The following is a 225,706-nucleotide window of genomic DNA, read 5'->3' as shown; positions in this document are numbered from 1 at the left end:
CTTGCCGTTCACCCGGCGGGCACCTGGACCTTCGCCGGGCGTGTCAGTCCGGCGGTTCGCCGTACATCGCGGTGGTCACCGCGGACCCGTGCCGGTCTACCCAGGCACCGAGCGCATAAATCGGAACGAGCAGATCGCGACCCGCTTCGGTGAGTTCGTATTCGACTCGCGGCGGCGATTCGGCGTACCGGCGCCTGCGTACGAGCGTCATCCGCGCCATCCGCCGCAACGTCTGCGTCAGCATCTTCTGGCTGATCCCACCCGCACCCGCGAGCAGTTCGCTATGCCGTAGCGGACCATCGCGCAGCAGGTACACCAGCACCGGCAGCCACGAATTCGCGAACAGATCCACCGCCATCCGCGCGGGACAGTCGGCCTCGTAGTCACCGTAGGGCGGGAACTGCACCGATTCGGCGGGGGTCATGGGACCAGCGTGCCACCGCCGAAAGGCACCCGCAGGTGCCTTTCGGCCCTTCTAGCGTCGGTGTGGTCGATGCCACCGGGCTCGGCACCTGCCAATCACAGGAGTTCTCATGCGAATCGGAATCATCGGCGCGGGCGCGATGGCGGCCGCGTTGGGCGGCGGCTGGGCCGCGGCGGGTCACGAGGTGCGGATCGGTGCCCGCTCGGCCGCTGCGGCGCAGGCGCTCGCGTCCGAGATCAACGCGGTGCGCGGCCCGGTGACACCGGACGCCCACCGGCCGGGCGACGTGAACGGATCGGCAGCCTCCCCGGTCGAGGTGCACGCCGCGACCATCGCCGTGGCGATCGCCTTCGCCGACGTGGTGCTGTTCGCGGTGCCGGTACTCGCCCTTACCGAACTGCTCAGCGCACACGGCCACGACCTGGCCGGAAAGATCGTCATCGATTGCACGAACGCGTTCCTTCCCGACGAATCGGCACCCGAGGGCGTGACCGCCTTCGTGCTGAGCGAGGAGGCGGTGGCCGAGCGCATCGCCACCACCGCTCCGAAAGCCCACGTGGTCAAGGCCTTCAACCTGCTCGCCGCCGAGGTATGGGCGGGCACCGACCGCGTCTTCGACGGTGCGCGCCTCGCCGTCCCGATCTGTGGTGACGACGCCGCGGCAGTACAGACAGTCGCGAAACTCGCCGAAGATCTTGCCCTGCAACCGTTTCCCGCTGGTGGCCTGCGCCGGGCCAGATATCTGGAGGCGACCTCGGTCTTCATCGTCGGCCTCTGGTTCGGCGGCCTCGATGCCCGCGCGATGCTGCCGCCGCTGTCGGCGGCGTTCGCGGTCGCCGACGCCTGACAACGCCGAATGCCCTGGCGCTACCGATCTTCCGGCAGCGCCGGGACAACGACTACGCCGCGATCCCGAGTCCCAGTGCTACGGCGACCGGTGCCAGGTACAGCGCCGGGAACGCCACCGTCTTGTACGAGCACAGCGGCCCCACACCGTTGGACGGTGTGGGGCCGCGGCGAAGGGAGTTACTTGCCGCCCTGGCTGGCGACAGCGGCGGCACCGGCAGCAGCGGCGGCCGGGTCAAGGTACTCAGCGGCCTTCACCGGGCGCATGTTCTCGTCCAGTTCGTAGACCAGCGGAATGCCGGTGGGGATGTTCAGGCTGGAGATGTCCTCGTCGGAGATCCCGTCGAGGTGCTTGACCAGCGCGCGCAGCGAGTTGCCGTGCGCGGCGACCAGGACGGTCTTGCCGGTGAGCAGTTCTTTGGAGATGGTGTCTTCCCAGTACGGGACCATCCGCTTGACCACATCGAGCAGGCACTCGGTCTCGGGGACCTCGATGCCCGCGTAGCGCGGGTCTTCTTCCTGGCTGTACGGGTTGTCGGGCTGGATCGGCGGCGGCGGGGTGTCGTAGCTGCGACGCCACAGCATGAACTGCTCCTGGCCGTACTGCTCGCGGACCTGCTCCTTGTTCTTGCCCTGCAGATCGCCGTAGTGGCGCTCGTTGAGGCGCCAGTCGCGCACGACCGGGATCCACAGCCGGTCGGCGGTGCCGAGGGCGTTGTCGGCGGTGCTGATCGCGCGGCGCAGCAGCGAGGTGTAGACGACGTCGGGCAGGATGCCTGCCTCTTTGAGCAGCTCTCCGGCCCGTTTACCCTCGGCGATGCCCTTGTCGGTGAGTTGCACGTCCACCCAGCCTGTGAACAGGTTGAGGGCGTTCCATTCGCTCTCGCCGTGGCGCAGTAGCACGAGGGTGTAGGTCATAGGGCCATTCTGGCATTGGGCGCCAGATCAGGCCCACTCCACCTCGTCGAACCCGATGACGATCTCGTACGGCCCGCCTTTGACCAGCGCGTCGACCTGTAATCGCGACGCTACCGAGTCGACTTCGCGCACTACGGCGCACACCCCTTGGAATGGACCCTCCGGAATATGGACGACATCGCCCGGCACGTAGTCGGCAGCCACCTCACCGAGGCTACGCCCGCCCACCGCAACCCTCCCTGAACGCGCCCGAGCGCCTTGAAGTCTCTGCGCCCTGGTTGCGGGCCGTCCCGCTTCTGGACTGACCGGAGGGTGCGACGAAGGAGTGCCCGGAGGGAGGGAAGAAGCGGGACCAGGGGCCCGCAACCCGCGAACCTATACAGCCTCGACCGCGAGCACCCCCGCACCGACCAAGGTGGCACCCTCGCTCAACGTCGACAGTTCCACCGACAGCTCCTCGATGAACTCGAGCCGCGCATGCCTGGCGACGGCGGCACGCAACGGCCCCCACAGCGGCTCCCCCGAATGGGCGAACCCACCGCTGATCACCACCCGGTCCACATCCAGCAACGCCGCAGCCGACGAAATCCCCTGTCCTAGAGCAGTTCCCGCACGAGCCAGCGCGGCGAGCGCGATCCGGTCGCCGTGCTGCGCGGCCTCGGCGAGCTCCACACCGCTGTCCCCCACCCAGCCACGCGCACGCGCCCAACGCACCGACGACATCCCGCTCGCCACCGCCTCCACACACCCGAATCCCCCACAGGGACACGCGGTGTCGTCGCCGGGCACCACAATGTGCCCGATGTGACCAGCATTTCCGGTGCGCCCGACCACAACTCGACCGTCGGCGATGACTCCCCCACCGACCCCCGACGACACCGTCAAGGCCAGCCCGTTGGCCACCCCGCGCAACCCGCCCACCCGATGCTCGGCCAGCACCAGGCACGCGCCGTCGATGGCCAACCGCACCACCGCGTCCGGGAACAGCGCCCGCACGTGTTCGACGATCGCGAACCCGCCGCGCCAGGCCGCCAGGTTCAACGGCCTGATCGCCCCCGCGGGCACATCGACCGGCCCCGCCGACCCGATCCCGACCGCGCTCACCTCGTTGTCACCTGCCACCGCGAACAGCAGCTCTCGGCACGCCGCCCACGGATCGTCCGAGGCAGCGGCCACCCGGCGCACCCCGTGCAGCCGGTAGTGCGGGTCCACCAGTCCCGCAGCGAATTTCGTCGCCCCGATATCGAGCGCAAGCACTGCCATAACCACTCCTACCTACCGTGCCGGGCCGCGTCGCCGCACACCCACCCGCACCTGATGTGAGTCATCACAACATGTGGCGCGCGACACTTTGACTACTGGTCGGTACAAATCACAGGTTTTCGTTAGATACTTCTGCACGGGTCGGGTCGTCTCGTTGGGCAGCACTACTGTTGATGAAGGAAAGCTGTGTCGAAAATCGCTGTACTGGTGTTGAGTCTGCTATCGGTGGGCTTGTTCGCCGCACCCGCGGGCGCGAACCCGCTGTATCCGACGCCTGATCCGGATCCGTTCTTCACCGCACCGGCGGATATCGCCGCGCTGGCACCCGGTGACGTCGTCCGGACCCGCCACATCGACACCTGGATGTACCCGGGCACCGAAGGCCACCAGGTCGCGTTCCGCTCCACCAACTCGGCGGGCAACGCGATCATGGGCGTCACCACGGTGCTCATGCCGATCGGCGTGAAGAATCCGCCGCTGGTGTCCTACCAGGCGCTGATCAACTCCATCGGCACCCGCTGCAACCCGTCGCAGTCGCTGTTCAACGGCGAGCTGCAGGACGCGCCCGGCGCCATGCTGCCGTTGGCGCGCGGCTGGGCGGTCTCGGTGCCCGATTACCTTGGCCCGACGGTGGCCTACGGTGCGGCCAAGCTCAGCGGCATGGTCACCCTCGACAGCGTGCGGGCCGTGCAGAAGGTCGCCGAGCTCGGTGTCGGTTCCTCGCCGGTCGCGATCGCCGGCTACTCCGGCGGTGGCATGGCCACCGCATGGGCAGGCGCGCTGCAGCCCACCTACGCGCCGGAGCTGAAGCTCGCGGCCGTGGTGTCCGGCGGTATCCCCGCCGACCTCGAATTGATGGCCGACGCACTCGGTTTCGCGCCGCACCCCGGCTTCGGCCTCGCCTTCGCCGCCGCGATGGGGATCGAGCGCGAGTACCCCGATCAGGTGCCGGTGTCGGACCAGCTCAACGAAAACGGTCTGTGGTTCCGTGAGTTCACCAAGGACGCCTGCCGTCGCTTCCTGCTGTTCCACGGCGTCACCCGCAACGCCGAGCAGATGGCGGCGTCCAAGGAACTGATGGGCAGCCAGGTCGCCCGCGGCGTCCTGCGCGAGAACAGCCTCGTGCACTTCCAGGGCGCGCCGACCGCGCCCACCTACATCTGGCAGGGCAAGTACGACATCCTCACCCCGTACGCGCCGGTCGCCGAGACCATCGCCCGCTGGTGCGGTCAGGGTGCGCCGGTGCAGCTGAACACGGTCGAGATCTCCGAGCACATGACCGCCGCCGTGGCGGGCTTCCCCGACGCCTGGAACTATGTCGAGGCCCGCTTCCGCAACGAACCGGTCCCCACCAACTGCTGAGCTGAAAAATGATGCCGGGCAGGAACTTTCCTGCCCGGCATCGTTGTTTTCAGACCTTGTCGGCCTCGTCGATGATGTGCTCGAAGGCACGCAGGTTCTTCAGCGACTCACCGCGCGAGACCCGCCACTTCCATTCCTTGCGAATGGATTCGGCGAACCCGAGCTCGAGCAGGATGTTGAAGTCGGTGTCGACCGCTTCGAGGGTCTGGCCGAAGATGCGGTCCAGCTCGTCAGCGGTAACCGACTCGGCGGACATGCGGCCGACCAGGTAGATGTCGCCGACATTGTCGAGGGTGTAGGCCACACCGTAGAGGCGGCGATTGCGGCGCAGCAGGTATTTGTAGACGCCTTCGAAGTTCTCGTCGGGCTTGCGGCACACGAACGATTCGATGCGAACCCCGTGTTTGCCGACGGTCAGCATCACCGAGGTCTTCAGCTTGCGCTCGCCCGGCAGCACGACGATGAACGTGTCGTCACCGTGGCGGGTGTATTCGATCTCGCGATCGCGCAGCGTGTCGTCGATAATCTGTGAAACGGCGCTCACCTGCGCACTCCCGTCCGGCGCCGCAACAGCGCCCGCGATCTGGCCTGCCTGGTCTCGCCCGCGTGCAGGGCGATCGGACCGCGTTCGGTGCGGAATCCGGCCATCGCGGCAGCGTAGCTGTCGAGCAGACCGTCGGCGGTGTGCGCCCAGGAGAACCGGCTCGCGTGCTCGACAGCGGTGGTGCCCATGCGGGTGAGCCGGTCGGGATCGTCGAGCAGGGCGGCCAGTGCGTCGGCCCAGTCGGGTGTGCGATGCCCCGGCACCAGCAGGCCGGATTCGTGGTTACGGACCGCGGTGCCGAGACCGCCGACGTCGGCGGCGAGCACCGGAGTGCCGCTGGCCTGCGCCTCGATGGCGACCAGGCCGAAGGATTCGTTGTAGCTGGGCACGGCCACCACATCGGCCGCGCGATAGACCTGCACGAGCTTGTCGGCGGGCTGCGGCGGCAGGAACGTGACCCGTTCGGCGATGCCGAGGTCGGCGGCCAGTTCGATCAGCGCGTCGGGCCTGGCCAGGCCGGTACCGGACGGTCCGCCCACGATCAGCACGCGCAGTGTGCGGCTCGGATCGCGCGAGAGCAGCTCGGCCGCGGCCCGTACGAGCACGTCGGGGGCCTTGAGCGGCTGGATCCGGCCGATGAACGCGACGATCTGCTCGTCGGCGCGCAGACCGAGTTCGGTGCGCGCGGCGAGCTTGTCGCCGGGTCGGTAGCGGGTCAGGTCGGCGCCGGGCGGCACCACGTCGATGCGGTCGGGCGAGGCGCCGTAGAGGTCGACGAGCTGATGGGCTTCGTCACCGGTGTTGGCGACGAGCCGGTCGGACTCGGCGATCACCTGCTTCTCGCCGATCACCCTGGTCTCGGGTTCGGGAGTATCGCCCTCGGCGAGCGCGGCGTTCTTCACCGCGGCGAGGGTGTGCGCGGTGTGCACCAGCGGCACCCGCCAGCGGTCGCGCGCGAGCCAGCCGACCTGGCCGGAGAGCCAGTAGTGCGAGTGCACGAGGTCGTAGTGGCCGGGTAGGTGCCGCGCTTCCTGACGCAGCACCTCGGCGGTGAACGGACAGAGCTGAGTGGGTAGCTCCTGCTTGTCGAGTCCCTCGAACGGCCCGGCGACCACGTGGCGCACGATCACGCCGGGTCCGGCCTCGGCGACCGGCGGCAGTTCCGACGAGGTCGCGCGGGTGAAGATCTCCACCTCGGTGCCCCGTTTGGCCAGCTCGAGCGCGGTTTGGAGCACGTAGACGTTCATCCCGCCCGCGTCCCCGGTGCCGGGCTGCGCCAGCGGCGAGGTATGCACCGATAACACCGCGATGCGATGGGGCAAAAGATCGGGACGACGCTGGCTCACACCCTCCAGTGTGCACGCCGCGACGCCGCCACCGTTGCCCCTACCGGGTTCGGTGACGGCTGTCACAGCGTAAACGCGTGTGAGTTCACGTACTCGTCACGGCCGAGCCTGCCCGATCCGCCGCTGGAGCGCGAGCGGATTTCGGCCGTCACAGCCGGTGTAGCGCCGCCTCGAACACGGGCCACGATGTGTGCATGTCCTGCTCCCAGTAGCCCCACGAATGGGTGCCGTTGGGGCGCAGATCCACCGTCGCGGGGATGCCGAGCGATTGCAGTCGATCGCGCAGCTGCTGGGTGCACAGATTCGTGACGGCTTCGAGCCCGGCGCCGAACAGCAACTGCATCGGGTCCATCCCGGCGCCGAGGTTGTCGTACGGGCCGGGAATGCCGGTACCGGAGGAGATGTAGACATCGGTGCCGCGCAACGCTTCCGCGTGCAGGTAGGGGTCGTTGGCCGACCACGCGGGATCGGTGGGCGGGCCCCACATATTCGCCGCGTTGCCGAGCCTGCTGCCCACCACGGTCCGCACAATCGCCTGTCCGCGTGGATCACTCGTGCGCACACACCCGCTGTAGGACCCGATCGCCCGGTACAGTCCCGGCTCCGACAGCGCGAGCTGGAACACCGAGGTTCCCGCCATCGACAGGCCCGCAATGGCATTGGCACCGGTGCCGTCGAACTCCTTGTCGATCACGGGCGGTAGCTCTTTGGTGAGGAAGGTGGTCCACCGCTGCTTGCCGAGCACCGGATCATCGATCCGCCAGTCCGCGAAATAGCTTCCGGCCCCGCCGAACGGGATCACCACATTGACCTGTTTGTCCTTGAAGAACTCGACGACATCGGTTCGGTCGAGCCAGTTGCCGTCGCTGCCCCCGCCGACCCCGTTGAGCAGATACAGCGTCGGCGCTGGCTCTTCCGGATCCGCGGCCCGCAACACCCGCACCCGGGTGACGATGTCCATCGCCGGTGAGTACACGCCCAGATCGATGGTGCGATCGGGCTCGACCCGCTGATCCTCGATCCGCGCCGCTCCCGGATCGGCGCCCGCGGGCACCCCGACCACGACACCGGCGAACAAGCCCAACACGGCCACCGCAACCCCTGCGCCCACTGCCCGACCAAACATCATCGAACTCCGTTCTCGACGCCGAATCCTCTTCTCCACATACGATTCAACGACATTCAAGAACGCTACACATGAATTCAGCGAAAGTCTGTGACGATTCCCAGAAGATTTTCCTGAACACTGTACGTTCGATCCGATTGGTTAGCAAGCACAATCACAGACTGATCACGTCAGCGCCGCAGACCAATCACATTACCACCTCTACCTGTGCAAATATCTCGCCGATGTAGCTCACGCACACGCACCACCGGCAGATTTCTTCCGGCACAAAGAGACCGATCGGACCATTTTGGCCCGATCGGTGAATTGCGAAATATGACACAACGAGCCTGCGAACTTATTCGCACAGCAGGAACCGGCGGCGAAGTCAGCACCGAAACCGCACGGCTAGAGCCGCCGGCGCAACCCGCACGTGGGCAGGTTCAGCAGACACGCAAGGCCGCGGCGAACACCGGCCAGGAGATCGTTGCGCCAGCAGCCCCAGGAGTACGTTCCGGCGGGGCGGAGGTCGACCGTGGCGGGGATGGCCAGGTCGTGGCAGCGGGTGGCGAACTCACTCCAGAGCGTCGATAAACGCGCTGACCTCGGCAAGGAAGCGCGGCCGGTCCTCGATGAACAGCCCGTGCTGAGCCCCTTCCCAGAAGGAACCGCGGGCATCAGGGGCATTGTCGAGGATGTACTGACCATTGGCCGCCGGGACCACCGGGTCATCGGTGCCGTGCAGCACGAGAACCGGAACATCGAGGGCACGGAGGGTTTCGGTGTTGTCGATCGTGCGGTAGAACAGCGCCTTGCGCACCGAAGGCGGGGTCGCGAGACTGCCGCCGAACAGCCGCTGCGCATCGACACCCTTGTCCTCGCCCGGCCCGGTATTGGCATTGCCGAACACCGCGAACGCGCGCACCGCCCGCCCGGCGGCCTCGTCGAACACGCCCGGAATCGCCTTCTCCATCGAGGGCCCGGGCGCCGCACCGGGCACATCGCGGCCGATATGCGCGGGCGCACCGCAGTAGACGACACCGGCGACCGCCGAGGTGCCGTAGGTGGCGAGGTAGTCGGTGGCGACGATCCCGCCATAGGACCAGCCGAGCAGCACCGCACCGGCGTCGACACCCTCGGCGCCCAGCACCGCGGCCACATCGCCCGCCCACGCCTTGGGATCGTCATAACCGGCGCCGGGATCGTCGGAGTACCCGTGCCCGCGCAGATCGACCGCGATCACCCGATACCGCTCGGCCAGATCGTCCGCGGCCGCACCCCAGCACCGCAGATTCCCAGCCCACCCGTGCAAGAGCACCAGCGGTCTACCGGTACCGCTCACCCGGTAGACGATCCTGGTTCCATCGGCACTGACAGCATCGCGAATAGCCATACCCGTCAGGTTAATCGGCGCAGTCGCGAAGCGTTCCTCAGCTGCGCATGGCCGCCAGCGAAGGCGGAGGTACGCCTAGCGTCAGCGTGATCGGAGCCATGGCGACCGGAAAGACCGGGCGAATAAGATCGGCAAACATGAGCATTCGCACCGCTGTCGTCACCGGAGCCAGCTCGGGGATCGGTGAAGCCACCGCCCGGGAACTGGCCAAGCAGGGCTATCACGTTTATGTGGGTGCCCGCCGGTTCGACCGGGTGCAGCGCCTCGCCACCGAGATCGGCGGCACCGCGATCGAACTCGACGTCACCTCCGAGGAATCGGTGCGCGCCTTCACCGACGCGATCGACCACGTCGACGTGCTGGTCAACAACGCGGGCGGCGCGAAAGGCCTGGCCCCGGTCATCGACGCCGACCTGGACGACTGGCGCTGGATGTGGGAGACCAACGTCATCGGTACCCTGCGCGTCACCAAGGCACTGCTGCCGAAACTGATCGCGTCCGGCGACGGCCTGATCGTCACCATCACCTCCATCGCCGCCCTGCACACCTACGACAACGGCTCCGGCTACACCTCCGCCAAGCACGCCCAGGCGGTGGTCCACCGCACCCTGCGCGGCGAACTACTCGGCCAGCCGGTCCGCCTCACCGAGATCGCCCCCGGCGCCGTGGAAACCGAGTTCTCCCTGGTCCGCTTCGACGGCGACGCCGACCGCGCCGCCAAGGTCTACGCGGGCATCGACCCGCTCTACGCCAAGGACATCGCCGAAATCGTCGGCTTCGTGGCCAGCCGCCCACCCCACGTCAACCTCGACACCATCGTCGTCAAACCCCGCGATCAGGCAGGCCCCGGCTCCTTCGCCCGCCGCTCCTGAGTACGTCAGCGGCGGAACTGGCGAGCCGTTTCCCCAGCTCTTGACAACTATCGCCGCGCAAACGTGAACCTCGTCACTCGCGATTCAGGGTCATCCAAGCGCGTGGACCACACCCGGCGCCCCGAGCCCGGGGCCAATCCCCGGGCGCCGTAGGCGGATCCAGGATCGATCGCCGTTCGGGTGGCGGGGTCGGTAGCGGGAATTGATACTGGCAGCGAGTCGCGCGTGCGTTGCCGCGAATTCGCCGTGCCGAGCGACTGGCCGTTAACATCGCCGTTTGCCGTTAGCCAGTCATAGGAGTAGAAGTTCGATGCCCGGTATCAAGTCCGTTTTCAGTGGGTTCAAAGATTTCCTGATGCGCGGGAACGTCATCGACCTCGCGGTCGCGGTCGTGATGGGTACCGCGTTCACCGCGGTGGTCACCTCGTTCAGCAAGGGGCTCATCAACCCGCTGCTCGCCGTGTTCGGCTCGACCAATGAGCTCGGCCTCGGTGTCCAGCTGATCGCAGGCAAGCCGGCGACGTTCATCGCGTTCGGCCCGATCATCACCGCGTTCATCGACTTCTTCATGGTCGCCGCGGTCCTGTACTTCGTGCTGATGCTGCCGATGAAGTCGCTGAAGAACAAGTTCGGCACCACCAAGGACGCCGAGCCCACCGAGACCGAACTGCTCATCGAGATCCGCGATCTGCTGGCCAAGCAGCAGGGCCTGACCACCGACCAGACCGTCGCGCTGAGCAAGGAACGCGCGAGCGAGTCCGTCGAGGCGTAGTCACCTGCTCAGGCGTATGCCGGGGTCTTGGCCGGCCAGCGGGGATGGTCGGCGTCGATCACGTAGGGGTGGGTGTGCTGGACGTGGCGGGGGCCGATCTGGATCGCGTCGACCAGGATCGCCGGGTCGACCGAGCCGAGTTCGTGGACGTGGGTGATCTCGGCCGGGTCGTGGCGCGGCCACAGCCGGACCGCCGCGGTGGTGCCGAGGGCGGCGATCACGGCGAGGGTCGCCCAGGTGGCGGTGAAACCCCCGGTGGTGGCCAGCCAGCCGGTGATCGGGTAGGTGACCAGCCAGGCGAGGTGGGACAGGGAGAACTGGGCCGCGAACAACGCGGTGCGGTCCTGTGTGCGGGCGGAGCGGCGCAGGACCCGTCCGGTGGGGGTGAGGATCAGGGCGGTACCCGCACCGATGACGGCCCAGGTGGTGAGGGCCGCGGGCCAGTGCCACGCGCCGGTCGGCATGGTCGACAGGACGAGTGCGGCGGTCAGGCCGGTGAGGAGAACGGCGGCGCCGGTGAGCATGACCGGGCGCTCGCCGCGACGATCCAGGATCCGGGGCAGGATGAGGGCGATGAACATGGTGCCGAAGCCGTTCGCCGCCAGCAGTAGCGCGACGCCGGACTGACTGCCGCCGAGCACATCCCGCGCGTAGTTCACGGTGTTGACCATCACCACCGAACCCGCGGCCGCGACCACCAGGTTCAGCCCGAGCAGTCCACGCAGCCGCGGCGTCGCCGCGAACAGCCGCAGCCCGGCGACGAGCCGTTCCTTGATCGCGCCGTCACCGGCTACCGCGTTCGGAATGCGTGCGGCCAGCACCAGGGCGACCGACACCGCGAAGCCGACGCCGGTGCCGACGAACAGCCAGTGGAAGCTGATCAGGCTCAGGGCCAGCGCCGCCAGCATCGGGCTGAGCAGGGTTTCCATGGTCGCCGCGAGCTGAGCGGCCGACAGCGCCTTCGTGTAGTCACGTTCGTCGGGCAGGATGTCGGGCAGAATCGCCTGGTAGGTGGGGGTAAAGGCGGCCGAGGCGATCTGCAGCAGCGTGATGAGCACGTAGATCTGCCAGATCTGGTCGACGAAGGGCAGGGCGAGCACGATCGCGCCACGAATACCGTTGAGCGCCATCAGGAATTGCCTGCGCGGCAGTCGGCCCGCGTAGGCGCCCGCGATCGGCGCGACGGTCACATAGGCGACCATCTTCAGCGTCAACGCGGTGCTGAGCACGATGGCCGCGTTGCCGCCTGCCAGTTCGTAGGCGAGCAGGCCGAGGGCCACAGTGGTGAGTCCGGTGCCGAACAGGGCCGCGACCTGGGCGGTGAACAGCAGTCGGTAGTCGCGGTGGGCGAACAGCGAGGTGGTCATAGTGCCTGCCCTTTCAAGACTGCTTACCTGCGTATGAATGCAATAAACAGCATAGGGCGGAGAATATTCCCGGGCACCGAAATCCCCTTCGACTTGACCTCGAGGACCGTTGAGGTAGCACGGTGGGGCGCAGCGGCGACCATTGTCAACGTGGCTGTCAACAAACTGTCGATGGAGTTCCACGCGGCCGGAGCACGATCCTGTGGGTCGCCACCGGCTACTCGCTCGCCCTCGGCGTGGTGGTGCCGACCTCGGCATGGCTGGTTCGGCCGGTTCGGCGCTGCTCGGCCCCGTGGTCGGTGGCTGCCTGATCGACGAGGTCTCGTGGCAAGCCGTCGCGGGCGTGGACGTCGAACTACCGCGGCACGCCGGCAGCGGTCGGAGCCGATCCGGCGGGCAGGGCGGACATGGACTTCCACGTCGGCCAATCGATCGCCCAGTCGTAGATGTCGCCATCGGCCTGAGACAGTTCGATGGAGGTGCCGGTGACCTCCACGGGGTCGCCGTAGAGGGCCGTCGGGAAGTAGGCCTGAGCGTCGCCGGGTGAGAGGTTGATGCAGCCGTTGGTGACGTTCGAAGAACCCTGGGCCGAGAGGGATTCGGGGTTGGCGTGGATGAATTCGCCGTTGTTGGAGATGCGGACGGCCCACCGTTCGCGAACATTGGTGTAGTACGGCGGATTCGACATCATGAAATCCTCGTACTTCTCGGTGACGACGTGCACGCCCGAGCGGGTGACATTGCGCGGTTCGTTGCCTTCACCGTAGGAGACCGCGAAGTCGAAGATCGTGGCGCCGTCGCGGACCACCTGCATGCGATGGCTCGGAGCGTTCGCGATGACGATCTGGCTGCGGCCGATGGTGAAGTCGGAGGTGACATCGGAGTCGCCGTAGGCGCCGCCGCCCAGGTCGACGCCGTAGAGCTTCGCGGTGACGTGCACGGTGGTGCCGGGGGTCCAGTAGTTCTTCGGACGCCAGTGCACCCGGGAGCCACCGTCGTCGGGCAGCCAGGCCCATGATCCTTCGGTGCTCTTGTCGGTGGTGACCGTGAGCGCCTTCTCCACGGCCGCCTTGTTCGTGACCGGTCCGGCGAATTTCAGGATGATCGGCGCCCCGATCCCGACCTCCTGGCCGTCGCCGATATTGATCGTGGCCGGGATGGTCGACTGTGGGCTGATCGTGGTGAAGGTGCCGTCGATCGGGATCGGTTTCGCGTCGGCGCCGATGGCCGTTCCGGCCCAGGTGTAGGACGCGCCGTAGCCGAGCGGTTCGGAGACCTGGTAGGTCGTGCGGTCGGGGCTGAGCTGACCGGTGATCTGTTTGCCGCCGGCATTGGTGAGGGCGATCTGGTCGATCGTGCCCTGGTCGACCGTCACCGAAACGGGCGCGACCGGATCGACGTCGGTCGCTCCGGGCGCGGGCGCGATGGTGACCTGCGGGACCGGCGCCGACGCCTGCGCATCCTTGCCCGCCCGGTCGATCGTGCACCCGGTCAGCACAACGAGCACTGCCAGCAAGATCACCGCAACCACGGCCCGAACGCCCCGAACGCCCTTTTCACGCCCCTGCGCCGACAAATCCCGCCGCGCAGTCGCCCGCGCGCGCAACAAGACGGTTACCGAATGTTTGCTCACGCATCGAATGTACGCCGAGCTACCGACCCGCACCCCGTGAGCGCGGTCTCACCCAACCGCTACTACCGGTTGAGCCATTCTTCGGTGAACGCGGCCTCGTTGCCGAGCAGTTCGATCAGGCGCTCCGAGATGGCCGCCTCGATCTTGCCGCCGAAGAGCGGGATCTTCACCTCGATGGTGCCGTTGATGGCGGTGGTGGAGCCGGTGCCGCCGTCGGGCGCCATGGTGACCGTGCCGCGGACCACCGCGGGGGCGCCGTCCACACGGGCTTCGAAGATGCCGCCGGTGCCGGTGTAGGTCTCGGTGCGCGGAATGACCAGGTCACCGGGACGCACCGCGGTGATGGCGGGCGGGAGCTGATCGGCGGGGATGGACTGCACCATCTGGACACGGACCTGGTCGCCGTCGACGGCGAAGGCGTCGAGCCGGGCCCCCGGGCCGCCGACCTCGGCGATCCGGGCCTTCCAGTACTGCTCGTCGGAGTACGCGGCGCGCACCGCATCGACGGAATGCGTGTAGCCGGCAGTGAACGCCAGAGGTGTAGCCATATTCGACACGGTACCGTCTGCGGACGTGCGTACAACACGGGTGGTGTCCTCCGATCAGCTGCGTGACCTGCTTGCCGATACCGGCGCGTCGGTCCGGGATTCGGTGCTTTTGTCCGAATTGACGACCCTGCGGGTCGGCGGGCCTGCGCTGCTCGCCGAATGCGCGACCACCGAGGCCCTGGTGGCCACGGTGCAGGCCCTTGATGGGGCCGGTATCGCGGTCCTGCTGGTGGCGGGCGGGTCGAATCTGCTCATCGACGACGCCGGCTTCGACGGAGTAGTGGTCCGGATCGACACGACCGGTGTCGAGCTGGGGACCGGCGGCGTGGTGGCCGAGGCGGGTGCGAACTGGGACGAGGTCGTCGCGGCGACCGTCGCGGCCGGATTGGGCGGGCTGGAGTGCCTGTCCGGGATCCCGGGTTCGGCCGGTGCGACGCCGGTGCAGAACGTCGGCGCCTACGGGGTGGAGGTCGCGTCGCTGCTGCGCCGGGTGCGTCTGCTCGATCGCAAGACCGGGGACGTGCGCTGGGCCGAGCCCGCCGAACTCGGTTTCGGTTACCGGACCAGTGTGCTCAAGCACAGCGATGACGCCGTGGTCCTCGCCGTCGAATTCGCGTTGGATCCGAGCGGGATGAGCGCGCCGTTGCGCTACGGCGAGCTCGCGAAGGCCCTCGCCGCGGACGACGGCGAGACCCGGCCCGTCGAGCAGGTGCGCGCACACGTGCTTCGCCTGCGCGCGGGCAAGGGCATGGTCCTCGACCCGGCCGATCACGACACCTGGAGTGCCGGTTCGTTCTTCACCAACCCGGTCGTCACCGAGGAGCAGCTGCCGCGGGTACTGGCCGCGATCACCGCGCACGTCGGCGACGACGTCAAGGTGCCCACCTATCCCGCACCCGATGGCACCAAACTCTCGGCGGGCTGGCTCATCGAACGAGCCGGTTTCGCGAAGGGCTTCCCCGGCGAAGCCGCCGCCGCGCGCCTGTCGACCAAGCACACCCTTGCCCTGACCAACCGCGGCACCGCGACCGCATCCGACATCGTCGCCCTGGCCCGCACGGTCCGCGCGGGCGTGGCGGAGCGTTTCGGCGTAACGCTCGAACCGGAGCCGGTCACCGTCGGCCTCACCTTGTAGTGCGCCGGTGGCGACTGTCGGGGCGCACCGGGCGAGCGCCCCCGCGTCGGGAACGCTCACTCATCCCACCGACGACCCCACCACTTACCTCCCCGCGCACCCCAACCACGTAACGTGTCCTGCCATGGCACGTAGACTGGACTACTCGGCTCGCTACCCCCTGCACACCACCGAAGAGCTGTACGCAGCTCTCCAGAGCAGGGACTACTGGGAAGCCCGCGTCGCCGAAATGCGCAAATACGCCCCCCACAACGAAGTGGTCAGTCTCGATGTCACCGACGACGGCATAGAGGTGGTCCTGCACCACACCCTGCCCCGCGAGATGCTCCCCGAGATCGCCCAGACCGTCATGCGCAAAGACATGGTGATCACCCGCAAGGAGAGCTGGGGTCGGTTCGACCACGACGAGACCGAGGGCAAGTTCTCCGCCTCGATCCCCGCAGGTCCCGGCAGCCTCACCGGCACCATCCGCCTGTTCCCCACCGAAACCGGCGCCACCATGCGCTTCTCCCCCACCGCCAAGGTCTTCATCCCCATGGTCGGTCCGCGCCTCGAGCAGCTGATGCTGGTGAATCTGGTGGACCTGTTCCGTGCCGAGCAGGAAGAAACGCTGCGCTACCTGGACAATCAGACCGCCGACAAGTCGGTCTGACACCTCCGGTGAGCCGCAAGGCCCTCCCTCCGGTCGGCACCATCACTCGCGGCACCACCGGCGTCAACCGCCTGCGCCGCAGCGATCGCTGGCTCGTCAACGACGAACTCGTCAGCAGGACACTGCGTGAATCGCCCACCCCCTTGGTTGTCGACCTCGGCTACGGCGCCGCCCCTTGGACCACCTTCGAGCTGGCCGCCCGCTTGCGGACAGTTCGTCCCGACCTCGAGGTGGTCGGCCTCGAAATCGACCCGGCCCGCGTCGTCGAACCGCGCGACGGTGTCCGCTTCGCCCGTGGCGGCTTCGAGCTGGCGGGCCTGCGGCCTACCTTGGTCCGCGCGTTCAACGTCCTACGCCAATACCCCGAGGACGCGGTTCCCGACGCGTGGTCGCGGATCCAGTCCACGCTGGCCCCCGACGGCCTCCTCGTCGACGGCACCTGCGACGAACTCGGCCGTCGCTGCGCCTGGGTGCTGCTCGATCGTCACCGCCCCCTCTCCCTGACCCTGGCCTGGGATCCCTTCACCGTAGACCGCCCCTCCGACATCGCCGAGCGCCTGCCGAAGGCGCTGATCCACCGCAACATTCCCGGCGAACGTATCCACGCCCTCCTCGTCGCGGCCGACCACGCCTGGGAGCGTTGCGCGGCCATGGCGCCGTACGGCCCACGCATCCGCTGGCGAGAAGCGGCGCAGCTGTTGCGCGCCAACGGTTTCCCGCTACGGCCCTATCACCGCCGAATGCGCGATTGTGTGCTGTCGGTCCCCTGGGACGTAGTCGCCCCGTCAGACCCGGCTTAACGCCCGCCGCACCCGCGCCGACGCGCGCGGCGCCAATTGCTGCCCACCCCACCAGATCTCGTCGGTATCGCACCGGTGGATGGCCACCGCGTCGGCTACCACCTCGTCCAGCGCCGACTGCGAGATCTCGGTCTCGGCCAGATCGAGAACCGTCCGCACCGGCGTCGTCACCAGAAACGGCCCAGCCGACTCCACATCCGCCGCGCAGAGCTTGCGCCGGGTCAGCACCAACCGCGGCGTGACGGGCGGACGCCCCGCCGACACCGACAGATGCAGAAACCGCGGCTGCAATCTGGCGAGCCCGTGCAGTTCCGCCGCACTCTGATACGACACCGCCGCGGCACCGTCGAACCACGCCGCCCACATCGCGTACTCGTCCAGCGGCCCCACCCGCCACTGCCCCAGCCGCATCATCCCGACCCCGGCCCTGGTCACCGACCCGTCTCCCAAGGCCGCCCTGACCTGCGACTCGCAGCCGGTACGCAATACCTGACGCGTGGTGAAAAAGCCCGCGTGCCGCCCGGCGAGGCGCCGCAGCACCCGCCACCGATGATCCGCTGTCCCCGCCACCCGGCGCGCGCCCTCGCCAGTCATGAGCCCAGATTACGCCCGGTTCAGTGCGCCAGGTCACATTTTGCTGTGAAGGCTTTCACCACGTCCTCAGAACAGACACAGAAAGATCGGGAAGAATCCGATGCCATGACCACGCAAAAGCCCCCACGCCCCAGGATCGGTCGGCGCCCGCTGGTGATCGCGTTGGCCGTGGTCGCCGTCCTTCTCGTCGCGGCCATCGGCGGCACCGAAGCCTATGCCCGGAACAAGGTCTCACGCTGCATCAGCAGCGCGTTCGAACAGCAGATGGGCTCCGGCATCGACGTGGGCTTCGGCCTGCGGCCGATCCTGCTGTCCTATGTGGACGGCAAGGTCGGCTCGGTCACCGTAGACAGCGAGGACAACAAGTTCGGCCCCGCTGTCGGGATGGTGGTGCACGCGACATTCAACGACATCGAACTCGTCGACCGCGGTCGCGGCGGCGGCACCATCGACAGCTCGACCGCCGACGTGACCTGGAACAACGACGGCATCCGCCAGACGCTCGGCACCATGGTCAGCGGCGTGAGCTCCTCGGCGAGCACCGGCGTGCTGACTCTCGATGTGCTCGGCGGCCTCGCCCAGCTGCAAGTGCAACCGCTGGTCCGCGACGGCAACGTCACGGTGGAGACGAAGTCGGCGCAGCTACTCGGCATCGGCCTGCCCACCGACCTCGTGCAGGGCATCGTCGAAACCTTCACCGAGAGCTTGCAGAGCTACCCGCTCGGCCTGCGCGCCCAAGAGGTGAAGGTCACCGATGACGGTGTGACAGTGCACCTTTCCGGCGGCAAGACCTCGCTGGAGGCCGACCCCTCCGGTCAGCAGACCGAGTTCACCTGCTGATCGTCTACTCGGGAAACCCGTCGAGCACCGCGGCGGATTTCGACAACCCGAGCCGGGTAGCGCCGGCCTCGATCATCGCGGCGGCGTCCTCGGCGGTGCGGATCCCCCCGCTGGCCTTCACCCCGAGTCGCCCGCCGACGGTCTCGGCCATCAACCGCACCGCGTGCGCGCTCGCACCGCCCGCCGGATGAAAGCCGGTGGAGGTCTTCACGAAATCGGCACCCGCCTGCTCGGCCGCCCGGCACGCGCCCACGATCGCCGCATCGGTGAGTGCGGCCGATTCGATGATCACCTTGAGCACGGCCCGATCCATGGTCGCCTCGCGCACGGTGATGATGTCGGCGAGCACGGCGTTGAAATCACCGGCCAGCGCGGCTCCCACGTCGATCACCATGTCGACCTCGGCGGCGCCCTGCTCCACGGCCAGCCGCGCCTCGGCACCCTTCACCAGCGAGTGGTGCTTGCCGGACGGGAAGCCCGCGACGGTGGCCACCACCAGTCCCGGCGCACGCACCGGCAGCATCGAGGGCGATAGGCAGATCGCGTACACCCCGAGCTTGCGCGCGTCCGCGATCAGCGCGTCGACCTCGGCCGGGGTGGCTTCCGGGGCGAGCAGAGTGTGGTCGATCATGTCGGCCACGGCGGCCCGGGTCAGCGGCGCGGAAGTCATTTGCCGAGCATCGCACACCCGCGGCCGCATCCGGCAGAGAGGGCGTCGACGTATCCGACACATCGGGCGCCGCACATCATTGCGCTCATCTACCCGAATCCGGGAGACTTATGCCTGTGCTGATCCGTCGCGAGACCCCAGCGGACGCCGCGGCGATCGCCGCGATCCACCGCGCCGCCTTCGCCCCGCAGTACGCGGGCGATCCGGCCATCCCCGAACCACCCGAACCCGCCCTCGTCGAGACGCTACGCACCGACGAGTCGTGGATGCCGACCCTGTCGCTGGTCGCGCTCGAATACGACACCGTCGTGGGGCACATCTGTCTCACCAGAGCAGGTATCGGCCCGTTCCCCGTGCTGGCGCTCGGCCCGCTCGGCGTCGACCCGGAACATCAGAAGTCCGGCGTCGGCTCGGCGCTGGTCCATGCCGCCCTCGGTGCCGCCGACGCCCTCGACGAATCGGTCGTCGGCCTGGTCGGCGACCCCGACTACTACGCCCGCTTCGGTTTCGTCCCTGGCCCGCGCCTTGGCGTCGTGCCCGACGAAGCCGAATGGGCGCCGTACTTCCAGGTCCGCCCGCTCACGGCCTACGACTCCGCCGTCACCGGCGAATTCCGTTATCCCGCGCCGTTTTACGACCTGTAGGTCATTCGAAGACGACCGTGCGCCGACCGTGCACGAGCACCCGGCCTTCGAGGTGCCAGCGCAGCCCACGCGCGAGCACGACCCGCTCGATGTCACGTCCCTGTCTGACCATGTCGCGCACATCATCGGCGTGATCGACCCGGATCACGTCCTGCTCGATGATGGGCCCCGCGTCCAGCTCAGCGGTGACGTAGTGGCAGGTCGCCCCGATCAGCTTCACCCCGCGCGCGTATGCCTGGTGATAGGGCCGCGCGCCGACGAACGAGGGCAGGAAGCTGTGGTGGATATTGATCGCGCGCCCCGCCCAGTACTCGCACAGCTGGGCCGGGAGCACCTGCATGAAGCGGGCGAGCACCACCGCGTGTGGCTCGTGGGAGTCGACGAGTTCGCGCACCTGCTCGAAGGCAGGACCGCGCTGCGCCGGGTCCTTCGGGAACGGCACGTAGTGGAACTTCACCCCGTGTGCCTCGGTCATGCCGGCGAGATCGGGATGATTGCCGATCACGGCCTCGATGGTCGCGGGCAGCTCACCGGCCTGCGCGCGGCCGAGCAGGTCGTGCAGGCAGTGCCCGTCCTTGCTGACCAGCAGCACCACTCGCCGCGGCGCACCGGAATCGTGGAGCTGCCAGTCGGTCTCGGGACCGAACTCCGCGGCCACCTCGGCGAAGCGCTCCCGGAGCTCGTCGATGCCGAATGGCACCGTCGAGGCCTTCACCGCCTGCCGGGTGAAGAACCAGCCGATGTCACCGTCGGAGTGGTACCCGGCCTCGGAGATCGAGCCGCCGAATCCGGCGATGAACGAGGAGATCCGGGCGATGATGCCCGGCCGGTCCGGGCACCCGAGGCTCAGCACGAACCGGCGGTCGTCCGAGGTCACAGCGGTAGAACTCATCCGCCGATTCTCGCAGGCGGTCAGGCCGAGGCGCGCACGGGCTCACGGACGGCGGCGAGTACCTCGGCCACTTCGGCATTGAACAGGTCATAGCGTTCGACGTTGCCCAGGTGCCCGGTCGGCAGCACCTTGAATCCGGCGAGCGTGCCCGCTTCCCGCAGCAGCGCAGCCAGACGCTCGGCGTGCAGCGCCGGGGTCATGTCGTCACGGTCGCCTGCGAGCACGGTGGTCGGCACCGAGAAATTCTTCGCGTCATCGCCGAGGTGCAGCGCGGCGAGCAGGTACCCGTAGCGTGAACGCGTCATCATCGGGCAGCCACGCACCACCGACAGCGCGTAGTCCAGCTTCTCGCGCGAGGTATCGAGGGTCATCACCTGCCGGGCGAAGATCCAGCGCACCGGCTTGACCGGCGGGAAGACCACCGGGGTGCCGAGGATCAGCTTGCCGAGCCAGTCCGGCGACGGCACCGCGCGCCCACGCAGCAGGCGCAACGGCTTGTTCAGGCCGGGGACCATCGTCGACACCTCGACCAGCGAGTGCGCGCCGGTATTGGTGAGGATCACCGCGGCGGCCTGTGCGGCGACGCGCTCGGGGTAGCGGCCAGCCCAGGCGATGAGCGTCATCCCGCCCATGCTGTGTCCGGCCAGTACCGCGCGCTGACCCGGCAGCAGGACGGCGTCGAGTACGTCGCACAGGTCGTCGGCGAGCAGATTGGTGCTCGGGCGGGCGTATCCGTTGGTGCTCTCGCCGTGGCCGCGCTGGTCGTAGGCGACCACGCGGTACTCGCCGGCGAAGGCGTTGATCTGGGCGTTCCAGTATTCGAGGGAGCAGGTCCAGCCGTGGGCGAACACGATCACGGGCGCGTCGACCGGGCCGTAGGCGTGCACCCGCAAGCGGGCGCCGTCGGCGGTGCGCACCGGGATCACGTCGTGCGGCATCCGTGGCGGATCGAAGGCAGCGATCCCGTGCGACCGTGTCCGCAGGTCGGCCCGGTGGGCCGCGAGGGTGGTCTCGACCGTGGTGGACACCCGGTCGACCAGGTTCACCAGAGCTGTCGGCAGCTTTGCGCGCATCGGTACACACTCCTTTGTGTTACTGCTAGATACAGTAACATCGCGTACCACTCACCCGCGAGCACTTCGAGGCTCTTTTATCGTGCCTTTACCAGCGCGGGCCGCGCTGCACCTCGTCGACCTTCGGGCGCACGTCGGCCAGGTACACACCGGTCGCGATGATCGCGATGAACGACAGCAACCCCAGCCCACCGATGCCGATCAGCAGAAACACCAGCGCACCGCCGAGAATGGCCAGCCAGATCGGCTTGGTCATCTTGTCGACGGCGGTGAACGCATCCGAACGCTGGCGCACAGCGTGAATGAGCGCGAACACCGTCGCGCCGAGGGCGCCGATCCACAGGATCAGCAGAATCAGCGAGGTCATCCCATTCACCATGTTCACATCCCCATCATACGAACAGCGGCCCCGCACACGCCTGGTGTACGGGGCCGCTGTCAGCGGTAATGCTCGAAGGCTAGACCTTCTTGGGTGCGGCGGCCTTCTTGGCCGGAGCCTTCTTGGCCGGAGCCTTCTTGGCGGCGGGAGCCTTGGCGGGAGCCGACTCCTCGGTGGTGACGGCGACGACCTCGGCCTCAACCACAGCCTCGACCTTGTCGGCCACAGCCTCGGCCTCGGCCTTGCCACGGCCGAGCAGGTCGTTGACCTTGGTCAGGGCGTCCTCGGCGCGCGCGGAGGCGTCCTTGTACAGGGTCTCGACGCGGCCGATCTGCTCCTCGACGGCCTGGTTGGCACGCAGCCGGTCGACGGTCTCCTCACCGCGAACGGCGAGATCGGCGTAGATGTCGAGCGCCTGGCGGTAGTACTGCTCGGCCAGCTTGCGCAGCTCTTCGGGGGTGAACTTCTCGCGCAGCTCGGCGAGATCCTCCGGCAGCTCCGAGGGCAGGCCGGAGATGCGGTCGCGCAGGGTGTCGAACTGGGCAGCCACGTCGGCGGGCACGTTCGCGATGCGCTCGCGGGCCTCTTCGACGCGGGCCTTGGCATCGGTGGCGACAACGCGGCCACGGACGTCGGCGACAACGTCGTTCACGGCGGCGTAGATGGCGTCACCGGCGCCGACGGTGGCGAACAGCGGCTTGGTCACAGTGGCGGTCTTCTCGGTCATCAGTCTTCATTCTCCTGGTGTGGCGGAGTGTCAGTTGTCGTGAACGAAACGTCAGTGTCTCGTTCGATCCCCCCTGAGCCGGTTTCTTCCCCATTTTCCCGGCGAAACGACTCATAGATTTCCAGCAACACCTGTTTCTGCCGCTCGGACACCGAGGTGTCGGCTAGCAGGGCGTCACGGACCGGGCTGTGCGGACGCTGTTCCAGAAAACCTGCCCGCACATACAACACCTCCGAGGAAACCCGCAGTGCCTTGGCGATCTGCGCGAGTACTTCGGCGGAGGGATTACGCAATCCGCGTTCGATTTGGCTCAGGTACGGATTACTTACCCCCGCCAGAGCGGCGAGCTGACGCAGGGACACCTGCGCACCTTCGCGCTGGGCCCTGATGAAACCTCCGATATCTTGAGCCGCGTGCGCTACACGACTCTCGGGTTGGTCTGTCATCGCTCACCTTCTGGCGTTGTAAGGCCAATACTAGAACAGGGTGCTAACTATTGCAAGCACTACAGTTAGCACTCGGTCGGCTAACCATCAGTCAGTGGAACAGCAGCTGCGAGATCGAGTAGATGGCCAGGCCCGCGAGCGAGCCGACGACCGTGCCGTTGATCCTGATGAATTGCAGGTCCCGGCCCACCTGCAATTCGATCTTCCGGCTCGCCTCGTCGGCGTCCCAGCGCGCGACCGTGTCGGTCACCAATGTCGAGATCTCCGCGGAGTAGTTACCGACCAGATAGCGAGCACCGCGATCGATCCACCCGTCCACCTTGCCACGCATCGCCGGGTCGTCACGCAGACGCTCGCCGAGCTGCTGCACATTTTCGGCTACCTTGCGCCGCAGGGTGGAATCGGGGTCGTCGGCCGACTCCAAGATCAACCGCTTCGCCGCCCGCCAGGTGGCCTCGGCCATTCCGGTGATCTGATCGCGGCCCATGATCTCGGCCTTGACCTTCTCCGCCTTGGCGATCATCGCGTCGTCGTGTTGCAGGTCCTCGGCGAAATCCTGCAGAAAGCGATCGGCGGCCCGGCGCAATTCATGATCGGGATCGGAGCGCACCTTCCAGGTGAACTCGACGAGTTCCCGATAGATTCGCTCGGAAAGCAATGTGTTGACGAATTTCGGCGCCCATTGCGGCGCATCGCGCATCACGATCCGGTCGATCGTTTCCTGTGAGCCGAGCGCCCACTGATGCGCTCGCTCGGCCAGCAGATCGATCAGCGGCCGCTGCCGGTTGTCGGCGATCATCTCCGAGAGCACCCGGCCAAGCGGCGGCCCCCACAGCGGTTCGGCGATCCGCTTGACGATGGTGTTGTCGATGATCTGCTCGACGTCCTCGTCGCGCAGGGTGTTCACCACCGCGGTCAGGATCGTCGCGCTCTCCTTCGCCACCCTGGCCGCGTGCGCCGGATCGGCCATCCACCGGCCGACGCGCAGCGAGATCTGCGCCGAGTCCAGGCGTGCCGAGACCACATCGGGAGCGAGGAAGTTGGTACCGACGAAGGCGCCGAGACTCTCGCCGAGCTGGTCTTTCTTCTTGCGGATGATCGCGGTGTGCGGGATCGGCAGACCCAGCGGGTGTTTGAACAGTGCGGTGACCGCGAACCAGTCGGCCAGTGCGCCGACCATGCCCGCCTCCGAGGCCGCGCGGACATAGCCCACCCACTCGCCACCGCCGCCACGCGATTCGAGCCAGCGGCACAGCAGGTAGATCACGCTGGCCACCACCAGGAAACTGGTCGCCAGCGCCTTCATCTTGAACAGGTCGCGTTTTTTGCCCGCCTCGTCGGTCATCACCGCGAAGCCGGCGGGCTGTGCGGCGGGCTCGGTGCGCGGCGTGAGAACCGCCGTGTTGCCGGGAGATTTCTCCATAGCCACCATTCTGCTGTGCGCGCGGCGAGTGCGCCGCCGCCAACCCCGCGTGGCGTCTCCCACGACACGGCGAACCGCGCGGTTTGTCGTACGCGCGCGTAAGCACCGAAGTGTGGTAAATGCCGCAACGTGGGCCAAAGGGAGGGCCGCCCCACACCGGCGCGCCTAAGCTGTTGGCTAGAGACGCCAACATCGACCACAAGGGGGCTGTTCTGTCCACCGAAGACCTTGTCGAGATCGGCGAGCAGTCGAGCCGAGCCAGTGTGCGCGGCGGCGGCCAAGCCGACGGCCGCAAACGTCGGTGGCGCCAGCACAAGATCGACCGTCGCGAAGAGCTGGTCGACGGCGCCCTCAACGCCATCCGCGCGCGGGGCAGCCAGGCGGGCATGGACGAGATCGCCACCGAGATCGGCGTGTCCAAGACCGTGCTGTACCGCTACTTCGCGGACAAGAACGACCTGGTCCACGCCACCATGCAGCGCTTCATCGAAACCACCCTGCTGCCCCGGGTGTACGGCGCGATCAGCCTCGACGCCGACGAATACCAACTCGTGCGCGCCGCGATGACCGAATACGTCGGCACCGTCGACGACGACCCCGAGGTCTACCGGTTCATCATGAGCAATTCCGGGGGCGACAAGTCCTCGCTCGCGGAGTTCGAGCGGCTGTTCGCCGAGGTGGTCACCACGGTGCTGGTCGACCGAGCGCTCGGCAAGGGCATGCGCACCGACGGCGCGATGCTGTGGTCGTACATGCTGGTCGGCGGCATCCAGCTGGCCACGCACTGGTGGACCACCACCGACAAGGCCATGCCACGCCAGGACGTCATCGACTACCTCACGATGATGGCCTGGAGCGCGATCGAGGGCATCGCCAGGGCAGGCGGTTCACCCGAGATCTTCACCGCGCAGCCACATCCCCTTCCCGAGATGCCACAGCAGCAACCCTGAACAGCGTTTTCTCGCGTTCGGGGGAGCCGGGCTCGACAACTCAGAGCGGTTGGCTACGCTGAACCGAGCGGGGCGCTGTGGCTTGCGTCACCGCGGGTGGTCGCGTGACGCTGCGCGTCTACGCCACCCCGCACGTCGGCACCAACGGAGGTACCTCGATGGCGAAGAACGTGCCGACTTCCCGGCTTGCCCGCGGGACGAAACTGGGGGCAGTCGCGGCGGGTTCGGTCATCCGCTCGAAGAAGACCAGGCTATCCATGCGCGGCCGCTCGGAGGCGGTGCGCGCGCGGATGGCCGAGGAGTCGATGATCCGCACCACCGAACAGGTGGTCATGGTGCTCGGCACCATGAAGGGCGTCGCCATGAAACTGGGTCAGATGATGTCGGTGCTCGATCTGGATCTGGTGCCCGAGAACCATCGCGAGCGGTTCCAGCAGCGCCTCGCCGTGCTGCGCAACGCGGCACCGACGGTGTCGTTCGAGTCGATGCGCACGGTGATCGAGCAGGATTTCGGTGCTCCGCTGGCGGATGTCTTCGCCGAATTCGATCCGGAGCCGATCGCCGCCGCCTCGATCGGCCAGGTGTACCGGGCCACCCTGCACGACGGCCGTGCTGTCGCGGTGAAGGTCCAGTACCCCGGGGTCGACGCCGCCGTCCGTGCGGATCTGAAGAACCTCAACATGTTTCGCCGCGTGCTGGCCTCGGCGATGCCGTGGATCACTCCCGCGGTGCTCGATGAGCTGAAACTCAATATGGAGAGCGAGCTCGACTACCAGGCCGAAGCCGCTACGCAGTCCGAGATCGCGCACCTGTATCGCGAGCACCCGTTCATCGTGGTGCCCGCCTCGGTGCCCGAGCTGTCGACCACCCGCGTGCTGGTCAGCGAGTTCATCGACGGCGACGGCTTCGACGAGATCCGGAAAATGCCCGCGGCGCTTCGTGATCGGGTGGGCGAGATCATCTACCGCTTCTACGTCGGCTCGCTGTTCAACTTCAACGAGTTCTGTGGCGACCCGCATCCGGGCAATGTGCTGCTCGCCCGGGACGGCCGAGTCGCCTTCCTCGACTTCGGCTTGTTCAACCGGATGGACCCCAGGCTGGTCGAGTTCGAAATCCAGTGCCTGCGCGCGGCCGCCGAGGATCGTGCCGAAGACCTGCGGCAGTTGATGATCGATCGCGGCGTGATCGATTCGCCCGAGGAGATCGGCGCCGAGGAATGCCTCGAATACGTGCTCGCCGCCTCGGAATGGTGCCTGGTCGACGAGGAACTCACCATCACCCCCGAACTGGCCAGCGGCGCGTTCCTGCTCGCCGTCGACCCGAGGGCCAGTGAGTTCACCGGCATGAAGCAGCAGAATCTGCCGCCGGAACACCTGTTCTCGCGCCGCGCCGACTTTCTCACCTTCGGCATGCTCGGACAGCTCGACAGCACCAACAACTGGCATGTGATCGCCAGGGAATGGCTCTACGGCGACCAGCCGGTCACCGAACTCGGTCTGGCCCATCGCGATTGGCTCAGCACCCACCCACCCAAACCGGTGAAGAAGACCCGCGCCCGCAAGGCGAGCGCATCAGCCACCAAGCCCTGATCATCTTTCGAAAGGCGCATCATGCCGCAGCACCGTGAGTTCGACCTGATCCTGTTCGGCGCAACGGGTTTCGTCGGCAAACTCACCGCCGAATACCTGCTCACCGCGGCCCCGGCCGACGCCAGGATCGCCCTGGCCGGTCGCTCGGCGGCCAAGCTCGCCGCCACCCGCGACGAGCTCGGCCCGGCTGCCGCGAATTGGGACCTCGTCGTCGCCGATGCCAGCGATCCGGCCTCGCTGGCGGCCATGGCCGAGCGCACCAAGGTCGTGGTCACCACCGTCGGCCCGTACCTGCGCTACGGCATGCCGCTGCTGGGCGCGTGCGCCGCGGCGGGCACCCACTATGCCGACCTCACCGGCGAGCCGCTGTTCATCCACGACGCCATCGAGAAGTACGAGCAGACCGCGGTCGACTCGGGCGCCAAGATCGTGAATTCCTGTGGCTACGACTCGATTCCGTCGGATCTGAGCGTGTACGAGATCTACCGCGCCACCATCGCCGACGACACCGGCGAGCTCGAGGACACCACCCTGGTCGCCTATCTCAAGGGCGGCATGAGCGGCGGCACCATCGATTCCGGGCGCGCCATGATGGAAGACGTCGCGGCCGATTCCGCGCGCGGCAAGATCCTGGCGCACCCGTACTCGCTGAGCCCGGACCGCAGCATGGAACCCGATGTCGGCCGCCAGTCCGATCAGGCGCTGGCCCGCGCCGGCAGCATCGACGCCAGCCTGGACGGCTGGGTCACCACGTTCGTGATGGCCTCGCACAACACCAAGGTCGTGCGCCGTACCAACGGCCTGCTCGGCTGGGCATACGGCAAGCAGTTCCGCTACCGCGAGGTGATGAACGCGGGCACCTCGGCCGCCGCGCCGCTGGTCGCCGCGGGTATCGCGGGCGGCATCGTGGCCGGCATGGCCTCGGGCGCGGTCCTTTCGAGGGTTTCGCTCGGCCGCAAGTTGCTCGACCGGATCCTACCCAAGCCCGGCACCGGCCCCGACGAAAAGGCCCGCCGCAGTGGCTGGTTCACCATGAAGACCTTCGCGCGCACCAGCTCCGGCGCCAAGTACCAGGCCACCTTCTCCGGCACCGGCGACCCCGGCTACCAGGCCACCGCCGTGCTGCTCGGCCAAAGCGGCCTGAGCCTGGCCCTCGACACCCTGCCCGAGCGGGCGGGCGTGCTCACCCCCGCATCCGCGATGGGCGAGGCGCTCACCGCGCGGCTGCGGGAGGCGGGTATGACCATCGAGGTCGCACGGCAGTGAATCTGGCTCGCAAGACGATGAACGCCCCGGCGCTGGCGGCGGTGTACGAGCACGCGTGGCGACCCACGCTGTTCTACCTCGCCAGCGGCCGGACCACCGGCACCGACCGCCGCGACGCGGTCGGCACCCTGCGCCTGAGCGGCCCCATGAAAGTGCTCGATGTGGCATGCGGCCCAGGAAATTTCACCCGATACCTCAGCGAATACCTGACCAAGGGCGGCTTCGTCACAGGCCTTGACTACTCGGCGCCGATGCTGGCCAAGGCCGCCACCGACAACGCGAGCCCCCGCGTCGGCTACGTCCGCGGCGACGCGCGCACACTGCCCTTCCCCGACGGAACCTTCGACGCCGTCTGCTGTTTCGGCGCCCTGTACCTGATCCCCGAACCGCTGGTCGCTACCCGCGAGATGATCCGCGTCCTCGCCCCCGGCGGCCGCATCGCGATCAGCACCAGCTACATCGAGGACAACCTCTTCGGCTCGGCGAGCAGCCTGGCCGCGAGCATGAGCGGCCTACGCCTGTTCGACCGCGACATCTTCCCGAAGCTGTTCGCCCGGGCGGGCCTGACCGAAATCGACCAGCGCGTCCACCGTTTCATGCAGTACGTCGACGCCACCCGGCCACTCTGAACACGCCTCGAGTGCCCTTCCCCTCTCGCCGACAGTGGATCCCCGCGACAGAGATCATCGGCGAACTGGTCCGCCTCGGCCCCGACACCACCGGGTTGCGGGCCGAACTGCGCGAAACCCTGCCCGAGACGACAGATGACCTCCGGTGGTGAGTGAATCGCGGCGGGCACTGGCCGGCACAGCTGGATAGCGGCCACGGCCATCGCCCACCGTATCCCGCTCGTGACGCAAGACAGCGACTACGACTCCATGCCAGGCCTCGACGTCATCCAGCTCTGACTTCGACGGGCAAACCAAGTCAGGCGACCGGATCAGGGCCGATCCGACCCGACCGCTGACCGGCACCACCAAGTCCCGGCGTGTTTCGGGGGAACTCGATCCAGAAGCTGCTTCCGCGACCCGGCTGGGCGTCGACTCCGAAAGTTCCCTTGTGCGCGTGCATGATCGCGGCGACGATCGCCAAACCCAGACCATTGCCGCCCCGGCTGCGCGCCCGGCCACTGTCGGCTCGATAGAACCGGTCGAAAAGATGCGGGAGGTGCTCGGGCGCAATACCGGGCCCGGTGTCCTCGACCGAGATCCGTACCGAATCGCCGATTCCGATGACGCGAATGGTGATCGCGGCATCACTGGGAGTGTGCCGCAGCGCGTTCGTGGCCAGCGACAGCACCGCTTGGATCACCCGGTCCGGCACCGCTTCGGCGCAGCGGGATCGTGGTGTTTCGAGGTGGATACCGCGCTCGGGCTGGATGACTCGCAGATCGTCGACGACGGCCGTGACCAGGGGCACGATGTCGACCAGTACACGATCTGCGATGCCGTGCTCGTCCAGATCGTTCAGGTCGAGGAGCGCTTCGACGATGCCTGCCATCCGGCGGGCCTCATCGTTGATCCGGCGCATCGCGTCCTGAACCCCGTCGGTATCGAGCGATCCGCCGGACGAGTACAGGGCGGAGTATCCACGCAGGGTTGTCAGTGGCGTACGTAGTTCATGGGACGCGTCGGCGACGAACCGCCGCATCCGGTCCTCGGTGGCTTGGATGGCGTCGATCATGGTGTTCAGCGCCTGACCCAACCGGGCAGCCTCGGTCCCTGTTTTGTACGCCTCCACACGGCGATCTGTGGCTCCGGCGGCAATCGCATCGGCGGCTTCGGTCATCCGGGCGATGGGCGCCAAACCGAGGCGGTGCACCCACCAGACGACCGCACCGACAACCAGTCCGATAATGACTCCGGCCGCCGTCAGCGCCAGAATCAGTTGCCTCGTGGCATCGCGTGCGTTCTGGGCAGAGATCCCGATGACCGCGGTGGCGCCGGCGGATTCGATCGTCATCACCCGCATCTCCGACGCGGCTCCGCCCGTGGTCGGCAGACCTGTCGGTACGGGAAGTGACCGCGCACCTTGCAGATTCGGAGTCACATTCGGGTTCTCAGGAGGCGCCTGAACGGTGGTCAGGGTGCCGTCGGCGTTGCGAATCCCGAGGTAGATGTCACCGAACGCGGGCGGGAACCGGTTGACCTGTCTCGTCTGCTGGCTCAGAAGGAGCGGCACCAGCGGATTCGCTGCCAGTTGCGAGAGCCGGGTGTCGAGTTGCTGCACGAGGTAGTGGCGCTGGATCACGACAACGGCGCCACCGGCGGCCAGCATCGTCAGGGTCAGCGCGATGAGCGCCAGTGTGAGCCGCTTCGCCAGCGACATCAGGCGTCCCTGATGCAGTAACCCACGCCACGCACGGTGTGGATGAGCTTCGGACCGCCGCGGTCGATCTTCTTACGCAGGCTGCTGATGAATGTCTCGATGACCGCTGACTCGCCGTCGAAGTTGTACTGCCACACATGATCCAGGATCCGCGCCCGGGTAACCACTCGACCGACGTTGCTGATGAGACATCGAAGCAGGGTGAATTCGGTGACCGTCAGATGTATTTCCTCGTCACCGCGCCACACGCGGTGCGCCTCGTCGTCGAGCACCAGATCCGCCACCCGCCATTGAGCGGGCAGTTCGGTGATCGCTCCCCGCCTGCGCAGTGCGACCTGAACGCGGGCCACCACCTCCTCCAAGACGAACGGTTTGACGATGTAATCGTCACCGCCACTGGTCAATCCGCGGACTCGTTCGGCGGTGTCGGACCGTGCGGTGAGGAACAGGACGGGTGCGTCGCAGCCGCGGTCGCGCAATTTGGTCAGGACCACGTAGCCGTCGTCGTCGGGCAGCATGATGTCGAGCACGATCGCGTCCGGACGATAGCTGTCCGCCAGCGCCAGCGCCTGCCTGCCGGTCGAGGCGATCTCCACCGCGCACCCGGCCATCCGCAGACCGGTGCCGACCAGATAGGCGATGTTCTCTTCGTCGTCCACCACAAGGACCCGCGGCGAGGTCACCGATGACTCGCCGGCGGGCAGTGGCGTCGGGGTCGCAGGCATAGCGACATGATGCCCGTCGACGATGTGAGGTGGCTCGAGGTTACCTGGCGGTTTCCTGTGAACCAGTACCCAGGAAACCGCAAGGAACTCTTCAAGAGCCCGCCAGCCGCGCCGTCAAGACTCAGTTTGTCGCCGCAGTCGCGTCGGCTAAGTCGAGGAAAGGAACGTCGGTATGCGTACCGTCCGCAATTCGTTCGTGGCCATCGCCATGATGGGAATGGCTCTGTCTGCTGGTCTGGGTGCCGGATCCGCATCGGCTGCGCCGGGCGAAGGGCCTGGCATCCATGCCCAGCTCACCGATGAGCAGAAGCAGTGCCTGGCCGGCCAGGGCCTCAATCGAGACAACCGACCGGAAGGCAAGCCCTCCCAGGAGCGGATCGATGCGCTGAAGTCGGCGATGGCCGCGTGTGGGATCCCCAAGCCCGAACGGCCCCAGCTCACCGATTCGCAGAAGCAGTGCCTGAGCGACGCGGGTTTCAGTCGCGAGAACCGACCGGAAAGCAAGCCTTCGGACGAGCAGATCGCCTCGGCCAAGGCGGCCTTCGAGGCATGCGGCATCTCCCGGCGATGATCTAGCTGAGTCGGATCGAACGGGTTGGGCCTTCACGGGTGCCCAACCCGTTCGCCGGAATACCGAACACGCCGGGTAGCGCGGCTCGCGCACCTGGTCGCGGCGGTAGCGTCGCCGCATGCACACGCTGCAGTGTGGGAAAAGAGCCCGTGTGGTGCACAGCGCCGACCCGGCGGGCGTGCAGTGCTGGCAGGCAACGATTGCGTCGAGCTTGCCCGGTAAACACACCCACTAGTGGTAGGCATGGGAAATGGCGAAACACTGGACCGAACCAGCTGATATCGCACTGCGCGCCGACGGACAGCGCGTCGCCGATCTCGACACTTCGAGCACGCCGGGCTTCACCGGCGGCAAGCGTCTTGGCAAGGAACTGCTCGCCGAACGGGCGACGGTGCTCTCGGTCTTGCAGGAGAAGCTGTTCGCGCACGGTCGCACCGGCGGACAGCACAGCGTGCTGCTGATCTTGCAGGGCATGGACACCGCGGGCAAGGGCGGCATCGTGCGCCACGTCATCGGGTCGGTCGACCCGCAGGGCGTCGACCACGCGTCCTTCGGCGTACCGACCGAGCTGGAGAAACAGCACGACTTCCTGTGGCGCATCCGCAACAGGCTGCCCGCGCACGGTCAGATCGGCGTCTTCGATCGCTCCCATTACGAGGACGTGCTGGTGGTGCGGGTGCACGAGCTCGTGCCGCAGGCGGAGTGGGAGCAGCGCTACGACCAGATCAACGCCTTCGAGAAGGAGGTCGCCGACGCGGGCACCACCATCGTGAAGGTCGCCATGTTCGTGTCCCTCGACGAGCAGAAGAAGCGGCTGCGCGAACGGCTCGAGCGGCCGGACAAATACTGGAAGTTCAGCCCCTCCGACATCACCGAACGCGCGTACTGGCCCGAATATCAGAAGGCCTACCAGGCGGTTCTCGCCCGCACCAACACCGAATACGCGCCCTGGTACGTGCTGCCCGCCGACCACAAGTGGTACGCGCGTCTCGCGGTCACCGAGCTGCTGATCGCCGCGTTGTCCCAGCAGAAACTCGACTGGCCGCCTGCCACCTTCGATATCGCCGAGCAGCTACGCCGACTCGACGAGTCCTGACGGCCGGCTTTGCGGAAACTCTCAGGTTCGGCCCGCATGATGTTCCCGGTGGAAAGCAAACGAGCGAAAGGCGTGTGACGACGGTGAGCACGGGCAAGAGTCCCTCGGGCAGGAATCCGCTGGCGGCGGCCGAGGCGGCCGACAAGAAGCGCAAGATCGCGATCCAGGTCGGCGTCGCCGCGGTCCTGGTCGCGCTGGTCGCGGCCATCGGCATCGGCATCGCGGTGCAGAAGTCCGATTCCGACAAGGAATCGACGACCATTTCGGCGGCGCAGCTGCCCGCGACGGGCGGGGCGGTGACCGAGACCGGCACGGTCGTGATCGGCAACCCCGATGCCAAGGTCAAGGTGCGCGTGGTCGCCGACCTGCAGTGCCCGGCCTGCAAGCAGTTCGAGGCCGCCAACGGGGAGGCGCTGGCCAAGGCCACCGCCGACGGCACCGCCGCCGTCGAATACCAGATCATCTCGTTCCTCGACAAGGCCTCCACCAACCAGTACTCCTCGCGCGCTGCCAACGCGTCGTTCTGCGTGGCGAAGTCCGATACGACCAAGTACCAGTCCTGGTTGCAGTCGATGTTCGACAAGCAGCCCGCCGAGGGCGGCGCGGGCCTGAGCAACGCCGAGCTCATCGAGATCGCCACCGCGGCCGGATATTCCGATCCGGCGGTAGCGACCTGCATCAATGACAAGCCGTACAACGACTACATCCAGCAGGTCACCCAGACCACGCTGCAAAGTGGCGTGAAGTCGACGCCGTCGGTGTACATCAACGGCCAGCTGAACCAGTCCGATGCGATCTTCACCGAGAACGGCCTGGCCTCCGTGATCGCTGACGCGGCCAAGTGATCACCGCCCCCGCCCGCTCGGCCTGGCTGCTGCTGATCGCCGGGCTGGCGGGCTGGCTGGCGTCGTTCACGCTCACCGTCGAACGGTTCAAGCTGTTCGTCGACCCGGATTACGTCACCTCGTGCAGCATCAACTCGGTGCTGTCGTGCGGGTCGATCATGAAGACCGACCAGGCCGCGGTCTTCGGTTTCCCGAACCCGCTGATCGGCGTCGTCGGGTTCTCGGTGGTGGTGACCCTCGCCGTGCTGTCGGTGGTCGGCGTCGGGTTCCCGCGCTGGATCTGGGGCGGGCTGTGGATCGGCACCGTCCTCGGGATCGCCGGGCTGTGCTGGCTGATCTTCCAGAGCCTCTACCGCATCAACGCGCTGTGCCCGTACTGCATGGTGGTATGGGTGGCGGTGCCGGTGCTGTTCGCGGTGACCACCCAGGAGTTGTGGGGTCGCTCGCGTGGGGCGATGGGGATCCTCGCCGAATGGCGCTGGACCCTGGTTGTGGTCTTCTACGCGGTGGTGCTGCTGCTGGTGTTCCTGAAGTTCCAGGACTACTGGTTGAGCCTGGTCTAGCCGGCTTAGGACTCAGCCTTCTTGCGCTTCTTCTTCGGCGTCGGCGTATCGGCTTCTTCGGTGACTTCGTAGCGCCGCACATAGGCGCCCGCGAATCCTTGCAGCGTGGCGGTGACAGGAATCGCGAGCAGGGCGCCGGTCGGCCCGAGCAACGCGGCACCCGCGATCACCGCCCCGAAGGCCACCGCCGGATGCATGTCCAGGGTGGTCGCGGTGATGCGCGGTTGCAGAACGTAGTTCTCGAACTGCTGATAGGCGACGATGAACAGCAGGATCCACAGCGCCGTGATCGGGTCGTGCACCAGCGCAACCAGCACCGGGAGCGCGCCGGCCATGTACGTGCCGACCGTCGGGATGAACTGGGAGACAACGCCGACCCACAGCGCCAAGGCGAACGCCGACGGCACCTCGAGCACCCGCAGCGCGACATAGTGCGCGATCGCCGAGCACAGCGCGAGCAGGGCCCGCGAATAGATGTAGCCGCCGGTCTTCTCGACCGCGATGTCCCAGGCCCGCAACACATGCCTCTGCTGTTTCGGCGGCAGCAGCGAACACACCCAGGTGCGAAAACGCGGCCCGTCGGCCGCGAAGTAGAACGTGAACAGCAGCACCCCGAGCAGCTGGAACAGCGCGCCGATCGCGACAGTGCCGATGCCCCAGACGTTTCCGGCCAGACCCACCAGATACTTCTCGATCGTGGAACTCCACTCCGAGGCGTACTTGGTCAGGTCGTCGCCCGAAATATCCTGGTGGAAGGTCGAATTGACCCAGTCGACCAGATCCTGGACGTAGTCGGGAGCGTTCGTCACCAGCATGGTCACCTGGTTGACCAGCAGCGCGCCCAGCGTCCACACGAACGCGACGATCACCACCAGCACCACCAGGAACACCGCACCGGTGCCCGCCCCGCGCCGAACCCCGCGCGCGGCAAGCCAATTCACTGCGGGTTCGATCGCGAACGCCAGGAATATCGACACCAGCAGCACGGTCAGCAGGCCCTGCATCTTGGCGAGCACCCAGAACGCCGCGATCAACCCGGCCACCGCGAGCACGGCGTACAGCAACGCCCGCGGCAGCCAGCGTGGTGGTGTTCGCACCGACCAGAAAGCAGGCAGGACACTCACGTCGGCGGGCGGTGCGGCGGGTTCAGCGGATTCGTCCTCGGCAACCACGAATGTCACGGTACCGAGGACGAGCGCCCACAGCCCATCGGCGCGCGTGCCGCCGACCCGGCGGACTACACCGTGGCGGTGTCGATCACGAACCGGTACTGGACGTCGCTGGCGACCACGCGGTCGTACGCGGAGTCGATCTCGTCGGCGGAGATCAGTTCGATCTCCGCGCCGATCCCGTGCGAGGCACAGAAGTTCAGCATCTCCTGGGTCTGTGCGACGCCACCGATCATCGAACCGGCCAGTGACCGGCGGAAGCCGGCGAGGTTGCGCCCGGTGACGCTCATCGGGTTCTCCGGCAGGCCGAGGATGACGAGCGTGCCGTCGAGGGCGAGCAGGCGCAGGTAGCTGTCGATGGGCAGGTCGGCCGACACCGTGTTGATGATCAAGTCGAACTGACCGCGCAGCTGACGGAAGGTTTCCTTCTCGCTGGTGGCGTAGTAGTGGTCGGCCCCCATGCGCAGGCCGTCGTCGCGCTTGCGCAGCGACTGGCTGAGCACCGTGACCTCCGCGCCGAGCGCCGCGGCGATCTTCACCCCGACGTGCCCGAGCCCGCCCATCCCGATGATCGCGACCTTCTTACCCGGTCCCGCGTTCCAGTGCTTCAGCGGCGAGTAGAGCGTGATGCCCGCGCACAGCAGCGGCGCGGCGACATCGAGGCCGATGCCTTCGGGAATCGCGACGACGAAGCTCTCCTCGACCACGATCTGGGTGGCGTAGCCGCCCATCGTGTACCCGCCCGGCTGCGCGGTTTCGGGGACGGGCGAGTTATAGGTCCAGGTGGGGCCGTTGGTGCAGTACTGCTCCTCGCCCGCCAGACACGGCACGCACTTACCGCACGAGTTCACCAGGCAGCCGACGCCGACCCGGTCACCGACCTGGTACTTGCGCACCGACGAGCCGACCGCGGCGACGATGCCCGCGATCTCGTGGCCGGGCACGCACGGATACTGCGCGCCACCCCACTCGTCACGCGCGGTGTGGATATCGGAGTGGCAGATACCGGCGTACTTGATGTCGATCAGGACATCGTCGGGACCGACTTCGCGTCGTTCGATGGTGACCTTTTCGAAGGCCCCGTCAGGGGAGGGCTTGGCGTAGGCGGCAGCGGTGCTCATGGCTACATGCCTACAGCCGCATGCGTGCTTTGCCAAGTAGGCCGCACCGACGGCGGGGTCTCGGGCCCGATCGGGCCTCGTACCGCGTCCTGATCGAGACCGCCGGACGCGGAAAACGGGTCACAATGGACTGGTCGGCTCGCGAGAGAGGACATGTGCTGTGAAGCGTGTCGGACAAGTGCTGGTGACGATGCTGGTGGCGCTGCTCGGGGTCAGCGCGTTTCTCGGGTATCGCGGGGAGTTCACCCTGGTCGAGCCGGAGTTCGTGGCGCAAGCGCAGGCACCGGTACTGGTGCCGCTCGACCCCGTGCTGGTCGCCGGTCAGGTGGAATCGGTACTGGTCAATATCGACGTCGACGCGGCCGGTTTCGGCATCGGGGCGGCCGGGTCGGGGATCGTGCTCACCGCCGACGGGCAGATCCTGACCAGCCATCACGTGATCAAAGGGGCCGAGGCGCTGAGCGTCACCGATATCGCCAACGGACTGGTCTACGAGGCGACCGTGCTCGGCTACGACTCCGGCGCAGACATCGCGCTGTTGTCGTTGGGCGGGGCGGCAGGACTGCCGACCGCGCGGCTCGGCACCTCCGCCGACCTGCGGATCAGCCAGGATGTGCTGGCCATCGGCGACGCGGGCGGCGACGGCGGCCAGCCGACCTCGGTCGCCGGTCCGATCACCGATCTCGACGCGACGATCGTCGCCATGAACTCCGCCGACCTGACCCGCAAGGCACTGAACGGGATGCTGGAGATCGCCGCGCCGGTGATGGGCGGGCAGTCCGGCGGCGCGCTGGCCGACGCGTCGGGGGCGGTGGTCGGGGTGATCACGGCGGCGTCGGGCGAGGCCGCAAGGGCCGAAGGCAAACCGGCCAACGGCTATGCGGTCCCCATCGATACCGCCATGCGGATCGTGGCGCAGATCCGTTCGGGAACGCCGACCGAAACCGTCCATATCGGCCCGACCGCGACCCTCGGCGTGCAGGTGATCGATGCCAGACCGGCAGGCGCCCAGGTGAGTTGGGCCTTCTACGGCCAACCCGCGCGCGCGGCCGGGATCACCATCGGGGACGTGATCACCGCGGTCGACGGCGTCTCGATCACCACCGCGAAGGCACTGAGCGCGGCCATCAACGTCCGCAAACCCGCCGATCCGGTCCGGCTCGATGTCACCTCACCGGACGGCGCAACCCGAACCGTCGAGGTGGCGCTGGCCCAGGGAACACCCAACTAGCCAACAACCTGAACCCACGTGGTAGTCGGTGCCGGGCAGGCCGACCATCACCCCGTCGTATCCGGCGTGGTTCTCGAACCGGTGCAGCTCGCGCAACCCGAGCCCGTCGACGTAGAAGCGCACTACCTCGTCGAGCCGATCAGTCGGACGCGCGATCCGAACCTGCGCAACAGGCAGGGACTCCGGCCAACTCAGCACCGCGACCCTCCCGACCTCACGCTATCGCCGCGAACTGTGGTAGTCGACGCCGAGATCCGCTGGGGTTCAGGCATTCTCATGTTCAACGGAGGCCAATCCTGGGAAAAGGAACAACCGGCAACGAAAGACTTGTTCACTCACTCCGCTGTCGCGGCCGCCACCTGTGCGGCAAGCGCCCGCCGGCGAACCCGGCGCGCCGCGGCCACCATGTTCCGCAACGACGGCTCCAGCTGCCAGTAGTGGCGTGTCTTGAGCCCGCCGTCGGGATTGGCCCACAACCGTTGCGGGGTTACGGCATTCGCGGCCTGCGTGAGCAGCTCGTCGAACTCGTCGATATCGGGGATGCGGGCCGAGCGGCTCTCGTACACACCGGGGCCGACGCCGTGGGTGAGGCCGTGGCCGGTGGAGAGGTCCTGGGTGAGCGCCTCGATGACCCATTCGATCGAGCGGGTCGCCACGATCGCGGTGACGTCGGCGTCGAGCTGATCGATCGCGTCGACCACCTCGGTGCGACCGGAATAGCCGATGTGCGTGTGGATCTGGGTGTCGGGGCGCACCCCGGAGGTGGCCAGCTTGAACGCACCGACCGCCCAGCGCAGGTACTCCTCGCGGCCGCGCGGGCGGGCGGGGAGCAGCTCACGGATGGCGGGTTCGTCGACCTGGATGATCGCGATCCCGGCCTTCTCCAGGTCGACCACTTCGTCCCGAATGGCAAGTGCCACTTGGTCGGCGGTCTCGTAGAGCGGCTGATCCTGGCGAACGAACGAGCGCGCCAGCATCGTGACCGGCCCGGTGACCATGCCCTTGACCGGCTTGTCGGTCAGCGACTGCGCGTAGGTGGTCCATTCCACCGATATCGGCGCAGGCCGTGCCACATCGCCGTAGAGGATCGGCGGTCGCACACAACGCGAGCCGTACACCTGCACCCAGCCGAAGCGGGTGGTCGCGAAACCGTCGAGCTGCTCGGCGAAGAACTGGATCATGTCGTTGCGCTCGTGCTCACCGTGCACGAGAACATCGAGGCCGATGTCTTCCTGCAGGCGGATCGTCGCCTCGATCTCGGCCTCGACCAGCTTGCGGTAGTCGTCGCCGGACAGCCGACCCGAGGCCACCTCGTAGCGGGCCTGGCGCAGCTTGCCGCTCTGCGGGAACGAACCGAGCGTGGTGGCGGGCACCAGCGGCAGGTTCAGCCGCTCCTGCTGCGCGGCCGCGCGCACATCGTAGGGCGCGCGTTCGCGCATCTCGGGCGTCACCGCGTACACCCGCTGGCGCACCGCGTGCTTCTGCTTGAAATGCACCTCGGTCGGCCGCTTGCGCCAGTGCTCCGACGGGCCCTCGGTGAGTGCCTTGGCGAGCGAGACGACCTCGCCCACCTTCTGTTTCGCGAAGGCGAGCCGGTCGGCGACATTGCCTTCGATGTCGTATTCGGCGAGCACATCGTAGGGCACGTGCAGCAGCGTGGTGCCGGTGGACACCACCAGATCCGGGCACACCTCGGCGATCGCGTTGAGGTAGTTCAGCGTGACCACCCGGTCGGCCCGCCACACATTGGTGCCACTGATGACACCCGCGTAGATCCGCTTGCGCTTGATCCCGGGGATCTCGGCCAGTTCCTCCGGCGTCATCCGGTACGAGGCCAGATCGAGCCCGATCGCCTCGACGTTGCTCGCGGCCAGAATCCGCAGCGCCTCACCGAAGTCGCCGTACTGCCCGGTGACCAGGATGCGCGGGCGCAGCGGCGCCTTCGCCAGCCGGTGGTAGGCCTTCTCGAACGCGGCCAGCTCGGCGGGCGTGCGCTCACCGGTGAAGCAGGGTTCGTCGAGCTGCACGCAGGTCGACCCGCGCTTGGCGAGGATCTCGAACAGCTCTTCGTAGAACGGCAGCAGCTGATCGAGCAGGCTCAGCGTGTCGAACTCGGTCTCGCCCGGCACATGCCCGGCCTTCGACAGCAGCAGCAGCGACACCGGGCCGAGCACCACCGGACGCAGCTCGATCCCGCGGGCGGCCGCCCGGTCCCACTCGTCGAGCAGGGCCTGCGGATGCAGCGAGAACGTGGTGTCGGCGTCGAGTTCGGGCTGGCGGTAGTGGTAGTTGGTGCCGAAGAAACGCACCAGCTCGAGCGGCGGGGTGTCCGGGTTGCCGCGTGCCATCAGGAAGTAGAAGTCGAGCGGGTCGAGCCCGGCTTCGAACTGCTTGAAACGCGAGGGCACCGCACCGAACAGCAGCGCGTTGTCGAGGATGTGATCGTAGAAGGAGAAGGTGTTTCCCGGCACCTGCGTGAGTCCGGTGGCGGCCAGCTCGTTGAACTGACGCTCCTGGATATCGCGGCCTACCGCGCGCAGTTCCTCGCGTTCCATCGACCCGCGCCAGTAGGCCTCGAGCGCACGCTTGAGCTCTCGATGCGGACCGATCCTCGGGTATCCGAGAACGCTGGACCCGAATCCATCGGTGACGTTGACCATGACCGGGATACTCCCTTTCGATCACCTGCGCGGTCGCCCGGTCGACGCCGGACCCACGCATCGCTGCGCTCGACATAACACCGGAAACGCAAGCGCGTCCGGCTACAGCAGCTTAAGCCGCCAGAACACCCCTTCACCGCACCCCCCGCAAACCCCGAGCACCTGAGCGCCTTTTTGTAAGTCTCTTTAGGGGCCCGCCCTGATCTGGACTGACCGAAGGGTGCGACGAAGGAGTACCCGTAGGGAGGGAAGATCAGGGGCCCGAAGGGCCCCGCTCGAGCGCGCCAGCGCTCCAAAAACACAGCCACCAAACGACCCCGAGCGGGCAGCCCTGATGTGTCCCTACCGAACTGCCCGCGGACGTCTATTTGCCGTACTGGTAGAACCCGGCTCCGGTCTTCTTACCGAGCAGTCCAGCTTCGACCATGCGCATCAGCAGCGGCGGGGCGGAGTAGAGCGGCTCCTTGAACTCGGAGTACATCGAGTCCGCGATCGACTTCACGGTGTCGAGGCCGACGAGGTCGGTCAGCGCCAGCGGGCCCATCGGGTGGGCACAGCCGAGCACCATCGCCTTGTCGACGTCGTCCTTGGTGGCGAAGCCCGACTCGACCATCCGGATGGCCGAGAGCAGATACGGCACCAGCAGCGCGTTGACGACGAAACCGGAGCGGTCGGCCGAGCGCACGATCTGCTTGCCGAGGATCTCGGCGGCGAACTGCTCGGCGCGCTTGGCGACCGGCTCGCTGGTCTTGAGCGTGGTGACCAGCTCGACCAGCGGCAGCACCGGCACCGGGTTGAAGAAGTGCAGACCGACCACACGCTCGGGGTTCGCGGTGGCGACGGCGATCTTCATGATCGGGATCGAGGAGGTGTTGGAGGCGAGCACGGCGTTGGGGTCGGTGACGACCTTGTCCAGCTCGCTGAAGATCGCCGTCTTGACCTCTTCGTTCTCGACAACGGCTTCGACCACCAGCTGACGGTCGGCGAAGTCGCTGAGATCGGAGGTGAAGCGCAGCCGCCAGGCCGCCTGCTCCCGCTCACGCTCGGTGATCTTGCCGCTGCTCACCCCACGGTCCAGCGAACGCAGGATCCGTGCGCGGCCCGCAGCGGCGAGTTCACGGGTGGTCTCGTAGACGAGGACGTCGACATGCGCGCGTGCGCACACTTCGGCGATACCAGCGCCCATCTGTCCCGCGCCGATGATTCCGACGCGCTGAATCTTCTCGCTGCTGCTCACGTCCCGCTCCTGTAATTTTGGCGGCTGGCGCCGCGGATTTCGGCCCTGTGACCCCGCCTCTTCCCTCCCTCCGGGCACTCCTTCGTCGCACCCTCCGGTCAGTCCAGAGTCGGGGGCGGGCCGAAATCTTTTAGATTTCGGCCCACAATATAGGGATGCCCTCCCCTGTCGGGGCTGATCGACAGGGGAGGGCGTACACCCCTACCTTTGTAGAGGAAATCCGTTGCTAATCAAAGCAACTCAGTGGAACTGGCCCTCTTCGGTGGAGCCCTTCAGAGCAGCCGTCGAGGTGTTCGGGTCGACGGTGGTGGCGATGGTGTCGAAGTAGCCGGCACCGACCTCACGCTGGTGCTTGATGGCGGTGAAGCCACGCTCGGCAGCAGCCTTGAACTCGCGCTCCTGCAGGTCGACGAACGCGGTCATGCCCTCGCGAGCGTAGCCGTGCGCCAGGTCGAACATGCCGTAGTTGAGCGAGTGGAAGCCCGCCAGGGTGATGAACTGGAACTTGAAGCCCATCGCGCCGAGCTCACGCTGGAACTTCGCGATGGTCGCGTCGTCCAGGTGCTGCTTCCAGTTGAACGAAGGCGAGCAGTTGTAGGCCAGCAGCTGGTCCGGGAACTCGCTGCGAACCGACTCGGCGAACTTGCGCGCGACCTCGAGATCCGGGATACCGGTCTCCATCCAGATGAGGTCGGCGAAGGGGGCGTAGGCCTTGGCACGCGCGATGCAGGGCTCGATGCCGTTCTTCACACCGAAGAAGCCCTCGGCGGTGCGGGTGCCGTCCAGGAACTCACGGTCGCGCTCGTCCACATCGGAGGTGATGAGGGTGGCGGCCTCGGCGTCGGTGCGGGCGATGATCACCGAAGGCACGTCGGCGACATCAGCAGCGAGCCGGGCAGACGTAAGAGTGCGGATGTGCTGCTGGGTGGGGATCAGCACCTTGCCACCGAGGTGGCCGCACTTCTTCTCCGAAGCCAGCTGGTCTTCCCAGTGCACACCGGCGGCGCCGGCCACGATCATGGCCTTCTGCAGCTCGTAGGCGTTCAGCGCGCCACCGAAGCCGGCCTCGGCGTCGGCCACGATCGGGGCCAGCCAGTTCTTGACCGACTCGTCGCCCTCGACCTTGGAGATCTCGTCGGCGCGCGAGAGCGCGTTGTTGATGCGACGCACGACCGCGGGAACCGAGTTCGCCGGGTACAGCGACTGGTCCGGGTAGGTGTGGCCGGACAGGTTGGCGTCACCGGCGACCTGCCAACCGGACAGGTAGATGGCCTTCAGGCCGGCGCGAACCTGCTGCACGGCCTGGTTGCCGGTGAGGGCGCCCAGCGAGTTGATGTAGTCCTCGTTGTTCACGAGGTCCCACAGGATCTCCGAACCGCGACGGGCGAGGGTGTGCTCCTCGACGACGTTGCCCTGCAGCTTGGAAACCTGCTCGGCGGAGTAGGTGCGGGTCAGGCCCTTCCAACGCGGGTTGGTGTCCCAATCCTGCTGGATTTCCGCTGCGGTCTTCGGGGTGCCGGGGAGAGACATCTCTTGACTCCACTTCCTCGTGTGGTCGGTGCTCCACGCAGTAGGCGTGCGAATCAACCGGTGGCTGAACGCTTTCGGTTGCACATCTCGTACTGCTGGAGCAATTTGCAGGCTTGCTAGGACTTACTAGGGCCCAAGGGGTGTACTTCCAAACAATGGCACACCCAGAAATGGCCGTCTACCTGTTGGTTGTGTGAATCTCAGCTAGTTTTGCCGACGCGTTTGCTAACTTTGCGAAATTAGCGGGCTAATTGCACGCATCCAGCCTACCGACGGGTAGCGCTGACCAGGAGTTTTAGCATAACGCTCGTACTGTTAGCGATCATCAGGTGGGTACGCTTCGGCACACCCGAGCCTTCCAGCGTGTGAGTTGTTTCACACACCACGCCGGACACGAATGGTGTGCGTGTCGTCACTCGATTTGATCACGACGCGGGTATCGGTCCCATCGCCCCCAGGAGTGGGTGCACCGCACGGCGCGCGAGACACTCATCCACCGAGACGACAAGATGCTCGGAACCCTGGACGTTCGTCCACGCAAGACGAAAGAGTGGGTCCATGAGGATGTCGAGGGTCGTGGCAACATCGCTGACCGTGCTGGCGGCGGCACTGAGCCTGGTGCCGGTGGCGAGCGCGCACCCGAGCGAGGCGGCAGGCACCGTCGTCGGCGTCGAGTCACTGTCCGCCGCGGCGACCCTGCCCGGTTCCGCCCGTGCCGAGCGCCTGCTCTACCGATCTACCACCGCGGGTAACCAGCCGACCACGACCAGCGCGGCCGTGTACTTCCCCGCGGGCGAGGCCCCGCAGGGCGGCTGGCCGGTGATCGCGTGGGCGCACGGGACTGTCGGCCTCGGCGACGACTGCGCCTACAGCGTGGCCGGGCCCGCGGCTGTGGAGCGTGACTGGGCCTACCTCGGCACCTGGCTGAACCAGGGCTACGCGATCGTCGCCGCCGACTACGCGGGCCTGGGCGGACCCGGCGAACACCCCTACCTCAACGGCATCGCCGAAGCGCACAACGTGGTCGACGCGGTGCAGGCCGCGACCGCGCAGTACCCGTCCCTGTCGAACAAGTGGGCCGTGGTCGGCCAGTCCCAGGGCGGCGGCGCCGCGGTGTTCACCGCCCGCTACGCCACCGAGTTCGGCGGCACCGACCTGGATTACCGTGGCGCGGTCGGCACCGGTGTCCCCGCCTACATCGAGGACGTCATCGGGCTCATCGGCCCCGGCGTGCCTCCCATCGCCCTGAGCTCGCACCTCACCGCCTACGTCCTGTACATCCTCAGCGGCCTGCGCACCACCTACCCCGACCTGAACATCGACGGCCTGCTCACCGACTCCGGCCGCACCTGGCTCGCCCGCGCCCAAACCGCCTGCATCGGCCCCCTCGGCGACGAACTGGCCGCCGCGAAACCCTCGATCGGCAGCATGTTCGCCCGCCCCCTGTCCTCGATCCCCGACGCCCACAGCCTGCTCGCCCACTACATGGGCCTGCCCGAATCCAGCTACGACCGCCCGCTTTTCCTCGGCCAGGGCCTCCAGGACACCGATGTGGTCACCCCCGAAACCCTCCGCTACGCCGCAGTCCTGCAAGCCAACCGCCAGCCGATCACCTTCCGCACCTACCCCACCGACCACGACGGCACCGTCAACGCGTCGCTGGTCGACTCGGTCCCCTTCGTCAGGGGTTTGTTCGCCTGAGCCGAAAAGATTGCTTCTTATAACGCATTCATTATAATTGAAGTATGTCCAGCTGGCGGCTAGTCGTCCATCCTGCGGTGAGGGAGTGGTTGCATGAGGTTCGCAAGGTCGACAGGGTGACTGCGGCGCTGATCGGCGCCGCGCTGCACCAAGTACTCACCGGGCGAGGGCCCGACGAGGGTCGGCCACTGGTCGACCGAGTCGGACACAGCGCACTACACAATCTGAAGGAGCTGCGGCCAGCGAGCAGCGGAACCACAGAAGTCAGGGTGCTGTTCATCTTCGACCCCGAGCGGCAGATGGTTCTGCTGGTCGGTGGCGACAAATCCGGCCGCTGGAAAGAGTGGTACCGGTCGGCGATCCCGCTCGCCGAATCACGTTACGCCGAGTATTTGGCGGCACAACGAGGAGAGGAAGGAGAAGTGTGATGACAAACTCGGGCGATGACATGAAGTGGCCGTCATACGACGGTGTCGAGCAGTTGCTTACCGAACTCGATTTGAATGATGAGGATCTGGCACGAGCGAATCAGATCACCGAAGACCATGTTCGAGCGTGGCATCTCGCTCAGGTCCGCACCGACCAGGATCGGTCGCAGACCGAACTGGCTGCGGCAATGGGAGTAAGTCAGCCGCGAGTCAGCGCACTCGAACGCGGTGACCTCGACGTCGTGACGCTGTCGACGCTTCGTGCCTATGTCCGCGCCCTGGGCGGAAAATTGAGCATCGTCGCCGACTTCGGCGACCGCGAATACCGCCTGTCTTGATCGACAACACCATCGCTGACCATGACGATCACCCACTCCGGGCCGAAGGCAACCAGGCGACCTACGACCAGATCAACTGGATTCCCGTTCAGGCGGGCTAGAGCCTGCGAGAACTGAGGTCCAACCTCCAGGCGGACGCCGTCTACGCACGAGAGAACCGACCGTCCTCCCTGATGCGGGAGTGGACGATCGGCCATGTGATTCGACACTAGCAGGAGGCATGAAATCGGCACGCAACCGCTTGTAACCAGCTATAACAAGCCGCACAATTCCTTTGCCGGAAGCCCGATCGAGCAGGGATGGTTACGACACCGGCACCCTTGGGTGCTCGATACGGTTCAGCACAGCCCGCAGGTCATCATGACCGCAGCAGCCGGATTCCTTCCTTGCCACAGCGGCCGAAACAGTACTGACACTCCATGTCGATCGGATCATCGATCGCGACAACAGCTTTCAGTTCGTAGACCCGGTCCTTCACTCCCCGAACCTTGCCGCAGAGCGTCCGATAGGTTCCGTCAGGCTTGATTTCGCGAACGTAGTGCGCGCGTGTCCCCGTCTTCGTCCGCACCCAACAACCAACCTGCACAGCATGATTCGTATCCGCGACAGTCTCAGCGGTGGCGGCCGGGCGTTGTTGCTCGCCCGGCACCCTTTGTCCTGCACGCTTGCGACGGTCGGGCGACTGCGCTATGCCCTTGGCAGTGGGGTTAGTCGGCACGTGCCCGAAGATACCCGGACGTGGCTATCCCGCGGTCTCGTTCATGACAAACGCCATTGCCATGTGGCCCTTTGGCATCAGCGCCTGCGAGGCAGTCTGGACTGCAAGTCGGTGAAAGTCACCGCGAGGTTCACCGGGCTGGTCAGGACAAGAGCGTCGGTGTGCGTATGGCGGGTGACATAGCGACGACCCGACCAGTCGAGACGGCACTCCTCCACCTCGGTGATCTGCTGCCAGTCCTTGTCGAAATGCACGATGAGGTACACCGGAATCCCGGCGCGGGCATACAGTTCACGCTTGATGCCGATGTCAGCGTCGACCGTCCCCTCCGAGGTGATCTCCGCGACCAGCAGGATCTGCGTGGCAACCGTACGGACGTCGTAGCGTCCGGCACCGCAGTCGCGCAGCATTACGTCCGGGTAGCGGACCCGCAAGCGGCGGGCGTCATCGGCCGACTCGCTATCTGCCAGGCGAATCGGCGTGTCGCTGTGCACCTCACGGCACGGACCATCCGGATCGACGGCATACTCGAGCGCGGCGGCCAGGCGGCGCACGACCAGGTCATGCTCTGGCGACCGCGCCATGCACTCGATGAGAACGCCGTCGTGGATTTCACCGAATTCCTCCGGCGGACCCGTCAGGAACTCCTCGACGCTGACCAGCCGTTCTAGCTGTTTACGCGGGGCCGACATGGACCCACCGTACGCGAATTCGATCCTCGGTATCGAATTCGCCAGACCGCTGGTCGCCACTGCCGGGGCCCCGTCGATGTCGGCTATGTTTTGCCTGTCTCGATCGGGGTTTGCCCAGCAATGGGGGGCGGCCGTGCCATTGTCGTGGTTTCGCCTCAACCTCCGCCGACTCCGGAGCCCACGCAGGTCGTGCCTGAGCTAAATTTCAGCGTGTCTCAGGGGTGGGTGCCGGTCTTCGGCAACAACAGGGTTGTCGCTACGCCCACCGTGCTGCTGTGCGGCTCGTTCGCAACTCTCATCGGGCTATGGCCGCTCCTCAAGACGGGCCCTCATGGTGATTCGCCCTCTTATTCGCTATGGGACCTACGCGAGGTCGGCGCTCCTGGCCTGCCCTTGCTGGTCCTCGGCGCAGTTCTGCTGGTCGTCGCGGGTATCGTCACGCACCTTCGCGCGATGCCAAGCGTGTGGCTGTCCAGTCTCGCAGTCGCCGAAACACTAGGCAGTCTGTTGGCACTGTCAGTCGGATTCACGATGTTTCTCGCAAAGGTGAAATATCCTGGCACCACTGACATCGCGTTTCAGCCGGGGCTGCTACTCCTTGTCGCTGGGCTCACCGCCACACTCGTTAGCACTCGGCAGCAGCCGACGTCCCGCAGCTCGCCGGCCTGAGCTGTCCAGGGATAATTTCATCGGATTCGACCCAGGCTGGACCTCCCAGGAAGTCCACGGGCACTGACCACTTCTGTGAGCTGTATCCCCTTCGCCCACAACCTGTTCGATGGCGTATGACACTTTCGCCGTCGGAGTTGGCGTGCGCGACTTACTGCCACGGGTCGATGACAGGAACACCAGCGGCCTCGAACGGGGTGGTGTCGCGGGTGGCGACGGTGAAGCCTGCGGCGGCGGCCGTGGCCGCAATCATGCCGTCGGCGGTACCGATCGCGACTCCTGCGGCACGGGCTCGCGACATCAGGCGCGCGTATTCCGCGGTGGCCTCGAGGTCGTAGGGCAGCACGCGGCCAGCGAACAGCGGCAGGGTGTGATCCGCCAACCGCGCACTGAGCCCATCGCGGCGGCGACCGGCGGGCATGGCCGCGATGCCGTATCGGAGTTCGCCGACGGTGACCGCGGCCAGGTAGAGGGTGTCGAAATTCTGAGCATCGAGCCAGGCGAGCACGCGCGGGTCCGGAGCGCCGCCCATTGGTTCGCTGATGACGTTGGTGTCCAGAATGATCACTCGCCGAATTCCCATGGTTCGGCCGGGCTGTGGTCGCGGTTGTTCAGCAAGGCGAGTTCGTCGTCGCTCAATGGGTCCGCGGCCCAGATCTCGGCCAGTCGGGTCCCGAGCTTGATCCGCTCGGTCGGCTGCACGGCATCGGTGAGGATGGCGCGCATCTCGGCCTCGACGCTGCGTTCATGGGCGGCGGCGCGCTGACGGATCGCGCGGTGTACTTCGTCACTCAGATTTCGGATCGTTACGTTCTTCATCTGCCATCACCCCTTCTCATATGCCATCAACGCTGGCACATATTCCAGAATGATAGCATTCGTAGCCCATTGCATCCAGCGTGACGCAGGACTGCGACTACACCTCGATGCCAGACTTCGACGTCATCGAACTCTGATCTTGCCCCTAGCCCGCCTGCTGGACCCGTTGCGCACCAGGGTGATTCAACTACAGTCACGGGCGTGAGAATTATTCGATCCGCCGCCGTCGCCGCTTTCGCGCTGCTGCTCGCGCCTGCCTTCGCGCACGCCGACCCGCCGCCGATCTTCACCCAGGAAGAACAGTGCGACACCACGCGCGCCCTGGTCGACAACGTCCGCGCCAGCAAGCCCGACGCGACGCCGGAGGAGATCGCCGACGCGTTCGTCAACTACATGGACTCCATGGGCGCCTACAACCGCGTCCCCCAGGCCAAGGAATCCGACCGCCAGGTCACCCTGACGAACATCGACCGCTGCGGGCTGGCCTAGGCGCATCGGTGCACACCGAAAGCCGCCATAACCAGGCGGTTTTCGGTGTTGCGACCTAGCGAATGTTCATGTCGTCGAGCGTGTCCGCGGTCAGAATGTTCGCCGACCACCCCCGTAGCTGCTCGAGGTCAGCGCTGCCCACAATCGCGATGACCTCGCGAGGCACCGCACCGAACTTCAACGCGAGCTGATCCGCAAGCAACTCCCGCAACATCGCGACCCGTCCGCGCGCCTCACCACGCGCCTCCCCAATGGCTTCACCCTCGGCCCGAAGCTGTTCAGCGGTCGTCACGAGTGCCTCCTTTGCCTCGGGCGGCTGCTCAACTTATCGAATGTTCATGTCATCGAGCCTGGCCGCGGTCAAAATGTTCGCCGACCACTCACGAAGCTGCTCGAGGCCAGCACCATCCACAATCGCGATGACCTCGCGAGGCACCACACCGAACTTCAACGTGAGCTGATCCGCAAGCAACTCCCGCAACATCGCGACCCGTCCGCGCGCCTCCCCAATGGCTTCACCCTCGGCCCGAAGCTGTTCAGCAGTCGTCACGAGTGCCTCCTTTGCCTGCGGCCCGAGCTGGTCGATGAGCGGACGCAGCTCGTCTGTCGGTGTTTTGCTGACACTCATAATGTACGTGAGCACTGCGGTCAAGTCATCGATGCTTATCTTGCGTAGATAGGGGAGCAGGGGCTCCATGTCGCGGGCGAGGTGCTTGTTGCGGGGCGCGGTTTTCAGCAAGACCTGCAGCGTAACGACGGCGGGTGTGCTCGAGCGAGCGTAGACGGCGTCCAGGTTTGTGCTGGTTATGTCATCGAACTGCACGCCGAAGGCCGCCATCGCGGTCGCCATCTTCATGACCAGTCGGGTTTCGGTGTTGCGAACCGGAGTGAGGCCGAACCGTGCGTAGAACGCCGCAGCGGGTTCGTCGATCGCATCGACAACGATGAGGCGTCCGCCGGTGGTGCCGGTGTAGCCGCTGACAGCGACTGCGACAAGCCGTCCACGTCACGTTCCAGCTAGAACGCCCGCCGGGTGCACCTTGCGCCAGTGTTCGGCGATGTCGATGCGGCGGCTTATCCACACCCGGTCGTGGGATTGGACGTGGTCGAGGAAGCGTTCCAGGGCCGCGGTGCGGGCGGGGCGGCCCGCTATGCGGCAGTGCAGGCCTACCGACAGCATTTTCGGGGCGCCTTCCGCGCCTTCCCGGTAGAGCACATCGAAGGCGTCGCGCAGGTGGGCGTAGAACTCGTCGCCGTTGGCGAAGCCCGCCGGAGAGGAGAAGCGCATGTCATTGGTGTCGAGGGTGTACGGAACCACCAGGTGGTGCCTGGCGCGCACCTCGGTCCAGTAGGGGAAGTCGTCGGCGTAGGAGTCGGAGTCGTAGACGAAACCACCCTGTTCGACGACCAATTCGCGGGTGTTCGGGGAGTCGCGGCCGGTGTACCAGCCGAGGGGGGCCGCACCGGTGAGGTCGGTGAGGATGCGGATCGCTTCGGCCATATCGGCGCGTTCGATATCGCGATCGATCAGCTGATAGGACTTCCATTGCAGTCCGTGGCAGGCGATTTCGTGGCCGAGCTCGGAAAAGGCCGCCACCGCTTCGGGATTGCGCTGCATGGCTCGCGCCACCGCGAAGACGGTGAGCGGGAGGCCGCGCCGTTCGAAGGCGCGCAGTACCCGCCACAACCCGGCGCGCGAACCGTATTCGTAGAGCGATTCCATGCTCATGTGCCGGTTCGGAAAAGGATCGGCGGGCGTCATCTCGGAGAGAAAGGTCTCCGAATGCGGCGAACCGTCGAGGACGTTGTTCTCCCCGCCCTCTTCATAATTCAGCACGAACTGCACGGCGATATGCGCGTGGTCGGGCCACTGCGGATCGGGCGGATTCGGCCCGTAACCGACGAAATCGCGAATATCGCTCACGCTGTCTCCTCTACGCGTGCTCGGGTGCCCTCCGTGGTGATGCAGGCTGCCGCCTCCGGGCGCTGACCGCTCACGCGGAGAGGTCCCCATAGAGGCGCAGCCGGGCGAGGCCGCCGTCGGGATAGATATCGAGGCGCACCTCCACGACCGAGGCGGCCGCGGGCTGCAGCGCGAATCGGTGGCGCGTGTCGGGCAGCAGGTCGGTGCGCGGCAGGAGCTCGACTTCTGTTCCGTCGCTGGTGAATCCGGTGAGCGAGGCCGCACCGGGGCTGTTGCCGAGGAAGCAGGAGGTGTCGATCTCGGCCAGCCGGATCGCCCCTGGCCCGGCGAGTTTGATTCGCGCCCAGTCGTTTCCGTCGTCGCGGCGACGCGCGGTCTCCCAGCCGTCGCCCATTTCCCTGGCCGGTCCGGGGTAGAGCAGCTGGTTCGGCGAGCTGTAGAAGCGGTTGGAGCAGTCGAGCACGATGGCGCCGTTTTCCAGTGCGGCGAGGTCGAGCGGGCCGAGGCCGAGCAGCGCGGTATCGGGGCGACCTTCGCCGTGCACGCGCAGGCGGGCCACGCCGCCATCGGGATGCATGGTGAGTTTCACATGGGTCCACCGGTTCTCGTCGTCGACGGCGAACGGATTGCGGCTGTCACCACCGACCTTCACGCGGTCGAGCAGGGTGACCCAGTCGGTGCGGGCGGCGATCTCCCCGGCGGGCGGGTACCCCTCGATTTCCAGCGCCGACAGCGACACCTCGGGTGGATAGTTACCTGTGAACCAGGCGGTGTCGACCAGGACGCCACGGATCACGCCGGGCACACCGAGACGCACGATGGCTGAATCGTCACCGGGTTTGCCACGGTGCCTGCGGGTCTCCCAGCCGTCGTAGACCTGGCCCTTGTGCCCGAACGTCGCCGGCTGGTATTCCGGCGGACCCGGGCTGACGAGGTTCTCCTTCTCCGCGAAGAATTCGTCGTTCGCCCAGATCACCGAACCGCCGAGGGTGCGGACGGCCAGATCCGGTAGCAGGGTGAAATCGTCGCTGCCGGTGAATCGGCTCACGGGTGCCTCCTGGGGTCGGGTGCCCACGACCGAAGCCGTGCTGGTCTGAGAAATGGTGCGCCGGATGCGCGACAACCGCGCTCTCATCGACCGGGTGTCACCGCCTTCGATATTGCCGGTATACCGCTATTCGAAAGGGGTACCTCACGTCGCGCGCACTCGCCGCGCGACGAGGTCGAGCAGAACATCGCTGGTCAGACCCGGTGCCGTGGCGAGAAGTTCCGCATCGGTGAACGCACCGGCACGCAGGCCACGCAACACGGTGCTCGCCAAGGCCTCGGCGGTGGCCGGCTCGTCCATCACGCCGCCACCGCGCCGGTCCAGATAGGCGATCAGGCGCGGCACCGCCACCTCGGACGCGCCGCGAAAGAAGTCGTAGGTGGCGAGCCAGCGGGTGATCAGGTGGGCGGGGTGCATGTCCCAGCCCTGGTAGTAGCCGCGGCGTAGGGCCCGGTCGACCAGGCGGTGATGGTTGGCCATCGCGCCTTCGGGATCGACGTCGGGGACGATCTGGGTCGAGCCGTCACAGATCCACACCCCCGTCTGCGCGGCGGCGACCTGCATCACCGACTTGGCGTAGTCGGCGGCGGGGTGGTCGAGGGCCTGATCGGTGGCCGCGATACCGCAGGCCGCGGTGTAGTCGTACGTGCCGAAATGCAGTGCGCTACAACGCCCGTCGGCCAGCTGGATCATCTTGGTGATCGGCGCGGTGCCGTCGGGGGCGATGATCGCCTGCGGGCTCTCGATCTGTAGTTCGAACCGCAGCGACCGCTCGGGCAGGCCGTGGCCACGCTCGAGTCCGGTGCACAGGTCGACGATCGCCGATACCTGTTCCGCGGCACGGATCTTCGGCACCGTGAACACGAAGCCGGGCAGCGCACCACCCGCCCCGTCGAGGACGAGTTCGAGGGTCCGCAGCGCGCGCCGACGTTCGTTCGCGGCGAGCCCTTTCGTGCGAACACCGAATGAGACCGGGGCGCCGGGCTTTTCGGCCCATGCCGCCAGCGCCTCGCCCGCCGCCTTCGCGGCCGCGTCCTCTTCCTCGTCGGCACGGAACCCGTAACCGTCTTCGAAGTCGATGCGCATGTCCTGCACCGGCCGGTCCGCGAGTTGGCGGCGGACGGCAGGCAGCGAACCGGTGACGTCGAGGCCGACGAGGAAGTCGGCGTGGCGATGCAGCAACTCCAAGGCGGCAGCGCCCCACTCGGCGGGGGTCTCCGCGGTGGCGCGGTCGGCGGGAACGTAGGCGGTGTGCACCGGCTGGACCCGGTCACCGGCTCCGGGGTAGCGCCCGCGCAGTTCGGCGTCGACGGAGTCGAGAACGGCGTCGAGGCGGGCTCGAATATGTTCGGGCAGGCGAGTATTCACCCGGCGGTTCCTTCCTGGATGACGCGCCACACACGGTCGGCGGTCATCGGTAATCGGTACGGGCGGGCTCCGATGGCGTCGCGGATCGCGTTCGCCATGGCCGGGGCCACCGGGTTGTAGGGGGACTCACTCATCGATTTGGCACCCAGCGGGCCCAGTTCGTCACTGGTTTCGGCGAAATAGACCTCTGTGCGGGGCAGATCGGCGAACTGTGGAATGTGATAGTGGCGCAGCGTCCTGGTGGTCACCACCCCGTTGTCCGACCGCATGTCCTCGTAGAGCGCGGTGCCGAGTGCTTGCGCGACCCCGCCTTCCACCTGCCCGCGCAGCTGCACCGGATTGAGCACGGTGCCCGCGTCGGCGACCTGGATCGACTGCAGGATCCGTACCGCACCGGTCGACGGCTGGACCCCCACCCGGAACGCGTGGACATTGAAACTCACCGAGCGCGGGGTGCCCGCGTGGGTGCCGTGGGCGATCAGCTCGCCGTCGGCGAGCAGCTGGGCGGCGGTGATCAGCTCGTCGCCGCAGCGGACCCCGCCCGCTTCGAGCAGGCAGTCACGTTCGGGGTGACCGCTCACCTTCGCCGCCCTGGCCAGCACCATCGCGTGCAGTTCGAGCGCCGCCGCGTACAGGGCTTTGCCGGCGACCACGGTGCCGGTGGAGCCGAACGCGCCGGTGTCGTGGCCGACGACGTCGGTGTCGGATTGGCGGATCACGATCCGCTCGGCGGCGGTGGCCAGTGCCGTGGCCGCGAGCTGGGCGTGGACGGTGGTGGTGCCGTTGCCGAATTCCGCTGTGCCGACGCAGATTTCGTAGCGACCGTCAGGGAGCAGGCTCGCCGTGGCATCGGCATGGTGTCCGCGCGGGGGTACGGTCGCGATCATCGCCACGGCCATCCCCTCACCCACCTGCCATTGCGGGCCCGGTGCGGCGACACCGTTGCCGCGACGCAGCGCCTGCTGGGCGGTGTCGAGGCATTGGTCGAGGCCGTAGCTACCGAAAGTCAGGTCGGATTCGTCGATTTCGGCGCCGGTGAACTGATCGCCCGGGTTCACCACATTGCGGCGGCGGAATTCGAAGGGGTCGATGCCGAGTTCGCGGGCCAGTTCGTCGATCGCCGATTCCACGCCGAAGATCACCTGGCCGAGCCCGTAGCCACGGAACGCACCGGAGGGAACGTTGTTGGTGTACACCGCTTGTGCGTCGACCCGCTTGTTCGGGCAGCGGTAGACGGCCACCGATTCGCCGACAGAATGGAACATCACGCCCGCGCTGTGATTGCCGTAGGCGCCCGAGTCGGTGAGCACGTCCACCGAGAGTGCGGTGAGCATGCCCGCCGCGTCGGCTGCCGCGGTGACCGCGACGCGCATCGGGTGACGGCAAGTGGCCGAGGTGAATTCGTCCGTGCGGGTGAACTCGTATTGCACGGGATGGCCGGTGCGCAGCACGGCCAGCGCGATCAGGTCCTCGGCCAGCATCTCCTGCTTCGCCCCGAACCCGCCGCCGACGCGAGTCGCGAACACCCGCACACGATCTCGGCCCAGTCCGAACACGTGGCAGAGTTCGTCGCGCACCAGGAACGGCACCTGTGTGCTCGACCGGACGACGAGCCTGCCCGCGTCATCGAGCCAGCCGACGCCACCGTGGGTCTCCAGGTGCACGTGCTGCACGCGAGGTGAATTCCACACGCCGCTGACGACTTTCGCGGCCCGCGCGATACCGGCATCGAAATCGCCTACACCGCCGTGGATCTCGGCGATCAGATTGCGCTGGGCGTCGGCGATCCGTGCCGAGGCCGGCTTATCGGCGTGCAGCAGCGGTGCGCCATCGGCCAGGGCTGCCTCGGGTTCGAATACCGCAGGCAGCAGCTCGTACTCCACCTGCAGCGCTCGCACGCCGGCACGGGCGGCGTGCAGGGTCTCCCCCACCACCGCGGCCACCCGCTGCCCCGCGAACCGGACCGTTCGATCGAGCACGAAGGTGTCGTCCGGATCGTCCTCGCGCAGTTCGTGGCGAGCCGTGGAGAACGCGGTCCGCGGTCCATCCACATGTGTCAACACCGCGTGCACACCCGCAACAGCCCGCGCCGCGGCCACATCGATGGAGACAATCCGCGCGTGCGGGTGCGGACTGGCCAGCACCGCCAGATGCCACGGCGCCACGGGCGGCATCTGGTCCCCCGCGCCCGGCACCACATCCATCGTGAACGCCTCCCCACCCCGCACAATCCGCGCCCCCGCGGGCGCCCGCACCCCATCCCCGATCTGCCCGGCCCGGTACTTCCGCCGCATCACCCCACCGACCCGCGCCTGCGCCCCCAGCACAGCAGCTGCCCCGACCTCCGGCCCCTCCTCGGCCGACGCCGTGGTGACCTCACCAGCCAACCGACCCGAGTGTCCTTGTGTCACATAGGACTCGACAGCAGATCCCTCCGCAATGAGCGGCTCGTCCGATCCCGCCACCTCGATTCCCGGCCGCACGTCTCCAACAGTCGAATGTGCGGACCGACCATCATCGCTCCGCGCCGCGGTGACCGGGGACGCGTCGGGTGGCGTTCCGGCGTCAGTCGATTCCGCGCTCGCCTGCTGCGCGGCTTCATCGGCAACGTTTCGCGTGGCCGACGAACAATCGTCGAATCGGTCAGCGGTCGCCTCGCCGAACCCGGACGCCGCCTCCGCGACACGCGTCTGCGTCGAAGCGGTCGGCTCACGACGAGGTTTCCCTGTGCACAGCGGGCCGGATACCGTCGAATTGTCCTGCGCCGATTCGGCCTCGGCATTTGTGCACAGTGATGCACAGGGTGCGGCCAAGGCGTCGGCGATGGCGCGATAACCCGTGCAGCGGCACAGGTTTCCCTTCAGCAGCTCGGCGCGTTCGGCGTCGGTAACTGCCTGAGCAGGAAAGTTGTCCACAGCTGTGTCGGGCCGGGCTGCGGCCAGACCCGACGCTGTCACCACCATTCCGGCGGTGCAGAAACCGCATTGGAACGCGGCGTTCTCGACGAAGCCGCGCTGCACCGGGTTCGGGCCGTCCGCATCGCCCAGACCCGCGGCGGTCGTCACCGCGCGGTCGGCGGCGCGGTGGGCGGGGATCAGGCAGGAATGGACGGGTTCGCCGTCGAGCAGCACCGAGCAGGCGCCACAATCGCCGGAGTCGCAGCCCTTTTTGACCGCCAGCTCGCCGTGTTCGCGCAGCAGCGTGCGCAGGCATTGGCCGGGCCGGGCGGTCACCTCGACCGCGCGGCCGTCGATATCGAGCCTCATGAACCACCTCCTTGTTCCGTCAGCACGATTCGGCCGCGCAGACCACCTTCGGCCAGTCGGGTGTGCGCGTCAGCTGCTGGACCGGATCGGCGACGAGTGGGTGATCCTGGCGATCGACGCGCCGCTCACGGCCTCCTACGCGATCATCTGATCTCACGCCGCCTCCCAGAGGTCGGCGGCAACCTCGGCGGCCAGCAGCCCGGTCACATGTTCGCGCCAGTCCGGCGCACCGTGTGGATCGTCGAACCACACGTCGTCGTCCAGGTCGGCCAGCGCGGCGGTGAGATCGGATTGCGAAGGGACGGCATCGAAGTCGAGGACAATCGGGCGCACGGTCGCCGCAGTGATGGTGATCGCGCATCGGTCGTCGGACTCACGTCTACCCATCACGACCGACCCGGATCGCCCGAGCGGAGCCAAGGCGATCTTGCGAAAGCTGGTGCGCGCCAACAGGCTCGAGGTGGGCATCAGGAAAGAGCGCACCACAGCATCCGGCGCGAGCAGGTTCTCGCCCGGCCCAGTAACGAAGTCGCGCAGGGCGATTCGCCGCTCGCCACCGCCACGTGGCCAGATCACCGCCGTCGCGTCCAAGGCGACGAGCGCGCCGAGAACCGCACCGGCGGGCAGTGACAGACACACATTCCCGCCGACCGTCGCGGTGCGCCAGATCTTGTGCGAGGCCAGCAGTGCCCGGCAGGACTTGGCGAACAGCGCGGTGCCTGGCCACTCGGGCCGCAACACCGGAGTACCGAGTTCGCGGCCGGGACGGGCACCGGCGAACTCCGCCAGCGTGCAGGTCGCGGCGATCTCCAGACCCTGCGCGGTCGCCGTCAGCGGTGCCCAGCCGAGGGTGGTGATGTCGACGAGCCGGTCGAGGTGATCGTGCGGTTCGGAGAACAGGAAGGTGCCGCCCGCCAGCACCGCGCTACCCGCTCCGACCTGCGCCAGATCGGCGCGTTCGCGGGCGAGAACAACCTCGGAAACAGTATCCAGATCCACGTTCACCTCGCTTACCTCACCAGCCACAGTAGGGGCCGGGAGTTGCCACGATGTTGCACGAAACCCGCGCCAGATTGCGCCGTGGTTAACCCGGTGTACGTCATCCAGTGTGCGCCGATCCGGGAATAACCGCAGTTCAGCACACCGCCGCAGCCGACGAGCACCGCCCGCGGCGTCTCGCTCGCGCGCACACGCCGACCGGCGCGCGGTCGACATCAGCGCCCACCCCGGCCGAGCACGCTCACGCGCCAGTGCCTTCCGGGGCTCCAGGCCCGCGTTCAACGCCGACGCACCTCGACCACGCCGGGAATCGGCGCCGGTCGCTACCGGCCAGGCCCGGCCGCGCACGTTCACACACTGTCCAACAGTGTCGCCTGCGCCTGCGCGACATCCGCACCCACCGATACCTCGTCCACCGTCAGCACTACATCGTCGCGAACAACCTCGCGCCCGTTCACCAACAGGGCGGCCAACGGCGGCGCCGATCCGAGGATGAGCGCGACGACGGGGTCCTCGATACCGGCGTGAGCGGGCGTATCCAGCCGCCACAGCGCCAGATCCGCCAGCTTGCCGGGCTCGATGGACCCGATCTCGTCAGCCCGTCCGAGCACCCGCGCACCACCCATGGTCGCCAGCTCCAGCGCCGTGCGCACCGTCATCGCCCGCGGACCGCCGACCGCCCGCGCATACAGCAGCGCGTTGCGCGGTTCCTCGATCATCGAACTCGACTCGTTGCTGGCCGCACCGTCGACTCCGAGACCAACGGGCACACCGGCCGCCACCAGGTCCGCGGTCCGCGCGATCCCGGCGCCCAACCGGCCGTTGGACGTCGGGCAATGCGCGACGCCGGTCCCGGTGCGAGCCATCGCGGCGATCGCCGTGTCGTCGAGGTGCACGGCGTGCGCGTACCAGACGTCGTCGCCGAGCCAGCCGAGCTGTTCCATGTATTCAGCGGGCGTGCAGCCGAAGCCCTCCTGGCAGAAGTCCAGCTCATCGGAGGTTTCGGCGAGGTGAGTGTGCAGCCGGACCCCGGCGGATCGGGCCAGCGCGGCGGACTCGCGCAGGAGGTCGGCGGTCACCGAGAAGGGCGAGCAGGGGGCGAGCGCGATCCGCACCATCGCGTCGAAGGACGGGTCGTGCCAGTCCGCGATGGCCGCGGCGCTCGCGGCGAGGATATCGTCGATCGACTCCACCACCGCGTCCGGCGGCAGCCCGCCGTTGCTCTGCCCGAGATCCATCGACCCGCGCGCCGGGTGGAACCGCAGACCCACATCGGCCGCCGCCCCGATTTCCGCGGCGAGCAGATCGCCGCCACCGCGCGGGAACACGTAATGATGATCCGACGACGTCGTGCACCCACTGCGCGCCAGCGAAACCAGGGCACCGGTGGCCGCCGTCCGCACCGACTTCTCGTCGATCCGCGTCCACACCGGATACAGCCTCGTCAGCCACTCGAACAACGTGTGGTCGGCGGCCAGCCCACGGGTGATCCACTGATACAGGTGGTGGTGGGTGTTGACCAGGCCGGGGGTGAGCACGCAGCCACGCCCGTCGATGCGCGCGACCGCAGGGCCGAACGCCGGCGGCTCGCCCGCGCCGACGGCATCGATCTTGTTGCCACGCACAGTGACCCAGCCATGTCGATACTCGGTGCCCGCCGCATCGACGGTCACCACCGCACATCCGTGGATCAGCAGCTCGGGCGCGCTCACGGCTGCCACGCGATTCCCGCATCGGGCGCGTCCGCGCGCGCCAGGGTGGCGTGGATCGAGCCGTACGGCCGGTCGGCCGCCCAGAACACCTCACCTTTGTTCTCGATCTCGAACCGCGCGAGGTCGTAATCGAAGTGGTGCTTGTTCGGTGCCGACAGCCGGATCTCCGCCAGTATCGGAAACCGTTGCAGCGCGGCAGTTCCCATCGCGTACAGCGTCTGTTGCAGCGCCTTGGAATACGTGGTCGCGAACAGCTCGAGCAGAGTGGCGCGGATCCCCGCGTATATCCCGTCCCAGTCGACGCCACCGGTTTCGGCGAACCGCCACTGGACCACCAGTGAGCTGGCCAGCACGCGATCGTGGGTCGGCGCGAGGGTGGTGTACTCGTCGGTGAGGAAGCCGGCGAACTCCGAGCCGGTCGACTTGAGCAGCACCAGGTCCTTGATCCCGCCGATCACCCAGGTCTGCTGCTGCGCACCCTTGCCCGCCACCGTCACCGCGGCCGTGCGCACCTCGGGCCCCTGGCGCACCCAGGTGTGGTCGTGTTCGGCACCACCGATCGAAACCCGCTGCCAGCCATAGGAGTCCACGTCGATACGCGCACTCGACACCGGCTCGACCGTGTCGGCGAAATGCTTGGCCAGCGCGATCGCGTACTCCTCGATGGTGTCGAGGCCGGGCTTGTTCGAGTAGATGAACGCCATGTGCTTCTGGGTATCGGTGGGCAGGACATGACGCTGGTCACCGTCGGTGTATGCCGCCTCGAAATCGCCGCGCAGGGTCGTGGAGACGTTCACATCACGAATCTCGTGGCGCGCGTTCTCTTTGCAGAAACGCACCACCCGATTCTCGGCTTTGCCATATCGATTGTCGGTCAACACGATCGGACCACTCAGTGCCATCTCAGCTCCCTCGGTAGGTGGAATAGGCGAACGGCGACAGCAGCAGCGGCACATGCAGATGCGGCTGCTCACCCACCGTGAATGCGACGCAGACTTCCGGATAGAAAGTCTCGACACCCTGCGCCGCGAAGTAGCTGCCGGTATCGAAGAACAGTCGGTAGTCACCCGGATTGAGCCCGGCCGCAAGCTCTTTCACCCGCCCGTCGGCGTCGGTGAGCGCTTCGGTGAGCCGCTGGTCGCCGCGCACGAGCCACACGGCGACACCTGCGGCGGGGACCCCGCCCACAGCATCGAGGACGTGGGTACTCAGGCTCGTCACGGCGCCACCAGCCCCGCCAGGCGCAGCCGATTGATCTTCGCCAATTCTGTTCGCATGACCTGCCTTTCGGTAGCCGAATCGTTGTCCAGCCGCGCCCGCAATACCGCGAGCAACTCCTCGCCGCTGCGGCCCGCCGCGCAGACCAGGTAGATATGGCCGAACTTCGCCTCGTAGGCGCGATTGCCCTCGGCCAGCGCGGCGCGCACGTCCGCGCCCGCCACGCCGGACTGTTCGCGCGCCGACGCCGCCGAGGTCGGGCGGTCGCCGATGCGCGGGTGATCGGCCAGCGCCTCGTCGATCTCATCGTCATCGAGCGCGGTCAATGCCGCATCGGCCGCCGCCAGCAGCGCGTCGGTGGTCGCGTAGGGACGCGCGGCTGCGATCGCCCGGGCCCAGCGTGGTGCGGAGCAACAGGCAAGCAATGTCTCTTCGGCAGTCGCCTCAGCTACATCGTTGAAACCCGCGAGGCTCAACCCTTCGCTCGTCATCGATCCAGCATCGCGCGATCCCCGCCCTGCCGCCACCGCTGTGCACTCCATCACGTCGGCGTGTCGTCGTCGCTGCGCTCCTCTGCCGTAATCGACCGGCAACATTGCGTCATTACCTTCGCTCACATGCCCCCCATCGACCCCTCCGCGCACTCCTCGTGCACGGGCATCGTCCTCGCGGCGGGTGCGGGCACGCGCTACGGCAAACCCAAGGCACTCGCCGAAAACGGCGACTGGTTGCGCTCGGCGATCACCGCCCTGCGCGAGGGTGGTTGCGATCCGGTGATCGTCGCGCTCGGCGCGACCGGACCCGATCCGACCGCGCTCGGACTGCCCGACGGCATCGAGTGGCGGTGGGTCGCCGACTGGGCGACCGGACTCGCCGCGACGGTGCGCGCGGGCCTGGGCGCCGCCATCGACACCGGGACTCGCTATGTGGCGTTCCTGCCCGTCGACACCCCCGATATCGGGGCCGATGTGGTCGCCAGAGTGCTCGCCGCGGCGCGGTCGAGCCAGAGCGGACTTGCCCGTGCTGTGTTTCACGACACACCCGGACATCCCGTTGTGATCGAGAACAAGCACTGGGAAGCCATTTCGGAGGTAGCCGCAGGCGATGTCGGGGCCGGTTCCTATTTGGGCGGTCGACAGGATATGGTGTGCGTCACGTGCGACGACTTGGCGACAGGGACCGATCGCGATTTCCCGGAAGTCGGCGCACGGTGATCGGAGTTGTGAGATATGCGCGATATCGTCGATGACCTTCTGCGAGTGTGGCATTCGGGCCGTACGGGCGGCCTCGCCACCGTGGTCCGTACCATCGGCACCAATTCCCTGCCGATCGGCTCTTCGATGCTCGTCACCCCCAACGGTGGCGTCTTCGGATCCATCGCCTCCGGTCGATTGGAAGAGACCGTCTACGAGGCGGCATTGGAAGCGGGCCGCACCGGCGTCCGGCAACTGCGTCGCTACAGCATGCTCACCGGCATGGAATCGAGCGCCGACGACGGCACGCTCGTCGATATCTTCGTAGAGCCGTTCTCCTGCCGCGATTTTCCCGAATTCCCCACCATCGCCGCCGATATCCAAGCCCATCGCCGGGTCACCGTGTTCACCGTGGTCTGGAATCAGGATCCCGATGTCATCGGCCAGCATCTGGTCACCGACCGCAAGCACGCGACCGAACTCGTCGCGCTGCCCGAGTCGGATCTGTTCGTCGCCTCGTACTGCCCGCCGCCGCGCCTGATCATCTTCGGTGCCAACGCTTACGCGGCCACCCTCGTCGCGCAGGCGCGGATGATCGGCTACCGGGTGAGCATCTGTGACTCGCGCCCCGAGTTCGCCGACCCGGCCTCGTTCCCCGGCGCCGAAGTGGTCGTCGACTGGCCGCACCGCTACCTCAACACCCTCTCGGCCGCGGGCGAGATCGACAGCAGCACCGCCATCGTCGTGCTGGCCAACGAGCCGCGCTTCGAGATCCCGCTGCTCACCGTCGCGTTACGACTACCCGAGCTCGGCTACCTAGCCGCCCTCGGCACCCCCGCCGACCAGGCCCGCCGCCTCGACGACCTGCGCGCGGGCGGCTTCGACGAGCCGACCCTGGCCCGCGTGCATGTGCCCGTCGGCCTGGAATCGGGCCCGCGCACCCCCGCCGAGACCGCCGTCTTCATCACCGCCGACTTCCTCGCCTCCCGCGCGGGTCTACGCCTGGCCGCCCAGCGCGACTACCTCTCGACAGCCGCAGTGGGCATGGCTATATAGATTGGCGGCTGGCGCCGCTGGTTTTCGGCCTGGGAACCTTGATCTTCCCTCCCGCCGGGCACTCCTTCGTCGCACCCTCTGGTCAGTCCAGATCAAGGCGGCCGAAAACCGCTCAGGTCTACTTCAAGCCCGGGTTTTCGGCGTAGATCTCTCGCAGTACGGACAGGTCGAAGAGCTGGTCGGCCTTGATGTCGATCTTGGCCGTGCGCAGGGCGGCGATGTTCTGCTCGATCAGCGCGTCGGTCATCGAGAAGAGGCCGTCGGTCTTGGTCGTGGCCGAGACGACCAGGTCGTTCTGCGCGATGGCTTCCTCGGTCTGCTCGGCCAGGTCGAGCTTCAGGTCCTTGCCGTAGACCTCCACGGCCAGACGCGCGGATTCGGCCGGGTTGGCGACGGCGTCCTTCCAGCCCTTGATCTGGGCGATCAGGAAGGCCTCGAGCTTGTCGCGCTCGTTGTCGATGGTGTGCTGGGTGACGGTGAGCGTCTCGGCGACCAGCGGCAGACCGAAGTCGGCGAACAGAAAGTGGTCGTTGGCGAAGCCCTTGGCGGCCAGGGTGATCGGCTCATTGGTCACATAGCTCACCCAGCCGTCGACCTCACCGTTGGCCAGCGGGGTCGGATCGAACTGCGCGGGCACCACGGTCACCTCGCCCGGACTGATGCCGTTGGCGGCCAGCAGGGCGCTGAAGATGAGCTGGTTGGTGTCCTGCACGCCGATCTTGCGGCCCTTCATATCCGCGGGCGATGTGATCGGTTTACCCGCCGAACTCACGATCGCGAACGGGTTCTTCTGATAGGTCGCGCCGACGATTTTGGCGGGCAGGCCTTCGAGCACGGCGGGCGCGGTGGTCTGCGGCGCGGAAAGGCCGAGCCAGATCTTGCCGGTATCGAGGCCTGCTTCCACCGAAGTCGAGGCCGCACCACCGGCGACGAGATCTACCGCACCGAATCCCGCATCCTTGAAATAGCCCTTCGAATCGGCGAAATACTCACCCGCGAATTCGATGTTCTTGATCCACGACAACTGGATAGCGACCTTGCCGAATTTCGAGCCGTCGTCGGCCGAACCGTTCGGGGAAGTGCCCGAACCGCCGCCACAGGCCGCGAGCAATCCGGCCCCGCCGAGCGCGGCGCCGGTCACTGCGGAGAATCGAAGAAAGGAACGACGGTCGATGCTGTTCATACGCAGAATGTAGATTCGGCGCGTTTCGTTCTCTTTGCGCCCACGTTCCGTAATATAGGCGGCTGGCGCCGCGGTTCTCGGCGCTGAACTCCACCTCTTCCCTCCCTACGGGCACTCCTTCGTCGCACCCTTCGGTCAGTCCATCGGCGGAGGCGCGCCGAGAACGGTCGTAGTACTACGACCCCGCGCTGGGCCCGAAGCGCGCGAGCACCACGTTCTCGATCACGCCGACAATCGCGTACAGCAGCACCGACACCACCGTGACGACCACGATGGACGCCCACAGCCGGTTGTACTGGAACATCGGGATCGCCCGCACCAGGCTCGCGCCCAATCCTGTTCCGCTGCCGAGCCATTCACCCAGCAGGGCACCGATCAACGCACCGGGCACCGAGACCCGCGCCGCGGCGAACACCGACGGCAGCGCGGCGGGCACCGCGACCATCCGCAGCCGCGTCCAGCGCGAGCCGCCGTAGGCGGTCACCAATTCCATTGTCTGCCTTGGTGCTTCACGCAGTCCGGTCATGATCATCACCAGGGCGGGGAAGAACACGACGATCGCTGTCAGCACCGTGACCCCCGCCGTGCCGCGGCCGAAGATCAGCACGACGATCGGGCTCAGGGCGACCAGCGGCACCGAACGCAACAGCATCGCGACCGGCATGAACGTCTGCCGCACAGCCGAATACAGCACGAACAGCGCGGCAACGCCGAGCGCACCCGACATCCCGGCCGCGAAGCCCGATGCCGCGTCGCCGAGGGTGATCGCGAGGTCGTCGAAGATCGCCTGCCGTGCCGCCGGCGCACCCGCCGAGGTCACCAGGTAGGCCCAGACATCCGATGGTGTCTTGCCCACCCGCGGCCCGATCTGCGGGAACAGGCGAAGAAACAGCGTCCAGATGACGAGCAGCAGGATCAGCGAAGTCGCCAGCGGCAGCACGAAATTGCCGATCCGGCGCACCACGGTGGCGGTCATCGCCCCTCCTCCACAGTCGTCCACGGCGTGATCAGTCGGGCCGCGCCCGCCACCAGCAGGTAGCCGAGCCCGGCCAGTGCGGCGGCGGCGATCGCCAAGCCCCAGGTGCGCGGCACGTTGTAGGCGGTCTGTGCCGCGGTGAGCGCGACACCGATACCGCTGTCCACACCACCGAGGTACTCACCGATGATCGCGCCGAGCACGGCCGACGGTGCGGCGATCTTCAAGGCGGCGAACGTATTCGGTAGTGCGGCGATGGCTTGCACCCGGTATAGCTGCTGCCACCGGCCACCGCCGTAGGCGCGCACCAGATCCAGGCTCGCCGGATCGGCCGAGCGCAAGCCGCTCACCGCGCCGACCATGGTGGTGAAGAAGCAGTACATCGCGGCCAGGAACACCGTGGGCGTGCGTCCGCCGAACACCACCAGGATGATCGGGCCCAGCGCCACCAGCGGTGTGCAGTAGCTCAGGATGGCCAATTGGGTCGCGAGTGGTTCGATCCGCGGCACCAGCATGATCAGCGTCGCGATCCCGATCGCCAGCACGTTGCCCCAGAGGAAGCCCTGCAAGGCCCCGACCGCGGTGACCTGGAAGTTGGGCCCGTAGAGGCCCCACCCGTCCGACCACATGGCCGAAAGGACCCGCCACGGTGAGGGAATCGTCCCGCCCGCGGTTCCGGCGGCGGCCAGCGCCCACCACAGGGCGATCAGCACTATCACGCCCGCCGCCCCGGCCACCCGGCCCGTGCCGATCCCCGCCGGGATGCGCCGGGCCGTCGCCACGCTCACGCGACCCCACCCCGCCCGAACAGCAACTCGGACAGGTAGTCACAGAGCTTGTGGAATTCGGGCGTGCGCATCATCTCGGGTGTGCGCGGTCGCGGCAGGTCGATCTCGACCAGTTCGAGCACCCGGCCCGGTCGCGGACTCATCACCGCGACCACGTCGGAGAGGAACACCGCCTCGCCGATACCGTGGGTGACCATCAGTGTGGTGGCGGGCTTCTCGGTCCAGATGCGCAGCAGTTCCAGGTTCAATCGCTGCCGGGTCATGTCGTCGAGCGCGCCGAACGGTTCGTCGAGCAGCAGCACCGACGGTTGCACGACCAGCGCTCGCGCGATCGAAACCCGTTGGCGCATACCGCCGGACAACTGCGCGGGCTTGGCCTTCTCGAACCCTTCGAGGCCGACGAGTGCGATCAGTTCGGCGATCCGGTCCGGTTCGGCGGGCAGCCCGGCCACCTGCAACGGCAGCCGGATGTTCGATTCCACACTGCGCCACGGCAGCAACGCCGAATCCTGGAACGCGATACCTAGCTCGGCTGCGCCGCGCAATTGTTCCGGGGACATGCCATTGATCCGCGCGGTGCCCGCACTCGGTTCGTCCAGGCCGGCCAGAATCCGCAACACCGTCGATTTGCCGCAGCCCGAGGGCCCGAGCAATGACAGGAATGCACCGTGAGAAGTCCGCAAATCGACCGAGTCCAGCGCGTTGACGGTGTTGCGGCCCACCGTGAAGGTCTTGCTCAACCCACTGATCTCGATCCCGGTGGTTGCGCTACCGGGGATTTCCTTACCCATGCTCGTCACCATAAGAGCGCCTGGTTGCGGCGGCATTTCCGAATCACAGCCCAGATTGCGCCCCCGTAAACCGTGCTCGAGGTCACCATAAAAGTGAACCGGTAACGATTCGGTCCGGGGAGAGGACATAGAGTGTCGACAGGATCTGACAGCCCTGCGGGCGTTGAGCGCATATGCTCTCGGCGACCGGGGGAAGCACTGCGATGACGTGCCCGACAGGGCCCGTGGACTGGAACCGACTGTTCGATGAAGCTCTCTGCACTACGTACCGTGGCCGCGCTGCGCACCACCGCCGTGGCTCTGACCGCCGCATTGTCGGTGGCCGTTGTCGCCGGTGGCGCCGCCACCGCCGCACCCGAGAAGCCCTCAGCCGTGTCGTCCATCGTCAAAGACGGACGCGTGTGGCACCTGAAGGTGTATTCGGCGGCGATGAAAAAGGACATCACGATCGACGTGCAGCGTCCCGTCGACGAGTCCAAGCCCGCCCCCAACTTCTACATGCTCAACGGCCTCGACGGCGGTGAGGGCACCGCTAGCTGGGCCGCGCAGACCCAGGCGCTCAGCTTCCTGGCCGACAAGCAGGTCAATGTGATCCAGCCGATCGGCGGCCGGGGCAGTTACTACACCGACTGGAAGCAAGAAGACCCGAAGCTGGGCCTGAACAAGTGGAGCACCTTCTTCACCCAGGAGCTTCCGCCGCTGCTCGACGGCGCCCTCAACTCGACCGGCCTCAACTCGCTGGCCGGTCTGTCCACCTCCGGCACCTCGGTGCTGCAGCTGGCCGAGGCCAACCCGGGTCTGTTCAAGTCCGTCGCCGCCTACAGTGGCTGCGCGCAGATCGCCGACCCGATGGGCAAGCAGGCCGTCAAGTTCTCCGTGGAGACCTGGGCCGGTGGCAAGACCTCGAACATGTACGGCCCGGACAACGATCCGGCGTGGGTCGAGAACGACCCGGTCGTCAACGCCGAGAAGCTGCGCGGCACCAACCTCTACATCTCCAGCGGCAGCGGCATGCCGACCAATGCCGACGTCGCCTACTACCTCAACGGTTCCCCCGGTCCGATGGGCGTGATCAACCTCGGTCTCGGTATCGGCATCGAAGCGGCGACCAACGCTTGCACGCAGAACCTGAAGACCAAGCTGGACTCGCTCGGCATCCCGGCGACCTACCAGTTCACCCCGATGGGCACCCACTACTGGCCGTACTGGGAGCAGGCGCTGCACGAGTCGTGGCCGCTGCTCGCGCAGGGCATGGGCATCTGATTTCCCACTGAAAGCGGGAGGCATCCGGATTCGGATGCCTCCCGCTTGTGCGTTGTTGGCAGCTACGTCGTCGGCACGACCGCGGTGCGCACCGTGAGCCCGGATCGGATGAAATAAGCGATCTCCTCGCAGATCTCGTCGACCGAGATCGCGTCACCGGGAACGGTGGCGTGCACCATCTCCTGGGCGAGCGAATTCACCGCGCCGATTACCGCGAGGCCGAACAGGTGCAGGCTGCGCGATTCCGCTTCGCCGCGCTCGGCGGCGCGTTGCGCTTCCCGGGTGAGCAGTGCCGAAATCGACCGCCGCTGCGCGCGCCGCCATTCCTCCACCACCGGACTCACGCCAACGACCTCGACATAGAACACCCGCGCCGCCCGGCGATCACGGCAGGTCACCGCGAGGAACGCGCGGAAACTTTCCACCACGCGTACCACCAGCGGCTGTTCATTGGTTCTTTCCAATGCCTCGTCGAGGCGGCGCAGCGCGGCCGCGTTCAACCGGTCGACGAGTGCGATCAACAATGCCTCGCGGCTACCGATGTCTTCGTAGAAACTGCGGGTCGACACGTTCGCGGTCGAGCACAGTCGCTCGATCGAGGTCGACGAATATCCCTGGGTGCCGAATAGTTCCAGCGCCGCGTCGGTCAACCTGTTACGGCGTAGCGCGACTCGCTGCTGGCGCGACAATCCACCGTAACTACGACCACTATCGGTTACCTCCGCACGCCGAACCACGGATGCATGCTAGCGCGCGATCGCCCGGCCGCCAGGCGATTCGCCATTGTCGCCGCGAAGCGAATTCCGCTGACACACCGGAATTGTCGAGTGGGCGATCAATTCTGTTCGGCAGGAGGTTCGCCCTCGTCCAGCGGCTCGGCCAACGGCCAGCCACCGGCCGCCAGATGCGAGGCCACTCGGGAGACATCGGCGGGCGCGGGCTGTTCCTTCGCGAAATCCGCGATGGCCGCTTCGATTTCGGCCTCGCTGATCGATTCCCGATCCGGATTGGCCTCGACCAGCTTCTCCCCGATCACCACCACCTCGTAGTCGGTGAGATGGCGGTGCAGCACCGCGAACAAGGCGACGTAGTCCGACTGCGGAATACCCTGCGGATAACCGGCGCGCAGCCAGCCGAGTACCCGCGAGAGCAGAGTGCCTCGGACGGAGGGATGTGCGGGGTTCGGATCGGTCATGGCGTCCTCACTCACGATTGGCCGAACAGGTGGATGCCGAACTGGTGAGCGATGAATGCCTTTGCGGTGAAAAGAATTCCGGTGATCACCACGACGACGATGAGGATCAGGCAGGTCAACGCCCCCGCCAGGGCCGGATAGTTGCGCCGCACCTGGCCGTTGGCGTCGACGGTCTCGGCCTTTGCCCACCACCGCACGGCGAAGGCGAAGACCGCGGGGACGCCCGCGCCGAAGATCAGCGCCGCGAGGACCACTTCCCACAGGGAACTCAGATTGGTGATCACGGTGTTCACGATCGCCCCCTTCTACCCGGCATGGGTCTGGTTGATCGGCGACTGCGCCGAGTCGGGTGGCTGATGACCGTCGGGCCATTCGTTCACATTGTGGGTGCCGACCGGATCCCGGCGCGAGCGCAGATAGATTCCGAGCGATCCGGCGATCAGCAGGCCGAACACCACGAGAACACCGGCGAGGCCACCGATGACGTGCGCGATCGCCCAGCAGATCGCGCCGACGATGCCCGCCATCGGCAGGGTGAGCAGCCAGGCCACCGCCATCCGGCCCATCACCCGCCAGCGCACCTCGGCGCCCTTGCCGATGCCGGTACCCAGGATCGCGCCGGTGGCGGTCTGCGTGGTCGACAGCGGCAGGCCGAAGTGCGCCGAGGTGAGAATGATGGCCGCCGAGGTCGACTCCGCGGCCAGGCCCTGCGGCGACTCGATCTCGACCAGGCCCTTGCCGAGGGTCCTGATGATCCGCCAGCCGCCGAGATAGGTACCGAGGGCGATCGCGACCGCGCAGGCCGACATCACCCACAGCGGCATGTGGTCGTCCTTGTCCAGCGAGCCGTAGGCGACCAGCGCGAGGAAGATGATGCCCATCGTCTTCTGCGCGTCGTTGGTGCCGTGCGCCAGCGACACCAGCGACGCCGAGCCGATCTGGCCCCAGCGGAAACCCTCGTCGGTCTTCTCCTGGTCGACGCCGCGGGTGATCCGGTACACCAGGTACGTGCCGATGGCCGCGACCGCCGCCGCGATGGCAGGCGCGAGGAAGGCGGGCAGCACGATCTTGATCAGCACGCCGTCCGAGCCCGATGCCCAGATCACCCCGTTCCAGCCGAGCGCGGCGATCGTCGAACCGATCAAGCCGCCGAACAGCGCGTGCGAGGAACTCGACGGCAGGCCGAGCAGCCAGGTCAGCAGGTTCCACAGGATGCCGCCGACCAGGCCGGCGAAGACGATCACCAGCAGGTCCTGCCCGCTCACCGCGTTCAACTGCACGATGCCCTTTGCCACCGTCGCCGCCACCGACACCGACAGAAACGCACCGATCAGATTCAGCACTCCCGAGAGCGCGACCGCCGTCTTCGGCTTCAGCGCGCCGGTGGCGATCGAGGTCGCCATGGCGTTGGCCGTGTCGTGGAATCCATTGGTGAAGTCGAATGCGAGAGCTGTGACGATGACGATCAACAGGACCATTAGTTCGGCGCTCACCCGAACAGTGTGTCGCATGGTGGGCCCGGATTGCCAAACTGTTGCGGGTAAGTCGCACCACCACGAGCTGACCTCAGCCGAGTGCGCGCACCGCATCGATCGTCTCGGCCTGCGCGGGTTCCTTGTCCGGCCGGTAACGCAGGACTCTGGCGAAGCGCAGCGCCACCCCACCCGGATATCGGGTACTGGTCTGCACGCCGTCGAGCGCGATCTCGACGACGAGTTCGGGGCGCAGGTACACGGTCTGACCGTCGCGGTGGGTTTCGTGGCGCGGGAATTCCTCGGTCTGCCAGCGCAGCAGCTCGTCGGTGAGGCCCTTGAAGGTCTTGCCGACCATCACCGGCTCGCCGGTCTCCGGATCACGGGCGGCCAGATGCAGATTGGACAGCAAACCGGTGCGGCGGCCATAGCCCCATTCGGCGCCGATCACCAGCAGGTCGAGAGTGTGCGCGGGTTTGATCTTCTGCCAGGCCTTGCCGCGTCGGCCCGCGGCGTAGGTGGCATCGAGCGCCTTGACCATCACGCCCTCGTTACCGACGGCCAGTGCGTCGTCATAGCAGTCGGCGGCGGCCTCCGGGGTCGGCGCGATGAGGGCGGGGATGCTGTGTTCGCCCGCGACCTGCTCGAGCGCGACGCGGCGCACGCGCAGCGGTTCGTCGATGAGGTCGACGCCGTCGAGGTGCAGGCAGTCGAAGAAATAGGGGTGCAACCGGCGTGGATCGCCGATGGTGGCGAATCGGCTCATCGTTTCCTGGAACGGGCGTGGGCGGCCCGAGTCGGTGAGGGCCAGCGTTTCGCCGTCAAGGACCACGGTGGTGCAGTCGAGGGCTCTGACCAGGTCGACGAGTTCGGGGACGCCGGTGGTGATGTCGCGCAGGGTTCTGGTGAAGACCCAGACCTGGTCGCCGTCGCGGTGCACCTGGATGCGGGCGCCGTCGAGCTTGTGTTCGACACTGATGTCGGAGCCCAGTTCGGCGAGGGCCTCGTCCAGTGAGCCGCCCGGCGAGGCGAGCATCGGCGCTACGGGGCGTCCTACCTCGAGCCGGAATGCGGACAGTGCTTGTTCGCCCCCGGCGAGCGCGGCGATCGCGGTGGTGGGGAGCTGACCCGAGAGCATGTGGGCCCGGCGCACCACGTCGACGGGGATACCGGTGGATTGCGCGAGCGCCTCGACGACGATCGCGGTGAGCGCACCCTGCCGCAGTTCGCCGGTGAGCAGGCGGATCAGGAAGGACTGCTCCTGCTCGGTCGCCGCGGTGAAGAGCGCGGTCAGCAATTCGCGGCGCCGGTTGGCCGAGCCTTGACCGTTGAGCCCGGCGAGCTGGGTGAAGATGCCGTCCACCGCGCCGACGGTAAGGCTCGCGTCGCTGCTCGGTGGCGTATTCAGCCCGCTCACCGTGCGCCATCCGGCCCCGATCCGGCCCTGCACCAGCTCGCCGGACAGCCACGCCACCACAGTGCCGATCTCGGAGGGCCCCGCGGCACCGAAAAGCTCGGCCAGCGTGGCGGTTTTCGCCTTGCGCGACCTGGTCGCTCGCACGGCAGCGGAGGCCGTGACGACATCGCTGAACAGCACCTCACGACAGTAGCGCGAGGGTGTGACACAGAGCTCGTACCCGTTGTTAAGAATCCCTTGGCAAGCCTGCGAAAACGCCCTTAAACTGGACATATGGCCAAAACCTATGTCGGAGCGCGGCTGCGTCAGCTGCGCACCGAACGTGGGCTGAGCCAGGTCGCGCTCGCGCAGAAACTGGAGATCTCGGCCAGTTACCTGAACCAGATCGAACACGACGTGCGACCGCTCACCGTGCCGGTGCTCACGCGCATCAACGAGGTCTTCGGCGTCGACCCCACCTTCTTCTCCGCCCAGGACGACACCCGCCTCATCGCCGAGTTGTCCGAAGTGGTGCTCGATGCCGAGCTCGGCATCGAGGCCGACACCCAGCAGATCGCCGACATGGTCTCCGCGCATCCGTCGATGGCGCGCGCCCTGGTGGCCATGCACAACCGCTACCGCAACACCAGCGCGCAACTGGCCGCCGCCACCGAGGACCGGTTCGCCGACGGTTCCGGCAGCGCCGCGATCAGCAAGCCGCACGAGGAAGTGCGCGACTACTTCTATCAGCGCCAGAACTACATCCACGAATTGGATACCGCCGCAGAGGACCTCACCGCCCGCATCCGGTTCCACGGCGGCGAGGTGAGTACCGAGATCGTGCGCCTGCTGCGCGCGCACGGCGTGCGGATCAGCGAGCGCATCGACCTCGGCGAGGGCGTACTGCACTACTTCGACCCCGAGACCAAACAGCTCGAGATCTCCCCACACCTGTCCGGCGGACAGCGCACGTTCAAACTCGCCGCCGAACTCGCCTATCTGGAATGCGGCCCACTACTCGAAAAACTGGTCGACGAAGGCAATTTCGCCTCCGAGGCCTCGCACAAACTCGCGATGCTGGGATTGGCGAACTACTTCGCGGCCGCGATGGTCTTGCCCTACACGCACTTTCACGAAGTAGCCGAGAACTTCCGCTACGACATCGAGCGGCTGTCGGCCTTCTTCTCGCAGAGTTTCGAAACCATCTGCCACCGCCTCTCGACCCTGCAACGGCCGACCCTGCGCGGGGTCCCCTTCTCCTTCGTCCGCGTCGACCGTGCGGGCAATATGTCGAAGCGCCAGTCCGCCACCGGTTTCCACTTCTCGGCCAGCGGCGGCACCTGCCCGCTCTGGAATGTCTACGAGACCTTCGCCTACCCCGGCAAGATCATGACCCAGATCGCCCAGATGCCCGACGGCCGCAAATACCTCTGGATCGCCCGCACCGTCGAACGCCGCGCCACCCGCTACGGCCAACCCGGCAAGACCTTCGCCATCGGCCTCGGCTGCGAACTGCGCCACGCGGGCCGCGTCGTCTACGCCGACGGCATCGACCTGGGCGAAGCCGTGGCCACCCCCATCGGCGCGGGCTGCCGAGTCTGCGTCCGCTCCAACTGCCCCCAGCGCGCCTTCCCGCCCCTGGGCAAGGCCCTCGATATCAGCGAACACCGCAGCTCGGTCTCGCCCTACCTCATCAAATAGGACACGCTAATGGCGCGTATCTGATCCATAAGGCCCTATAGTGGTTCATATACGCGCCATTAACAGGAGCTGCCAGTGAAGCGACGAACCTCCGCGCGGGTCACCCGAGCGGCACGCGACATCGGCGATCACCTGGTCGCATGGCGAAAACTCCTCGGCCTCACCGCCGAGCAAGTCTCCGAACGGGCAGGCGTCGCCAGATCCACTTACCGGCGCCTCGAACAGGGCGAACTGGGGGTCTCGATGGATACCTACCTGAACGTGCTGCGAGCGCTGGGACAACTCGACAACGTTGTCACAGCCATTGATCCGTATGAGACAGACCTAGGCCGCGCCCGCGCAGACCAGCAACTCCCCAAGCGAGTGCGCTGATGCCTGACGAGCTCATTGTCTCCGTCGAGATCAACGGCCGGACCATCCCGGCAGGCACCGCCTACTTCACACACCGAGGCAGCCTCGCCACCTCGTTCCAGTACGACTCCGACTATCTTCGGATGCCCGAGGCCTACGAACTCGACCCCGCCCTGCCTTTGTATCAAGGGCAGCATTATGTATCCGGTCTGCCCGGAGCCTTCGCCGACTGCGCACCCGATAGATGGGGGCAAAACCTCGTCAAACGGCGTCGCCGAGCACTGGACCAAGCGAACAAGTCGATGCCACGAGCACTGACACCCGTCGACTTCCTGGTCGGTGTCAGCGATTTCACGCGGCAGGGAGCGCTGCGCTTCGCCGCGCCCGGCGCCGACGAGTTCCTCGATCCTGACCCAGTGGTCCCCAAGCTGATCGAATTGCCCTCGCTGCTCAGGGCTTCGGACCACCTCGCCCGAGACGACGCGGATTTCAGCGACCTGAAGCTGCTGCTCGCTGCCGGCACGGCGACATTGGGTGGTGCCCGCCCTAAAGCATCGGTTCGCGACGAGGACCGGCTGTGTATCGCGAAGTTTCCACATCACGCCGATTCCTGGGATGTCATGGCCTGGGAGAAGACAGCCCTCGACCTCGCCGAAGCGGCCGGCATCGCAGCGCCCAAGCGTACGTTGCGCCGGATCGACGGGCGAGGAGTGCTTATCCTCGACCGCTTCGACCGCACGCACGGGCAGCGAATCGGCTACATCAGCGCAATGACCATGCTGCAAGCCCGCGACGGACAAGGTCACGACTACCTAGATCTCGCCGAGACGCTTCCCGAACACAGTGCCCAAGCGAACGCGGACCTTCGCGCACTATGGCGCCGAATCGCCTTCAGCGTTGCCATTCACAACACCGACGACCACCTACGCAATCACGGCTTCCTCCACCACCCGGGCGGTTGGCAACTAGCACCGATCTTCGACGTGAACCCCAACCCCGAGATCGAAGAACACCGAACGACCTCCATCGCCGGGTTCACCGCGCGTGCCGACGAACTCGAAGCATTGATGGCAGCCGCAGACGCCTTCGGCCTGACCGCAAACGATGCGATCGACGTCCTTGGTGAAGTGCTGACTGCGACGGCGAAATGGGCAATGATCGCCGCCGCCAACGGCATCTCGACCGCTGAGCGTACAAGTTTCGCTCCCGCCTTCGAGGGATTACGCCCAGCCATGGAGACTGCCGCCCGTCACGTCTGACGTGATATGCAGCGAACACCGCAGCTCGGTCTCGCCCTACCTCATCAAATAGCGTCGCCCACTCAGAACGCTTCCTCCGGGACGGCCATGATGTCGTTGTCGATGGTGGCGAGGATGTTGTTGGTAGCGGTGAGTTCGGGGAGGACGTTCTTGGCGAAGAAGCTCGCCGCGGCGACTTTGCCCTGGTAGAAGGGGCGATCCCGCGGTGCGGCGTCGGAGGCGAGGGCGGCGGCCGCGATGTCGGCCTGGACCAGCAGGCGCCAGGCGATGAGGAGGTCACCGACCGACATCAGGAAGCGCACCGAGCCGAGGCCGACCTTGTAGAGCTCAGTGGGTTCGGTCCGGCCCGCCATGGCGTAGCCGGTGAGGGTGGCGGCCATGGCGCCGACGTCGGCCTTGGCGGTGCGCAGCAGAGCACGCTCGGTGGCGAAGCGGCCGGTGTCGTTGTCGAGGTAGGCACTGATCTGAGCGTTCACGTGCGCCAGGGCGACGCCGCGATCGCGAATGATCTTGCGGAAGAAGAAGTCCTGGGCCTGGATCGCCGTGGTGCCCTCGTAGAGCGAGTCGATCTTGGCGTCGCGGATGTACTGCTCGATCGGATAGTCCTGCAGATAGCCGGAGCCGCCGAAAATTTGCAGGGACTCGGTGAGCAACTGGTACGCACGCTCGGAGCCGACACCCTTGACGATCGGCAGCAGCAGATCGTCCACGCGGTGCGCGGTCTCCGGATCGGCACCCGATACCAGCTGCGCCACATCCTCGTTCTGATGCGCGGCCGTATACAGATACACCGCTCGCAGCCCCTCCGCGTAGGCCTTCTGCATGGCCAGCGACCGGCGTACATCGGGGTGATGGGTGATGGTGACGCGCGGCGCCGCCTTGTCGGCGATCTGCGTGAGATCCGCGCCCTGCACCCGCGTCTTGGCGTACTCCAGCGCGTTCAGATACCCGGTCGACAACGTCCCCGACGACTTCACACCCACCGTCATCCGCGCGTTCTCGATCACCTCGAACATCTGGGCGATACCGTCGTGCACATCGCCGACCAGCCAGCCCTTGGCCGGCACCGCGGTGCCGCCGAAAGTCAGCTCGCAGGTCGGCGATGACTTGATCCCCATCTTGTGCTCCACCCCGGTCACATACACACCGTTGCGGTCGCCCAGTTCCAGCGTCTCGGGATCGAAGAGGAACTTCGGCACGTAGAACAGCGACAGCCCCTTGGTGCCGGGACCGGCGCCTTCCGGCCGCGCGAGCACCAGGTGGAAGATGTTCTCCGCCAGATCACCCACGTCACCGCCGGAAATAAACCGTTTCACACCCTCGATGTGCCACGATCCGTCGGGCTGCGGCACGGCCTTGGTGCGGCCCGCGCCGACATCGGATCCGGCGTCGGGCTCGGTGAGCACCATGGTGGCCTGCCACCCGCGCTCGAACCCGCCACGTGCCCAGCGCTTCTGCTCGTCGTTGCCGACCGCGTAGAGCACCGAGCCCATCAGCGGGCCCATGGTGAAGAAGCTGGCCGCCGGATTGGCGCAGATGATGAGCTCGTTGATCGCCCACATCAGCACATTCGGGGCGGCGGTGCCGTCCATGCCCGCCGGCATGCCGAGGCGGTACCAGCCGGCCTCGTGCACCATGTCCACCGTCTTGCGCAACGGTGCGGGCACCGTGATGTCGAAGGTATCGGGGTGGAAGACCACCGGGTGCCGGTCGGCCTCGGCGAACGAGTCCGCGATCGGGCCCTCGGCCAGGTGTTTCACCTCGTCGAGGAGCTGGCGCACCGTATCGGAGTCCAGGTCGCCGTAGGCGCCGGTGTCCAGGAGCTTGTCGAGGTTCAGGACCTCGAACAGATTGAACTCGATGTCACGCACGTTCGCCTTGTAGTGACCCACTGGGCCCTCCTCGACTGACCGCACACGGCCCGATTGCCGCGTGGCTCGGCTGCTCGACGTCGTACAAATCGAAGCGTGCCGTATCGCCACATCCCTACGCAACCGTAGGCAAACCGATCCGTCGGTAACAATTCACACGGATGAAACAGACGAAACGGACACGTGACCGGAAGACATTCGGGTGCAACACGTTCCATCTACTGTCTCGAATCACGAATACAGCAGCTGTATACAACGCGGTGTACATCCAGTCGCCGGGAAGCAGCGGTGGTGTTCGTTGCGGCGCGTGTGGCGCCGCCGTTTCACCTGATGAGGAGAACCGCCCATGTCTGAATCCCGTGTGGTCAAGGCACTTGCCGTGCCTGCCGCCGTGGCCGTTGCAGGCCTGTTGCTCACCGGCTGTGGTGCCCGCGACGACGCGTCGACCGGCTCGACCGCCGCCTCCTGCGTCGACACCAGCAAGGACACCATCAAGGTGGGCTCGCTGCACTCGCTGTCGGGCACCATGGCCATTTCCGAAGTCACCGTGGCCAATTCGACCAAGCTGGCGGTCGACCAGATCAACGCGGCGGGCGGCGTACTCGGCAAGAAGATCGAGATCGTGCTCGAGGACGGTGCGTCGGACCCGAAAACCTTCGCCGAGAAGGCCGAGAAGCTGATCAGCTCCGACTGTGTCGCTTCGGTGTTCGGCGGCTGGACCTCATCGAGCCGTAAGGCCATGAAGCCCAAGTTCGAGAACCTGAACTCGCTGCTGTACTACCCCGTGCAGTACGAGGGCCTGGAAGATTCCAAGAACATCTTCTACACCGGCGCCACCACCAACCAGCAGATCGTCCCCGCGCTGGACTACCTGAAGCAGAAGGGCATAACGTCCCTCTACCTGGTCGGCTCCGACTACGTCTTCCCGCAGACCGCCAACCGCGAGATCAAGGCCTACGCCGCCGCCAACGGCATCGAGATCAAGGGCGAGGACTACACCCCGCTCGGCTCCACCGACTTCTCCACCATCATCAACAAGGTGCGCGCGGCCAAGGCGGGCGCGGTGTTCAACACCCTCAACGGTGACTCCAACGTCGCCTTCTTCCGCGAGTACGCCAACGCGGGCCTGAAAGCCGCTGAGATGCCGGTGGTCTCGGTATCCATCGCCGAGGAAGAGGTCGCGGGCATCGGCCCGCAGATCGTCGCGGGCCAGCTGACCGCCTGGAACTACTACCAGACCGTCGACTCGCCGGCGAACAAGAAGTTCGTCGCCGACTACAAGGCCGCCTTCGGTGCCGACAAGCCCACCTCGGACCCGATGGAAGCCGCCTACGCCTCGGTCTACCTGTGGAAGAACACCGTCGAGAAGGCGAAGTCGTTCGCGGTGGCCGACATCCAGGCCGCGGCCGACGGCGTGAGCTTCGACGCCCCGGAAGGCACCGTCACCATCGACGGCTCCAACCACCACATCACCAAGACCGCCCGCATCGGTGAGATCCGCCCCGACGGCCTGATCTACACCGTCTGGGATTCCGGCAAAGCCATCACCCCTGACCCGTACCTGAAGTCCTACGAGTGGGCCAAGGGCCTGAAGTAAGTAGCCCGACAGATGTGGGACGCGCGGCTCGCGCGTCCCACATCGCCCCATTTCCAAGGAGTCCACTGCAATGGACGTGCTGATCAGTCAGCTCTTCACCGGGTTGAGTCTGGGATCCATTCTTTTGCTCGCCGCGCTCGGCCTGTCACTGACCTTCGGTCAGATGGGCGTCATCAATATGGCGCACGGCGAATTCATCATGGCCGGTTGCTACACCACTTATGTTGTGCAACAGGTGTTCTCGTCGGCCGGAGTTTCGCTGGTCGTGTCCCTGCTGATGGGCTTCCTCATCGGCGGCCTGCTCGGCGCCGCCCTGGAAATGGGGCTGATCCGCTACATGTACGACCGACCGCTGGACACGCTGCTGGTCACCTTCGGTGTCGGGCTCGTGCTACAGCAGGCCGCGCGTGACATCTTCGGCGCACCCGCCAAGAACGTGCTGGTGCCCGAATGGCTCAGTGGCGGAATCACTATCGCGGGCGCGGTGGTGCCGAAGACCCGCATCTTCATCCTCGTGCTGGCGATCCTCGCGGTGACCACCCTGGCCGCCGTACTCAAGGCCACGCCGATGGGCCGCCGGATTCGCGCCGTCGTGCAGAACCGCGGACTTGCCGAAACCAGTGGCATCTCCAGCAGATTCACCGATATCAGCACGTTCTTCATCGGCTCGGGCCTGGCCGGTGTCGCCGGCGTCGCGCTCACCCTGATCGGCTCGACCAGCCCCACCATCGGCCAGAGCTATCTGATCGACGCGTTCCTGGTGGTCGTGATCGGTGGCCTCGGCCAGATCAAGGGCACGGTGATCGCGGCGTTCGCGCTCGGCTTGCTCAACTCGTTCATCGAATACTCCACCACCGCGTCCATCGCGAAGGTGATCGTGTTCGTGCTGATCGTCATCTTCCTGCAGGTCCGCCCGCAGGGCCTGTTCACCGTGCGGACGAGGAGCCTGGCATGACCGCACTCACCGAACGTCTGCGCGCGTATCCGCGGCTGACCCCGCTGGCCGGTTTCGCGGTCGCCGCGATCCTTCTCTTCGCAGTGGCACCAGCGGTTCTGAGCGACTTCCGCCTGAACCTGCTCGCCAAGTTCCTCTGCTTCGCCATCGTGGCCGCCGGTATCGGATTGGCTTGGGGCCGTGGCGGAATGCTCACCCTGGGTCAGGGTGTGTTCTTCGGCATCGGCGCCTACATCATGGCCATGCACATGCAACTCGCCGACGCGGCCCGCCTCGGCAACGACGTCCCCGAGTTCATGGAGATCTCGGGCATCAGCGAACTCCCCGGTTTCTGGCAGCCGTTCAGCGCCGCGCCTGTCACCATTCTCGGCATCCTGGTGCTGCCCGCGCTGATCGCCGCCGTGCTCGGTTACGGCGTGTTCAAGCGCCGGGTGCGCGGTGCCTACTTCGCCATCCTGAGCCAGGCGCTGGCCGCGGCGCTGGCGATCCTGCTCACCGGTCAGCAGGCCATCGGCGGCTTCACCGGCCTGTCGGACTTCCGCTCCTTCTTCGGATTCCGGCTCTCGGACCCGGTCAACCGTCAGATGCTGTTCTTCATCGCCGCGGGCACGCTGCTCGTGGTGGTGGCGCTGATCCGTCAGCTCAATCGCAGCCGCTACGGCGAACTGCTGGTCGCGGTGCGTGACGCGGAGGAGCGCGTGCGCTTCCTCGGCTACGACCCGGCCAATATCAAGATCGTCGCCTATGTGGTGGCGGCCTTCCTGGCCGGTATCGCGGGTGCGCTGTTCACCCCGATCGTCGGCATCATCTCCCCCGCCGACATCGGCGTCATCCCGTCGATCGCCTTCCTGATCGGTGTCGCCATCGGTGGCCGCACCACGCTGCTCGGACCGATCCTCGGTGCGATCGGGGTGGCCTGGGCGCAGACTTCGCTGTCGGAGTCGTTCCCGTCGGGCTGGACCTACATGCAGGGCGTGCTGTTCATCGTGGTCGTCGGGTTCATCCCCGCCGGTCTGGCCGGGCTGTGGCCGATGCTGAAGGGCTGGCTCGACAGTCGTAAGAAGCTGCCACCCGCGCCGGAAGAACCCGCCGCCGTCGTCACCGAGGAGAAGGTGCAAGCGCGATGACACTCGAACCCAAAGCCGGCGGGAACGCCGGCATGGAAAGCGACTACCTCGAAATCCGCGGCCTCTCGGTCAGTTTCGATGGTTTCAAGGCGGTGACCGATGTCGATCTCACGGTGCTACAGGGTGACCTGCGGTTCCTGATCGGCCCGAACGGCGCGGGTAAGACCACGCTGATCGACGCCATCACCGGCCTCGTCCCGGCTACCGGTTCGGCGCAGAAGTCGGGCACCGAACTACTCGGAAAGAAGGTGCACCAGATCGCGCGCCTCGGCATCGGGCGGACCTTCCAGACGGCCAGTGTGTTCGAGCAGCTCACGGTGTTGCAGAACCTGGATATCGCCGCGGGCGCTCGGCGTTCGGCTTGGTCGCTGCTGCGCACCCGCAAGTCGGTCCTGCCGAGCATCGAGGAGGCTTTGGAGACAACGGGTCTCACCGCGCTGCGCGACAAGCCTGCCGGGGTACTCGCGCACGGGCAGAAGCAGTGGCTCGAGATCGGCATGCTGCTCGTGCAGAACGCGTCGGTGCTGCTGCTCGACGAGCCCGTCGCCGGCATGAGCGCCGAGGAGCGCGAGGAGACCGGAAACCTGTTGCGCCGCATCGGCAGTGACCGCGTGGTGATCGTCGTGGAGCACGACATGGACTTCATGCGGTCCTTCGCCAGCTCGGTCACCGTGCTCGCGGGCGGCAAGGTGCTCAGCGAGGGCAGCGTCGAACAGGTTCAGGCCGACCCGAAGGTGCAGCAGGTCTACCTCGGCACCGCGAATCTGGCTGTGACAGAGAAGGAGTCGGCCGATGCTTGAACTTCACGACATCCGGTCCGGGTACGGGCGCACGGAGGTGATCCACGGCGTCAGCGTGACGGTGCCCGACGACAGCGTCGTCGCGATCATGGGCCACAACGGCGCGGGCAAGACCACGCTGCTGCGCGCCGCCGTCGGTCTGCTGCCGACCAAGTCGGGGACCATCACCTTCGACGGCGAGAAGATCACCAAGCTCTCCCCCTCGCAGCGGGTCAAACGCGGTATCGGCTATGTGCCGCAGGGCCAGCAGAGCTTCGCACAGCTGACCACCGCCGAAAACCTGCAGGTGGTCGCGGACGGCCGCAAACGAGGCAAGGCGCTGATCGACGAATCCCTCGACCTGTTCCCCGCGCTGCGTGAGCTGCTCACCCGCAAGGCGGGCCTGCTCTCGGGCGGGCAACGTCAGCAGCTGGCCATCGCGCGGGCACTGATCACCGAGCCGAAGCTGCTCATCCTCGACGAACCGACCGAGGGCATCCAGCCGTCGGTGGTCGCCGAAATCGAGCGCACCATCATCGAATTGACGCAGCGCGGTGGTTTGAGCGTGCTGCTGGTGGAGCAGCACATCGGCTTCGCATTGCAGGCCGCACAGCAGTATTACGTGCTGCACTCAGGGCATCTCGGCTCGACCGGGGCCGGCGGGGCCGGTGCGGAATCCGCGGTCCGCGCGGCGATGGCGATCTGATCGCAGCGGCGCACATGGCCGGGCGGGGATCGGGCGAGGACGCACGTCCCGCCGGAGGCAGGCGGCGGGTACCGCTGGCCGCGCGCGTCTACGACGAACTCCGCCACGACCTCGCCACCGGGGAACTGGCACCGACCGAACGGCTGCGCGCCGAACGGCTGGCCCAGCGCTACGGCGTCTCGCGTACCCCGGTGCGCGAGGCGCTGGCCCGGCTCCAGGCCGACGGGCTCGTGCAGCGCCATCCCGATGGGCTCTATCTGTACCGGCCCCGCCTGAACGAACTCGACGAGCTCTACGAGCTGCGAATTGTGCTGGAATCCCGGGGTTTTCAGCGCCTCGCCGCCGGCGGTTCGGTACAGGTCCACGTCGCGGCCGAGCACGACCTGCCCACCGTGCGCGCCGAGCTGGCCCGCTGGCTCGAATACCGCGACACGCCACCGGAACCCGGGCCCGACCTGGTCGCCGCCGACGAGCGGTTCCACACCGAACTACTCAGGGCGGCAGGCAATTCCGCCCTCGCCGAGGCGCTGGCAGCCGTTTACCTGCGGGTTCGCCCCGTTCGCACCATGGATGTGCCCACCGCCGAACGGGTCGCGGCCATGACGACCGATCACATCACCATCGCCGAACAGGTGCTGGCAGGCGACGACGAACAGGCCCTGCACACTCTCACCGCCCACATCGATTCCTCCCGCGCCCACGTTCGGGTGCGCGCCGAACAGGCGATCGCCTTCACCAAACTCGGTCGCGCCGTGCGGGATTGATCAACAGTCACGCTGGAACGGCCAGCACTCGGTCTTGCGCGGAGTCGCCGACGTGGGCGTGCGGGTCGTCGAGGTCTGCGAAGTGTCCGACATCGGGCGCGGATCTGGCGAGTCCTGCAACAATGCCACGCCGACCACCACGAAGACGACGAAGATGCCGAGCAGCGCGGCGGCGAACAGCGCGACGCCGACGAGCTTTCCCGGGCGCGACGGATCAGCGGGCGCGACGGGCTCGCTGAACTTGCGCACCTGCGGTACCACCGGCGTCGGCGCGGGCCGATTACTCGCGAATCCTTCCTCGGCCAGCTCGGCGCGCGATGGCATCTCGGCCATCCCGAGCGTCGCGCAGGTGTTGAGCACCCGATCGATCGTCCATTCGCGTGGCCCCGCCGAGAACCCCTCGAGGTATACCCGCAGCTCATGTGCGTCCACGCTGTTCGCGACCAGCACGTCGAGCCCCGGCCGCAGCGCGGTGCGCGCGGGCCGGACCACCACCCCGCGATACGGCACGAGCACCACCGCGCCGGACACATGCCTGCTGTCCTGCAACGCCTGTTCCAGCGCGACCCGCACCGCGTGCACCCCGTGCTCGACCCGGTCGGTGAGACCGTTCGACGGCTCGGCTTCTAAATCCAGCGGGCTGTCGCTGATCCGCCACGCGCCGTCGGCGGTAGCGGTGAGCAGCCCGCTCTGCCGCCGCCGGAAGCCTTTCACCTCCAGCACCGTGATGCCGCGCGGCGTCACGATCACCGCGCCGAGCCGCCGGTCACCCACCCGGCAATCGACCAGCGCGAGCCCCGTACTCGGATAGGCGCGCAGGCAATCGACGAGCTCGCGCTCGGCGCCGGTGAGCTCGGCACCCGGTCTGATCCGAACCAGCATGTGCGATGTTCCCCTAGTGCTGCGATCTCACACCGCCGCTGCGCGCTGCGGTACTCACCGATCATGACGCGCAACTGTTCCGAAAACCACTGGAAACCAAAGAATACCGGCACGAATACAGGAGTGGCCCCCCGAACCGATACCGGCGAGTACGCTCCGACCCTGGCCGACGATGTTCGAGAAGACAGGTGGACCAGAGATGGATGCAGCGCCCCTACCACGCGTTTCGCCGGGCCGGTTCGGTGAACTCGGCCCGATCAACTGGGTTGTCTGGCAAGTGCTTTCCCGCGCGGCGGGTACCGGCGACGCGCACCTGTTCAGCACCCTCGGTCGCACGGGTGGGCTGTTTCGCGGCTGGCTGCATTACTCCGGCAAGCTGATGCCGGGCGGCAAGTTGCCGCGCGCGGAGGCCGAGTTGGTGATCCTGCGCGTGGCACAGCTGCGCGAGTGCGCCTACGAGGCCGATCATCATCGCCGGTTGGGGCGCAAAGCGGGGCTGTCGGCGGTCGAGATCGAGCGGGTCGGCGCAGGTCCCGAGGCCGCGGGCTGGACACCTCGACAGCGGGTATTGCTGAATGTCGTCGATCAGCTGGTGAACACCCGGAATGTGGACGACACGGCGTGGGCCGACCTGGCCGAGCACTACGACGAGCGGGTGCTGATCGAGATCGTGCTGCTGATCAACCAGTACGAAGGTCTGGCGTCGACCATCACGACCCTGCGGATCGAGCGCGACAAGTTCTGATGGTGTGACCTAGGTCATATGGCGGGCAGGCGCGGGATCTCCCACAGTAAAGGCGTACAACATACGGAGTTCATCGGCACCGAGGAGAACCCATGCAGATCACCGCTTCAGCCGTCTCGCTCAACGTCACCGACCCGCAGGCCTCCGCCCAGTTCCTGATCGACCACCTCGGCTTCGCCGAGAAGATGGCCGCCGACGGCTTCGTCGCGCTGACGCGGGCCGACGCGGGCATGGATGTCATCTACCTGCGCACCGGTCTCGGCTCGTTCAAGCCCGCCCGCATCGCGGGCAGCGCGGGTGACGGTCTGCTGATCGTCTTCGTCGTCGACGAGATCGACCGTGAATACGACCGGCTACGCGCCGAGGGCGTCCCGATCGAGACGCCGATCGAAACCGAGGAGTGGGGCGAGCGCTACTTCCAGATGACCGACCCCAACGGGGTCGTCATCCAGCTCGTGCAGTGGGTGTGATCAGCGGCGCGCGACCCGCAACGCCGCCACGATCATCGGGATCTGCAACGGCAACCGCGCCAGCACTCCGGCCTTGAAAACCTTGGGCGCCTTCGGATTACCGACCACATCCACGGTCATCTGAATATTGGCCGGGAAGACACCGATGAACAGCGCCGCGGCCAGCCACCCACCGAGCCGCCGGGTGCGCGGCACCGCCAGCGCGGTCGCCACGCCCAGCTCGGCAACCCCGGACCCGTACGTGTAGGTCCGCGGGTTGCCGGGCAGCTGCGGCGGCACGATCTTGTCGAACGGCTTCGGCGCTACGAAATGCAGGGTGCCCGTCAGGAACAGCAGCCCACTCAACCAGGAGTGCGCACGTCGACGGGGAGTTTGATCAGCCACAGTCCCGACGGTAGCAGGACGGCCTCCCTGTGGCTTCTGGCCAGGATCCTGGGGCGGGGCGATCGTGGGTTTTTGCCATCAGGACGGAGACTGTGGTGCGCTCGCAAGCCTGGGAATCACCGCACACTGCGCCGGCCCGCCTGATCGGGCCGGCACACTCGCCGGATTACTGTCGGGCGAAGACGGTGGCCGCCGAGGTGGCCGGGCGGCCGAGGAGCTTGGTCAGGTCGCCGGTGTTCACCTCGAGGAAGCCCTCGCCGATGCGGGCATCGGCGTCGGCGAGGACGGCGGCGTATTGTTCCTCGAGGCCCGCCGCGCGTAGGGCTGCCGCGTAGTCGTCCTGGGTGTGGTTTTCGTAGCGGACCGGGGAGCCCTTCGCCTCGGCGACCGCAGCCGCCAGATCCGCGCCGGTCAGCGCCTCGTCACCACCCAGTTCGTAGACGCGGCCCTCGTGCCCTTCGCCGGTGAGCACGCGTGCGGCGGCCTCGGCATAGTCGGCCCGTGCGGCGCCGGAGACGCGGCCCGCGGCCATCGCGCCGTGCAGCACGCCGGACTGTGCCGCGTTCGCGACGGCTCCGCCGTAGTTCTCCCAGTACCAGCTGTTGCGCAGCAGCACCGTCGGTACCGAGGCGGTCGCCAGCACCTCTTCGGTGCCCCGATGGTCGGCGGCCAGCACCATCGAATTGATCTCGGCGCGGGGGATGCTGGTGTAGGCGAGCAGTTCGACACCGGCGCGCTCGGCGGCACGAATGACATTGGTGTGCTGGGCAATCCGAGACCCGAATTCATTGCCCGAGATCAGCAGCACCCGGTCCACACCCACCAGCGCGGCATCGAGGGCCGCCGGATCGTCGTAGGACGCCTGCCGCACGTCGGCACCTCGCGCGGCGAGATCGGCCACCTTGCCCGGATCGCGCACGATCGCGACCGGCCGCTCCCCCGCGGCAAGTAGAGCCTCCACCACCAACCGGCCGAGCTGTCCGCCTGCTGCTGTCACTGCCACGGTCATTGCTACCTCCAGTGCTACAAGTACTAACTATTAGTAAGCACTATGCCTTCAGTGGGCACTTGCGTCAAGTAGGTATGATGGACGAATGCCCGAGACGGACCACGACCCCACGCTGGAAGCCGACGTCTTCGCGCGCAACTGCACCTCCCGCCCCGTTCTGCAGAACATCGCCGGGCGGTGGGGAGTGCTGGCCCTGGTCGCGCTGCGCGACGGCCCGGTCCGCTTCAGCGCCCTGCGCCGCCGGGTCGACGGCGTGAGCGAGCGCATGCTCTCGCAAACCCTGCAAGCGCTGGAACGCGACGGCATGGTCCATCGCGAGGTGCTCGAAGCCATCCCACCCCGCGTCGAATACACCCTCACCGAGCTGGGCACGGAGGTCGCCGACCATCTGCGGTCGCTGATCGTGGTCCTGGAATCGAATATGGACACCGTCCGCGCGGCACAAGACAGCTACCACCGCGCCGGGATCATCGGCCAGGACTAACTCAACGCGCGAGCAGCTCGGAGACCGTGACGAATCGGTAGCCCTGCGCACGCAATCGGTCGACGATCTCGGGCACCGCGGTAATGGACTCGGCCCCGTGCATGACGTGGAGCAAGATGATCGAGCCCGGCCTGGTCTGGGCGAGGGTGTCGGCGACGATGGCTTCGCGCGACGCGCCACCCGCGGAATCAGGCTCGACATCCCAGGTCACCGTGGTGCGGTCGTGGTCGGCGAGATAGTGCGGCAGCGCCCATAGTTTCTTGCCGTAGGGCGGGCGGAAACTGATCGGTCCGGGATAGCCGGCGCGACGGATCTCGCTGTCGGTCCGTTCGATCTCCTCGCGCACGGTGTCACCGGAGACCAGCATCATGCGCCGGTGCGAATACGAGTGATTCCCGATCTCGTGACCCGCTCCCACGATCGCCGCACCGTATTCGGGATGCGCGGCCAGGTCTTGGCCGACCAGGTAGAAAGTCGCGGGAACTTGCGATTCCCCCAGCACCCGCAACACTTCCGGGGTGCGCGCGGTCGGGCCGTCATCGAAGGTCAGCGCGACAACCTTCTCGTCGGTCTCGACCCGATCGACCAGCCGCCCTGCCACCTGATAGGTCCGGGAATTCATCAACACATAGAGCCCAACGCACACCGCCAGAACCACAACGATGGCCACAACTCCCGAGATCACCCAGCGACGTCGCACAGTGGCTGTATAGCCCGGGACAACTGGATACCGCAAGCACACATGGGTAACTCACCGGGTATGGGCACACCCGCCCCGGTGAGGTCCACCAATCGCCAACGCTGATCAACCAAGCACTCTGGTCTGGCCTGAATACGCGGCAGGCGGCTACTGTATGACCTGCGTGATGTCGCCCGGGTTCAGGTAGTCGAAGAAGCGGTGGGCGCCGTCTTCGGTCATTCGCACACAGCCGTGCGATTTCGAATCGACCGGTCCCACGTGGAATGCCATGTCGCCGTTGAAGAAGGTCGCCCATCGCATCGGCGCATTGTGCATCGTGCTCCAGTGGAATTCCCGCTTGAAGGAAATCTTGGTCACCGCGGGCGGGGTTTCGAATCCGGCCATGCCGTGCGAGATCGGCGTCGGCCCGAAGATCACCCGGCCGTTGTCGACCAGCCATGCCTCGTTCGTCGACAGCCGCATGCACGCCCTTGCTTCGGCAACCGGGCACGGCGATGCGGTGGGAACAATGGCGGGAACACCGGGAATATCCGGCCCACCGGGGAAAAGAGGTTCGGCCACGGCCGGTGTCACCATGCCGAGTCCGGCCACAGCGACCGCGGCCAACGCCGCGAAACGTGCTGTCCAACCGAGAATGCTCATCGAGTTCGTACCCTCTCTGTCCGCCCCTCCCGCGCCTTCTGCCGGTCGGTTAGGTACGACGACAGCGCGGTGCCGGGCTGGCGGTCACTATGGAGTCAGCTTGTGGGCGTGCCCGGCGAGTTACCCATGTACGCACAAGATCAGGTGTTGCGACTAACAAGCGAACGAAAGAGCTACAGAGATCATCGGTGACAGCCTTCGATTCACCAAATCAACGCCGAGAAAAAGACCAAAAAGAAACCAAAAGGGCCGGGCGCGCCATTCGCGCACCCGGCCCTGTCGGCGGAAATGTCAGAAGTTGATCATGTGCCCCGCGAGGCCGTGGATCGCTTCCTGCACCGCTTCGCTCAGCGTCGGGTGCGTGTGCACATTGCGGGCCACCTCGTTGACCGTGAGGTCCCACTTCTGCGCCAGCGTCAGTTCCGGCAGCAGCTCGGACACGTCGGGGCCGATCAGGTGCCCGCCGAGGAGTTCGCCGTGCGCGCCGTCGGCGATCAGCTTCACGAAACCGGTCGGGTCGCCGAGACCGTGCGCCTTGCCGTTGGCCTGGAACGGGAAGGTCGCGACCTGCACGTCGTAGCCCTCGTCGCGGGCCTGCTGCTCGGTGAGACCGAAGCTGGCGACCTGCGGCTGACAGAAGGTGGCGCGCGGCATCATCCGGTAGTCACCGAGGGTCATCGTCTCGGCGCCGCCGATGGTCTCGGCCGCGACCACGCCCTGCGCCTCCGCCACGTGGGCGAGCTGCAGCTTGGCGGTGACGTCACCGATCGCGTAGATGTGGGCCACGTTGGTGCGCATGTAGTCGTCGATCTCGATGGCGCCCCGGTCGGTGAGGGCGACGCCGGTGGTCTCCAGGCCGTAGCCCTGCACCCGCGGCGCGAAGCCGACAGCCTGCAGCACCTTGTCGACCGTGACGGTCTCGATCGCGCCGGACTTGTTGTCCTTGATCTGGACGGTGACCTTGGAGCCGTCGTCGTCGATCGACTGCACGGCCGCACCGGTGGTGATGGTGACGCCGAGCTTCTTGTACTGCTTGGTGATCTCCTTGGAGACGTCGGCGTCCTCGTTGGGCAGCGCGCGGTCGAGGAACTCCACGATCCGCACGTCGACGCCGTAGTTCTTGAGAACGTAGGCGAACTCCATGCCGATCGCGCCCGCGCCGACGATCAGGATCGAGCCCGGTAGGTCGCGGGTGAGGATCTGCTCCTCGTAGGTGACCACGTTCTCGGAGAGCTGGGTGCCCGGCAGCAGCTTGGTGGTGGTGCCGGTGGCGATGATGACGTTGTCGAACGTGACCGTCTCGCTGCCACCCTTGGTGAGGGCAACATCGATCGAGTTCGGGCCGGTGAAGGTACCGAGGCCGTCGAACTCGTCGATCTTGTTCTTCTTCATCAGGAAGTGCACGCCCTTGACCCGACCGTCGGCCACCTTGCGGCTGCGATCGAAGGCGGCACCGAAGTCGAAGCTGACCTCACCGGAGATGCCGAAGGTCTTGGCTTCCTTCTGGAAGATATGGGCCAGCTCGGCGTTGCGCAGCAGTGCCTTGGACGGGATGCAGCCCACGTTCAGGCACACGCCACCCCAGTATTTCTGCTCGACAATCGCTGTTCGCAGGCCGAGTTGAGCGGCACGGATAGCGGCGACATATCCGCCGGGACCAGCACCGAGAACGACGACATCGTAGTGGGAAGTCACGTCACCGAGCCTAACTCTGTTGCGAGGAGTTCACCCACCCGTCCCCCACATAGGTGAGATGTGCTCGCGCCCCCCGGCCCGGATTCCCAGGTGCCATTGCCGCTGCATCGACCCACGACCGGACCGAACAGTACTGTCGGCGCAGTGAGCGGCAAGACAGTCAGCTACGTGGCGGGGACAGCACCGGGCAGCACGGCACGAAGTCCCGGCACAAGCGCCACGCTGCACCGCACCCATCCCAACGTGGCCACAGCGTGACCGTCGGCGACGACATCCGGCCGGATGGTGCGCAGTCCGGGATCGGCAGCCGACTCGACGGCACCGTGTCGACCCATCTCGTGCGGCTGCTGGTCAAGGCCGCCCGCCAAGCGGGGGCCCCGCAGGAGCAGTTGACCCGGATCCCCGGCACCGACGAGGTGGTGTTGCGCGGTGAGCTGAACCGGATTCCGATGAGTTCGCTGCTGCGACTGTGGGAGTTGATCGCGCACGCGCGTCCGGCGGGGGCGGGGGCCGCGGTGGCCGCTGCCGCACCGCTCGGCACGCTGAACACCTGGGACTATCTGGTGACCGGCGGCGCGACACTGACGGATTCGCTGCGTGCCGCTCAGCCGTACCACCGCCTGGTCACCGCGGCCACCGAAGGTCTCGACCTGTCCGGCGAGGGCGATCTCACCATCGGCTACCGCACCTCGGCAGGCGATCCCGCGGTGGCGTCGGTGGTCAACGAGTACGTGATGGCCTACTACCTGCGCCGGGCCCGCGAAGCCACCGGCCGCCCGGTCATTCCGGCCAGGGTGAGTTTCGGCCACCGCGCACCACTTGACCGCGCAGACCTCGTCGCCGTATTCGGCACGGACAGCATCGAATTCGGCGCTGCGTCCGACTCGATCACCTTCCATGCCGACGACGCCAACGCCCCACTCCCCCGCGCCGACCCGATGCTCGCCGATCTGATGCGCAGCCACGCAGGCCTGGTCCTGTCCTCCTCGCGCACCATCACCGACCCCCTCGATACTTTTCGCCTCGCCCTCGCCGACGCCATCGACGCCGCCGACCCCACCCTTGCCCGAGTCGCGAAAACCCTTGCGATGAGCGGGCGTACCCTCCAACGCCACCTCGCCGAACACGGCACCACCTGGCGCGACGAACTCGACCTACTCCGCTACGAACGCGCGAAAACCCTGCTGGACCAAGGACTCACCAGAAGCGTTATCGCCCAGCGCCTCGCCTTCACCGACGACCGCGCCTTGCGAAAGGCCTTCCACCGCTGGACTGGGGCGACACCAGCCGACCACCCAGCCCGGTGAGCCATCCACACCGCACGACGGATCGTCGCCCCGGGCGCGGCAGTATCAGGTGCGCGGTGCGTGGCTCGGTTACGCCGCCGCGGCATCCAGTTCGAGACGTGGCGTGAACGGACCGGGTAGTGGCGTACGAGGACCTCGAAAGGCCCGATCGCTCGCCCTAACGTAGTCATCACCGGCGAGAAACACCGGCTGACCTCGAAAGAAGGCTCGATCATGTCGAACACGGCCACCCGCGCACTGCCCACCTTCACCCGCGAGATCCACCTCGCCGCCCGCCCGAACGGCGCACCGGTCGCAGGCGATTTCGCACTGGTCGAACGGGAGCTGCCGGAGCTCGCCGAGGGCCAGATCTTGGTCCGCAACACCTGGATGTCGGTCGACCCGTACATGCGCGGGCGGATGGACGACAAGGCGTCCTACATCCCGCCGTTCGAACTCGGGGCGGCCCTCGATGGTTCAGCGGTCGGTGCGGTGATCGCTTCCCGCTCAGCCGATATCGCGGTCGGCGCGACGGTCTCGCACTTCGCCGGCTGGCGCGAACATGCCATCGTCGACGCCGCCACTGTCACGCCGATCGACCCGGAACTCGCCGCACCGCAACACTTCCTGAGCGTGCTCGGCACCACCGGCCTCACCGCCTACGCCGCACTCACCGACGTCGCCCAGGTCAAACCCGGCGACACCGTGTTCATCTCGGCTGCCGCGGGAGCCGTCGGCAGCGTGGCGGGCCAGATCGCCAAGGCACTCGGCGCGAAGCGGGTCATCGGTTCGGCCGGTGGCCCCGTCAAGACGGGAAAGTTGCTCGAGGAGTTCGGTTTCGACGCGGCGATCGACTACCGCGCCGGTGATCTCGGTGGTCAGCTCACGGCCGCCGCGCCCGACGGCATCGATGTCTACCTCGACAGCGTCGGCGGCGAACACCTGAAAGTCGCCATCGAGTCACTCAACCAGCACGGCCGCATCGCCCTGGTCGGCGCGATCAGCGGCTACAACGGCGCCACCGCCCAGCAGATCCCCGACCTCTACCTCGCGGCGACGAAGGAGATCACCCTGCGCGGGATGCTGGTGACCAGCTACTTCCCGATCTTCGGCGAATACATCGCCAAGGCCGCGGGCTGGCTCGCCGACAGCACCCTCCACACCACCGAAACCGTCTACGAAGGCCTCGACCAGGCCCCCGCCGCGTTCCTCGGTGTCCTCACCGGCGCCAACACCGGCAAAATGCTCGTCCACCTCGCCTGAAGCGTCCCCCCGCCGCATACCGATTCCCCCGTCCCGGCGGGCCGAACACCTCTTACCGCGACTGGACAGTCGATCACTAGGCCCTGGTGGATTTTCCTTCTCGGGCGATGTTTACCTGAAGGCCTGGTGATCAATCGTCCAGCATGTCAGCGCCAGACCTGGCTCGCGACACGGGCGAAGTTGCCGCCGAAGATCGCTGCGCGCTCGGCTGCGGTGAAACCACGAGCGGCGAGGAGGTCATCCAGGCCTGGTACATCGGATTCGCCCAGGAGGTCCTCGGGTGGGGTCCACTGGAGTGGGCCCCATTTCGTGTAGGAGTCGGAGAACGCGCCGGGGTTGTCGCGGATCTCGTCGTTGAACTCTTGACCGTCGAACGAATAGTCCGACCCGATGCCGATGTGGTCGATTCCCACCAGGTCGACGCCGTATCGGATGTGGTCGGCCAGCGCAACGACCCGCTCGGCGCGGGCGGCGGGCGCATTGCGTCCGAGGAAGATGCCGACGCCGTTGATGCCGATCACCCCACCGGTCGCGGCACAGGCCAGCGCCTGCTCGTCGGTGATATTGCGCGGATGTTCCCACAGTGCGGCGAAATTCGAATGGCTGTAGATCATCGGCTTCGCGGTGTGCGTAGCGAGGTCGAGCCCGGTGCGGCGGGAGCAGTGCGAGCCGTCGGCGAACATCCCGATCTCATTGAGCCTGCGCACCAGGTCTTTTCCGTATCCGGTCAGCCCGGTGTCCTCGGTGTCGAGGCAACCGCAGCCTGCCGCGTTCGCATGGTTGTAGGTGGGCAGCAGCGAACGCACGCCGAGGTCGTAGAACAGCTCCACATTGTCGAGATCACCGTCGAGCGGCCTGGAGTCCTCCAGATCGAAGGCCAGCGAGATCACCTCCGGCGCGCCGATATCGCCCACCCGGTCGACCAGCCGGAACCGCGGATCCGCCGCTGCCTCGTCCCGGAACTGGTGCACCAAGGCCAGCGAATCGTCCTTGGTCTGCGCTGAGTACCCGACATTGACCGACAGGTACGACCCCAGCGGGTACCGAGCCAGTTCGGCGACCCGGGCCGTATGCCGCAACGGCAGACAACAGTGCTGCTCCCACAGGAACACATCCACCTCCGGTTGATTCGTGACCTGTGATCGTACGTTTCGCGGCGCATTCGATGCCGAACCGACGCTAACGCGATGTCTGATTCGTCCGATAAATCGGTACTGCTCCGCTAGCCGAAGGCCCCTGATCAAAGGCGGTGCGACATGCGTCGCTTCCTCATCCTCCTCGCCACACTCGCGGCCTGCGCCGGCCTCTCGACCCTGCCCGCGGCCGCCACCCCGTCCTACTGCGGACTCGTCTGGGGCTCACAGGACAAATCGAATCCGAATTACTCCCAGGCCACGCTCACCAACGTTCGGGCAGGCCGCCACGAGTGCTTCGATCGCGTGGTCGTCGACCTGGCGGGCCCGTCGGCGGGCTACCTGGTGCGCTATGTCGACACCGTCACCGAGGACGGCTCCGGCGCCCCTGTCCCCTTGCGCGGCGGCGCGTTCCTCCAGGTGACGGTCAACTCGCCGGCCTACGACAACGCGGGCAACCTGACTTATCGCCCCACCGACCGCACCGAACTCGCGAATGTCAACGGCTATCCAACGTTGCGCCAGATCGCCTGGGCGGTCTCGTTCGAAGGCCAGTCCACGATCGGCCTCGGCGTCCGCGCCCGCCTCCCCTTCCGCGTGAGCACCCTCGACAACCCGACCCGCGTGGTCATCGACGTCGCCCACTACTGGTGACCCGCAGGGCGTTGGCACCGCGCCGTGACATCGGTGCGGGTCCGGGCGCACCCGACATGCGAATCCCCACATCGGCAACAATGTGGGGATGAGCGGCGTTGAGCGATACGTGACCGATCCCTATCTCTGGCTCGAGGACGTGACCGACGAGGGCGCGCTGGACTGGGCACGCGCCCGCAACGACGTGGTCGGCCACCGGTTCGCCGCCACCGACCGGTTCGCCGAGATGGAGCGTCGTGTACTGGCGATGCTCGACGACGACACCAAGATCGCCTACCCCGGCAGGCGGGGCCCGTGGCTGTACAACTTCTGGCGTGATGCGCAGCATCAGCGCGGACTGTGGCGGCGCACGACGTTCGAGTCCTACGCCACCGATTCCCCCGAGTGGGATGTGCTGATCGATGTCGACGCGCTGGCCGAGGCCGACGGGGAGAACTGGGTGTGGTCGGGTGCCGCGGTGCTGCGGCCCTCGCAGGAGCGCGCCATCATCCACCTGTCCCGCGGCGGTGCCGACGCGGGCGTTGAGCGCGAATTCGACTTGATCACCAGGCAATTCATCGCCCCGGAGGACGGTGGGTTCTGCTTGCCGGAGGCCAAGTCGCGAATCGGCTGGATCGACGCCGACACCGTCTACGTCGGCACCGATTTCGGACCCGGATCGCTCACCGACTCCGGATACCCGCGTATCGCCAAGCGCTGGCGACGTGGCACGGAATTGTCCACAGCCGAAACGGTATACGAGGGCAAGCCGAGCGATGTGTCGATCAGCGCCGGATACGACCGCCACCCCGGCTACGAGCGCCACTACCTGCACCGATCGACGGATTTCTTCAACAGCGAGGTGTCGCTGCTCGACGGCGGCGAATGGCGCCTCATCGAAACACCCACCGACGCCGATGTCGACTGGTACCGCGACTGGCTGCTGGTGCGCCTGAAGACCGAATGGACACCGGCTGACACCACCTACGCCCCCGGCAGCCTGCTGGTCACCGACCTGAACGACTTCCTCGCCGGTTCGCGGGAGTTCGAGGTTCTCTTCACCCCCGACCCGCACACCTCGCTGGAAACCTGGGGATGGACCGAGAACCACCTGATCCTGACCACCCTGCAGGATGTGCAGACCGGATTCCGGGTACTCACTCCAGGCCCGGACGGCTGGACGACCGGCGAGCTCACCGACTCCCCCGCCATGTCCTCGACCTCCGTCACCAACCTCGATCCCCTCGAGGGCGGTGACGAATTCATGCTCACCACAACCGGTTTCACCACCCCGACCACCCTGCTGAGCAGCGCCATCGGCGAAACCGCGGTGACCTTGAAGCAGGCGCCCGGCTACTTCGACGCCACCGGCATCGAGACCGAACAGTTCTTCGCCACCTCCGACGACGGAACCGCGGTGCCCTACTTCGTGATTCGGCATCGTGACCGCCGCGGCACCCCGGGCCCGACGATCATGAACGGGTACGGCGGCTTCGAAATCTCCAAGACCCCCGCCTATCTCGGTTCCGCGGGCATGAACTGGCTCGAACGCGGCGGCACCTATGTGATGACCAATATCCGCGGCGGCGGCGAGTACGGCCCCGAATGGCACACTGCCGCACTGAAGGAGCACCGTCACCGCGCCTTCGAAGACTTCGCCGCGGTCGCCCGCGACCTGGTCACCCGTGGTATCACCACCCCCGATCGGCTCGGCGCGATCGGCGGCAGCAACGGCGGTCTGCTGATGGGTGTGATGCTCACTCGCTACCCGGATCTGTTCGGCGCCATCGTCTGCCAGGTGCCGCTGCTGGACATGAAGCGCTACCACCTGCTGCTGGCCGGTGCGTCGTGGGTCGCCGAGTACGGCGACCCGGACAAGCCGGAGGAATGGGCCTACATCAGCGAGTACTCGCCCTATCAGAACACCGATACCGGCAAGCAGTACCCGCCGATCCTGCTCGCCACCTCCACCCGCGACGACCGGGTCCATCCCGGTCACGCGCGAAAGATGGCCGCGCTCCTGGAGTCCCAGGATCGCACCGTCTGGTACTACGAGAACATCGAGGGTGGTCACGGCGGTGCCGCCGACAACAAGCAGTCGGCGTACCTGTCCGCGCTGGTCTACGAGTTCTTCATCCAGATGCTGATCGAGGGCCGTGGCCGCTAGATAGGTACTATGAATATCGTAGGTTTGACGGTACTGGCGGAAGGAGCGGGAGCATGGCCGATGCCGATGGACATCCCGATATCGAGGAATTCGACCTTTCCACGGTGCTGGCCGCACTCGCCGATGACAACCGGCGCAGCGTGATCGCCCAGCTGTCCGCCGAGCCCGAGGGCGCCGAACAGTTCTGCAGCGTGTTCGGCATGCCGTGGGCGCCGTCCACCCGCACGCACCATTTCCGGGTGCTGCGCAAGGCGGGGCTGATCTGGCAGCGCGATGTGGGCAACGGCCGGATGACCAAGCTGCGGCGCGCCGATATGGAAACAGCGTTTCCCGGTCTGCTCGCCGCGATCCTGGCCGTCGACCGTGCCCACCTCGCGCCCCGGCTACCAGCGGACCGGTAGCGATGTCGGCCGGTGCACGAGAATGCCGGTTTCCCAAGGTATCTCGTGTTCGGGTACGGCCAGCTCCAGCGTCGGGAACTCGGTGACCAGCCGGCGGATCACCTCGGTGATCTCCATCCGCGCCAGCGCCGCGCCCATGCAGTGGTGCATGCCGTAACCGAACTGGAGGTGCCGTTTGCCTTCGCGGCCGAGATCGAGCGCCAGCGGGTCCGGGTACACCTCGGGATCGCGATTGGCCGAGTGCGCGTCGGCGTAGACGACGTCGCCGGGATACAGCACGCCCGCTGACAGGGCGAGCTCACGCGTGGTGACCCGGGGAAAGGTCGAGATCCGGCCCAGCGGCAGCAGCCGGAGGAGTTCCTCGATCGCGGTGGGGATGGCATCCGGGTGGCGCACCAGGTACTGCCACAGTTGCGGGCGGGCGAGCGCGACGTAGGCGATCTTGGTGATGACCGAGAGCACATTCTGGTCGCCACCGACGATCGACCCGAGCAGGATGGCCGCGTACTCGGCATCGGTGACCGGCGGCGACACCGAATCGCGGGCGTCGAGCAGGTCGATGATGAGACCGGGTTCCAGCTCGCGCCGCCGGGCCACCAAGTCCTCGATGTAGTGATAGAGGGACCAGAAATCGGCGAGGAGCTTCGGCACGTCGGTGTCGTGGGCGAGCTGCATCTCGCGCGAGAGCCGGCGGAAGTGGGCGATGTCGGTGCGCGGGATGCCGAGGTAGTCCACGTTGACGCCGATGGTCACCGGGTCGAGCAGGGCGCCGACCAGATCGGCCGTCCCCGTCGCCCGCTGCGCACGCAGATCGGCCAGTGCGTCGTCGAGGACGCGCTGCACGGCAGGCGCGCGGCGGGCGACGGTCGCGGCGCTGTAGGCCGACGCGACAAAGCCCTTGAGCCTGCCGTGTCCTGGATGGTCGAGGTTGAGCAGCATCTCCGCCGGCATGATCGTGGGCAGGAAGCTCGGCCCGTCCTCGGTGTTGGTCTGCGCGCGAGCGAAGCTGAGGTCGGTCAGCACCGCGTGCACGTCACGGTAGCTGCGCACGTGCACAGCGGTATGCCCACTGGGCAGCCTGACCTGCGGCAATCCACCGCGGGAGAGTTCCGGCAGCGGCTCGATCATCGTGGGCGGCCGGATATCGGCGAGGTCGGCGAGGTCGACCCGGACGGCATTCAGTGCGTGAGTCATGCGATTACTCCTTTCGGGCGCGCCTGCCGACGCACCGCGATGATGGCGAAGGTGAGCACGGCGAGCAGCGCGATGAGCACGCCGATGGTGGTGGTGAACGCCGAGCGGTAGACGTCGGGATGGCCGTACTGGCCTGCGGCCGTCTCGTGGGCGGCGTCTCCGGTGAGCTGATTGCCGACCACCGCGGATAGGACAACGGCGTAGCCGGCGACGAAGACCGCCTCACTGCCGATGCGGAAGAAGTTCAGCAACCCGGCCGCAGTGCCGCCACGTTCGGGCGCGACCACCGACAGCGCGTGCCCGTCGACCAGGCCGATCGGCAGCCCGAAACCGAGACCGAGCAGCACCATCGGCACGATGATCCACCCCACCGAACGGTCCTGCGAGAGGGCCAGGACCCCGGCATTGCCGAGGATCAACGCGGCCAGGCTGAGAGAGACCACCTTGCCGATGGTGAGCGCGGGGTACCGGGTGATGAGGTGACCGATGGCCACCGGCGCGACGAACACCGGAATGGTCATCGCGAGCATGAGCAGGCCGGAGGTGCCCGCCGACAGGTCGGTGATACCGCTCAGGGCCGAGGGCAGGTAGGTGAGCAGGGTGACGAAGCCGATCGAACCCGCCACGGGAACGAGGCACATCGCCAGGAATTCCTTGTTGCGCAACAGCCCGAGGTCCAGGATCGGACCGTGGTCGACGGCGGTGGGTTCGGCGGCGGGTAGCAGGCGCGTGCCCAGACCGGCGGCGGCCAGGATCACCGCGTGCACCACGAAGACGCCACGCCAATCCACCACGGAGATGAGCAGGCCCGAGATCGTGGGGCCGAGCGCGAGGCCGAGCCCGTTGACCGTGCCGAACACGGCGAATGCCTTGGTGCGGCGGGCGCCGTCGTAGGCGTGCGACAGCAGCGCGGTGGACCCGGTGAGGATCGCCGCCGCGCCGACACCGGCGATCACGCGGGCGAGATCGAGCACGATCAGCGACGGCGCGACGACGCTGCCGACACTGCCTGCCACGACGAGGCCGGTGCCGATCCCGAAGGTGCGGCGGTGTCCGATCCGATCGCTCACCGCGCCCCACAGCAGGGTGGTGAGCGCGAACGCGATATTGAATCCGTTCACAACCCATTGCAGGGCAGTGGGATCGGAGCCGAGATCGCGCGAGATGAGCGGTAGCGCGATGGCGGTGCCCGCGATGGCCATCGGTGTGACGAACTGGGCGGCGAGCACCACGGGCAGGGTCGCCGCACTGGGCGGACTGTGGGTTTCGGTCGCGGTCGACATGGATCTCCCTCGGCTGGTGGGTCCCGTAGGTCGGAGTAGGTACCATCTGGGTGATAGGTACCATGATATTAGTAGCTACGACAGTTTTGGTACAACCGGAAGCCGCGACGGTGACCGGCCAGACCGAGGAGAATCCGATGAGTACGCAAGCGATCCAGACCGATGTCCTGGTGGTCGGCGGCGGCCCGGTCGGCATGCTCGTCGCGGCCGAACTCGCCCTGCAACAGGTCGATGTGGTCGTGGTGGAGACTCGCGCCGAGCTCGATCTGCGTCCGCGCGCGGGCACCGTGCACGCCCGCTCGCTGTCGCTGCTGGCCCGCCGTGGATTCATCGCGTCGACGCCGCCGGAGCTGATCGCCCGCGACCCGAATGGTGTGCGCCGCAACCGATTCCAGTTCGCGGCCCAGCCGGTGCTCACGATCGCGGCGCCCAGCGTCGAACCCGCGCCGATCGCCGCGATCCCGCAGGCCCGCCTCGAAGCCGCGTTCGAAGCGCGCGCTCGCGAGCTCGGCGCCCGAATTCTGCGCGGCCACACCGTGACCGGACTGCGCGTCGACGACGACGGGGTCACCGCCGAAACCGGCGTCGGCCACCCCATCCGCGCGAAGTACGTCGTCGGCGCCGACGGTGCCCGCAGCCTTGTCGCCCGCACCGGGAACTTCCCCGCCGAGGTCTATCCCGCGACGATGAATGCCATTGCCGGACTGGCTGTCGCGGAGGTCGCCGACCAGATCCCGCCGGGCTGGAACCCGACTCCCACCGGCTGGACCATGCACAATCCGAACCCGGGCGGCCAGGCCAGGATCATCGCCATGGATTTCAGCGGCCCACTCGACCACCGGCCCGAACCCTCCGAAGCCGAATACCGCCGGCGCCTCACCCACGTGCTCGGCAGTGCGCCCGCGCTGAGCGGGATCAGCCACCTCACCCGGTTCAGCGACCACGGCCGCTACCGGACGACGCTGTGGGACGGGCGGCTGCTGCTGGCCGGCGACGCCGCGCACAGCCATTACCCACTGGGTGGCCAGGGCCTCAATTCCGGTATGCAGGACGCTTTCTCGCTCGGGTGGCGCCTTGCCCGCATCGTCAACGGTGGTGAACGACCCGACATCCTCGCCGACTACTCCCGCGAACGGGTGGCACACGCGTCGGCGGTGGTCGGAAATACCGTCCTGCAGGCCGCGATGATGAATCCCGCGAACCCGCGGATCCGGGACGCGGTGCTGGCGATGCTCGCCGTTCCCGCGGTCCACGACGGCATCGCGCAGCTCATCAGCGGCCAGTTCCAGCCGGGCTTCCAGCACGATTTCGCGCTCACCCAGGCCGACGGGCAGGTGCTCACGCTCGCCGGGTTGTTGCACGCGGGCAGGTTCGTGGCGATCCGTCCCGACGAACACACCCCGGTACCGGATGCCCCGAGCGACGCCGTCGTGGTGACCGGCAAGGTAACGCCGGACCAGCCATGGACCTCGGCGCTGATCCGCCCGGACGGCTACCTCGCGGCGACCCTGTGACCTCGGCACCCGTCGGGCGCCGAGGTCAGCTGGATCAGACACGGCGCAGCGCCTGGCGAACCTCGCCGATGGCCTGGTCGGCGTCGGAGTACCGAACGGCCCGCCAACCGGCTTGCCTTGCCGCCGCGCAGTTCTCGGCGAGATCATCGACCAGCAGGCAATCGCGCGGGTCGGCGCCCGCGGTCTCGGCGGCGATGGTGAAGATCTCCCGGTCGGGTTTGCGGAAGCCGACCTGGCACGAATCGACGAGAGCGCTGAGTACATCCTCGAGATCGATCATGGTGCGCCAGTACGACTCCCACTCGACGACATTGTTGCTCAGCACGCCGACTCGGGTCCCGCTCGCCGCCAATTCGATCGCGAAATCCCGGACCGCGCCGTTCACCTGGTGCCCGGCGAACCACTGCCTGCCGAAATCGAGTTCACTGCGCGACAAGTCGAGCTCGGGTGCCTTGGCGCGCAGGACGGTGTGCAGTTTGCGCACCCAGGTGCGCTCGTCGAGCAGCGCCAGTTCGATCGGGGCCAACGGTGCCAGACCGTACGAAGCGCCCACTTCGGCGATCGCGTGTTTGAGCAGGTCGACCGGGATACCCGCGACCTGCTCGTAGCGCAGGAACAGCTCATCGAGCGGCGGGGAGAGCACGCCGCCGAAGTCGAACCACACGAACGGCACGCTCACTGGACCATGGTCCAGACGTCGGCCGGACGCAGTCGCAGATCCACCGCACCGGTGGCGATCACGTCCGAACCCTGGGTCAGGCTCACCGTGGCGAGAGCGCGTTCGGCGTCGCCGGTGACCCTCGCACGGGCGATCGTGTCCCGCTCGAACTCACCGAACGCGGTGAACTCGACATCGAGCCGGTGCATCACCATCCGGCTGGTGTCCAGGCCGAGAACGGCATTGGCTGCCGCCATCGCGACCTGCCTGGCCGCCTCGAACTGCAACATCCCCGGCACATGGTCGAGGGCATGGTCGAACAGCGAAGGGTGATCGGTGTCGATGATGGTCAGCGCCGCGAATTCCTCCCCCGTGAGCACCGGGTTCGCGAGGATGGCGTTGCGCGGATTGTGCCGGCCGACCGACCCCGGACGCATCCGCGCGACCACCGGCTGCGACGGAATGCTGTGCTGGGCGGCAAGTCCGAGCGATTCCCGCCCACGCACCCTGATCCGTTTCCACACCGCGGCGGGCATCCACTGGTACGCCATCACTTCGCGCGCCGCTTCGCGGCCCTCGATCTCGGCGACCATTTCCAGGGTCAGGCCGATGACCTGGTCGCCGCGGCGCTTGTCCGCGATCACGCGCGCCTCGATGACGCAATGTCCAGGGCAGTTCCCGATTCGCAGAGTGTCGGCGTCGACGACGGTGAAATCGGCGGAACCGAAGACGAACTTCTCCGACCGGTCGACGCCGGCGAAGGTGTGCGCGTAATAGATGGCGACCTGCCGGAAGACCTCGATCAGCAGCAGCGGGTCATAGCTGGTCGCCGTGCCGCGATGGTCGCTGAAATAGGAGTGGTTGCGCGGCAATTGGGCAGCGAATATTGCGCCGTCCGGGGTGGGTTGGGCATCGGTGAGAAATACCTCGGCGATCGATTCCCGGTGCACTAGTCCGCGCGGGATGTTCCGATCGAAGGTCAGAGCGTGAGTGGCGACGGTCATGATCGAGCCTTCCTTGATGATGAAATCGAGGGGAGGTGTCTGGTCAGCGGACGGCGATGTCGTATGCCCAGCCGTTGACGCTGTTGCGAGGGGGATCGAACAGCGTGGTCACGTGGTGCACGCTCGCGTCGGCGGCGACGCTGTTGCGGTCGGTGTAGAGCGGAATCGCGACGGCGTTGTCGAGTAGGTAGGCGGTGATCCGGTTGAACAACTGCTTGCGCTGTTCGGAATCGGTGGCTTGGGTCGCTTCGACGAGCCACCGGTCCACCTGGGGGTCGGCCAGTTTGGAGCCGCCGACAATGGAACCGATGGTGATGCCGTTGATCTGCCCGTATTTCAGGTCAGGGGTGGTCGAGCCGTAGGCACGGTTGAATTGCAGTGACAGGTCGAGGCCACCGACCTGACGGGGGAAAGCCTCGTAGTCGTTGCGGGCCAGCAGGTCGTATACCTGGGCGTTGTCCACGAATTGCAGGTCTACCTGGATGCCGAGGTTCTGGCGCAACTCGGCTTGCCAGGCCTTCAGGAAGTCGTCTTCGGGATAGGTCGGGTTGGTGGCGAGCAGCCGGACAGTCAAACGGCGGCCCGTGCTGTCGGTGCGGTAGCCCTCGGAATCGGTGCCCGTCCATCCGGCTTCCGCGAGCAGAGTTTTGGCGGCGGCGATATCAGCGGCGCCGGTGTTCTCGAATTTCGGGTCGTAGTAGGCGCTGTCAGGAGAGATGAGACTCCATGCGCGCTGCTGGGTGCCTTTGGTGAGGCTTTTCGTCACGGCGGCGATATCGACGCCCTTGGTGATCGCGCGGCGCACCCGCACATCGGTCGTCGCGCCGTGGGTGAGGTTGAGCATGATGACCCACGGTGAGGCCGCCGAACCGATCTGCTGATACTGGAATCCGCCGACACCGTCGAACAGGCCGATATCGGTGGCCTTCACGGCGCCGATCGCGTTCACTTCGCCGCTGCGCAGCAGCCCAGCCCTGGTCGCGGCCTCGGGAATGTATTTCACGACCAATTCGTCGATGTACGCGCCGCCCTGGTGCTCGGCGGTGGCGGGAGCCCAGTTGTACGCGGGATTCTTGCGGTACCGCAGTTCCTGACCCTGCACCACTTTGTCCAGAATGAACGGGCCACTCCCGACGAGACCGGTACCGCTGGTCAGGGTTTGTTTGTCGACGGCGAGCGTGCTCGGGGCGACGATAGCCCCGCTCAAGCCGCCGAGCGTGGACAAGAAGTCCGCGCGCGGGGTGTTCAGGACAATGCGCACCTTGTACGGATCGAGCACGTCGACCGCGCTCACACTCGAATACTGCAGCAGGCCGAGCACCGTCCACGACGGTCCCTCGGGATCGCGTAGTGAGTCGATATTCGCCTTCACGGCGGCGGCATCGAATTTCTCCCCGTTGTGGAAGGTCACGTCCTTGCGCAAGGCGAATTCGTAGACCAGGCCGTCCGGTGAGATCGTCCATTCCGTGGCCAGCCAGGGACGGAACTGTTCGTCGCGGTCCTCGGCGACCAGGCTGTCGAAGCTGTTGCGCAACACCTGGGAGGCATCGAACGCCGCACCGTAGTGCGGGTTGAGACCGCGGCTCGGATAGCTCGGCAGGGCGATGTTGAAGGTGCCGCCGGCCTGCGGGGGCGTGGTCGGGCCACCGTTGCCGCTGCCGGGTTCGGGGTCCGATGCGCAGCCGCTCGCGGCGAGCGCGAAGCCGACGAGCAGCACGGTGAACAGTGCGGTGAGGCGATTACGCACGGGATCCGCTTTCTGTGGGAGCCGAGAGGGGGGCCGATACCGCCAGACGCGGAACGGACTCGAGCAAAGTTCGGGTATAGGGGGAGGTCGGTGCGGTGAAAACGTCTTCGGCAGTGCCGGATTCGACGATCACGCCGTCATGCAGGACGAGCACCCGGTGACAGATCTGCCGGATGACGGCCAGGTCGTGGGAGATGAACACGATCCCGACGCCCTCGGTGGCGGCGAGTTCGGCGATCAGGTCGAGGATCTGGGCCTGGACGGAGACATCGAGGGCCGATACCGGCTCGTCGCAGACGATCAGGCGTGGGCGCGAGCCCAGCGCTCTGGCGATGTTGACGCGCTGGCGCATGCCACCGGACAGTTCGCGGGGGTGACGGTCGATGCTGTGTGCGGGCAGGCGCACCGCGCCGAGTAGGCGCGCCACCTCGGCTCGGCGTTGGGCGCGCGGAACGCGCAGTGCCACGCTCTCGGCGATGATCTCCCCGACCCGGTAGCGCGGATCGAAGGAGCCGACCGAATCCTGCGCGACCAGCCCCAGCTCACCGGGTGTGCGAGTCGTACGGGTCAACCGCTTTTCGCCGAACCGCATTTCGCCGCTGTCGGGCTCGAGCATCCCGGTGACGATCTTGGCGACGGTCGACTTACCCGACCCCGACTCCCCCACCACACCGAGCACTTCGCCCGCACGCAGATCAAAGGAGATGCCGGTGAGGACCGGGACCGATCGATACGATTTGGCCAGCCCGGTCGCGGTGAATATCGTTGCGTCCGTGACGGGTCCGGGACCGGCGCGGCCCTGTGGCACCGCCGCGATCAGGGCGCGGGTGTACTCGTGTTCGGGCTGCTCGATCACCTGCCGGGCCGGGCCTGCTTCGACGATCCGGCCCGCTTTCATCACCAGGATGCGGTCGGCGATCGGGGCGACCACCGCGAGATCGTGGCTGACCAGGATCATCGACCTGCCGCCACGGACCTGCTCCACCAACAGCTCGAGCACCTGCTTCTGCACGGTCAGGTCGAGGGCGGTGGTCGGTTCGTCGGCGATGAGAACGTCCGGATCGGCGGCCAAGGCCGAGGCGATCAGCGCACGCTGACGTTGGCCGCCCGACAGCTGGAAGGGATACTGCCGCTGGCGTTTTCGTGGGTCGTCGATGCCGACGGAGCGCAGGAGTTCATCGATCCGGTCGGCGCGGTCCGCGCGCGCGACGCCGCGCAGCGACTCACCGATCTCGGCGGCGACGGTGCGCAACGGGTCGAGCGCCACGAGTGCGTCCTGGAACACCACACCGATACGGGGGCCGCGGATTCGGCGCCACTGGCGTTCGGTCAGGTCCAGGGACGGGGTACCGAACAGGTCGAGCCGATCGGCGCGCACCTGGGCGCCGTCGCCGGCGAGGCCGACCAGACTGCGGGTGGTCACCGACTTGCCCGAACCCGATTCGCCGACAATGGCGAGGATCTCGCCCCGGCGCAGCTCGAAATCGACCCCTGCCACAACGTCGCGGCCGCCGAATCCGACGCGCAGACCGCGCACCTGGATCAGCGTGTCCACCTCGACGTCGGTGACGGCCGGTGCGGTGAGCGTCATGGCTGTGTCCTTCGTTCGAAACGGCGACCGGCATAGCGGCCGATGACCGTGGTCGCCAAGACGACGATCGTGACGGCGGCGCCGGGGAACACCACCGACCACCAGGCGATCCGCAGGTCACCGTGGGCTTCGGCGAGCATCGAACCCCATTCCGGCACCGGCGGTTTCGGCCCGAACCCGAGAAAGCTCAAGGCGGCGGCGCCGAGAATGCTCGTGCCGAGACCGAGGGTGATGACCACCGGCAGCGAGCGCAGCGCGTTGGGCAGGATGTGACCGAACACGATTCGCGTCCGCGATCTGGTGAGCAGACCCGCCTGCGCGACGAATTCGCTGCCGCGCACGGCCTTGGTCTCGGCGCGCAGCACCCGCGCGAACCGGGGCGCGGCGGCGATGCCGATAGCGAGGATGAGATTGGTGGTCCCGGTTCCGGTGAAGGTGATCAGCACCAGGGCGAGCAGGACCTCGGGGAAGGCGCCGAGCAGGTCGAAGGTGCGCGAGGCCAGCGCGTCGACACCACGATTGCCGATCCCGGCGAGCAGACCCAGCGCCACGCCGATGGCGACGGCGAGCACCGTCGCCGCCACCCCGATGAACAGCGACAACCGGGCGCCGTGCACCACCCTGGTGAACACGTCACGGCCGAGCTGATCGGTGCCGAACGGGTGCGTGAGCGAGGGCGCTCGGTGCGCGGCGAGCAGGTCGGTGTGCAGCGGGTCGCCCGAGACGAGCAGCCAGGGGGCCAGCGCCGCCAGCGCGGCCAGGACGAGCACGGCCGCCGAAAGCCACACGGTAGCGGGCATTTTCGGCACCGACGCGGGAATCCACCGCCGGGGTGGAGATACTGTCTCGGTCATGCCGACTCCTGCAGGCGTGGATCGATCCACAGGTAGGCGAGGTCGACCGCCACCGTGACCGTGAGATAGACAGCCGCGGTGAGCAGCGCGATGCCGAGGACCACCGGGACATCGGAATGGGTGACGGCCGCGACCGTCTCCCTGCCGATGCCGCCCCGACCGAAGACCTCCTCGATCACCACGGTCCCGGTGAGCAATCCGCTCACCGCCCAACCGGCCAGGGTCGCGGCCGGGATCAGCGAATGCCGTAACCCGTGTCGCACCCGCAGCCGGTTGGCGCCGATGCCCCGCGCGCGGGCCGTGAGCGCGAACGGTTGTTCCATCGCCCTTTCGATGCCGTCGCGCATCACCTGGGCGAGCACCGCGGCGATCGGCAGCGCCAAGGTGACGGCGGGCAGGATCAGGCGCTGGAACTCGTTACCTGCCGTGACCGGCAGGACTTTCAGCGTGAAGGCGAATACCCAGATCAGTACGAGGCCGGTCCAGAACGGCGGCGCCGAGGCGACGATCACCTCCACTGTCGCCGTCGCCCGGCTGAACACATCGCGACGCCCCGCCGTGAGCACGGCGAGCAGCGGGGCCAGGACCAGCGCGATGAGCAGGGCGAACCCGGCCAACTGGGCGCTGGTACCCAATTGCTCACCGAACAGGATGTCGGTGACGGGTTCACCGCGCACATACGAATAGCCGAGATCACCATGGAGCAGACGTCCCAGATGCAAGCCGTACTGCACGATCAGCGGCCGATCCAGGTGCCAGTCCTGCTCGATCCTCGCGCGCAGGGCCTGGTCGCTCGACTCGCCCATGATCGCCGTCACCGGATCACCCGGCGCGATGTACACCGCCAGGAACGCCACCGTCACCGCGGCCCACATCATCGCGATGCCGGACAGGATCACCCCGGCGAAGCGACGCACCACGGTCCACCGGCGCTGCGCTCTCGACCGTGGCGCGATGGTCGTGCGTGCGACCGGCTCGATGGTCGCGTGCTTGTCGTGTGTCGCCATCGTTCAGCCCCCACTCGCGAGGGCATCGACCGCTACAGGCGCACCGACAAGGCTGCCCCACTCGGTCCATGAACCGTCGTAGACGCGCACGCGGTGGTCGCCGAGGAGTTCGGTGAACACCAGCCAGCCCAGCGCGGCCCGATGCGACAATCGGCAGTAGGCGATGATCTCGTCGACCTCGTCGATGTCCAAATCGGCTATCCGGGAACGTATTTCGTCGATCGGGCGCAGTAGTCCGGTCTCGTCGACGAGGTCGCCGATCGGCAGGCTCATGGCGCCGGGGATGTGTCCGTGCCGCTCGGCGCCGTGGTCGATCGCTTCGCTCACGGGCGAAACCCGCAGTCCCGCATATTCTTCCGGCGAGCGCAGATCGAGGATCGTGGTCGGCGAGTCGATCGCGGCCCGCACCTGCGCACGTCCGACGACGAGTTCGGTACGGCGAGGCGGTACCAGCGGCAGCGCGGGCTGGTCGGTTTCGGCGGCGGCGACGGGGGTCGCGGGGTCGCGCCAGGCGGGCACACCACCGTCGAGGTAGCGCAGGTCGCCACCGACTCCCACCGCGGCCGCGACCCAGAGCGCGTACGCGGCGAACTGCGGTGGATCGCCCGCGAAGACGACCGTGGAGCTCGCGCCCGCGCCGAGAACGCGCAGCCGTCGCGCCAGCTCCTCGGCCGTGGGGAACTCACGCTGGGACCGGTGCCAGAGCAGGTCTTTCCAGTAGACGGTGCGCGCACCAGGGATCGTGGCCTGACCCGAGCCCGGGGTGTTGGTCACCTCGATGACAGCGGCGCCCGGGTCACGCAGGCGGGCCTGTAGCCACCGCACGTCGACGATTCGGCCTCTCGCATCTGCCACCGCTGTTCTCCCGCTCGTAGATCCCGGGTTCCGATGACCCGACGGGAGAAACATAGGGCGCGCAAACCTCGACGGGAACACAAAAAGTCACGCGGACTCCAATTATGTGTTCCCCCTTGCGGAATACATACCCTCGGCCAGGAGAACTCAGCGAAAGGAACACGATGCCCGGCGACCGTGCCGCCCATCTCGTCTCAGCCGACATCCTGCGCAGCGACCCACCACCGCGTCTGGTGCTTCTCGATGTCCGGGCCGGCTCCGCCGGCCGGGCGAGCTACCAGCGCGAACACCTGCCAGGGGCACGGTTCGCCGACATCGACACCGACCTCGCGGGCACCGCGACGCCCGAGTCCGGCGCCCGTCCGCTGCCCCGACCCGACGACCTCACCACGGCGTTGCACCGCTGGGGCATCAACCCCGACAGCACCGTCGTTGTCTACGACGACGCCCGAACGGTGCAGGCGGCCAGGGCCTGGTGGGTGCTGCGCTGGGCCGGGGTGGGCGCTGTCCGCATTCTCGACGGTGGCCTGCGAGCCTGGATCGCGGCGAACGGCGAGGTCACCGCCGAACCCGCACCGCCCGCGACCGGCACCGCGACTGCGCGACCCGGCGCGCTACCGGTGGCCGACACCGCGGCCGTCGCCGAACTTCCCGAACACGGAGTCCTGCTCGACGCCCGGCCTCGCGCGCACTATTTCGGCGAAGGCGAATACACCGGACACATCCCCGGCGCCGTCACCGCGCCGATCTTCGACGACTTCGACGAACACGGTCTGCTGCGCGACGAGCAGACCCTGCGCACGCGATACCTCGACCTCGGACTCGGCACCGCCCACCCCGCCGCGAGCTACTGCGGCAGCGCGATGGCCGCCGCCCTGCAGGTCTTCGTCCTGGCCACGCTCGGCATCGAGATAGCCCTCTACCCCGGCTCGCTGTCGCAGTGGGCCGCCGACCCCACCCGTCCGATCGTCGGTGGCACAGCGAGCCCCGCCGCACTGTCGAATTCCTAGGAACCATCATGGGCAGACATGTCATCCTCAACGCCAACCTGATCCCCGGCGGAGCCATCGGTAGCCCGTGGCGGCGGGCGCCGGAGCCCGCGTCGTATTTCGTCGGCATCGAGCACTATCTCGACGTGGCCCGCACCGCCGAACGGGGCCTGCTCGACGCGGTGTTCCTCGCTGACTCCCCGGATATCCAGGCCAAGGACTGGACCGCGCCAAGCCGGCTGCTCGAGCCGTTCATCGCGCATTCGGTGCTGGCCGCGCACACCAGCCGGATCGGACTGATCGTCACCGCGACCACCTCCTACAACGACCCCTACACCCTGGCCCGCTCGTTCGCGGCGCTGTCGGCGGTGTCGGGCGGGCGCGCCGGATGGAATTTCGTCGTCACCGGCGGCGACAACGCGGCCCGCAACTATTCACTCGACCAGGCACTGCCGAAACCCGAGCGATACGCCCGTGCGGCCGAATTCCTCGACGTAGTGACAGCACTGTGGGATTCGGTGCCCGCCGAGGCCCTGACCGGTGACAAGAGCACGGGCCACTATCTCGACACCGCGCTCGTGCGCCCGATCGAACACGTCGGGCAGTACTTCCGTGTCGCCGGTCCATTGAAGGCGCCGCCGCTGACCCACGGCAGACCACTGCTGATCCAAGCGGGCGCCTCGACCCACGGCGTCGCACTGGGCGCCGAAACCGCCGACGCTGTCTACTCCGCCCACGTCGACCCCAGCGCCGCCGTGGCACGGCGCACCGAACTGCGCCGCCACGCCGCGGCCGCCGGACGCGACCCGGACAGTGTGAAACTGCTGCCCGGCCTGATCATCGTGCTCGCCGACACCGAAACCGCGGCCGAGCGACGCGAACAAGACCTCATCGACCTCATCCCCGACGATGTGCAGCTCACCAATCTCGCCGACCGGCTCGGGATCAGCCCCGACGACCTCGACCTGAACGCCCCGTTCCCGTGGGACAAGATCCCCGACGAGAACACCGACGCCGGCTCACGCGGGCAACGCGCGGTGCTGCTCGACAATGTGGCGGCCCGCGCCACCGACACGCGCGGCGCCGCACGGCTGCTCGCCGCAGGCAGCGTGCACGCGAAGGTCGTCGGCGCACCCGAGCAGGTGGCCGATCTCATCGCCGACTGGTTCAGCACCGGCGCCTGCGACGGGTTCAACCTGATGCTCGACGAATTGCCGGGCGGGCTGGAGCTTTTCGTAGATCACGTCGTCCCGCTCCTGCAACGCAAGGGCATCTTCCGCACCGAGTACGAAACCACCACGCTGAGAGGCCATTACGGACTATGAACCCCGCACTGTTCGTCCAGCTGCGCAGCGGGCCACCGGCCGGCGAGATCTATCGGCGGACCATCGAGATCACCGTGCGCGCCGAACAACTCGGCTATCGCACGGTGTGGTTCGCGAGCCGCCATTTCCAGGCCCATCACGCGGCACTGCCCTCGGTCTTCCCGTTCGTGGCCGCCGCCGCCCAGCACACCGACCGCATCCGGCTCGGGACCGGCGTGGTGAGCGTCCCGTTCGAAAATCCGGTTCGCCTTGCCGAGGACGCCGCCGTCACCGATGCGCTCAGCGGCGGACGGCTCGAACTCGGCCTCGGCAAGGGCCTGGGCTTCGGCCATTCGGCGAGCAGCTACACGGGCTTCGGTGTCGCCGACAGCGAGCGCGAGACGATCTACACCGAGCGGGTCGCCGAGTTGGCGCGCATCCTCGCGGACGGACGCGTCGCCGACGGCATCGAGCTCTACCCGCCGCCTGGCACGCTGCGGTCCCGGATCTGGCAGTCCACGGGCAACATCGAGACCGCTCGCCGGGCGGGCCTCGCGGGTGACGGTCTACTGCCGCACGGGAATTCACAGGCGAGGGCAGGCAGAGGCGTCACCGAGCTCGTCGATGCCTACCTCGCCGAGTGCCGTAGCACGCCGCGGGTCGGTACCACTGTCGCGGTGCTACCGGGCGAGGGCGAACGCGATTGCCTGGCGATGCTGGACACCGACATCGCGTTGAGCCCCGCCTACTACCCGCCGTTGCACGACACGGCCGACAAGCGGAAGTATCTGGCGGACAACCGGATTCTGCTCGGAACACCGGACCGGATCGCCGAGGCGCTGCGCAAGCACCCGGACCGCCCCTTCGCGACCGACGTGCTGTATTCCATTCCGCTGGCCCTGCATCATCCGCGCTATCTCGAATGCCTGGCGCGAGTGGGCGCGGTCGCCGCGCTCGCGCCGAGCTGACCTCAGCCGAGGAGCTCGCGGTGGGTCGACCCGGCCGCGTCGACCAGCAGGTCGGCGAGTTCGGCGAGGCGGTGCGGGTCGTCGGGTAGCTGCGGAACAGCCACCCGGACAGCGCCGGGCCGTCGCGGGGTGACGTGGGATTTCGCGGCCGAACCGACAACAACACCGTGCCGGGCCAAGCCGAGCAGCGCACCCTGTTCATCGGCCACCTCCACCCACACCACCAGGCTGTTCACTCCCGCGCTCGCCGTGGCCCCACGCGCACGCAGCGCCGCGAGCAGGCCCGCGCGGCGCGCGCTGTAGCGGTCGCGGGCGATGTCGATCAGCGCGGCGGTGCCGGGGTCGGTGATCAAGTGCGCCAACGCGTTCTGCAGGATGCGGCTGTTGGCGGCGATACCGTGCACGCGCGCCAGGATGGCCCGTTCGGCCAATTCGCCGCTGCCGCCGATGACGCACGTCCTGATGTCCATCCCGTAGGCCTTGCAGTAGCTACGCACCCGCACGCAACGATCGGGGAAGAAGCTTCCCAGCGACGGCGCCTGCGCCCTGGCCAGCGGGCCGACCGCGTCGTCCTCGACGAGCCACGGCACCGACTCCGCCGCAGCGAGCACCTGGGCGAGCTCGCTCGCCCGTTCCCGCGACAGCGCTCCGTGCGCGGCATAGCCACCCTCAGGCTGCAGCACCACCACCGACGGTGACTGCCGCAGCGCCGCGGACAGCGAATCCGGCAGTGCGCCTTGTTCGTCGGAGGCGATACCGATCACCCGGTAGCCGACCTCGGCGAGGGTGTCGAGGAAGCCCGGCATCACCGGTTCCTCCACCGCGACGAGCGAACCGGCCGGGGCCGCCGCGTCGACGGCGAGGAACAATCCCTCGGAACCGCCGCCCGCCGCGACGAACGTTTCGGCGGCGAAGGGCCAGGTGTCGATCACCGCCGCGCGCAGCCGGTCGGTGATGTACTCGCGACCGGGACGGTTGAGCTGATCGGTGTGCAGACCGGACAGCATCGCGGGCGCGAGGTCGGGTTGCAGGACGTAATCGGGGCTGCCGGTGAGCAGGTCGCGGTCGGCGAGCCGACGGCCAACGGGTGCCTCGGTCATCGCCGCGACCACCGTGCCGCCGCGCCGATTGGTGGCGATGAGCCCTTCTCGGCGCAGCTCGCCCCACGCGGTGACGACCGTGCGGGTGCTCAACCCACAGCTCTGGGCCAATTCGCGGATGGTCGGCAAGCGGATCCCCGCGGCGAGCGAACCGTCGCGGATCAGCTGGGCCGTCACCGCCCGTACCGCCTCGGACGTATGGGCGGCATCCGCCGCCAGCGCGCGCACCAGCACCGCCGAACCCGGCTCGGTCACCGATCCTCCATTCGTCGCATGTCACCAGTATGACGAATATATGTATTCAGTGACCTGATTTTGTTCCGGGATATTTGATCTTATGTGCTCAACGGTCGCGCAACCACTTCTCCACCGCGTCGACGGTGGAGTCCGGATTGGTGATCCAGCCGTTGTGCCCCAGGGCCTCCGGCTGGAACCACCGGGTGATCTGCGCGCCGGGTAGCTTGCCGAGCAGGTGGTCGGCGGAGGTCTGCGGGGCCATGTCGTCACCGGCGACGGTGATCGACAGGACCGGGAACTTCAGCCGCGACATCCGCTCGTCGTAGTCGATATCGGCGCCGACGGGCACGAAGCGCCCGGTGCGCGCCAGCCGGGCCCAATCCGACATGAGCACTTTGGACTGCCTGCCGTACGCGCGCTTGCCGAGCAGGTCCCCCGGCCAGAAACCGGCCAGGTTCGCCGCGACCGCCACCGCGGCGGTACCGACCAGCACGCCAGGGCCGAAAACACCGCGATACCCGCGGAAATACGGCGTGCCGGAAGCGACCAGGATCAGGCCGCCGAGCCTGCCGCGCACCCGAGCCGCGTACATCGCCGCGAGCTGCCCGCCCATGCTGTGGCCGAGCAGGTACGGGGTGCTGGCCGGGAACCGGTTACGCACCGCCGCCAGCATCGCCGGAAAGTCCACCGAGACCAATTCGTGGTAGCCGTAAGAACTTTCGGCATCGGGACGACGGGTGTTCTCACTCTGGCCACGCAGTTCGCCGATGGCCACGTCGAATCCGCGGGCGGCAAGCCGGTGTCCGAAATACTCGTAGAACTCGCCGGGCACGGCCAGGCCGGGCACGATGACCACGACCGGGCGTGGTGCGTCCGGGGTGACCGGATGCCGGTGTGCGCCGGTGGCCGGAATGAGCCGCACCGGCAGGGTGCTGCCGTCGGGTACCTGGATCGGGACGATCTCGACCCGCGCCATCAAGCCCCGACCGCGCCCAGGATCACCCGGCTCAGCACCTTGATCACCCCGTCGAGCGGAGGGCGCGGGTCACTGCCGCTCCAGCCGTCGACGACATAGTTCACCGCGCCGATGATCGCGAGCACCCGCAGTTCGTAGTCGCCGGGCGGGATTTCGCCGTGCATGGCCGCGTCCTCGGCGGCACTGGCCAGCAGCGATCCCCACACGCGACGCAGCTCGAGCCGGAACTTCTCGACCTTGGGGCCGGCTCCGACCACTTCGACCAACGCCACCCGCGCCTTGCGGGGATCGTGGCCGATCGACTCGACGTAGGCCCGCACGGCCGCGTCGATCTGCTCGAGCACGGTCGCCTCGGACTTGTCCTCGAGTGCGGTGGCCACCGCCTCGCGTGAATCCCGGTCGATCTGCTCGTACAGCTCCAGCAGCAGGGATTCGCGGCCAGTGAACTCCTCGTAGAACTGTCGAGACGATAGCCCCGCGTCCTTACAGATAGCACCGACCGAGCTGTTGGCATACCCGTCGCGCGCGAAGACCGTCAGGCCTGACTCCAGAAAACGCGCACGCCGCTGGCGTTGCCGGTCCTCTACGGGTTGCCCGGCATACATTCGTCCCGTATTCGCATCCTGTGACATTGTCGCTGACAATACCGAAGGGCCTGATCCCCTCGTCATGGATCAGGCCCAACGGCTGCCCTTTCGGCCAACCGCGCGTTAGCCGAAAGTTGGCTACAGTCGGATCAATTCCCGGAGGCCTGTGCCGAACCGCTGCTGAGCGAGCTGGTGAGCAGGCCGAGCAGCAGGGTCAGAATGTTGCCGTTGCTGCTGTCATCAGTGATGTTGTAAAGCATGTGTCACTCCAAGTCGATGTTTTGTGACTTCGTTGTCACGGGCCATTTGCCGTCTCGGACGATACCCAGACGCAATGTGAAGCGGAGGTGTTTTAAAGGAATTTTCTAGAATTTTTTGCCAAAGGGCACAAGACCCGAGAAGTTCGGTCTCGCCAAGGGCAACCGGGCTACCGACATGTGAAACGCGAGTGTACCGACGCGAAAGCCCCGCCTTCGCGGTATCGGGAAGTATCCACGGACAAGATCCGACCACGGGCGGAGGTCGGGTGAGGTCACGGTGCTTATGCTGAGCGCGACAGCCCGTCCCGTTTACCCCGGAGGCAACGTTGCCGAACACCCTCGAAGCCAGCATCGACATCGCCGCATCGCCGGAGAAAGTCTGGTCGGTACTCGCCGACCTGCGCCGCATGCCCGAGCTCAGCCCGACAACGTTGAAGATGGTCGCGGTCGGTGGCATCCGCGACGGCGCGTTCACCGTCAACGTCAACAAGGTCGGCTGGAAGATCTACCCGACCACCTCACGCATCGTGCGCTTCGAGCCGAACAAGGCGCTGGCGTTCCGGATGAACGAGAACCGCACGACCTGGGCCTACGAGCTCGAGCCGACCGCCACCGGCACCCGCGTCGTCGAGACGCGCACGGTCGACGTCAAGGGCTTGCCCGGCTGGCTGCGGGGAACGATCAAGGTCGCCATGGGCGGCGAGGAGAAGTTCGAGGCCGACCTGGTCTCGGGGATGCACGAAACGCTGAGCAAGGTGAAGGTCGCCGCCGAGCGCTGACCTCGATCACCGTGTGAGCCCGCCGGAACCTTCCGGCGGGCTCTCTTCGTCACCGGGGACGTTCGTGGTGTCGGCGGTCAGCGGGTTCTAGCGATGAATTCGCCGAGGACGGAGACGAACTCGTCCGGCTGCTCGACCTGGGGCGAGTGGCCCGCGTGTTCGACGAGATGGGTGTCGGCGCCCGCGGCGGCGAAGCGGGCGAGGGTCGCGCGGAAGTCACCGACCAGCGCGTCGGCCACCCTAATCGGCGCGGGCGCCAGCGTTCCCGGCATTTCGCGCACGGCCGGTTCGAAGAGGCTCTGGCCCATGCCCACCGCCCTGCTGAACGGCCTCGGCACCGCCGTCCCGCTGCTGATCGGGGTCGCGGTGGGACTGCGGTGGACGCTGCCGAAGGCCGTGCTCGCGGCGATGATGGCATTCGGTGCCGGAACGATGATCGCGGCGATGTCGGAGGAGCTCTTCGCGCCCGCCTTCCGTCGCGACGGTCCGCTGATCGCCGGTGCCGCGCTGTTCGCCGGTGCGGGGGTGTACGTGGTCGCCGACCACCTCATCGAGAATATGCTGGGACCTGCCGCGATCGGCTGGGCGTTGCTGCTGGGGACCGTGCTCGACGGCGTGCCGGAGAACCTCGCGCTCGGCGTATCCCTCAGCGGCGGAGGCGGATTGGTGTTGCTGGTCGCGATCGCGGCGGGCAATGCACCCGAGGCGCTCAGTGGGGCGGTCCTGATGCGCGAGCAGCACGGGTTCGAGACGGCCCGGACCTTCGCGCTGTGGGCGGTGACGGCCTCGGTGCTCGTCGCAGTAACCGTGCTGGGCAACGGTTTCGCGGGTTCGGTGTCGACCACGGCGATCAGCGTGGTGCAAGCCTTCGCCGGCGGCGCGACGATCGCGGTGCTGGCCGACTCGCTCATTCCCGAGGCCTACCTCGAAGGCGGCTGGCGGGTCGGGATGGCAACCGCGGCAGGATTCTTCGTCGCTTTCGCCATCGGCTGAACCATTCCGCCCGGTCGCGGCCAGAATTTCCGGACCATCCCGGTGGCAATATCGCGCCGGTTCGCATACGCTTCGCCGCGGATGAAAACGCCTCATGGAGGGACGAGTGATCACTCCGAACAGGCCGGAGGACGTAGCCGATACTCGGCACGCGGCGCCGTTGACCCAGCTGATACACCTGATGGCGGAGTATCAGCACCTCGGCGCGCACCGTGACACCTTTCTCGCCACCCCCGCCGACGACACCTTCGTGCGCGGCTGCGGCATCGTGGCGGGCTGTATCGCCACCATCGGCGTCATCGTCGGCGCTGTCGGCGCGTGGCAAGGCGGTATCACCCTGCTGGTGATCGCTGCCGCGCCGGTGCTCCTCGCACTGCGCCGGGGCGTGATCAACCGGCAGAACCGCGCCGCCCGCATCGACCTGTTCGACCACGGCGTCACCGTCTACCGATCGGGTCAGCGCGTGGCCGGATTCCGTTGGGACAGCACCGAAGTGCGTCAGCACTCGATCCCCTTCCACGACACCACCCCGGTCACCTACCTGCTGGAACTATCGGGCCCCGGCGGTGTCGAGGCGACCATCGACGAAGAGGGTTTCGCCCGCGCCCGCGAATGGGCCCGCGCCATCCAATCCGCCGTCACCGCAACCCAACTCCCCGCCGCGGTAGCCGCCATCGACAACGGCGAAACCGTCCCCTTCGGCGACCTCGCCCTCTCCCTCGACGCGCTCACCTTCCGCGCGGAAGCCCTGTCCTGGGAAGACATCCAGCTCATCGACGCCCGCAGCGGCCACATCCGCATCAAACTCTCCGGCATGTGGATGTCGCTGGCCCCCGTCGGCACCATCCCCAACTTCTACATCTTCAACGAGTTGGCAGAGCGATTGCGCCTCACCCCGGTCGGCTAGTTCGCGGACCTGGTTCGAAGCCGGTTGGTCGCCTTACTTGCGACGGTCGGTCTGCTTCGGATGGCCTGTACCTGCGTGAGTGATCCACAGGGTTCGCGTCTCGTCGTCGACGGCGTACCAGATCCGACCGCCACCAGTCACCTCGAATTGCCACTGTTCATACACGGATCCATCGACCTTGACTCGGCTCAAGTCGTACTTCAAAGGATGCTGCCGCGAAGGGTCATCCCGACAGCGTGGGTCTGCCGTGATCGCAAGCCAGGCACGGTCGGCGTTGGACTGCGCCTGGCTCACCAGTTGGGCCCAGCCCTTGGCCGCCCGCAGGTCGACAGCTCGGACGACCCATCCCGTCGGGCGGCGGATCTCGTCGCCTCGCCGGAGCTCAGGCATTCCCACCGCCGGGGCGCAGCACTGGTATCGAATCCTCCGTGCTGAACGGGCCGCGCAGCCGACGGGCCAGCTCCGGGTCGGAATAGATCTCGGCGGTCGACTGCCACTCCCGTAACGCCCGCGAAAACGGTAGTAGCAGGCCGGTTTCGGCACCTGCCAAGAGGTGGTCGAGGAGCTCGCTGATGCATTCGGGACGCGCTTCGGCCGGCAGCCAAGTCAGCCACGGGAGCTCTTCGGCGAAGACTTCTTCCGCGAGCGGCCGGTTCGCCTTCGCGATGATCGCGAGTGAGCGGGCGGCAAGCCCGAGGCCCTTCACCATTGCCTCGAACCGCTCCGACCGCATCAGCACCAGATTCTCGGCATCACGGCGCTCGAGGATGACATCGGCGTCGGCGAGCGCGGGGAAAACGCTGGTCTGCTTGTTGATCAGCGTCGAGAACGGGAAGGTGCGAGTAGCCATGCCACCAGCGTACCGCTTAGTTCGAAACTAGTTCAGTGAATGCCGCTCGAAACCCTCAGTCCCTTTTCATGACGAAGGCCGGTCCACCGTGTGGTGGACCGGCCTTCGTGACTTGCGGGAACTAGCTGATCAGCGGATCAGAAGTCCATGCCGCCCATGCCGCCGGTGGGGTCGCCCGCGGGGGCGGACTTCTCCGGCTTGTCGGCGACTACTGCCTCGGTGGTGAGGAAGAGCGCAGCGATGGAGGCCGCGTTCTGCAGAGCCGAGCGGGTGACCTTGACCGGGTCGGCAACGCCGGCGGCCAGCAGGTTCTCGTAGACACCGGTGTCGGCGTTCAGGCCTTCGCCCTCAGGGAGGTTGGAGACCTTCTCGGCCACGACGCCGGGCTCGAGGCCCGCGTTGAAGGCGATCTGCTTGAGCGGAGCCGACAGCGCGACGCGCACGATGTTGACACCGGTCGCCTCGTCAGCGGTCAGACCGCTGAAGCCGTCGAGCGCGGGGGCGGCCTGCAGCAGCGCGACGCCACCACCGGCAACGATGCCCTCTTCGACGGCGGCCTTGGCGTTGCGCACGGCATCTTCGATGCGGTGCTTGCGCTCCTTGAGCTCGACCTCGGTAGCGGCACCGGCCTTGATCACCGCAACGCCGCCGGCCAGCTTGGCCAGACGTTCCTGCAGCTTCTCACGGTCGTAGTCCGAGTCCGAACCCTCGATCTCGGCGCGGATCTGCGCCACGCGGCCCTTGATGGCCTCCGCGTCGCCCGCACCCTCGACGATGGTGGTCTCGTCCTTGGTGATGACGACCTTGCGCGCGGTGCCGAGCAGCTCGATGCCCGCGGTCTCCAGGGAGAGGCCGACCTCTTCGCTGATGACCTCACCACCGGTGAGGATGGCGATATCGGCCAGCTGGGCCTTGCGACGGTCACCGAAGCCAGGCGCCTTGACGGCGACGGACTTGAAGGTGCCACGGATCTTGTTCACGACCAGGGTCGAGAGGGCTTCGCCCTCGACGTCCTCGGCGATGATCAGCAGCGGCTTGCCGGCCTGGATGACCTTCTCCAGCAGCGGCAGCAGGTCCTTGACGGTCGAGATCTTCGACGACACCAGCAGGATGTACGGGTCCTCGAGGACCGCTTCCTGACGCTCGGGGTCGGTGACGAAGTAACCGGAGATGTAGCCCTTGTCGAAGCGCATACCCTCGGTCAGCTCCAGCTGGAGCCCGAAGGTGTTGCTCTCCTCGACGGTGATGACACCTTCCTTGCCGACCTTGTCCATCGCCTCGGCGATGAGCTCGCCGATGGCCGAGTCACCGGCGGAGATGCCCGCGGTAGCAGCGATCTGCTCCTTGGTGTCGATCTCCCGTGCGGTCTCGAGCAGGCGAGCGGTGACGGCCTCGACGGCCTTCTCGATGCCACGCTTGAGGCCGAGCGGGTTCGCGCCGGCCGCGACGTTGCGCAGCCCTTCACGCACGAGCGCCTGGGCGAGCACGGTGGCGGTGGTCGTACCGTCGCCGGCGACGTCGTCGGTCTTCTTGGCGACTTCCTTGACCAGCTCGGCGCCGATCTTCTCGTACGGGTCCTCGAGGTCGATCTCCTTGGCGATGGAAACACCATCGTTGGTGATCGTGGGGGCGCCCCACTTCTTCTCGAGCACGACGTTGCGACCCTTCGGGCCCAGCGTCACCTTGACAGCGTCGGCGAGGGCGTTCAGACCCCGCTCGAGACCGCGACGGGCCTCTTCGTCGTACGCAATTGTCTTGGCCATTGCGTTGAGATCCTCCACATGTCTATGGCTGACACACGAGACGACCACAGTTTGGATCGCCCCACAGTTACGCTGGCCAGGTGCGGTGCCCGCGACGGACGACCGAGGGTGTCGATGGAACCCGATCTCACCACCCCGACCTGGCACTCAACAGTCACGAGTGCCAAAGCCATTTTTAGCACTCGGGTGACGAGAGTGCAAGGTCGCGCCCGGCACGCAGAACGCACCGGGCGCGCGCACCCGCTCAGGCCTCGTCTTGCACGGAAGCCAGGAACTGATTCAGCAGCTCGACGAGCTCAGCTTCGACGACGGCCTTGTCAAGGCCCAGACCGCTGAGCACGCCCGCGCCGTTCTCCTGTTCCAGCAGAGCCAGCAGGATGTGCTCGGTGCCGATGTAGTTGTGGCCGAGGCGCAGCGCCTCGCGAAAGGTGAGCTCGAGAACCTTCTTCGTGTCACCGTCGAACGGGATGAGAGCGGGCACGTCACCGTCGGCGGCGGGTAGCGCGGCGGTCGCCGCATCGCGCACCGCGTCCAGCGTGACACCCCTGGCGACGATTTCCCGTGCGGCCAGCCCCTCGGACTGGCCGATCAGGCCGAGGATCAGATGTCCAAGCGCGATCCGGCTGCTCCCCGAGGCGCGGGCGGCTTCCTGAGAGCCGACGACCACCTGCCGGGCGCGGTCGGTGAACTTGGCGAAGCCTGCCTGCGGGTCCATGGCGGCGGTGTCGCTCGGCCCCTTCGGCACGAACCGTTTCTGGACGGCCTGCTTGCTGACACCCATGCTGGAGCCGATGTCGGTCCAGGAGGCGCCGGAACGGCGAGCCTGGTCGACGAAGTGGCCGATCAGGTGGTCGGCCGTCTCACCGAGGTGATTGGCGGCGACCACGGCGTCGGAGAGCTGGTCGAGGACGTTGTCGGGGCGGGCCTTCTTGATGCCGTCGATGAGGTCGTCGAGGCGGAAGTTCGGAGTGCTCATGCGTCAACTGTAGGTTGACGATACAGGATCGTCAACGGTTGGTTGACGGTCAATTCCTGGCAGAGTGGCGCCATGGGGAGAATCCGGCGCTGGGCGCCGCGCGTTGTGGGGATTGTCGTGACCTTGGCGTGCCTGGTCGGCGCCGGACGGCTGCTGTGGCCGCAGCCGGGGCTCGACGAGCAGCCAGGGGCGACCACGCGGCAGTTGGCATTCGTGCGTGACCAGCTCGACGAGGGGTCGGATACGGCTGCGCAAGAACTGTTTCCAGAGGGGTACGTCTTTTCGAACGTGCTCTACGGTCTCGCCTGGGTGCAGGCCGCGCACACCGATTCAGCACTGCGCGATGACGCGCTGCGGGAATCACGGTGGGCGCTGGCACGATTGGAGTCCGACGAGGGTCGCGCGGTTTTCAGCCCTCGGTTGCAACCCGCGTACGGGGTCTTCTGGGCGGGGTGGACCAACTGGTTACGTGGGGCGATCTTGTCGCTCGACAGCACCGATACCGCAGAGGTACAACGCTTTTCCACGCACAGCACCGAAATAGCGCAGGCATTCTCCGCAGCTGAAACGCCGTTTCTCCAGGCATACCAGCACCAAGCTTGGCCGGTGGACTCCACGGTAGCCATGGCATCGCTTCGATTGCACGACAAACTGTTCGATACGAAGTACACGACGGTGATCGATCGATGGCTCGTGCAGGCGAAAGCACGACTCGACCCCGCCACCGGGTTACTACCGCATCAGGTTTCACCAGCCGACGGATCGATGATGACCGGCGCACGGGCAACCTCACAGACGGCGATCCATCGGTTCCTGCCCGAGATCGATCCCGCCTTCGCCAAGAGCCAATACTCGCGCTACCGCGAGCAATTCGTCGCTTACCCCGGCGGCTTCGGGCCTGCCGTTCGTGAATACCCGAGGGGGGTCGAAGGCAGTGGCGATGTCGACTCGGGACCGCTGATCGCCGGTGTCAGCCTTTCCGCCACGGTGGTCGCCCAAGGTGCCGCCCGCGTGAACGGCGATCGCGCCTTGGCGGCCGCGATCGGCGCCGAAGGCGAATTGCTCGGACTACCGCTCAGCCTGCCCGGTTCCAAGCGGTATGCCTTCGGCCTGATGCCGATCGGGGACGCGTTCGTGGCGTGGTCGTCGACCGCCCGGTCACTGACCGAGCCGACGACGGCGCTCGAACCGGATTTGCGCTGGTGGTGGCGGCTTCCATGGCTGGGCATACTCACCCTGATGGCTATCGCACCCTGGGCATGGACGTTGGCCGGCTGTGCTCGACGCCGGTGGAGTGCGCCGGAAACCGTCACGGGCTGACGCCGAGCGGACTGCCGCCAACCCGGCGTAATCGTGCAAAACGCGGCCAGCCAGTCAGTATTCTGATTCCACGAGGCCCGATTGCACGATTACGCCAGTCCGACCGGACTATCGCAGACCAACCGTGAAGGCAGTGCCGCGCACGATCAGTTCCTTCAGCAGCACACCGATTCGACCGGTGAACACCCTGTTCGTCGGGGTGTCGTCGGCCTTGACGAGCTGCAGCACCGCGTCGTTTCGGCCGAGGCTGATGCACTGGGCGACATAGCGACCCTCCATCGGCTCGGGTTCACGACCGCGCGCCCGCGCGGTGATCGCCCCGACGACATACTGCCCGGCGGGAATCGCTGTCGCACAAGCCATTCGCAGCGGGCGGCCGTCCACCCCGGTCATCAGTGCGGCGTCGCCGACGGCGTAGATGTCGGGGTGCGATACCGAGCGCAGTGTGTCGTCGGTGCGGATGCGACCGTCGGCGGCGACCTCGAGGCCGGCCCGCCGAGCCAGGTCGGGGACGGTGAAACCGGTGGTCCAGACGGTGGTGGCGGCGGGCACCAGGGTCCCGTCGGTGAGCCGGACAGCATCGGGCAGCACCTCGACAACCTTGACGCCGGAAAGGATTTCGACGCCGAGACGGGTGAGCGCGGCGCGGATCGCCTGGTGTGCGCGTGGTGAGAGCCAGGCACCGGGATCTTCGATTCCGAGCAGGCTGATCCGCGAATCCGGGTGCGACTCAGCGAGTTCGGTGGCCAGTTCGATACCGGTCGGGCCCGATCCGACGATGACGATCTGACCCGACAGCTCCGTCAGGTCTTCGGCGGTGGCGACGAACTTCGCGTGCTCGGCGGCACCGGGCACGGCGTTGCGGTCGGCCTGGCTGCCGAGCGCGTAGACGAGGGTGTCGTAGTGCAGCGTCCACTCACCGTCGATGGCCACGATCTTGCGGTCCGGGTCCAGATCGGTGGCCCGCGCCTGGATGAACTCGATGCCCTTGCGTTCCAGCGACTTCCGCAGGTCGAGCCGCTTGACCGGCTGGCCGGCGGCGGCCTGGTGCAACCGCACTCGTTGCACGAATTCGGCGCGGCCGTCCACGACGGTGATCTGGGTGTCGCGAGTCTTCTTCGCGAGGGCGCGGGCCGCGGTGAGTCCCGCGTACCCGGCGCCGAGGACGACGATCCGATGCTGACCGGTCATGATGTGGCTCCTTCTCCCGAAATGCCGACACACACCAGACCGATCAGCAGCCGAGTTCCTGACAGGTTGTCGTCGTGATCTGGCTCACACCGTTACGGCGCTCAATTTGCCCGGGTTCACGACCGTGCGAACCGCCGCGATCGAACCCGCTTCGTCGAAGTCGAAAACGAGCACGCCCGCCGGGACCTCGTCCTGGAGCAGGATCAGACCCACGTCGCCATTGATCTCGGCGAACTCGAACCGCGACGTCGGACTCAGGAAGCGCCGCAGGTTGGACAGGTAGCGCGCGACCACATCGCCGCCGACCACCGGGATCTTGGCCGCGACAACCCGGCCGCCACCATCGGCGACCGACACCACATCGTCGGCGAGCAATTCGCGCAGACCGCCCACATCGCCGGTCGAGGCCGCCTGCAGGAACTTCTCGATCATCGTGCGCGCATGCTCGGCCGACACCACATACCGCTGTTTGCCGGTGCGCACCCGCTGACCGGCCCGATGGAATACCTGCTGGGTGTTGGCCTCGGTGAGATCGAGCATCTGCGCGATCTCGGCATGCGGGTAGCCGAAGGCCTCGCGCAGCACGAACACCGCGCGCTCGATCGGGCTGAGCCGTTCCATCGCGGTGAGCACGGCCAGGGAGACCGACTCGCGTTCCTCGACGGTCCCCAGCGGACCGAGCGCGCCCGCGCCGGTCGGCACCGGCTCGGGCAGCCACTGACCGACATAGGTTTCGCGTCGGGCACGGGCCGAAACAAGCTGGGTACGACACAGATTCACGGTGACGGTGGTCAACCACGCTTCGGCATTGGCGATCTCGCCGCGGTCGGCCAGCGCCCACCGCAGATAGACCTCCTGCACAACGTCCTCGGCCTCGCTCGCCGCACCGAACATGCGATATGCCAGCGAGAACAGCCGCTGACGATGCTCCATGAACTGGGCGACGCCGTCGGATTCCACTTATTGCCCCTTTGCCCCGCTGATTCAGTGCCGCAACGGTACCGCCGCACTCCCCGACGATCACCGCGATGTGGGCGCCGTCTCGCGCGGCGGCCCGACGCCGACGGTGGCTCGGACCGGCGAGTTGATCAAGATCCGGCTACCGAGAACTCCGGCGTAGGGCGGGCGGCACGGCGGGCGCTGCCGGCACGACATCGGCGCGGTTCGTACGGCGGAACCTAGTTGTCGTTGCGCGGACGACGCAGACGCAACCGCGCCGATCCACGAATAGCCGGTCGGCGAATCGCGGGCATCCGCCGCTGCGCACGCCGTTGCGCGCGCCGCTCAGCGGGCTTGTGCTGCCAGGTCTCGGGCCGGGCAGCCACCCAGCGGGCCGACCGCCAGGCGAACGGGATGTGCGCCAGATACAGCGCGACCAAGATCAGCAGCAGCACGATCGGGTAGGTCACCAGCAGCGCGGCAGCCAACGCGGTCAGGACCAGCAGACCCGCTGCGGCCTGCGGGGCGACAGAGACGGACTTCATCGCCAGGGTCGGGATCGTGCTCACGCACAGCAGCGCCGCGAAGACCGTCCAGGCGGCGACGAACGCGAAACCGTCCCACCAGCCGTCGCCGAACTGCACCTTCAACGCGATCGGCACCAGCGCGATCAACGCACCGGCGGGCGCAGGCACACCGACGAAGTACTCACGCGCCCAGTTCGGGCGGGAATCGTCGTCGAGCAGGGTGTTGAAGCGGGCCAGGCGCAAGACCAGACTCACCGCGAACAGCAGCGCGACGATCCAGCCCGCGCTGTAGCCGTCGAGCAGGGTGACGTAGATGACCAGCGCGGGCGCCACGCCGAAGGAGATCGCGTCCGACAGCGAATCGAGCTCGGCACCCATCTTGGAGGTGGCGTCGAGCATGCGCGCGAGCCGGCCGTCGAGGGTGTCGAGCACGGCGGCCGCGCCGACCATCGCCAACGAGATAGCGAGCTCGCCGTCGAGCCCGAACTTCACCGCCGACAGGCCCGCACACAGCGCGAGGATGGTGACAACGCTCGGCAGCAGCCGTACCGAACGAGGACGCTTACGAGCCTGTTCGATCATCCCAGCACAGCCAGAACGGTCTCTGCCCCGATCGTGCGCTGCCCGGGGGCGACCAGCAGTTCGGTGCCGACCGGGAAGTACGTGTCGACGCGGGACCCGAACCGGATCAGGCCGTAGGTGTCGCCGATGGTGAGCAGGTCACCGCCGCGGGCATCGCAGACGATGCGCCGGGCCAGCAGACCGGCGATCTGCACCACGACGACCTGCTGACCGTCGGCGGTGTCGATGACCATGCTGTTGCGTTCGTTGGCATCGGAGGCCTCCGGCAGATCGGCCGAGAGGAACTTGCCCGGCTGATGAAGCACCTCGCGCACGGTTCCGGACACCGGAACGCGCTGCACGTGCACATCGAGCACCGACAGGAAGATGCTGACGCGCGGCAACGGCTGATCGCCGAGTCCGAGCTCGACGGGCGGCACCGCGGTGTCGACCAGCGCCACTTCACCGTCGGCGGGCGCGACCACGATGCCCGGCCGGTTCGGCGGCACGCGATGCGGGTGCCGGAAGAAGGCGGCGCAGGCGGCGGCAGCGGTCAGACCGGCCCGACGCACCCATTTATTGCGTCCGCCGACGACTGCCACCGCCAACGGCACCGCGACGAACGGCAGTCCGGCGGGATGAAGCGGGGGTACAGCGGCCCGAACCAGGTCGACGACATGGCCGACGGCGGTGGTATCGGGCGTGCCGGACGGGGTGGGGCGGCGTGCCACGGGCTCCCTCTTTCGTGTGATGACTACAAGCGATCACACCTTACGGGAAGCCCGGGGCAAGCACCCGTGGTCAGTGGACCGATTTACGCCCGGTGAACAGCTTCACCAGATACAACAGCACGCAGGCGCCCACCAGGCAGGTGAGGAAACTGAAAATCCAGCCCGCGCCTTCGACATCGACGCCGAACAGGCTCAGCAGGAAACCGCCGAGCAGACCGCCGATGACCCCGACGACGATATTGAGCAGGATGCCCTGCTGTGCGTCGGTCTTCATGAACTTGCTCGCTATCCAACCGGCGAGACCGCCGATGATGATCCAACTGATGATGCCGAGTCCGAGCATGATGTCCTCGATCCCTCGATGGGTCGGCGAGCAATCGCCTTCTCCACAAGATACCCCCGGCGATCTTGTGACAATCGACACTCAGATCACAATCTGACGCGCTAATATGAGGAAGCCTCATGTCTCAGCGTTCACATGGTGTCCACGCACGGGTCACGGGCGATGAGGGACAGATTTCGATGCCTCAGGTACACCCAGCGGTGCTGCCGCAGGTTGACAGGTACATAGGAGACACACAATGGCTGCTCGAATCGCCCAGACGACGGGTGCTGAGCACACCGCGATCCTCGGATTGGGTGTCTACCGCCCAGCTCGGGTGGTCACCAACGACGAGGTCGCCGGGCCGATCAACTCCAGCGACGAGTGGATCCGCACCCGATCGGGCATCAACACCCGGCGCTTCGCCTCGGCCGAGGAAACCATCCAATCCATGAGTGTCGCCGCCGCGCGCGACGCGATCGCCGCCGCGGGCGTGCAGGTCGACCAGATCGACTGCGTCATCGTGGCGACGTCGACGAATCTGGTGCTCACCCCCTCCATAGGCCCCCGCATCGCCACCGACCTCGGCATGACCGGCGCGGCCGCCTTCGACATCGCGGCGGGCTGCGCCGGGTTCTGCCACGCGGTCGGCCTGGCATCGGACCTGGTCCGCGCGGGCACCTCGAACCACGTGCTGGTGGTCGGCGTCGAAAAACTCACCGAGACGATCGATTTCACCGACCGTTCGACGGCGTTCCTGTTCGCCGACGGCGCGGGTGCGGTGGTGGTCGGCCCGTCGGCCGAGCAGGGCATCGGCCCGACCGCCTGGGGTTCGGACGGCACCCAGCACCACGCCATCCGCCAGTCGAAGGACTGGGCGGAGTTCTTCGCCGAGATCGGGGAGAAGGGCACCGACGCGGTGCGCCCCTACCTCACGATGGAGGGCACGGCGGTGTTCCGCTGGGCCGCGCACTCACTGGAGAAGGTCTGCCGCGAGGCGATCGACCGCGCGGGCCTGACCACCGGCGACCTCGATGCGATGATCCCGCACCAGGCCAACGGCCGGATCATCGAGATCATGGCCAGGGTGCTCGAGCTACCGGAGCACTGCGCGCTAGCCAACGACATCGAGGATTCCGGCAACACCTCGGCAGCATCGGTCCCGCTCGCGATGGAGGCGCTGCTGCGCAAGGGCGAATCGAAGCCGGGCGACACCGCACTGCTGATCGCCTTCGGTGCCGGGCTGTCCTATGCGGCACAGATTGTCACCATGCCCGCCTGGAAATAGCCGATCAGCAAAATGCCCGCAAAACCGGGGTGGCCTGCCCCGAAGCAGGCCGCCGACCGGTGGGCTCGCCGTGTCCACCTTGTCCAGCTTGCACCACCTCGGACATGCTGGCAAACTTTTCGCTACCGACTTTTGCTGATCGACGAAGCTCAGCCTCCAGCGTTTCCGTCGTCAAACCCGAGGTGATCGGCCGTGAAACTGCGCTCACTCCTGCCACGCAGGCACATCAACGAGGTCCCGCTCCTGCCGGGACCGGACGACGCTTTCGCGCTCCCCAGCGCGCTCGTGCCGCGCGGCACCCGTCTCAAACGCGAGGAACGCCTCGAACGCCTCCTCACCCCCACCGAACTCGACTTGGTGCTCCATCACCAGCTATAGCCCCACCTGACCGGTAACCACGGTATGTCTCTTTACAAGGGGCCCGCCCCGATCTGGACTGACCGGAGGGTGCGACGAAGGAGTACCCGGAGGGAGGGAAGATCGGGGGCCCGAAGGGCCCCGCTCGAGCGCGCCAGCGCTCCAAAAACAGGGATACTCGAACAGTGAGCACTCCCTCGGTAACCAAACCGGCCATTTTGAGCGTTGACGACGATCCCGGCGTTTCCCGGGCGGTGGTGCGCGATCTGCGCCGCCGCTACGGCGCCGGCTATCGGATTCTGCGGGCCGAATCGGGGCAGCAGGCCCTGGAAGCACTGCGGGAGATGAAGCTGCGGGGCCAGCCCGTGGCGGTGCTGATCGCCGATTACCGGATGCCCGGCATGGACGGGATCGAATTCCTCGAGCAGGCGATGGACCTGCACCCGTACGCGCGCCGGGTGCTGCTCACCGCCTACGCCGACACCGACGCCGCGATCGACGCGATCAATGTCATCGATCTCGACCACTACCTGCTCAAGCCGTGGGATCCGCCGCAGGAGAAGCTGTATCCGGTGATCGACGGGTTGCTCGATGTCTGGCGCAGTGCCGAGCAACGGCCGGTGTACGAGACCAAGGTCGTCGGCGATCGATGGTCGCCGCGGTCTTCGCAGGTGCGAGAGTTCTTGGCGCGCAATCAGTTGCCGTATCGGTGGTACCCGGTCGACGAGCCGGAGGGCACCCGGTTGCTCGAGGCGGCGGGCGCCGATCCGCTGACCTGTCCGGTGGTGATCACGGCCGCGGGCACCGCGCTGATCCAGCCGACCGATAGCGAGCTCGCCGAAAACGTCGGGCTCACCGTCGAACCCAGTGGGGACTTCTACGATCTGATCGTGGTCGGCGGCGGGCCCGCCGGGCTCGGCGCGGCGGTGTACGGCGCGTCGGAGGGGTTGCGCACGGTACTGGTGGAGCGCACGGCCACCGGTGGGCAGGCGGGGCAGAGTTCGCGGATCGAGAACTATCTCGGATTTCCCGACGGGGTCTCGGGGTCGCAGCTGGCGGATCGGGCCCGGCGGCAGGCGGCGAAATTCGGCGCGGAGATCATCACCACTCGCGATGTGGTCGCGCTCGAGATCAATGGTTCGGCGCGCACGGTGCGGTTCGCCGATGGTGGAAAGCTGTGCGCGCATACGGTTCTGATCGCGACGGGCGTGGACTATCGGCGTCACCCGGCGGCGGGTGTGGACGAATTCACCGGGCGCGGTGTGTATTACGGCTCGGCGATGACCGAGGCCGCCGAGTGTGCCGAGCAGGAGGTCTACATCGTCGGCGGGGCCAATTCGGCCGGGCAGGCCGCGGTGTTCCTGTCCCGCAATGCCCGGCGCGTGCACCTGGTTGTCCGGGGCGAGTCGCTGGAGCGGTCGATGTCGCACTACCTGGTCCAGCAGATCGCGGAGATCCCGAACATCGTGGTGCACACCGAGACCGAGGTGGCCGGCGTGGACGGCGACACGCACCTGGAACGGATCATCCTGCGCGACAACAGCACCGGCACCGAAGACAAGGTCGACGCGCAACGACTGTTCCTGTTCATCGGCGCCGCACCGCAGACCGGCTGGCTCGACGGCGTCGTCACCCGCGACGCCGCAGGCTACGTGCTGGCCGGACCCGACCTGATGGTCGACGGCGCGCGACCACCCGGCTGGGAACTGCCGCGCCCACCGCAGCATCTGGAGACCAGCGTGCCCGGCGTGTTCGTCGCCGGCGATGTGCACGCCGAATCCGCCAAGCGGGTCGCCTCGGCGGTCGGCGAGGGCGCGATGGCGGTCATGCTCGTCCACCGGTATCTGGCATGAGAGGTCAGCGGCCGGAGGCGGAAGCGGAGCGTGACCACGCAGGCCGCCCGATCATGCCCATACAGACGGCATAGGAGATGAGTTCTTTGATCTGCGATCCGGAAGAACTGCGCACGCTGTTCCTGTTCGAGAAGCTCGACGACTCCCAGCTCGCCGAGCTGTGCGCTCTCGGGCGCATCGAGTACGTCGACCCGGGCCCGGTGTTCCGCGAGGGCGAACCGGCGACCTGCTTCTACGTGCTGATCGACGGCGAGGTGCGGCTGACGAAGCTGTCCGGTGGGGTGGAGATCGAGACCAACCGCACCGACCATCGCGGGGTGTACGCCGGTGCCTGGATGGCGTATCTGGGCGAGCGGGCGAACCAGGACTACAACGGCTCGATGTATGTGCTGCGCCGCTCCCGGTTCCTGGTCATGGACGCGGCGGATTTCTCCAGGATCATGCACGAGTGGTTCCCGATGGCCGTGCACCTGCTCGAGGGCGCGTTCTTCGGCGGGCAGAAGTCGAGCCAGCGGATCGCCGAACGCGAACGGCTGCTCGCCCTCGGTTCACTGTCGGCCGGACTCACCCACGAGCTCAACAATCCCGCCGCCGCCGCGGTGCGCGCCACCTCCGGCCTGCGCGAACGCGTGGCCGGGATGCGGCACAAGCTCAAGATGATGGCCGAGGGCAAGTTCCCGGCCGACGCGCTGGTCAAGCTCATCGAGCTGCAGGAGCAGGCTGCCGAGCAGGTCGCCAAGGCACCAGACCTCAGCCCGCTGGAAGCCGCCGATCGAGAGGACGCGCTGGCCGACTGGTTCGACGAGCGCGGCATCGCCGACGGCTGGAATCTGGCGCCGACCTTCGTGCAGGCGGGCCTTGACACCGACTGGCTCGAGGGCGTGCACGCGACGCTGCAGGCCTGCCAGGCGCCGGTGTTCGAGGGTGCGGTGCGCTGGCTGAACTACACGATCGAGACCGAGTTGCTGATGAACGAGATCTTCGACTCGACCACCCGCATCTCCACGCTCGTCGGTGCGGCCAAACAGTATTCGCAGATGGATCGCGCGCCGTATCAGGTCGTCGACCTGCACGAACTGCTCGATTCCACCCTGGTGATGCTCAACCGCAAACTCGGTGACGGCATCCATGTGGTGAAGGACTACGACCGCGGCCTGCCGCCGATCCCCTGCTTCGCCGCCGAACTCAATCAGGTGTGGACCAACCTCATCGACAACGCGGTCTACGCGATGGGTGGCGAGGGCACCCTGACGATCCGAACCTTCAAGGAGAACGACTGCGCCGCCATCGAAATCGGGGACACCGGGCCTGGCATTGCCCCCGCGGCGCGGGGCCGCATCTTCGAGCCGTTCTTCACCACCAAGCCGGTCGGCGACGGTACCGGCCTCGGCCTCGACATCTCGTTCCGGATCGTGGTCAACAAGCACAACGGTGATATCCGGGTCGAATCAGCACCCGGCAACACGCGGTTCATCGTCCGCCTGCCCTTGACACCGGCAGCGGAGGATGTCAGCACACCTACTACAGGAGGTCAGGATGGCTGAAGCGGGGATCGATCCGAGCGTGCCGCCCAGTGGCGCCGGTTGTGCCGAATGCGACGAGAGCGGCGGCTGGTGGGTGCATCTGCGCCGCTGCGCCGAATGCGGGCACGTCGGCTGCTGCGACAGCTCCCCCGGCAAGCACGCGACGAAGCATTTCGAGGCCACCGCGCACCCGTTCATGCAGAGCTATGAACCGGGCGAGGACTGGTTCTACAACTTCTCCAGCGCAGAGATGTACAGCGACGGTCCCGAACTAGCCCCGCCGACCAGCCACCCGACCGATCAGTCCGTCCCCGGCCCGGCCGCCCGCGTGCCCGCCAACTGGCAATCGCTGCTGAGCTGAGCAACAACGGACCACGCCCTGGTGGCCCGACGGCGCTTATGTGCTGAGCAACAACGGACCCGGCCGGACCACTCCCTCGTGGCCCGACGGCGCCCCTGGGCTGAGCGACTAGGGCTTCATCCCGGCGGCGTCGGCGACCGGCTTGTCGGCATTGGCCGGAACCAGGCAGACCAGCTTCACGGTGCCGAGCGCCACGTTGGGGCTGCCGTCGAACGGGCCACCGGGGTTTTCCGCGAGGATCTCCTCGATCGCCTTCTTCTCACCGTCCGCATCGAGCGACTTGAACTGCGTGCAGGTGATGTCGGCGCTCACGGCGGCAGCGGTCGGCGCCGCGCTCGAGGTGGGCGCTGTGGTGGTGGCGGGCGCGCTGGAGCTCGGCGTGCCCTTGCGCAGCCCGCTCGCATCGGCGGAGTCGTCGCCGGAACCGCACCCGAACAGTGTCAGGGTCAGTGCCCCGGCGGCCAGAACGACGAGGGAGATTCGGTTCATCTGCTGCTTTCCCCGATAGATCGCGGCGCCGGTACCTCCGGCGCGTCCGATGCAGCGTACCGACTTGCGGCGATAGTTCGTCATGTCAGCCAGAATGGCCGTCTGACCTTGCGGTCGCCCTATCGATACCTGATCGCGCCGCGAAGCGGGGAGAATGGGGCGGTGGCTGAACTTTCGCTCACCGCCCGGCTCAACCCCTCCGCAGCCGATGCCCGTCGCGGGGTGGTGCGTTTGCACCCCGAGACACTCACCGCGCTCGGTCTGCGCGAGTGGGACGGCATCTCCCTGATCGGCGCGCGCAGGACCGCGGCGGTGGTGGCGAAGGCGCCCGCGGACAGCCCGCCGGGGGTGGCGCTGCTCGATGACGTGACGCTGTCGAATGTGGGGTTGCGGGAGAACGCGGCGGTGACGGTCGCCCCGGTGACGGTCTTCGGCGCCAAACAGATCTCGCTGAGCGGCTCGGCGCACGCGATGGCCAGCATTCCGGCGGCCACCCTGCGGCAGGCGCTGCTCGGCAAAGTGGTGACCGTGGGTGACGCGGTGTCGCTGCTACCGCGCGATCTCGGACCCGACATCAGTTCCTCGGCGGCCACGCAGGCGCTCTCGCGCGCCTTCGGTATCGCCTGGACCACCGAACTGCTCACCGTGACGGCGATCGAGCCGATGCCGGGACCGGTGAGCGTGCAACCGAATTCGGCCGTCGGCTGGGGTGCGGGCGCGGCCGCGATCCAGCACATCCTGGAACGCGACGGCGACATGCGGCAGCCTTCGGTGAACCGGCCGGGTGCGCTTGGGCAACAGTGGGTTTCGGAGTCGGATCAGCCAGGACCAGTCGCGGTGACGGTGAGGTCGGGGAGCACGCCGATCCAGGTCGAGGACCTGGCAGGGGTGCAGAGTCAGGCGGGCAAGCTGGCCGAATGGCTGAGCTTGGCGCTCGACGAACCCGAGTTGCTCAAGACGCTCGGCGCGCCGGCCCATCTCGGGGTGCTCATCACCGGTCCGGCCGGGGTCGGCAAGGCCACCTTCGCCAAAGCTGTTACCGCACCGCGTCGCATCATCGAGGTCGACGGTCCGAGCGTCGGCGCGACCGAGAGCGGCACCCGGCTGCGTGAGGTGGCCGAGGCGGTGGCCGATGTCGCCACCGGACAGGGCGGCGTGCTGCTGATCACCGATATCGACGCACTGCTGCCCGCCGAGGCCGAACCTGTCGCCACCCTCATCCTCGACCAGCTGCGGGCCGCGGTGCGCGCGCCGTGCGTGGCCATGCTTGCCACCACCGCCCATCCGGCACAGGTGGATTCGCGGCTGCGGGCACCGGACCTGTGCGACCGCGAACTGGCGCTGCCACTGCCGACCGCGGCGATTCGGCGGGCCCTGCTCGAACACCTGCTGCGCAAGGTGCCCGCCGGAAAACTCGATCTCGATGCGATCTCCTTGCGCACACCGGGTTTCGTGGTGGCCGACCTGACCGCGCTGTGCCGGGAAGCGGCCGTGCGGGCAGCGGGCCGGGCCAGCCGCGAACAGACCGAACCAGCACTCGTCCAGGACGACCTGATCGGCGCACTCGAGGTGATCCGGCCCCTGTCACGTTCGGGGACAGAGGAATTGGCGATCGGGTCGCTCGACCTCGACGACGTCGGCGACATGGTCGAAACCAAGCAGGCACTCACCGAAACAGTGCTGTGGCCGCTGCGCCACCCCGACTCCTTCGCCCGCCTCGGCGTCGAACCGCCGCGTGGGGTCCTGCTCTACGGACCACCCGGCTGCGGCAAGACCTTCCTCGTGCGGGCACTGGCAGGCACCGGTCAGCTCAGCGTGCACGCGGTGAAAGGCGCTGAGCTGATGGATAAGTGGGTCGGTTCCTCGGAACGAGCGGTGCGCGAACTGTTCCAGCGGGCCCGCGACTCGGCACCGTCGCTGATCTTCCTCGACGAGGTCGACGCACTCGCCCCCCGCCGCGGCCAGAGCAGCGACTCCGGGGTGTCGGACCGGGTGGTCGCCGCATTGCTCACCGAACTCGACGGTGTCGAACCCCTGCGCGACGTGGTGGTGGTCGGCGCGACCAACCGCCCCGAATTGATCGACCCCGCGCTGTTGCGGCCGGGCCGGCTCGACCGCCTCGTCTTCGTCCCACCGCCGGACGGCCCGGCACGGCTCGAGATCCTGCGCACGGCGGGCCGCTCGGTTCCGCTGGCCACCGACGTCGACCTGGCTGCCCTGGCAGACGATCTCGACGGTTACTCGGCCGCCGACTGCGCCGCCCTGCTCCGCGAGGCCGCGCTCTCGGCACTGCGCCGCGATATGGCCGCCGCCGACGTCACCGCCGAGGACGTGGCCACCGCCCGCGCCACCGTGCGCCCGTCCCTCGATCCCGCGCAGGTCGAATCGCTGCGACGCTACGCGCAGAGCCGGGCCTGATCCCGGCCACCGGAACTCGCCGCCTACCTATCCGGACACGACATCCCAGGTGGGAGGGGTAGTCGCCGGTATCGTCGGCACGGTGCCCAAGATCGGTGATGGTCTGGACGCGGCCACGGCGTTCGCCGGGGCCGCGGCCGCGGGAATGTCGCTGTTCCTGCCGTTCAGCTTCGGTGACGAGTCGGGGATCGATTCGCCGTACCGCGTCACGAGCCTGATCAACAGCGTTCCCCGCGCGGCCGCACTCGGTCTCATCGTGGCCGTTGTCGTCGCCGTGCTGGCCAGGCCGGTCACCCGGCCGGGGCTTATCTGGCTCGCCGCGACCGGCGGGGCGACGGCCTTGGCGATCAACCACTTGATCGGGGAGGCGATGACCTCCGCCGATGTACTCACCACCCAGAACTACATCGACTCGCTGTGCGGTGGCGTGCTGTTCGGCGCGCTGTGTATCTGCGCGTGGCGGATGCGCTGGTCGGCGGTCGGTTTCGGGCTCGGGGTCCTGGTCGTGTTCGTCTACGGTGAAGTCGTCGCGGTGTTCACCACGAACGCCTCGGCGATGGCGAACGAGGCCGTGCACACCCCGTTCTGGCTGGTCGGCGCGGCGGTCGTCCTACTCGCGGTGAACACCGCGCGCCACCGGCACGGCCTCATGCTGTCCGCGGTGCCGCGCATGGCAGCGGATCTGCCGATCACCCCGATCATCGCCACCACCGTGCTGGCGCTGTCGCTGCTGATCACCACCGATTGGCTCGGCAGCGAGTTCGACGGACGACGCGTGAACTCCTGGCACATCGTGGTCGCCGTGAGCGTCACGCTGGTGGCGGCGTTCGTGGCCGCCATGCTGCTGCCCGGTCGTGACGGCACCGGTGTCCTGGTCGCCGTGAGCGTGACCGCGGCAGCCGATTCGCTCGATGACGCACCGAGTCTCGGTTGGTATCTCGTGCTCGTTCTCGTCGTCGGTGTAGTAGCCATCCTGGCGGGCCTGCGCTGGGCGACACCGTGGGGCGTGCTGCTCGGTGCCGCCGCGATCTGCGGTTTCGCCACGGTGGAAGAACACCTTCCGTGGGCGTTCGCGTGGCCGGCCGGGGTAGTGCTGTTGACCTGTGTCGCCGGTTTCGCCATCGGTTCGATCCGGGTCACCTATCTGCCGAGCGCGACGCTCGGGCTGGGTGCGCTGTACCTGCCGTCGATCCTGTGGGCGATTCCCACCGGGCAACGGCACTGGCCGACGAGCAGCACCGCCGTTGCCGAGCGGGTGCCCGGCCAGGTCGCGCTGGCCATCACCGTCGGCGCCGCGGCCGGACTCGCGGTGTTGCACCAGATCCGGCCCGCCGCGCCGCAACGGGTAGCGCAGCCATAGCCACACCGCTCGCGACATGGCCGACGCGACAACCTCGGTGCCGCCGAACATCGCGTTCGCGCCCGTAGGATCGGGGCGCGCTACTCGACCGCTACCTACCCGACGGAGGGAGAGTTGCTAGCCGTTCTGCTCGTTCACGCACTGGCCGCCCTGCTGGCCCCACTGTGCGTACGAGTGCTTGGCCGCAACGCTTTCTACCTGTTGGCGCTGGTCCCGCTGGGCAGCCTCGGCTGGGTGATCGCGCACTGGGGCGACACCGTGCGCACGCAGGTGCGGTGGGCGCCACAGATCTCGATGGATATGGACCTGCGGTTCGACTCCCTCGCCGCGGTGATGTGCACGCTGGTGCTCGGCGTCGGCGCGTTGATCCTGGCCTACTGCGGCCGCTACTTCGAGCGTGACGAAGCCCGGCTGGGGGTGTTCGCGGCCGAGCTGACCGGGTTCGCCGGTGCCATGTTCGGCCTGGTCATCAGTGACAACATGCTGCTGCTGTACGTGTTCTGGGAAATCACGACGGTGCTGTCGTTCCTGCTCGTCGGCCACTACGCTGAGCGTTCGGTCAGTCGAAGGGCCGCGATCCAGGCGCTGCTGGTGACGGGTGCGGGCGGGCTGGCGATGCTGGTCGGGATCGTCATTCTCGGACTTCGCTACGACAGTTTCCTGCTCTCGGATCTGCTCGCGGCGAGCGCTGTCCCGCAGGGGAGCGCGGTATCGGTCGCGGTCGGCTTGGTGCTGCTCGGGGCGATCAGCAAATCGGCGATCGTGCCGCTGCACTTCTGGTTGCCCGGCGCGATGGCGGCGCCGACCCCGGTGAGTGCGTATCTGCACGCGGCCGCGATGGTGAAAGCCGGTATCTACCTGGTGGCCCGGCTGGCGCCCGCGCTCGCGCAGACACCGCCATGGCATCTGATGCTGCTGCCGCTCGGCATCGCCACGATGCTGCTCGCCGGGTGGCGGGCGATCCAGGTGCACGATCTGAAGCTGGTGCTGGCGTTCGGCACCGTCAGCCAGCTGGGTCTGATGATCACGATGATGGGCATCGGCACACCGGACGCGGCGCTGGCCGGACTCGCCCTGCTGGTGGGACACGCGCTGTTCAAGGCATGCCTGTTCATGGTGGTCGGCATCATCGATCACGGCGCGGGCACCAGGGACCTGCGCAGACTGTCCGGGCTGGGTCAGCGCGCGCCGGTGCTGTGCGCGATCGCGGTGCTCGCGGCGCTCAGCATGGCCGGTCTGCCACCGCTGCTCGGATTCGTCGGAAAGGAGTCGGCGCTCGGCGCGCTGTGGTCGGCCGAGGTGCTGAGCCCGCCCGTGCGGTTCGCCCTGCTCGCGGGGGTCACCGTCGGTTCGGCCTTCACGGTGGCCTACAGCATCCGATTCGTCTGGGGCGCTTTCGGAATCACCGACGATCCCGAGCGCGTGGTCACCTGGCACGCACCCGGCGCGCTGCTACTCGCGCCGCCCGCGGTGCTCGCGGTGGCCGGGCTGGCCGGCGGTCTCGACACCCCGATCGTCGATCGATGGTTGAGCCCCTACGCCGAGACGCTACCCGGGGTACTCGACACCCATCTCGCCCTCTGGCACAGCTTCACCGGACCGCTCGCGCTGACGGTGGTCATCGTCGCGGCAGGCATCGCCCTGTTCCTGATCCGCGGCCGGATCGGCGAACCGGCACACCCGCGTCTGGGCAATGCCGATCGCGGCTACGACGCGGCGCTGCGCGCGATGGACCGGCTTTCGTTGCGCATCACCGCAACTGTGCAGTCCGGTTCGCTGCCTGCCAGCCAGGCCACCATCCTCGGCACGCTCATCGTGCTACCGACGGTCTTGCTCGCGGTCGGCACGCGTACGGGAGTGCAACTGCGACTGTGGGATTCACCGTTGCAGGCCGCGATCGGTGCGATCATGATCGCGATGGCGCTGGCCGCCACCGTATTGCGAAACAGGCTGGCGAGTGTGCTCGTCGTCGGGGTCACGGGCTACGGCTGCGGCGTGATCTTCGCGCTGCACGGCGCCCCCGATCTCGCGTTGACCCAATTCCTCGTGGAGACACTGACTTTGGTTGTCTTCGTGCTCGTGCTGCGCGCGTTCCCCGCGGAGATCGCCGACAGCCAGGGCACGGCGTTCAAATTCCGCCGGGCGCTGCTGGCCATCGCCGTCGGCATCACCGTCCCCGTACTCGCCGCGTTCGCCATCGCCACCAGGCACGGCGACCCGATCTGGCAGACCATCCCGGACGCGGCCTACCGGATCGGCGGCGGCAAGAACGCGGTCAACGTCCTGCTGGTCGACATCCGCGCCTGGGACACCCTTGGCGAGATCTCGGTGCTCGTGGTCGCCGCGACCGGCGTCGCGTCGCTGGTCTTCCGCAGCCGCCGCTTCGGCAGCGCACCCCGCGCCGTCGATTCACCGAATTACGACCCCGACGCGGTGAGCTGGCTGCCCGCCGCCCGCCTCCTCGACCGCCGCGACCGTTCGATGGTCCTGCAGATCACCACCCGCCTGGTCTTCCCCACCATCATGGTGCTGTCGGTGTACTTCTTCTTCTCCGGCCACAACGCGCCCGGCGGCGGCTTCGCGGGTGGCCTGGTCGCCGGGTTGGCGCTGACCCTGCGCTACCTCGCGGGCGGCCGATACGAACTGGGCGAAGCACTCCCGGTCGACGCCGGGCACCTGCTCGGCGCGGGCCTCACCCTCGCCGCGGGCACCGCCACCGCATCGCTGCTGTTCGGCGCGCCCCCGCTGTCCTCGGCGATCGTCGAGGTGACGCTGCCGCTGCTCGGCCACATCAAACTGGTCACCGCCCTGTTCTTCGACCTCGGCGTTTACCTGGTGATCGTCGGGCTGGTCCTGGACGTGCTGCGCAGCCTCGGCGCCCGCCTGGACAAGGAAGTCCGATGAGCGAGCGCAGCGAGCGACTCATCAGCACAGCCGCCATCGCGGTCATGCCGGAACCGAGCGCCAGCGAGGTGCAGGCATGAGCGCGAATCTCGCTGTGCTGATCACCATCGGCGTGCTCACCGCGTGCGGTGTGTACCTGCTGCTCGAGCGAGTGGTGTCGAAGATGCTGCTCGGGATGATCCTGCTCGGCAACGCGGTGAACCTGCTGATCCTCACGATGGGCGGCCCGGACGGGAAGCCACCGGTCCTCGGCAGCTCCGACACCTCCCCCGACGGCATGGCCGACCCGCTCGCACAGGCGATGGTGCTCACCGCGATCGTGATCACCATGGGCCTGGCCGCTTTCGTGCTCGCGCTGGCCTATCGCGCCTACATGCTGACCACCACCGAAGACGTCACCAACGACCCCGAGGACGCCCAGGTCGCCGCCCGGCGCGAGCGGGAGGATCCTGAACAGTGACCCTGTCCCCGGATCTGCTGCCAGCCATCGCCGCACTGCCCGTGCTGGTTCCGTTGCTGGCCGCCGCGGCGACACTGGTGTTCGGTCGCCGCCCGCGCCTCCAGGCGATGATCACGCTGACGGCACTGTCGATGGTGCTGGTGATCAGCGGGCTGCTGCTGTACCTCGCCGACCGTGACGGCACCACCGCCGTGCAGGTGGGCGGCTGGCCGACCCCGATCGGCATCACCCTCGTCGTCGACCGGCTCAGCGCCGCGATGCTGCTGGTCTCGGCCTTCGTGCTGCTCGTAGTGTCGATTTACGGTGCGGGACAGAATATTTCCGACGGTGACCAACACCAGCCGACCTCGATCTACCGGCCCACCTACCTGATCCTGACCGCGGGCGTGTCGACCGCGTTCCTGGCCGGTGACCTGTTCAACCTGTTCGTCGGTTTCGAAATCCTGCTGGTCGCCTCGTTCGTGCTGCTCACCGTCGGCGCCACCGAGGAACGCATCCGCACCGGCATCGCCTATGTGATGGTGTCGATGGTGTCGTCACTGATCTTCCTGATCGGCATCGCTCTCACCTACGCGGCCACGGGCACCCTGAATCTCGCGCAACTGGCCGTGCGCCTGGAAGAGACACCCAGTGGCGTGCGTACCGCCTGCTACGCGGTGCTGCTGGTCGCGTTCGGGATCAAGGCGGCGGTGTTCCCGCTGTCGAGCTGGCTGCCCGACTCCTACCCCACCGCGCCCGCGCCGGTCACCGCGGTGTTCGCCGGTCTGCTCACCAAAGTCGGTGTCTACGCGATCATCCGCACCCACACGCTCTGGTTCCCCGACGGCGCGTTCGACGACATCCTGCTGGTGTGTGGGCTGGCGACGATGCTCATCGGTGTCCTCGGCGCCATCGCGCAGACCGATATCCGGCGACTGCTCTCGTTCACGCTGATCAGCCACATCGGCTACATGGTGTTCGGCATCGGCCTGGCAACCACCGCCGGGCTGACCGGCACGGTGTTCTACGTGGCCCACCACATTCTGGTGCAGACCGCGCTGTTCCTCGCTGTCGGACTGATCGAACGCCAAGCCGGGTCGGTGTCGTTGCGACGGATCGGCGGACTGGCGACCGCGAGCCCCCTGCTGGGTGTGCTGTTCCTGCTCCCCGCCCTGAATCTCGGTGGCATCCCGCCCTTTTCGGGATTCATCGGCAAGGTCGCGCTCCTGGAGGCCGGTGCCGCCGACGGCAGCGCACTGGCCTTGGCACTGGTCGCGGGCTCGGTGATCACGAGCCTGCTCACCCTGTACGCGGTGGCGCGGGTCTGGAGCAAAGCGTTCTGGCGACCGCGCGAAGAGGCGCCGGAAGGTCATCTCACCGCGGCGAATCTGCCGACACTGGTGGAGGATTCGACCGATGTGCGCTACGAGGACCGCACCGAGCCCGGCCGGATGCCCGTGCTGATGGTGCTGGCCACCGTCGGGCTCGTCGGCGCCGGGCTCGCGCTCACCGTGTTCGCCGGACCCGTCCTCGGTATCGCCGAACGCGCCGCCGGCGACCTGAACGACCCGTCGGTCTACATCGACTCGGTACTCGGACCGGAGCCGCGATGAGCCGACTCATCAACCGCGACAACGCCCTTCGCCTCGGTGTTCTGGTCTGGCTCGCCGCCGTCTGGGTCGCGCTCTGGGGCGATCTGAGCTTCGCCAACGCACTCGCCGGTGTCGTGGTCGCGCTGATCGTGGTCTTCGCGCTTCCGCTCCCCTCGGTTCCGGTGGCCGGGCGTTTCCATCCGCTGTCGTTTCTCGAATTGATCGCTGTCAGTATCTATTACGCGCTCGAATCGAGTCTGCAGGTGGCCTGGTTCGCCCTGCGGCCCAGCGGACCGCCGGTCTCGGGCGTGCTGCGCGTGCACCTGGGCATCCAGTCCGACCTGGTGCTGGTGATGTGCGCCGACCTGCTCAACCTGATCCCCGGCACCATGGTCCTCGAACTCGACCGCCCGCGCGGTGTGGTCTACGTGCACGTACTCGATGTGGGCAGCGACGAGGCGGTCGCGAAGTTCTATCACACCACCCAGCGCCTGGAACACCTGCTGATCAACGCCTTCGAACGACCGAGCGAACGCCGCCGGGTCGACCCACCACCGGAGGTGCAACCTTGACCGTCGTCGCCATCATCGCAGCCATCCTGCTCACCGCCGCCGCGGCGATCACCAGCTACCGCGTGCTCGCCGGGCCGAGCACCCTCGACCGGGTAGTCGGCATCGACTCACTGATGGCCATCGCCGCATCCGGGCTCGCGGTATGGGCCGCCTACAGCGACGACACCACGGTGATCCCGGCGATCGTCGCGCTCGCGCTGGTCGGTTTCCTCGGCTCGGCCGCGGTCACCCGATTCCGGGTCAGGGACGACAGATGAGCGGCTGGGAATGGGCATCGGCGGTCCTGATCCTGACCGGCTGTGCCCTCGCGTTCACGGCGTCGATCGGCATCGTCCGTTTCCCCGACACCCTCACCCGCATGCACGCGGCCACCAAACCGCAGGTGGTCGGCCTCATCCTGATCCTCGTCGGCACCGGCATCGACATCCGCGCCGACCTCAACGTCTGGATGCTCGTGCTCACCGGCCTGTTCACGATCATCACGGCCCCGGTCGTGGCCCATCTCATCGGCCGCACCGCCTACCGGGAACAACGTCACCGTGATGGATTCTTCTAAGTAGCGGGCGTGGCGATTCGCTCGAGAGCGGGTTCGGGAGCGGTGGCGAACCAGGTGTTGTGGAAGGCGACACCCACCGCGGCCAACAGCCCGATGACGATCGCGCCTGCGGCCACCGGATACTCCGCCATCGGCACCGCCAGATACCGGTAGGACAACAGCAGCGCCGCGAACACCACGACACCGAACCCGACCAGCCGAATCCGGAACGCGCCCCAACCCCGCTCGGGCGCGCGCAACGCCGATTCGACGGTCAGGCACAGCACCGCGCCCGCCACCAGATCCACGCCGTAGTGATACCCGAACCCCAGCGTCGCGGTCACCGTGGCGGCCAGCCAGAACGCCCCGCCCCAGCGCATCCAGATCGGTGCGCGCGACCCGTCCACATCGCGACGGGTGTGGATGAACAGCGACAGCGCCCACGCGGTGTGCATCGAGGGCATGCAGTTGCGCGGGGTGAACTCGTCGAATGGCAGCGCGGCCGGGTTCGAGTCGATCGGCGGCAGCGCCGCGGGCCAGAAATTGCCCACCTGGAAACCGTGCCCGTCGGCCCCGAACGCGAACATCGGCCCTACTACCGGGAACAGCACATAGAACAGCGGCCCGACCAGACCGAGCACCAGGAACGTGCGCACCAGATAGTGGCTCGGCCACTGCCCGGTCGCGACCACCTTGCGCAACTGCCACACCGCCACCGCGATCGCGGCCACCGGCAGTTCGATGTAGACCCAGTGCAGCACCGCGTACACCTCGGGCCCGAGCACATCGAGCACCCGCCCGACGACCCACGACGGGTCACCGAGCGCGTGATCGGCGAGCAGCGCGTACTCGTCGAGCACCGTGGGCCGCAGCGCCGAGGTCAGGTGCAACCACACATCACCCACCTTGGTCGCCAGCACCAGCAGCGCACCGAGCGCGACGGCCTTCAACGCGTCACCGCGCTCACGACCCCGCCAGCGCACCGCCGCGACAACCGCCAGCACGGCCAGCACGATCGTCGGCCCGTTGCCGACGGTGAACGGCTGGCCGTCGATGAGCCGCAGCGCGACCCACACCGCATCGATCCCGATCGCGGCGGCCAGCGCGATCACCCGGCGGCGCGCGGAGATCCCCACGAGCGCGAGCACCAGCCCGGCCCACGGCACCGACATCGATTTGGGTGTGCCGACGAAGTCGCGCGCCAGGCTGGCCAGCGGTCCGTCGAAGCCGCTGACCGCGGCCACGATCTGCAATCCGACCAGCAGCGCGAGCACTGCGGCCACCGCGACTACGGCGAGTGTGCGTGGCTCACGCAGACGAGAACCGAGGGTGGCACCCCCCGCAACGGCGCGCGGATGTTCGACAAGCATCCAAACATCGTAAACGGCGGGTGAACGCCGACTCCCCGCGCAGCTGAACGCTAGCGATCCAGCTCGTGCACCAGCGCGTCGACGACCGCGACCATATCGCCATGGGTCTGCGTGGCGACCCGGCGTTGCCGCTGGTAGGAGGCGCCGTGGCGGGGGATGTCAGCCACCGCGGCCAGCTCGTCGGCGCAGCCGAGACGCTTCGCGGTCGGCTCGAGCCGGGTGAGCAGATCCATCAGATCGTCGGTGACCAAACGCTCATTGCTGGCGTCGTCGACGATCACGATCGCGTCGAGCCCGTAGCGCGCGGCCCGCCATTTGTTCTCCTGCACATGCCATGGCGGCAGCGTCGGCAGTTCCTCGCCGGTTTCCAGGCGCCGGTCCAGATCGACGATCAGGCAGTGGATCAGCGCGGCCACCGAAGCCAGTTCGGCGCGGCTGGACAGCCCGTCGCACACGCGCACCTCGATGGTGCCCCACTTGGGTGCGGGCCTGATGTCCCAGTGCATGCCGCCGAGTTGTTCGAACACACCGGTTTTCATCTGGTCGTGCACGAAACCTTCGAATTGGCGCCAGTTCTCGAACTGGAACGGCAGTCCGGCGGTCGGCAACTGCTGGAACATCAGGGCCCGGTTGCTGGCGTAGCCGGTGTCGTCGCCGGACCACATCGGCGAGGAGGCCGACAGCGCGAGCAGATGCGGATACGACAGCAGCAGCGAGTTCAGGATCGGAAAGACCTTGTCCCGGTGCGAAACTCCCACATGCACGTGCACGCCCCAGATGAGCATCTGGCGGCCCCACCACTGGGTGCGTTCGATCAGTTCGTCGTAATGCGGTGAGCGCGTGAGCTGTTGGGCCGACCACTGCGCGAACGGGTGGGTGCCCGCACAGAACAGGTCGACACCGAGCGGATCGGCCGCGCGCCGCACCGCGTTCATGGTGGCGCGCAGATCTTCCACCGCGCCGCCGACCGTGTCGTGCACGCCGGTCACCAATTCGACGGTGTTGCGCAGCAATTCCTTGGTGACCTGCGGGGTGCCGTCGTGCGCGCGCAGGTCACCGACGGCGTCGAACACCGCCGAGGCGGTGTTGGACAGATCACGCGTCAACTTGTCGACGAGCGCGATCTCCCATTCGATGCCGATGGTCGGCCGGGGCGAACCGCGAAACGGAACCGACTCGAATGCCCCGGCCATGGGTGGTGACTCGCTAACCGACGACGCCGCACGCCACGCGGGCGCCCGCATCGCCGGTGCTCAAGGTGGTCTCGTCCGGGCCGGTGCCACCCTCACGCGTGTAGCGCGGGGGGATATTGCCGAAGTTGTCGGCGCCGGCGTGGATGATCAGCGCCTTGCCCTTGATGTTGTCGAGGGTGACCGCGTCGGTCCGGGTGACCAGCTTCGCGGAACCGTCGGCGCCGACCTGCAGCGAGGTGAGGTCACCGCTGGCCGGGTGCGCGGTGGGACTGCCGACCTGCAGATGCCCACCGGCCGAGGTGAAGTCGCCCTCGCAGGTGCCGTTCTGGTGGAAGTGCAGGCCGTGGAAGCCGGGCGTCAGACCGCGCGCCTCGACGGTAACGACCAGGTGGCTACCCTCGGCGACGATGGTCGCGGTGCCGACCTCGGCACCCGCACCGTTCTCGAGCGAGGTCTTCAGGCCGCCCGCCACGCCACCTTGATCGTCGCCGTGGCCGGGGGCCGCGGTCGCCGACGGTGCGGCGTGACCGCCACCCTCGCCGCCGCTTTCAGCCCCAGGTGCCGGCGAGCTGGTCCACACCGGCGGCGTGGTGCCCTTGACGTCACTCGACTCCTGGCTGTTGGTGCAGGCGACGAGCCCGAACGCGGCGACCGCGAGCACCGGGGTCACAATGCGCCAGGACGGGCGACGAGTTGTCGACGTGGCCATCAGGGGACTCCTTATCGGACTGGGGCTATACCGCTCAAGATGATGCCACAGCGGCGACGCGGCCTACGGCACCGCGTGCCGCGCCTGGTTCAGCGACCGGTGAGTACGACGACGACACCCGGCGAGGTATCCCCCGACTTGGGCGCGACCGTGCCACCGACCTGCTCGGCGATCTCGGTGGCCGCGGCCTTGTCGCCCGCGCCGCCGCCGTAGTACACGGTGGTGGTGGTGAGGTTCGCGCCGCTGTAGTTGCCGGTGCTCACATTGGTCCAGCCCGCGGTGGTCAGTTCGCTCGCGGTGCGCGCGGCCAGGCCGGCGACCAGGCTGTTGTTCAGCACCCGCACCGGCACAGCCTGATCCGCGGCACCCGCGGCGGGAGTCGTGGTCGTGGTCGTCGGTGCGACGGCGGTCGTTGTGGTCGGGGCGGCCGCGCTGGTGGTCTTCGGCGCGGGCGTGGTGGTGGCCTGCGCCTGCGCGACCGCGCTGGAGGTGGTGGTCTCGGTCTGCGCGTCCGATGCCACGGCATCGGAGTTCGACAGCGACATCGCACCCAGACCGGCAAAGACAATGGCCAGCGCGATCAACACCATCGCCAGCGCGCGCAACGGCGGGCCGCCGGGGGTGGGATTCGGGTTGCTCACCCGCCCAACCCTAGCCGCAACAGCGGGTGTGTGGCCCTCATGTCAGACCTGGAAACCGAGTTTGCGGGCGGCACGCGACTTCTGCCTGCTCGCCCGCAGCCTGCGCAGCCGTTTGACCAGCATCGGGTCGGCGGCCAGCGCCGCGTCGGAGTCGACGACCGCGTTGAGGACCTGGTAGTACCGGGTGGCCGACATGGCGAACAGTTCGCGGATCGCGTCTTCCTTGGCGCCCGCGTATTTCCACCATTTGCGTTCGAAGTCGAGGATGTCGAGCTCGCGGCGGCTCAGACCGGCGCTCTCGCCGGCCGCCGAGTCCTGTTCGCCCACAGTGGGGCCGTCGGAGCTGTGCCGAGCTGCTGCGCCGTCCATCTTGCTCCCTCGCCGAGTATCACGAGACGCTGAATACCGTCGTCATTCAACCACGGGTTCCCCGGATCCTTCGACCCATGTCACGGCGTGTTGACTGAAGGCCAGTAGGGGTGGCGCGGCCCACAGGGGTCCGCCGATCGCACGCCCACCCGGGCGGCGATAATGGCGACCATGGCAATTCTCCCGATCGTGATCGTCGGTGACCCCGTTCTCCACAACCCCACCGCGAAGGTGACGGAGACTCCCGGTGAGCTGGCCGAGCTCATCGCGGATATGTACGACACTCTCGAAGAGTCAAAGGGTGTCGGCCTGGCGGCCAATCAGGTCGGCGTCGGCAAGCGGCTGTTCATCTACGACTGCCCCGACTTCGACGCCACCGGCAACCCCGTTCGCCGCAAGGGCGTGGTGGTGAACCCGGTGCTGGAGACCTCGGCGATCCCCGAGACCATGCCCGACCCCGATGACGACGAGGAAGGCTGCCTGTCGGTGCCCGGCGAGCAGTTCCCGACCGGTCGCGCGGACTGGGCGAAGGTCACCGGGACAGACGAGAACGGCGAGCCCGTCGAACTGGAGGGCACCGGCTTCTTCGCGCGCATGCTGCAGCACGAGGTCGGCCACCTCGACGGTTTCCTCTACGTCGACGTGCTGATCGGCCGCAATGCCCGCGCCGCCAAGAAGGCGATCAAGCGAAACGGCTGGGGCACACCGGGTTTGAGCTGGATCCCCGGCACCGTCCCCGACCCCTTCGGTCATGACGACTGAGACATGGCGGCTGGCGCCGCGGTTCTCGGCCCGGAGGCCTCGACCTTCCCTGCCTCCGGGCACTCCTTCGTCGCACCCTCCACTCAGTCCAGATCGAGGCGGCCGAGAACCATGATTCCCCTCGGCCGCCGCGTGGTGATGCGGTATCAGCTGCCCGCGGGTTATCCCCAACCGCTCACCGATGTGATCGGCGAACTGGTGTCGCTGACCCCGCCGTCGGTGCGGACCGCCGAGGGTGAACTGGTCTCGGTGTCCGCTGATCGCGTTGTCGCGTTGAAAGCGCTGGGGCCCAGGCCTATTCGAACCAAGGAGATCCGGTCGCTGGAGACCGCGGCGGCCATGGCCTGGCCGGGCAGCGCGCACCTGTGGATCGACGGCTGGCTGGCGCGGGCGGGCAACGGTTACACCGGGCGGGCGAATTCGGCTGTGCCGCTGGGTGAATCGGGTGTGCCCGCGGTGCTGTCGATCGACACCATGCACAAGATCGCGGACTGGTACACCAGTCAGGGTTTGCCGCTGCTGCTGCAACTGCCCGACCGGCTCGCCCCTGTCCCGCCGACCTGGAACACCTGGAGCGAGACCGTGGTCCTCGGTCTCGACATCGCGAATTTCGTCCTGCCACAAGGACCCTCGATGGTGCGGATCACCGACGTGCCCGAGGACGGTTGGCTGCGGACCCACCGCTACCGCGGCGAGATCCCCCTCGACCCCGCCGTGCGCGAACCGGACCTGGCCGTGCTCACCTCGGTCCTCGACGGCACGGTCGGCTTCGCCTCACTCGGCCTGCCCGAACCCCTGTCCATCGGCCGCGGTGCGGTGACCACCGCCCCCGACGGCCGACGCTGGGTCGGCCTCACCTGCGTGGCCGTTGCGACCGCGCACCGCCGCAACGGACTCGGCGCGCTACTGTGCGCCGAACTGATCCGATGGGGTGCCGAGCAGGGCGCGAGCCACGCCTACGTCCAGGTAGAAGTGGGCAACTCCGCCGCCATGGCCCTGTACCGCGAACTCGGCTTCATCGAACACCACGCCTACCGCTACGCCGCCCCGCAAGGCCAGTAACAAAGCTCCTGACCGTTCATGTTCTAGCAAGAACATGGGTAACTCACCGGGAACCGGCTGACTCCCATACCCCCGCCCCCGCCGGCCGCGTACTAAGCGCGAGACTCACCTGAGTCTGGCCAAAATACGCGGAGAGGCGGATCAGAAAGGACAACGCCACCGTGCGTCTCGCCACTTGGAACGTCAACTCGATCCGCTCCCGCGTCGATCGGGCGATCGCCTTTCTCGACCGCCACGACATCGATGTGCTGGCCTTGCAGGAGACCAAGTGCCGTGACGATCAGTTCCCCTTCGAGCAGTTCGAGGCCGCGGGGTACGAGGTGGCGCATGTGGGGCTCAATCAGTGGAACGGTGTCGCGATCGTTTCGCGGGTGGGGCTCACCGATGTCGAGCTCTCGTTCCCCGATCAGCCCGGCTTCGACAAGGACGCGGGCGATTCGCTGATCGAATCGCCGGTGGTCGAGGCGCGCGCGCTCGGTGCGACCTGCGGCGGGGTACGGGTGTGGAGCCTCTACGTCCCCAACGGCCGCACGCTCACCGACCCGCACTACACCTACAAACTGAACTGGCTCTCGACCCTGCACGCGAAGGCGGCGGGCTGGCTGGCCGAAGACCCCGAGGCCAAGATCGCGCTGGTGGGCGACTGGAATATCGCCCCCACCGACGACGATGTCTGGGCGCCGGAGCTGTTCATCGGCAAGACCCACACCTCCGCGCCCGAGCGCGAGGCATTCCAGTCCATGCTCGATCTCGGCTTCCGCGATGTGATGCGCCCGTTCGCCCCCGGCCCCGGCGTTTACACCTACTGGGACTACACCCAGCTGCGTTTCCCTCGCAAGGAGGGCATGCGCATCGACTTCATCCTCGCCTCCCCCGCCCTCGCCGACCAGATCAAGGACGCTTCGGTGGACCGCGAGGAACGCAAAGGAAAGGGCGCGAGCGACCACGCCCCGGTCATCGCCGAATTCTGAGTGGTCGGCGCGCGTTCTCGGTACGTTGGAGGTGGAAGTTCCAGCCTGCAACGTAGCGGGAGGTGTCCCTTATGTCGTTTTATCGCCGTGTCGGGTCGGTGCCGCCGAAGCGCCACACCCAGCATCGGGATGAGCGCGGCAACCTCTATTACGAAGAGTTGATGGGCGAGGAGGGGTTCGCCGGGGACTCCTCGCTGCTCTATCACCGCGGCTTGCCGCCCGCGATCGTCGATGCGACCGTTTGGGAACTGCCCGACCAGACCTTGACGCCGAATCATCCACTGCACCACCGGCATCTGCGGCTGCCGCTGCTGTTCCCCGGCGATACGGCCACCACGGCCGATCCGGTGACCGGGCGCAGGTTGCTGCTGGCCAATGCCGATGTGCGGATCTCGTACGTGGTCGCCAAGGGCGCGTCGCCGCTGTACCGCAATGCCATCGGCGACGAGCTGGTGTACGTGGAATCCGGTGCGGCCGTGGTCGAGAGCGTGTTCGGGATCTTGCCGGTTCGCCAGGGCGACCAGGTGCTGATGCCGCGGGCGACAACGCACCGCTGGCTGCCGATGGGCGAGGAACCGGTGCGCGCGTATGTGATCGAGGCGTCGAGCCACATCACCCCACCCAAGCGCTATCTCTCGAAATTCGGTCAGCTGCTGGAGAATTCGCCGTACTGCGAGCGGGATCTGCACGGACCACTCGAATTGCTGCTCGTCGAGGACACCGACGTGGAGGTACTGGTCAAACATCGGGCGGGCAACGAGGTGATCGGCACCAGGATGACGTACGCGAGGCATCCGTTCGATGTCGTCGGCTGGGATGGCTGCCTGTACCCGTACACCTTCGATATCGCCGATTTCGAACCGCTGACCGGCCGCGTACATCAGCCGCCGCCGGTGCATCAGGCCTTCGAGGCCACCAATTTCGTCATCTGCAATTTCGTGCCACGCAAAGTCGACTATCACCCGCTGTCGATTCCGGTGCCGTACTACCACTCCAACGTGGATTCCGACGAGATCATGTTCTATTGCGGCGGAAACTATGAGGCGCGCAAGGGTTCCGGCATCGCCCAGGGTTCGGTGTCGGTGCATCCGGGTGGTTATGCGCACGGCCCGCAACCCGGTGCCTACGAACGCAGTATCGGGGCGGAGTTCTTCGACGAAATGGCGGTGATGGTGGATACGTTCCGGCCGCTGCAACTCGGCGAGGGCGCGCTGGCCTGCGAAGATCCGGCTTATGCGTGGACGTGGTCGGGTCGCGGGCCGGGGCTGCGATGAGCGTGCTGCGCGTGGAGGTCCCCGGCGATTCCCTGTTCGGCGCGGAGAACATGCCCTACGGCGTTTTCGCACCGGCGGGCGGCGACTTCCGGGTCGGTGCCCGATTGGGCGATTCGGTGCTCGATCTGGCGGCGCTGCTCGACGATTCGGTGTTCGCCCGTCCCGATCTGAATGCCTTTCTCGCACAGGGCCACAGCCGCTGGCGCGAAGTCCGCGACAGGCTGCGCGAACTCGCAGGCACCGCGCTGCCCGTCGATGCCGTGCACCCGGTGTCCTCGGTGCGGATGGCGCTGCCGGTGCGGATCGGCGATTACGTCGACTTCTACGCCAGCATCGACCACGCCACCAACCTCGGCAGACTCTTCCGCCCGGATAGCGAACCGCTGCTACCGAATTGGCGTCACCTGCCGGTGGGGTATCACGGCAGGGCGGGGACCGTCGTCGTCTCGGATACGGCGGTCATCAGGCCGCAGGGTCAGCGCCGAACAGCTTCCGGCACAACCGATTTCGGACCATCGCAGCGGCTGGATATCGAGGCGGAATTGGGCTTCGTCGTCGGTACCGGCTCCACTCTCGGGGCACCGGTCACCGTCGACGAGTTCACCGAGCACGTCTTCGGCGTCGCCCTGGTCAACGACTGGTCGGCGCGCGATATCCAGGCCTGGGAGTATCAGCCGCTCGGCCCGTTCCTCGGCAAGTCGTTCACCACGTCGATGTCGGCCTGGATCACACCCCTTTCCGCGCTGACACAGGCACGGGTGCCACTGCCGGCACAGGATCCCGAGCCGCTGCCCTACCTGCGCGGCGCCGGCAACTACGGCCTCGACATCGACCTCACGGTCGCCTGGAACGGCGAAGTCGTCGCGCACCCGCCCTACTCGCGCATGTACTGGTCACCCGCCCAGATGCTGGCCCACCTCACCGCCAACGGCGCCTCGATCCGACCCGGTGACCTCTACGCCTCCGGCACGATTTCCGGCCCGGAGCCGTCGCAACGCGGCTCCTTCATCGAATTATCCTGGGGCGGAACACAATCCATCACCGTGAGCGGTCAGGAACGCACCTTCCTTGCCGACGGCGACGAAGTGAGGATCACCGCCACCGCGCCGGGCACCGAGGGAAGGCAGATCGGCCTCGGCGAGGTCGGTGGCCGAATCTGCGCCCCCTATCCCTAGCGGTGCGCCGCGGCGTCCACCCAGGGGCGGAGATGGTACTCGACCTTCCTCCACCCCGAGGCGGTATCGGTCGGATTCGGTCGCGGGATACGGTGACAGTTCGAAACGTTTCCGAACAGAGGTCGCCCGACGATGTTGACGAGAATCGCCCGCACCGCTGTTGCCCGGCCACGGTTGGTGGTCGCGGTCGCACTGCTGCTGATGATCTTGTGTGGCGTGATCGGCGCCACCGCGCACTCGCACATGAAATCGGGCGGATTCGTCACCGAGGATCTCGATTCGGTGCAGGCCAGCCAATACCTGAGCGACCACTTCCCCGGTAGCGAGCCCAACTACGTCCTGACTGTCTCCGCCGAGGACGTGCCGAACTCCACCGCCGCCCGCGATGCCGCCGATCACGTGCTCGCCGTGCTGAGGTCACATCCTGAGGTGAGCGGCGAGGTGCAGTCGTATTGGACCGCGCGCCCCGATCTCAAACAGGCAATGCTCAGCAAGGACCGCAAGCACGCGCTGATCCTGGTCAATATCGAGGGCGACGACGCCGAACTGCCCGTTCGGGCGGCGAAGCTGAGCGAAGAACTGCAGGTCGAGAGCGGTCCGGTCACGATCAAGGCCGGTGGGCTCGCCGCGACCTTCAGCGACATCAACACCCAGATCAGCAAGGATCTGATCATCGCCGAGGCGATCGCGATCCCGATCACCGGTCTGCTGCTGGCGCTGGTGTTCGGCAGCCTCATGGCCGCCGCGCTGCCGGTGGCGATCGGGCTGTTCGCCATCGCGGCGTCACTGGGCATTCTGCGAGTGCTGACCGCTCTCACCGACGTGTCGATCTTCGCGCTGAACATGACCACGGCACTCGGACTGGCGTTGGCGATCGATTACAGCCTGTTCATCGTCAGCCGGTATCGCGAGGAATTGACCGCGGGCGCTACCCCGGCAGCGGCGGTGATCCGCGCGATCCGCACCGCTGGTCGCACGGTCGTGTACTCGGCACTGGTCGTCGCGCTCTCGCTGTCGGCACTGCTGGTGTTCCCGCAGTACTTCTTCCGGTCCTTCGCCTATGCGGGCATCGCCGTGGTCGCCGCCGCCGCGGCCGCCGCGGTGATCGTGCTGCCCGCCCTGCTCATCCTGGTCGGTCATCGCATCGATGCCGGCGACCTGCGCGCACCGATGCGCCGGCTGTTCCGGCTGGCTCCCAGGACGGAAAAGGAACCGCGTCAGACGGCTTGGTATCGCCTTGTCATCGCCGTGATGAAGCGGCCGATGTCGATCGCGCTGGCCACCACCGCGTTCCTCCTACTGCTCGGCGCGCCGTTCCTCGGTGTCCAGTTCGGCTATCCCGACGACCGGGCGCTGCCGGCCGATGTTGCCAGTCGCGAAGTGGGCGACATCCTGCGCACCGAATTCAACGCCGACCTCGCCTCCAGCGCGACCATCGTGCTGCCCGAATTCCGTGGCAGCGCGGCGGAAATCGACACCTACGCCCGCGAGCTGTCCAAGGTGCCCGACGTACCGGCCGTCCTCAGCAGCGCGGCGGTGTATCGCAACGGGATGCGGGTGGCCGCGGGCGTGCCCGAGATGACGGACCCGCAGCACGGCGCCTATCTGTCGGTCGCGACCGCACTCGACCCCTACTCCACCGCGGGCGGCGACCAACTCGACACCCTGCGCACCGTCGCCGCACCGTCGAAGGCCCTGATCACCGGCCCGGGGGCGCTGAACCAGGACTCGGTCACCGCGATCACCGGCAAACTGCCGCTGGCAGGCGCGCTGATCGCGATCACCACCCTGGTGCTGCTGTTCCTGTTCACCGGCAGCGTGGTGTTGCCGATCAAGGCGCTGATCCTCAACATCTTGTCGCTGGCGGCGACGTTCGGCGCGATGGTGTGGATCTTCCAGGAAGGCCACCTGTCGGGCCTGCTCGGCTTCACCGCCACCGGCACCCTCAACCTGGCCATGCCCATCCTCATGTTCAGCCTGGCCTTCGGCGCGTCCATGGACTACGAGGTCTTCCTGCTGTCGCGGATTCGCGAGGAATGGCTGGCCGGGCCGAAGACCACCGAGGGCAATACCGAGGCCGTCGCGATGGGCGTGGCCCGCACCGGGCGCATTTTCACCGCCGCCGCGTTGCTGATGAGCATCGTGTTCCTCGGCGTCGCCACCTCGGGTGTGTCGATGATGAAACTGTTCGGCCTCGGCTGCGCGCTCGCGGTGATCAGCGACGCGACGGTCATCCGCGGCCTGCTCGCCCCCGCGCTCATGCGGATGATGGGCACCTGGAACTGGTGGTCGCCCAAGCCCCTCGTCGTGCTGCACAACAAGTTCGGGCTCGATGAGGCCGAGGACGCCGCGCACGACGCATCGAAGCGGCTCGACTCGGCGTCGGTGTAGCGACCCGCGCGCGCGATCGGTCCGGTCTATCCCCGGGCGGGTCGCGATTCACGGCGGGTATCGTCGGCGGGGCAATTCACACCAACGGGGGCTCGCACCAGCGGGCTGAGAGGACGGCTAGCCCACTCGGGCGTCAGGGCCGTCGACCGTATGAACCTGACCGGGTAATGCCGGCGTAGGGAGGAAGAATCATGGGCTCGAGCACGTCTTCTGACGGGACGATCGACACCGTCACCACCGGTCCGATCCAGGGCAGCGTCAAGCACTACCAGGAGGTAGACGGCCTGCGCATCCCGGTTCGCCGCATCAACCTCACCAACGGCGACCACTTCGATGTCTTCGACACCTCCGGTCCGTACACCGACGACACCGCGGTGATCGACCTCGAAGCAGGCCTGCCGAAACTGCGCGACGAATGGGACTCCCCCACCGTCGACGGCCCGCCGACCCAGCTCGCCTGGGCTCGCCAGGGCATCATCACCCCCGAGATGCGGTTCATCGCCGCCCGCGAGGGTGTCTCACCCGAACTGGTGCGTGACGAGGTCGCGCTCGGTCGCGCGGTGATCCCGGCCAACCACAACCACCCGGAGCTGGAGCCGACCATCATCGGCAAGAAGTTCCTGGTCAAGATCAATGCCAATATCGGCAACTCGGCGGTGTCGTCGTCGATCGCCGAAGAGGTCGAGAAGATGGTGTGGGCCGCGCGCTGGGGCGCCGACACCATCATGGACCTGTCCACCGGCAAGAACATTCACGAAACCCGCGAGTGGATCCTGCGCAACTCCCCGGTCCCGATCGGCACCGTCCCGATCTACCAGGCGCTGGAGAAGGTGAACGGTGATCCCACCAAGCTCACCTGGGAGATGTACCGCGACACCGTGATCGAGCAGTGCGAGCAGGGTGTCGACTACATGACCGTGCACGCGGGCGTGCTGTTGCGCTACATCCCGCTGACGGCCAAGCGCGTCACCGGCATCGTCTCGCGCGGTGGATCCATCATGGCCGCTTGGTGTTTGGCCCATCACCAGGAATCGTTCCTGTACACGCACTTCCGTGAGCTGTGCGAGATCCTGGCGAAGTACGACGTGACCTTCTCCCTCGGTGACGGCCTGCGCCCCGGCTCCATCGCCGACGCCAACGACGAGGCCCAGTTCGCCGAGCTGCGCACCCTCGGCGAGCTCACCACGATCGCGAAATCCTATGGCGTGCAGGTGATGATCGAGGGCCCCGGCCACGTGCCGATGCACAAGATCGTCGAGAACGTTCGCCTCGAGGAAGAGCTCTGCGAAGAGGCGCCGTTCTACACCCTCGGCCCGCTGGCCACCGATATCGCGCCCGCCTACGACCACATCACCTCGGCAATCGGCGCTGCGATCATCGCCCAGGCAGGCACCGCGATGCTCTGCTACGTCACGCCGAAGGAACATCTCGGCCTGCCCAACCGCGACGACGTCAAGGTCGGCGTGATCACCTACAAGATCGCCGCCCACGCCGCCGACCTCGCCAAGGGTCACCCGCACGCCCAGGACCGCGACAACGAACTGTCCAAGGCCCGTTTCGAATTCCGCTGGCACGACCAGTTCGCGCTCTCGCTCGACCCTGATACGGCCCGCGAGTACCACGACGAAACGCTGCCGGCCGAGCCTGCCAAGACCGCCCACTTCTGCTCGATGTGCGGTCCGAAGTTCTGCTCGATGCGCATCTCGGCCGATGTGCGCGAGTACGCGGAGAAGCAGGGTCTCACCGATGTGGCCGCCATCGAGGCGGGCATGGCCGAGAAGTCCGCCGAGTTCGCCGACCAGGGCGGCAAGGTGTACCTCCCGGTCGTCTCCTGACTGCTGCACCACCGTCGACGCCCGTCCGATCTCCGTGATCGGGCGGGCGTCGTACTGTGCGCACGCGCATGGTGCCGCGAATGCGATACCGGCAGCAAGCCCAGGATGCCGGGTCCGATCAGCACCCGCACCTTTCTGGACGCAACCCTGGATTTCGGGGCTTTCGCTCGCTGCGCCGATCGGTCACGCTGACGGTCGTGCCGACCGCCGGCACGCCGAGTACTGGAGTGAATCAATGAAGCGCATCGTCGCCGGAGCCCTCGCGGCCGCCGCCCTGTCCCTCGCCGCCCCCCTCGGCACCGCCCAGGCCGCGCCGCTCCCGGTCGCCGACTCCGGGTCTTCGTCCATCGGCTGCCCCTCCGACACCAGCCCGTGTGTCTGGCGCCCACTGTTCGACCTGTTCACAGCCCTCTACACGGGCAGCGCCTAGGCCGACCAGACGGGCGCGACCCGGCTGGCGGGTCACGCTTACGTCGCGCGAACAGCAGCTCCGCAATCGAATTGGGGGGCCGACGTCGCCCACCGCAGCACCCTGACCGATGCGGCGGTCATGGTGGCGATTTCGGGCCGACGTCGCCCACCGCGGCAACCTGACCTATGCGGCGGTCATGGTGGCGATTTCGGGCCGACGTCGCCCACCGCAGCACCCTGACCGATGCGGCGGTCATGGTGGCGATTTCGGGCCGACGTCGCCCACCGCAGCACCCTGACCGATGCGGCGGTCATGGTGGCGATCGGTGGAGCCTCCGGGCCGCGCGCATCACCGCAACAGACCAGGATCGTGGCGCGGGGTAACGTCGGCTAGGTGGCCGATGCTTTCTATCTCCAGGACCCCGCGGACCCGAACCGGTATCTCTCGACCGAGCTGACCAGGGGCCCTTGGTCGCCGGACGCCCAACACGCCGGACCGCCATCGGCGCTGCTCGGGCATGTGATCGAGCGATGTGAGCCGCGGGCGGGATTCCAGGTCGGGCGGGTCGCCGTCGAGATTCTCGGGCCGGTGCCGCTGGCTCCGCTGACCGCGCAGGCGAAGGTGGTGCGGTCGGGGCGCAGTGTCGAACTGATCGAGGCGACCCTGTCCACGGAGCGCGGGCCGGTGATGCAGGCCAACGCGTGGCGGCTCAAGCTCGCCGAGCCCGCGCTGGATCTGCCCGCGGAGTTCCTGCCGACCGGTACCAGGCCGCTACCCGCCGCGACCGAGCCGGAGGCGTTTGCGTCCGAGCAGGAGATCGGTTTCCACACCGGCATCGAATACCGTTTCACCACAGGCTCTTTCGCCGCGCCCGGTCCCGCCGTGTGCTGGATCCGGTTGAAGTACCCGATCGTCTCGGGCACCACCCCGAGTCCGCTGGAACGCACACTGGCCGCCGCCGATTCCGGCAACGGCGTCAGCGCCGTCCTCGACTGGTCGAAGTACCTGTTCATCAATACCGACCTCACCGTCACCCTGCATCGTCAGCCGGTCGGTGAGTGGGTGTGCCTTGACGCGGTCACCCATCCCCAGCCGCACGGCATCGGCCTCGCCGAATCCGCGCTGTTCGACGAGACCGGGCCGTTGGGTCGCAGCACCCAAACGTTGCTGCTGGCGCCGCGCTAGGGACGCGGCTTCACCAAGTCGGTGTTGCCGTGCTCGAGCAGTTCGGAATCGAAGGTGCTGTCGGTGCGGAACGGGTCACCGGTGCCCGTGGTGATCAGCTCGTACAGGCTCTTGGTGATGTAGCCGCCCCAAGCGTTGGCGCACACTTCGTAGCATTCGTCGGCGGGCCGCAAACCCACATGGGTGAAACGGATTTCGGTGCCACCGTCGCGTTCGGTGAGGTCGAAAACCACGTCGGTGCCCTCCCATTCGGTGGTGTCGGCGATGAAGGAAATGTAGGCGTCGGTGACATGCCAGACCAGGCGCTTGCCGGGGATCGACTCGGTGGTGGTCATGGTGCAGCGGTGGGCGCCGGGTACCTCGAAGTGATAGCTGTCACCGACGGCGCCCGTGGCGCCTTCGATGGTTTCATTCCACCAGCCGCGAACGTTGTTGATCGCCGCGAACGCTGCCTGCGGGGTGGCGTCGACGGTGGTAGTCGCGGTGAAGTTGTTGTCGCTCATTGCTTTTCCTTCGGTTCAGCCGTCCAGATGCTTCCGGAGGGCGTCGAAGCGGCCGTCCCAGTCGCTGGCCATGGCGGCCAGAAACTGCTGGGCCACTTGCATGGGAGCGGAGTCGAGGCGATAGCGCACTCGGCGCCGCTCCCCCGGTTCCGCGATCACCAGACCCGCATCTGCCAGCAGGGCAAGGTGTTTGGCGATCGCCTGCCTGGTGATGGGCAGGCGATCGGCGAGGTCGGTCGCGGTGGCGGGTCCGTCGGCGGCGAGGGTGGCCAGCACCGCTCGCCTGCTCGGATCCGCCAGTGCGACGAAGACTCGTTCGGCGGTCGCCTCTAACTCAGGCCGCATCGAGGTACTCGGCCAGCTCACCCAGTTCGCTCTTCCAGCCACCGATATTGCCTTCGAACGCCTCTTTGTGGGCGCTGTCGGGCAGCTGGGCGAACCCGGTCTCGACGACGGTCAGCCGGGTGCCCTCGCCCGCGGGCTCGAGGGTGAACTCGACGTAGGTGCGCCGCGGGTCATCGTCGGGCAGTCCATTGATCGGCCAGGTGTAGCCGAATACCGATGGCGCCTCGACCCGCTCGACTCGAATGTCGGCCGCGAATCCTTCCTTCCAGGTCATCCGCATAGCCCCGCCCGGCCGCAGGTCGATCTCGGCGGTATTGCCGAACCAGCTCGCGAGCCCTTCAGCAGTGGTGATCGCCGCCCACACCTTCTCCTGCGGATGCGCGAACTCGACGGTCCGCACGATCTGATCAGGGAATCCCATGATGCCTCCTAGAGAGTTGCAACTGAATGGTTGCAACTCAGAGTATTGCAACCATTCGGTTGCGTCAAGGGTTGATCCGGCGTAATCGTGCAATCGGCCGCGTTCCAGTCAGTTTTCTGACTGGAAGCCGTCGAATTGCACGATTACGCCAGTCCACGTCCGAAACGTCTGCGGCGCACTACTTCCGCCGCCTCGTCGGCGCACTCGTCGAGGTTGCGTAGGACATCGTGCGCCGAGTAGCGCAGCACGAACCAGTGGTGGATCACCAGCCAGTTCTGCCGACGCCGGTCGCGGCGGAAATTCACGCGGTCGTGGTGGAATTCCCAGCCGTCGATCTCCACCACGGTGCGGCTGCGATGATCGACGAAGTCGCAGGTGAAAGGGCCGACCGGTTCATTGGCTGCCAGGTGCAGGTTCCGCCGCGCTAGCGCACGGGCGAACAACCGCTCGGGCTCCGACATCGGCCGCAGCGCAGCGTGCCGCAACTGCCGTCGAAGCGCGGGGACGCCGTGTCGGCCGGTTTCGCACAGGCTGGACAACTCGACCGGGTCGACGGTGCGGCACAGTTGTTCGTCGATCAGCAGGTCCGCATCTTGTGCGGGCAAGGTGGGCAGACAGTCGAGTACCGTTTGCGCCGCGGTGGTCATGGGCAGTTGGGCCAGGTCGTCCAACGCGTCTGCGGGCAGATCGCGCCGGTAGAGCCGCAACCACGCCGGGGTCTTGCGGTAGCGTCCGGTCGGTACGGTCGCCTCGAACGCCTGCGGCTCGGGCAGCATCGCCCGCAGCCAGGCCGCCGTTCGGTGACTGAGATGCGCGTCAGGTAACCATTCGACAATCGCGGCGCATCGTGCCAATGCTGTCGGCGCACCCTCGCAGTACACCTCCGGTAGCAAGCGGACGTATCTGCCGCGGCGACAGCGGTCACCGATCGTGCTCGAGGCAACGCCCTCGGCGAGCAGCTGCGCGCGGGTGACGACTCTGTCCATGCCTGGCATTCTGCGCGGACGCCGACACAGAAAGTTCCGCTCAACCGCCCCCTGTGGACAACACGCGGGTTGTGGATAACTGTCCGCTTCGTACTTGGACGCGGCCCGCCGGTTCGGCGTGGTGACCGGCCGCCGTGCAGCTCACCCGATCCGCAGTAGCAGCCAGCGGCGCGCTAGGCCGGTTCTACCCGTTGTACCCGCCTGGAGTGAGCGTGCAAAACGGCGCTCGAGAATCAGTTTTCTGATTGTGTGGCGCCCGATTGCACGATTACGCCAGGCGAGCGTCGGGGTGTGGTGGCCGGGTCAGTGGCGACCGGGTGATGTGGAAGCCTTTGGGACCATTCGGACGGCGACGATGGCTATGCCAGCGGCGGAGATGTAGGACGTGGTGGTGAAGGCATGGTCGGTGGCTTTCAGGTGGTCGTGCCGACGGAGTCGAGGATCGAGGGCGCCGCGGTGGTCTGCCGGTGCGGACTACGCGTTATCGAAGCGGGTGTCGACGTAGGACTTGAAGTCGACCTTGCCGGGGATGGCCTTGGCCTTGGTGAAGGCGTCGGCGATCTCCTGTTCGGAGGCGATGACCTGGTCGGAGAGCTTGATCGGTTCCTTGATCGAGCGGGTCCAGGTGGTGCGGGAGGCGTCGACGCTGATCTGGGTCAATTCGGCGTATTCGGTCGACCAGGTGTCGAGGTTGTCCGAGGACCACTTGGTGGCGGCGGCGTAGCGCTGGAAGAAGTCGGCCAGCGCAGCGGATTTGCCCGCGTCGGCGACGGTCTTGGTGCCCGCGACCCAGAAGTTGTAGCCGTTGGCGGCCTGGTCGGCGGTGGCGATCGACTTGGCGCCGATCTCCTTTTCGGCGATGGCGGTGTAGGGGTCCCAGATGCAGGGCGCTGCCGAGTTCGAGCAGTTTCGGGTCCAGCTGGCGGATGCCCGAGAAGGTATTGAGATACGGCGGGAAGAACACGCCGAGCGCGATCAGGTAGACCTTGGGTTCCTCGCCGATGCCGAACCAGATGATGAACAGCGGGATCAGGCCGAACAGCGGGATGGTGCGGATCATCTGCAGCGGCGGGTCGACCGCGTACTCACCGATCTTGCTCAGGCCGGCGAGCACACCGAGCACCAGCGCGAGCACCGCACCCAGCGCGAAGCCGTACAGCGCGCGCTGGCCTGACACCAGCAGGGCCTCGGTGAGCTGGCCGGATCGGTAGGTTTGCAGGCCCGCGTCCAGCACCGCGGACGGCGCGGGGAGCTTCTTGGCGGGGATCGAGCCGCTGGCGCTGGCGAGCTGCCAGATGAGCAACACGGCGATCGGCGAGAGCGCACGAAGGAACCCGGGGCGGCGGTACAGCGGGATCCGTCGCTCGCCGGTTTCGGTGGGCCTCTCCAACAGCATGCGAGCATGGTGCCCGCCCGAAGCGGTATACCAACAGGGTTCGAATCAGCTAGAGGATTTGTCGGCTCTGCTGGAGATCTGCTGTACCGACCAGCTATTGCCGTCGGGGTCGCTGAAGAAGACGAAGCCGACATTGTCGAGCGGATGCGGGACAGGCCGCGGATTCTTGCCGAGCTCCTGCACCTCGCTGACCTCGACCCCCCGCGCCACCAGCTCCGCGTGCGCCTGCTCGATATCAGAGACCACGAGTTGCAGGCCCTTGAGCGAGCCGGGCGGCATCTGCGGCACGGCACCCTTGCCGATGACGATCGAGCAGCCAGAGCCGGGTGGGGTGAGTTGCACGATGCGCACGTCGTCGGAGATCACCGTGTCGTGGTCGACGGCGAAGCCGAGCTGGGTGGCGTAGAAATCCTTGGCCCGGTCGATATCGGAAACCGGGACGATCACAACTTCCAGAGTCCAGTTCACTACGCGCCTCCGCGTTGTAGTCCGGGTGAGGTACCAAGTCTGCCAGCCCGTACACAGCCCGGCCCGGTATTCCTGATGTGTCGCTGCCCGGCGTGCACAGCCCGGGTCGGGCAACCCCGATAGCGGTCAGGACTTACGTTCCCAGCGCCAGGCGAATTCACCGGTAGCAGGAGGCGGGCCCGGCAGCTGCCCCGCGAAGGTCAACCCGTCCACCATCAATGCGAGAACCCGTTGGCGCAGTTCGGCAGTGCGCACCGGGTTCGGCATGGCGATGGCCGAGCAGGCCTCGAGGATCAGGCCCAGGTCGAGTGCGTCGACGTCGGGCCGCAGCCGGCCGCTCGCGTGCGCACGGCGGACCAGCTCCGCACCGACCTCGCCCGAGTGCATGACGTCAGGCAGCATCGACTCGTCGGGGGTGAAGGTGCCTGCCAGCCGCACGGTGAGTGAGTGCACGTCGGCCTCGACGACCCGTTCCAGAAATCCGACGAATCCCCGCCAACCATCCGAATCTGCCAGCGCCGCATCGGCTTCCGCGTTGAACCGGCGCAGCCCTTCGTGGCAGAGCGTGCGCAACAGCACCTCCTTGCTCGGATAACGCCGATAGAGCGCGCTGATCCCGACCCCCGCGCGTTCCGCGACGGCGGCGATCGGCGCGTTCGGATCGTCGAGGAACACCGCGCGGGCGGCATCGAGGATCAGTCCGTCGTTGCGCGCGGCCTGCGCCTTGCGGCCGGGCAAGCGCGGCTGATCTGCGGTTTCGGTCTGCTTTGCCATGAATATCAGCCTACCACTTGAAACGGAATGATCCGTTCTGCTACATTTGGAACAGAACGAAACATTCCGTTTCAGTAGGAGGAGTCGACATGGCCACCATCACCCCGTTCCAGATCGAAGTTCCGCAGGCTCGGCTCGACGATCTCGCCAACCGCCTGCGTGGCGCCCTCTACCCGGACGAGCTGCCCGGCGCCGGCGACGCGTACGGCGTGCCCGCCGGTCGGGTCAAGACCCTCGCCGACTACTGGCTCGAAGAGTTCGATTGGCGCGCAGTGGAATCCGAGCTCAATGCCTACCCACAGTTCACCACCGAGATCGACGGCGAGGACATCCACTTCCTGCACATCCGCTCCTCGCGCGCCGATGCGACGCCGGTGATCCTCACCCACGGCTGGCCCGGTTCGGTCCTCGAATACCTCGACGTGATCGCGCCGCTCACCGAGCCGGCATCGGCCGATCAGCCCGCCTTCCACCTGGTCATCCCGTCGCTGCCCGGTTTCGGCTTCTCCGGCCCCACCCGCAGTACCGGCTGGAACCGCTACCGCACCGCCCGCGCCTGGGCCGAGCTGATGGATCGCCTCGGCTACCAGCGCTACGGCGCCATCGGCAACGACGGCGGCTCGATGGTCTCGCCCGAAATCGGCCGGATCGCGCCCGGCAACGTGATCGGCGTGCACGTCACCCAGCTGTTCTCGTTCCCCTCCGGCGACCCGGCCGAGTTCGAGGGCCTGTCCGAGGCGGATATGGCCGCGCTGCACCATCTTCAGTGGTTCCACGAGAACAAGATGGCCTTCAACACCCTGCACAGCCAGCAGCCACAGACCTTGGCCTACGCGCTGGCCGATTCCCCGGTTGGCCTGCTCGGCTGGAACGCGCAGCTGTTCGGCGAATCGCTCGACGCGCGGTTCGTGATCGCGAATGTGGCGCTGTACTGGCTCACCGGGACGGCCGGATCGTCGCTGCGCTTCTACTACGAGGACGCGCACGCGGGCGAGCAACCGACCGAGCCGACCACGGTCCCGACGGGGCTGGCGATGTTCGCCGGCGATTTCCAGTCGATCCGCCGGTTCGCCGAGCGCGACCACAGCAAGATCGTGAGCTGGAATTCCTACGACACCAGCACGGGCAAGGGCGGCGCGAACGACGCGGCCGGGCACTACGCCGCGCACGAGGCACCCGAGGTGCTGGTCGGCGACATCCGCGAGTTCTTCGCCGGGCTCGCCTGATTCGATCAGGTGCCGCGGCCCACGCTCCCCTCATCGGCGCGTGGGTCGCGGCCCATTCGAATCATGCACCAGCGCAGTGTGATACGCGCACCAAAGTGGCCAATCAGTGCTGCTCGTGCAGTTCACCCCAGGCCGGGAACGGATCGGGGTAGCCGGTCCACGCGCTCGCGCCCGCCGCGAACTCGGCGTCGGTGAGCAGCGCGGCGTCGAGCTCGCGCCGGACGGCGGGTGCGTCGAGGCGCACCCCGATGAACACGAGTTCCTGTCCGGCGGGAACTTCCAGCTCCGACCACCACGCGCCGGGTTCGAAGGTGATATTCGGACCGGCCTGCGACCAGATCGCCGCCAGCTCGGGGCGGCTCGCGATCCAGCAGAATCCCTTGCTGCGCAACATCCCCCGCATTCGCGCCAGCACGTCGGCGAGCCGCTGCGGATGGAACGGGCGATCGGCGATGAAGCTGATGCTGCTGATCCCGTATTCCTCGGTCTCGGGAGTGTGCCCGCCCGCCAATTCCGCTGCCCAGCCTTCGGATTCGGCGGCGACCTCCGGGTTGTAGCGGCCGGTGGCGAGCACCTCGGACAGGCCGACCACGCCCTTCTCGGTGCGCAGCACGTGGGCGCGCGGGTTGAGCCTGCGCACCGTCGCTTCGACGGTGGCCGCGGCGTTCGCGCTGACCAGGTCGGTCTTGTTGATCAGCAGCACATCGGCGAACTCCACCTGGTCGACCAGCAGATCCGCGATCGAGCGGGCGTCACCCGCACCCGCTTCGAGATCGCGTTCGGCCAGCGCTTGTCCCCGAACCAGTTCGGCGAGGAAGGTGGAGGCGTCGACGACGGTGACCATGGTGTCGAGCCGGGCGATGTCGCCGAGTCGGAACCCGTCGTCGAACTCCCAGTCGAAGGTGGCGGCCACCGGCATGGGTTCGGAGATTCCGGTCGACTCGATCACCAGCTGATCGAAGCGGCCCTCGCGGGCCAGGCGGGCGACGGCCTCGATCAGGTCCTCGCGCAGGGTGCAGCAGATGCAGCCGTTGGTGAGCTCGATCAGCTTTTCCTCGGTCCGGTCGAGGTGCCCCTGGCCCGCGACCAGCGCCGCGTCGATATTCACCTCGCTCATGTCGTTGACGATGACCGCGACCCGGCGGCCGTCACGGTTGGCGAGGATGTGGTTGAGCAGCGTGGTCTTGCCCGCGCCGAGGAAGCCGGACAGCACGGTGACGGGCAGCTGTGTCAGGGAATTGGTCACGAGAGTTAATGGTAATGGTTTTCATTTGCAGTGCAGAGGCGGGGCCCCGCACAGACGCGCGCGAGCCGTAGGGTTGGGGCGTGAAGATGTTGCCGCTGACCCCTGATGGCCAGACCCCCGTTCGCGCGCTCACCATCGCGGGCACCGACTCCGGTGGCGGCGCAGGCATCCAGGCCGATTCGCGCACCATGGCACTCTGCGGGGTGCACGCATGCGTGGCGGTGGCCGCGGTGACCGTGCAGAACACGGTGGGCGTCAGCGGTTTTCACGAGATCCCGCCGCAGATCGTGGCCGATCAGGTGCGGGCGGTCGTGCGCGATATCGGCATCGGTGCGGCCAAGACCGGCATGCTCGCCTCCACCGCGATCATCGAGGCGGTCGCCGGAGTATGTCGTGAGCTCGGCATCGGCGGCGACGGCACCATCCCGCTGGTGGTCGATCCGGTCGCGGCCTCCATGCACGGCGATCCGCTGCTACACGCGGAAGCCCTCGAGGCAGTACGTAATACGCTGATTCCGCTCGCGACGGTCGTCACCCCGAACCTCGACGAGGTGCGCCTGATCACCGGCATCGAAGTGGTCGACGACGCCACCGCGCGCAAAGCCGCCGAGGCATTGCACGCGCTGGGCGCGCAGTGGGCGATCGTGAAGGGCGGGCACCTGCGCGCGTCGGAATTCAGCACCGATCTGCTCTACGACGGCGACACCTTCCGCGAGTTCACCGCGCCGCGCATCGCCACCGGCAACGACCACGGCGGTGGGGACACCCTGGCCGCGGCGATCGCCAGCGCGCTCGCCAACGGCTACTCGGTGCCCGACGCGGTGGAGTTCGCCAAGGAGTGGACCTACCGCTGCCTGGCCGCCTCCTACGACCTCGGCGCGGGTCACGGGCCCGTCTCCCCGCTCTGGAGACTGCGCACCGATGCATAATCGGCGCCGACGCGCAGCGTTGCATGGCCGGAGCGAACGCGCCGGTACGCCTAGCGTGGCGTCCGAAACTTGTCGGTGCCCAGGTTCATACTGAACTCATCGCACCCCAGCCGACCCCAACGGCGTGATCGGCGAGAACAACGGAGTTCGTGTCGGGCGCGATGGATCGACGCAGACAAGCAACCCCCAGAACATGGGTAACTCACCGAGTCGAGCTAGCCCGTTCCGCGTGCCCCGCCGACGCAAGCCCGACACTGCCTAAGTGTGGCTAGAAGTCACGCAGAGGCGGAACAGAATGCCGAGCGCAGGGGTTTCGACGGGTCGATTGTCACCCCGTTGAAGCGAGCATGCGCCTGCGCCAATGCCGAGATACTCTCGGCCAGATAGTCGACGAAGCGCTCGACCGGCATCGCCGAGACTTCGCGTTGATTCGCGCCGAGCCACCAGTCCGTGGCCGAGGCGACCGCGCCGAAAATCGAATAGTTCACCAATTCGATCCCGGTCACATCGATCGATTCCGTGGGGAGCAGGCCCGCGAAGAATTCCGCTGCGCGCCTTGCCGATTGACGGGCCGCGACCAGGGCGCGTTCGGTTTCCTTGACCTGCTGGCTGAAATGGCTGTGCAGCATGAACCGAAAGACATTCGGGTGTGCCGACACCACCGCCACGTATTCGGTGGCCGCGGTGTGAACGAGTTCGGCGATGGAATCGTCGGTGAGATTCACACTGGTGAGCACACGCTCCCAGAGCATGTCGCGCACGCGGTCGACGATCGCGTTGTAGAGGTCGGTCTTGTCCTCGAAATGGCGATACAGCTTCGGCTTGGCCGCGCCGGCCTCCTTGGCGATATCGCCCATACTCACATCGGGCCCGACCTGGTCAAGTGCCCGGAAAGCCGCATCGACGAATTCGATACGCACCTGCACGCGATGCTCGCGCCAGCGTTCGGTCCGCGCGTCGACACGACGAAACGGCGCCTCGTCCGTTTTGGGGTAACCGCGCGTCACGGTAGTAATACTAGGGCGGGCCACACCGGGGGTTACGCACCCCACCGAGAGTGGAAACACATTTGCTGGAACGGCAAGAATTCTGGCGGTCACCGCAGGTACCGATGCACTATCGGATGATCCTTTCACCCTGACTGACCAGGAGTATCGATGACCGAGACCGTGGCGAACGCCGAAGAGTTCTGGGAAGACTTCTACCGCGAACGTGCGCAGATCTGGACCGGTAACCCGAACCCACTTCTGGTGCGTGAAGTGTCGGAGCTGAACCCGGGGACCGCCCTCGATCTGGGCTGCGGCGAGGGCGCCGACGCCATCTGGTTGGCCGAGCGCGGCTGGCAGGTCACCGCGGTCGATATCTCGGCGACCGCGATGGAGCGCGGTGCGCGGCGGGCCGCCGAGGCCGGGGTGACGATCGTGTGGGACCGCCACGACCTGCAGGCGAGTTTCCCGGCCGGCACCTTCGACCTGGTGTCCGCGCAATTCCTGCACTCGCCGGTGGAGCGGCCGGACGAGCGAGCCGGGATCCTGCGCAGCGCGGCGGCCGCCGTCGCGCCGGGCGGGGTGCTGGTGATCGGCGCGCACGCGGCCGCGCCGAGCTGGGCCTCCAGCGCGATGCACGATCATGTGTTCCCGACCATCGAGCAGGTACTCGAGCAGCTCGAACTCGGGCCCGACTGGCAGGTCGAGACCGCCGAGCTCGTCCACAGCCCGTCGACCAGCCCCGACGGCGTGGCCGGCGAGCGCGCCGACAGCGTGCTGCGCGTGCGTCGCGGCTGATCACGATCCCCAGCAACCTCCCAGCCCGGTCCCAGCTCGGTGGCAGCGCGGCCATCGAGCCTAGGTGTCATGACTCAGACCGAGGCCGAGCAGAAGGCCATGGAGAGCAGCCGCGCGCCGGTGCTCGACGTAGTGATACCCGTCTACAACGAGGAGGTTGATCTCGGCCTGTGCGTGCGTAGGTTGCATGCCTATCTGCGCGCCGGGTTCCCGTTCACGGCCCGCATCACCATCGCCGACAATGCCAGCACCGACACCACCCTCGCGGTGGCCGAGCTGCTGGCGGCGGAACTCGACGGCGTCGAGGTACTGCACCTGGACGCCAAGGGGCGTGGGCGGGCGTTGCGGACCGCGTGGGAAGGGTCGGATGCGGCGGTGGTCGCGTACATGGACGTCGACCTGTCGACCGACCTGAACGCGCTGCTGCCGCTGATCGCGCCGCTGGTCTCCGGGCATTCCGATCTCGCGATCGGTACCCGGCTGGATTCGTCGGCCCGCGTGGTGCGCGGACCCAAGCGTGAGATCATCTCCCGCTGCTACAACCTGCTGCTGAAAACCACACTGCGGGCTGGTTTTTCGGATGCGCAATGCGGATTCAAAGCCGTGCGCACCGAGGTCGCTCGCGAGCTGCTGCCGCTGGTGCGCGATGGCGAGTGGTTCTTCGATACCGAGCTGCTGGTGCTGGCCGAGCGGGCGGGTCTGCGGATTCACGAGGTGCCCGTCGACTGGATCGACGATCCCGACAGCCGGGTCGACATCATCGATACCGCGCGCAAGGATCTGCGCGGGATCTGGCGGTTGACCAGGGCACTGGCCACCGGCGCGCTCCCGTTGGACCAGTTGCGGGCCGCCGTCGGGCGTGAACCGCTGGTGGCCGGGGTGCCGCTCGGCATGGTCGGCCAGCTGGTGCGGTTCGCGATCGTCGGGGTGACCTCGACGCTCGCCTACATCGCGCTGTACCTGCTGTTGCAGCCATTGGCAGGCAGCCAGGGCGCCAATCTGGTGTCGCTGCTGCTCACCGCGGTGGGCAATACCGCCGCCAACCGGGCGTTCACCTTCGGTGTGCGCGGACGCGGCAACGCGGTGTCGCACCAGTTCCAGGGCTTGGCCATCTTCGCGTTCGGGCTGGCGATCACCAGCGGGTCGCTGTTCGCCCTGCACCGCTGGGCTCCCGACGCGCCCGTCGCGGTGGAGCTCACCGTGCTGATCACCGCCAATCTCGTTGCGACACTTGTTCGTTTCGTCGGTCTGCGCTGGGTTTTCCGGAACGTGGGCACCCCGGTCTTCGCGCACTCAACCCACCCCGCCCCGGCGTTCGGCGCTACCGACAGCGGCTCCGAATCGGCACAGCGCCTTGGCGCGTTGGAGGTGCGTCGATGACTACGACCATCGCCCCCTCGTCTGCCCCGGACATCGTGAAAGCCACGACGACCAGAAAACGGTGGGAGCGACCGGCATTGGCGGTGCTGCTCCTCGGCACGCTGATCGCCTATCTCATCAATCTGAGCGCCAACGGGTGGGCCAACGACTTCTATGCCGCGGCGATACAGGCGGGTTCGCAATCGTGGGAGGCGTTCTTCTTCGGTTCCTCCGATGCCGCGAATTCGATCACCGTGGACAAACCGCCCGCTTCGCTGTGGGTGATGGAGCTTTCGGTACGGCTGTTCGGGCTCAGCAGCTGGAGCATGCTGGTGCCGCAGGTCCTGCTCGGCGTGGCCAGTGTCGCGCTGCTGTGGGCCACGGTGCGTAGGTCGTTCGGGCCCGCGGCGGGGTTGATCGCGGGCACGGTTCTCGCGGTGACTCCCGTTGCGGTGCTGATGTTCCGGTTCAACAATCCTGACGCGCTGCTCGTATTGCTGATGATCGCGGCCACGTGGGCGATGACGCGCGCGGTCGCGGACGGGCGGTGGCGGTGGTTGCTGCTCACCGGCGGGTTGATCGGATTCGGCTTCCTCGCCAAGCAGTTGCAGGTGCTGCTGGTGGTGCCGCCCTTGGCGCTGATGTTCCTGATCGCCGGACCGCCGAAGCTGGGTAAACGGGTCGCCCAGCTGTTCGCCGCCGGTGCGGCAATGGTGGTCGCGGCGGGCTGGTGGTTGCTCGCGGTGGAGCTGTGGCCTGCGGATTCCCGGCCGTGGATCGGCGGATCGCAGAACAATTCGATCATCGAGCTCACCCTCGGATACAACGGGCTCGGGCGGTTGAACGGCAATGAGACCGGCAGTGTCGGGCCGGGTGGCGCACTGCCCGCGGGCGGGAACGGACTGTGGGGCAGCACCGGGATCACCCGGATGTTCGAATCCGCGCAGGGCGGTCAGATCGCGTGGCTGATTCCGGCCGCGTTGCTGGCGCTCGCGGTCGGGCTCGTGTTGCGCGGCCGAGCACCACGTACCGATCGCCGTCGCGCTGCGCTGATCCTTTGGGGCGGTTGGCTTCTCGTCACCGGGCTGGTCTTCAGCTTCATGGCGGGGATCTTCCACCAGTACTACACGGTGGCGCTGGCGCCTGCTGTCGCGGCGCTGGTGGGGATCGGGGCCGTGCAGATGTGGGGTGCGCGCGATCGGCCGTGGGTGCGGTGCGCGTGCGCTGTCGCGGTCGGGCTCACCACGGCGACTGCGTGGATATTGCTGTCGCGCAGCGCTTCCTTCCAGCCGTGGTTGCGCTGGGCGATTCTGGTCGTCGGTGTTGTCGCCACCGTTGCCTTCATGTTCCCGCTGGCCCGCAAGCAGTCGGTGATCGCCGCGCTCGCCGCCGCCTTCATCGGACTCGCGGGCCCTATCGCGTACTCCGTCGACACCCTCGCGTCCACGCACTCGGGTGCGATTCCGTCCGCTGGACCGAGTGCCGGTGGAATGCACGGAATGGGTTGGCCCGGAATGCCTCCCGGCGGAGACGGCGACAAGCCAGGCGCCGACGGATCCGCCGCGACAGGTGCCGGGGACGGTGCGCCACAGGGTGGCACTTCCCCGGGCGCGCAGACCGGCATGCCCGCGGACGGTGGTGCGCCCGGGCAAGACGGCGCGATGCCCGGCGGCGCGGCGTCGCCGGACGGTTCCGCGCAGGGTGCGACCGCCCCGGACGGCATGTCGATCGGTGGTGACCAGCGCATGGGTGGCGCGGGTGGGCTGCTGGGCGGATCACGTCCGAGCGACAAGATCGTCACCCTGCTCGAGGCGAACGGCACCGACTACACCTGGGTCGCGGCAGCGCTCGGCTCCAACAGTGCTGCCGGGTATCAGCTCGCCACCGAACTGCCGGTGATGCCGATCGGCGGATTCAACGGCACGGATCCGTCGCCAACCCTCGAACAGTTCCAGCAGTACGTGGCCGACGGAAAGATCCACTACTTCGTCGCCGGTGGACGCGGCGGTCCCGGCGGGAGCAGCGAGTCGACCAGCTCGGCGATCACCGCGTGGGTGACGGCCAACTACACCGCGACGACAGTCGACGGCGTAACCCTCTACGACCTCACCCCAGCGAAGTAGTAGCCGTCCCGACGAGGCTGGACCCCAGCGGATCACCCCGATCCGCTGGGGTCCAGCCTTCGTGTCGCTGCCAGAAGCCACATCCCCGTCGGTCACCGTGGCCGTTGCCCGGTCAAGCCCAGGGTCGGCAGCGTCAGCGAACGGCGGGCACCGTGGCCATTGCTCGAGCTGCCCCAGGGTCGGCAGCGTCAGCGAACGGCGGGCACTGTCGCCATTGCTCGAGCTACAGAGTCGACGAAGCAGCCGGCCGGAGTGTGACATCACCTGGTCAAGACGTCTCGAGACTCCCCCGAGGTGCGACCCAGCGATGATTGAGGTCCACCACCGATGCGACCGTTTCGAAATCGGAGTCGTAGTGGAACAGGACAAGGCGGTGTTCGACCGCGATCACAGCGGCGAGCAGATCGTGAATACCGACCGCTCGGTGGCGGCCCGACCGCGCAAGTTCGCGTTGGATCGTGAAGGCGTTGTGCCAGTGTTCGTCATTGGTGGGCAAGTACTCATAGGCTGCTCTGCGCCGAAAGCGAATCTGTTCGTATTCCGTGGGGCTTCGGGCGCTGTAGAGCGCCTCGGAATCGAGCGGTGCGCACGTGGCGATCAATCCGGCCTCTAGCAGCGGCCCGAGTGCGGCAGCGACGTCCGGATGACGCATTCGAGCTGCCGCGCTGGTGTCGATGAGATAGCGCGCCGTTATCGCCATACGTCGTCACGCCGATCCTTGTCGGCCATTTCCGCCATGCCGCCGTTGACCAACCATTCGACTTCGCTGGCGCGCGCATGCGCGACCACTGCCGAGTTCAACGCGGCGCGAACGGTATCGGAGACGCCAGCGGTCCCGAGCGCATCCTGCGCGGACTCGAGTAGCTCGTCGTCGATCTCGATCAGTCGTTTGGTCATGGCGCAGTCCCTCGATATATATTCCCCCATGGACGAACTATATACCCGGAAATGCGCTGGTCACAAGGGTTCAATGGGCGATATTCAGGGCGGTATGGAGAGTGGCGGCCCACTGGTCGACGATCAGTTTGCGGCGCGCGGAGTCGTCGGTGAGGACGTCGGCGAGGCCTAGTCCACGGGCCAGGTCGAGGGTGGCTTGGACGAGGTGGTGGGCTACCGGGTCGGAATCGTCGACGCCGAGGGCTTCGACCGCGCGGCGGTGGGAGATGCGGCCGAAGCGGGCTTCGAGGGGCAGGATCCGCATCCGAAGCGCCGGGTCGGCGGCGGCGTGGGTCCAGACCTGAAGCGCGGCTTTGAAGAACGGGGTGGAATAGGACTCGACGAGCGCGGAAACGACCGCGCGCGTGCGCCCTTCTCCCTGGGCGACCGCTTTGACCGTCTCCGCCTCGATCTTGGCCTGCGCCATCCGGAACTCGAACATGAACTCGAGCGCCGCGGTGATCAGGTCCTCACGGGTGGGGAAATGGTGCTGGGCCGCGCCGCGCGACACCCCGGCCCGCTCGGCGACCACCGACACGGTGGCGGCTGCCCAGCCGGTTTCGGCCAGGCAGTCGATGGTCGCCTCCAGCAGCCGCTGCCGGGTGGCCCGGCTGCGGTCCTGCTTGGGTTCGTGGGGTGTCGCCATCGGACTATTGTGCCCAGCTGGGCGGCCGCTTCTGGAAGAAGGCCGTCATGCCCTCGATCACTTCGGGGGTGCCGAAGAAGCTCGCCGACCGCTTGGCCAGCACCTCCGCCTCGGCCTCGAACTCGGCGAGCAGGGCCGCGTTGACCAACTTCTTCGACTCGGCCAAACCCTGCGGCGAACCCTTGCGCAGCTCCGCACACAGGCGTTTCACCTCCGCGGTGGCGTCCTCGGCCGCGACGGTGATCAGGCCGATCTCCTGCGCGGTCGCGGCATCGAACTTCTCGCCGGTGAGGTAATAACGACTCGCCGCACGCGGGGAAAGCCGCGGCAGCAGGGTGAGCGAGATCATGAACGGAGCCATCCCGATGCGCACCTCGGTGAGCGCGAAACTGCTACCCGGTCCCGCCACCACCAGATCGCACGCCGCGATGATGCCCATCCCACCCGCGCGCACATTGCCGTCGATCCGCGCGAGGACCGGCTTCGGTGAGCCGATGATGCCACGCAGCAAGTCGATCATCACGCGGGTGCGCTGGTCGGCGGCGGTTGCCGGGTCGGCCGTTGTCGCTTCTTTGAGGTCGGCCCCGGCGCAGAACGTGTCCCCGGTATGCCCGAGCACGATGCCACGCACCGCCGGATCGTCGTTCGCCGCCGCCAATCCGGCAACAAGCTCACGAACGAGCTTGGACGACAACGCATTCCGATTGTGCGGCGAATCGAACGTCAGCGTCGCGAACCCATCGACGACGTCGTAGCGCACGTAGGGCGTATCGCTGGAATCACTCATCGAACCTCCTCAGCAGTTGAATAAATAGGGCCTGGCGGCGGCGAACGCCACCGCCAGGCCGCCGAGAACTCAGTAGGACTTCGGCAGTCCCAGCGAATGCTGCGCCACGAAGTTCAGGATCATCTCCCGGCTGACCGGGGCGATGCGCGCGATGCGCGCGGCACCCAGCATGCCCGCGAGCCCGACCTCGGCGGTCAGTCCCGAACCACCGTGGGTCTGAATCGCCTGATCCAGCGCCTTGATCGACGCCTCGGCGCCCGCGTACTTGGCCATGTTCGCAGCCTCGGCGGCACCGAACTCGTCGCCCGTGTCGTAGAGCACCGCGGCTTTGTGCATCATCAACCGCGCCAATTCGAGCTCGATCTTCACCTGGGCCAGCGGATGCGAGACACCCTGGTGCGCGGCGATCGGGGTCTTCCAGACCTGCCGCTCCTTGGCGTATTCCACCGCCCGGTCGATGGCGTAGCGCCCCATGCCGATGGCCATCGCCGAGCCCATGATGCGCTCGGGATTCAGGCCGGCGAACAGCTGCGCGAGCGCCGCGTCCTCGGCACCGACGAGCGCGTCGGCGGGCAGCCGGACATCGTCGAGGAACAACGTGAACTGCCGGTCGGGCTCGACGAAGTCCATGTCCTGGACTGTCTTGTTGAAGCCGGGAGCATCGGTCGGGACGATGAACAGCGCGGGCTTGAGCTTGCCGGTCTTGTGGTCTTCGGTGCGGGAGACGATGAGCACCGCGTCGGCCTGGTCGACACCGGAGATGAAGATCTTGCGGCCGTTGAGGATCCAGTCGCTACCGTCGCGCCGGGCGGTGGTGGTGATCTTGTGCGAGTTGGAACCCGCGTCGGGTTCGGTGATACCGAACGCCATGATCTTGGTGCCGTCGGCGAGGCCCGGCAGCCACGTCTGCTTCTGCTCGTCGGTGCCGTACTTGGCGATGATGGTGCCGCAGATGGCCGGGGAGACGACCATCAGCAGCAGGCCCGCACCCTGGGTGGACAGTTCCTCGAGCACGAGGGAGAGCTCGTAGATGCCCGCACCGCCGCCGCCGTACTCCTCGGGCAGGTTGACACCGATGAAGCCGAGCTTGCCCGCCTCGGCCCACAGCTCGGCGAGCGGCTCGTTCGCCTTCGCTTTGGGTCGCACGTAATCGCGATAGTTGTACTTGGCCGCCAGCGAGGCCACCGCCGCGCGCAGTGCCTTCTGCTCTTCGGTTTCGATGAAGCTCATGACTGCTCCTGCTCCTGCTCTTCTTCCTCGACGACGGCGAGTACGGTTCCGACCTCGACCTGCTGGCCGACGGTCACGTTGAGTGCGCTGAGAATGCCGGTAGCCGGTGCCGCGATGGTGTGTTCCATCTTCATCGCCTCGAGCCACAGGATCGGCTGCCCCTGCTTGACGTGGTCGCCCTCGGCGGCACCGAGGCGGATCACGCTGCCCGGCATCGGCGCGAGCAGCGAACCGGCCGCGACCTGCTCCGAGGGATCGGTGAAGCGCGGCAGCCTGCGCACGGCCACCGGGCCGAGCGGGGAGTCGATCGCGACGAGGTCGCCGTAGCGGGCGATCTCGAATTGCCTTCGCACCGAACCACGTTCGCCCGCAACACCGAGCACGACACGATCGGGCGCGACCGAGATCAGTTCGAGGCCGTCGTGGCCCTCGACCGCCAGACCGGTGCGGGTGAAGCGGTAGCGCACCTCGTGGGTGCCGGTGGTGCGGCTCTCGTAGGACTTGGTCTGCGGCTGGGACGGCAGGTTGCGCCAGCCACTCGGGCTCAGTCCGGCCAGACGCGACGTGCCCCGGTTGGCGGCCGAATCGGCAAGTGCCGCAGCCACGATCGAGAGTGCCTCGTCGGCCTCCGACACCAGCGGCGCCGAGAGCACGGCCAGGTCGTGAGTGGCGAAGAAGGCGGTGTCGGTGTCACCGGCGAGGAACGCCGGGTGGCGCAGCACGCGCACGAGCAGATCGCGGTTGGTGACCAGACCGTGGATTTTGGCCCGCTGTAGCGCGGTGGCGAGCAGATGCGCTGCCTCCGCGCGGGTTTCGGCGTAGGAGATCACCTTGGCCAGCATCGGGTCGTAGTGCACGCCGACCACCGAGTTGTCGACCACACCGGTGTCAAGGCGCACGCCGGGCTGGTCGAGAACGGTGAATTCACCGGCGGTGAACGGGATCTCGATCTTGTGCACCGGACCGCTCTGCGGCTGCCAGTCGTGCGAAGGATCCTCGGCATAGAGCCGAACCTCGATCGAGTGACCGCGCTGCGCGGGCTGGGTAGCGGGCAGCGGCAGCCCCGAAGCCACCTGCAACTGCAGACGGACCAGGTCGAGGCCGGTGGTCTGTTCGGTGACCGGATGTTCCACCTGCAGACGGGTATTCATCTCCAGGAAGAAGAAGTCACCCTTCTCGTCAGCCAGGAACTCGACGGTGCCCGCCCCCTCGTAACCGATCGCCTCGGCCGCCAGCCGCGCCGCTTCGAACAGCCGATCCCGCATGCCGTCGATCTTCTCGACGAGCGGCGAGGGAGCTTCCTCGACGACCTTCTGGTGACGACGCTGAATCGAGCACTCACGCTCGCCCACTGCCCAGGTCTTGCCGAAAGCGTCCGACATGACCTGCACTTCGATGTGACGGCCGGTCTCGAGGTAGCGCTCGCAGAACACCGTCGCATCGCCGAAGGCCGACTCGGCCTCGCGCTGGGCGGCGGCGATCTGGTCCCGCAACTCGGCGAGATCACGCACCACGCGCATGCCGCGACCGCCACCACCGGCGGACGCCTTGATCAGCACGGGCAGGTGCGCGTCGGTGACCTCGGCCGGGTCGAGCTCGGCGAGGACGGGGACACCGGCGGCATCCATCATCTTCTTGGACTCGACCTTGGAGCCCATCTGCTCGATCGCCGCGACCGGCGGACCGATCCACACCAGACCCGCGTCGAGCACGGCCCGCGCGAATTCGGCGTTCTCGGAAAGGAATCCGTAGCCGGGGTGGATCGCATCGGCACCAGCCGAGAGCGCCGCCTCGATGATCAGTTCGCCGCGCAGGTAGGTCTCGGCGGGAGTGTTGCCGGGCAGCCGGATCGCCGCGTCGGCCTCGGACACGTGCGGCGACGCGGCATCAGCATCGGAATAGACCGCGGTGGTACCGATACCCATCCGACGGCAGGTGGCGAACACGCGGCGCGCGATCTCACCACGGTTGGCAACGAGAACGTTAGTAATAGCCACAGCGCATCTCACATTCGGAAGACGCCGAAGCCATCGGCGCCCTTGATCGGGGCTGTGTGAATGGCCGACAGGGCCATTCCCAGCACGGTGCGGGTGTCGCGGGGGTCGATGATGCCGTCGTCGAAAAGCCTGCCCGACAAGAACATCGGCATGGCCTCGGCCTCGATCTGCGCCTCGACCATCGCGGCGAGACCGGCAGCGCCTTCCTCGTCGAAGGGCAGGCCCTTGGACTCGGCGGCGCCACGCTGCACGATGGTGATGACACCGGCCAGCTGCGCGCCGCCCATGACGGCGGACTTCGCGCTCGGCCAGGCGAACAGGAAGCGCGGGTTGAACGCGCGCCCACACATGCCGTAGTGCCCGGCACCGTAGGAGGCACCGACCAGCAGCGAGATGTGGGGCACCGTGGAGTTGGCGACCGCGTTGATCATCATCGCGCCGTGCTTGATGATGCCGCCGTGCTCGTACTCCTTGCCAACCATGTAGCCAGTCGTGTTGTGCAGGAACAACAGTGGCGTGTTCTTCTTGTTCGCCAGCTGGATGAACTGGGTGGCCTTCTGCGATTCCTCGGAGAACAGCACGCCGCGCGCGTTGGCGAGGATGCCGATGGGGTAGCCGTTGATCTCGGCCCAGCCGGTGACCAGGCTCGAACCGTAGAGCGGCTTGAACTCGTCGAAGTCGGAGCCGTCGACCACGCGGGCGATGATCTCGCGCGGGTCGAACGGGATCTTCAGATCCGAGGGCACGATGCCGAGCAGTTCCTCGGGATCGTAGATCGGCGAGATCACCTCGGCGCGCGGCGCCGGGCCGTTCTTCTTCCAGTTCAGGCGGCGAACGATATTGCGGCCGAGCCGGATCGCGTCCTGCTCGTCGGCGGCCAGATAGTCGGCCAGACCCGAAGTGCGGGCGTGCATTTCGGCGCCGCCGAGGGTCTCGTCGTCGGAGTCCTCACCGGTGGCCATCTTCACCAGCGGCGGGCCGGCGAGGAACACCTTCGCGCCCTCCTTGACCATCACCACATAGTCGGACATGCCGGGGATATAGGCGCCACCAGCGGTCGAGTTGCCGAACACCAAGGAAATGGTGGGGATTCCGGCCGCCGACGCCTGGGTGAGGTCGCGGAACATCGCGCCACCGGGGATGAACACTTCCTTCTGCGTCGGCAGGTCGGCGCCGGCGGACTCGACCAACGAGATCACCGGCAGCCGGTTCTCCCTGACGATGTCGTTGATCCGGAACTGCTTGCGCAGCGTCCACGGATTCGACGCGCCACCACGCACCGTCGGATCGGGCGCGACGATCATGCACTCGACACCCTCGACGAGACCGATACCGGCGATCGTCGACGCCCCGACCTGGAAATCGCTGCCCCAAGCCGCGAGTGGGCACAGTTCCAGGAACGGCGAGTCCTCGTCGAGCAACAGTTCGATGCGCTCGCGCGCGGTGAGTTTGCCGCGCTTGTGGTGGCGGGCCACTTTGTCCGGGCCGCCACCGGCGATCGCCTTGGCGAATTCGGCTTCGACCTCGGTGAGCTTGGTCGACATCGCTTCCGCGGCCGCGGAATACTCCGGCGACGCGGAGTCGAGAGTGGAACGGAATGTCGTCACGACTGGTACCCCAATATCTTCGACGCCAGCATGGTCAGGATCTCGTTGGTGCCACCGCCGATGCCGATGAGGCGCACATCGCGGTAGATGCGCTCAACCTCGGCCTCGCGCATGTAGCCCATTCCGCCGTGCAGCTGCACGGCCTGGTTGGCTACCCATTCGGCGGTCTCGACGGCGTTGTTCTTGGCGAAGCAAACCTGCGCGATCAGGTTCTGGTCTCCGGCGACGTGGCGCTCGACCAGCGCACGCGTGTAGGTGCGTGAGACGTCTACGCGCTGCGCCATCTCGGTCAGCGTCATCTGCACCTTCTGGCGGCTGATCAGCGGGCGACCGAAGGTCTCGCGATCGCGGCACCATTGCACGGTGAGGTCGAGCGCCCGCTGGGCCAGCGAATACGCCTGCACCGCCAGGCCCACCCGTTCGCTCACGAACGCGCCAGCGATCTGGGCGAAGCCGCTGTTCTCGGGGCCGACCAGGTTCGACGCGGGCACCCGCACGTCCACATAGGACAGTTCGGCGGTATCGCTGGCCTGCCAGCCCATTTTCTCCAGCCTGCGGCTGACGGTGAATCCGGGTGTGTCGGTGGGCACCAGGATCAGCGAAATGCCCGCCGCGCCCGGCCCACCCGTGCGTACCGCGGTGACGACGAAGTCGGCGCGACAACCCGAGGTGATGAAGGTCTTGGCGCCGTTGATGATGAAGTCGTCGCCATCGCGCACGGCCGCGGTGGTGAGGTGGCCGACATCGGAACCACCGCCGGGCTCGGTGATGGCCAGCGAACCGATCAGGTCACCGGCCAGTGTCGGCTTGGCCCACTGGTCGATCTGGGCCTGGTTGCCCGCGGCGATCAGGTGCGGCAGCGAGATCCCGCAGGTGAACAGCGACGCCCACAAACCACCGGAGCCACCGGCGAGGTGGATCTCCTCGCCGATGATCAGCGAGTCGACGGCGGTGCCGCCCTCGCCGCCCGCCGATTCGGGGAAGTCGACGCCGAGCAGGCCGAGTTGGCCTGCCTTCTTGTGCAATTCGCGCGGCAGCTCACCCGCGCGTTCCCAGGCGTCGAGGTCTGGCAGGATGTCGCGTTCGACGAACCTGCGCACAGTGGCGCGCAGCTCTTTTCGCTCCGGCGTTTCCCAAACAGAGGTCATCGGTGTGTCTCCTGTCGCATTGTCCGGCACCCTTGGTTCGGCTGCGCTGCCGTGTCCGATCGGTGACCGATCACGCGAGCAGCTCCGTCGGCAGATCGATGTGGCGAGAGCGCAGCCATTCGCCGAGCCCCTTGGCCTGCGGGTCGAAACGCGCCTGGTAGGCGACGCCCTTGCCGAGCAGGCCGGAAATGATGAAGTTGACCGCGCGCAGGTTGGGCAGCACGTGGCGGGTGACGGTCAGTTCGGCCGTCTCGGGGAGAAGCTCTTGCAGCTTTTCGACGGTGAGGGTGTGCACGAGCCAGCGCCACTGGTCGTCGGTGCGCACCCATACGCCGATATTGGCGTCACCGCCCTTGTCGCCGCTGCGGGCGAGGGCGATCGTGCCGAGCGGCACGCGACCGGTCTCGGTGGGAGGTAGCGGCGCGGGCAGCTCGGGTTCGGAAACAGGTTCGAGAACAAGGGTTTCCGTGGCGGGGGCGATATCGACTCGGGTGCCGTCGGCCAGCACCGCGACGTGCGGCACCTCGTGCGCGTCGACGAAGCCGGGGGTGAAGACACCGTAGGGCGAACCGTTTCCGGGCAGCGCGGTGAAGGTGGCACCCGGGTAGCTGGCCAGCGCCAATTCCACCGCGACACTGGAGAATCCGCGACCGACCTTGTTCGGATCGGAATCTCGCACCACGCAGCGCAGGATCGCGCTGGCCCGCTCCTCGGTCTCGGCATCGGGACGGTCGAGGCGAGCCAATGTCCAGGTGAGCTCGGCGGGCTTGTCCGGCAGCCAGGATTCCAGCTGTCGTTGCGCCAGTTCGGCTTTGGCTTCGATATCGAGACCGGTGAGGATGAACGACATCTCGTTGCGGAAGCCGCCGAGGGTGTTGAGCGAGACCTTGAGCTGTGGCGGCGGGGCCTCACCGGTCACGCCGCTGATCAGCACGCGATCCTTGCCCTCCTGGCTCAGCGCGATGCTGTCCAGGCGGGTGGTGACGTCGGGTCCGGCGTAGCGCGCGCTCTGGATCTCGTACATGAGCTGGGCTTCGACGGTGTCGACGGTGACCGCGCCGCCGGTACCGTCGTGCTTGGTGATCACGCAGGATCCGTCGCGACGGATCTCGGCGATCGGGAAGCCGGGGCGGCCGATGTCACCGAGTTCGGTGAAGAAGGCGAAGTTGCCGCCGGTGGCCTGGGTGCTGCATTCGATCACATGCCCGGCCACCACGGCACCGGCCAGTGCGTCGTAATCGGTGCGGCCCCAGCCGAAATGGGCCGCGGCAGGCCCGACGATCACCGAGGCGTCGGTGACCCGGCCGGTGACGACGATGTCGGCGCCGGAGTTCAGGCATTCGACGATGCCCCACGCGCCGAGGTAGGCGTTCGCAGTGAGCGGCTGACCCAGGTCGAGCTCGGCGGCGCGCGCCACCAGGTCATCGCCTTCGACGTGCGCGATCTTGGCATCGAGCCCGAGCTCGGCGGCGACCTTGCGCAAATGCTCGGCCAGCCCGGCCGGATTCAGCCCGCCTGCATTGGTGACGATCTGGACGTTCTTCTCGAGTGCGAGCCCGAGGCAGTCCTTGATCTGCTTGACGAAGGTCTTGGCGTAGCCGAGGCTCGGATCCTTCATCCGGTCGCGACCCAGGATCAGCATGGTGAGTTCGGCGAGGTAGTCGCCGGTCAGCACGTCGAGCTGACCGCCCTCCAGCATCTCGCGCATAGCGCTGAGCCGGTCGCCGTAGAACCCGGAACAATTTCCGATCCGGATCACGTCCGGGTCAGCGGAGAGAGCACTCATGGCACCCAGGATCGCAGCGGTTCATAAAAAAAGCAAGCATGAGTGCTTGTTAATCGCGGGCAATCGACCAGGCAAGATGGAGTCCATGCTGTCCGTCCTCCTCTTCGCCCTCGCCGGATTCCTGCTCGGCGGCGCGTACACGACCTGGAAGAACAATCGCGCGATGGCGATCGGTTTGATCGTCACCGCCGTCCTCGCGGGCCTCGGCGCCGTGCTCTGGCTCGAGTAGCGCTCAGCCCGCCGTGTGCAGCTTGTAGATCCTGACGTCTTCCGGGACGCCGGTCAGCGGTGCGGCCCAGAAGTTGCGCTTGTACGGCTTGGCGGTCACGCCCAGCTCATCGAGGGTTTCCGGGCGCAGCGCGGCCAGGGTGGTGCTGGACAGCATCGTGTTGCCGTTGCCGCCTGCCTCCATCATCCTGGCGGCGATATTGACGTCGACGCCGAGCCAGTCACCACCGATCTCCCGGGGCGAACCGGTGTGCAGGCCGACCCGCATGCGTGGGGTGTAGCCGCCGATCTCGACCTCGGCGAGATTGCGGCGAGCCGCCAGCGCGGCGCGCACGGCACGATCGGGCGAGGCGAACACCGCCATCAGCCCGTCGCCCATCCGCTTGACCACCTGACCGCCACGCTCGACGATCGGCGGCTCGATGGCCTTGGCGACCTTGCGCAGCAGTTCCAGGGTGCGCTCGTCGCCCACCGACAGCGACCAACTCGAGAATCCGACCAGGTCGGTGAACACGACGGTCACCTCCTCGGTGCCACGGCCACGGCCGATCCGCTCCAGCCCGGCCTGCCACACCTGAAGGGCACCGAAACCGATCTCCCTGGCCGCGGTCGGGGCGCCGCCGACGATCTTGTCCGCCGCCCGCGCCACCGCGCGCGCACCACCGGGCCCCGTCACCGAGAGCGGATCGCCGAACGCGGGGTCACCGGGGAGCTGTTGACGCGCCTTGCGCACGGCACCGATCACATCGGCCCGGCGGTTGGCGGCCTGCAGCTTCGACGAGATCTGGGCGCGCTTTCTGCCTGCGCGCGCACCGCGGTCGGATTCGGTGGATTCACTCACGATCGGCTCCAGCGGAATGGACACCTCCGCAGCGGCGTCGCGCCGCGGACTCCCCCCGCCAGAAGGCGTTTCACTCACGCCAAAAGGTTATATCACCCGACGACGACCGCCGGTCCGCTGCTTGTGAGCAGCGGACCGGCGGTCCTGCCTTCGAGCCACCGGGCAGCGGAGGCCCGAAGGTCGGGTCGCACGACCTCCCGACAAGGTCGCGGCCCTCGCGGCCCGGGCTGTTACGAGGGCAGCCCAGGGCTGGTCTTCTCAGGCGTCGCGCTGTCGCACTACCACCAGCGCGGCGCCGAAAACGATGGCGACGAAACCGGCGAACCAGCCAAGCGCGACCCACGGTCCCCAGTGCCACGGCATCGAATCACTCGACAGTCCAAGGAAGTGGTTGGCGTTCTGGAACGGCAGGAACACCTGGATATTGCGGCCATACTTGCCGAACGCGCCGATAATCGGCTCAATCAGCACCGGCCACACGATCAACAACGACAGCGCGCCAGCCGACTGCCGAATCAGCGCACCCACCCCGACCGCGAGAAACACCACGAGGGCAGCGAACAGCGGCACCGCGTAGAACACCTTCAGATCGCCGTCGAGGGTGAGCCCCGCGCCCACCTCGCTCGACGTGACGCCCCGCAAGATGAAGAAGCTGATGAAGGTCAATGCGGCCGTCAACACCGCGGCGCCAACGGCCACCAGGCTCGCCTTGGCGAACAGGACTTTCGCTCGATCCGGTATCGCGAGGAACGTCGCTCTGATCGTGCCGAAGCGGTACTCGCTGGTCACGGTCAGCGCCGCGAGGATCATGATCAGGATGTAGCCGAAGCCGGGAATCACCGACACCCCGGTGATGCCAAGGCCAGCCATCAAGTTCTCGCCGATTGGTGGGCCATCCGGCGAGATCGACGGGTCCTTCTTGTACGCGTCCATGGTCACGTTCAACAGCAGCCCGAACACCGCCGTGATGCCGAGCGCGTACACCACGGTCAGCCCGGCACACCACCAGGGTGACCGGGTCGAGGTGAGTTTGATTCGTTCCGCAGCGAGCACGCCCATCAGAGCGCACCTCCCATCACCTGGTGGTCGAAGCTTTCACCGTGGTACTGCACGGCGCCGCCGGTCATCCGCATGAACGCTTCCTCGAGCGAGGCCTGCTGCGGTGCCAGCTCGTAGAGCGTGACGTTGTTCGTGCCTGCCACCTTGCCGACCTCGTCGGAGGTGACGCCCGCGACGATCAGCGCGGCGTCGCCGTCTTCCTTCACGGTCATCCCGTGTGAGGTGAGCAGGCTGCGCAGCTGATCCAGTTGCGGGCTGCGCACGCGCACCGACTGCTCGGAGGCGCGGTCGATGAACTCCTGGGTGGAGCCGTCGAACATCAGCTGACCGCGGCCGATGACGATGAGCTGCTCGGCGGTCTGGGCCATTTCCGAGAGCAGGTGGCTCGAGACGAGCACCGTGCGCCCCTCGCCGGCCAGGCGCTGCATGAACCGGCGGATCCACAGGATGCCCTCCGGGTCGAGGCCGTTGACCGGCTCGTCGAACAGCAGCACCTTCGGGTCACCGAGCAGCGCGCCTGCCAGGCCGAGGCGCTGGGACATGCCGAGCGAGAAACCGCCCGCGTTCTTGCTCGCCACCTCGGACAGACCGACCAGGCGCAGTACCTCTTCGACCCGCGACTTGGGGATGTCGTTGGAGGCCGCCAGCCACTCCAGGTGGGCGCGCGCCGAGCGGTTCGGATGCACCCACTTGGCGTCCAGCAGCGCGCCGACCTGCGTGAGCGGGCGCTCCAGCTCCTGGTAGTGCTTGCCGTCGATGAGCGCGCTGCCCGCCGTCGGCTTGTCCAACCCGAGGATCATCCGCATGGTTGTCGATTTACCAGCACCGTTGGGTCCGAGGAACCCGGTCACCAGTCCAGGCTGGACGGTGAACGTGAGGTCCTGCACCGCGACGGTCTGGCCGAATTGCTTCGTCAGGCCCTTCAGCTCGATCATGCGCCCTAGCTTGCCTGACAACCACCGTGACGCGCGTCGCCGAGAAGTAGCGAGTCGGGTCATCCTCGAGGATGACCTTCGACCCCTAGACGGATGGGGAAGAAGCCTGAGCCCAGAAACGCTTGGGGATGCGGCCCGCTTGTCGGGCGAGATAGCCCGCCCGGACCGCGGCCGACATCGCCGATGCCATGAGTTCGGGTTCTTTCGCCCTGGTCACGGCGGTGGCGAGGAGGACTGCCGAGCAGCCGAGTTCCATGGCGAGGGCGGCGTCGCTCGCGGTACCGATGCCCGCGTCGAGGATGACGGGCACTCCTGCGGCGGCGACGATCATCTCGATGTTGTGGGGGTTGCCGATGCCAAGACCTGTGCCGATCGGGGAGCCGAGCGGCATCACGGCGGCGCAGCCTGCTTCTTCGAGGCGGCGGGCGAGGATGGGGTCGTCGGTGGTGTACGGCAGGACTACGAAACTGTCGTCGACGAGCTTTTCGGCGGCGTCGAGGAGTTCGAAGGGGTCGGGCAGCAGGGTGCGGTCGTCGGCGACTACCTCGAGCTTGACCCAGTTGGTGTCGAGGGCCTCGCGGGCCAGTTGAGCGGTGAGCACGGCTTCGGCGGCGGTACGACAGCCCGCTGTATTGGGCAGCAGGGTGATGTCGAGGCGTTTGAGCAGGTCCAGGACGCCGGTGCCGCCCGCGGCGTCGACGCGGCGCATCGCGACGGTGGTGAGCTCGGTGCCCGACGCGATCAGGGCCTGCTCGAGGACGGCGAGGTTCTCGGCGCCACCGGTGCCCATGATCAGGCGCGAGCCGAACTCCTTGTCGGCGATCCGCAGCGGCGACTCAGCCACCCTGCACCGCCGTGAGCACCTCGATGGTCCAGCCGCGGCCGACCGGTTCGTCCCAGCGCGATTTCGGGAAGACCGCGCCGTCGACCGCCAATGCCACACCCTGGCAGGGCAATTCGAGCTTTGCCAGCAGTTCGCGGACGCTGAGCGGCTCGGGGAACTCGTGGTCGACACCGTTGACGGTGACGCCGATCGGGATGGTCGAGGTCATCGAACTCCTCCTTGCGACAGAGATGGCATCGGAGATGCCGGAAAACGTTGGGGTGCAGCGGCTTCGACGACCGCGGGCGTCGCACCATCGAGCAGCGCAGGCACGACCGCCGCGGTGAGCGCCAGGGTGAGCATGCCGTTGCGGCCGTGACCGGTGGCGGCGATGACCCGGTCGTCGAGGTGGCCGAGCAGCGGGAGGTTGTCGGGGGTTCCCGGCCTCGAACCCGCGTTCGCTTCGGCCAGTTCGTACTCACCGATGCCGGGCAGGATGGTCTCGGCGTCGGCGATCAGGTCACGGACGCCACCGACGGTGACGGTGGTGTCGAAACCTGCTTCGTATTGTGTTGCACCGACGACGATTCCGTCTTCGCGGGGAACCAGGTAGACCTGTCTGCCGTGAACTCGGGCCCGGATCACCCTGGTCGGCGCGGGACCGACGCCGGGCCTGCGACGCAACCGCAGGATCTCACCCTTTACCGGGCGCACCGGCAGGCCCGGCCAGAGCTCGGCGGAGCGGGCACCCGCAGCGAGCACGACCCGGTCATGCGGTAGATCATCCAGCGCGGCAACGGATTCGGCGCGGATCTCGACACCCGCGGCGGTACCGGCGGCCTGGAGAGCACGCAGTACACGCCGGTTGTCGATGGCGGGTTCGGTTTTCGCGTGCAGACCCGCGCGGACGGTGCGCGCGAGCGCGGGTTCCAGCGCGCGGACTCCCGCGCGGTCGAGCACTCGCAGGTCGTGGCCGAAACCGGCCAGCCAGTCCGAGACGGTGCGCAGGTCGGTGGCGTCGGCACCGTCGAGCGCGACGGTGAGCGTCTCATCGGCCACGAACATCGACTCGCCCGAAATTCCGCGCAGGCTTTCCGCGAAGGCGGGCCACTGCGCCAGCGCGGCCGCTCCGAAGGCGAGCACACGATCCTCACCGGGCCACCCTTCCGAGAGCGGCGCGAGCATTCCACCGGCCACGTAGGAGGCACCGCGCGCAGGTTCGGGGTCATAAACCGTCACAGTCCAGCCGGCCTCGGCAGCCCGCCATGCGACGGCAAGTCCGACGGCGCCGCCGCCAACGACCGCCAGAGTCCGCATCACGTTCCTACCTGTCTGTATTTTGGGCGGCTGGTGCCGCGGGTTTTCGGCCTGTCCCCTCGATCTTCCCTCCCTACGGGCACTCCTTCGTCGCACCCTCCAGTCAGTCCAGATCAAGGCGGCCGAAAACCGGCGGCTGGTGCCGCGGGCTTTCCGCCTGTTCCCTCGATCTTGCCTCCCTACGGGAACTCCTTCGTCGCACCCCTACGGGCACTCCTTCGTCGCACCCTCCAGTCAGTCCAGATCAAGGCGGCCGAAAACCAGATTTCCGCCCAGTTCGAAGCCCCGGTTCGCTGCCGCGGCGTTCGCACTTCAACGGTAGCGCGACTACCGTCTTCACTGTGCAGCCCTCCCATTCGAAACGTTCCATCCCGCCAAGGGAGCGCCTGTCGGGTGCACTGCTGTATCTGTGCACCGATGCGCGGCGGGAAAAGGGCGATCTGGCCCGATTCGTCGATGCCGCGCTCGCGGGCGGGGTCGATATCGTGCAGCTCAGGGACAAAGGATCGCCTGGCGAAGCCGAATTCGGGCCGCTGGAGGCCAAGGCCGAGCTGGGCGCGCTCGCCGAGATCAAGGCCGCGACCCGCCGCCACGGCGCCTTGCTCGCGGTGAACGACCGCGCCGATATCGCACTGGCCGCGGGCGCGGACGTGCTGCACCTCGGCCAGGGCGACCTGCCGCCCGCGTACGCACGACGCGTCGTCGGCCCCGATGTGGTGATCGGCCGCTCCACCCACAACCGCAACCAGGCAAGCCTGGCCGCCATCGACGGCCACCTCGACTACTTCTGCACCGGCCCGATCTGGACCACGCCGACCAAGCCCGGCCGCCAAGCCGCGGGCGTCGACTTCATCCGCTCGACCGCCGATTCCCATCCCACTCTCCCCTGGTTCGCCATCGGCGGCGTCGACGCGCAGCGACTCCCGGAGGTGCTGGCCGCTGGTGCCCGCCGCGTTGTCGTCGTCCGGGCGATCACCGCAGCCGCTGATCCAGAAGCCGCCGCCCGCGAACTGAAGCAAGCACTACTCGCCGCTGTCTGAGCTCGGCACACCGTGCCGGACCGACTCAGGCGAGGACGTCGGCCCTGGTGAGAGTCGGGCCCCCGGCTGGCTCACCATCGAGGACGACCTCGATACCGGGGCCGTCTCCCCGCGTGTGCAGCCAGAAGAATCCCTGGTCAGGCAGTTCGACTGTGCGAGGAAGCGCCTGCGCGAGTTCGGCGTCGGCCGCGAGCCGCACGCGCAACGGCACCGCACGCAGTTCGATCCAGGCGGTGGCGAAGCCGGGATGCAGCGGGAGGTCGGCGACCTCGTCTTCGGGGACCCAGGCCAGTTCGGCGCTCTCCTTGTTGGCGACCGTGGGGAGCCGGCTCTCGGCGTCGGCGATGACGGTGATGTAGGTCCATCCGCTCGGGGCGGCCATCGTCAAGCGTTCGGCGCGTACCCGGAGCAGGTCGGCGGTGATGCCGGCTTCCTCCTCCGCCTCCCTGACGGCCGCGTGCTCGGGTGACTCGTGCGAATCGCGGGCCCCGCCGGGCAGCGCCCAGGTATCGCCCTGATGACTCCACGGCGCCCGGTGCTGCAACAGCACCGCCGACCCGCCACCGGGCAACGGCGCACGCAGCAGTAGTCCCGCCGCACCGAACTTGCCCCAGTACTTGACCCCATCAGGGCTGTTGTACCAGCCGTCTCCGTCGCCGCGCATCCCATACTCTTTCCTCCGAGCAGCCGAACAGCAACCGCATCGGGGGTATGTGAGGGGCTGCGCTACCCGTAGGCCCACAATAAACTCCGCACAGGTAGGTGTGCACGAACGCACCGGGAGGTGAACGATGGTCGAACCGGGGAATCGCAATGCCTCGACTGAGGTGGCGGCCGTCCGCGTTCGCCCGTCATCGCAGGCCAAGACAGGTGCGGAGCATTCCAAGACGGCCGTGGCCGCGCCGGTGACACCGCGCTGGGCGCCGTTGCGACGACCGGCCACGCCCGTCGACCGGCCCCCCGCGCCCGACGTCAGAGCGTTGCGCGCGCAGTTCCAGCCCGCCCGCTTGCGCAGTTTCGCGCACTCCTCGCCGGGTCGGCTCGTTGCCGCCGGACTGGTCCTGATGGTGCTGTGCGTGACCGCGGGCGCGGTGACTTCGACGACCGTGAGTGAGCGTCAGCAAGCTCTCGGCGTCTTGCTCGACGACACCGAACCCGACGCGCATTCGGCCAACCACCTCTACACCTCGCTCTCGATCGCCGACGCCGCCGCAGGCACCGCGTTCATCGCCGGCGGACTCGAACCCCAAGCGGTGCGCGACCGCTATACCCAAGCCATCGGCGAAGCCGCTGCCGAGCTGGTGACGCAGGCCGGTCATATCGCCGATGAGGAGGCGGCCGACCCGTCGGGCACCGATCGCCGCCTGCGCACCGGCATCGCGACGGGCCTGCCCGTCTACAGCGGGCTGATCGAGACCGCGCGGGTGAACAATCGCAGCGGCTATCCCGTCGGCGCGGCGTATCTGAGCGAGGCATCGCATCAGATGCAGGCTCGACTGCTGCCGATGGCCGAGGAGCTCGAAGACCATCGCTTCGACGCGGTCACCGCCGCGCAGTACCGGCACGTGCAGCCACCGTGGACGGCGATCGCGCTGCTGATGGTGGCACTCGGCGCGCTGATCTGGGTGCAGGTCGAGCTGGCGCGGCGCTCGCGCCGGTTCTTCAATATGGGCCTGCTGATCGGCACCGGCGCGCTGGCACTGACGCTGATCTGGACGGTGGCGGCCGGTTCGGTCTCCGCGGTGGCGATGATCCGCTGCCGGGATGAGGGGGCGGTGCCGTCGGCGCGGTTGGCCGAGAGCCGAATCCTGGTGCAGCAGGCCCGATCAGCGGAAATGGTGAAGCTGGTGCGTCGCGACGCGACCGGCGACTACGACCGCACTTTCGATACCAATGCCGCCCGGCTCACCGAGCTGCTCGCCGGTTATCCCGAGGACGCCCCCGCGCGCGACGAAGTGGCGCACGCGCGCGCCGCGCTGACCCGCTGGCAGTCGGCCCATCAGCGGATGAACGACACACTCGAGCGCGGCGATTTCGTTGGCGCGGCCACCGTGGCCACCGGGCCGAGCGCCGCCGATTCGGCCGCCCAGGTCGACGCACTCGACCGAGCACTGGACAAGGCGGGCGCGGTGACACGGGACACCTTGCGTGCCAAGGTCTCTCGAGCGATCGACGTGCTTTCCTTCCTCGCTCCCGGCGCGTTCGTGCTCGGGATCGCGGCGGCGGCGTGCGTCGCGCTCGGGTTGTGGCCGCGACTGCGGGAGTACCGGTGAGGCGTGGACACGTCCTCGCGGCGCTGATGCTGGCCGGGCTGCTCGCCGGCTGTTCTGACAGCACGCCCGCGCCCGATGAGCGTGGCGTCTATTCCGAACCGCCGCTGCCCGCCAAGGCCATTCCGATCGGCACCGACACCCCCGTGCCGACCACCGGCGGCGAGCAGTGCGGCGATCCGACCGCGAGCCTGCGGCCGAGCACCGCCGCAGGCCCGACGATCGATGCCATTCGCGCACGCGGCAGGCTCGTCGTCGGACTCGACGCGGGCAGTAACCTGTTCAGCTTCCGCGATCCGCTCAGCGGTCGTATCGTCGGCTTCGACGCCGACATCGCCCGCGAGATCGCCCGCGACCTGCTCGGCAACCCCGATCTGATCGAATACCGCAGTCTCGCTTCGGAAGAGCGCGAGCGGGCACTGCAGGATCACACCGTCGACCTGATCGCGAAGACGATGACGATCACCTGCGAACGACGGCAGCGGGTGGCGTTCTCGACGGTGTATCTGCGGGCCGATCAGCGGGTGCTCGCGGTGAAGGGTTCCGGTATCGACGGCCTCGCCGATCTGGCGGGCAAGCGCGTGTGCGTGGTGCGCGGCACCACCTCGCTCGATCACATCCGCCGCGACCAACCGGCCGCCACGATTCTGACGGTGCCGACCTGGGCCGACTGCCTGGTGGTCCTGCAACAACGCCAGGTCGACGCGGTGAGCACCGACGACTCGATCCTGGCCGGCCTGGCCGCGCAGGACCCCTACACCGAGGTGGTCGGCGGCAGTATCAGCGCCGAACCGTACGGCATCGGCATCCCGAAGGGCGACGACGACCTGGTGCGTTTCGTCAACGCCACCCTGGACCGCATCCGCAACGACGGCACCTGGACGCGCATCCACCGCCGCTGGCTCGCGAGCCTCGGCGAGACACCGAGCCCACCCGCACCGAAGTACCAGGACTGACGGCCATGAGCACGAACCCGACCGATGATGCACCAGGGCACCGTGATTCGGCCCCGGAAGATCAGGCCCTCACCGAATCGGCCCCGCACCCCCCAGCGCGGCACGACGTGGACCGCGACCCGACGCGCACCGAATCGCCACCGCAGGCCGCCGCGCCGGACCGCCGGGAACGGCGCGAGCAAACCCAGCTGACCCAGCGCCACCGCCCTGGCACACTGCCCGGCGGGTGGACGCTGCCCGGCGACGACGAGACGCGGCCACTGCCCAAACTCACCGCCGAGGCGGCCGCGGAGTTCGCCAGGAAACAAGCGAGCAGCCGCGACCAGACTCCGCCGACCGACGCCACCCGGCGCGCCGAGGAGTCCGGTGCCGTCCAACGATCGGGCACGGTTCCCCCGGCCGGAACCTCGCAGCATGCGCAGGACCACCTCGCTACGCAGCGGGCGAGCCGACCCGCGCCGGCGGTCAACGAATCCGCGGCATATGTCCCGACCGAAGCGACGCAACGGACCCCCGAGACCTCGCCGAACGCGACGGCCGAGACTGCACAACACACCCCCGAGACCTCGCCGAACGCGACGGCCGAGGCTGCACAACACACCCCCGAGACCTCGCCGAACGCGGCGGGCGAGGCTGCACAACACACCCGCGAGACCGCTCCCTACGCGGCGACGGAAATGGCACATCGCTACGCCGAGGCCACGCCCTACGCGGCGACGGAAGCGGCACAACGGGTTCCGGCCAACGCGCCGCATGCGCCGACCGAGGCGGCCGAGCGCGTCGAGCAGCCGAGCGCGCCGGCGGCCTCCGAATCCTGGCCCTCCGCCCCGCAGACCGGCGGGAGTACCGCACGGTCGGGGCGCAGTGTGCGGACGGCGCGGTCGCGGCCTACGCGACGGCTCGGGGCCGGGCTGGTGCCGATTCCGACGGTCACCCCGGCCGATCCGCGTGACGCTGTGCTGGCGGATCCGATGGTCTCGGAAGGTCGGCGGTTCTGCTGGCGCTGCGGAAATCCGGTCGGTCGATCGACGCCCGCGCGGGCCGCCTCGACCAGCGGCGAATGCGAAACCTGTGGGGCCGCTTATGATTTCCGGCCGTCCCTGCACGAGGGCGATATGGTCGCCGGGCAGTACGAGATCCAGGGGTGCATCGCGCACGGCGGCCTCGGCTGGATCTATCTGGCCATCGACCGCAATGTGAGCGATCGGTGGGTGGTGCTCAAAGGGCTGTTGCACGCGGGTGACGCCGAAGCGCAGGCCGTGGCGGTGGCCGAGCGGCAGTTCCTGGCGGAGGTGGCGCATCCGAGCATCGTCAAGATCCACAACTTCGTCGAGCACACGGCGGGTGACGGGTCCATCGGCTACATCGTGATGGAGTACGTGGGCGGGCACTCGCTGCGTGACATCCTCGATGCCAGGCCACGCGGCGAGCAGATGCCGCTGGCCGAGGCCATCGCCTACGTGCTGGAAATCCTGCCCGCGCTGGAACATCTGCATTCGATCGGGCTCACCTACAACGACCTCAAGCCCGACAATGTGATGGTCACCGAGGATCAGGTGAAGCTGATCGACCTCGGCGCGGTCGCCACCATCGATGCCTACGGAAACCTGTACGGCACCAAGGGGTTCCAGGCTCCGGAGATCGCCCGAACCGGCCCGACGCCTGCCTCCGATGTCTACACCGTCGGCCGGACGATCGCCGCGCTCACGCTGGCACTGCCCAGCGAGCACGGCCGCTACCTCGACGGCATCCCCGAACCCGCCGACGAACCGCTGCTCGCGCGCTACGAGTTCTTCCACCGATTCCTGCTCACCGCCACCGATCCCGATCCGGCACATCGTTTTCCGTCGGCGCGGGCGATGTCGGCGCAGCTGGCGGGTGTGCTGCGCGAGATCCTCGCCTACGACACCGGCACCGAACATCCACAGCTGTCCACCGTGTTCAGTCCACAGCGCACCAGCTTCGGCACCGAGGAACTGATCAGCCAGACCGACGCCTATCTCGACGGTGTCGGCCGCTCACCGCTGCTCGATTCCCGCGATGTGGTTGCCGCACTACCGATTCCGCTGATCGACCCCGCCGACCCGTCGGCGCCGCTGCTGGCCGCGACCGCCAACCCCGAACCCGAGCGGGTGCTGGAGGCGCTGCACGATTCACGCGAGCGGGCCGAAGCAGACCCCGGCAACGCACCCGAAACCCTGGCGGGCGAATTGCTCTTCGCCGAGGCGCGGGCGCGGCTGGAACTGGGCGAGTCGGCGGCGGTATTGCACCTGCTCGACCGGGTTCCCAACGAATCCGACTGGCGCACAGACTGGTTCGCCGGTCAGGCGTGCCTGCTCGAACTCGACTACGAGGCCGCCTTCGCCTCGTTCGAGGCGGTGCTGCGGGTGCTGCCGGGTGAGATCGCGCCCAAGCTGGCACTGGCCGCCACCGCGGAACTCATTCTGCAACACTGGGATTCCGACGCACCCGAACAGTGGCGCAGCTTCGCGCAACGCTATTACGACACCGTGTGGCGCACCGACCGGGCCGTGGTGAGCGCGGCATTCGGCCTGGCCAGGCAGCTGGCGGTGGCGGGGCGAGTCGGCGAAGCGGTGCACGCGCTCGATGACGTACCCGCCGCATCCCGTCACTTCACCACCGCCCAGACCACGGCAATCCTGTTGCTGCTCACCAGCTCCCCCGCCACCGACCTCGACGAACAGATCCTGCGCCTGGCCGCCTCGCGCGCCCAGTCCATCGCCCCCGGCGAGCACCGGGCCACCCTCATGCGCACCCTGGTCCAGGGCACCGCATTGGCCTGGCTACAGGCCGGAAACACGCCGAAACGCAAGGACGCCAAGCTGTTCGGGCGAAGCTTCACCGAGCGCGAACTGCGCGAGGGCACCGAATCGGGCCTGCGCTCCCTTGCCCGCAACGCACCGGCCCGCGCCCACCGCTACGCGCTGGTCGACCTGGCGAACTCGCTGCGCCCCAAATCCTGGTTCTGAGTTATTGGCGGCTGGCGCCGCGGGGTTTTCGGCCTGTTCCCTTGATCTTCCCTCCCTCCGGGCACTCCTTCGTCGCACCCTCCAGTCAGTCCAGATCAAGGCGGCCGAAAACCCACAACTCAGGTGGTGACCAGTTCGTGGGCCGCGCGGGCGATAGCCAGTTCTTCGTTGGTCGGTACCACCAGCACCGTCACCGGGGCGAAGTCCGGCGAAATGCGGCGGATGCCAGGGGCTCTCGTCTCGTTGCGGGTCGGGTCGACTTCGATGCCGAGCCCCTGTAGTCCGGCCAGGGCGTCGGCGCGCACCGCCGGGCTGTTCTCGCCCACACCGGCGGTGAAGATGATGTCGTCGACGGTGCCGAGTTGCACCAGGTAGGCGCCGAGGTAGCGGCGCAGGCGGTGGATGTAGACGTCGTAGGCGAGCTTGGCCTGGGTGTCGCCACCATCGATGAGCTGCTGTAATTCACGGAAGTCGTTCACCCCGCTCATGCCTTTGAGGCCGGAATCGCGGTTGAGCAGTTGCTCCACCTGGCTCACATCCAGATCGGCGGCCCGCATGAGATACGGCGTGACACCGGGATCCAGATCGCCCGGCCTGGTCCCCATCACCAGACCTTCGAGCGGGGTCAGACCCATGGTGGTGTCGATCGCGACACCCCCTTGGATCGACGAAGCCGACGCGCCGTTGCCCAGGTGGAAGACGATCTGGTTCAGCTCTTCGGTCGGCCTACCCAGGAATTCGGCGGCTTTCTCCGACACGTACTGGTGCGAGGTGCCGTGGAAGCCGTACTTGCGAATTCCGTGGGCCGCAGCGAGTTTCGCGTCGATCGCGTACGTCTTGGCGGCGTCGGGCATGGTGTGGAAGAACGCTGTGTCGAAGACCGCGACCTGGGGAATACCGGGCAGCAGCTCTCGCGTCGACTCGATGCCGACCACATTGGCGGGATTGTGCAGCGGCGCGAGCACCGACAGTTTGTCGATGGCGTGCAGCACGTCGTCGGTGATCAGGGTCGGCTCCCAGAACACCTCGCCGCCGTGGACCACCCGGTGCCCGACCGCGCCGATGCCGATCGTGGTCAGGTCGAGGCCGGTCTCGCGCAACATCTCGAACGCCCGCAGCAGTCCGGCTTTGTGATCGGGTATCGCCCCGTCGTACTCGAGTTTGACCGGTCCTGCCTCGTGCACGATCCGCCCGCCGTACGCCTCACCGATCTTCTCGACCAGCCCGGTCGCCAGCACCTGCGCCGAGACGGCATGCAGCAGTTGATATTTGATCGATGAGGAGCCGCTGTTGAGCACCAGAACCAGGTCGCTCACTTGCCATCTCCCTGCGCCTGGATGGCGGTGATCGCCACCGTGTTGACGATATCGGCGACCAGCGCGCCGCGCGAAAGATCGTTCACCGGCTTGCGCAGACCCTGCAGCACCGGGCCGATCGCGACCGCGCCCGCGCTGCGCTGCACCGCCTTGTAGGTGTTGTTGCCGGTGTTGAGGTCGGGAAAAACGAAAACCGTTGCCTTGCCCGCCACGTCGGAATCGGGCAGCTTGGTGCTGGCGACGGCGGGCTCGATCGCCGCGTCGTACTGGATCGGGCCTTCCACCGGCAGTTCCGGCGCGCGCTCACGCACGAGTTCGGTGGCCGCGCGCACCTTGTCGACATCGGCGCCGGTGCCGGACGCGCCGGTCGAGTACGACAGCATCGCCACCCGGGGGTCGATCCCGAACCGGGCCGCCGTGCCCGCCGAGGACACCGCGATATCGGCCAGCTGCTCGGAGGTGGGATCGGGGACCACCGCGCAATCGCCATAGGCGAGAACACGATCGGCCAAGCACATCAGAAACACACTCGACACCGTGGCGACGCCGGGCACCGTCTTGATGATCTCGAACGAGGGCCGGATCGTGTGCGCGGTGGTGTGCGCGGCACCGGAGACCATGCCGTCGGCGATTCCCTTGTAGACCATCATGGTGCCGAAATACGAGATGTCGGCCATGGTTTCGCGCGCACGCTCGAGCGTCATGCCCTTGTGTTTGCGCAAGTCGGTGTATTCGGCAGCGAATTCGTCGAGGTAGCCCGAGGTGCGCGGCGCCATCACCGTGGCGTCGGCGATATCCACACCGAGCTCTGCGGCACGAGCCCGTACCGAGGTCTCGTCACCGAGGATGGTGAGGTCGGCGATCTTGCGCTGCAGCACCCGCCCGGCGGCACGAATGATGCGATCGTCGTCGCCCTCGGGCAGCACGATGCGTTTGCGATCGGCGCGGGCGCGTTCGATCAGCCGGTATTCGAACATCTGCGGTGTCACGACAGTCGAGGACGGAACCTGGATGCGCCGCAACAGTTCCGGTGCGTCGACCCGCTGTTCCATCAGCGCGAGCGCGGTGTCGACCTTGCGCGGGCTGCCCGCCCACATGCGGCCTCGGGTGCCGTGCACGGCGCTGGCCGTGTCGTAGGTGCCCAGCTCGGTGGCCAGGATCGGCAGCCTGGGGTGCAGGCCCTCCATCAGTCGCGCGATGGCCGGATGCGGGCGAAGGCCACCGTTCATGATCACACCCGCCAGCGACGGGAAGCCTTCTGCCTCATGGGCATTCACCAGGCTGAGCAGCACATCGGAGCGGTCGCCCGGCGCGATCACCACCACACCGTCGGAGAGTCGCTCCAGAATGTGTTCGGCGGTCATGCCGCCGACCATGATGCGCAGCGCCTCACGCTGCAGCAATTCCGGATCGCCACTGTAGATTTCGCCGTCGATCGCCGCACACAGCTCGCCCATGGTCGGCGCCATCAGCAGCGGCACTTCGGGCAGCGTCCAGGACGGCACCTCGAAACCCGCCAGGGTGGTGGCGATTTCGTCGAGCTCGTCCGGAGCGCAGCGATTGGCCACGATCGCGACCAGATGAGCGTGCTCGGCGGTGAGCTCGGTGGCACACAGGTCGACCAGCTGCTTGACCTCGCCGGGCGTGCGGTCCGCGCCGCGAACGACCAGCAGTACCGGCGCGCCCAGGTTCACCGCGATGCGGGCGTTGAAGCGCAGCTCGCTCGGGCTGGCGACGTCGGTGTAGTCGCTACCCACTATCACCACCGCGTCACAGGCCTTGGCGACGTCGTGGAAACGCATCACGATGTCGCTGATCGCGGCGGTGGGATCGCGGTGGACGTCCTCGTAGGTGACACCGATGGCCTGCTCGTAGCTGATATCGGCGGTGCTGTGTTCGAGCAGCAGTTCGAGGATGTAGTCGGGTTCATCGGTGGAGCGGGTGATCGGCCGGAACACCCCGACGCGTGCGGTGGTCGCGCACAGCATGCCGAGGACACCCAGTGCCACCGTAGATTTTCCGGTGTCACCCTCGGGCGAGGCGATGTACACGGTGGACGGCGCTTGTTCGACCATGCTCGCGAGCTTAGTGAATCGTCGGCGATTCAGGGGTTCGGTGGGGTCCGATCAGTCGCGTTATAGTCCGCCGCAATGACACTCAGTCCCCGGATCGGGGTGCGATCGGTCGGGCTATAGTCCGCCCATGACATCGCAGTTCCCGGATCGGCAGTGGGGTTCGCGCACCAATCCCCTGTCCCGCGCAGCCAACCGTCTCGCCGCGACCAAGCCGGGTTCCTGGCTGATCCGCACAATCACCCCGCTCGACCGTGCCCTGCTCGAACGCACCGACGCCAAGTACACCGTGCTCGGCCCGATCGGCGCACCGGTCATCCTGCTCACCACCACCGGCCGCAAGTCCGGCGCCGCGCGCACCCAGCCGCTGCTCTACGTCCACGACGGCGACACTCTCTACGTGATCGGTTCCAACTTCGGCCAGCATCACCACCCGGCGTGGACCGGCAACCTGCTCGCCGACCCGTCAGCCACCGTCGCCATCGCGGGCGAGCGCATCCCGGTCACCGCCACCCTGATCCCCGACGCGGACAAAGACGCGATCTTCGCCCGCTTCATCGAGATCACCGGCGCCTACGCCGCCTACCGCGACCGCACCACCCGCGATCTGCGCATGTTCGCCTTGCGCCGGGCGTAGGGCAAAGCCACGCGTCCTACCGAACCGGGTCATAGACCGCGAAACCGAGGTGACCCGCGACAGTGGCCATGTTCTTGTCGTGGGTCACCACGGTCAGGTCTTCCAATCCGCTGCGCAGGGCCGATGCCAGGTGAATGGCATCAAGGGTGCGGATGTGCGAAATGATCGCTTCGGCTTCGTTGAGGACCGCGTGATCGATCGGAATGATGTCGATGTAGTCGATGACCCGGTCTCGTTCGAGGACCGGCAGACCCTCTCGTCTGAGGACCCTGGTCATTTCTGTGCGCAACAACCGTGACGAGATGACTCTGCCCGCGCCGGCAGAGGCGGTGTTGTCGAACCACTCGGCCGCCTCGGGGGACTGACCAAGAATGATTCTGACCGCGACGGACGTGTCGAGATAGTAGGCCGTCACCACTCGCCCTTCTCTGATTCGAGCAGCTCATCGATCGAAGCAGCCGTTCGGAGTTCATGACGGGGGATAGCGCGAGTGTTAGGACGCCCGGTGGCCTTGCGCGGGATGATCTGCGTCGAGGAGACAGCGGGGACGATAAACCCGACCCGATGGTTGTGCCGGGTCAGCTCATATACCTCGCCCGACTCCACGTCGGCGACCATGGCAGACGGATTCTGGCGGAGCTCACCCACGCTGATCGACTTCATGAAGCCAGCGTACCCGAAAATTGTCTACTATTGTCTACGAGCGCCCTACGCATGTTCGCCTTGCGCCGCGCATAACCGCTCGTTCAGGCCAGGTCTGCGGGGCGGACGCGGAGCTTGGCCGCGATCCGGGCCAGCGCTCGTCCGTCGGCGGCGCTCACCTGGTCGAGGAAGCATTCGCGGACCGCGCGCACGTGGATCGGCGCCGCCGCCACGACCGCCGCGAACCCGGAGCCGGTGAGCGAGGCGACCGTGTACCGACCGTCGCCGGGGTCGGGGGCTCGGGTTACCCAGCCGCGCTGCTCGAAGCGCTTGACCACGTTCGACAGCCGCGACAGGGAACCGTTCGCCAGGAAGGCCAGCTCGCTCATCCGGATCCGCCGCCCAGGAGCCTCGGACAGGTGGCTGAGCACGAGGTACTCGAAGAGCGTCAGTCCGGCCTCGGCTTGTAGCGGCGCCTCCAAGCGGCCCGGCAGCAGCAGGATCAGGGAGGCCAGACCGGTCCAGGCCTCCTTCTCCTCCGGGTTCAGCCAGGCAGGCGCCGCTGTCTCGGCGCCCACGTCCACACCGTCGGGTTCTGGGGTCGCCGCAGTCATCGCGTCATCATAGCTGCGCCTATTGAGTTCACACGTGAAGTGCTGTCGTGCTAGTTTGACTTCATACATGAAGTCAACTGAAAGGTAAGCGCCGATGAGCACCGCCACCTTCACGAGCACCCCCGGGTACGGCCAGACCCTCTTCGACCTGCTCCACTACCGACAGGCGGTCCGCGTCGGAGACCGGGTCGATATCTCGGGACAGGGCGGCTGGGACGACGACATCACCTTCCCCGAGTCGCTCGAGGACGAGATCGTCCAAGCCTTCGACAACGTCGAGCGGACACTCGCGACAGTGGGCGCGACCTGGACCGACGTCATCGCCGTTGACAGCTTCCACATCCCGGCAGCCGAGGACACGATCGGCGACGCGCACAACCGCGTCATGGTCGAGCAGTTCCGCAAACGAATGGGTGAGCGGGCACCGATCTGGACCCAGATCGGTGTTGCCGCGCTCGGCGCACCCGGCATGCGCGTCGAGATCCGCGTCACCGCGCTCGTGGACCAGCAGGACTGACCGGGCACCCCGGTCGGTCCTGCCGGTTCGAGAGCGCAAACGCTGGTCAGATCTTGTCGACCTCGCCGTTCGACAGCGCCTTCTGCAGGGAGTTGAACACCGTCAGGCCCTGGCCGACCATGCCGTTGAGCAGCTCGCCGACGCCGTCGGGGCCGTTGAGGACGGTGAGGTTGGCGCCGGCCAAGCCGTGTGCGGCCTGCTTGACGATTTCGGGAAGTTGCTCGATGAGCATCTGGTCCAACGCGATTCGATTGTTGGACGCCGCCGCTTCGGCCTGGATGCGGGTGCGGTCGGCCTCGGCTACCGCGAGAATGCGGACTCGTTCCGCTTCCGCCTCAGCGGGTTTCACCACTTCGGCTTGAAGTTGCTGTTCGCGGAGTTCGGCGTTCTTGCGGGCCTGCTCGGCCTGGGCGTGCAGGACGGCCTGCCTGGCGATGGCGTCGGCGAGCGGGCCCGCCTGTGCCGCTTCGGCATTGGCCTTGTCGATGTCGCGCTGGTACTGGGCCTTGAGGATCGAGGTTTCGCGTTCGTATTCGGCGCGACGGCGCAACGACTCCTGTTCGGCTTCGGCGGAGCGCTGCGAGGCCTGGGCCTGGGCGATCTGGGCATCGCGCTGGACCGCCGCATTGTGCGGTGCGGCAAGGGCATTGATGTAGCCGAGGTTGCCGTCGTCGATGGACTGGATCTGGAACGAGTCGACCCACAGGCCGATATTGCTCATCTCCACCTTGGAGGCGATGAGTACCTCGTCGGCCAGCTTCTGGCGTTCCCGGATGATCTCCTCGACGGTCATCGAACCGACGATCGAGCGCAGGTGACCGGAGAAGATCCGGCCCGTCAGCACCGACATCTCCTGCTCCTGTTCGGACAGGAAGCGTTGTGCCGCATTGACAATCGACTGGGTGTCGTTGGCGACCTTGAACGCGATCACCGCACGCACATCGAGCTGGATGGCCTGCTTGGTGACGCAGCGCTCGCGGATCTCGGACTCGAACATGGCCAGCGACAGGTAGCGGACCTTGCGGAACAGCGGCACCACCCAGGTGCCGCGCCCGATGACCACCTTGAACGGGGTGTCGTCTTTGGTCTTGGCGCCGCTGACCAGCATGGCTTCGTCGGGATCGGGAACGTGATAGCCCAGCATCGCGGGCCCCTTTCATTCAGAGGGAAGCGGAATCCAGGTGACCACGTCGACCAGGCGGCCCGGGTGGACCGCGACGATCAACACGGTGGTCCAGGCGGCGATCGGTTCGTCGGCTCGGGCGAGATAGAGCTCGGTGCCCCCGCGTATCGAGACCAGCACCTCACCCAGTGCGCCCGCCTCCCGAATCGGTGACGTGATGGTGCCCGTCAGGCCGTGCACGGAATCAGTCATCGCGGGTGAACCTCCCTGTCTCGCACCGGATGCCGTCAGCGTACGGAGGGTCGGCTATCAGCGGGTAGCAAAATTCTTATTGACAGCATCCTGTCAAATATGACAACATACTGTCATGTCGAAGAAAACAGTTCACGTAGCCGTCTACGACACCCTCGCCGACTGGGAAGTGGGGGCCGCGACGGCGCACATCGCCAACGGCAACTGGCACCGGGAGCCCGGAACATTCGAGGTCGCGACGGTCGGCCTCACCACCGAACCGATCACCACCATGGGGCGGCTGCGAGCGACGCCCGACCTGGCCGTCGCCGATCTCGATCCGGCCGACAGCGCGATGCTGATTCTGCCCGGCGCTGACCGCTGGATGGGCGAGGACCTGATCACGTTCGCGCACAAGGCAAAAGAGTTCGTCGACGCCGGAGTGCCCGTGGCCGCTATCTGCGGCGCGACCTTCGGACTGGCCACGGCGGGCTTGCTCGATGATCGCGAGCACACCAGCAACGCGGCGGAATTCCTTGCCTACAGCGGGTATTCGGGCGCACAGCACTACGTCGAGGCGCCAGCGGTCACCGACCGCGACGTGATCACCGCAGACGGCATGTCGCCGTTCGAATTCGCCAGAGAGATCTTCACGCGTCTCGATCTGTACGAACCGCACATCCTCGAGGCCTGGTACAAGCTGTATGCGCACAAGGACCCGGCCGGGTATGCCGCGCTCGCCGAATACGAAGGGATCCACGCAGCTTGAATTCCGAACAGGACCTACTCGACGGCGCCGCCCTCACCGTCTTCCGGCTCAACGGTCAATTCCTGACCATCGGAGACGGATTGTCCGCGCCGGCCGGAATCTCGGTGGCCTGGTGGCAGGTGATGGCCGCCGTGCAGGACCAGCCGCAGCCGGTGGCCGGGATCGCCCGCGCGATGGGCATCACCCGGCAGAGCGTGCAGCGGATCGCGGACCTGCTGGTCGGCAAGGGGATGTGCGAGTACCGGCCCAACCCCGCGCACAAGCGGGCAAAGCTGGTCGCGATGACCGAGGAAGGCGAGGCCGCCATTCGCCGCATCGATCCGCAGCACGCGGCCATGGCGCACCGGCTGTCAGCGGCGCTCGGTCCGGCCGAGTTCGCCGCGACGGTCGCGGCCCTCACCCGTCTCGCGGCGACTCTCGACACGATCATCGCCAACGAGGATCAGCCGCGGTACACAGCGACGTGACAGCTCTGGAGGACGGCCTCGATCTCGAGGGTGAGAGTGATCTTGTCGCCGATCACGGCGCCGCCGTCGGGCAGCGGCATCGATGTCGAGGCCGAAGTCGCGATGCGAGACCACGGGGGAGGGTGCCGACTATTCCGGTGAGACGCGGCGCACGCTCCGGTGGAGGTTATGCCTGCTCCAGCGACGTAAACGGAACCGTCACCTCGACGGGCTCATCGAGCAGGAGCACGCGGCGGTGCACCGTGTGGACGCGGTACCGGCGGCCGGACCAATCGAGGCGATACTCCTCGATCTCCTCGATCCGTTGTTCCTTCTGGTCGAGGCGGACGATGAGGTAGATCGGAATGCCCGCGGCAGCGTATTGGATCCGCTTGTCGGTGATATCGGCATCGATCGTCGACTCGGACGTCACCTCGACGACCAGCAACAGATGGCTGGTAACCGTGTTGACGTCATAGGTTTCGCAGTCTCGGATCCAGACATCCGGGTACCGAATGTTCAGGCGGCGATCCGCGGCGGTTGCCTCCGCGTCCGGAAAGCGAGCCGCGACGTCGGAATCGATGACCATGCAGGGACCGCCATCGCGCCGTCCGGACTCGAGCACCCCGGCGAGGCGGCGGACGACGCGACTGTGCAGGGCGCTCTGGGCCATCAGGCGCACCACGCGCCCAGCCACGATCTCGATGTCGCCCAGGTCTTCCGCAGCCCCATCGAAGAACTCGGCAGAAGTCATCCGCAGCGGTGACTGTTCGCCCGGCGCGCTCATAGTCGACATCATTGCAGGACCGAACTCGCAGAACCATCATTCGATTCGATCAGCGCTGCCGCGAGCTGATGAACCTCGGGAAGTTTCGAACCGTGCGATCGTCGACGGCCGCTCAGTCCACGAACGGCTGACGGGTTCGCCCGACCAGGTCGGCGACCGAATTGACGATCGCGGTCGGCCGGAACGGATAGGCCTCCATCGAGGCCTTCGTCGAAATGCCGGAGGTGACGAGAATCGTGCGCAATCCGGCTTCGAGTCCGGCGATCACGTCGGTGTCCATCCGGTCGCCGATCATCACCGTGGTCGACGAATGCGCGCCGATCTGGCGCAGCGCCGAGCGCATCATCAGCGGATTGGGCTTGCCGACGTAGTACGGGTCCTTGCCGGTGGCCCTGGTGATCAGCGCGGCGACCGAACCGGTGGCGGGCAGGACGCCGTCGCGTGAGGGCCCGGTGGCGTCGGGGTTGGTGGCGATGAATTTCGCGCCGCGGTCGACCAGGCGGATCGCGGTGGTGATCGCCTCGAACGAGTACGTGCGGGTCTCGCCGAGCACCACATAGTCGGGGTCGACGTCGGTGAGTACGTAGCCGATCTCGTGCAGCGCGGTGGTGAGCCCGGATTCGCCGACCACGTAGGCGGTTCCGTTCGGGCGCTGCTCGTTGAGGAACGTCGCGGTGGCCAGCGCCGAAGTCCAGATCGATTCCTCGGGAATGTCGAGACCGGTCTGGCGCAGGCGGGCCTGCAGGTCGCGTGGGGTGCGGATCGAGTTGTTGGTGAGCACGAGGAACGGGATCTCATTGGCGCGCAGTTCGGCGAGGAACTCGTCGGCGCCGGGGATCAGCTGATCCTCGTGCACCAGCACGCCGTCCATGTCGGTGAGGTACGACAAGATCTGCTCATCCTTGGTAGCCACCAGTTAATTGTCCGCTAAAACGCGGCACGATGGGTGACCGAACGGCCCGGCGCGGAGGACGGATCGCGCGCTAGTGTCGACTGGCAGGGGTCAATGGACGATAGGAGTGGCTGGAATGGTTGAGCTCAAGCTCGGGTACAAGGCATCGGCAGAGCAGTTCGGTCCGCGAGAGCTGGTCGAACTCGGCGTCGCCGCCGAGCAGCACGGACTCGACAGCGCGACCGTGAGCGACCACTTCCAGCCGTGGCGCCACGACGGCGGCCACGCGCCGTTCTCACTGGCCTGGCTGGCAGCCGTCGGCGAGCGCACCGATCGCATCCAGCTCGGCACCTCCGTGCTCACCCCCACCTTCCGCTACAACCCCGCCGTGATCGCGCAGTCCTTCGCCACGCTGGGCTGCCTGTACCCGGACCGGGTGATGCTCGGTGTCGGTACCGGCGAAGCGCTCAACGAGATCGCCACCGGTTACAAGGGCGAATGGCCCGATTTCAAGGAGCGTTTCGCCCGACTGCGTGAAGCGGTGAAGTTGATGCGCGACCTGTGGACCGGCGAGCGCACCGATTTCGACGGCGAGTACTACCACACCGTCGGCGCCTCCATCTACGACGTTCCCAAGGGCGGAATCCCCGTCTACATCGCCGCCGGCGGCCCGGTGGTCGCCCGGTACGCGGGTCGCGCGGGCGACGGTTTCATCTGCACCTCGGGCAAGGGCATGGACCTCTACACCGAGAAGCTGCTGCCCGCCGTCGCCGAGGGTGCGGGCAAGGCCGACCGCGATGTCGCCGGCATCGACAAGATGATCGAGATCAAGATCTCCTACGACACCGATCCCGAACTGGCACTGCAGAACACCCGCTTCTGGGCCCCGCTCTCACTGACCCCCGAACAGAAGCACGACATCACCGACCCGATCGAAATGGAGAAGGCCGCCGACGCCCTCCCCATCGAACAGGTAGCCAAGCGCTGGATCGTCGCCAGCGACCCCGACGAAGCCGTCGCCCAGATCAAGCCCTACCTCGACGCAGGCCTCAACCACCTGGTCTTCCACGCCCCCGGGCACGACCAACTCCGCTTCCTCGATCTGTTCAAACGCGACCTGGCCCCCCGCCTGCGAGCCCTGGGCTGAGCGTGATCAGTCGGGGCCGAGTGCTGGATTCGGCCCCAACCCGATCAGCCCCGATTCCCGAGGTCGGGCAGGCCGGGGCGGTGGTACTGCATCGCCGTCAGCACCTGCGCGATGGGCGTCGCAGGTCGCACTGCGCTACGACCAACCCTTGAGACAGTCGGCGATGTGCGCTATATCGGCCAAGCCTTGGGCGGCGTTGTTCATCAACACTTCCTGTTCGTCGGGCTCGATTCGCAGCGTTACGCCATTGATGCGCAACATCATTGCCGCCGCAAGGAATGCCGTGCGCTTGTTGCCGTCTACCAGTGCATGATTTCGGACGACCGAATGCAACAGTGCCGCCGCCTTGCTGTACAGGTCCGGGTAAGCGTCGGCGCCGAACACCGTTATCTGAGGGCGGTGCGCTGCCGAAGCCAAAAGCCCATAGTCGGCGACCGCTGCATCGGTGCCGTTCACTGCCGTCGCGATGGCCAGCAATTCGGAGATGTCGAGATAGACCACGCTCACGCGAGCCGCTTCAACAGCTCGCTGTGACGGCTCATCTCATCACCGAGCATGGCAGCGAACACGTCGGCTCGACGGGTCAGGTACAGGTGGATGGCCTCTTGGGCAAGCTCTTGCTTGCTGCGGCCCTCGCGTTCGGCGGCAGCAGTCAGCGCAGCGTCATCGTCGTCGTTGAGGCGCAATGTCATAGCCATAACCACGATGGTATCATCCAGGTATCATGTATTTGAGGAGCCACGACCCCTAGGGCGACCTGCCGGACGAAGAACGTTTCGACAGGTCGACTCGGGACATGCGGGTGAAGCTAGCTCAGGGCGTGGTCGAGGTCGCCGAGCAGATCTTCGAGGTCTTCCAGGCCTACCGAGATGCGGACTACGTTGTCGGACAAGCCGATTGACGCGCGTCCCTCTGGACCCATGGCTCGGTGGGTGGTGGTGGCGGGGTGGGTGATCATGGTTTTGGCGTCGCCGAGGTTGTTGGAGATGTCGATGATGCGGAGGCGGTTGAGGACCTCGAAGGCTCGTTTCTTGCCGTCGTCGCCGTTGAGGGCGAAGGTGACTACTGTGCCGCCGCCGGTCATTTGTTCTTTGGCCAGTGTGTGTTGTGGATGTGATTCCAGGAAGGGGTATTTCACCCAGTCGACCGAATTCTTGGTCTCCAGGAACTCGGCCACCCGCAGGGCCGACTCGGTGGCATGGCGGACGCGCAACGGCATGGTTTCCAGGCCCTTGAGCAAAGTCCAGGCGTTGAAGGGGCTCAGGGCTGGGCCGGTGTGGCGCATCAGGGTTTTGACGGGGCCGTCGATGTAGTCCTGGGCGCCGAGGATGGCGCCGCCGAGGACGCGGCCCTGGCCGTCGATGTGTTTGGTGCCGGAGTAGACGACCACATCGGCGCCGAGCTCGAAGCCGCGCTGGAGCAGGGGGGTGGCGAAGACGTTGTCCAGCACCACCTTCGCGCCCGCGGCGTGGGCGAGCTCGGTGACCTTGCGGACGTCGACGAGGGTCTGCATCGGGTTGGCGGGGGTCTCGAAGAAGACGGCCTGGGTGGGGACGGAGAGTGCCTGCTCCCACTGGTCGAGATCGTCACCGTCGACGAAGACGGTTTCGATGCCCCAGCGCGGGAGGATCTCGTTGCAGACCACGAAACAGGAACCGAACAGGCTGCGGGCGGCGACCAGTCGGTCGCCCGCCTTCAGCAGGGCACCGAGCGCGGTGAACACCGCCGACATGCCGGACGCGGTCGCGAAGGCCGCCTCGGCGCCGTCGAGCAGGCGGATGCGCTCCTCGAACATCGCCACGGTCGGATTACCGAAGCGGGAGTAGACGAAGTGCTCGACGTCGCCGGTGAACGCGGCTTCGGCGGCTTCGGCGCTCTCGTAGACGAAACCCGAGGTCAGGTACAGCGCCTCGGAGGTCTCGTCGAAGCCGGAACGGCGCAGGCCACCACGCACGCCGAGCGTGGCGGGACCGACGCCTTCGGGCAGTGGCTTGTCGAACGAACCACCGGTGATCATGCTTTTCTCCTTATGCCTGACGCCACGGCAGGCCGACCGCGCGCCAACCGGTGCTGCCGCGCTGACCGAACGCGTCGGGACCACCTTCGAAACCGTCGAGCACGTTGTAGGACGGCGCCACGCCCGCCGCCGTCGCCAGGTTCGCCGCGTGCGCGGAACGCTGACCCGAGCGACACAGGAAGACCACCGGTGCGTCGTCGGGGCGACCGGCCAGTGCCTGCTCGAGCTGCACACCGAACTCCGGGTTGCGCGTGCCGGTGCCGTCGACCCATTCGATGAAGTGGGACGGGCGTTCGATGGAACTGGTGTCGGGGATGCCGATGTGTGCCCACTCGCCTTCGGTGCGCACGTCGACCAGCACCGCGCCGGGATGCTCGGTGAGTAGCTCCCACGCCTTCTCAGGGGTGATGTCGCCGGCGTAAGTCATGTCGATCCTCCTGCGTGAATCCGCTCTTGCCGTGCCGGAAATCCCCGGACACACGGCCAGGTCGTCACCCGGAGCACCCCACCGCGGAGGAGGGTTGCCGACCAGCGAGCCGGGGCTTGACGCTGGCACTCATGACCTTGCGATCTGAGATTGCCTCGGCACCGGTCATCGTGTCAAACGATTCAGAACGCGCACACCAGCCACGCGCTGTCGACGCGGGTCAGTTTCCAGGTGTTGGTCGATGGACTGCCGTTGACCACGAGGGTGGCGTCGATTTTGGCGCGGTCGCCGTTGACGGTCGCGTTCTCGAAGCCCTTACCGTCGATCGTGACAGTGGATTTCGGGCCACCGAGCTGCTCGCTGAGGCCGGATTTCTCCTCGTCGAACCCGGGGCAGGCCACACCGGTCGGCGGACGGAGGTCGCTGCGCGAGCGCGCGTCGATATAGTTGGTGACGGCGGCCGCGAGACGGTCGGCCTCTGTGACATTTTTCTCAGCGGGTGAGAGCAGTCCGCCCACCACGATGCCGATGAGCACGATGATCGCGATCACCGCGGCCGCGACGAACGGGACGATGGAACGCTTGTCGGTCTGATCCACCACTACGGGCTGGTCATCCGAGCCTGTTTGCTCCTCGTTCATGCTCTAATCCTGACAGATCCCGTGCGGGCAGCTACACCGCGCGCCGGGTGCCCGCTGCGTCGCAGCTAGAATCGCTTTGATTGCGGTCGGCTGCCGGGTGGGATAGCAGCTGCCAGCAAGCCGGCCGGTTGACTTAGCCTAAGCTAAGTTGACGCCGTCAAATCAGTTCTCGACCAAAGGGTGCGCGTAGAAATGACCGAACAGAGTGCAGCGACTCGCCCACTTCGCATTGCGATCGTGGGCGCGGGACCGGCCGGTATCTACGCCGCCGACGCCTTGATGAAGTCCGATGCCGACGTGAGCATCGACCTCTACGAGCGCATGCCCGCGCCCTTCGGCCTGATCCGCTACGGCGTCGCCCCCGACCACCCGCGCATCAAGGGCATCATCACCGCCCTGCACAAGGTCCTCGACAAAGACCAGGTCCGCCTGCTCGGCAACATCGACTACGGCACCGACATCACCCTCGACGACCTGCGCCAGTTCTACGACGCGGTCATCTTCTCCACCGGCGCCAACGCCGACCGCGCCCTGGCCATCCCCGGCATCGACCTCGACGGTTCCTACGGTGCCGCCGACTTCGTGTCCTGGTACGACGGCCACCCCGACGTCCCGCGTTCCTGGCCGCTGGACGCCGAGAAGGTCGCAGTGCTCGGCGTCGGCAACGTCGCCCTCGACGTCGCCCGCGTGCTGGCCAAGACCGGTGACGAACTGCTCCCGACCGAGATCCCGCCGAACGTCTACGAAGGACTCAAGGGCAACAAAGCTCTCGAGGTCCACGTCTTCGGTCGCCGCGGTCCCGCGCAGGCGAAGTTCACGCCGTTGGAGCTGCGTGAGCTGGATCACTCGCCGACGATCGAGGTCATTGTCAACCCCGAAGACATCGACTACGACGAAGGCTCCGAAGCCGCACGCCGTAACTCCAAGCAGGTCGACATGGTCGCCAACACCTTGGAGCAGTGGGCCATCCGCGACCACGGTGACCGCCCGCACAAGCTGTTCCTGCACTTCTTCGAGTCCCCCGCGGAGGTGCTCGGCGAAGACGGCAAGGTCACCGGCCTGCGCACCGAACGCACCCAGCTCGACGGCACCGGCAACGTCAAGGGCACCGGTAACTACACCGACTGGGACATCCAGGCCATCTACCGCGCTGTCGGGTACCTGTCGCAGAACGTCACCCAGCTGCCCTTCGACGACCAGGCAGGCACCGTGCCCAACGAGGCCGGTCGCGTGATCTCCGACGAGACCGCCGAAGGCGACGCCCGGTTCATGCCCGCCACCTACGTGACCGGCTGGATCAAGCGCGGCCCGGTCGGCCTGATCGGCCACACCAAGGGCGACGCCAACGAGACCATCGCCTGCCTGCTCGACGACGCCAAGGCCTTCGCCCCCGCGCCCAAGCCCGAGCTCGACGCCGTCACCGAGTTCCTCGAGGGCAAGGGCATCCCGTTCACCACGTGGGCCGGCTGGTACCGCCTCGACGCTCACGAGCGCGCCCTCGGCGAGCCCGAAGGCCGTGAGCGCGTGAAGGTCGTGGAGCGCGAGGACATGCTGCGCGCGTCCGAGCCCAACAAGGCTTGAGTCACAGCTCCACGAACATGCGGTACCGGCGAACCTCGGTATGCCGGTACCGCGCCACAAACCTATACTCGAGTCCGCCAGCAACCGCACCACCAGCCCCGTCCGACCCGACCTCGAGGAGGGTCCGCCGCGCAGCGGCGGTTCGCGCCCGTCCCGACGATCAGGCGCCGTGGCGTAGGCGACGAAGGAGCAAGCCACGGTGCCTGATCGTCGGGACCCGCAGGGGCGCGAACTCGAGCGCGCCAGCGCTCCAAGAGCACTGTTCGATGCCCACGTCCACATTATCGATCCGCGGTTTCCGCTGATCGAGAACGAAGGCTATCTACCCGAGCCCTACGTGATCGATGACTATCGAAAGCGCATGGCGCACTTCGATGTCCGCGGTGGTGCGGTCGTCAGCGCGTCTTTTCAGGGCGCCGATCAGACGTATCTGAAGGCAGCACTGTCCGCGCTCGGGCCCGGCTGGGTCGGCGTGACCCGGCTGGATCTCGATGCCACCGATGACGAGATCCTCGAGCTGAACCAGGCCGGTGTGCGCGCGCTGCGGTTCAATCTCAAGCGCGCCGCCGCCGACATCACCGAGATGACGGTGCAGGCGTTGCGCGCGTACGAACTGGCGGGCTGGCATGTCGAGCTCTATATCGACGGTCAGATGCTGGCCTCGCTGCAACCGGTGATCTCCAAGCTGCCCGCGCTCTCGATCGACCATCTCGGTATGTCCGAGGAGGGTTTGCCGTATCTGCTCGACCTGGTTGACCGCGGCGCGAAGGTGAAGGCGACCGGGTTCGGGCGGGTCGAGATGGATGTGGCCGAGACGCTGCGGCGCATCCACACGGTCAATCCGGGTGCGCTGATGTTCGGCAGCGATCTGCCCGGCACGCGCGCCGGTAGGCCGTTCGAGGAGCGCGATGTGGACCTGATCTGCCAGGTGGTCGGCGCGGATATGCACGCGGTACTCGAGGACAACGCCCGCGATTTCTACCGGCTGCCCGCCGTGCGCCGCGACCCGGTGCCGCCCTCGCGCGCCGAGAACCCGACCATCCCGCTCCCGCGCAACCTGCTGCCCGGCGCGGACGAGCACACCCGCCCGCTGCCGGTCATCGAATAGCCAGTTCTCGGCGGCCTGCCGTCAGATATTCAGCTCAGTATCGCGCCGGTGAGCCACACGCCCGAGGCGATCAGCGCGCCGAACAGCTCGACCAGCATCGACAGCCCGACGCCCTTGAGCGCGTGCACCGTCGCGGGCCAGGCCAGGTCGTTGGTCTTCAAGCGGTACAGCTCGGCCAGGTACACACCGAGCACGAAGCCGATGAACAGGCCGATGATCGGGATCACGAAGAAGCCGACGATGCCGAGCAGCGCGCCGGCCAGCAGCGCACGGTTCGACACCCCGGCTTCGCGCATCCGCTTACCCGGCCAGGTGTACTTCACGACGCCGGAGAGCACCAGCGCGACGGTCGCGATCGCCAGCACCGTCCAGGCCATCGCGCCGCCGGTCATGAACGCCCACACCGCGATCGCCGCGAAAATGAGGATCACCCCCGGCAGAATCGGTACGATCACGCCGACGATGCCGACCAGAATGACGAGGCCGACAAGGACCTCACCCCACACGCCCACTACCGGTCCTCCCGTTGCCGCGCCGAGTCGCGCTCGTGCGAATTCTCACCCATGCTCTACCCGAGCCGCCACCCCACCGCTATTGTCGGAGTGTCAATACCGTACCTATTTTTTTGATGACGAACTGAGGTCACCGCGTGAGCACGGAGTCCACCGCCAAGCAGGGGCCCCTTGCGGGCATCAAGGTCATCGAGTTGGCAGGCATCGGGCCAGGCCCGCACGCCGCGCTGCTGCTCGCCGACCTCGGCGCCGACGTGGTGCGCGTACAGCGCGCCAACCAGCTACCCGGTTTCCTCGAGCGACCGCAGTGGCGTGGGCGCACCATCGTCGAGGCGAATCTGAAGGACCCCGCCGACGTCGCGAAGATCCTCGACCTGGTCGAGAAGGCCGATGTGCTGCTGGAAGGCTTCCGGCCCGGTGTCACCGAGCGCATGGGCCTCGGTCCCGACGAGGTGCTCGCCCGCAACCCGCGCCTGGTCTACGGCCGGATGACCGGCTGGGGCCAGGACGGTCCGATGGCCGATCGCGCGGGCCACGACATCAACTACATCTCGCTCACCGGCGTACTCAACGCGATCGGGCGCAAGGGTGAGCGGCCGGTGCCGCCGCTGAACATGGTGGGCGACTTCGGTGGCGGCTCGATGTTCCTGGTGTTCGGCATTCTCGCCGCGCTGCTCGAGCGGCAGAGTTCCGGGCAGGGCCAGGTGATCGACGCGGCGATGGTCGATGGGGCACTTGCCCTTTCGCACTTCGTCTGGGGCCTTCGCGGAATGGGCATGTGGTCCGACGAACGCGGCACCAACCTCCTGGACACCGGCATGGCGTTCTACGACACCTACGAGACCTCCGACGGCAAGTACATGGCCGTGGGCGCGATCGAACCGCAGTTCTACGCCGAACTGCTGGCCGGGCTGGAGATCGATCCGGAAGGTCTGCCGATGCAGATCGACCCGAACGGTCAGGAGCAGCTGCGCAAGCTGTTCACCGACAAGTTCCTGACCAAGACCCGCGACGAGTGGACCGCGATCTTCGACGGCACCGACGCCTGCACCACGCCCGTGCTCACCTTCACCGAGGCCACCGAGAACCCGCATATCGTGGCCCGTACCGGCTTGATCGAGATCGACGGTGTGGTCCAGCACGCGCCCGCGCCGCGGTTCTCGCGCACGCCGGGCGGCACGCCCACTCCCCCGCCGAACGTCGCGACACCGATCGAAACGGTCTGGGCTGACTGATTTGCCGGCCTGTCGTCGGTAAAGTTTTTCTCTATCGACGACAGGCCGAAGATCCGAACCGTCAGAACGCCACCGAAGGTGCTCGCCGCCCTCATCGCGGTCATCACCTTCGGCGCCGCGGTGCTGTGCTTCATCCTGGCCGAAGGATTGTTCGACACCCGTCAACCGCATAACGCCGAAACCCATTGCCACAGTGAGGCACCGGTGCCGGTGATGGTGAGTGTGCTCAACGGGCTCGCGACCGGGCTGCTGCTGGCCGCCGCGTTCTCGCTGCTGTGTTTGCTGGTGCTGCTGTTCCGCTATCCGTCCGAACGCAGCGCGGTCGCGGTGCCGTTGACCGCGGTGGGGTTGGTGGCATCGGTGCTGTTCATGTTCGGGGCCGGGTACGAAACCGTTCGCCCCGCACCGGTCGCCACCGGGTACAACCCGTGCGCGTTCAGTAGCAGGTGAGCGGTTGGAGCGGGTCGGCGGCGCGCGGCGTGAGGGCGTCGTAGGCGGCGGCGATGGATTTGACGGCGATGCGCAGGTCGGCCTCGGGGTGGGCGTAGGGCAGCCGGACGAAACGTTCGAAGGCGCCCTGAACGCCGAAACGTGGTCCAGCGGCGAGTAATACACCGTGGTTGGGGGCGGTGGCGGCGAGCGCGGTGGAGACCGGGCTCGGCAGCTGGGCCCACACCGACATGCCGCCCGCGCCGACCGCGATGTGCCAGCCGGGGAGGTCTTCGGCCACGGCGTCGAGCAGGGCGGTGCGCTGGGTGCGTAGCTGTTCGCGGCGGCGCTCGAGGATGGGTTCGGCGTTTTCGAGCAGGTGGACGGTGGCGAGCTGATCCATCACCGGGGTGCCGAGGTCGACCGTGGAGCGGATGCCGAGCAGCTTGGTGATCAGGGGCTGATTGGTGCGGATCCAGCCGACGCGCAGGCCACCCCAGAACGACTTCGACGCCGATCCGATCGTGACGATCTCGGCGCCCTTCGCGAACGCGGCGACCGGCGGGGGCATCGAGCCGTCCGACAGGTTCAGGTCGCCCATCGACTCGTCGACGACGACGGTCATCCTGGTGTCGCGGGCGATAGCCGCCAGTTCGGCGCGGCCCTCGGCGCCCAGCAGCAGCCCGGTGGGGTTGTTGAAGTCGGGAACCAGGTAGGCCAGGGTGGCCGCGGTTTGCCGCGCAGTGCTGCGTAAGCCTTCGAGATCCCAACCGGCGTCGGGGAATTCGGGTCGCAGCGGGATCGGGATGGGGCGGGCGCCGACGTCGCGAATGGCTTCGATGGCGTTCGGGTAGGAGGGGTGTTCGATCAGGACGCGCGCACCGGGTGCGGCGAGCACGTTGAGGAGCAGCCGAAGTCCGTGTTGCGCACCGAGAGTCACCAGGATCTGTTCCGGTTCCGTCGGCAGGCCACGGGCGATGTAGCGGCGGGCCAGCGCTTCGCGCAGCGCGAGGATGCCGACCGGGTCCATACCGTGGGTGCCGAGATAGGACGGAATTCCTTGCAGTGCGATGGAATACGCGTCGTGCAGCTCCGGGGAGGCCGGCATCGCGGCGTAGGTCAGGTCGATGGTGGGCAGTTCCGGCTGCGCCATCAGGGGCATGATGCCGCGGCTGGGCTTGGCGCCGTCGTGCTGGATCACCGGCGGCAGCGCGACGGTGCTGCGGGAACCCTGGCGGCTGATCAGGTAGCCGTGTTCACGCAGCAGCGAATACGTGGACGTGATGGTGGTGCGGCTGACGCCGAGGGTGCCCGCCAGATCGCGCTCACTGGGCAGCGCGACGCCGAGCGGGGCGCGACCGTCGTGGATCAGCAGGCGGATGGCCTCGGCCAGGGCCAGGTAGGCGGGCCGGTGCGGGCGGCGTTCGGAATCACCGCCGGTGTCGGGGTCACGCCACCGGCCGAGGTCGCGAGCCAGGCCCGCTGCGCCGATCACTCTTGTCGCCATGAAGTCCAGTATTCCCTAAGTGGATATTTCTAAGCAAGGCCAGTTGGCGGATTATTCCTGACATGACCACTTTCCTTGCCCTCGCCGTTGCCGTTGCCTTCGGGGTGGTGGTCTACTACTTCTCGCCCAAAAAGGGCGAGCTGCCCTTCTGGCCCTTCCAATATCTGCCGCATGACCGGGCTTTCGGCACCTATGACGAGCAGCGACTCTTCCGGGATCTCGATGCGATACGGGCGCACGAAGTCAGTGACGATGCAGTCCAGTTGCCTGAAACTGGCCTTAACAATGCCTCGACCGACACGGAGCGGGGGTCGCTCGCCGCGTGAATGTGTCTTTGTCGGTGGGTCGGCGCACACTGTGACCATGAGTGACTCGACGCAGACCGAGACGGTGGTCTCGGCACTGTTCGACACCGCTATCGGGCTGTGCGCTATCGCCTGGCACGGTGACGCCGTTGTCCGGTTCCAGCTACCCGAGGCCAGCGAGGAGGAGACCCTCGCACGGATCACCCGGCCGTTCGATGGGTCCGCGGTGCCCGAGAGTGCGCCGGGGCCGGTGATCGTCGAAGCGATCGCGGGTATCCGCGCCCACCTCGATGGGGCGGCCGACTCGCTGCGCTGGATCGAAGTGGATCTACGGGGCGTGCCGGAATTCCATCGCGCGGTGTACGCGGTGACGCGCGAGATCGACCCGGGTCACACGCTCAGCTACGGCGATATCGCCAACCGCGTCGGCGCTCCCGGCGCCGCGCAAGCCGTTGGACAAGCGTTGGGACGCAACCCTGTTCCGCTCATCATTCCGTGTCATCGGGTGCTCGCGGCCGATCACGCGCTGCACGGGTTCTCGGCACCGGGCGGGATCGGCACCAAAGCGCGGCTGCTGGAGATCGAACGGACGCCGGGGTTCGGCGAGCCGATGTTGTTCTGATCGGCATCTCGATCGGCCGCCGCGGGTGCCTGGGCGGGCGCGCGACCCACCGGATCCGGGGTCGCAACCGATGAATTCTTCCGACGGCCCCCGTCTCAACGAGCAAGATCGGACTCGCCCGGTCCGGACCAACTGCCGGATCCGCGAAACCCACGCGGACCTGCGGTCGAGATGATCGCGTACCGTCGAGCGCGGCGGCCCGTTATCGAGAGGAATTCCCATGCAGACTGTGACATCGGCCGACGGCACCACGATCGCCTACGACCGGATCGGTGAGGGCACCGCCGGAACCGTCATCCTGATCGGTGGTGCGTTCAGCTACCGCGAGTTCCCGACGATGGTCGAACTCGCGCAGACACTGGCCGACGACTACGGGCTGACGGTGCTGAACTACGACCGGCGCGGGCGCGGTGACAGCACCGACTCCCCCGGCGTGTACGACGCGGCCAACGAGATCGCCGATATCGCGGCGCTGGTCGAGGCCGAGGGCGGGAAAGCGGCGCTGTTCGGCTGGTCCTCCGGAGCCGCGCTCGCGCTGCTGGCCGCGCAGTCGGTGCCCGGCGTCACCGAAGTGGTGGCTTTCGAGCCGCCGTTCGCGGTCGACACGAAAGGCCATGTGCCGCCGAAGGATCTGGAAGCCAAGCTGCATCCGATGATCGCCGCGGGCGAGCGCGGGAAAACCGTGCGGTACTACATGACCAAGGCGATGGGGATCCCGTTGCTCATGGTGGCGGCGATGCGGATGACACCGTTCTGGAAAACGCTTGCGGCAACGTCGAATTCGACCGCTCATGACTGGGCGGTGATGAAGCCGTACATGCAGGGGAAGAAGCTGGATCCGGCCGACTGGCAGGGTGTCGAGGTTCCGGTGCTCGTCCTCGCGGGCGACCGGACCGCACCGCTGCTCATCAAGGGCTCGAAGGCCGCGGCCGAGGTGCTGCCGAACGCGGAGTTCGCCGAGCTCCCCGGCGTGAGTCACAACCCGAAGATCTCGATCCTCGCCCCCGCTGTCGGCGAATTCCTCACCCGCACAAGGTGATCAGGGTGGCGGTGGGTGATCGCGGAAGAACTGGCACGGCGCACCGGTGAGGTAGCCGTCCAGGCAGGCAAAGTAGGCCTGGACGCAGCTGTTACTCGTGCAACCGACGGTATAGAGCATCCCGCGAATGCGCTCGTTGCGCTGTTGCGAGGGGGTGAGGGTCTGCGCGGGCGGTGGCGCCGAACTCGCCGGGACGGCGCTGGGCGAGGGAGCCGGGGCGTCCTGAGCGGCGCATCCGGGCAGAACCGCCAGCGCGAGTAGAGCCGCCGAAGCCAACCCACGTCGCAGAGCCATCAGCTACCTCCATCCGAAACCCGTCTCGACGCTACCCCGGCGAGCATTCGGACGCCGAGGTGGTCGCCCGGAGCCACTTCCGGCCGGATCGCACGATTACGCCAGGCCGTGCCGTTCGGGCCGATTACGCCGGGCGCCCGATCCGGCCGGAGTTCCGAAGGGACCGGGCGATGCGTATTCGCGAGGCGCGGCCAGGCCGTGCCGTTCGGGCCGATTACGCCGGGCGCCCGATCCGGCCGGAGTTCCGACGGGACCGGGCGATGCGTATGCCAGCGCGAAGCGCCACCGACGACCGCGCCGATCCGGTGAACGACCTCGTCGACGGTGTGGCCATGCAGGCGTCGGAGGTTCGCTTCACCGAGGTCGCGGGAAGCCCCCACCCCACCCGCAAGGTGCCGACCAGGGTCACCGGGAGTTGCGCCGGTTGGACAGCTGATGCCGAGGGCCACGGCTAGCGGGCTGGGTTAACGACCAGTCAGAGGGTGGCGCCGTAACCGCTGCCGAGCACGCCGCCTACGACGGCACCTGCCGCGGCTGCGGGAACGCCGAGAACGGCGGCTCCGGTCGCCGCACCTGCCGCAGCACCGATGGCAGCGCCCGCGCCGGTGCTGGCGGCCGCGATCGGCCACACCGCGGCAAAGCCGACACCGGCCGCCGCCAAGGCGCCCACGCCCGCGGTCGGGACCGCGGCCGCCGCACCGAGAATCGTGGCTGCGCCCGCAGTGCCCGCGGCGCCCACCGCGAAGCCGACACCGGCACCGAGAACAGCACCGGCGAGTCCGCCGCCGACCGCGCCGACGGCAGCAGCCGGAACGCCCGCGATCGCGGCACCGGCCAGTGCGCCACCGACGGTCGCCGCGGCGATCTTGTCCGAGCGGCTCGGGTTGATGCCGACCGAGCGGCCCTGGGTGGCGATGGCGGCTTCGACGTTCGCGGCTGTGCCGTTGACATCGCCGAGGATGTCGTTCGGGACCTCGTCCGGGACCGGGGTGGTGAAGTCGCCGATGCGCAGTGTGCGCTCGGGCGGGGCGATCGGGGCCACCGGCTCGACCGGCTCCGGGAGGTGGAGTTCCTCGATGACGATCGGCGGGGCGGGCGAAGTGTATTCGGGCACCGGGCGCGACCGCTCAGGGTTCAGGTGGCCGAGGGTGTCGGGGCCGTCGAACTTGGCCAGATCCGAGCGACCGCCCTCGTCAGCGGGCGACTCGGTGGTGACACCCGGCTGCACCGGCGGATCGGTGACGCCCGGCTGCGGCACCGCGATAGCGACACCCGCGCACGCAACCGCCAACGCCATCGGCAGCACCCCGATAACCGGGCGAGCAATCCGCCGCACCGTCGAAGAGTTCACATTGACAGACCGACGAATCACGCCGACACCCACTAACCAGCTCAAGGAAAGCGACACGTCCCCGCGCATCGCCCGCGAACGATAACGTTTGCCGGCCGGATGCTACAAATCGATAGCCAGTAAGCATCAATAAACCCGTACCGCCCTGACCAGCACCAAAACCACGACCACAACCACAACCAAGGCCAAGACCAAGACCAAGACCAAGACCAAGACCACCACAACACACACCCAGCCACACCGTCCACCCCAGGCCCGCCGGGCTACCGCACCCCCAGCCACACCGCCCACCCCAAAACCGCCATGACAGCACTACCAACCCCCACCCGCGACCCCTAGGGAGCGGCGGCCACGAAGTGGCCGGTCCGCGGCCGGGTCGCCGGTTAGCGCTCGAAAGCGCTACGCCGAAGGCGTTAGTCTCGAGCGCTAACCGGCGGCCCTCAGGGCCGCGGACACGCGCGCGCCAGCGCGCCAACAAACACAGCGTCAAACCTGCCTGGGACTACCAAAACAAAAGGTCCGGCGCCGCAACCGGCACCGGACCTCCCGACTAGTTCCCCAGCCTCACATCAGGCCAACACGTCGTGAGCCTCACATCAAGCCAACACGTCGTGCCGAACGATCGTCTGGTCACGACCCGGCCCAACCCCGATGCACGAGATCCGCGCACCCGACAGCTCTTCCAGCCGGAGCACGTACGCCTGCGCGTTGGCGGGCAGCTCCTCGAAGGTGCGGGCGTGGGAGATGTCCTCCCACCAACCCGGCAGCTCCTCGTAGATCGGCTTGGCGTGGTGGAATTCGGTCTGCGTGGTCGGCATCTGCTCGACCCGTTTGCCGTCGATCTCGTAGGCCACGCAGATCGGCACCGTGTCCAGGCCCGACAGCACGTCCAGCTTGGTGAGGAAGTAGTCGGTGACGCCGTTGACGCGCGTGGCGTACCGGCTGATCACCGCGTCGAACCAACCACAGCGACGCGCACGACCGGTGGTGACACCGACCTCGCCACCGTTCTTGGCCAGGAACTCACCGAAGTTGTCGAACAGCTCGGTCGGGAACGGACCAGAGCCCACGCGGGTGGTGTAGCACTTGAGAATGCCGAGCACCGTGTCGATCTTGTTCGGTCCGATGCCCGAACCCACCGCGGCCCCACCCGCGGTCGGGTTGGACGAGGTGACGAACGGATAGGTGCCGTGGTCGACGTCGAGCAGCGTGCCCTGCGAGCCTTCCAACAGCACGGTGTCGCCGCGCTCGAGCGCCAGGTTCAGCTCGAGCCGGGTGTCGGAGATGCGGTGCTTGAACGATTCGGCCTGCTCGAGCACCTCGTCCACCACCTGCTGCGTGTCGAGCGCGCGGCGGTTGTAGATCTTGACCAGCACCTGGTTCTTGAACTCCAGGGCGGCCTCGACCTTCTGGGTGAGGATCTTCTCGTCGAGCACGTCGGCCACCCGGACGCCGACGCGGGCGACCTTGTCCTGGTAGCAGGGGCCGATACCGCGACCGGTGGTGCCGATCTTGCGGTTGCCGAGGAAGCGTTCGGTGACCTTATCGATGGCCACGTGATACGGCATGATCAGGTGCGCGTCAGCGGAGAGCAGCAGACCGGAGGTGTCGACTCCGCGCTCTTCCAGACCGGCGAGCTCGTCGAGCAGCACACCCGGGTCGACGACGACACCGTTACCGATGACGTTCTTGACACCAGGGGTGAGGATGCCGGACGGAATCAGGTGCAGAGCGAACTTGTCGCCATTGGGGAGAACTACCGTGTGACCGGCGTTGTTGCCGCCCTGGTATCGGACCACCCACTGCAACCGCTCACCGAGCAGGTCTGTAGCTTTGCCCTTACCCTCGTCGCCCCATTGGGCACCGATGAGGACGATTGCCGGCATTTCGGAGTCTCCTACAGATCGACGGCAGCACACGCAGCACTGCAGCTACCTGCCGTATTGAGGCGGTGGCCGGAGACACAGTCTAGCCGACGCCTGATCAGGTCCTGTCGGCCTGCCCCGTCGCAGGCCTCCCGACCCCCGCCTACCGCACCTGCCCTGATCGGTTACGGTTATCAGTCGGCAGTGAGTTTGCTCGACCGAGGAGGGTGTGCCGCAGTTTGAGTACCCACGTTCTCCGATGCGGTGATATGCCGGTCCCGATCGCGCTGTCCTCCTTACCCAACACCCAGACCGGGCGGGTGCCCGATGTCGCGGTGATCGATGAACTGCTGCCGGTGCTGGCCGCCGACAGCCTGCCGCGCCTGATCGTGCTCGGCGCCGACGCCTCGCTCGCGGCCGTGCTCACCCATTTGATGCGCACCGAGCGGTTGCATGTCGAAGTCGGTTTCGTGCCGGTCGATACGACCTATGCCTCGCGGGTCTATCAGACCGGGACCGGTAACGGCGCCGCGAAACGAGCGGTGGAGGGCAGGGCGATCGAGACGCCGCTGATCCGCGACGACACCGGCACCGTGCTGGTCGGGCGTGCGAGCATCACCGGCGTCGACGACGCCAAGCTCGAAGGCGAAGCCTATGTCGACGACACGCTGCTGTTCACCGGCACGGTCACCACGATGCTGATCTCGCCGACGATGACCATGCCCGGTGTCCGCGCCTGCGTGCGCAAAGGCATGCGCAAGCGCACCTGGGTATCCGGTCGCGCCGCCCAACTCGGCACCCCGGGAGCCGTGGTCACCCGCGACGGGATCACCGCCGAACGCACCGTGCCCCGCTCGACCTTCTATCGATTCGAACAACCCTGGTTACTGGTGCGATGACTTACTCCTTCCCCTCGGATCGGCGGACCGGGCACAGCGCGGTGCGGCCGAGCCCGGTTTTCCTGCTGATCGTGCTGGTCGCGGTGGGCGGCGGTGCACTCGCCTGGGACGCCGATATCGAGTCGGTGCGCGCCAAGGTCGGCGTCTTCGCGCTCGTGGTGTTCGGCTGGATCATCAGTTTGTGCCTGCACGAGTTCTCCCACGCGTATGTGGCGTGGCGGGCCGGCGATCACGAGGTGGAGGTGCGTGGGTATCTCACGCTGAATCCGCTGAAATACAGCCACCCGGTGCTGTCGATCGGCCTGCCGCTGGTGTTCATCGCGCTCGGCGGGATCGGTTTGCCCGGTGGCGCGGTGTATGTGGACACGACCCGGTTCAAGACGAGTGTGCAGCGCCTGGTGAGCGCGGTCGGACCCGCGTCGAACGCGCTGTGCGCGGTGGTGCTGCTGATCGTGATCCGGGCTTTCGGATCGGTCGCCGAACATCCCGCGTTCTGGTGCGGGCTCAGTTTTCTGGCATTTCTGCAGATCACGGCGTTTCTGCTGAACATTCTGCCGGTGCCGGGGCTGGACGGCTACGGAATCATCGAGCCGTCGCTGAGCTACCAGACGCGACGCTCGCTCGATCAGTTCAAGCCCTACGGCATGTTGATTCTGTTCGCTGTCATCTTCTTCACCCCGCTGAGTCAGGTGTTCTTCAACGGCGTTTACGCATTGTTCGAACTGTCGGGGGTACCAGAGGTGTGGGCTGCCTACGGCAGCCAGTTGACCCGTTTCTGGCGTTGATAGCCTCGGGTCAGTCTCGACCCTGGAACGGAAATTGCGTATGAGCTCCACCGGATCGTCCGCTGTCCTGTCCGTCGTCATCCCAGCGCTCGACGAAGCAGCGGGCATCACCGCCTGCCTCGAGCGTCTTGTCAGCCAGGATGCGATCGATGAGATCGTCGTCGTCGACAACGGCAGTACCGACAACACCCGCGAGATCGTCGCCGAACTCGCCGCCCGCTTTCCCAAGATCGAACTGATCTCCGAGCCGCAACCCGGCGTCGCGTTCGCTCGCAACACCGGTTTCGGCAAGGCTCGTGGCGACTACCTCGGCCGCATCGACGCCGACACCCTCGTCTCCCCCGAGTGGGGCGCCACCGTGCGCGCCCACCTCGACTCCTACGCCGACACCATGGCGGTGACCGGCATCAGTACCTATCACGACTCCCCGATCGGCATCTTCCTCGCCGCCGTGATCGGCGGGCAGGAACGGCTCGGGATGATCAAGACCCAGCCCGTCGGCAATGTGCACGGTGCCAATATGGCGATCCGGCGCTCAGCGTGGGAGCAGGTGCGTTCGGCCACCACCACCCGCCGTGACCTGCACGAAGACCTCGATCTGGCACTGTGCCTGTCGAAGGCGAAGCTGCGCATCGACCAGCTGCCCACGTTGCGGGCCGAGATCTCCGCGCGGCGGCGCAAGACCCCGCCTGACGTGTGGTGGAAGTACCAGCTGCGCGGCCTGCAGACCATCGCCAACCAGGGCTACCACATCGTGCCGTTCCATCGCGCGGTGATCACCGGCGCGTGGATCATGCACACCTCGCAGTGGCCGATCTACCGGGCGTGGGACTTCGACCGCAAGCGTTTCTCGCTGCGACCGGGGCGCCCCCGCGTTTCCCCCGTCGGCGACTGACCCAAGGGACACCGACGCGTCAGCGGTCCTCAGTCCTTCGCGCATGGCCGGAGCGAATGCGGAGGTACGCCTACTCCTGCTCCGGCGGGACATACGGATTGGCCACGGTGGGCGGGAGCAGGGCGATCGCCGAGATGCGCTGCATCCCACACACCACCATCAGATCCACCACGGTCGAACGGATCTGCGCGAACACCACATGCGCCGACAAGCCCGCCCCGGCAACGAGTTCGGGGCGCGCACCCTTGGCGACGCTGCGCAACGACGTGAGGGCTTCGGCCTGATCGGGTTGCTCGCCCGGGTCGGCCAGCATCATCTTGCGGACCACGTCGGTGGCGTGGCCCAACTGGTCGACCAGCTCGATCAAACGCGGATCGAGGACCTCGTCGTCGCGGACCAGGGTGAGCGAACGGCGAAGCAGCACACGGGTATTGCGGACGGCGTTGTCGAGTGGGTCGGCCGCGTTCTGGATGCGTTCGAGGCGTTTTCGGGAATTCCAGTACAGCGGCGATATTCGGCTGATCTCCCGGCCGCCCGCGAGCGCGTCGCGTAGCGCGTCGATCTTGGGCTGGGTGTCACGCACCGCCGACAGCGAGTCCGACACCATCGTCGAGTTCTGCTCGAGCAGGCCGTCGGCGCAGACGATCATCGACTTACTCATCACCGACAGCACGTCGGCGGCGTGTTCGCGGGCGCGGCGCACCGGGTGCAGTGGGATCAGCGCGACCATCAGCACGCCGACGAGTCCGCCGATCAAGGCGTCGATCATGCGGTTGGGGCCCGCGCCGGGCGCCTGATTCAAAGTCGAGACCAGCACGGCCGAACCCGCCGCCTGGATGGTCATGAGCGCGCCGCTGCCGAGAAACACCGACACCGCCATCGCACCGGCGACCACCAGGCCCACCTGCCAGACACCGGTCCCGACCTGGGCGATGAACAGGTCGCCGATCCCGATGCCGACCGCAACACCCACCACCAGCTCCACCGAGCGGCGCACTCGCGCACCGAACGAGATACCGATGGAGACCACCGCGGCGGTCGGCGCGAAGAACGGTTCGACGTGGTGGACGAGGTCGTGGGCGATGAACCAGGCCAGTGCGGCGCCGAGCGCGCACTGGATGATCGGGATGGCCGAGAGCCGCAAGCGTTCGATCGACGCCCGGTACCGGCCGACGGTCGTGACCTTGGCGGCCGCGACCACCGGAGTGGCGACGGCGACGAAAGGCTTGTGCTGACTCACCTACGGCTCGGACCCGACCACTGACTCAATCCAGGCCGAGTTCGCTCGCCGCGCGCGGATCGCAGTCCTCGAGCAGGTCGAGGCAGCGCGCGTACTCCTCGGTTTCGCCGATCGTCTTCGCAGCGCCGGCCAGCGCGCCGACGCTACGCAGGAAGCCCTGGTTGGGTTCGTGGCTCCACGGAACGGGGCCGAAACCCTTCCAGCCGTTGCGGCGCAGCAGGTCGAGGCCGCGGTGGTAACCGGTGCGGGCGAAGGCGTATGCGGCGACGGTGTCGTGGTTCACCTCGCCACCGGCGCGCGTCAGCGCGGCCTCTGCCAGCTGGGCCCATGCGATCGAAGCGGCCGGGTATTGCGCGACGACCTCGACAGGGTCGGTGCCCGCGGCAATGGCGTCTTCGGCGTCGGTCAGTTCGGGAAGGAGGACCGGCTGCGGTCCGAGCAGGTCACCGAAGGAGGTCATGGGTTCATTGTGCACCGAGGGTCTGACAGGCGCCGACCCGCCCGCCGCAGCACTCACCCACGCGCCCCCGCGCCTTCGCTACGGCCATGCGCAACAGACTTGGGACCGCTTCGCGTCCGCGCCTATTAGGCTGAGCGCAGAGTGCAACGTTCGAGCCTGAGCGAGGGGTACAGAGGTGTCCGACCCGACCGACGAGAACAACCCGGCAGCGGAGTCTGCCGGTCCCGGCGCGCCCGGCCTGCGTGACGATTCGTCCGCGTCTCCTCCCGGCGCACCGGAGTCGGTCACCGAGCCGGACCGCGCGACGAGACCGCCGGTGGGTGCGGATCAGACGGTGGTGATTCGGCGCGGGGATCTGCCGGGTCAGCCCGATGACGCTGCGCGGGCGCAGGACGCGCGCTCCGGTGGGATGCAGCCTGCCGCGGGGCAGGGCGATCAGCCGGGTGGTCCTCAGCGCGCAGGTGGTCCCGATGCTCCCGGTGGAACTCGGGCGGGTGGAGCTGCGCAAGGTGGACCTCGCGCACCGCAGGGCAACCCCGCCGGTGGACGGCCGGGCGGCAACGCACCCGGCGTTGGACCGGCGCGGCCGGGCAATGTGCCCGGTGCACAACAGTCTTCGGGCCCGGGGTCGCAGCAGGCATGGGGTCGGCCAGGATTTACGCCCGGCGGGACGCGTCCCGGCGCCGGAGCGCCTGGCAATGCGCCCGGTGCGCAACAACCTTCAGGTCGGCCGGGCAATGTGCCTGGTGCACAACAACATCCGGGTCAGGGTGGACCGCGCTCCGGTGGTCCGGTCGGCGGGCAACAGGGCGGCGGACCGCAAGCGGGACGCGGACCTGGTCCACAGCAAACCGGTGGTCCCC

The 225,706-nt window shown here is 67.2% G+C and carries 232 protein-coding genes, 2 pseudogenes and 2 riboswitches (1 of these 236 cut by a window edge); of the genes and pseudogenes, 101 read left to right on the top strand and 133 right to left on the bottom strand.

Features of this window, described 5'->3' with window-relative positions; translation table 11 throughout:
• Positions 1-43: 43 nt before the first annotated feature.
• Positions 44-424, bottom strand: a complete 381-nt coding sequence (locus tag ACTWPB_RS10265) for a winged helix-turn-helix transcriptional regulator (RefSeq protein WP_446225440.1) — start codon at positions 422-424, stop codon at positions 44-46.
• 109 nt (positions 425-533) lie between these two features.
• Here ACTWPB_RS10265 and ACTWPB_RS10260 point away from each other — a divergent pair, with 109 nt between their 5' ends.
• The gene (locus ACTWPB_RS10260; protein WP_446225439.1) at positions 534-1,271 is read left to right on the top strand and encodes an NADPH-dependent F420 reductase; all 738 of its coding nucleotides are present in this window, start codon (positions 534-536) and stop codon (positions 1,269-1,271) included.
• A gap of 179 nt (positions 1,272-1,450) precedes the next feature.
• Here ACTWPB_RS10260 and ACTWPB_RS10255 read toward each other — a convergent pair whose 3' ends face one another.
• The 3 genes from ACTWPB_RS10255 to ACTWPB_RS10245 all read right to left on the bottom strand — a co-directional run bounded on the left by ACTWPB_RS10255 (position 1,451) and on the right by ACTWPB_RS10245 (position 3,451).
• Positions 1,451-2,188, bottom strand: coding sequence for a phosphoglyceromutase (locus ACTWPB_RS10255; protein ID WP_446225438.1), 738 nt, complete (start codon positions 2,186-2,188; stop codon positions 1,451-1,453).
• Between the two features lie 27 nt (positions 2,189-2,215).
• Positions 2,216-2,416 carry a hypothetical protein gene (locus tag ACTWPB_RS10250; protein ID WP_446225437.1) on the bottom strand — a complete coding sequence of 67 codons (201 nt, stop codon included), beginning with the start codon at positions 2,414-2,416 and terminating at the stop codon, positions 2,216-2,218.
• Positions 2,417-2,563: 147 nt separating this feature from the next.
• Positions 2,564-3,451 (bottom strand): ROK family protein, encoded by an 888-nt coding sequence (locus ACTWPB_RS10245; protein WP_446225436.1) that lies wholly within the window; start codon positions 3,449-3,451, stop codon positions 2,564-2,566.
• 186 nt (positions 3,452-3,637) lie between these two features.
• Between ACTWPB_RS10245 and ACTWPB_RS10240 the strand changes: the two genes are divergently transcribed.
• Positions 3,638-4,813, top strand: coding sequence for a lipase family protein (locus ACTWPB_RS10240; RefSeq protein ID WP_446225435.1), 1,176 nt, complete (start codon positions 3,638-3,640; stop codon positions 4,811-4,813).
• Between the two features lie 49 nt (positions 4,814-4,862).
• Here the strand turns inward: ACTWPB_RS10240 and ACTWPB_RS10235 are convergent, their stop codons facing one another.
• The 4 genes from ACTWPB_RS10235 to ACTWPB_RS10220 all read right to left on the bottom strand — a co-directional run bounded on the left by ACTWPB_RS10235 (position 4,863) and on the right by ACTWPB_RS10220 (position 9,201).
• Positions 4,863-5,357 carry a YbjN domain-containing protein gene (locus ACTWPB_RS10235; RefSeq protein ID WP_446225434.1) on the bottom strand — a complete coding sequence of 165 codons (495 nt, stop codon included), beginning with the start codon at positions 5,355-5,357 and terminating at the stop codon, positions 4,863-4,865.
• Positions 5,354-6,712, bottom strand: coding sequence for a D-inositol-3-phosphate glycosyltransferase (gene mshA, locus ACTWPB_RS10230; protein WP_446226292.1), 1,359 nt, complete (start codon positions 6,710-6,712; stop codon positions 5,354-5,356). The genes ACTWPB_RS10235 and mshA overlap by 4 nt, the downstream gene beginning before the upstream one ends.
• Before the next feature lie 139 nt (positions 6,713-6,851).
• Positions 6,852-7,832 (bottom strand): alpha/beta hydrolase, encoded by a 981-nt coding sequence (locus ACTWPB_RS10225; protein ID WP_446225433.1) that lies wholly within the window; start codon positions 7,830-7,832, stop codon positions 6,852-6,854.
• A 550-nt stretch (positions 7,833-8,382) separates the two neighbouring features.
• Positions 8,383-9,201: an alpha/beta fold hydrolase gene (locus tag ACTWPB_RS10220; protein WP_446225432.1), complete on the bottom strand. Its 819-nt coding sequence runs from the start codon at positions 9,199-9,201 to the stop codon at positions 8,383-8,385.
• Positions 9,202-9,338: 137 nt separating this feature from the next.
• Between ACTWPB_RS10220 and ACTWPB_RS10215 the strand changes: the two genes are divergently transcribed.
• Positions 9,339-10,073, top strand: coding sequence for an SDR family NAD(P)-dependent oxidoreductase (locus ACTWPB_RS10215; protein WP_446225431.1), 735 nt, complete (start codon positions 9,339-9,341; stop codon positions 10,071-10,073).
• A 310-nt stretch (positions 10,074-10,383) separates the two neighbouring features.
• Positions 10,384-10,845, top strand: coding sequence for a large conductance mechanosensitive channel protein MscL (gene mscL / locus ACTWPB_RS10210; RefSeq protein ID WP_446225430.1), 462 nt, complete (start codon positions 10,384-10,386; stop codon positions 10,843-10,845).
• 8 nt (positions 10,846-10,853) lie between these two features.
• Here the strand turns inward: mscL and ACTWPB_RS10205 are convergent, their stop codons facing one another.
• From ACTWPB_RS10205 to ACTWPB_RS10195, 3 genes are all read right to left on the bottom strand, one after another.
• The gene (locus ACTWPB_RS10205) at positions 10,854-12,212 is read right to left on the bottom strand and encodes an MFS transporter (protein WP_446225429.1); all 1,359 of its coding nucleotides are present in this window, start codon (positions 12,210-12,212) and stop codon (positions 10,854-10,856) included.
• A gap of 355 nt (positions 12,213-12,567) precedes the next feature.
• Positions 12,568-13,788, bottom strand: a complete 1,221-nt coding sequence (locus ACTWPB_RS10200; protein WP_446226291.1) for a L,D-transpeptidase — start codon at positions 13,786-13,788, stop codon at positions 12,568-12,570.
• A gap of 119 nt (positions 13,789-13,907) precedes the next feature.
• Entirely contained in the window at positions 13,908-14,393 is a 486-nt protein-coding gene (locus ACTWPB_RS10195; RefSeq protein ID WP_446225428.1) for a DUF2505 domain-containing protein, read from the bottom strand.
• 43 nt (positions 14,394-14,436) lie between these two features.
• Between ACTWPB_RS10195 and ACTWPB_RS10190 the strand changes: the two genes are divergently transcribed.
• The 3 genes from ACTWPB_RS10190 (at position 14,437) to ACTWPB_RS10180 (ending at position 16,980) form a co-directional block, all read left to right on the top strand.
• Positions 14,437-15,528 carry a UDP-N-acetylmuramate dehydrogenase gene (locus tag ACTWPB_RS10190; protein WP_446226290.1) on the top strand — a complete coding sequence of 364 codons (1,092 nt, stop codon included), beginning with the start codon at positions 14,437-14,439 and terminating at the stop codon, positions 15,526-15,528.
• 124 nt (positions 15,529-15,652) lie between these two features.
• Positions 15,653-16,180 carry a DUF2505 domain-containing protein gene (locus ACTWPB_RS10185; protein WP_446225427.1) on the top strand — a complete coding sequence of 176 codons (528 nt, stop codon included), beginning with the start codon at positions 15,653-15,655 and terminating at the stop codon, positions 16,178-16,180.
• Positions 16,181-16,188: 8 nt separating this feature from the next.
• Entirely contained in the window at positions 16,189-16,980 is a 792-nt protein-coding gene (locus ACTWPB_RS10180; protein WP_446225426.1) for a class I SAM-dependent methyltransferase, read from the top strand.
• On the opposite strand, the gene ACTWPB_RS10175 is transcribed toward ACTWPB_RS10180, so the two are convergent.
• Positions 16,966-17,574, bottom strand: a complete 609-nt coding sequence (locus tag ACTWPB_RS10175) for a hypothetical protein (RefSeq protein ID WP_446225425.1) — start codon at positions 17,572-17,574, stop codon at positions 16,966-16,968. The two genes, ACTWPB_RS10180 and ACTWPB_RS10175, sit on opposite strands and share 15 nt — an antisense overlap.
• A 105-nt stretch (positions 17,575-17,679) precedes the next feature.
• Here ACTWPB_RS10175 and ACTWPB_RS10170 point away from each other — a divergent pair, with 105 nt between their 5' ends.
• On the top strand, positions 17,680-18,414 hold the full coding sequence (locus ACTWPB_RS10170; protein ID WP_446225424.1) for an LmeA family phospholipid-binding protein: 735 nt from the start codon (positions 17,680-17,682) through the stop codon (positions 18,412-18,414).
• A 4-nt stretch (positions 18,415-18,418) separates the two neighbouring features.
• Here the strand turns inward: ACTWPB_RS10170 and deoC are convergent, their stop codons facing one another.
• Positions 18,419-19,084, bottom strand: a complete 666-nt coding sequence (gene deoC, locus ACTWPB_RS10165) for a deoxyribose-phosphate aldolase (RefSeq protein ID WP_446225423.1) — start codon at positions 19,082-19,084, stop codon at positions 18,419-18,421.
• 116 nt (positions 19,085-19,200) lie between these two features.
• Here deoC and ACTWPB_RS10160 point away from each other — a divergent pair, with 116 nt between their 5' ends.
• The gene (locus ACTWPB_RS10160; protein ID WP_446226289.1) at positions 19,201-19,728 is read left to right on the top strand and encodes a GNAT family N-acetyltransferase; all 528 of its coding nucleotides are present in this window, start codon (positions 19,201-19,203) and stop codon (positions 19,726-19,728) included.
• A 1-nt stretch (position 19,729) separates the two neighbouring features.
• Here the strand turns inward: ACTWPB_RS10160 and purU are convergent, their stop codons facing one another.
• The 6 genes from purU to ACTWPB_RS10130 all read right to left on the bottom strand — a co-directional run bounded on the left by purU (position 19,730) and on the right by ACTWPB_RS10130 (position 24,668).
• Complete coding sequence (purU, locus tag ACTWPB_RS10155; RefSeq protein WP_446225422.1) at positions 19,730-20,620, bottom strand: formyltetrahydrofolate deformylase; 891 nt, start codon at positions 20,618-20,620, stop codon at positions 19,730-19,732.
• 20 nt (positions 20,621-20,640) lie between these two features.
• Positions 20,641-21,693 carry an alpha/beta fold hydrolase gene (locus tag ACTWPB_RS10150; protein ID WP_446225421.1) on the bottom strand — a complete coding sequence of 351 codons (1,053 nt, stop codon included), beginning with the start codon at positions 21,691-21,693 and terminating at the stop codon, positions 20,641-20,643.
• Between the two features lie 88 nt (positions 21,694-21,781).
• Positions 21,782-22,072: a DUF2516 family protein gene (locus tag ACTWPB_RS10145; protein WP_446226288.1), complete on the bottom strand. Its 291-nt coding sequence runs from the start codon at positions 22,070-22,072 to the stop codon at positions 21,782-21,784.
• Positions 22,073-22,151: 79 nt separating this feature from the next.
• Positions 22,152-22,799 (bottom strand): heparin-binding hemagglutinin, encoded by a 648-nt coding sequence (locus ACTWPB_RS10140; RefSeq protein WP_446225420.1) that lies wholly within the window; start codon positions 22,797-22,799, stop codon positions 22,152-22,154.
• Positions 22,799-23,245 (bottom strand): helix-turn-helix domain-containing protein, encoded by a 447-nt coding sequence (locus ACTWPB_RS10135; protein WP_446225419.1) that lies wholly within the window; start codon positions 23,243-23,245, stop codon positions 22,799-22,801. Before ACTWPB_RS10135 ends, ACTWPB_RS10140 begins: the two co-directional genes overlap by 1 nt.
• A gap of 91 nt (positions 23,246-23,336) precedes the next feature.
• Positions 23,337-24,668: a DUF445 domain-containing protein gene (locus ACTWPB_RS10130; protein ID WP_446225418.1), complete on the bottom strand. Its 1,332-nt coding sequence runs from the start codon at positions 24,666-24,668 to the stop codon at positions 23,337-23,339.
• Positions 24,669-24,931: 263 nt separating this feature from the next.
• Between ACTWPB_RS10130 and ACTWPB_RS10125 the strand changes: the two genes are divergently transcribed.
• The 5 genes from ACTWPB_RS10125 (at position 24,932) to ACTWPB_RS10105 (ending at position 29,254) form a co-directional block, all read left to right on the top strand.
• Complete coding sequence (locus tag ACTWPB_RS10125; protein WP_446226287.1) at positions 24,932-25,618, top strand: TetR/AcrR family transcriptional regulator; 687 nt, start codon at positions 24,932-24,934, stop codon at positions 25,616-25,618.
• Positions 25,619-25,776: 158 nt separating this feature from the next.
• Positions 25,777-27,207: an ABC1 kinase family protein gene (locus tag ACTWPB_RS10120; protein WP_446226286.1), complete on the top strand. Its 1,431-nt coding sequence runs from the start codon at positions 25,777-25,779 to the stop codon at positions 27,205-27,207.
• 21 nt (positions 27,208-27,228) lie between these two features.
• Positions 27,229-28,473, top strand: coding sequence for a saccharopine dehydrogenase family protein (locus tag ACTWPB_RS10115; protein WP_446225417.1), 1,245 nt, complete (start codon positions 27,229-27,231; stop codon positions 28,471-28,473).
• Entirely contained in the window at positions 28,470-29,102 is a 633-nt protein-coding gene (locus ACTWPB_RS10110) for a methyltransferase domain-containing protein (RefSeq protein WP_446225416.1), read from the top strand. Before ACTWPB_RS10115 ends, ACTWPB_RS10110 begins: the two co-directional genes overlap by 4 nt.
• Positions 29,103-29,113: 11 nt before the next feature.
• Positions 29,114-29,254: a hypothetical protein gene (locus ACTWPB_RS10105; protein ID WP_446225415.1), complete on the top strand. Its 141-nt coding sequence runs from the start codon at positions 29,114-29,116 to the stop codon at positions 29,252-29,254.
• 146 nt (positions 29,255-29,400) lie between these two features.
• Here ACTWPB_RS10105 and ACTWPB_RS10100 read toward each other — a convergent pair whose 3' ends face one another.
• Together ACTWPB_RS10100 and ACTWPB_RS10095 are read right to left on the bottom strand one after the other, a co-directional pair.
• Positions 29,401-30,801 (bottom strand): sensor histidine kinase, encoded by a 1,401-nt coding sequence (locus tag ACTWPB_RS10100; protein WP_446225414.1) that lies wholly within the window; start codon positions 30,799-30,801, stop codon positions 29,401-29,403.
• Positions 30,801-31,526, bottom strand: coding sequence for a response regulator transcription factor (locus ACTWPB_RS10095; protein WP_446225413.1), 726 nt, complete (start codon positions 31,524-31,526; stop codon positions 30,801-30,803). Before ACTWPB_RS10095 ends, ACTWPB_RS10100 begins: the two co-directional genes overlap by 1 nt.
• Positions 31,527-31,698: 172 nt before the next feature.
• Here ACTWPB_RS10095 and ACTWPB_RS10090 point away from each other — a divergent pair, with 172 nt between their 5' ends.
• The 4 genes from ACTWPB_RS10090 (at position 31,699) to ACTWPB_RS10075 (ending at position 34,601) form a co-directional block, all read left to right on the top strand.
• Entirely contained in the window at positions 31,699-32,097 is a 399-nt protein-coding gene (locus ACTWPB_RS10090) for a hypothetical protein (protein WP_446225412.1), read from the top strand.
• Between the two features lie 250 nt (positions 32,098-32,347).
• Entirely contained in the window at positions 32,348-33,193 is an 846-nt protein-coding gene (locus ACTWPB_RS10085) for a polyphosphate kinase 2 family protein (protein ID WP_446225411.1), read from the top strand.
• Positions 33,194-33,276: 83 nt separating this feature from the next.
• On the top strand, positions 33,277-34,038 hold the full coding sequence (locus tag ACTWPB_RS10080) for a DsbA family protein (RefSeq protein ID WP_446225410.1): 762 nt from the start codon (positions 33,277-33,279) through the stop codon (positions 34,036-34,038).
• Positions 34,038-34,601 (top strand): vitamin K epoxide reductase family protein, encoded by a 564-nt coding sequence (locus tag ACTWPB_RS10075; RefSeq protein ID WP_446226285.1) that lies wholly within the window; start codon positions 34,038-34,040, stop codon positions 34,599-34,601. Before ACTWPB_RS10080 ends, ACTWPB_RS10075 begins: the two co-directional genes overlap by 1 nt.
• A gap of 5 nt (positions 34,602-34,606) precedes the next feature.
• Here the strand turns inward: ACTWPB_RS10075 and ACTWPB_RS10070 are convergent, their stop codons facing one another.
• Both ACTWPB_RS10070 and ACTWPB_RS10065 read right to left on the bottom strand, forming a co-directional pair.
• Complete coding sequence (locus ACTWPB_RS10070; protein WP_446225409.1) at positions 34,607-35,773, bottom strand: AI-2E family transporter; 1,167 nt, start codon at positions 35,771-35,773, stop codon at positions 34,607-34,609.
• Positions 35,774-35,838: 65 nt separating this feature from the next.
• Positions 35,839-36,891, bottom strand: a complete 1,053-nt coding sequence (locus ACTWPB_RS10065; protein WP_446225408.1) for an NAD(P)-dependent alcohol dehydrogenase — start codon at positions 36,889-36,891, stop codon at positions 35,839-35,841.
• 160 nt (positions 36,892-37,051) lie between these two features.
• On the opposite strand from ACTWPB_RS10065, the gene ACTWPB_RS10060 reads away from it, so the two are divergent.
• Complete coding sequence (locus ACTWPB_RS10060) at positions 37,052-38,122, top strand: S1C family serine protease (RefSeq protein ID WP_446225407.1); 1,071 nt, start codon at positions 37,052-37,054, stop codon at positions 38,120-38,122.
• Here ACTWPB_RS10060 and ACTWPB_RS10055 read toward each other — a convergent pair.
• The 4 genes from ACTWPB_RS10055 to aceA form a co-directional block, all read right to left on the bottom strand.
• On the bottom strand, positions 38,063-38,320 hold the full coding sequence (locus ACTWPB_RS10055) for a hypothetical protein (protein WP_446225406.1): 258 nt from the start codon (positions 38,318-38,320) through the stop codon (positions 38,063-38,065). The genes ACTWPB_RS10060 and ACTWPB_RS10055 overlap by 60 nt on opposite strands.
• A gap of 137 nt (positions 38,321-38,457) precedes the next feature.
• On the bottom strand, positions 38,458-40,782 hold the full coding sequence (metE, locus tag ACTWPB_RS10050; RefSeq protein ID WP_446225405.1) for a 5-methyltetrahydropteroyltriglutamate--homocysteine S-methyltransferase: 2,325 nt from the start codon (positions 40,780-40,782) through the stop codon (positions 38,458-38,460).
• A 364-nt stretch (positions 40,783-41,146) separates the two neighbouring features.
• Positions 41,147-42,019 (bottom strand): 3-hydroxybutyryl-CoA dehydrogenase, encoded by an 873-nt coding sequence (locus tag ACTWPB_RS10045; RefSeq protein WP_266293923.1) that lies wholly within the window; start codon positions 42,017-42,019, stop codon positions 41,147-41,149.
• 240 nt (positions 42,020-42,259) lie between these two features.
• A complete protein-coding gene (gene aceA, locus ACTWPB_RS10040; RefSeq protein ID WP_378709799.1) occupies positions 42,260-43,549 on the bottom strand; it encodes an isocitrate lyase in 1,290 nt (429 codons plus the stop codon).
• Positions 43,550-44,107: 558 nt separating this feature from the next.
• Here aceA and ACTWPB_RS10035 point away from each other — a divergent pair.
• From ACTWPB_RS10035 to ACTWPB_RS10025, 3 genes are read left to right on the top strand one after another with little or no spacing between them, the layout of a single operon-like run.
• A complete protein-coding gene (locus tag ACTWPB_RS10035; RefSeq protein WP_446225404.1) occupies positions 44,108-45,250 on the top strand; it encodes an alpha/beta hydrolase in 1,143 nt (380 codons plus the stop codon).
• A gap of 44 nt (positions 45,251-45,294) precedes the next feature.
• Positions 45,295-45,678 (top strand): type II toxin-antitoxin system RelE/ParE family toxin, encoded by a 384-nt coding sequence (locus ACTWPB_RS10030; RefSeq protein ID WP_446225403.1) that lies wholly within the window; start codon positions 45,295-45,297, stop codon positions 45,676-45,678.
• The gene (locus ACTWPB_RS10025) at positions 45,678-46,016 is read left to right on the top strand and encodes a helix-turn-helix domain-containing protein (protein ID WP_446225402.1); all 339 of its coding nucleotides are present in this window, start codon (positions 45,678-45,680) and stop codon (positions 46,014-46,016) included. Before ACTWPB_RS10030 ends, ACTWPB_RS10025 begins: the two co-directional genes overlap by 1 nt.
• A gap of 358 nt (positions 46,017-46,374) precedes the next feature.
• Here the strand turns inward: ACTWPB_RS10025 and ACTWPB_RS10020 are convergent, their stop codons facing one another.
• The 4 genes from ACTWPB_RS10020 to ACTWPB_RS10005 form a co-directional block, all read right to left on the bottom strand.
• Entirely contained in the window at positions 46,375-46,734 is a 360-nt protein-coding gene (locus ACTWPB_RS10020; protein WP_446225401.1) for a hypothetical protein, read from the bottom strand.
• Between the two features lie 77 nt (positions 46,735-46,811).
• Positions 46,812-47,426: a Uma2 family endonuclease gene (locus ACTWPB_RS10015; protein WP_446225400.1), complete on the bottom strand. Its 615-nt coding sequence runs from the start codon at positions 47,424-47,426 to the stop codon at positions 46,812-46,814.
• 820 nt (positions 47,427-48,246) lie between these two features.
• Positions 48,247-48,663 carry a PIN domain-containing protein gene (locus tag ACTWPB_RS10010; protein WP_446225399.1) on the bottom strand — a complete coding sequence of 139 codons (417 nt, stop codon included), beginning with the start codon at positions 48,661-48,663 and terminating at the stop codon, positions 48,247-48,249.
• The gene (locus tag ACTWPB_RS10005) at positions 48,660-48,914 is read right to left on the bottom strand and encodes a FitA-like ribbon-helix-helix domain-containing protein (RefSeq protein WP_446225398.1); all 255 of its coding nucleotides are present in this window, start codon (positions 48,912-48,914) and stop codon (positions 48,660-48,662) included. The genes ACTWPB_RS10010 and ACTWPB_RS10005 overlap by 4 nt, the downstream gene beginning before the upstream one ends.
• A gap of 201 nt (positions 48,915-49,115) precedes the next feature.
• Here ACTWPB_RS10005 and ACTWPB_RS10000 point away from each other — a divergent pair, with 201 nt between their 5' ends.
• Positions 49,116-49,403: a hypothetical protein gene (locus tag ACTWPB_RS10000; RefSeq protein WP_446225397.1), complete on the top strand. Its 288-nt coding sequence runs from the start codon at positions 49,116-49,118 to the stop codon at positions 49,401-49,403.
• A gap of 55 nt (positions 49,404-49,458) precedes the next feature.
• On the opposite strand, the gene ACTWPB_RS09995 is transcribed toward ACTWPB_RS10000, so the two are convergent.
• The 6 genes from ACTWPB_RS09995 to ACTWPB_RS09970 all read right to left on the bottom strand — a co-directional run bounded on the left by ACTWPB_RS09995 (position 49,459) and on the right by ACTWPB_RS09970 (position 57,009).
• On the bottom strand, positions 49,459-49,695 hold the full coding sequence (locus ACTWPB_RS09995; protein ID WP_446225396.1) for a hypothetical protein: 237 nt from the start codon (positions 49,693-49,695) through the stop codon (positions 49,459-49,461).
• A gap of 33 nt (positions 49,696-49,728) precedes the next feature.
• Entirely contained in the window at positions 49,729-50,259 is a 531-nt protein-coding gene (locus tag ACTWPB_RS09990; protein WP_446225395.1) for a hypothetical protein, read from the bottom strand.
• A 150-nt stretch (positions 50,260-50,409) separates the two neighbouring features.
• The gene (puuE, locus tag ACTWPB_RS09985; RefSeq protein ID WP_446225394.1) at positions 50,410-51,327 is read right to left on the bottom strand and encodes an allantoinase PuuE; all 918 of its coding nucleotides are present in this window, start codon (positions 51,325-51,327) and stop codon (positions 50,410-50,412) included.
• Between the two features lie 70 nt (positions 51,328-51,397).
• Positions 51,398-52,375, bottom strand: coding sequence for an allantoicase (alc, locus tag ACTWPB_RS09980; RefSeq protein ID WP_446225393.1), 978 nt, complete (start codon positions 52,373-52,375; stop codon positions 51,398-51,400).
• A gap of 144 nt (positions 52,376-52,519) precedes the next feature.
• Positions 52,520-53,743, bottom strand: a complete 1,224-nt coding sequence (locus ACTWPB_RS09975) for a DUF6986 family protein (protein ID WP_446225392.1) — start codon at positions 53,741-53,743, stop codon at positions 52,520-52,522.
• On the bottom strand, positions 53,740-57,009 hold the full coding sequence (locus ACTWPB_RS09970; RefSeq protein WP_446225391.1) for a molybdopterin-dependent oxidoreductase: 3,270 nt from the start codon (positions 57,007-57,009) through the stop codon (positions 53,740-53,742). The genes ACTWPB_RS09975 and ACTWPB_RS09970 overlap by 4 nt, the downstream gene beginning before the upstream one ends.
• Between ACTWPB_RS09970 and ACTWPB_RS09965 the strand changes: the two genes are divergently transcribed.
• Positions 57,008-57,160 (top strand): hypothetical protein, encoded by a 153-nt coding sequence (locus ACTWPB_RS09965; protein ID WP_446225390.1) that lies wholly within the window; start codon positions 57,008-57,010, stop codon positions 57,158-57,160. The genes ACTWPB_RS09970 and ACTWPB_RS09965 overlap by 2 nt on opposite strands.
• 2 nt (positions 57,161-57,162) lie before the next feature.
• On the opposite strand, the gene ACTWPB_RS09960 is transcribed toward ACTWPB_RS09965, so the two are convergent.
• The 5 genes from ACTWPB_RS09960 to uraD form a co-directional block, all read right to left on the bottom strand.
• Positions 57,163-58,014 carry an FAD binding domain-containing protein gene (locus tag ACTWPB_RS09960; protein WP_446225389.1) on the bottom strand — a complete coding sequence of 284 codons (852 nt, stop codon included), beginning with the start codon at positions 58,012-58,014 and terminating at the stop codon, positions 57,163-57,165.
• Positions 58,015-58,358: 344 nt separating this feature from the next.
• Positions 58,359-59,729, bottom strand: a complete 1,371-nt coding sequence (locus ACTWPB_RS09955; protein ID WP_446225388.1) for an 8-oxoguanine deaminase — start codon at positions 59,727-59,729, stop codon at positions 58,359-58,361.
• Complete coding sequence (gene pucL / locus ACTWPB_RS09950; protein WP_446225387.1) at positions 59,717-60,622, bottom strand: factor-independent urate hydroxylase; 906 nt, start codon at positions 60,620-60,622, stop codon at positions 59,717-59,719. Before pucL ends, ACTWPB_RS09955 begins: the two co-directional genes overlap by 13 nt.
• A 1-nt stretch (position 60,623) precedes the next feature.
• The gene (gene uraH / locus ACTWPB_RS09945; RefSeq protein WP_446225386.1) at positions 60,624-60,941 is read right to left on the bottom strand and encodes a hydroxyisourate hydrolase; all 318 of its coding nucleotides are present in this window, start codon (positions 60,939-60,941) and stop codon (positions 60,624-60,626) included.
• Positions 60,938-61,429: a 2-oxo-4-hydroxy-4-carboxy-5-ureidoimidazoline decarboxylase gene (gene uraD, locus ACTWPB_RS09940; protein ID WP_446225385.1), complete on the bottom strand. Its 492-nt coding sequence runs from the start codon at positions 61,427-61,429 to the stop codon at positions 60,938-60,940. Before uraD ends, uraH begins: the two co-directional genes overlap by 4 nt.
• A gap of 126 nt (positions 61,430-61,555) precedes the next feature.
• Here uraD and ACTWPB_RS09935 point away from each other — a divergent pair, with 126 nt between their 5' ends.
• Together ACTWPB_RS09935 and ACTWPB_RS09930 are read left to right on the top strand one after the other, a co-directional pair.
• Entirely contained in the window at positions 61,556-62,152 is a 597-nt protein-coding gene (locus ACTWPB_RS09935) for a nucleotidyltransferase family protein (RefSeq protein WP_446225384.1), read from the top strand.
• 15 nt (positions 62,153-62,167) lie between these two features.
• The gene (locus ACTWPB_RS09930; protein ID WP_446225383.1) at positions 62,168-63,187 is read left to right on the top strand and encodes an XdhC family protein; all 1,020 of its coding nucleotides are present in this window, start codon (positions 62,168-62,170) and stop codon (positions 63,185-63,187) included.
• A gap of 118 nt (positions 63,188-63,305) precedes the next feature.
• Here ACTWPB_RS09930 and ACTWPB_RS09925 read toward each other — a convergent pair whose 3' ends face one another.
• From ACTWPB_RS09925 to ACTWPB_RS09910, 4 genes are all read right to left on the bottom strand, one after another.
• A complete protein-coding gene (locus ACTWPB_RS09925) occupies positions 63,306-64,370 on the bottom strand; it encodes an ABC transporter substrate-binding protein (protein WP_446225382.1) in 1,065 nt (354 codons plus the stop codon).
• 175 nt (positions 64,371-64,545) lie between these two features.
• Positions 64,546-65,346 carry an ABC transporter permease gene (locus ACTWPB_RS09920; protein ID WP_446225381.1) on the bottom strand — a complete coding sequence of 267 codons (801 nt, stop codon included), beginning with the start codon at positions 65,344-65,346 and terminating at the stop codon, positions 64,546-64,548.
• A complete protein-coding gene (locus ACTWPB_RS09915; RefSeq protein WP_446225380.1) occupies positions 65,343-66,134 on the bottom strand; it encodes an ABC transporter permease in 792 nt (263 codons plus the stop codon). Before ACTWPB_RS09915 ends, ACTWPB_RS09920 begins: the two co-directional genes overlap by 4 nt.
• The gene (locus ACTWPB_RS09910) at positions 66,131-66,925 is read right to left on the bottom strand and encodes an ABC transporter ATP-binding protein (RefSeq protein WP_446225379.1); all 795 of its coding nucleotides are present in this window, start codon (positions 66,923-66,925) and stop codon (positions 66,131-66,133) included. The genes ACTWPB_RS09915 and ACTWPB_RS09910 overlap by 4 nt, the downstream gene beginning before the upstream one ends.
• A 246-nt stretch (positions 66,926-67,171) precedes the next feature.
• On the opposite strand from ACTWPB_RS09910, the gene ACTWPB_RS09905 reads away from it, so the two are divergent.
• On the top strand, positions 67,172-68,188 hold the full coding sequence (locus tag ACTWPB_RS09905; protein ID WP_446225378.1) for an alpha/beta hydrolase: 1,017 nt from the start codon (positions 67,172-67,174) through the stop codon (positions 68,186-68,188).
• Between the two features lie 62 nt (positions 68,189-68,250).
• Here the strand turns inward: ACTWPB_RS09905 and ACTWPB_RS09900 are convergent, their stop codons facing one another.
• From ACTWPB_RS09900 to ACTWPB_RS09880, 5 genes are all read right to left on the bottom strand, one after another.
• Complete coding sequence (locus ACTWPB_RS09900; protein WP_446225377.1) at positions 68,251-68,925, bottom strand: TetR/AcrR family transcriptional regulator; 675 nt, start codon at positions 68,923-68,925, stop codon at positions 68,251-68,253.
• A 98-nt stretch (positions 68,926-69,023) separates the two neighbouring features.
• A complete protein-coding gene (locus ACTWPB_RS09895) occupies positions 69,024-69,383 on the bottom strand; it encodes a DUF3349 domain-containing protein (RefSeq protein WP_446225376.1) in 360 nt (119 codons plus the stop codon).
• A gap of 11 nt (positions 69,384-69,394) precedes the next feature.
• Entirely contained in the window at positions 69,395-69,676 is a 282-nt protein-coding gene (locus tag ACTWPB_RS09890) for a hypothetical protein (protein ID WP_446225375.1), read from the bottom strand.
• Between the two features lie 12 nt (positions 69,677-69,688).
• Positions 69,689-70,876 carry an anion permease gene (locus tag ACTWPB_RS09885; protein WP_446225374.1) on the bottom strand — a complete coding sequence of 396 codons (1,188 nt, stop codon included), beginning with the start codon at positions 70,874-70,876 and terminating at the stop codon, positions 69,689-69,691.
• 73 nt (positions 70,877-70,949) lie between these two features.
• Positions 70,950-72,452, bottom strand: a complete 1,503-nt coding sequence (locus ACTWPB_RS09880) for an ATP-dependent DNA ligase (protein WP_446225373.1) — start codon at positions 72,450-72,452, stop codon at positions 70,950-70,952.
• A gap of 93 nt (positions 72,453-72,545) precedes the next feature.
• Between ACTWPB_RS09880 and ramB the strand changes: the two genes are divergently transcribed.
• From ramB to ACTWPB_RS09865, 3 genes are all read left to right on the top strand, one after another.
• Positions 72,546-73,952, top strand: coding sequence for an acetate metabolism transcriptional regulator RamB (ramB, locus tag ACTWPB_RS09875; RefSeq protein ID WP_446225372.1), 1,407 nt, complete (start codon positions 72,546-72,548; stop codon positions 73,950-73,952).
• A 75-nt stretch (positions 73,953-74,027) separates the two neighbouring features.
• Positions 74,028-74,324, top strand: coding sequence for a helix-turn-helix domain-containing protein (locus ACTWPB_RS09870; RefSeq protein WP_446225371.1), 297 nt, complete (start codon positions 74,028-74,030; stop codon positions 74,322-74,324).
• On the top strand, positions 74,324-75,562 hold the full coding sequence (locus ACTWPB_RS09865; RefSeq protein WP_446225370.1) for a type II toxin-antitoxin system HipA family toxin: 1,239 nt from the start codon (positions 74,324-74,326) through the stop codon (positions 75,560-75,562). The genes ACTWPB_RS09870 and ACTWPB_RS09865 overlap by 1 nt, the downstream gene beginning before the upstream one ends.
• Positions 75,563-75,624: 62 nt before the next feature.
• On the opposite strand, the gene ACTWPB_RS09860 is transcribed toward ACTWPB_RS09865, so the two are convergent.
• Positions 75,625-77,454, bottom strand: coding sequence for an acyl-CoA dehydrogenase (locus ACTWPB_RS09860; protein WP_446225369.1), 1,830 nt, complete (start codon positions 77,452-77,454; stop codon positions 75,625-75,627).
• Positions 77,455-77,779: 325 nt separating this feature from the next.
• Here ACTWPB_RS09860 and urtA point away from each other — a divergent pair, with 325 nt between their 5' ends.
• From urtA to ACTWPB_RS09830, 6 genes are all read left to right on the top strand, one after another.
• The gene (gene urtA, locus ACTWPB_RS09855; protein ID WP_446225368.1) at positions 77,780-79,030 is read left to right on the top strand and encodes an urea ABC transporter substrate-binding protein; all 1,251 of its coding nucleotides are present in this window, start codon (positions 77,780-77,782) and stop codon (positions 79,028-79,030) included.
• Between the two features lie 70 nt (positions 79,031-79,100).
• Entirely contained in the window at positions 79,101-79,985 is an 885-nt protein-coding gene (gene urtB, locus ACTWPB_RS09850; RefSeq protein WP_446225367.1) for an urea ABC transporter permease subunit UrtB, read from the top strand.
• On the top strand, positions 79,982-81,112 hold the full coding sequence (gene urtC, locus ACTWPB_RS09845) for an urea ABC transporter permease subunit UrtC (RefSeq protein WP_446225366.1): 1,131 nt from the start codon (positions 79,982-79,984) through the stop codon (positions 81,110-81,112). Before urtB ends, urtC begins: the two co-directional genes overlap by 4 nt.
• On the top strand, positions 81,109-81,912 hold the full coding sequence (gene urtD / locus ACTWPB_RS09840; protein WP_446225365.1) for an urea ABC transporter ATP-binding protein UrtD: 804 nt from the start codon (positions 81,109-81,111) through the stop codon (positions 81,910-81,912). The genes urtC and urtD overlap by 4 nt, the downstream gene beginning before the upstream one ends.
• Positions 81,905-82,597 carry an urea ABC transporter ATP-binding subunit UrtE gene (gene urtE, locus ACTWPB_RS09835; RefSeq protein ID WP_446225364.1) on the top strand — a complete coding sequence of 231 codons (693 nt, stop codon included), beginning with the start codon at positions 81,905-81,907 and terminating at the stop codon, positions 82,595-82,597. Before urtD ends, urtE begins: the two co-directional genes overlap by 8 nt.
• A 14-nt stretch (positions 82,598-82,611) precedes the next feature.
• The gene (locus ACTWPB_RS09830; RefSeq protein ID WP_446225363.1) at positions 82,612-83,361 is read left to right on the top strand and encodes a GntR family transcriptional regulator; all 750 of its coding nucleotides are present in this window, start codon (positions 82,612-82,614) and stop codon (positions 83,359-83,361) included.
• Here ACTWPB_RS09830 and ACTWPB_RS09825 read toward each other — a convergent pair whose 3' ends face one another.
• Positions 83,362-84,243, bottom strand: a complete 882-nt coding sequence (locus ACTWPB_RS09825) for an NERD domain-containing protein (RefSeq protein ID WP_446225362.1) — start codon at positions 84,241-84,243, stop codon at positions 83,362-83,364. It abuts the gene before it with no gap.
• A gap of 199 nt (positions 84,244-84,442) precedes the next feature.
• On the opposite strand from ACTWPB_RS09825, the gene ACTWPB_RS09820 reads away from it, so the two are divergent.
• Together ACTWPB_RS09820 and ACTWPB_RS09815 are read left to right on the top strand one after the other, a co-directional pair.
• Positions 84,443-84,988, top strand: coding sequence for a carboxymuconolactone decarboxylase family protein (locus ACTWPB_RS09820; RefSeq protein WP_446225361.1), 546 nt, complete (start codon positions 84,443-84,445; stop codon positions 84,986-84,988).
• A gap of 92 nt (positions 84,989-85,080) precedes the next feature.
• A complete protein-coding gene (locus ACTWPB_RS09815) occupies positions 85,081-85,458 on the top strand; it encodes a VOC family protein (RefSeq protein WP_446225360.1) in 378 nt (125 codons plus the stop codon).
• Here the strand turns inward: ACTWPB_RS09815 and ACTWPB_RS09810 are convergent, their stop codons facing one another.
• Positions 85,459-85,842 carry a DoxX family protein gene (locus ACTWPB_RS09810; protein ID WP_446225359.1) on the bottom strand — a complete coding sequence of 128 codons (384 nt, stop codon included), beginning with the start codon at positions 85,840-85,842 and terminating at the stop codon, positions 85,459-85,461.
• Between the two features lie 166 nt (positions 85,843-86,008).
• Entirely contained in the window at positions 86,009-86,851 is an 843-nt protein-coding gene (locus tag ACTWPB_RS09805; protein WP_446225358.1) for an NmrA family NAD(P)-binding protein, read from the bottom strand.
• Between the two features lie 85 nt (positions 86,852-86,936).
• Between ACTWPB_RS09805 and ACTWPB_RS09800 the strand changes: the two genes are divergently transcribed.
• The gene (locus tag ACTWPB_RS09800; protein ID WP_446225357.1) at positions 86,937-87,335 is read left to right on the top strand and encodes a winged helix-turn-helix transcriptional regulator; all 399 of its coding nucleotides are present in this window, start codon (positions 86,937-86,939) and stop codon (positions 87,333-87,335) included.
• A gap of 1 nt (position 87,336) precedes the next feature.
• On the opposite strand, the gene ACTWPB_RS09795 is transcribed toward ACTWPB_RS09800, so the two are convergent.
• From ACTWPB_RS09795 to lpdA, 3 genes are all read right to left on the bottom strand, one after another.
• Positions 87,337-88,035, bottom strand: a complete 699-nt coding sequence (locus ACTWPB_RS09795) for a polysaccharide deacetylase family protein (protein WP_446225356.1) — start codon at positions 88,033-88,035, stop codon at positions 87,337-87,339.
• Between the two features lie 147 nt (positions 88,036-88,182).
• A complete protein-coding gene (locus ACTWPB_RS09790) occupies positions 88,183-88,677 on the bottom strand; it encodes a L,D-transpeptidase (RefSeq protein ID WP_446225355.1) in 495 nt (164 codons plus the stop codon).
• Between the two features lie 291 nt (positions 88,678-88,968).
• Positions 88,969-90,372: a dihydrolipoyl dehydrogenase gene (gene lpdA / locus ACTWPB_RS09785; protein WP_446225354.1), complete on the bottom strand. Its 1,404-nt coding sequence runs from the start codon at positions 90,370-90,372 to the stop codon at positions 88,969-88,971.
• A gap of 254 nt (positions 90,373-90,626) precedes the next feature.
• On the opposite strand from lpdA, the gene ACTWPB_RS09780 reads away from it, so the two are divergent.
• The gene (locus ACTWPB_RS09780; protein ID WP_446225353.1) at positions 90,627-91,679 is read left to right on the top strand and encodes an AraC family transcriptional regulator ligand-binding domain-containing protein; all 1,053 of its coding nucleotides are present in this window, start codon (positions 90,627-90,629) and stop codon (positions 91,677-91,679) included.
• A 213-nt stretch (positions 91,680-91,892) separates the two neighbouring features.
• Positions 91,893-92,921 (top strand): NADP-dependent oxidoreductase, encoded by a 1,029-nt coding sequence (locus ACTWPB_RS09775; protein ID WP_446225352.1) that lies wholly within the window; start codon positions 91,893-91,895, stop codon positions 92,919-92,921.
• A 146-nt stretch (positions 92,922-93,067) separates the two neighbouring features.
• Here the strand turns inward: ACTWPB_RS09775 and ACTWPB_RS09770 are convergent, their stop codons facing one another.
• Positions 93,068-94,039, bottom strand: coding sequence for a dipeptidase (locus ACTWPB_RS09770; protein ID WP_446225351.1), 972 nt, complete (start codon positions 94,037-94,039; stop codon positions 93,068-93,070).
• A 138-nt stretch (positions 94,040-94,177) separates the two neighbouring features.
• On the opposite strand from ACTWPB_RS09770, the gene ACTWPB_RS09765 reads away from it, so the two are divergent.
• The 3 genes from ACTWPB_RS09765 (at position 94,178) to ACTWPB_RS09755 (ending at position 97,255) form a co-directional block, all read left to right on the top strand.
• Positions 94,178-94,708: an AMIN-like domain-containing (lipo)protein gene (locus ACTWPB_RS09765; RefSeq protein WP_446225350.1), complete on the top strand. Its 531-nt coding sequence runs from the start codon at positions 94,178-94,180 to the stop codon at positions 94,706-94,708.
• A gap of 88 nt (positions 94,709-94,796) precedes the next feature.
• The gene (locus ACTWPB_RS09760; RefSeq protein WP_446225349.1) at positions 94,797-96,854 is read left to right on the top strand and encodes a prolyl oligopeptidase family serine peptidase; all 2,058 of its coding nucleotides are present in this window, start codon (positions 94,797-94,799) and stop codon (positions 96,852-96,854) included.
• A 53-nt stretch (positions 96,855-96,907) separates the two neighbouring features.
• Entirely contained in the window at positions 96,908-97,255 is a 348-nt protein-coding gene (locus tag ACTWPB_RS09755; RefSeq protein WP_446225348.1) for an ArsR/SmtB family transcription factor, read from the top strand.
• On the opposite strand, the gene ACTWPB_RS09750 is transcribed toward ACTWPB_RS09755, so the two are convergent.
• A complete protein-coding gene (locus tag ACTWPB_RS09750) occupies positions 97,238-98,449 on the bottom strand; it encodes a cytochrome P450 (protein ID WP_446225347.1) in 1,212 nt (403 codons plus the stop codon). The two genes, ACTWPB_RS09755 and ACTWPB_RS09750, sit on opposite strands and share 18 nt — an antisense overlap.
• Positions 98,446-99,732 (bottom strand): MFS transporter, encoded by a 1,287-nt coding sequence (locus tag ACTWPB_RS09745; protein WP_446225346.1) that lies wholly within the window; start codon positions 99,730-99,732, stop codon positions 98,446-98,448. Before ACTWPB_RS09745 ends, ACTWPB_RS09750 begins: the two co-directional genes overlap by 4 nt.
• A gap of 137 nt (positions 99,733-99,869) precedes the next feature.
• Here ACTWPB_RS09745 and ACTWPB_RS09740 point away from each other — a divergent pair, with 137 nt between their 5' ends.
• Entirely contained in the window at positions 99,870-101,246 is a 1,377-nt protein-coding gene (locus tag ACTWPB_RS09740; RefSeq protein ID WP_446225345.1) for an FAD-dependent monooxygenase, read from the top strand.
• 34 nt (positions 101,247-101,280) lie between these two features.
• Here the strand turns inward: ACTWPB_RS09740 and ACTWPB_RS09735 are convergent, their stop codons facing one another.
• The 7 genes from ACTWPB_RS09735 to ACTWPB_RS09705 are packed head-to-tail and all read right to left on the bottom strand — an operon-like array spanning position 101,281 to position 108,962.
• Complete coding sequence (locus ACTWPB_RS09735) at positions 101,281-101,925, bottom strand: HAD family hydrolase (protein WP_446225344.1); 645 nt, start codon at positions 101,923-101,925, stop codon at positions 101,281-101,283.
• Positions 101,922-102,908: an AfsA-related hotdog domain-containing protein gene (locus tag ACTWPB_RS09730; RefSeq protein WP_446225343.1), complete on the bottom strand. Its 987-nt coding sequence runs from the start codon at positions 102,906-102,908 to the stop codon at positions 101,922-101,924. Before ACTWPB_RS09730 ends, ACTWPB_RS09735 begins: the two co-directional genes overlap by 4 nt.
• A 43-nt stretch (positions 102,909-102,951) precedes the next feature.
• Entirely contained in the window at positions 102,952-104,655 is a 1,704-nt protein-coding gene (locus ACTWPB_RS09725; protein ID WP_446225342.1) for an ABC transporter substrate-binding protein, read from the bottom strand.
• Positions 104,648-106,246 carry an ATP-binding cassette domain-containing protein gene (locus ACTWPB_RS09720; RefSeq protein ID WP_446225341.1) on the bottom strand — a complete coding sequence of 533 codons (1,599 nt, stop codon included), beginning with the start codon at positions 106,244-106,246 and terminating at the stop codon, positions 104,648-104,650. Before ACTWPB_RS09720 ends, ACTWPB_RS09725 begins: the two co-directional genes overlap by 8 nt.
• Positions 106,243-107,100 (bottom strand): ABC transporter permease, encoded by an 858-nt coding sequence (locus ACTWPB_RS09715; protein WP_446225340.1) that lies wholly within the window; start codon positions 107,098-107,100, stop codon positions 106,243-106,245. The genes ACTWPB_RS09720 and ACTWPB_RS09715 overlap by 4 nt, the downstream gene beginning before the upstream one ends.
• Entirely contained in the window at positions 107,097-108,107 is a 1,011-nt protein-coding gene (locus ACTWPB_RS09710; protein WP_446225339.1) for an ABC transporter permease, read from the bottom strand. The genes ACTWPB_RS09715 and ACTWPB_RS09710 overlap by 4 nt, the downstream gene beginning before the upstream one ends.
• A gap of 3 nt (positions 108,108-108,110) precedes the next feature.
• Positions 108,111-108,962 (bottom strand): sulfurtransferase, encoded by an 852-nt coding sequence (locus ACTWPB_RS09705; RefSeq protein WP_446225338.1) that lies wholly within the window; start codon positions 108,960-108,962, stop codon positions 108,111-108,113.
• A 164-nt stretch (positions 108,963-109,126) separates the two neighbouring features.
• On the opposite strand from ACTWPB_RS09705, the gene ACTWPB_RS09700 reads away from it, so the two are divergent.
• Genes ACTWPB_RS09700 through ACTWPB_RS09690 form a run of 3 tightly spaced genes read left to right on the top strand, consistent with a single transcriptional unit; the run spans position 109,127 to position 112,223 of the window.
• On the top strand, positions 109,127-109,972 hold the full coding sequence (locus ACTWPB_RS09700) for a sulfurtransferase (protein ID WP_446225337.1): 846 nt from the start codon (positions 109,127-109,129) through the stop codon (positions 109,970-109,972).
• Positions 109,973-109,980: 8 nt separating this feature from the next.
• On the top strand, positions 109,981-111,276 hold the full coding sequence (locus ACTWPB_RS09695) for an NtaA/DmoA family FMN-dependent monooxygenase (RefSeq protein WP_446225336.1): 1,296 nt from the start codon (positions 109,981-109,983) through the stop codon (positions 111,274-111,276).
• On the top strand, positions 111,273-112,223 hold the full coding sequence (locus tag ACTWPB_RS09690) for an LLM class flavin-dependent oxidoreductase (protein WP_446225335.1): 951 nt from the start codon (positions 111,273-111,275) through the stop codon (positions 112,221-112,223). Before ACTWPB_RS09695 ends, ACTWPB_RS09690 begins: the two co-directional genes overlap by 4 nt.
• Before the next feature lie 2 nt (positions 112,224-112,225).
• On the opposite strand, the gene ACTWPB_RS09685 is transcribed toward ACTWPB_RS09690, so the two are convergent.
• The 3 genes from ACTWPB_RS09685 to ACTWPB_RS09675 form a co-directional block, all read right to left on the bottom strand.
• Positions 112,226-113,578, bottom strand: coding sequence for an aminotransferase class I/II-fold pyridoxal phosphate-dependent enzyme (locus ACTWPB_RS09685; RefSeq protein WP_446225334.1), 1,353 nt, complete (start codon positions 113,576-113,578; stop codon positions 112,226-112,228).
• A gap of 88 nt (positions 113,579-113,666) precedes the next feature.
• Positions 113,667-114,536 carry an alpha/beta fold hydrolase gene (locus ACTWPB_RS09680; RefSeq protein ID WP_446225333.1) on the bottom strand — a complete coding sequence of 290 codons (870 nt, stop codon included), beginning with the start codon at positions 114,534-114,536 and terminating at the stop codon, positions 113,667-113,669.
• Positions 114,536-115,168, bottom strand: a complete 633-nt coding sequence (locus ACTWPB_RS09675) for a TetR/AcrR family transcriptional regulator (RefSeq protein ID WP_446225332.1) — start codon at positions 115,166-115,168, stop codon at positions 114,536-114,538. Before ACTWPB_RS09675 ends, ACTWPB_RS09680 begins: the two co-directional genes overlap by 1 nt.
• Positions 115,169-115,709: 541 nt before the next feature.
• On the opposite strand from ACTWPB_RS09675, the gene ACTWPB_RS09670 reads away from it, so the two are divergent.
• Positions 115,710-116,162 carry an SRPBCC family protein gene (locus tag ACTWPB_RS09670; RefSeq protein WP_446225331.1) on the top strand — a complete coding sequence of 151 codons (453 nt, stop codon included), beginning with the start codon at positions 115,710-115,712 and terminating at the stop codon, positions 116,160-116,162.
• Positions 116,163-116,239: 77 nt separating this feature from the next.
• Here ACTWPB_RS09670 and ACTWPB_RS09665 read toward each other — a convergent pair whose 3' ends face one another.
• Positions 116,240-116,470: an alpha/beta fold hydrolase gene (locus ACTWPB_RS09665; protein WP_446225330.1), complete on the bottom strand. Its 231-nt coding sequence runs from the start codon at positions 116,468-116,470 to the stop codon at positions 116,240-116,242.
• On the opposite strand from ACTWPB_RS09665, the gene ACTWPB_RS09660 reads away from it, so the two are divergent.
• Both ACTWPB_RS09660 and ACTWPB_RS09655 read left to right on the top strand, forming a co-directional pair.
• A complete protein-coding gene (locus ACTWPB_RS09660) occupies positions 116,469-117,155 on the top strand; it encodes a ZIP family metal transporter (protein WP_446225329.1) in 687 nt (228 codons plus the stop codon). The two genes, ACTWPB_RS09665 and ACTWPB_RS09660, sit on opposite strands and share 2 nt — an antisense overlap.
• Positions 117,156-117,261: 106 nt before the next feature.
• Positions 117,262-118,062 carry a DUF6585 family protein gene (locus tag ACTWPB_RS09655; protein ID WP_446225328.1) on the top strand — a complete coding sequence of 267 codons (801 nt, stop codon included), beginning with the start codon at positions 117,262-117,264 and terminating at the stop codon, positions 118,060-118,062.
• Between the two features lie 382 nt (positions 118,063-118,444).
• Here the strand turns inward: ACTWPB_RS09655 and ACTWPB_RS09650 are convergent, their stop codons facing one another.
• The 3 genes from ACTWPB_RS09650 to ACTWPB_RS09640 form a co-directional block, all read right to left on the bottom strand.
• A complete protein-coding gene (locus ACTWPB_RS09650; protein WP_446225327.1) occupies positions 118,445-118,912 on the bottom strand; it encodes a hypothetical protein in 468 nt (155 codons plus the stop codon).
• Positions 118,913-119,049: 137 nt separating this feature from the next.
• Positions 119,050-120,675, bottom strand: a complete 1,626-nt coding sequence (gene groL, locus ACTWPB_RS09645; protein WP_446225326.1) for a chaperonin GroEL — start codon at positions 120,673-120,675, stop codon at positions 119,050-119,052.
• Between the two features lie 244 nt (positions 120,676-120,919).
• Positions 120,920-121,651 carry a Clp protease N-terminal domain-containing protein gene (locus tag ACTWPB_RS09640; RefSeq protein WP_446225325.1) on the bottom strand — a complete coding sequence of 244 codons (732 nt, stop codon included), beginning with the start codon at positions 121,649-121,651 and terminating at the stop codon, positions 120,920-120,922.
• Positions 121,652-121,723: 72 nt separating this feature from the next.
• Between ACTWPB_RS09640 and ACTWPB_RS09635 the strand changes: the two genes are divergently transcribed.
• A complete protein-coding gene (locus tag ACTWPB_RS09635) occupies positions 121,724-122,971 on the top strand; it encodes a hypothetical protein (RefSeq protein ID WP_446225324.1) in 1,248 nt (415 codons plus the stop codon).
• Between the two features lie 108 nt (positions 122,972-123,079).
• Here ACTWPB_RS09635 and ACTWPB_RS09630 read toward each other — a convergent pair whose 3' ends face one another.
• The 5 genes from ACTWPB_RS09630 to ACTWPB_RS09610 all read right to left on the bottom strand — a co-directional run bounded on the left by ACTWPB_RS09630 (position 123,080) and on the right by ACTWPB_RS09610 (position 127,263).
• Positions 123,080-124,162: an NAD(P)/FAD-dependent oxidoreductase gene (locus tag ACTWPB_RS09630; RefSeq protein ID WP_446225323.1), complete on the bottom strand. Its 1,083-nt coding sequence runs from the start codon at positions 124,160-124,162 to the stop codon at positions 123,080-123,082.
• 84 nt (positions 124,163-124,246) lie between these two features.
• Entirely contained in the window at positions 124,247-125,122 is an 876-nt protein-coding gene (locus ACTWPB_RS09625; RefSeq protein WP_446225322.1) for an RNA polymerase sigma-70 factor, read from the bottom strand.
• Positions 125,123-125,340: 218 nt separating this feature from the next.
• Entirely contained in the window at positions 125,341-126,210 is an 870-nt protein-coding gene (locus ACTWPB_RS09620; RefSeq protein ID WP_446225321.1) for a CDP-alcohol phosphatidyltransferase family protein, read from the bottom strand.
• Entirely contained in the window at positions 126,207-126,920 is a 714-nt protein-coding gene (locus ACTWPB_RS09615) for a phosphatidylserine decarboxylase (RefSeq protein WP_446225320.1), read from the bottom strand. Before ACTWPB_RS09615 ends, ACTWPB_RS09620 begins: the two co-directional genes overlap by 4 nt.
• Positions 126,921-126,990: 70 nt before the next feature.
• The gene (locus ACTWPB_RS09610) at positions 126,991-127,263 is read right to left on the bottom strand and encodes a GlsB/YeaQ/YmgE family stress response membrane protein (RefSeq protein WP_446225319.1); all 273 of its coding nucleotides are present in this window, start codon (positions 127,261-127,263) and stop codon (positions 126,991-126,993) included.
• A gap of 238 nt (positions 127,264-127,501) precedes the next feature.
• Here ACTWPB_RS09610 and ACTWPB_RS09605 point away from each other — a divergent pair, with 238 nt between their 5' ends.
• The 5 genes from ACTWPB_RS09605 (at position 127,502) to ACTWPB_RS09585 (ending at position 132,624) form a co-directional block, all read left to right on the top strand.
• Positions 127,502-128,530: a beta-ketoacyl-ACP synthase III gene (locus tag ACTWPB_RS09605; RefSeq protein WP_446225318.1), complete on the top strand. Its 1,029-nt coding sequence runs from the start codon at positions 127,502-127,504 to the stop codon at positions 128,528-128,530.
• A gap of 192 nt (positions 128,531-128,722) precedes the next feature.
• Entirely contained in the window at positions 128,723-128,908 is a 186-nt protein-coding gene (locus ACTWPB_RS09600) for a hypothetical protein (protein WP_446225317.1), read from the top strand.
• 164 nt (positions 128,909-129,072) lie between these two features.
• Positions 129,073-130,740, top strand: a complete 1,668-nt coding sequence (locus ACTWPB_RS09595) for an FAD-dependent oxidoreductase (RefSeq protein WP_446225316.1) — start codon at positions 129,073-129,075, stop codon at positions 130,738-130,740.
• 77 nt (positions 130,741-130,817) lie between these two features.
• The gene (locus tag ACTWPB_RS09590; RefSeq protein WP_446225315.1) at positions 130,818-132,284 is read left to right on the top strand and encodes an ATP-binding protein; all 1,467 of its coding nucleotides are present in this window, start codon (positions 130,818-130,820) and stop codon (positions 132,282-132,284) included.
• Complete coding sequence (locus ACTWPB_RS09585) at positions 132,277-132,624, top strand: UBP-type zinc finger domain-containing protein (RefSeq protein WP_446225314.1); 348 nt, start codon at positions 132,277-132,279, stop codon at positions 132,622-132,624. The genes ACTWPB_RS09590 and ACTWPB_RS09585 overlap by 8 nt, the downstream gene beginning before the upstream one ends.
• A 108-nt stretch (positions 132,625-132,732) precedes the next feature.
• On the opposite strand, the gene ACTWPB_RS09580 is transcribed toward ACTWPB_RS09585, so the two are convergent.
• Complete coding sequence (locus ACTWPB_RS09580) at positions 132,733-133,197, bottom strand: hypothetical protein (RefSeq protein ID WP_446225313.1); 465 nt, start codon at positions 133,195-133,197, stop codon at positions 132,733-132,735.
• Positions 133,198-133,275: 78 nt separating this feature from the next.
• Here ACTWPB_RS09580 and ACTWPB_RS09575 point away from each other — a divergent pair, with 78 nt between their 5' ends.
• From ACTWPB_RS09575 to mnhG, 8 genes are all read left to right on the top strand, one after another.
• Entirely contained in the window at positions 133,276-135,531 is a 2,256-nt protein-coding gene (locus ACTWPB_RS09575) for an AAA family ATPase (protein WP_446225312.1), read from the top strand.
• 82 nt (positions 135,532-135,613) lie between these two features.
• Positions 135,614-136,891, top strand: a complete 1,278-nt coding sequence (locus ACTWPB_RS09570) for a hypothetical protein (protein ID WP_446225311.1) — start codon at positions 135,614-135,616, stop codon at positions 136,889-136,891.
• A 114-nt stretch (positions 136,892-137,005) separates the two neighbouring features.
• Positions 137,006-139,795: a Na+/H+ antiporter subunit A gene (locus tag ACTWPB_RS09565; protein WP_446225310.1), complete on the top strand. Its 2,790-nt coding sequence runs from the start codon at positions 137,006-137,008 to the stop codon at positions 139,793-139,795.
• Between the two features lie 76 nt (positions 139,796-139,871).
• Positions 139,872-140,255: a Na(+)/H(+) antiporter subunit C gene (locus ACTWPB_RS09560; RefSeq protein WP_446225309.1), complete on the top strand. Its 384-nt coding sequence runs from the start codon at positions 139,872-139,874 to the stop codon at positions 140,253-140,255.
• Positions 140,252-141,847, top strand: a complete 1,596-nt coding sequence (locus ACTWPB_RS09555; protein WP_446225308.1) for a Na+/H+ antiporter subunit D — start codon at positions 140,252-140,254, stop codon at positions 141,845-141,847. The genes ACTWPB_RS09560 and ACTWPB_RS09555 overlap by 4 nt, the downstream gene beginning before the upstream one ends.
• The gene (locus tag ACTWPB_RS09550) at positions 141,844-142,398 is read left to right on the top strand and encodes a Na+/H+ antiporter subunit E (RefSeq protein WP_446225307.1); all 555 of its coding nucleotides are present in this window, start codon (positions 141,844-141,846) and stop codon (positions 142,396-142,398) included. Before ACTWPB_RS09555 ends, ACTWPB_RS09550 begins: the two co-directional genes overlap by 4 nt.
• Positions 142,395-142,655, top strand: a complete 261-nt coding sequence (locus ACTWPB_RS09545) for a monovalent cation/H+ antiporter complex subunit F (protein WP_446225306.1) — start codon at positions 142,395-142,397, stop codon at positions 142,653-142,655. Before ACTWPB_RS09550 ends, ACTWPB_RS09545 begins: the two co-directional genes overlap by 4 nt.
• Positions 142,652-142,954 carry a monovalent cation/H(+) antiporter subunit G gene (gene mnhG, locus ACTWPB_RS09540; protein WP_446225305.1) on the top strand — a complete coding sequence of 101 codons (303 nt, stop codon included), beginning with the start codon at positions 142,652-142,654 and terminating at the stop codon, positions 142,952-142,954. The genes ACTWPB_RS09545 and mnhG overlap by 4 nt, the downstream gene beginning before the upstream one ends.
• Here the strand turns inward: mnhG and ACTWPB_RS09535 are convergent.
• The 5 genes from ACTWPB_RS09535 to ACTWPB_RS09515 all read right to left on the bottom strand — a co-directional run bounded on the left by ACTWPB_RS09535 (position 142,951) and on the right by ACTWPB_RS09515 (position 147,215).
• Entirely contained in the window at positions 142,951-144,303 is a 1,353-nt protein-coding gene (locus ACTWPB_RS09535) for a DUF5933 domain-containing protein (protein ID WP_446225304.1), read from the bottom strand. The genes mnhG and ACTWPB_RS09535 overlap by 4 nt on opposite strands.
• A 50-nt stretch (positions 144,304-144,353) precedes the next feature.
• Complete coding sequence (locus tag ACTWPB_RS09530) at positions 144,354-145,496, bottom strand: glutamate--cysteine ligase (RefSeq protein ID WP_446225303.1); 1,143 nt, start codon at positions 145,494-145,496, stop codon at positions 144,354-144,356.
• 13 nt (positions 145,497-145,509) lie between these two features.
• Entirely contained in the window at positions 145,510-146,205 is a 696-nt protein-coding gene (gene sodC, locus ACTWPB_RS09525) for a superoxide dismutase[Cu-Zn] (protein ID WP_446225302.1), read from the bottom strand.
• Between the two features lie 89 nt (positions 146,206-146,294).
• A complete protein-coding gene (locus ACTWPB_RS09520) occupies positions 146,295-146,846 on the bottom strand; it encodes a LytR C-terminal domain-containing protein (protein ID WP_446225301.1) in 552 nt (183 codons plus the stop codon).
• Positions 146,847-146,888: 42 nt separating this feature from the next.
• Positions 146,889-147,215, bottom strand: coding sequence for a DUF3263 domain-containing protein (locus ACTWPB_RS09515; RefSeq protein ID WP_446225300.1), 327 nt, complete (start codon positions 147,213-147,215; stop codon positions 146,889-146,891).
• Positions 147,216-147,386: 171 nt separating this feature from the next.
• Here ACTWPB_RS09515 and ACTWPB_RS09510 point away from each other — a divergent pair, with 171 nt between their 5' ends.
• The 9 genes from ACTWPB_RS09510 (at position 147,387) to ACTWPB_RS09470 (ending at position 158,282) form a co-directional block, all read left to right on the top strand.
• Positions 147,387-147,977 carry a peptide deformylase gene (locus ACTWPB_RS09510; protein ID WP_446225299.1) on the top strand — a complete coding sequence of 197 codons (591 nt, stop codon included), beginning with the start codon at positions 147,387-147,389 and terminating at the stop codon, positions 147,975-147,977.
• Between the two features lie 111 nt (positions 147,978-148,088).
• Complete coding sequence (locus ACTWPB_RS09505; protein WP_446225298.1) at positions 148,089-149,039, top strand: N-acetylglutamate synthase, CG3035 family; 951 nt, start codon at positions 148,089-148,091, stop codon at positions 149,037-149,039.
• 161 nt (positions 149,040-149,200) lie between these two features.
• Positions 149,201-150,010 (top strand): exodeoxyribonuclease III, encoded by an 810-nt coding sequence (locus tag ACTWPB_RS09500; RefSeq protein WP_446225297.1) that lies wholly within the window; start codon positions 149,201-149,203, stop codon positions 150,008-150,010.
• A 71-nt stretch (positions 150,011-150,081) separates the two neighbouring features.
• Complete coding sequence (locus tag ACTWPB_RS09495) at positions 150,082-151,284, top strand: homogentisate 1,2-dioxygenase (protein ID WP_446225296.1); 1,203 nt, start codon at positions 150,082-150,084, stop codon at positions 151,282-151,284.
• Complete coding sequence (fahA, locus tag ACTWPB_RS09490) at positions 151,281-152,459, top strand: fumarylacetoacetase (protein ID WP_446225295.1); 1,179 nt, start codon at positions 151,281-151,283, stop codon at positions 152,457-152,459. The genes ACTWPB_RS09495 and fahA overlap by 4 nt, the downstream gene beginning before the upstream one ends.
• 132 nt (positions 152,460-152,591) lie before the next feature.
• Positions 152,592-154,850, top strand: coding sequence for an MMPL family transporter (locus ACTWPB_RS09485; RefSeq protein ID WP_446225294.1), 2,259 nt, complete (start codon positions 152,592-152,594; stop codon positions 154,848-154,850).
• A 74-nt stretch (positions 154,851-154,924) separates the two neighbouring features.
• A riboswitch (TPP riboswitch) is annotated at positions 154,925-155,049 on the top strand.
• Positions 155,042-156,685: a phosphomethylpyrimidine synthase ThiC gene (gene thiC / locus ACTWPB_RS09480; RefSeq protein ID WP_446225293.1), complete on the top strand. Its 1,644-nt coding sequence runs from the start codon at positions 155,042-155,044 to the stop codon at positions 156,683-156,685. (Overlaps the previous riboswitch by 8 nt.)
• A 235-nt stretch (positions 156,686-156,920) precedes the next feature.
• Positions 156,921-157,115: a hypothetical protein gene (locus tag ACTWPB_RS09475; RefSeq protein WP_446225292.1), complete on the top strand. Its 195-nt coding sequence runs from the start codon at positions 156,921-156,923 to the stop codon at positions 157,113-157,115.
• A gap of 375 nt (positions 157,116-157,490) precedes the next feature.
• Entirely contained in the window at positions 157,491-158,282 is a 792-nt protein-coding gene (locus ACTWPB_RS09470; RefSeq protein ID WP_446225291.1) for a thioesterase family protein, read from the top strand.
• Here the strand turns inward: ACTWPB_RS09470 and ACTWPB_RS09465 are convergent.
• The 8 genes and pseudogenes from ACTWPB_RS09465 to ACTWPB_RS09430 form a co-directional block, all read right to left on the bottom strand.
• A complete protein-coding gene (locus ACTWPB_RS09465; RefSeq protein WP_446225290.1) occupies positions 158,279-158,785 on the bottom strand; it encodes an SRPBCC family protein in 507 nt (168 codons plus the stop codon). The two genes, ACTWPB_RS09470 and ACTWPB_RS09465, sit on opposite strands and share 4 nt — an antisense overlap.
• Before the next feature lie 15 nt (positions 158,786-158,800).
• On the bottom strand, positions 158,801-159,130 hold the full coding sequence (locus ACTWPB_RS09460; RefSeq protein WP_446225289.1) for an ArsR/SmtB family transcription factor: 330 nt from the start codon (positions 159,128-159,130) through the stop codon (positions 158,801-158,803).
• The gene (locus ACTWPB_RS09455; protein WP_446225288.1) at positions 159,120-159,551 is read right to left on the bottom strand and encodes an SRPBCC domain-containing protein; all 432 of its coding nucleotides are present in this window, start codon (positions 159,549-159,551) and stop codon (positions 159,120-159,122) included. Before ACTWPB_RS09455 ends, ACTWPB_RS09460 begins: the two co-directional genes overlap by 11 nt.
• Before the next feature lie 143 nt (positions 159,552-159,694).
• Entirely contained in the window at positions 159,695-160,537 is an 843-nt protein-coding gene (locus ACTWPB_RS09450; protein WP_446225287.1) for a DUF559 domain-containing protein, read from the bottom strand.
• 474 nt (positions 160,538-161,011) lie between these two features.
• Positions 161,012-161,197 carry a hypothetical protein gene (locus ACTWPB_RS09445; protein WP_446226572.1) on the bottom strand — a complete coding sequence of 62 codons (186 nt, stop codon included), beginning with the start codon at positions 161,195-161,197 and terminating at the stop codon, positions 161,012-161,014.
• A gap of 259 nt (positions 161,198-161,456) precedes the next feature.
• Positions 161,457-161,933, bottom strand: a pseudogene (locus tag ACTWPB_RS09440) (ABC transporter permease); the annotation flags it as partial.
• Between the two features lie 45 nt (positions 161,934-161,978).
• Positions 161,979-162,401, bottom strand: a complete 423-nt coding sequence (locus ACTWPB_RS09435; protein WP_446225286.1) for a VOC family protein — start codon at positions 162,399-162,401, stop codon at positions 161,979-161,981.
• A 126-nt stretch (positions 162,402-162,527) separates the two neighbouring features.
• Entirely contained in the window at positions 162,528-163,175 is a 648-nt protein-coding gene (locus tag ACTWPB_RS09430; RefSeq protein WP_446225285.1) for a TetR/AcrR family transcriptional regulator, read from the bottom strand.
• 89 nt (positions 163,176-163,264) lie between these two features.
• Between ACTWPB_RS09430 and ACTWPB_RS09425 the strand changes: the two genes are divergently transcribed.
• On the top strand, positions 163,265-164,401 hold the full coding sequence (locus ACTWPB_RS09425) for an epoxide hydrolase family protein (protein WP_446225284.1): 1,137 nt from the start codon (positions 163,265-163,267) through the stop codon (positions 164,399-164,401).
• A 103-nt stretch (positions 164,402-164,504) separates the two neighbouring features.
• Here ACTWPB_RS09425 and ACTWPB_RS09420 read toward each other — a convergent pair whose 3' ends face one another.
• Entirely contained in the window at positions 164,505-165,647 is a 1,143-nt protein-coding gene (locus tag ACTWPB_RS09420) for a GTP-binding protein (RefSeq protein ID WP_446225283.1), read from the bottom strand.
• Between the two features lie 80 nt (positions 165,648-165,727).
• Here ACTWPB_RS09420 and thiD point away from each other — a divergent pair, with 80 nt between their 5' ends.
• On the top strand, positions 165,728-166,576 hold the full coding sequence (gene thiD / locus ACTWPB_RS09415; protein WP_446225282.1) for a bifunctional hydroxymethylpyrimidine kinase/phosphomethylpyrimidine kinase: 849 nt from the start codon (positions 165,728-165,730) through the stop codon (positions 166,574-166,576).
• A 275-nt stretch (positions 166,577-166,851) separates the two neighbouring features.
• Here the strand turns inward: thiD and ACTWPB_RS09410 are convergent, their stop codons facing one another.
• On the bottom strand, positions 166,852-167,676 hold the full coding sequence (locus ACTWPB_RS09410) for a TetR/AcrR family transcriptional regulator (RefSeq protein WP_446225281.1): 825 nt from the start codon (positions 167,674-167,676) through the stop codon (positions 166,852-166,854).
• A gap of 57 nt (positions 167,677-167,733) precedes the next feature.
• Between ACTWPB_RS09410 and ACTWPB_RS09405 the strand changes: the two genes are divergently transcribed.
• The 3 genes from ACTWPB_RS09405 (at position 167,734) to ACTWPB_RS09395 (ending at position 171,842) form a co-directional block, all read left to right on the top strand.
• Positions 167,734-168,360: a class I SAM-dependent methyltransferase gene (locus ACTWPB_RS09405; RefSeq protein WP_446225280.1), complete on the top strand. Its 627-nt coding sequence runs from the start codon at positions 167,734-167,736 to the stop codon at positions 168,358-168,360.
• Positions 168,361-168,429: 69 nt separating this feature from the next.
• The gene (locus ACTWPB_RS09400) at positions 168,430-169,740 is read left to right on the top strand and encodes a glycosyltransferase (protein WP_446225279.1); all 1,311 of its coding nucleotides are present in this window, start codon (positions 168,430-168,432) and stop codon (positions 169,738-169,740) included.
• Positions 169,737-171,842, top strand: coding sequence for a glycosyltransferase family 39 protein (locus ACTWPB_RS09395; protein WP_446225278.1), 2,106 nt, complete (start codon positions 169,737-169,739; stop codon positions 171,840-171,842). Before ACTWPB_RS09400 ends, ACTWPB_RS09395 begins: the two co-directional genes overlap by 4 nt.
• Before the next feature lie 268 nt (positions 171,843-172,110).
• Here the strand turns inward: ACTWPB_RS09395 and ACTWPB_RS09390 are convergent, their stop codons facing one another.
• From ACTWPB_RS09390 to ACTWPB_RS09350, 9 genes are all read right to left on the bottom strand, one after another.
• Positions 172,111-172,494 carry a PIN domain-containing protein gene (locus ACTWPB_RS09390; RefSeq protein ID WP_446226284.1) on the bottom strand — a complete coding sequence of 128 codons (384 nt, stop codon included), beginning with the start codon at positions 172,492-172,494 and terminating at the stop codon, positions 172,111-172,113.
• 38 nt (positions 172,495-172,532) lie between these two features.
• Positions 172,533-172,739, bottom strand: a complete 207-nt coding sequence (locus ACTWPB_RS09385) for a hypothetical protein (RefSeq protein ID WP_056814932.1) — start codon at positions 172,737-172,739, stop codon at positions 172,533-172,535.
• A gap of 70 nt (positions 172,740-172,809) precedes the next feature.
• On the bottom strand, positions 172,810-173,424 hold the full coding sequence (locus tag ACTWPB_RS09380; RefSeq protein WP_446225277.1) for a TetR/AcrR family transcriptional regulator: 615 nt from the start codon (positions 173,422-173,424) through the stop codon (positions 172,810-172,812).
• A 4-nt stretch (positions 173,425-173,428) separates the two neighbouring features.
• Positions 173,429-174,211, bottom strand: coding sequence for an enoyl-CoA hydratase family protein (locus ACTWPB_RS09375; RefSeq protein WP_446225276.1), 783 nt, complete (start codon positions 174,209-174,211; stop codon positions 173,429-173,431).
• A 69-nt stretch (positions 174,212-174,280) separates the two neighbouring features.
• Positions 174,281-175,441, bottom strand: a complete 1,161-nt coding sequence (locus ACTWPB_RS09370) for an acyl-CoA dehydrogenase family protein (RefSeq protein ID WP_446225275.1) — start codon at positions 175,439-175,441, stop codon at positions 174,281-174,283.
• Entirely contained in the window at positions 175,438-177,438 is a 2,001-nt protein-coding gene (locus ACTWPB_RS09365; protein WP_446225274.1) for an acetyl/propionyl/methylcrotonyl-CoA carboxylase subunit alpha, read from the bottom strand. The genes ACTWPB_RS09370 and ACTWPB_RS09365 overlap by 4 nt, the downstream gene beginning before the upstream one ends.
• An 8-nt stretch (positions 177,439-177,446) precedes the next feature.
• The gene (locus ACTWPB_RS09360) at positions 177,447-179,045 is read right to left on the bottom strand and encodes an acyl-CoA carboxylase subunit beta (protein ID WP_446225273.1); all 1,599 of its coding nucleotides are present in this window, start codon (positions 179,043-179,045) and stop codon (positions 177,447-177,449) included.
• Complete coding sequence (locus tag ACTWPB_RS09355) at positions 179,042-180,193, bottom strand: acyl-CoA dehydrogenase family protein (RefSeq protein WP_446225272.1); 1,152 nt, start codon at positions 180,191-180,193, stop codon at positions 179,042-179,044. The genes ACTWPB_RS09360 and ACTWPB_RS09355 overlap by 4 nt, the downstream gene beginning before the upstream one ends.
• Before the next feature lie 70 nt (positions 180,194-180,263).
• Positions 180,264-181,979 (bottom strand): acyclic terpene utilization AtuA family protein, encoded by a 1,716-nt coding sequence (locus ACTWPB_RS09350; protein ID WP_446225271.1) that lies wholly within the window; start codon positions 181,977-181,979, stop codon positions 180,264-180,266.
• An 85-nt stretch (positions 181,980-182,064) separates the two neighbouring features.
• On the opposite strand from ACTWPB_RS09350, the gene ACTWPB_RS09345 reads away from it, so the two are divergent.
• Positions 182,065-182,208 (top strand): hypothetical protein, encoded by a 144-nt coding sequence (locus ACTWPB_RS09345; RefSeq protein WP_446225270.1) that lies wholly within the window; start codon positions 182,065-182,067, stop codon positions 182,206-182,208.
• 3 nt (positions 182,209-182,211) lie between these two features.
• Here ACTWPB_RS09345 and ACTWPB_RS09340 read toward each other — a convergent pair whose 3' ends face one another.
• The 6 genes from ACTWPB_RS09340 to thiO all read right to left on the bottom strand — a co-directional run bounded on the left by ACTWPB_RS09340 (position 182,212) and on the right by thiO (position 187,182).
• Complete coding sequence (locus ACTWPB_RS09340; RefSeq protein ID WP_446225269.1) at positions 182,212-183,048, bottom strand: adenylate/guanylate cyclase domain-containing protein; 837 nt, start codon at positions 183,046-183,048, stop codon at positions 182,212-182,214.
• 258 nt (positions 183,049-183,306) lie between these two features.
• Complete coding sequence (locus ACTWPB_RS09335; protein ID WP_446225268.1) at positions 183,307-184,107, bottom strand: ABC transporter permease; 801 nt, start codon at positions 184,105-184,107, stop codon at positions 183,307-183,309.
• On the bottom strand, positions 184,107-185,042 hold the full coding sequence (locus ACTWPB_RS09330; RefSeq protein WP_446225267.1) for an ATP-binding cassette domain-containing protein: 936 nt from the start codon (positions 185,040-185,042) through the stop codon (positions 184,107-184,109). Before ACTWPB_RS09330 ends, ACTWPB_RS09335 begins: the two co-directional genes overlap by 1 nt.
• Positions 185,043-185,127: 85 nt before the next feature.
• Positions 185,128-185,886 (bottom strand): thiazole synthase, encoded by a 759-nt coding sequence (gene thiG, locus ACTWPB_RS09325; protein WP_446225266.1) that lies wholly within the window; start codon positions 185,884-185,886, stop codon positions 185,128-185,130.
• The gene (gene thiS / locus ACTWPB_RS09320) at positions 185,879-186,094 is read right to left on the bottom strand and encodes a sulfur carrier protein ThiS (RefSeq protein ID WP_446225265.1); all 216 of its coding nucleotides are present in this window, start codon (positions 186,092-186,094) and stop codon (positions 185,879-185,881) included. The genes thiG and thiS overlap by 8 nt, the downstream gene beginning before the upstream one ends.
• A complete protein-coding gene (gene thiO / locus ACTWPB_RS09315; RefSeq protein WP_446225264.1) occupies positions 186,091-187,182 on the bottom strand; it encodes a glycine oxidase ThiO in 1,092 nt (363 codons plus the stop codon). The genes thiS and thiO overlap by 4 nt, the downstream gene beginning before the upstream one ends.
• 341 nt (positions 187,183-187,523) lie before the next feature.
• Between thiO and thiE the strand changes: the two genes are divergently transcribed.
• Complete coding sequence (gene thiE, locus ACTWPB_RS09310) at positions 187,524-188,222, top strand: thiamine phosphate synthase (RefSeq protein ID WP_446225263.1); 699 nt, start codon at positions 187,524-187,526, stop codon at positions 188,220-188,222.
• A gap of 25 nt (positions 188,223-188,247) precedes the next feature.
• On the opposite strand, the gene ACTWPB_RS09305 is transcribed toward thiE, so the two are convergent.
• Positions 188,248-188,886, bottom strand: coding sequence for an NUDIX domain-containing protein (locus tag ACTWPB_RS09305; RefSeq protein ID WP_446225262.1), 639 nt, complete (start codon positions 188,884-188,886; stop codon positions 188,248-188,250).
• A gap of 127 nt (positions 188,887-189,013) precedes the next feature.
• Between ACTWPB_RS09305 and ACTWPB_RS09300 the strand changes: the two genes are divergently transcribed.
• The 3 genes from ACTWPB_RS09300 to ACTWPB_RS09290 all read left to right on the top strand — a co-directional run bounded on the left by ACTWPB_RS09300 (position 189,014) and on the right by ACTWPB_RS09290 (position 194,438).
• A complete protein-coding gene (locus ACTWPB_RS09300; protein ID WP_446225261.1) occupies positions 189,014-190,495 on the top strand; it encodes a hypothetical protein in 1,482 nt (493 codons plus the stop codon).
• Between the two features lie 26 nt (positions 190,496-190,521).
• Positions 190,522-191,448: a glutamate ABC transporter substrate-binding protein gene (locus ACTWPB_RS09295; RefSeq protein ID WP_446226283.1), complete on the top strand. Its 927-nt coding sequence runs from the start codon at positions 190,522-190,524 to the stop codon at positions 191,446-191,448.
• Positions 191,449-192,125: 677 nt separating this feature from the next.
• Complete coding sequence (locus ACTWPB_RS09290; protein WP_446226282.1) at positions 192,126-194,438, top strand: tetratricopeptide repeat protein; 2,313 nt, start codon at positions 192,126-192,128, stop codon at positions 194,436-194,438.
• Positions 194,439-194,557: 119 nt separating this feature from the next.
• On the opposite strand, the gene ACTWPB_RS09285 is transcribed toward ACTWPB_RS09290, so the two are convergent.
• Both ACTWPB_RS09285 and pta read right to left on the bottom strand, forming a co-directional pair.
• Positions 194,558-195,754, bottom strand: coding sequence for an acetate kinase (locus tag ACTWPB_RS09285; protein WP_446225260.1), 1,197 nt, complete (start codon positions 195,752-195,754; stop codon positions 194,558-194,560).
• Positions 195,751-197,829: a phosphate acetyltransferase gene (gene pta / locus ACTWPB_RS09280; protein ID WP_446225259.1), complete on the bottom strand. Its 2,079-nt coding sequence runs from the start codon at positions 197,827-197,829 to the stop codon at positions 195,751-195,753. The genes ACTWPB_RS09285 and pta overlap by 4 nt, the downstream gene beginning before the upstream one ends.
• Before the next feature lie 127 nt (positions 197,830-197,956).
• Here pta and ACTWPB_RS09275 point away from each other — a divergent pair, with 127 nt between their 5' ends.
• Positions 197,957-198,463 (top strand): nitroreductase family deazaflavin-dependent oxidoreductase, encoded by a 507-nt coding sequence (locus tag ACTWPB_RS09275; protein ID WP_446225258.1) that lies wholly within the window; start codon positions 197,957-197,959, stop codon positions 198,461-198,463.
• Between the two features lie 16 nt (positions 198,464-198,479).
• Here the strand turns inward: ACTWPB_RS09275 and ACTWPB_RS09270 are convergent, their stop codons facing one another.
• The 3 genes and pseudogenes from ACTWPB_RS09270 to ACTWPB_RS09260 all read right to left on the bottom strand — a co-directional run bounded on the left by ACTWPB_RS09270 (position 198,480) and on the right by ACTWPB_RS09260 (position 199,719).
• Entirely contained in the window at positions 198,480-198,878 is a 399-nt protein-coding gene (locus tag ACTWPB_RS09270) for a type II toxin-antitoxin system VapC family toxin (protein WP_446225257.1), read from the bottom strand.
• A 92-nt stretch (positions 198,879-198,970) separates the two neighbouring features.
• Positions 198,971-199,126, bottom strand: a pseudogene (locus ACTWPB_RS09265) (type II toxin-antitoxin system Phd/YefM family antitoxin); the annotation flags it as partial.
• Between the two features lie 83 nt (positions 199,127-199,209).
• On the bottom strand, positions 199,210-199,719 hold the full coding sequence (locus ACTWPB_RS09260; RefSeq protein ID WP_446225256.1) for a MarR family winged helix-turn-helix transcriptional regulator: 510 nt from the start codon (positions 199,717-199,719) through the stop codon (positions 199,210-199,212).
• Between the two features lie 94 nt (positions 199,720-199,813).
• On the opposite strand from ACTWPB_RS09260, the gene ACTWPB_RS09255 reads away from it, so the two are divergent.
• Positions 199,814-200,236, top strand: a complete 423-nt coding sequence (locus tag ACTWPB_RS09255; RefSeq protein ID WP_446225255.1) for a Rid family hydrolase — start codon at positions 199,814-199,816, stop codon at positions 200,234-200,236.
• A 46-nt stretch (positions 200,237-200,282) separates the two neighbouring features.
• Here ACTWPB_RS09255 and ACTWPB_RS09250 read toward each other — a convergent pair whose 3' ends face one another.
• Positions 200,283-201,380 carry an SPFH domain-containing protein gene (locus tag ACTWPB_RS09250; RefSeq protein ID WP_446225254.1) on the bottom strand — a complete coding sequence of 366 codons (1,098 nt, stop codon included), beginning with the start codon at positions 201,378-201,380 and terminating at the stop codon, positions 200,283-200,285.
• A 12-nt stretch (positions 201,381-201,392) separates the two neighbouring features.
• A complete protein-coding gene (locus tag ACTWPB_RS09245) occupies positions 201,393-201,611 on the bottom strand; it encodes a hypothetical protein (RefSeq protein WP_446225253.1) in 219 nt (72 codons plus the stop codon).
• A 115-nt stretch (positions 201,612-201,726) separates the two neighbouring features.
• On the opposite strand from ACTWPB_RS09245, the gene ACTWPB_RS09240 reads away from it, so the two are divergent.
• Positions 201,727-202,359: a DJ-1/PfpI family protein gene (locus ACTWPB_RS09240; protein WP_446225252.1), complete on the top strand. Its 633-nt coding sequence runs from the start codon at positions 201,727-201,729 to the stop codon at positions 202,357-202,359.
• On the top strand, positions 202,356-202,826 hold the full coding sequence (locus tag ACTWPB_RS09235) for a MarR family winged helix-turn-helix transcriptional regulator (RefSeq protein ID WP_446225251.1): 471 nt from the start codon (positions 202,356-202,358) through the stop codon (positions 202,824-202,826). Before ACTWPB_RS09240 ends, ACTWPB_RS09235 begins: the two co-directional genes overlap by 4 nt.
• Before the next feature lie 166 nt (positions 202,827-202,992).
• Here the strand turns inward: ACTWPB_RS09235 and ACTWPB_RS09230 are convergent, their stop codons facing one another.
• Together ACTWPB_RS09230 and ACTWPB_RS09225 are read right to left on the bottom strand one after the other, a co-directional pair.
• The gene (locus ACTWPB_RS09230; RefSeq protein WP_446225250.1) at positions 202,993-203,592 is read right to left on the bottom strand and encodes a Uma2 family endonuclease; all 600 of its coding nucleotides are present in this window, start codon (positions 203,590-203,592) and stop codon (positions 202,993-202,995) included.
• Positions 203,593-203,704: 112 nt separating this feature from the next.
• Positions 203,705-204,463 carry an HAD-IIA family hydrolase gene (locus ACTWPB_RS09225; protein WP_446226281.1) on the bottom strand — a complete coding sequence of 253 codons (759 nt, stop codon included), beginning with the start codon at positions 204,461-204,463 and terminating at the stop codon, positions 203,705-203,707.
• Between the two features lie 157 nt (positions 204,464-204,620).
• Here ACTWPB_RS09225 and fgd point away from each other — a divergent pair, with 157 nt between their 5' ends.
• Entirely contained in the window at positions 204,621-205,631 is a 1,011-nt protein-coding gene (gene fgd / locus ACTWPB_RS09220; RefSeq protein WP_446225249.1) for a glucose-6-phosphate dehydrogenase (coenzyme-F420), read from the top strand.
• A gap of 135 nt (positions 205,632-205,766) precedes the next feature.
• On the opposite strand, the gene ACTWPB_RS09215 is transcribed toward fgd, so the two are convergent.
• The 5 genes from ACTWPB_RS09215 to ACTWPB_RS09195 all read right to left on the bottom strand — a co-directional run bounded on the left by ACTWPB_RS09215 (position 205,767) and on the right by ACTWPB_RS09195 (position 208,716).
• Complete coding sequence (locus tag ACTWPB_RS09215; protein WP_446225248.1) at positions 205,767-206,138, bottom strand: type II toxin-antitoxin system death-on-curing family toxin; 372 nt, start codon at positions 206,136-206,138, stop codon at positions 205,767-205,769.
• Entirely contained in the window at positions 206,135-206,329 is a 195-nt protein-coding gene (locus tag ACTWPB_RS09210) for a ribbon-helix-helix protein, CopG family (protein WP_446225247.1), read from the bottom strand. Before ACTWPB_RS09210 ends, ACTWPB_RS09215 begins: the two co-directional genes overlap by 4 nt.
• Positions 206,330-206,439: 110 nt before the next feature.
• Entirely contained in the window at positions 206,440-207,648 is a 1,209-nt protein-coding gene (locus ACTWPB_RS09205; protein WP_446225246.1) for an O-succinylhomoserine sulfhydrylase, read from the bottom strand.
• A gap of 10 nt (positions 207,649-207,658) precedes the next feature.
• Positions 207,659-208,075, bottom strand: coding sequence for a rhodanese-like domain-containing protein (locus ACTWPB_RS09200; RefSeq protein ID WP_446225245.1), 417 nt, complete (start codon positions 208,073-208,075; stop codon positions 207,659-207,661).
• A 17-nt stretch (positions 208,076-208,092) separates the two neighbouring features.
• Positions 208,093-208,212: riboswitch (SAM riboswitch) on the bottom strand.
• 45 nt (positions 208,213-208,257) lie between these two features.
• Positions 208,258-208,716, bottom strand: a complete 459-nt coding sequence (locus ACTWPB_RS09195) for an Rv0361 family membrane protein (protein ID WP_446225244.1) — start codon at positions 208,714-208,716, stop codon at positions 208,258-208,260.
• 192 nt (positions 208,717-208,908) lie between these two features.
• Between ACTWPB_RS09195 and ACTWPB_RS09190 the strand changes: the two genes are divergently transcribed.
• On the top strand, positions 208,909-210,297 hold the full coding sequence (locus ACTWPB_RS09190) for an FAD-dependent oxidoreductase (protein ID WP_446225243.1): 1,389 nt from the start codon (positions 208,909-208,911) through the stop codon (positions 210,295-210,297).
• Positions 210,298-210,556: 259 nt separating this feature from the next.
• Positions 210,557-211,405 carry an amidohydrolase family protein gene (locus tag ACTWPB_RS09185; RefSeq protein WP_446226280.1) on the top strand — a complete coding sequence of 283 codons (849 nt, stop codon included), beginning with the start codon at positions 210,557-210,559 and terminating at the stop codon, positions 211,403-211,405.
• Positions 211,406-211,434: 29 nt separating this feature from the next.
• Here ACTWPB_RS09185 and ACTWPB_RS09180 read toward each other — a convergent pair whose 3' ends face one another.
• Positions 211,435-211,917, bottom strand: coding sequence for a DUF456 domain-containing protein (locus ACTWPB_RS09180; RefSeq protein ID WP_446225242.1), 483 nt, complete (start codon positions 211,915-211,917; stop codon positions 211,435-211,437).
• A 137-nt stretch (positions 211,918-212,054) separates the two neighbouring features.
• On the opposite strand from ACTWPB_RS09180, the gene ACTWPB_RS09175 reads away from it, so the two are divergent.
• Both ACTWPB_RS09175 and ACTWPB_RS09170 read left to right on the top strand, forming a co-directional pair.
• Positions 212,055-213,152: a CaiB/BaiF CoA transferase family protein gene (locus tag ACTWPB_RS09175; RefSeq protein ID WP_446225241.1), complete on the top strand. Its 1,098-nt coding sequence runs from the start codon at positions 212,055-212,057 to the stop codon at positions 213,150-213,152.
• 78 nt (positions 213,153-213,230) lie between these two features.
• The gene (locus ACTWPB_RS09170) at positions 213,231-213,602 is read left to right on the top strand and encodes a hypothetical protein (protein ID WP_446225240.1); all 372 of its coding nucleotides are present in this window, start codon (positions 213,231-213,233) and stop codon (positions 213,600-213,602) included.
• On the opposite strand, the gene yczR is transcribed toward ACTWPB_RS09170, so the two are convergent.
• The gene (gene yczR, locus ACTWPB_RS09165) at positions 213,589-215,088 is read right to left on the bottom strand and encodes a MocR-like transcription factor YczR (RefSeq protein WP_446225239.1); all 1,500 of its coding nucleotides are present in this window, start codon (positions 215,086-215,088) and stop codon (positions 213,589-213,591) included. The two genes, ACTWPB_RS09170 and yczR, sit on opposite strands and share 14 nt — an antisense overlap.
• A gap of 62 nt (positions 215,089-215,150) precedes the next feature.
• Here yczR and ACTWPB_RS09160 point away from each other — a divergent pair, with 62 nt between their 5' ends.
• From ACTWPB_RS09160 to ACTWPB_RS09150, 3 genes are all read left to right on the top strand, one after another.
• Positions 215,151-215,414, top strand: a complete 264-nt coding sequence (locus ACTWPB_RS09160) for a hypothetical protein (protein WP_446225238.1) — start codon at positions 215,151-215,153, stop codon at positions 215,412-215,414.
• A 37-nt stretch (positions 215,415-215,451) separates the two neighbouring features.
• Positions 215,452-216,015 (top strand): methylated-DNA--[protein]-cysteine S-methyltransferase, encoded by a 564-nt coding sequence (locus ACTWPB_RS09155; RefSeq protein WP_446225237.1) that lies wholly within the window; start codon positions 215,452-215,454, stop codon positions 216,013-216,015.
• Between the two features lie 220 nt (positions 216,016-216,235).
• Complete coding sequence (locus ACTWPB_RS09150) at positions 216,236-217,054, top strand: alpha/beta fold hydrolase (RefSeq protein ID WP_446225236.1); 819 nt, start codon at positions 216,236-216,238, stop codon at positions 217,052-217,054.
• Here ACTWPB_RS09150 and ACTWPB_RS09145 read toward each other — a convergent pair whose 3' ends face one another.
• Entirely contained in the window at positions 217,055-217,348 is a 294-nt protein-coding gene (locus tag ACTWPB_RS09145) for a hypothetical protein (RefSeq protein WP_446225235.1), read from the bottom strand.
• Positions 217,349-217,614: 266 nt separating this feature from the next.
• Here ACTWPB_RS09145 and ACTWPB_RS09140 point away from each other — a divergent pair, with 266 nt between their 5' ends.
• Positions 217,615-217,803 carry a hypothetical protein gene (locus ACTWPB_RS09140; protein ID WP_446225234.1) on the top strand — a complete coding sequence of 63 codons (189 nt, stop codon included), beginning with the start codon at positions 217,615-217,617 and terminating at the stop codon, positions 217,801-217,803.
• 20 nt (positions 217,804-217,823) lie between these two features.
• Here ACTWPB_RS09140 and ACTWPB_RS09135 read toward each other — a convergent pair whose 3' ends face one another.
• Positions 217,824-218,645, bottom strand: coding sequence for a hypothetical protein (locus tag ACTWPB_RS09135; RefSeq protein WP_446225233.1), 822 nt, complete (start codon positions 218,643-218,645; stop codon positions 217,824-217,826).
• 650 nt (positions 218,646-219,295) lie between these two features.
• Positions 219,296-220,585 (bottom strand): adenylosuccinate synthase, encoded by a 1,290-nt coding sequence (locus tag ACTWPB_RS09130; protein WP_378922748.1) that lies wholly within the window; start codon positions 220,583-220,585, stop codon positions 219,296-219,298.
• Positions 220,586-220,833: 248 nt separating this feature from the next.
• Here ACTWPB_RS09130 and ACTWPB_RS09125 point away from each other — a divergent pair, with 248 nt between their 5' ends.
• Genes ACTWPB_RS09125 through ACTWPB_RS09115 form a run of 3 tightly spaced genes read left to right on the top strand, consistent with a single transcriptional unit; the run spans position 220,834 to position 223,143 of the window.
• Positions 220,834-221,463 carry a hypothetical protein gene (locus ACTWPB_RS09125; RefSeq protein ID WP_446225232.1) on the top strand — a complete coding sequence of 210 codons (630 nt, stop codon included), beginning with the start codon at positions 220,834-220,836 and terminating at the stop codon, positions 221,461-221,463.
• Positions 221,460-222,248 carry a site-2 protease family protein gene (locus ACTWPB_RS09120; protein WP_446225231.1) on the top strand — a complete coding sequence of 263 codons (789 nt, stop codon included), beginning with the start codon at positions 221,460-221,462 and terminating at the stop codon, positions 222,246-222,248. Before ACTWPB_RS09125 ends, ACTWPB_RS09120 begins: the two co-directional genes overlap by 4 nt.
• A 40-nt stretch (positions 222,249-222,288) precedes the next feature.
• Entirely contained in the window at positions 222,289-223,143 is an 855-nt protein-coding gene (locus ACTWPB_RS09115; RefSeq protein WP_446225230.1) for a glycosyltransferase family 2 protein, read from the top strand.
• A 70-nt stretch (positions 223,144-223,213) separates the two neighbouring features.
• On the opposite strand, the gene ACTWPB_RS09110 is transcribed toward ACTWPB_RS09115, so the two are convergent.
• Both ACTWPB_RS09110 and ACTWPB_RS09105 read right to left on the bottom strand, forming a co-directional pair.
• The gene (locus tag ACTWPB_RS09110) at positions 223,214-224,344 is read right to left on the bottom strand and encodes an FUSC family protein (protein ID WP_446226279.1); all 1,131 of its coding nucleotides are present in this window, start codon (positions 224,342-224,344) and stop codon (positions 223,214-223,216) included.
• Between the two features lie 64 nt (positions 224,345-224,408).
• A complete protein-coding gene (locus ACTWPB_RS09105; protein ID WP_446225229.1) occupies positions 224,409-224,843 on the bottom strand; it encodes a DUF3151 domain-containing protein in 435 nt (144 codons plus the stop codon).
• Between the two features lie 404 nt (positions 224,844-225,247).
• On the opposite strand from ACTWPB_RS09105, the gene ACTWPB_RS09100 reads away from it, so the two are divergent.
• Positions 225,248-225,706, top strand: partial view of a hypothetical protein gene (locus ACTWPB_RS09100; protein ID WP_446225228.1) — the 5' portion only. Its footprint extends 156 nt past the window's final position; 459 of the gene's 615 nt are visible here — the first part of the coding sequence; its start codon is at positions 225,248-225,250; its stop codon lies off the right edge, out of view.

The organism is Nocardia sp. IBHARD005 (assembly GCF_052814245.1).
The sequence above is the reverse complement of the archived record's forward strand: the minus strand, read 5'-3'. Positions and strand labels throughout refer to the sequence as shown.

Coding starts and splice junctions, on each gene's coding strand:
- ACTWPB_RS10265 (WP_446225440.1), bottom strand. CDS start 424: ATGACCCCCGCCGAATCGGTGCAGTTCCCGCCCTACGGTGACTACGAG.
- ACTWPB_RS10260 (WP_446225439.1), top strand. CDS start 534: ATGCGAATCGGAATCATCGGCGCGGGCGCGATGGCGGCCGCGTTGGGC.
- ACTWPB_RS10255 (WP_446225438.1), bottom strand. CDS start 2,188: ATGACCTACACCCTCGTGCTACTGCGCCACGGCGAGAGCGAATGGAAC.
- ACTWPB_RS10245 (WP_446225436.1), bottom strand. CDS start 3,451: ATGGCAGTGCTTGCGCTCGATATCGGGGCGACGAAATTCGCTGCGGGA.
- ACTWPB_RS10225 (WP_446225433.1), bottom strand. CDS start 7,832: ATGATGTTTGGTCGGGCAGTGGGCGCAGGGGTTGCGGTGGCCGTGTTG.
- ACTWPB_RS10220 (WP_446225432.1), bottom strand. CDS start 9,201: ATGGCTATTCGCGATGCTGTCAGTGCCGATGGAACCAGGATCGTCTAC.
- ACTWPB_RS10215 (WP_446225431.1), top strand. CDS start 9,339: ATGAGCATTCGCACCGCTGTCGTCACCGGAGCCAGCTCGGGGATCGGT.
- mscL (WP_446225430.1), top strand. CDS start 10,384: ATGCCCGGTATCAAGTCCGTTTTCAGTGGGTTCAAAGATTTCCTGATG.
- ACTWPB_RS10205 (WP_446225429.1), bottom strand. CDS start 12,212: ATGACCACCTCGCTGTTCGCCCACCGCGACTACCGACTGCTGTTCACC.
- ACTWPB_RS10195 (WP_446225428.1), bottom strand. CDS start 14,393: ATGGCTACACCTCTGGCGTTCACTGCCGGCTACACGCATTCCGTCGAT.
- ACTWPB_RS10185 (WP_446225427.1), top strand. CDS start 15,653: ATGGCACGTAGACTGGACTACTCGGCTCGCTACCCCCTGCACACCACC.
- ACTWPB_RS10175 (WP_446225425.1), bottom strand. CDS start 17,574: ATGACTGGCGAGGGCGCGCGCCGGGTGGCGGGGACAGCGGATCATCGG.
- ACTWPB_RS10170 (WP_446225424.1), top strand. CDS start 17,680: ATGACCACGCAAAAGCCCCCACGCCCCAGGATCGGTCGGCGCCCGCTG.
- deoC (WP_446225423.1), bottom strand. CDS start 19,084: ATGACTTCCGCGCCGCTGACCCGGGCCGCCGTGGCCGACATGATCGAC.
- purU (WP_446225422.1), bottom strand. CDS start 20,620: ATGAGTTCTACCGCTGTGACCTCGGACGACCGCCGGTTCGTGCTGAGC.
- ACTWPB_RS10150 (WP_446225421.1), bottom strand. CDS start 21,693: ATGCGCGCAAAGCTGCCGACAGCTCTGGTGAACCTGGTCGACCGGGTG.
- ACTWPB_RS10145 (WP_446226288.1), bottom strand. CDS start 22,072: ATGGTGAATGGGATGACCTCGCTGATTCTGCTGATCCTGTGGATCGGC.
- ACTWPB_RS10140 (WP_446225420.1), bottom strand. CDS start 22,799: ATGACCGAGAAGACCGCCACTGTGACCAAGCCGCTGTTCGCCACCGTC.
- ACTWPB_RS10135 (WP_446225419.1), bottom strand. CDS start 23,245: ATGACAGACCAACCCGAGAGTCGTGTAGCGCACGCGGCTCAAGATATC.
- ACTWPB_RS10130 (WP_446225418.1), bottom strand. CDS start 24,668: ATGGAGAAATCTCCCGGCAACACGGCGGTTCTCACGCCGCGCACCGAG.
- ACTWPB_RS10120 (WP_446226286.1), top strand. CDS start 25,777: ATGGCGAAGAACGTGCCGACTTCCCGGCTTGCCCGCGGGACGAAACTG.
- ACTWPB_RS10115 (WP_446225417.1), top strand. CDS start 27,229: ATGCCGCAGCACCGTGAGTTCGACCTGATCCTGTTCGGCGCAACGGGT.
- ACTWPB_RS10100 (WP_446225414.1), bottom strand. CDS start 30,801: ATGTCGCTGGCGAAGCGGCTCACACTGGCGCTCATCGCGCTGACCCTG.
- ACTWPB_RS10095 (WP_446225413.1), bottom strand. CDS start 31,526: ATGCCTGCGACCCCGACGCCACTGCCCGCCGGCGAGTCATCGGTGACC.
- ACTWPB_RS10090 (WP_446225412.1), top strand. CDS start 31,699: ATGCGTACCGTCCGCAATTCGTTCGTGGCCATCGCCATGATGGGAATG.
- ACTWPB_RS10085 (WP_446225411.1), top strand. CDS start 32,348: ATGGCGAAACACTGGACCGAACCAGCTGATATCGCACTGCGCGCCGAC.
- ACTWPB_RS10065 (WP_446225408.1), bottom strand. CDS start 36,891: ATGAGCACCGCTGCCGCCTACGCCAAGCCCTCCCCTGACGGGGCCTTC.
- metE (WP_446225405.1), bottom strand. CDS start 40,782: ATGGTCAACGTCACCGATGGATTCGGGTCCAGCGTTCTCGGATACCCG.
- aceA (WP_378709799.1), bottom strand. CDS start 43,549: ATGTCTCTCCCCGGCACCCCGAAGACCGCAGCGGAAATCCAGCAGGAT.
- ACTWPB_RS10035 (WP_446225404.1), top strand. CDS start 44,108: ATGAGGATGTCGAGGGTCGTGGCAACATCGCTGACCGTGCTGGCGGCG.
- ACTWPB_RS10030 (WP_446225403.1), top strand. CDS start 45,295: ATGTCCAGCTGGCGGCTAGTCGTCCATCCTGCGGTGAGGGAGTGGTTG.
- ACTWPB_RS10025 (WP_446225402.1), top strand. CDS start 45,678: ATGACAAACTCGGGCGATGACATGAAGTGGCCGTCATACGACGGTGTC.
- ACTWPB_RS10015 (WP_446225400.1), bottom strand. CDS start 47,426: ATGTCGGCCCCGCGTAAACAGCTAGAACGGCTGGTCAGCGTCGAGGAG.
- ACTWPB_RS10005 (WP_446225398.1), bottom strand. CDS start 48,914: ATGAAGAACGTAACGATCCGAAATCTGAGTGACGAAGTACACCGCGCG.
- ACTWPB_RS09990 (WP_446225395.1), bottom strand. CDS start 50,259: ATGAAGATGGCGACCGCGATGGCGGCCTTCGGCGTGCAGTTCGATGAC.
- ACTWPB_RS09965 (WP_446225390.1), top strand. CDS start 57,008: ATGAACCACCTCCTTGTTCCGTCAGCACGATTCGGCCGCGCAGACCAC.
- ACTWPB_RS09970 (WP_446225391.1), bottom strand. CDS start 57,009: ATGAGGCTCGATATCGACGGCCGCGCGGTCGAGGTGACCGCCCGGCCC.
- pucL (WP_446225387.1), bottom strand. CDS start 60,622: ATGGCACTGAGTGGTCCGATCGTGTTGACCGACAATCGATATGGCAAA.
- uraD (WP_446225385.1), bottom strand. CDS start 61,429: ATGACGAGCGAAGGGTTGAGCCTCGCGGGTTTCAACGATGTAGCTGAG.
- ACTWPB_RS09935 (WP_446225384.1), top strand. CDS start 61,556: ATGCCCCCCATCGACCCCTCCGCGCACTCCTCGTGCACGGGCATCGTC.
- ACTWPB_RS09930 (WP_446225383.1), top strand. CDS start 62,168: ATGCGCGATATCGTCGATGACCTTCTGCGAGTGTGGCATTCGGGCCGT.
- ACTWPB_RS09925 (WP_446225382.1), bottom strand. CDS start 64,370: ATGAACAGCATCGACCGTCGTTCCTTTCTTCGATTCTCCGCAGTGACC.
- ACTWPB_RS09920 (WP_446225381.1), bottom strand. CDS start 65,346: ATGACCGCCACCGTGGTGCGCCGGATCGGCAATTTCGTGCTGCCGCTG.
- ACTWPB_RS09910 (WP_446225379.1), bottom strand. CDS start 66,925: ATGGGTAAGGAAATCCCCGGTAGCGCAACCACCGGGATCGAGATCAGT.
- ACTWPB_RS09905 (WP_446225378.1), top strand. CDS start 67,172: ATGAAGCTCTCTGCACTACGTACCGTGGCCGCGCTGCGCACCACCGCC.
- ACTWPB_RS09895 (WP_446225376.1), bottom strand. CDS start 69,383: ATGACCGATCCGAACCCCGCACATCCCTCCGTCCGAGGCACTCTGCTC.
- ramB (WP_446225372.1), top strand. CDS start 72,546: ATGGCCAAAACCTATGTCGGAGCGCGGCTGCGTCAGCTGCGCACCGAA.
- ACTWPB_RS09865 (WP_446225370.1), top strand. CDS start 74,324: ATGCCTGACGAGCTCATTGTCTCCGTCGAGATCAACGGCCGGACCATC.
- urtA (WP_446225368.1), top strand. CDS start 77,780: ATGTCTGAATCCCGTGTGGTCAAGGCACTTGCCGTGCCTGCCGCCGTG.
- urtB (WP_446225367.1), top strand. CDS start 79,101: ATGGACGTGCTGATCAGTCAGCTCTTCACCGGGTTGAGTCTGGGATCC.
- urtC (WP_446225366.1), top strand. CDS start 79,982: ATGACCGCACTCACCGAACGTCTGCGCGCGTATCCGCGGCTGACCCCG.
- urtD (WP_446225365.1), top strand. CDS start 81,109: ATGACACTCGAACCCAAAGCCGGCGGGAACGCCGGCATGGAAAGCGAC.
- urtE (WP_446225364.1), top strand. CDS start 81,905: ATGCTTGAACTTCACGACATCCGGTCCGGGTACGGGCGCACGGAGGTG.
- ACTWPB_RS09830 (WP_446225363.1), top strand. CDS start 82,612: ATGGCCGGGCGGGGATCGGGCGAGGACGCACGTCCCGCCGGAGGCAGG.
- ACTWPB_RS09825 (WP_446225362.1), bottom strand. CDS start 84,243: ATGCTGGTTCGGATCAGACCGGGTGCCGAGCTCACCGGCGCCGAGCGC.
- ACTWPB_RS09820 (WP_446225361.1), top strand. CDS start 84,443: ATGGATGCAGCGCCCCTACCACGCGTTTCGCCGGGCCGGTTCGGTGAA.
- ACTWPB_RS09815 (WP_446225360.1), top strand. CDS start 85,081: ATGCAGATCACCGCTTCAGCCGTCTCGCTCAACGTCACCGACCCGCAG.
- ACTWPB_RS09805 (WP_446225358.1), bottom strand. CDS start 86,851: ATGACCGTGGCAGTGACAGCAGCAGGCGGACAGCTCGGCCGGTTGGTG.
- ACTWPB_RS09800 (WP_446225357.1), top strand. CDS start 86,937: ATGCCCGAGACGGACCACGACCCCACGCTGGAAGCCGACGTCTTCGCG.
- ACTWPB_RS09790 (WP_446225355.1), bottom strand. CDS start 88,677: ATGAGCATTCTCGGTTGGACAGCACGTTTCGCGGCGTTGGCCGCGGTC.
- ACTWPB_RS09775 (WP_446225352.1), top strand. CDS start 91,893: ATGTCGAACACGGCCACCCGCGCACTGCCCACCTTCACCCGCGAGATC.
- ACTWPB_RS09765 (WP_446225350.1), top strand. CDS start 94,178: ATGCGTCGCTTCCTCATCCTCCTCGCCACACTCGCGGCCTGCGCCGGC.
- ACTWPB_RS09760 (WP_446225349.1), top strand. CDS start 94,797: ATGAGCGGCGTTGAGCGATACGTGACCGATCCCTATCTCTGGCTCGAG.
- ACTWPB_RS09755 (WP_446225348.1), top strand. CDS start 96,908: ATGGCCGATGCCGATGGACATCCCGATATCGAGGAATTCGACCTTTCC.
- ACTWPB_RS09750 (WP_446225347.1), bottom strand. CDS start 98,449: ATGACTCACGCACTGAATGCCGTCCGGGTCGACCTCGCCGACCTCGCC.
- ACTWPB_RS09745 (WP_446225346.1), bottom strand. CDS start 99,732: ATGTCGACCGCGACCGAAACCCACAGTCCGCCCAGTGCGGCGACCCTG.
- ACTWPB_RS09740 (WP_446225345.1), top strand. CDS start 99,870: ATGAGTACGCAAGCGATCCAGACCGATGTCCTGGTGGTCGGCGGCGGC.
- ACTWPB_RS09730 (WP_446225343.1), bottom strand. CDS start 102,908: ATGACCGTCGCCACTCACGCTCTGACCTTCGATCGGAACATCCCGCGC.
- ACTWPB_RS09720 (WP_446225341.1), bottom strand. CDS start 106,246: ATGACGCTCACCGCACCGGCCGTCACCGACGTCGAGGTGGACACGCTG.
- ACTWPB_RS09715 (WP_446225340.1), bottom strand. CDS start 107,100: ATGACCGAGACAGTATCTCCACCCCGGCGGTGGATTCCCGCGTCGGTG.
- ACTWPB_RS09710 (WP_446225339.1), bottom strand. CDS start 108,107: ATGGCGACACACGACAAGCACGCGACCATCGAGCCGGTCGCACGCACG.
- ACTWPB_RS09700 (WP_446225337.1), top strand. CDS start 109,127: ATGCCCGGCGACCGTGCCGCCCATCTCGTCTCAGCCGACATCCTGCGC.
- ACTWPB_RS09695 (WP_446225336.1), top strand. CDS start 109,981: ATGGGCAGACATGTCATCCTCAACGCCAACCTGATCCCCGGCGGAGCC.
- ACTWPB_RS09690 (WP_446225335.1), top strand. CDS start 111,273: ATGAACCCCGCACTGTTCGTCCAGCTGCGCAGCGGGCCACCGGCCGGC.
- ACTWPB_RS09680 (WP_446225333.1), bottom strand. CDS start 114,536: ATGGCGCGGGTCGAGATCGTCCCGATCCAGGTACCCGACGGCAGCACC.
- ACTWPB_RS09675 (WP_446225332.1), bottom strand. CDS start 115,168: ATGTCACAGGATGCGAATACGGGACGAATGTATGCCGGGCAACCCGTA.
- ACTWPB_RS09660 (WP_446225329.1), top strand. CDS start 116,469: ATGCCCACCGCCCTGCTGAACGGCCTCGGCACCGCCGTCCCGCTGCTG.
- ACTWPB_RS09665 (WP_446225330.1), bottom strand. CDS start 116,470: ATGGGCCAGAGCCTCTTCGAACCGGCCGTGCGCGAAATGCCGGGAACG.
- ACTWPB_RS09650 (WP_446225327.1), bottom strand. CDS start 118,912: ATGGCTACTCGCACCTTCCCGTTCTCGACGCTGATCAACAAGCAGACC.
- groL (WP_446225326.1), bottom strand. CDS start 120,675: ATGGCCAAGACAATTGCGTACGACGAAGAGGCCCGTCGCGGTCTCGAG.
- ACTWPB_RS09640 (WP_446225325.1), bottom strand. CDS start 121,651: ATGAGCACTCCGAACTTCCGCCTCGACGACCTCATCGACGGCATCAAG.
- ACTWPB_RS09635 (WP_446225324.1), top strand. CDS start 121,724: ATGGGGAGAATCCGGCGCTGGGCGCCGCGCGTTGTGGGGATTGTCGTG.
- ACTWPB_RS09630 (WP_446225323.1), bottom strand. CDS start 124,162: ATGACCGGTCAGCATCGGATCGTCGTCCTCGGCGCCGGGTACGCGGGA.
- ACTWPB_RS09620 (WP_446225321.1), bottom strand. CDS start 126,210: ATGATCGAACAGGCTCGTAAGCGTCCTCGTTCGGTACGGCTGCTGCCG.
- ACTWPB_RS09610 (WP_446225319.1), bottom strand. CDS start 127,263: ATGCTCGGACTCGGCATCATCAGTTGGATCATCATCGGCGGTCTCGCC.
- ACTWPB_RS09605 (WP_446225318.1), top strand. CDS start 127,502: ATGGCTGCTCGAATCGCCCAGACGACGGGTGCTGAGCACACCGCGATC.
- ACTWPB_RS09590 (WP_446225315.1), top strand. CDS start 130,818: ATGAGTTCTTTGATCTGCGATCCGGAAGAACTGCGCACGCTGTTCCTG.
- ACTWPB_RS09585 (WP_446225314.1), top strand. CDS start 132,277: ATGGCTGAAGCGGGGATCGATCCGAGCGTGCCGCCCAGTGGCGCCGGT.
- ACTWPB_RS09580 (WP_446225313.1), bottom strand. CDS start 133,197: ATGACGAACTATCGCCGCAAGTCGGTACGCTGCATCGGACGCGCCGGA.
- ACTWPB_RS09560 (WP_446225309.1), top strand. CDS start 139,872: ATGAGCGCGAATCTCGCTGTGCTGATCACCATCGGCGTGCTCACCGCG.
- ACTWPB_RS09550 (WP_446225307.1), top strand. CDS start 141,844: ATGAGCCGACTCATCAACCGCGACAACGCCCTTCGCCTCGGTGTTCTG.
- mnhG (WP_446225305.1), top strand. CDS start 142,652: ATGAGCGGCTGGGAATGGGCATCGGCGGTCCTGATCCTGACCGGCTGT.
- ACTWPB_RS09535 (WP_446225304.1), bottom strand. CDS start 144,303: ATGCTTGTCGAACATCCGCGCGCCGTTGCGGGGGGTGCCACCCTCGGT.
- ACTWPB_RS09530 (WP_446225303.1), bottom strand. CDS start 145,496: ATGGCCGGGGCATTCGAGTCGGTTCCGTTTCGCGGTTCGCCCCGGCCG.
- sodC (WP_446225302.1), bottom strand. CDS start 146,205: ATGGCCACGTCGACAACTCGTCGCCCGTCCTGGCGCATTGTGACCCCG.
- ACTWPB_RS09515 (WP_446225300.1), bottom strand. CDS start 147,215: ATGGACGGCGCAGCAGCTCGGCACAGCTCCGACGGCCCCACTGTGGGC.
- ACTWPB_RS09510 (WP_446225299.1), top strand. CDS start 147,387: ATGGCAATTCTCCCGATCGTGATCGTCGGTGACCCCGTTCTCCACAAC.
- ACTWPB_RS09505 (WP_446225298.1), top strand. CDS start 148,089: ATGATTCCCCTCGGCCGCCGCGTGGTGATGCGGTATCAGCTGCCCGCG.
- ACTWPB_RS09495 (WP_446225296.1), top strand. CDS start 150,082: ATGTCGTTTTATCGCCGTGTCGGGTCGGTGCCGCCGAAGCGCCACACC.
- fahA (WP_446225295.1), top strand. CDS start 151,281: ATGAGCGTGCTGCGCGTGGAGGTCCCCGGCGATTCCCTGTTCGGCGCG.
- ACTWPB_RS09485 (WP_446225294.1), top strand. CDS start 152,592: ATGTTGACGAGAATCGCCCGCACCGCTGTTGCCCGGCCACGGTTGGTG.
- thiC (WP_446225293.1), top strand. CDS start 155,042: ATGGGCTCGAGCACGTCTTCTGACGGGACGATCGACACCGTCACCACC.
- ACTWPB_RS09475 (WP_446225292.1), top strand. CDS start 156,921: ATGAAGCGCATCGTCGCCGGAGCCCTCGCGGCCGCCGCCCTGTCCCTC.
- ACTWPB_RS09465 (WP_446225290.1), bottom strand. CDS start 158,785: ATGAGCGACAACAACTTCACCGCGACTACCACCGTCGACGCCACCCCG.
- ACTWPB_RS09460 (WP_446225289.1), bottom strand. CDS start 159,130: ATGCGGCCTGAGTTAGAGGCGACCGCCGAACGAGTCTTCGTCGCACTG.
- ACTWPB_RS09455 (WP_446225288.1), bottom strand. CDS start 159,551: ATGGGATTCCCTGATCAGATCGTGCGGACCGTCGAGTTCGCGCATCCG.
- ACTWPB_RS09450 (WP_446225287.1), bottom strand. CDS start 160,537: ATGGACAGAGTCGTCACCCGCGCGCAGCTGCTCGCCGAGGGCGTTGCC.
- ACTWPB_RS09430 (WP_446225285.1), bottom strand. CDS start 163,175: ATGGCAAAGCAGACCGAAACCGCAGATCAGCCGCGCTTGCCCGGCCGC.
- ACTWPB_RS09425 (WP_446225284.1), top strand. CDS start 163,265: ATGGCCACCATCACCCCGTTCCAGATCGAAGTTCCGCAGGCTCGGCTC.
- ACTWPB_RS09405 (WP_446225280.1), top strand. CDS start 167,734: ATGACCGAGACCGTGGCGAACGCCGAAGAGTTCTGGGAAGACTTCTAC.
- ACTWPB_RS09400 (WP_446225279.1), top strand. CDS start 168,430: ATGACTCAGACCGAGGCCGAGCAGAAGGCCATGGAGAGCAGCCGCGCG.
- ACTWPB_RS09395 (WP_446225278.1), top strand. CDS start 169,737: ATGACTACGACCATCGCCCCCTCGTCTGCCCCGGACATCGTGAAAGCC.
- ACTWPB_RS09390 (WP_446226284.1), bottom strand. CDS start 172,494: ATGCGTCATCCGGACGTCGCTGCCGCACTCGGGCCGCTGCTAGAGGCC.
- ACTWPB_RS09385 (WP_056814932.1), bottom strand. CDS start 172,739: ATGACCAAACGACTGATCGAGATCGACGACGAGCTACTCGAGTCCGCG.
- ACTWPB_RS09380 (WP_446225277.1), bottom strand. CDS start 173,424: ATGGCGACACCCCACGAACCCAAGCAGGACCGCAGCCGGGCCACCCGG.
- ACTWPB_RS09375 (WP_446225276.1), bottom strand. CDS start 174,211: ATGAGTGATTCCAGCGATACGCCCTACGTGCGCTACGACGTCGTCGAT.
- ACTWPB_RS09370 (WP_446225275.1), bottom strand. CDS start 175,441: ATGAGCTTCATCGAAACCGAAGAGCAGAAGGCACTGCGCGCGGCGGTG.
- ACTWPB_RS09355 (WP_446225272.1), bottom strand. CDS start 180,193: ATGACCTCTGTTTGGGAAACGCCGGAGCGAAAAGAGCTGCGCGCCACT.
- ACTWPB_RS09350 (WP_446225271.1), bottom strand. CDS start 181,979: ATGAGTGCTCTCTCCGCTGACCCGGACGTGATCCGGATCGGAAATTGT.
- ACTWPB_RS09345 (WP_446225270.1), top strand. CDS start 182,065: ATGCTGTCCGTCCTCCTCTTCGCCCTCGCCGGATTCCTGCTCGGCGGC.
- ACTWPB_RS09335 (WP_446225268.1), bottom strand. CDS start 184,107: ATGGGCGTGCTCGCTGCGGAACGAATCAAACTCACCTCGACCCGGTCA.
- ACTWPB_RS09330 (WP_446225267.1), bottom strand. CDS start 185,042: ATGATCGAGCTGAAGGGCCTGACGAAGCAATTCGGCCAGACCGTCGCG.
- thiS (WP_446225265.1), bottom strand. CDS start 186,094: ATGACCTCGACCATCCCGATCGGCGTCACCGTCAACGGTGTCGACCAC.
- thiO (WP_446225264.1), bottom strand. CDS start 187,182: ATGCGGACTCTGGCGGTCGTTGGCGGCGGCGCCGTCGGACTTGCCGTC.
- ACTWPB_RS09305 (WP_446225262.1), bottom strand. CDS start 188,886: ATGCGCGGCGACGGAGACGGCTGGTACAACAGCCCTGATGGGGTCAAG.
- ACTWPB_RS09300 (WP_446225261.1), top strand. CDS start 189,014: ATGGTCGAACCGGGGAATCGCAATGCCTCGACTGAGGTGGCGGCCGTC.
- ACTWPB_RS09295 (WP_446226283.1), top strand. CDS start 190,522: ATGCTGGCCGGGCTGCTCGCCGGCTGTTCTGACAGCACGCCCGCGCCC.
- ACTWPB_RS09290 (WP_446226282.1), top strand. CDS start 192,126: ATGGCACATCGCTACGCCGAGGCCACGCCCTACGCGGCGACGGAAGCG.
- pta (WP_446225259.1), bottom strand. CDS start 197,829: ATGGTCGAACAAGCGCCGTCCACCGTGTACATCGCCTCGCCCGAGGGT.
- ACTWPB_RS09275 (WP_446225258.1), top strand. CDS start 197,957: ATGACATCGCAGTTCCCGGATCGGCAGTGGGGTTCGCGCACCAATCCC.
- ACTWPB_RS09260 (WP_446225256.1), bottom strand. CDS start 199,719: ATGACTGCGGCGACCCCAGAACCCGACGGTGTGGACGTGGGCGCCGAG.
- ACTWPB_RS09255 (WP_446225255.1), top strand. CDS start 199,814: ATGAGCACCGCCACCTTCACGAGCACCCCCGGGTACGGCCAGACCCTC.
- ACTWPB_RS09250 (WP_446225254.1), bottom strand. CDS start 201,380: ATGCTGGGCTATCACGTTCCCGATCCCGACGAAGCCATGCTGGTCAGC.
- ACTWPB_RS09245 (WP_446225253.1), bottom strand. CDS start 201,611: ATGACTGATTCCGTGCACGGCCTGACGGGCACCATCACGTCACCGATT.
- ACTWPB_RS09240 (WP_446225252.1), top strand. CDS start 201,727: ATGTCGAAGAAAACAGTTCACGTAGCCGTCTACGACACCCTCGCCGAC.
- ACTWPB_RS09230 (WP_446225250.1), bottom strand. CDS start 203,592: ATGAGCGCGCCGGGCGAACAGTCACCGCTGCGGATGACTTCTGCCGAG.
- ACTWPB_RS09225 (WP_446226281.1), bottom strand. CDS start 204,463: ATGGACGGCGTGCTGGTGCACGAGGATCAGCTGATCCCCGGCGCCGAC.
- fgd (WP_446225249.1), top strand. CDS start 204,621: ATGGTTGAGCTCAAGCTCGGGTACAAGGCATCGGCAGAGCAGTTCGGT.
- ACTWPB_RS09210 (WP_446225247.1), bottom strand. CDS start 206,329: ATGGCTATGACATTGCGCCTCAACGACGACGATGACGCTGCGCTGACT.
- ACTWPB_RS09205 (WP_446225246.1), bottom strand. CDS start 207,648: ATGATCACCGGTGGTTCGTTCGACAAGCCACTGCCCGAAGGCGTCGGT.
- ACTWPB_RS09200 (WP_446225245.1), bottom strand. CDS start 208,075: ATGACTTACGCCGGCGACATCACCCCTGAGAAGGCGTGGGAGCTACTC.
- ACTWPB_RS09195 (WP_446225244.1), bottom strand. CDS start 208,716: ATGAACGAGGAGCAAACAGGCTCGGATGACCAGCCCGTAGTGGTGGAT.
- ACTWPB_RS09190 (WP_446225243.1), top strand. CDS start 208,909: ATGACCGAACAGAGTGCAGCGACTCGCCCACTTCGCATTGCGATCGTG.
- yczR (WP_446225239.1), bottom strand. CDS start 215,088: ATGGCGACAAGAGTGATCGGCGCAGCGGGCCTGGCTCGCGACCTCGGC.
- ACTWPB_RS09160 (WP_446225238.1), top strand. CDS start 215,151: ATGACCACTTTCCTTGCCCTCGCCGTTGCCGTTGCCTTCGGGGTGGTG.
- ACTWPB_RS09155 (WP_446225237.1), top strand. CDS start 215,452: ATGAGTGACTCGACGCAGACCGAGACGGTGGTCTCGGCACTGTTCGAC.
- ACTWPB_RS09150 (WP_446225236.1), top strand. CDS start 216,236: ATGCAGACTGTGACATCGGCCGACGGCACCACGATCGCCTACGACCGG.
- ACTWPB_RS09145 (WP_446225235.1), bottom strand. CDS start 217,348: ATGGCTCTGCGACGTGGGTTGGCTTCGGCGGCTCTACTCGCGCTGGCG.
- ACTWPB_RS09140 (WP_446225234.1), top strand. CDS start 217,615: ATGCCAGCGCGAAGCGCCACCGACGACCGCGCCGATCCGGTGAACGAC.
- ACTWPB_RS09135 (WP_446225233.1), bottom strand. CDS start 218,645: ATGGCGTTGGCGGTTGCGTGCGCGGGTGTCGCTATCGCGGTGCCGCAG.
- ACTWPB_RS09130 (WP_378922748.1), bottom strand. CDS start 220,585: ATGCCGGCAATCGTCCTCATCGGTGCCCAATGGGGCGACGAGGGTAAG.
- ACTWPB_RS09125 (WP_446225232.1), top strand. CDS start 220,834: ATGCCGGTCCCGATCGCGCTGTCCTCCTTACCCAACACCCAGACCGGG.
- ACTWPB_RS09120 (WP_446225231.1), top strand. CDS start 221,460: ATGACTTACTCCTTCCCCTCGGATCGGCGGACCGGGCACAGCGCGGTG.
- ACTWPB_RS09115 (WP_446225230.1), top strand. CDS start 222,289: ATGAGCTCCACCGGATCGTCCGCTGTCCTGTCCGTCGTCATCCCAGCG.
- ACTWPB_RS09105 (WP_446225229.1), bottom strand. CDS start 224,843: ATGACCTCCTTCGGTGACCTGCTCGGACCGCAGCCGGTCCTCCTTCCC.